Below are 230686 nucleotides of genomic sequence, written 5' to 3'. Positions count from 1 at the left end.
TATTTTTCAATGTATGTTTTTGACCAACCAACGATTATTGTTGATACATATTTACGGCGATTATTCACGTGGCTAGGTCAGCCCTTACCGGCGCAATATGGCCGTGCCCAAGCCCTGATTGAAGCTAACTGGACTTATGATTTTGCTCAGGCTCGCGAATGGCACGCTCAGATTGTTGATTTTGGCAAACAAGTTAAAACGCCGGCGGATTTTCAGCAGTCCTTTTTGGGCGGGCAACACTTGCGTTTAAATTGACAAATTAGTGTAGCCCTGTTTTAATGTAACTAATAAGGTTACAAGAAAGGGTGCTGACCATATGAAATATACGATTACGGGTGCTACTGGAAAATTAGGTACGCAAATTGTGCAGGCTTTAATCAAGTTGGTTCCGGTGGAACAATTAAACTTAGGCGTACACACGTTAAGTAAAGCCAGGTCTTTTCAACAACAAGGCCTTACGGTGACGGCCATTGATTATCAAAAGCCTGCCAGTTTGGCAGCGGTTTTGACTGCGAGTGACGTTTTTATTTACGTCCCTAGTAAAAGCCATGATGCTTATAGTCGGGTTAGTGAATTTGAAAATGTCGTGCACGCCGCTGAAGTTAGTGGCGTTAAGCACCTCTTGGTGATGGGGTTTATTGCCGATCAAGTGAACAATCCGTTTGATTTATCCGCTTTTTATGGTTATGTTCCGCGCCGATTAGCGGCGTCACAGTTAGACTATACGATTATTCGTAATGCGTTGTACGCCGATCCATTGGTGCCGTATCTGCCTGAATTAATTGCTCGCAAAAATGTCATCTATCCGATGGGAGATCAGGCTCTGAGTTTTATTAGCCAAGCGGATAGTGCGGCAGCCTTTGCTAAAGTTGCGACGACGCCGCAACTCCTACAAACGGGTCGTATTTATACCTTAACGCAGGCACAAGCGTATACGATGCCGGCTTTAGCGACTGTCTTATCGGCAGTGAGTGGGCATAAAATTGGGTACCAGCCACTGCAATTAGCGGAATTTGCAGCGCTTTATAATCAAAATAACGAGGGGTCAATGTTAGCCTCCATGTATGCTGGTGGCGCGCAAGGTTTATTAAATGAGGTTAGTGCGGACTATGAGCTGATTATGGGGCAACCGGCGCAATCTTTGCCGGCTTTTTTACAAGCTAACTTGACTTAACGGCTTAAAAATTAACCGTAAATGCGTAAGTTCGCTGCCAATCCATGCTATAATTTAAGGTAATTATAGTTTCTGTGGAGGGGGCACCAGGATGAGTGATGGTATGCCAGATTTTCGTACGATGTTTCGACGTGGTCAATTGACGATTGGCATTAGTGAACTGAGTAAGATGACTGGTGTCTCACCACGCCAGCTACGGTATTGGCAAAAAAAGGGTTATATTATCCCTAAAAACCAAGATGAACCGGGACGGGCGCGAATCTATACGATGAAGATGGTGATTAAAGCAGCCGCAATGAGTAACTTGCTTGCAGCGGGTTATACGTTGAAAGCGGCTGCTACCCAAGTTGATGAGCGAATGCGGCCTGCGCAGACGATGTATCACATGATGTTTGATCGGTATCAAGGATTTGAAGTCGGTGATGATGGTCAGCTTATGGTTGATTTGGGTCCATTTGATCCTAATCCGAGTCAAGAGCTGTTTGTGACATTGGTTGATGATCAAGCTAAGTTTATTTTAAAAGCTAAAAAATAAAATTAATGATAAAAAACGTCGTTACGAGGAATGTCTCGTAGCGACGTTTTTGGTTAGTCCTGGATAAATTCAGTTAGAATACGTTGTGCGGCTCGACCATTGAAGTCATTGGTTTGTAATCGATCAAAGACTTGGGTCATAATCTGCATTAATTGGGCATCAGTTAACCCTTGTTCAGCTAATGTATTGAGTACCACCTGTAAGAGATCTAACGGTAATACTGGCCGTTTTTCAGGATACGCAGCAAAGAATTCTTGTACTGCTTGATCGTGTAAGCGCCAATAAACCGGATTCTTCGTATCGTCAAAAATAGTTTTTAATTGCGATAAAGCTGGTGATAAGGGAATGTTTTTCGCAATCAAGGTGGTTAAGCGGCCGTCCCTCGTTGGGAGTCGCACATCCGCAATATAATCTTTCAATAATAAAAAGTGGGTTTTAAAGGGTGGCCGTAAGGTACTGGTCATCGCTAATGAAATTTGACTATCAGCTGTTGCCATAACTGCAACTCCTTAGTGACGCTTGGTGAACCGGACGACCGCTTCACACCGCGCCGTTTGTGGAAACATATCAATTGATTGGATGTAATCAACTTGGTAACCGCGGGTCAATTGACGTAAATCTTGTGCCAAAGTAGATGGGTTACATGAAATGTAAACCAACTTTTCAGGGGCACTTTGTAAAATTGTATCAATTAAGACATCATCTAAACCAGTCCGTGGTGGATCAACGACCATCGCATCTGGTTCAAAACCACTAGCTAACCATTGTGGTAGTAAGGTTTCAGCAGCCCCAACGGTGTATTGTGCGTTGGTGATGTGATTGCGTTTGGCATTTTCGTTGGCATCGGTTACCGCAGCTGGAATCGTGTCCATTCCACGGACTTCGTAGGCAACGTCAGCTAAGGATAGGCCAATCGTTCCGACACCGGAATAGGCATCAACTAACGTTTCGTGGGGCGCTAAATCAAGTGCCGTACGGGTTAAGCTGTACAGCTTCTGCGTTTGTTCCGGATTCAATTGGAAGAAGGCGCGGGCGGATAACTCAAACGTTAGGCCATCGAGTTCTTCAGTAATGGTGGTCTTACCGGCTAACAATGTGGTTTGATCACCCCAAATTAGGGAAGTTTTACCAACATTAACATTTTGCATCACGGAAACGACCATCGGTAATTCAGCGGCGATTTTCATGAGTAATTGATGCTTTTTCGGCAATTTTGGTGTATTCGTAATCAGGACCAATTGAACGTCATCCGTGGCGGCGGCAGCGCGGACGACGATCGTCTTAACGATACCGGAATTACTAGCTTCGTCATAAATTGGTACGGCCAGTTCTTCAAGCCATTGAACGATTTTACGCATCACGATCATGGTCACGGGCATTTGGACGGAACAAGTGGGCAAATCGACTAAGTCATGACTATTTTCTTGGTAAAGGCCTGCAGCAACGTGGCCGTCAATGACACGCACTTGGAATTGCGCCTTATTACGGTATTCATAAGGATTTTCCATGCCGATTGTGGGACGAACCTCGTAATGTTGGTAACCGGCAGGCCGATATTTTTCTAAAGCCTGCCGAATTAAGTCTTGTTTAAAGCTTAATTGGGCCGGATAGGCGAGATGTTCTAATTCAAAACCCCCAACGTGACCTGCATAGGCGTCGCGGGGTTCAACGCGATCCGGGCTAGCCTGACGTAATTTGTGTATTTTAGCTTCTAAGTAACGCGGATGAACGGCAGTGACTTCGGCAACGACGACTTCATCTGGTAAAGCGCCTTTTACAAAAGTGATGACGTGTTTGTAATAACCGATTCCTTCACCGTTAATACCTAACCGGTGAATGGTTAACGGAAACCGTTGCCCAAGTTGAACCTCAGCTTGAACTTTTTCAGCTGGCCGGGTTCGGGGCTGAGAATGATGTTGATTAAATTGTGTCATATTAGCTTTAACTAACCTCGTTTTCTGTTGACTACGTTCACATTATTATAGCATGGTAAGGACCAGGGACCCAAAGTGTTTGGTTGGCAATAAGTTAAGGCTGACTTTGAGTGATAATAATTATAAACTAGCGACTGGTATGTTCCTGACGATTGATGCCACAAGTTCGAAAAATGAATTGTGCTAAAAAAAGTTTTGCCCCAAATAAATGTTCAAAACCAGGTTGCGTATAAATGGCTAAGTCCTTGATACGAATGCCTTTTTCAAGCAATAATTATTTTTAATTTGGGACTGTCCAGATTATGAAACCGTTTCTTTTCAGAAACAAGTGGTTAACATTCAGGGGGACTTCATGGTATTATTTAAAGGACAATTCCTTTGAACATAAGTGTCCGGAGTGATAAATATGCAACTAGATAAACTATTGAATTTGTTTGTAAATGATTTTTTTAATATGAAGACGGTCATTACGACCTTGATTACGACCGGGTTGATTACTATTATGACCCTATTAACTTATGGTTTAGAACAACGAGCAGTAAAAGTACGGCGTCGGCGATTTACTTTTTTAGTTCATGGAATTGAAGCCGGTAGCGTCGTCTTAAGCATGATCATATTGCGTCAGATATTTTGGACGGTTAACTCTGGCAGTGTAGTCAGTTGGTCATATGCGACGGCTCAACTAACGGTGTTACTTTTTAGTCTCTATACAATGCGAAATTTAGCGGTTGAAATCGTTAATATTTTAATGCCGATTTTTATTTATGCCCAAGGGATGTATATGGGCCATGGTGCCCATTTTGTAGCGGTTTTTATTATAATGACGGTCTTGTTATCTGGTACGATTATTTATATTTCGCACCATCGAACTAGCATGATGAACTCACAATGGCGGTACCTCGCTTTACAACTTGTTTATGGGGGGACTTGGTGGTTCATTATCTGGTCGGTGCATCGGTTTCAATTGGCGTACACGATTAATATATTAATCGTGTTTGTCGCTTATATGTGGATCGTGCGTTTTTGCGTGCAACGGGTTAGTCGCTTGATTGACCGTTTTACTCAACTGGATCAAAAAGCAAACTATGATGAATTAACGGGTGTTCGTAACCGATTTAGCTTTGATACAGTGACGCGCGAAGTTTTTGAGGTTTATCAAAAACGGACCAACGTGCCAGTGACGATGGCGATGTTTGATATTGACCATTTTAAGCAGTTTAATGATCAGTATGGTCATACGACAGGGGATGCGGTTTTAAAACACGTGGCACAGCATTTCGACCAATCCTTGTTCCAAGCTAAGACACGCGGGCAATTGTTCCGGTACGGTGGCGAGGAATTTGTAATTATTTTTCGGGGCCGTTCAGCAACAGATGCGCAACAGATTATGACCACAATTCGTGATAGTCTACAACGTACACCGATTGATTTTGAAGCACAAAAATTAATGGTGACGGTATCGTTTGGGGTTTCAGAATTACAGACAACGGATGTAACGCTTACGGATTGGTTTGAACGTGTCGATCAATACTTGTATCAATCGAAGACTGCTGGTCGTAATCGGATGACGATTGAAGGTCAAACGGTAACCTTATCGTAATTTACGCGAGCAACAATTTTAAAAGCCACACTAATCTGCTATGACTTAAGCAGATTAGTGTGGCTTTTTTGATGTACCGGTGGTTAAGCGGCAGTGACGGTAATGTCGCCATCGGTAGTGGTTAAGTCATATTGACTAGTGGCGTCGGTATGGACTTGGTAGTGGTGCTGGTCATCACTTTGCCAATCAAAGATTGAGAGGTCACCTTCACTGGTCGTTGCGTTAATGCCCACTTGATGAGGGGCCCGAACAGTAATATCGCCATCGGTAGCGTTAACCGTGAGCCGTTGTTGTACGTGATTATCGTGTAAGACGATATCGCCCTCATCACTACTAATGTGCCCACTTTTAAAGGTCGTTTGGTGAATGCTAATATCACCATCGGTTGTTTTAATACTTGAAGCGGTTTTGGTAAATTGACTTTTGGTAATATGAATGTCATCTGCTTCAGTCCCAATGGTTAAGCTGGGAGCCTGGACCTGATTGAGATGAACATCATCGGTTGTGTCTAACGTTAATGGTTGTGCCACGGTGACTTGATTCAGATTAACGGCCCCCTGACCACTTAGATTTAAGCGGTCGATGTTCAGATTACTCAGGCGCAAATTACCAACTTGATTAGCCGTTGCGGTGACGGTGGTTAACTTAGCAGCTTGTGGCAGCGTAATAATAGTCACATCACTCGCAGATTGTAGTAAAAATCCGGTCGTGTTAGTCGCTGTAGACTTGATAGTGACGTGGCCTTGATCAGTCGTAATCATTGGTCGATTATGACTAGTTGTGACTTGAATCTTAGTCGTGTCGCCACGCCGAATAATGACATTACTGGCAGTCGCTAACGTGATCGTTTTAATGGTTTTTGGATGATAGGTTCGCGTGGTCTGCTTTAACACGTGGAACCCATTTTGCCAATAAACGGACTGAATCCCATTATTAGCGATACCAAAGATAATGAGAATGGCACCTAGAATTAATAAGCAAAAGCCGATTTTAATGGTTTTTTTCATGACGTTGCCCCCTTTCTGCACGATTGCGGGTCACGAAACGTTGGTAGAGTCGCTGAATAATAGTTGAAACGCCTTGGATAATCAGGCCAATGAACCAGAGGACTAACGGTAGAATCAGCAATTCAATGCCAAGTAGTGCCAAGCCGATGCCCAGATAGAAGAGGGCGGTTCCTAGCGACTGCATAAAGAGGCCAATGCCGGCAGTAATCATGGTTAAGGCCAAGATAGTCACAGTGACAAAGCCCACAACGATAACGACGGCCATGGCGAATACCATAATAGCTAATGCTAGTAAGACGCCCAGAATGACTAATAATGCTGGAATCGTAATCGGTGTGGATAGCAGCGCTAAGATAACCCACCAGATTGTGCGCATCCCGGATTTAGATTTTTGATGTTTCGAGGTGTTGGCGTTGAGATTTTCATTGAAACGGATAGAATAATCGGCCAAAACCTTGCGGGCGAGCTGCTTCGGCGCTCCCAGTTCGGCGACGCAATCAGCATAGTTTTGAATGTCAGCGTCTAATAAATATTCGCGATAAAATTCGATTACTTCGTCTCGCTCATCCGCTTGTAATTGGACGAGTAAGGCGGCGAATTTATTTAGATAGTCTGTCATGAAGATGCTTCCCCCTTTAATAAAGTATTAATGGCTTGATTGTAAGTCTGCCAGTCTTGTTGAATGACGGCGAGTTGTGTCATCCCAGCGGCTGTAATCTGATAGTAACGCCGGTTACGACCCTGATAAGCTTGGTCATAAGTCGTGACCCATGCATTCTTTTTAAGGCGCCTCAAAACTGGATATAGCGTTGATTCAGAGACCGAAACGGATGCTTGTAGTCGTTGAGTTAAGGCATAACCGTAAAAATCTTCCGTCTGTAGCAGGGCTAAGACGCAGCCGTCCAACAGTTCGGAGCTAATTTGAATCGCCATCGCTATTCCTCCTGTTATATTATACGTCGTATAGTATCATTTGTTTAATAGTATAGCGTGACTGACAAAGTGCTGTCAAGGTTGGGGCGCTAAAAATTGTTGCTAACAAAAAAAGAGTATTGCAAGAAGTTAAAAAATTCTTGCAATACTCTTTTGCGACTAACTATTATTGATTAGCTTTATCAGAAATGGTGGTAAAGGTCATGGCGGCTAAGAAATCGGAAATTCGTTGGGTCGGTTCCTTGAAGAATTCGGTCGGAGTGCCATCAAATAAGATTTTACCGTTTTCAACGAAGAGAATCTTATCAGCAACCGCGCGGGCAAATTCTAAGTTATGCGTCACAATGACCATCGAGTCTTTTTCGCGGGCTAAGTCTAGCAGCACACGTAACACGCCGGCTTCCAATTCTGGATCCAAGGCACTGGTCGGTTCATCGAGGAGAATATACTCCGGATTCATCGCCAGCGAGCGGGCAATTGCGACACGTTGCTGTTGACCGCCTGAAAGTTGGCTGGGAAAGGCATCAGCTTTGTCAGCTAGCCCAACTCTAGTCAGCAAGTCGAGGGCTGTTTTTTGGGCAGTCGCTACGGGTTGTTTCAAAACCTGAATGGGACCCTCCATCACATTTTTAATGACGGTCAAATGTGGGAAGAGGTTATAGCTTTGAAATACCATCCCCGTTTTGCGGCGTAACGTTAAAATTGTTTTATTGGTCAGTGGTTTGGCGAAATCAATGGTTAGGTCATTGAAGTGATATTGGCCACTTTCAGGATGTTCTAATAAGTTAAGTGATCGTAACAAGGTTGATTTCCCGGATCCTGAAGGACCAACGATGACCGTGGTTTGGTGGGCCTTAAATTCAGTATTAATATCGATTAAAGCGGGATGCTCACCGAAAGTTTTATTGACGTGTTCAAATTTAATCACAGGTGATCCCTCCTAATTAATGGGGCTAATGTAACGCGAGGTCCGTTTTTCAAGATAGCCTTGTAAGCCACTAAGAATCGAGCACAAGACGGCATAAAAAGCGGCGACTAATGCGTACATGACCAAAGGTTGGTAGTTTTCAGCGGCAATTTGTTGACTCACTTCAAACATTTCAATAATGGTAATTGAGGCTGCCAGGGAAGTATCCTTGACTAGGCCGATAAAACTATTCGATAGTGGTGGCAACGAGACGCGAGCTGCTTGAGGCAAGATAATGCGACGTAAGACTTGCGGCTTAGTCATCCCGATGGAATAAGCGGCCTCCCATTGACCTTGTGAAATGGACAAGATTGAAGCTCGGATGGTCTCGGCACAATAGGCACCAGTATTGAGGGAGAAAGTCGTAATACCGGCTGTCCACGGATCAAGTTGAATCCCATTAGGAAAAAGTCCCTTGATTTTCAAGTATGGCAGGCCAAAGTAAACAATGAATAATTGCACTAATAATGGGGTGCTCCGAAAGAGCCAAACATAAAAGTAAGCAATGGCTTTCAGAATTGAAAACCAACCATGGCGAGGAGACAATTTAGTTAATGCGGTCAATACGGCTAAGATTAGGCCTAAGATAAATGAAATTAAGGCAATCGGGATTGTGTATTTTAAGCCAGCCAAGGCGATTTGAGGCGTTGAAGTAATAATAATGTGCCAAATGGATTCCATGCGGGACCTCCTGTGAAAATAAAATGTATGTATACGCCGAGAACTGGCTCGACGCTTTGGTGCAGTTGCGCTTAAAGCAAACTAATGGTTATTTGTTAGTGACATCAGCACCAAAATATTGTTTGGAAAGTTTCGTTAAAGTGCCATCTTGGCGTAACTCGCGAATCGCTTTAGAAACTTGTTTTTGTAATTTAGGATGTTTCTTAGTCACAATGGCCCCGATTTTTTGCGTGGCAATTGCGCTACCAGCACTAATTAAACGAATATTAGCGTTAGGCTGTTGCTTCAAGTAAGCATAGAAAGATTCGCCGGAGTTAATTGTTCCAGCAACACGACCTTGTTCAACGAGATCAATGGATTGTTGGAAGCCGTCAGTTGGTGTAATCGTGGCACCAAGGCGTTTGGCATCAGTGGCATTGTTACTAGTCGTCGTTTCAGCCACTTTTTGACCTTTAATATCAGTGATCTTTTTAATGGCTTTGTTTGATTTCTTAACAGCTAATTGTGACTTGGAATAGATGTAAGGTGTCGAAAATAAATATTTCTTTTCCCGTTGCTTATTTTGAGAAATATTATTAATGACGATATCATATTTATTGACATCTAAACCGGCAATCAAAGAATCAAATTTGGTTGGCACAAATTTGACTTTAACGCCCATTTTTTTAGCAACTGCGCGGGCTAAATCGACTTCAAACCCAGTCAACTTACCATCTTTACGATAACTATATGGTTTGAAAGTTCCTTCTAGACCCACGGTCAACGTCCCCGGTGTTTGTAAGCCAAGGTCAGAACTGGTACTGCTAGATTGGTTGGAACTATTACCACAAGCAGTTAAGACCACTGCCAGGGCTACCCCGAAAACGGCTAAACTTAGTCGTTTAATAACTCGTTTCATAATTTACTCAACACTCCCTAAATTTTTTAAACACTAGTCATATCATAATTGAAACTAGGTTAACTGACAAAAAATAAGCACTCTATTTATTATAGCGAACCACTTTCAATCATGATACCTAAAATTCACTGGGAATGGGCATTCTAAAAAAATAACAGGTAACGCGTTCAAGCTAAGGTTTGGTTACATCGCCACCAAAGTAGCGCTTTGAGAGTTTTGTGAGTGTGCCATCTTGGCGTAACGCCCGGATAGCGGTTGATAAGCGTTGTTGTAACTTGGCGTGCTTTTTAGTGACAATGGCGCCAATTTTTTGCGTTTTAATCGCGTTGCCCGCATCGATTAGTTTTAAATTCGCCGTTGGATTTTGTTTGAAGTAAGCATAGAAAGCTTCGCGTGAATTAATGGTTCCGCTGACCCGTCCTTGGGTCACGAGCGCAATTGATTGCTCAAAGCCATCGGTCGGGACGACGGTTGCGCCTAAACGCTTGGCATCAGCGGCATTATTACTAGTGGTTGTCTGGGCAACTTTTTGACCTTTGATTGCAGATAGTTGTTTAATTGTGGCATTCTTTTTAACGGCTAATTGAGATTTTGAATAAATGTATGGCGTTGAAAATAAATATTTTTGCTGACGCTGCGGTGTTTCTGCAATATCGTTAATGACGACATCATATTTGTTGACTGCTAAACCAGCAATTAACGCATCAAACTTAGTCGGCACAAACTTGGCCTTTAAGCCCATTTTTTTGGCAATGGCGCGACCTAAGTCAACTTCAAAGCCGGTTAATTGGCCGTTTTTGCGATAACTATAAGGTTGGAAGGTGCCTTCTAGCCCGATGGTCAAGGTACCAGCTTGTTGCAAATTCAAGTTAGTGGTTGCTCGGGTGGTCGTTGAATGTGATTTTTGACCACAGGCGGTGAGAGTGACTGCGAGTGTGAGGCCCAAAGCGATTAACCCTAATTTTTTGATCCATTTTTTCATTTTTACCACGACTCCTTAAGTAATTTTGACGACAAAAAAACAATCTTCCTAATAAAAGGACGATTGTTGATCGTGGTGCCACCTTTGTGCTTGAACCGATCACTCGGTCCAACTCTGTGAGTTAAGCTTAACTCGCGTACGTTAACGAGTACGACGCCGTCATCGGTTCACTAACGCTTACCGACACCATTTAGAGACCATCTTCGGTTAGGATTCAGGCTGCTTTTCATCACACCACAGCTCGCTGGACTGAACCAACTAACGTACTCATCTCATCAAAATGTTGATTAATTAGCATAAGCTTACCGCATTTTCTAATGATAGTCAAATCGTTCTCTCATAATCTAGTGAACTAGTCGTCATTATTAAAATTGAAAACTGGTTTTTAACCGTGGTTTAGTTGCGGTTACGGGCGCGGGTTGAAGTAACTGACCTAAGCGCTGAATGCCGGCTGTAATTGTCGTTGGGTCGAGACTAGTAAAATTTAGTCGGAGGCCGTTTTTAACGGTGCGACTAGCGAATTGACAAGCGGAAGGGACATAAGCGACGTGTGCTTGTGGTAAAACCACATCAGTTAACAATTGCTGAGCATCGATAGTTGTAGGCAACGTGACCCAGATGAAGAAACCACCAGCCGGGCGCGTATAAGTCACATTTTTAGGGAAGTAACGATCCAATGCTTGTAACATGGCGTCGCGCTTAACTTGGTAGGCTTGGTTCAGGGTTGCAATGTGCGCATCTAGATCATTTTGATCTAAGTAAGCATTAATCGCTGCCAAGGTCACATTAGGTGATTGGACATCGACGGCTGATTTTAACCCAACCAATTGGGCCATAAGTTCGTCGTCAGCAACTAACCAGCCGGTTCGTAAAGCTGGTGATAAAATCTTAGAGAAGCTGGAAATGAAGATCACCCGGCCTTCAGTATCATAGTGTTTGATAGCGGGAATGGCTTGTCCGCTGTAACGTAAGTCGCGATAAGGGCTGTCCTCTAAAATGATGACATCGTATTGATTAGCTAAGGCCACCATCGCCTGCCGTCGTTTAGCAGTGAGGGTCGTCCCAGTTGGATTATGAAAATCAGGAATCGTATAGATGAGTTTGATTTCAGGATGTGCTTTCAGAGTTTGCTGTAGCCGCCGCAGGTTCATGCCATCTTGATCGACTGGCACTTCATAGTAGGTAGGCTCGTAGGTGTCAAATGCAGCTAAGGCACCCATGTAAGTTGGGCCTTCAACGACCATGGCATCGCCATGATTTAAGAGTAATTTAGCAACCAAGTCGATGGCTTGCTGTCCGCCTTGAGTGAGCAAGATATTAGCGGCGGTCGTTGTCACGCTGGCCTGTTGTGCCATGCGCGTTGCTAACTTTTGTCGCAGCGCCAGCGGTCCTTGGGTGGATTGATATTGAAAAATAGCCGGTCCCTGCTGTTCAATTGCGTCATGATAGGCTTGTTGTAAAGCCTGCTCGGGAAATAAGCGGACATCAGGAAAACCGCCAGCAAAGGAAATGTTTTCCGGATTGGCGCTATTTTTGAAAATATTATCGAGATCAGTTGTGTCATTAGTTAAGACGCGGTTCGCAAATAGTTTTTTCATGATGTGGCCCCCACTTGAATTTTTTAAGTCGTCATTGTCTGGTTTGATTATTAATATGATAAAATGGGGAAGCAGTTAAGTAAAGCTCAACTTTTTCAATTATAAATGAAAATAATTCATCTAAGGAGCAAATCATCAGCATGGCAAATTTTGCGTATGAAGTTTTTGCAACCGTTGTGGCCCAAAAAACCTTTTATCAAGCGGCTGCGACCTTGAATGTGACCCCTAGTGCGGTCAGTCATTCTGTGAATCAACTTGAAAAGGCACTCGGCTTTCCTTTATTTATTCGTAACCGTTCGGGGGTTGAACTTACCAGTGACGGGCAACAAGTGCTACCTTATGTACAAGAAATCTTGAATACTGAAAGTAATCTGCGCCAAGTAGCTGATAATATTCAGGGGTTACATTCTGGCTCAGTTCGAATCGGTGGTTTCAGCAGTGTTTGTATCAATTGGTTACCCCGAATTATTCGACGGTTTAACCATGAATATCCCGATATTGAAATTTCGGTGGTCCAAGGAAATTTCAATGAAATTACTAAGTGGGCGAAGATTGGGACGATTGACGTGGGCTTCACGTCGCTACCCGTTAATGATAATTTATTAGCGCATGCTTTAATTAATGACCCCATCTATTGCGTGACCCCAGCCGGCTTTGTCCCCGCTAACGGTCGGTATATGACGAAGGCGGATGTCATGGATCAAAATTTTATTTTGCAGCAAAGCGATTATGACCGTGATACGAAGTTGGCTTTGGATCATTATCATGTGACGAATAACTTTTTACGGTTTTCGATTGATGATCAATCTATCATTTCGATGGTGGAATCTGGTTTGGGCATGGGAATTTTACCGAAGTTAGCGTTGAAAAAATTAACGGGGGACGTGAATACGTATCCGTTTGCGGAACCGTATAATCGTGAGATTGCGTTAGTTGCCAATAAAACACAGGCCACAGCGCCTTCAACTGCAATGATGATTCGGGCCATCAAGCAGTTTTTGACGACTGAATATCCCACCGAAATGCTGTGGCAATCGCATTAGTTAATGAAGTCATGAATTAAGTGCGCTAATTTCCAATCGTTAAAGCAGTCGGTTTGCCAGGTGATTGAAACGACCTGACGATTAGTTGTTACCTGTGGTTTGAAGGCAACTTGACTAGCTAAAACGCTGCTTGGATTCAACGACTATTAGTAAGACTTTAAGGTTTGCTGAAAGCATCGTGATCGTCGCAACTGGCGCAAAAAAATAAAGGTACCCAAGACCGTAGTCTTAGATACCTTTAAAGCAATCAGTTCAGTGCTCCAAGTAGAGCAGAGACTGATGCTTTAAGCTTACGATTGGTACTCAAAAAGCATCACCCCCTTTCGTTTTATTGCTTGTAGCTTACGCCCATCTAAGCGGTGGGTCAACTAATTGGTTCGGTGACTGATAAAACGCGGTATAATAGAAGTCCTTGGCAGGGGCTCGTCATCAGTTCAGTTGATGATTGGGTTTTAATGGGCGACTTAATGATTCTTAAGTTAAGTCGCTTTTTCGCATGGCTTTATCAGGCAATTCCTTAATGATTCCTTAAAATTTAGCTACCATAACGTTAGCTAAAATGGTAAATTAATAAAGGTAGTTTTTTCTTAATTGTTTTTTATTGGTTTGACAACATCTATAGGGAAGAAGGAATATTCACATGGTATTTAACTTGGTGGTTAATATTATTGGGATTGTGGTCTTTATTGCAATTGCCTACGTATTCTCCAAGCAAAAACACGCGATTCATTGGCGTTCAATCGGTGTTATGTTGGTTTTAGAATTATTGTTAGCATGGTTCTTAACCGGTTCACAAGTTGGGGTTGATGCGGTTAAAGCAGCAGCCGATGGGTTTACTTGGCTGGTTGATGTTTCATACGATGGGATTGCATTTGCATTGGCTAGTTGGGTCAACGTTAAACAAATGGATTTCGTTACCAGTTCACTGTTACCAATTTTATTAATTGTGCCATTATTTGATATTTTGACATATATCGGCGTTTTACCATGGATTATTAAATGGGTCGGTCGTGGTTTGGCTTATATTACGGGTCAACCAAAGTTCGAATCATTCTTCGTTGTTGAAATGATGTTTTTAGGTAATACCGAAGCGCTTGCTGTTTCACAGTTACAACTAAAACAGATGAAAGCGCAACGTAACTTAACCATTGCGATGATGTCGATGAGTTGTGTAACTGCCTCTATTCTGGGTGCTTATATTAAGATGATGCCTGGTCAATTTATTTTGACGGCGGTGCCAATGAACGTCTTAAATGCGGCTATCATTACGGCCATCTTAAATCCAGTTGATGTGAAACCAGAAGAAGATACCATTGCCAAAGTTGGTAGTAGTGCTGCCGTTGAAGAAACGACGGCAACGACCGCAACTAGCGGCTCTGAAACCTTGGCGGATGAACAAGTTCAAGCAGCTAAGCCAGTGCGCGAACCATTCTTCTCTTTCTTAGGTGATTCAATTCTTGGCGCTGGTAAGTTAATCTTGATTATCGCTGCCAACGTCATTGCCTTTGTGGCTTTAGCGAAGTTAATTGATAAGTTGTTAGGTTTAATTAACACGAACCTCTCACTTGAAAATATCTTTGGGGTAATCATGTTCCCATTTGCCTGGTTACTGGGTTTCAATGCCCACGATGCCTTCCAAATGGCCTCTTACATGGGGACCAAGTTGGTCACGAATGAATTCGTGGTCATGGGTGAAGTTACGGGTAAAGTTAACGATTTTGCCCCCCATTTTAGAGCAGTCTTAACGGTCTTCTTGACATCATTTGCCAACTTCTCAACAGTTGGGATGATTATTGGGGCGTTCAAGGGGATTGTGAGTCGTGAAAAGAATGACTTGATTTCACGTAACGTGGGCTATTTGCTGTTATCTGGGATTTTAGTTTCCCTCTTGTCAGCCGGCGTAGTTGGGTTATTCGTTTGGTAAGCAACTAAATATAAAATAAACGATAGACGACTTTTCAGTAACTAGCTGAAAGGCCGTCTATTTTTCTGAAAATTTGATAAAATGCAGTGGTAAAGATGTAAAAAAATCAGTTCTAGCTAAATGAAGCAAAATCGTGATTTTTCAAGGGTTACACGGGGTAATAATCCAAGCTTGAGCATTGATTTTGCCTTGATTTTAAGTTAAAGTTATGAGGTGACGTGAAACATTCAAGTTGTTTCACAACTGTAAGGCAAATGCGACCTTAATTAAGGAGCTTTTTCATGAATCCAGAAGAATTTAAACAAGCTTTGGCGAGTCACGACATTAGACTAAGTGATCAGCAGATGGCTCAATTTGCAATGTACTTTAAGTTGCTGATTGAAACCAATCGCCAATTTAATTTAACGACGATTACAGCGCAGCCCGAAGTGTATTTGAAGCATTTTTATGATTCAATTACGCCTGCTTTTTATGTGACAGCATTGCGGGAACAACCGCTAACCATCTGTGATGTTGGTGCGGGTGCCGGTTTTCCGTCATTGCCACTAAAAATCGTTTTCCCTCAGTTACAAGTGACGATTGTGGATTCGTTAAATAAACGGATTAATTTTTTACAACAACTCATCAGTGCTTTGGGATTAAGCGATGTGCAAGCTTTTCATGATCGGGCTGAAACCTTTGCGGGCAAAAAATCCGGTCATCGCGAGCAATATGATTTAGTCACCGCCCGAGCGGTGGCCCGCTTGTCGGTGTTAAGCGAATTGTGCTTGCCACTTGTGAAAGTCGGTGGTCAGATGGTGGCGTTAAAGGCTGCTAATGCCCGGACGGAAACGGCCGAAGGTGCTTATGCGATTCAACAATTAGGTGGTCAGTTAGTACGTGATGAAGCGTTGACTTTACCACAAACGGGTGATCTGCGGCATATCATTATTGTAGATAAAAAGCGGCCCACGCCTAAACGCTATCCACGTAAGCCGGGGACGCCTGCTAAACAGCCGTTAACGGCCCATGACTAAAGTGGGAGGTAATTGAGATGGCATTTTCCTTATTCGGTGGTAATCGTGATAAAAATAAGGATGCTGAAGCAGCTAAGCCCCAGCAACAAATCGTGCAGATTCCGGTGACGGCAATTGTTCCAAATCGGTTTCAACCACGGCAAGTTTTTGATGCGGCTGGGATTGATGAATTAGCAGCCACGATTGCGGCACATGGGTTATTGCAACCGATTGTATTGCGAGAATATGAACCTAAAAAATACGAAATTATTGCTGGTGAACGGCGTTTTCGTGCGATTTGTTCCTTACATTGGGCCCAAGCACCAGCAATTATTCAAAAAATGGATGATGGCGAAACAGCTTCAATGGCGTTGATTGAGAATTTACAACGCCAAGACTTAACGGTCATTGAAGAAGCGACGGCTTACCAAGAGTTAATGAAGTTAAATACGTTGACCCAAGCGGCACTGGCTAAAGAATTAGGTAAAAGCCAATCGTTTGTGGCGAATAAGTTGCGGTTATTAAAGTTAGCGCCAGCTGTGCAACAAGCTTTATTAAAACGGCAACTCAGCGAACGGCATGGTCGGGCCCTCTTGAATTTACCAGTGGACCAACAAGTCACCGTGTTAGCTCAAGTGCTGGACCAGCAGTTAACCGTTAAAGAAACGGAACAATTGGTGCAAAAAATACAGTTGCCACCAAAACCAAAACAAAAACGACCGCGGGGATTAACGGGAGATACCCGCATTGCGGTCAATACGATTAAAAAATCAATTAAGATGGTGACGGCCGCTGGCTTGTCAGTGCAGTCGCACGAAGAAGACACTGGCGACAGTTACCGTATCACGATTGAAATCCCGAAAAATCAAGCAAGGGGTGGTCAATAATTATGGGAGCCGTAATTGCACTCGCCAACCAAAAAGGTGGCGTTGGTAAGACGACGACAAGCATCAATTTAGGTGCAAGTCTCGTAGAACAAGGTCAAAAGGTACTATTAATTGATACGGATGCGCAAGGAAATGCGACGAGCGGCTTAGGCATCCAAAAATCAACGATTGAACATGAAATTTATGATGTCTTAATTAATGATACCCCAATTAAAGATACGATTATTCCAACGAGTCATGAAGGCCTGGACATTGTGCCAGCCACGATTCAATTATCGGGAGCCGAAATTGAGTTAACGCCAATGATGGCCCGTGAAACCCGTTTACGGGATGCCATTGATGATGTCCGGGACGCTTATGATTTTATTCTGATTGACTGTCCACCTTCGCTAGGCTTGCTAACAATCAATGCCTTTACGGCTTGTGATTCAATCTTAATTCCTGTTCAAAGCGAGTATTATGCTTTGGAAGGGTTAAGCCAATTATTGAATACCGTTAAGTTAGTTCAAAAACACTTTAATCGACAACTTCGAATTGAAGGCGTGTTATTAACGATGTATGATGCCCGGACCAATCTAGGGGCCCAGGTTAATGAAGAAGTTCGAAAATACTTTAAGGATGCCGTTTATAAGACGATTATTCCCCGCAACGTTCGGTTATCAGAGGCGCCAAGTCATGGTCTCTCCATCGTTGATTACGATATTCGTTCAAAGGGTGCCCAAGTATACTTAGCATTAGCAAAGGAAGTGTTGGCGGCTCATGGCAAGTAAAGAAAAAGCGCAAAATAAAGCGTTAGGCCGTGGCATTGATGCCTTGTTTGCCGACGTTGATGAACCAACTAATGAAGAAATGGTTGCGGAACTCGCTTTAACTGATATTCGAGTTAATCCGTATCAACCACGGCGAAAATTTGATGCGACGGCTTTAAAGGAACTCGCCAGTTCGATTGAAAAGTCAGGGGTCTTTCAGCCCATCATTGTCCGGCAACCGGATGCTGAAATTCAAAAGTACGAGTTAATTGCTGGTGAACGCCGTTTTCGCGCCTCAAAATTAGCTAAGCAGAAGACTATTCCGGCAATTGTGCGGGATGTTACTGAGGCTCAAATGATGGAAATTGGGGTTTTGGAAAATCTGCAGCGTGAAGATTTAACTGCGTTAGAAGAGGCTGAAGCGTATGCGTCATTGATGGATAAGCTCAAGTTAACTCAAGCAGAAGTCTCAAAACGACTCGGTAAAAGTCGGCCCTATATTGCCAATTATCTCCGATTATTGGGCTTGCCAACCGGGGTTAAACAACTGATTCAAAAGGGCCAGTTGTCCATGGGGCAGGCGCGGACGTTATTATCTTTAAAAGATAAGACCCAGCTAGTCCCATTGGCTAAAAAAGCGATTAAAGCGCAATTAACGGTCCGTCAGTTAGAACAAATTGTGGCCCGCTATAATGGTGAGCAAAAGCAGGCGCCTAAATCGGTGGTCGTTAAAAAATCACCGTATATTCGCGCTAGCGAGGAACAATTGCAAGAAAAGTTTGGGACGGCAGTTTCCATTCAAACGAAGCAAAATAAAAAAGAACAAGGTAAAATTGAAATTCCGTACTTATCAAATGATGACTTGAGTCGGATTTTAGAAATTTTACAAATTGATTTAAATTAAGCCTTAAAGGAGCATTGCACATGTACGATTTAGGTGATATTGTCGAAATGAAAAAGGCGCACCCCTGTGGGGTCAACCGTTGGGAGATTACCCGGATGGGCGCTGACATTAAGATTAAATGCACGGGCTGCGGTCATATCGTCATGTTGCCGCGCCGTGAGTTTGATAAAAAAATGAAAAAGATGCTCGAAAAGAAAGCCGACTAAGCTTAATTATTTTAAAAGGAAGAGTGAATAATCAATATGGCACTTACAGCAGGTATCGTTGGGTTACCAAACGTTGGTAAATCAACATTATTTAACGCAATTACGAAGGCGGGCGCCGAAATGGCCAATTACCCGTTCGCGACCATTGATCCAAATGTTGGGATGGTTGAAGTTCCTGATCAACGCTTAGATCGTATTCAAGCGGTTATTCCCGCCAAGAAAGTCGTTTCAACGACCTTTGAATTTACAGACATTGCTGGGATTGTTAAGGGCGCTAGTAAGGGTGAAGGTTTAGGGAACAAATTCCTCGAAAACATTCGCCAAGTTGATGCGATTGTCCACGTTGTCCGGGCCTTTGATGATGATAATATCACGCATGTGACTGGTAAAGTCGATCCTCAAGATGACATCGAAACGATTAACTTGGAATTAAGCTTGGCTGATTTAGAGACTGTTGACAAACGTTTGGCTAAGGTTCAACGTGCAGCCAAGGGGAGTGATAAGGAAGCTAAAGCTGAATTGGCCGTGCTTGAAACCATCAAGCCGGCGCTTGAAGCTGGTAAGCCAGTGCGGTCGTTAACCTTCAATGAAGATGACCAACTCATTGTTAAAGGCTTGTTCTTACTGACGTCAAAGCCAGTGCTATATGTTGCTAACATTGCTGAAGATGATATGGCTGATCCTGAAAGCTCAAAATATTATCAAGTTGTGGCAGATTATGCTAAAAAAGAAGGCGCCCAAGCAATTGGCGTTGCTGCTGAAACCGAAGAAGAAATTGCTGAACTTGATGATGATGACAAAGCGGACTTTTTAGCCGCTGAAGGTGTTGAAGAACCCGGCTTGAATCGGTTAATTCGGGCTTCTTATAAGCTCTTAGGCCTGGAAACGTTCTTTACCGCTGGTGGCAAGGAAACACGGGCTTGGACCTTTAAACGCGGAACGAAGGCGCCTCAAGCAGCTGGGATTATTCATTCTGATTTTGAACGTGGGTTTATTCGGGCCGAAGTAATGTCGTTTGCTGACTTAGATGCAGCCGGCAGTGAAGCCAAAGTCAAAGAAAATGGTAAGCTACGACTTGAAGGTAAAGACTACGTCATGCAAGATGGTGACATCGTCGAATTCCGATTCAACGTCTAATTAAGCCAAGAGGGGGAACTATTCGTGAGTGAATCATCGAAAGAACCACGGAATGCGCAAGCGGGTGCTAAGCAAATCCAAGCAGCCGAACAACCATTACGTGATGCAACGGAATTAACGAAGCGTAACGACGAATACATGCGTCAAATGCGCAAGTCCTTGAGTGCCACAACTTTATCAAGTGACAAGCAGAAAGCTGCCTTGGATGAGATGCTAGCGACGTTGCTAGCTGAACAACACAAAGGGACAACTGCGCGTCAATTATATGGCACAGTCCAAGAACAAACTCAGGCCATTATTGACGGGCCTAAGAAAGATCCTGCTGATCAAGCTCACGCTAATTACTGGATTACGGCGTTGGATAATGGATTGATGTTATTCATGATTTTCTGTTTGATGTATGGGGCGATTGGGTTCTTTGGATCCAATGCAACCAAGGGTTCAGCCGGTGCCAACGGGATTACGGCAATTGTCGTCACGTCGGCCATTGGTGGTCTTGGGGTAGCGAAGTTATTTGAATATTTGGCACCAGGTAAAAACAAAAAAGTTGCGATGTGGCGTAAGATTTTATGGTCCGTCATGGCAGTGATTGTTTGGATGTTAATCTTTACGACTGCTGCTTCGTTACCAACGAACTTGAACCCAGCCTTGCCAGCCATTGTTTATTTGGTTATGGCAGTGATTGTCTTCTTCCTTCGGATGTGGTTGAAGCGGCGTTACCATATCACCACGAGTTTATTTTAGTTAAATACAGCGTTTAAGTTAAAACGGATTCGAGAAAATCGAGTCCGTTTTAAGCCATCTAAATGAAAAATTGCTGAAAATGCAAGTTTCACCTTGCATTTATGGTGATGTTTTGTTACCTTTACAGATAAAAATAAAACCACAAGGAGCTAACATTCAATGTCTAATTGGGATACAAAGTTTGGAAAAAAGGGTTATACGTTTGATGATGTCTTATTAATTCCGGCCGAAAGTCACGTTTTACCGAATGAAGTCGATTTAGGTGTAAAGTTGGCTGATAATTTGCAACTTAATATTCCAATTCTCAGTGCGGGGATGGATACGGTCTCTGAATCAGCCATGGGGATTGCGATGGCTAATCAAGGCGGTTTAGCAGTTATCCATAAGAACTTGAGTGTTGAAGCGCAAGCCGCTGAAATTAGCAAAATCAAGGCTGTTGAAAAAACGGCTGAACATCCACATGCCGCTGTTGATGCGACCAACCATTTGTTGGCCGTTGGTGCGGTTGGGGTGACCAGTGATACGTTTGATCGGGCCGAGGCATTGTTTGCGGCTGGTGCTGATGCGATTGTCATTGATACGGCGCATGGGCATTCAGCTGGGGTTTTACGGAAGATCAAAGAAATTCGGGCACACTTCCCAACTCAAACCTTGATTGCTGGGAATGTCGCTACTGCTGAAGGAACCCGGGCGTTATTTGAAGCTGGGGTTGACGTGGTTAAAGTTGGGATTGGCCCTGGTTCAATTTGTACGACGCGGATTGTTGCCGGCGTTGGTGTGCCACAATTAACCGCCATCTATGATTCAGCGAGTGTTGCCCAAGAATATGGGAAGACAATCATTGCTGATGGTGGGATTAAGTATTCTGGTGATATCGTTAAGGCCTTAGCCGCTGGTGGTAACGCCGTGATGTTAGGTAGCATGTTAGCCGGGACGACCGAAGCCCCTGGCGAAGTCGTCTTTGACGACGGTCGGCAATATAAGTTCTATCGTGGTATGGGTTCTGTTGGCGCAATGTCACAGGCGCATGGCTCTTCGGACCGTTATTTCCAAGGTGGCGTGAATGAAGCTAACAAGTTAGTGCCAGAAGGGGTTGAAGGCCGCGTGCCATTTAAGGGTAGTGCGGATGATATTATCTTCCAAATGCTTGGTGGCTTACGTTCCGGGATGGGCTATGTCGGTGCCAAAAACATCGATGCCTTAATCCAAAATGCCCAATTTGTTGAAATCTCTGGTGCGGGCTTGCGTGAATCGCACCCACATGAAATTCAAATTACTAAGAATGCCCCTAACTATTCTGTTAACGGGTAATTAACTAAACTAGCCAGTCTTTGATTGGTTCAAGTGGGCTCAATTCAATGATGAATTGAGCTTTTTTGCTGGGCATTGCTAATGAAGCACAGTCTTATTTTCGGCAACTTGATTAATAAGTTAAGTTGCGATAAGGGCGCTGGCGTCAATGATTAACCCGAACAATCTTTGCGTTTTCTCTAAATAGCACCTTGAATACCCCGTTGATTAATACTTTTTGGTAGAATATAAATAGAATTAATATGAGGAGAAATTAATATGAAAATTTTGGTAGTCGATGACGATAAAGAAATTGCGCAACTATTAGAGATTTATATCAAAAATGAAGGTTACGAACCAATCAGTGCTTATAACGGGAAAGAAGCCCTGACGAAACTAAATACGAATCCGGATATTGCACTGATGATTTTGGATATTATGATGCCGGAAATGGACGGGATTGAAGTCATTAAGGAAGTCCGTAAAGACTCTCAGCTACCCATCTTAGTGTTATCCGCTAAAACTGGCGATATGGATAAAATTCAAGGCTTAATTACTGGGGCCGATGATTACGTGACAAAGCCATTCAATCCGTTAGAAATTATGGCACGGGTCAAGTCATTGCTACGGCGGTCTGAAAACAATGTGACGACTAATGAACCGGATATTTTAGACATCGGGCCATTGACGATTAATAAAGATTCACATGAAGTCAAGACACTGACTGGCAAGGATATTCAATTAACTGCCTTGGAATTTGGCATTCTATATCTCTTGGCTAGTCATCCTAACCGGGTCTTTTCAGCGGATGATATTTTTGAACGAGTTTGGCAACAAGAGAGTATTGTATCTGCCAAAACGGTCATGGTCCATGTGAGTCACTTGCGCGATAAGATTGAAGAAGCGACAGATGGAGAAAAAGTCATTCAAACTGTCTGGGGCGTTGGTTACAAGATTGAATCACGTTAAGAGCGAGGTTAACTTTTGAAATTAACAGGACGTGAAAAAAGTGAATTGTTCTTTGAAGGAGTAGTGACCGTTATTTTGCTACTCCTTTTAAACTTGTCAATTGTGGTGTTGATTAATAGTGCGATTGCGCATAATCCCGGGTTACAAAGTGGTATTTTTCAGATAAAGCGTTCGATTAAAATCGGACCGACGAATTATCAATTATGGAGTTATGAAAATCTATTTATTGCGCTAATGGTCATTGCGGATGGGTTTGTCTTATATTGGCGGCTCATTCGGCGCTATAAGCAAATGCAATTGCGGCATATTATCAGTGAGTTACATTATATTGCCGCAGGGCATTTTGATCATCGGATTAATTTTAATTTGACTGGTGATACGCAACGGGTGGTTGAAAGCGTGAATGCCCTCGTTGATTCTGCGATTCATTCAATGGATGAAGAACGTGAAATCGAACGGTCGAAAGATGCGCTGATTACCAATGTGAGTCATGATATCCGGACGCCGTTAACGTCAATCATTGGGTATCTTGGGTTGATTGAAAATCACCAGTATCAATCGGAAGCTGATCTGATAAAATATACGCACATTGCCTATACTAAGGCGACACAGATGAAGTCCTTGGTGGAAGATTTATTCGAGTACACTAAGGTTCGACAGACTGAAACGCCCCTGAACATTAGCCGGTTGAATCTAACTGCGATGCTAGAACAATTGGCGGCTAGTTTTGAGTTGGAAGCTAATAAGAAGCAGCTCACGATTAGCGTTGAAACGGGGTCAGCACCTATTTATCTGGAAGCGGATGCGGAAAAATTAGGGCGAGTCTTTAATAATTTGATTACGAATGCGTTTAAATATGGTGATGGGGCTAAAAAAGTTATTTTACAAGCGGAACAACGCGGTCCAGAAGTAGTGGTTCACGTCACTAATGATGGTAAACGCATTCCAGCCGATTCTTTAGGCCTTTTATTTGAACGATTTTATCGGGTCGAGGAATCACGGTCTAAAGCGACTGGCGGTTCGGGGCTAGGCTTGGCGATTGCGCAAAGCATTGTCACGCACCATGGTGGCTATATCTATGCGCAAAGTGATGACGAATTAACGAGTTTTGTGATGCATCTCCCGGTTAAGCATGATCAACCATTGACGAAAACTAAGCAAAAAATCACGAATTAACTTGTTTCGAGTACCATTATTATTTAAACTGAGATTAGGACAGTCAGGAAAGGGATAATTGACAGATGAGAGTTGCGGGAAAGTTAAAGAAAATTATGATCACGTTGGTAGCGGCAGTGACGTTTACCACCACTGGATTGGGTATTGCGGGAGCGACCATTGACGCTCAAGCTGCGACGACGCCAACCATTTCAGCCAAGGCTGCGATTGCTGTGGATGCCGATACGGGGCAAATTTTATACGACAAGAATAGTACGAAGCCGATGGCGATTGCGTCAATGACGAAAATGCTGAGTACATACTTAGTTTTACAAGCGATTCACGAAGGTAAGTTATCTTGGAATCAAAAAATCAGTGTCAGCAAAGCAGTTGCCAAAATGAGTCAGAATACAGAATATGCGAACGTGCCATTATTATCAACTAAGACTTATTCGGTACGGCAACTGTATAATGCGACTGAAATTTATTCAGCGAATGCAGCCATTACTGCGTTAGGTGATGCTGTTGCAGGCTCACCACATCAATTTGTGACGTTGATGCGAAAAACCGCTAAGTCGTTCGGTATTACGGATGCTACCATCATTAATGCCTCTGGTTTAACGAATAAGGAAGTCGGCAGTACTATCGGTTATAGTAATGTGGCTGCGTCTGCTGAAAATGAAATGTCAGCTCAAGACGTTGCTACAGTAGCTCAAAAGTTATTGAGCAAGTACCCAGAAGTGCTCAAGACGTCTAGCATTGCGCATGCTTGGTTTGAAAAGGGCACGAGTTCTGCGACTAAGATGGATAATCGAAACTTTATGTTGAAGGGACTCGTTAAACACTATGCGGCGTTACCAGTCGATGGGCTAAAGACGGGGACTTCTACTAAGGCCGGCAATGCCTTTACCGGGACTGTTAAGTTTAGTAATGGTAATCGGATTATTACGGTCGTGATGCATGCTGGTGCCGCTAATGATAGTGGTACCGAACGGTTTACACAAACGGCAGCGATTATGTCATATGTCTACCATAACTTTACGACGACTACTTTAACAAAGAACAGTGCCATTAAGGGTGCCAAAGCGGTGCAAGTTCAAGATGGGAAAGCTTTAACGTCGGCGTTAGTTTCTAACAGTGCTGCAACTAAGATTTACTTAGCAACTGGCACGGATGCGAGTGCCATTAAAGGGACGACTAGCTTGCAAAAGTCTGCGACGACGGCTGGTAAGCTGCAAGCGCCCGTTAAACATGGTAAAACCGTTGGGACGGCTACTTTGAAGTTGAATAAGACTCCGATTCAGGTTGTTAATGGGAGTCAAAGTAAGCAGTTAACGTTGAAAGTTACGCCTAAGAAGTCAATTGAAAAAGCCAATGTCTTCGTCAGAATGTGGCGTGGCGTTAAGAGCTGGTTTAATTAAGATTATGCATGCTGAAATCAGCATGCAAACGGGTCATGATGAAAATCGTGGCTCGTTTTTTTTATTGCTAAACTGATGCGAAAAAGAAATGTTGTCCATTAACGATTAATTGTATAATAGAGCTAACTTATAAAATGTGTCTTGGATGGAGGTCCGATAATATGAGTGTGACGTTACGGCTAGCAACGATGTCAGACTTACCAACGATTGTCGATATTTATAACCAAACGATCCCTAGTCATCAGGTTACGGCTGATTTAGAACCCGTGACGGTGGATCAACGGCGGCCATGGTTTTTAGCGCATTCAGTTGATCATTATCCATTGTGGGTGATTCTGCAAGCTGAGACCGTTGTCGGCTGGTTAAGTTTTTCGCCATTTTATGGGCGTGCCGCTTATGCAAAAACCGCCGAAATTTCGATTTACTTAGATCGAGCGGTTCATGGTCAAGGCATCGGCAGTCAGGTTTTGGCGATGATCCCGACCAAATTAACGGCAGTTGGTTTAACTACTTTATTGGCCTATGTCTTCTCGAGTAATTTGCCGAGTATCAAATTATTTGAAAAATTTGGCTATCAACAATGGGGCTTTTTACCAGCCGTCGCAGAGTTGAATCAACGCCCGAATGATTTAGTTATTTTAGGACAGCATTTTGACTAGAAATTAGTGATGTAATCGTTTGCAGCACGTGAATGAGCGAACAATCGCTAGTAAAAGGTAGGATTGACGCTAGAAACATGTTAAAATTAAACCCGAATGTCTAAGTAAATAGACATCAGACAATGTTGCTAGAATTCTTTACTGGTACGGTACTGGAGGCATTATTGGTGAAAAAGAACGAGCCAAATTGGTTAGTGGTTTTACGAACAGTAATGCCACTGGGGCTTAGCTATATTCCTATTGGGTTGGCATGTGGGGTCTTACTGCATGCAGCCGGGTTCAACCATTTACTGACAGCGTTAATCTCAGTCATGGTCTTTTCCGGTGGCGCCCAGTTTTTGATTGCATCGATGTTAACGATCAATGCACCCATGACCACAATTATTTTGATGATGTTTTTCTTAGAGCTACGATATGCCCTGCTGGGATCGAGTTTATCCCGTTATCTAAAAGGGCAGTCGGTACCGTTCATTTTCTTATTTGCCTTTTCGATGAATGATGAAAATTATGCGGTTAATTATTTGAAGTTTGCGACGGATAAGCATTGGAAGCCAAGTCAAGCGATGTTGGTGGAGCATTATTCGTTAATCTTTTGGACGGTTAGTAATATTATTGGGAGTTTAATCGGCAGTGCCTTGACGATTAATCTGAGCGTAGTTGATTTTGCCCTCACAGCACTATTTATTTATATGGCAATTATGCAAACCAAGAGTCGCCTAACCATTTTAGTGTGTGCGTTATCAGGCGTTTTAACGATTTTCTTCCTGGTTTTGATGAAGAGTACTTTAGGATTAGTTGTGGCCACCTTATTGGCGTCACTGACGGGTTACTTCATTGAACGGCATTTATTGGCGCATAAACCGGAAAGTCACTTGTTATATAAAGTGCATGATCCGACGGGTCAATCGGCGATGGAAGAGTCTGATAAGTAAGGCTTAGAGAGGTTTAGTTATGCAATCAGTCAGTTCAATGAGTAGTATCGACCACTTATGGTTGGTCATCTTTTGTGCCGTCGTGGCGTTTATTCCACGGTTCTTTCCGTTGTTTTTCTTTACTAAACGTAAAATTCCGGAATGGTTTAATGAATGGATGCGATTTGTGCCGGTTTCCTTATTTACGGCACTGGTCGTTAAAAGTGTCTTTATTGATAGCCGTTATCAAGTGATTACTACCGGAAATCTCGGGATGATTATTTCCGCGATTATCGTTGGTTTGATTGCTTACCGAACCCGTTCAATGACCTTATCGGTAGTGATTGGGTTAATTTCGGTGATGATTTTTGTGCTAGTATTGCACATTTAACAGCGTTACTGTACTGCGGAACTGGGCGACCGGTTCTTTTTTTTATGTGGCTGAATTGAAAGGAGCTTAAGTCATGACCTGGTTATTAGTGTTTTTGCCGGGACTCTTAGCGGGGTTGGTGCAAGGGTTAACTGGATTTGGAGCAGCAATTATGATGATGATTTTTTTGCCAATGTTATTGCCAATGGATCAAAGTGCGGGAGTAGCGGGACTAATTATGGCTGCTAGTGTGATTACATTGGTCATTCGATATCATCGCCAAGTTCAGTTAAAACGAGTGATTATTCCCTTTTTAGTCTACGCAAGTGTTGCGGCTTGGTCAGTTCACTTAGGCCAAGTTTTAGATGTGCAGCTATTACGGCGACTGTTAGGCGGTTTATTGGTCGGGCTAGCCGTGTACTTTACAGTCACCAAGCAAGCCGGTACACGTCCTTATCCTTGGTTTGTGGCGGGGATGTTTATGATGGTGTCGGGTTTCTTCAATGGGCTTTTTGGAATCGGTGGTCCGTTAATGGCGCTATACTTTTTATCAATTTCAAAAACAACTGCGACTTATATTGGAAATCTCCAAACCTTTTTTTTGATTGATATTATTTATATTACAAGCGTGCGTGTAGCGAGTGGTATTTTAACGGTGAAAGTTTTACCGTTAGTGCTAATTGGGATGACCGGGGCCATTGTTGGGACGGCAATTGCCACACAAATTCTTCACAAATTAGCAATGCCGGTGGTTCGGCGCGGTATTTACACGTTGATCGGATTGAGCGGCTTATATTATCTTTGTTTTTAAGAGGCTATGATATTTGGTGTTGATGGAGAAATCCGGCGACACCATTTTAGTAAGTATGGCTTGACTATAGCCCTTGAATTAAGCATAGTTTTGCGATAACTTTAAATTAGCAGGCGAAATGACGGGTTAATTCATCGTAACAAGCAGTTCGTATCAATTGAAACTAGCTCAAGTATACATACTACTATCTTAGAGCATGTGCCTTTTATTGCCATAAAAAGAAAGCGCTTTCTATAAAAACACCGGCATTGCTAATAATACGAGTCATACTTTATTTAGAAGTCTTTAAAAGATATAGATTTGATATATTTAGAAGGAAAATATTATGAGTAATAAAAATTTATTGTTAACTAGTCGAGTATTCAATGAAACTGGCGATTGGTTTTATTATTTTGTTATCGTTATTATTGTCTTTTCTGTATCGCATAATCCGATATATTTGGGCTTGCTTGCAGCCTCGTATACCTTACCAGGATTGATTTTTAGCAACTTGATTGCGGTATTATCTTCAAAATTCAACTCAAAGTGCTCCTATCCTAGTATTTGGTACATAAATTTCTGAACAGTTGTGCCATAATTAATAAAACAAGATAGGAGCATTCCAATGAAACGATATCAAGATGATTTTAAAGCCAGCATTGTGAAGATGCATCGTGAAGAGAAAAGATCTATTCGCTCGCTTTCCGAGGAATACGGTGTTTCTCCAGCCGCAATTCATAACTGGGTTAAAGACGCTAAATCAGTTGAGCTAGAAGACGGTACTGAAGTAACGTCCAAAGAATTCAAACAACTTCAAAAGGAAAATCAGCGATTAAAGGAGGAACTTGAAATTTTAAAAGCTGCGGCGGTGTTACTGGGAAAGCATTAGGACGAATTAATTGCCTTGTCTTCATAGAAGATCAGTTATTGCGACACCGCTTATCAATTATTCTTTCGGCACTGAAATTACCGCGCAGCACCTATTACCATTGGAAAAGATATCAACCTAGTCAACACGAACGTGTTGATAATCAGCTCAAAGAAAAAATTAAATTGATTTGGGAAAATAATTATCGTGCCTATGGTTATCCACGAATAACGATGGTGCTTCGCAAGTCAGGCATCTGTGTTGGGTCAAAACGAATTTTACGATTAATGAGGGAAATGGAGATTCACTCTTTAATGAATCGGCGATTTAAAAAACCTGGCACTCATGTGGATCATTCGCAACGCCCCAATTTAATCAAGCACCAGCCCAATGCAAGGATATGGCGTGCTGACATTACTTATTTGGAATTACGTCCAGGAACCTGGGTTTATCTCAGTTCTATTTACGAACCAAAGGTTCATCAAGTTCTTGCTTTCAAGATTGGTCGTCAGATGGAGGCGACGTTAGTTGTAGAAACGATTAATCAGGCGCTTGAATGTCATCAAAAGCCACAATATTTTCACTCTGACATGGGTTCACAGTACACCAGCAACGAAGTTGAAACTTTACTTGAACGGCATCAGATTAGCCACTCATACTCAAAACAAGGTTATCCTTATGATAATGGGCCAATTGAAGCTTTTCACTCATTGTTGAAGAGAGAGTTTGCCTTTCAAACAACTTTTTCCAATTTTGAGGACTTGGTAATCCGAACCTCAAATTACATCAGTTGGTTTAATTCCGACAGAATTAGAACGAGTGTTTAGAAAAAGATGTGCCATTTATTGACACAGGAGCAAAGAGATTGATAATGCTGACTGAATTTTTTAGATTTATCTTGCTGATATTAATGTTTTTAGACAATAATCCAACGACACTGTTAGGACTTGTTTTTTTTGAGCAAGTATTAGCAATCTGTAGTAATCTAAATTTTCAAAATATAGTGGTCCATATTATTAACGGCAACGAAGAACTAAAAACGTTCAATAAAGATGCTAATACATTTTCAACAATAGCCCGGTTGCTTGTCATACCAGCATACATTTTATTAATAAAATGTATGACAAATAAAGAGATTCTATTAATAGACGCCGTTTTTACGCTCATCTCAGGTTTACTCATTTTACCGGTGAAAACGATAGTGAGTTTTCAGAAACAAGAGACTGAACAGTCTAATAGTCAGAGAAGAAAAATTAAATGCAATAAAACAACATGCCTTATTTTTTTACTGGCAATGATGAGCTTGATGGTTGGTTTCTCAGATTCTTATTCAATTTCATATATTAATTTGAATAGTGGCACGCTAAGCATCGGCTATGCATTGTTTGTTTTTATAATGACTTTGGCTGAGTTGTTGGCCAGTGTAACCTCTAAACAATTTGATAATATTGCGGAGAAAGATGATAACGGTTCTCTAATAGCCTATATGTCTTTATTAGTTGCGGTACTCATGTTTTCAGTAGCTGTATTTCATAATGTAATACTATTTATTCTTGTAATGGCTATTGGAAGAGTCGTTTATATATGGCTACAGCTCTTTACATTATTTTGGTATCAAGAGACTAGTAAGCAACTTATAATGAATTATGTGGCTTTACAGAATGTAGCTGTTGGTAGCGTAACTTTTTTTAATTCATCAATTGGTGCTCTTCTGATTAAATCAATTAATATATATGCTTATCTACTAATAATTGGGATGGTGCTATTATTTGCTATGATTTTGTTTAAGCTTATATACAGAAAGTGTCATTTATAAAGTCCTGTTCAATTGTTATTTGGTGATCAGATGAGACCCGACATAGCCCAAATAATCGAAAGAAATCACAGCTTAATTGTGAATTTATCCATCAAAAAAGAATCCAATTCGTAAATGAACTGGATTCTCAAATATATCTTCATCAACACTGGTTGCCAAAGCGTCGTTTTAATTAAGCTTTAACAGTATTATCTTCGTACATGTATTCCCGCGTCATTGGGAGATTCTGTGAAGAAGGTCCTTTTGAGACAAGGTATTGCATGACGTCAATGTTACCAGACTGGAATGAAGCGGCACAGGCTTGGAGATATAAATCCCACATCCGTGAGAACCGGACGCCCATTTTTTCATCAATTGCGGCCCGCTTAGCATTGAAGTTTTCATCCCATAGTTCAGTCGTCCGTTGGTAATGGCGACGTAAGGTTTCAACATCATCAACTTGTAAGCCGTTATCAACGATGTGTTGTAAGTTTTCAGTCATCCCAGGCACATAGCCACCGGGGAAGATGTACTTATCTAACCATCCGTTAGTTGCACCACCTTGTTGCCGAGTGATACCGTGCAATAAAGCAACGCCATCAGCTTTAAGGTAATGATTAACGCGTTCAAAATACATCGCTAAGTTATCCTTACCAACGTGTTCAAACATGCCGACACTGGTAATGTAATCATATTGTTCGTCGCCTAGTTCACGGTAATCTTCCAACCGGACTTCAGCAACGTCACTCAAACCTTCGTCTTCGATGCGCTTGGCAACGAGGTTATATTGTTCTTGAGAAAGGGTAATACCGACGACTTTTAAGTTGTATTCTTTAGCAGCCGTTAGCATTAAGGTTCCCCAACCACAACCGATATCTAATAGGGTCTTACCAGGTTCAGGGTTGAGCTTTTGGATAATGTGATGGACCTTGTTGATTTGCGCAGTTTCCAAGCTGTCATCAGCGTTTTGGAAATAGGCACAAGAATATGTCAACGTAGGGTCTAACCACATTTCGTAGAAGTCATTACCGACATCGTAATGACTTTGGATATCTTGTTGGCTTTTTTTCTCGGAATGCGATTGCTTAGGCATAAAGCGTTTGAGCTTCGAGTCGTTGAAGAAACTTTCAGCGGATTCATAAGCGGATTCAATCAGCTTTTGAATACTGCCATCAATTTCAATGCGACCATCCATGTAGGCTTCGCCTAAGGCAATTGAAGCATTCTTCGTGATTTCCCGTACGGGGATCGCTTCTTTAAAGGTCACTGTTACTTCGGGTGTGCCATCACCATAAGTTTCAGTACTACCGTCCCAATAATTAACCTGAACAGGTATATTGAATGAGCGGCTTAAAAAGGTGTGATAAAAAGTCTTTTCTAGCATTACAATAAGGATCCTTTCTCAATAAAAATACAATAGCTATTATACGCCTATGAAAACTGTTTTGTAAGCACAATGCCTCTCGGTAATTTGAGTAAACATGGTATAATTAAGCATCAAGAAATGGGGTGTCACTTGTGAAAAAATGGGTGTGGATGATTGTTATCGTCGTAGTGGCCTTAGGTGTGGGTGGCTATACGTACTCGCGTCACCAGCTACAGGAACGGTCCTATGCGTCGGAAATGAAGACGGGGAAACAAGCTATCAAGGATCAGCAATATACCAAAGCGACAACTTACTTTACTAAAGCAAGTCGAACCAAGGGCAGTGATACCGTAGCCGAACGGTATTTGTCACAGACTCAGACCTATGTGTCAGGGCAAAAAGCATTAAAGGGGCGCCAATTTACAACAGCTAAGCGCGATTTTACAACGGTTAAGCAAACTCAGCATGGTTCGTCAGTTTTAGTAACACGTGCCACGACTAAGTTGACCTTAATCAAAACGGTGTTAAGTCACCGCACCGCCTATCAGGCGAAGTATCGCCAAGCTGCCAAGTTGAATCAAACCAATGACTTTACGGATTCCAATGGCGTCTTAACGGTCCTATTCCAGAGCAAACGTTTTAGTCAACACTATTATCAAGATATTTATAAAAAAGCCAAAGCATTACGGAAAGAAAATAATGCCGCTTTGAAGGCCCTAACCGGTTCGACACCGGTAATCAATGATTCGACTCAAAGTGCCACGACCAGTGCCAATAGTACCAGTGAGAGCAGTCAGCCGGCGAGTGATTCAGCCAGTGCCAGTGGCAGTAATCAGATGAGCTCGACACCAGGGGCGCAAGCTAGTACCGCTGGCACTTCTGAAAGCAGCACGGCCGCAACGAGCAGTAGTCAGATGACAACGAGCACTTCCTCAGCTACTAGTGGGTCTAATTATAGTGATGCGCAAATTCAAGCAACGCGTGCTGAACTATCCGAAGCTGGCATGACTGGGAGCGATTTCAGTGATGCACAGATCCAAACGATTTTACAAAAAGCAGCCACTGAACACACGTCACCAGTTCAAGCAGCTAAACACTTACAGCAATAATTGCCGTAACTAATAGTAGTATGGAAGTTTACTTAACAATCGCCGATTAAACACTTAATTTTAAGTGTGAATCGGTGATTTTTTTATAAAAACTGTTATAAATATAGGAGTAAGGACTGATATCTTTCGTTCTTTGAGTTGTCGTAGATTTATTGGGGGCGGTCAAATTTATATCAGCGCGAAACGTTTTTTTCGCGTCTTAATGTCAAAATAGGTATAAAAATGACCATTTTGTGTACTATTCCAGTTTGATGCTATAGAATATTAACAAATTAGGGGGTTAAGGTGTGCGGTCGGATTTAGCAAATACATGGCAGCGTCAAGTTAATTTTGACAAATTAAGCGTATTAGTTAGACGGATAGCGGGCACCGAAATTTAGTATGATTATTAATAAACATGTCATGCGTAGTACCAATGAAAAACAAGTGCTCCAGCAAGTTATTAATGAGGGGCCAATTAGTCGTAGTCAAATTTCACGCAACTTAAGTTTGAATAAAGTGACGGTTTCTGACATTTATAATCAATTACTGCGGGCCCAATTTATCAAGGAAATTGGCTGCGGTGCTAGTACTAAAAATGGGGGTCGCAAACCGGTGATGGCCGAGCTGAACGTGAACTATGGCTTTGTCGCTAGTATTGATTTATCTCCGGATTCAGTGAAATTAATGTATTCGCGGTTGAACGGTAAAATTTTGCACTTTCAGAGCTTTAAGACCACTGATATGACGTTAACCGACGTGATTGATTTGATTGAGGATCAATTAAGAAATGTTGATGATTATGGTACTGTCCATGGTTTGATGGGGGTCGCAATTGCCTTGGACGGCATCATTTATGAAAATAAAATTTTAAAGACGCCAATTAAGTGTCTCGCACACTTTGATTTGGCGAAGTATTTACGCGACAAACTGCGTATACCAGTTATGCTGGAAAAGAAAGCGAACTTGACGGCAATCTTTGAACGAGATTTTCATAACAATGAAATCTTTGATAATGTGGTTTCGGTCGTCATCCGCGATGAAATTCATGCGGGAATTGTTGCTGATTCACGGTTGTACTCAGGTCATGAGGGTGAAGCTGGCGAAGTTGGGACTGCCTTGATGGAAGACCGTCATGCGGAAAACCACCTAGAATCGGCAAATGACTGTGCGTCAGAAAAGTTTTTATGGGCGAAGCTAAAGGCCATTAAGCATGTGGATCGGTTAGATTTAACGACGGTCAAACATGATTACGTCAACCATGATCCTGCGGTAACAAAAGTCTTTGATGATTTCATTTACTATTTATCAAAGGTGGTTGCCAATGTTTCAACGGCTTTCGCACCGGATGTGGTCGTATTGAATACGAGTGTGCTAGAAATCTTGCCGCAGTTGTTGACGGATATCCGGGAGACAACGGCTAAGATGTCATCACCAAGCCGCCAGGTACCAATCGTGGCGACCAAGAATGTTCAATCAGCCGCTTTATTGGGGGGCGCTTCAGAGATTATCCATCAAGCGCTTGGTTTGGAAAGTTTGAAAATGCATTTCTCTTAAACAGTTATCATGAAAACAAGTTACTTTGCCATCAGTTGATGGGCTAAGTCGCTTGTTTTTTTTCATAATTGAGGTGGACTTTGCATGTTTATTAACCTGCTTTTCAGTTAGAATGGGGGTAAGGATAATAAGGGAGTGGGTCTTTTGGAACTTTGGTCACAGTTTGTCCACAATGTCCGGTTGCGGCGGACGAGTGTACTAATCTTGATTGTTATTGGATTATATCTAGCGTCCAGTATGATGAGCATTATCTTACTGACGTTTATCTTCACGTTTTTGGTCACGCGGCTAGTCCGGTTTGTGCGCCGGTGGGTTAAAATTCCAAGCCCGGTCATTGTTATTGTGATTTACGCACTGGTCATTTTAGGGATGTATTTTGCAGTGACGACTTATTTGCCACAATTAATTAAGCAAACCTTTTTAACTTTTGGCTCAGTCTATCGATTCTATCAGAATTCATCGAACGATACCAACACGGTTTTGACTTGGATTACGTCATATTTTCAGGATTCAGATATTTTGAAACAATTGAAAAGTGGCATTTCGGTGGTGTTTAAGTACATTACAACTATTGGTAACATGGGAGTGACACTCTTTTTATCATTCGTATTAAGCTTTTTCTTCACGGTTGAAGATCACCAAATGCGGCTATTTTCACAACGATTTTTGACGAGTACTTTTGGTTGGTTCTTCCAAGATGTGGCCTACTTTGCACGTAAATTCGTCAATAGTTTTGGGGTAGTGCTAGAAGCGCAATTCTTAATTGCGATTGTTAATACAGTTATTACGGTGATTTTTATGGCAATCTTGGCGATGCCGCAACTAATTAGTTTAGGATTAATGATTTTCTTGCTCAGTCTGATTCCAGTGGCCGGCGTGATCATTTCGTTAATTCCCTTAAGCTTGATTGCCTACTCGGTCGGGGGCTTACGTTATGTCGTTTACATGGTGCTCATGATTATGGTTGTCCATGCTTTAGAAGCTTATGTGCTTAACCCCAAGTTTATGGCGAGTCGGACGGAATTGCCGATCTTTTATACGTTCGTCGTTTTACTAGTTAGTGAACGGTTATTCGGGGTATGGGGCTTGATTGTGGGCGTTCCGATCTTTAACTTTATTTTGGATATTATCGGTGTCAAACCGGTGCATGGCTTAAAACCTAAAATTCATTTGAAAAAAAGTTCCCCTGCGGCCTCAGATTCTGCAAATAACCCCCGATAATATTTTGATTTTTCGCGGTTTCAGTGTAAAATGAACAAAGTAAATAATTTTAGAAAGAGGTCATTAACTGCTATGGCAAAATTAGTATTGATTCGTCACGGTCAAAGTGAATGGAACCTATCCAACCAATTCACTGGTTGGGTTGATGTTAACTTAAGCGAAAAGGGTGTTGAAGAAGCAAAGGCGGCTGGTCAAAAGATCAAAGCTGCTGGCTTAGAATTCGACTATGCCTTCACTTCTGTTTTGACACGTGCCATCAAGACATTACATTATGTTCTTGAAGAATCTGACCAACTTTGGATTCCTGAAACAAAATCATGGCGCTTAAACGAACGTCATTACGGTGCTTTACAAGGTTTGAACAAGAAGGAAACCGCTGAAAAATACGGTGACGATCAAGTTCATATCTGGCGTCGTTCATATGATGTTTTGCCTCCACTATTGAGTGCTGACGATGAAGGTTCAGCTGTTAACGATCGTCGTTACGCTGACTTAGATCCTAACATCATCCCTGGTGGTGAAAACTTGAAGGTTACTTTGGAACGGGTTATGCCTTTCTGGGAAGACCAAATCGCTCCTAAGTTGCTTGATGGTCAAAACATCATCATCGCAGCCCATGGTAATTCATTACGGGCCTTAAGCAAGTATATCGAACAAATCTCTGATGACGACATCATGGATCTTGAAATGGCTACTGGCGAACCAGTTGTCTATGATTTCGATGACAAGTTAAAGGTTTTGGGTAAAGAAAAGTTAGGCAAATAGTCGGTTGATTATTTACTGATTTTTGGAGAAGCACCCGCACTTGTGGGGGTGCTTTTTTCTGGCCTAAAATGCAGTTAGTGTTGGCTAGCGTGAGATGAAGTTGGCAATTTTAGGTGGGAATCGGACGTTATTGGGTATGATGGAAACTAAGGTGTGGGTGAATGATGTTGTACTGGAATCTGCACTTATGGGGCCCGTATTAGCATATTGAAATTAATTAAGTTAGATAGCCGACTTATCCCCGGAAGTTGTAAGACTCATGGGGATAAGTGGATAAAAATAATGATTAATGTGGAGAATTAACTTATCCACAAGTTAATAACTTTTGCGGCACAAGAGTTATACACAAAGAGAAATTGATTATGGGGGAAATAAGCATGAGTGAAACAGCAGCAAATGAGGTAACACAACGGGAAATGATTCGGTTGATTGGATTATTCCGCAAGAATGGTTTTAAGGGTGAATATGTTAGTTTCCAACACGTTACTGACGAAGGGGCTAGTTACTTTGTTGTGATGGCCGATGAAAACAATGGAACGCAGGGGTTGTTTAAGGCTGACTTGTTGAATGGTTCGATTGAATTCCAGTATATGCTGGATGAGAATCATGCCGTTGCTAAGTAAAAAGATTGACTTGAGCATAGAATTTAAATAAAAGAAGCATAACATGCCGGAATTTAAGCGTGTTATGCTTCTTTTTACATAGAAACGATGGTTTCATAATTAGTTTACCAGTTGATCACTCTGATGCCATAGCGTATCAGACGCTTGCGTAGCCATATGATGATTTTGAGGATTACTTAGTTGTGTCGCGGTCAATATACTTAGCGGTTAAGCCATCATATTTGTGCAAAGTGATCACTCTTAAAGCCTTATCATAGTTTTTAGCATTGCCTAAGCGCCCTAATACTGCCTCAAAAGCGTTCATACCGAGATTCGTGATAGCATTTATAATCAGATTATTTGCGCTATTAAAGTTGGTATTAGCCATAAGACTAGGATTGAATGCATTGACTGTGATGCGTTTGTCAGTTTCAGTGAGAAGTTTGTAGTCACAAAGAATATTGCATAACTTAGACATGGGGGAGCGATTCATCCCGGTATACCGTTGACTTAGGTCATCTGAACTAGAGTGGGTCAAAGGTCAATATTTTAAAAAGTAGGTTCGTACATTGGCAAGATGCGGGGGCGGTTGGTGTGTACCACTACTAAAAAAGTTATTTGGGCATTATCGACAATATGGCTACCTCGCTTTTTAAGCAGTTGTGTAGTTAGTTGCTGTGACAGTGTTATGGCTAGTGGTAATTTTAATTAATATTTGAATGTCATATTCATGTGGTGAGTTCTCATACCATCGACAAAGAAGAATAAAAAATCTAGGTCATCATTGGGAATCTTATTGGCTACTTCTACATCTACGCCTTCGGGGAGCATCCCTGAACGCTGTGATTTTCTTCAAGCCTAGTAACGAATATTTAGCTTTTTAACAAAGTTTACCAGAAAAGCACTCAACATTTACAGTAACACCAATACGATATTTACATCTTATGGATATATTCGTAATGCCGGTTAATAAAATTAGGAGTGATTGCATGAATAAACTGATTTCCGTAGACATTGATGAAACGTTAACACAAAGTAATGGAAAACCTTCTCCCAAAACTATATCCACAATTAAGAGTTTGATTAAATTAAAAAATACACTCGTTTTAAATTCTGGTCGAAATTTGACCAATGTAGCGCCCTTTTTAAAATACTTCACCCCGATAATTCATGGCAAACACTTTAACAGAAAACATGGTGAATCCGCTTATTATGGTCAATCGGAGAATTAGATGGATAAAAAAATTAAGTCAATATTAACACCAAGAGACAATCAAATTCCTTATATTGTTAGCATGGCTATAACTTTTTTTTGTTTCTATGGTTTTTCTTATTTAGTCTCAGTAGTTATGGTTAAAGAGACCAGGTCTCCTGATTTATTAGGTAAAGTTTTAACTTTGACCATGTTACCGGCAGCCGCGTTAAATTTATTAGCAGGTAGAGTTGTAAAATACCTTGGTGCAAAACTAGTCATGATAATAACGGATCTGCTAACCGGTATTCTGTTCATTATGACTTTTTTCTTAATGGAATTGTCTGTGGAAACAGTTGTTTTATTGGTTGTAGTATCAGTGCTGAATAAATCAATTGGCGTTTTCTACAAGCTAAGCAATAAAACAATTATTCCATTGTTATTTGTAGAAGACGAAATACTTCATATTAATAGTGTGCAAACACAAATAAGACAACTGGCGATTATAATATCATCTGTTTTAGTCACAGGATTGCTTGTGCTACTTAATCCTAAATTCATTATATTTATCATTGGAGCGTTATTTTTACTTTCGGTTGTATTTGATTTTCAACTACAACAAAAGATTCAAATTAAGAGTGAAGTGAGTCAGGATGATTCTGACTTTCAAGAGATTAAAGACAGTCAAAGAGGCTCAAATCTGTTATTTGCAGCATTGGGATGCTTTGTGGATTCCTTGGTTGTTGTGTTAATTCCGTGGCTGTCTCTTGTTGTGTTAAAAAGTAGCTGGATTCTCAGTATTCTGTTAATTTGTGAGGCCATCGGTATTTTACTTGCGCCGGTTTGTTTAAAGGTCCTACCGACAATTAGCCTGCATAAGTTAAGTTTGCTATTACCAGTGAGCTTACTGCTTCTATATCCCTATTTTCCGATAATGGCATGTGGCATGTTTAGTCTTGGATTGATTAGAGGCATGTTCAATATTCAGTTTTTCTCACAGATTCAACAAGAGGTAAGTTTAAGCAGGATGAGCCATACCATGGGAAATGTGCTGGCAATTACGGATGCCAGCACAGTCGTAGGGACATTAGGGGCGGCAAAATTGTCCTCTTGGTTTGGCCAGAGTGTATTTGTAACAATTGGTATAGTTTTAGAAATTTTCATTTTAATCATACTCTATTTAAGAAAAGGAAAAATAAATGACCGATAAATACGAATTTTGGTTTATCCCAGGTAGTCAGAAACTATACGGATCTGAACAATTAACTGAAGTACAAAATAACTGCAATGAGATAGTGACCACCTTAAATGCGGTATTACCATTTCCTGTTATTTTGAAAGATACTATCTTAGAGGCCAATCAATATACTGAGGTTATAAAAGAAGCGGATTTTGACGATAAGGTTGCTGGTGTTATTACTTGGATGCATACGTTTTCTCCAGCTAAAAACTTAGTCAGCGGTATCTAAAAAAATCAGTATGAGTGAGAGGATAGACGAGAAAAATGAAAATATGACTTTAAACTTTTTAAATGAGGAACACTAAAGGTAGATGGAAAATAGCTTCGAATCTTCAACAGTATAATGAGATATTACTTAGTCCCTATCCGCAATTGTGCGTGACAAATTATTATGTCTTTAGCGAAAAATGCTAAAGCTATTTACTCGTTCAGATATAGTAAAATGATGATAGTTCATAGCGAGTAATTCTTTGCTTGGTCGTTAAGTAAGTGTACTCGCTATGGGCTTTTTTTGTTCAATGATGTGTTGCACTTCAATTATAAATTCGTTATTAAAAAACATCAAATTTAAGTTACAACAATTTGCAATTGTAACTTAAACTTGGTACTATTTCTTTATCGATTAGGACAAACTCGTTTAAAAATAGGTTATCAATCGGAGGTATATTTTGAAAGCAGCTCAATTAGAAAAATACGCAAAAAATTATCAGTTGGTCGTTAATAATATTCCAATCCCGGCTATCAATGAAAATGAGGTGTTAGTAAGGGTTAAAGTTGCAGCGGTTAATCCTTTGGAAAATCTCATTGGATCCGGAAGCCTTAGGTTGTTGCAAAATTATTCATTGCCACAGACAATGGGGAATGAAATCACTGGAATTGTTGAAAAAATTGGGTCAAATGTTAGGGCAATCAATGTAGGTGATAAGGTATATTCTCGCCTACCGATGCAGACAATTGGCGGTTTTGCCGAGTACGTCGCCGTGGATGCTAACGCCATCAGTCTTTTGCCAGCTAATCTAGATTTTGTTTCTGGTGCGGCGGCTGCTTTAACCGGTTTAACCGCATATCAAGGCCTGCGTGAGGAACTGAAGGCTAAATCTGGTCAAACCGTGTTTATTCCCGGAGGGTCAGGTTCATTTGGTCAAATGGCAATCCCAATTGCAAAGAATATGGGGCTAACCGTTATCGTTAGTGGTAGCGCGGCAGCAAAAGAACGGACATTAGCGATTGGTGCAGATCAATATCTTGATTTTAAAAGAGAAAATTATTGGGAAGTGCTAAAAGACGTCGATTTTGTAATTGATACTCGGGGGCCTAATGAAATTGATCATGAATTGTCAATCATCAAACCGGGTGGCCGGTTATTGTCACTGATAGCGGGGCCGAATAAACGATTTGCAGTTGATCATCATCTTTCTTGGATGAAAAGAATGCTATTTGGTTTTGCTGGTAGAAAATTCGATAAGCAGGCTGCTGAGAAAGACGTTGAGTACCATTTCATATTTGTCCGGAGTAGTGGTACGCAGTTAGCAGCGCTCACCAAAATTATTGAAGCTAACCGTATTATTCCGGCCATTGATGCCACTGAATTTCACATTGAAGATATTAACGAAGCAATCAAATTAGTCACTAGTGGTCATCCCAAGGGCAAGGTTGTTATCAAGTTTTGAGCTTTGATAAATTTGTTATCAATTAGAAGTGAGGTTGATAATATGCGAAAAGTCAGCGATGAATTAATCCTGCAAACGGCAGAATGGTTGGCTGAGCGGGATAGCAATGTGACCTTGGCTACCATCGGCCAGAAATTAGGCGTTAGTCACGCTGCCCTTTACCGTTATTTTAAAAATAAGGACGAACTTTGGACGGCAGTGATGCAGCGGTGGTTCAAACGTGAAATTCTGGAAAAGATAACTTTAGCTAAAAGTTACCCGATGGCTAAAATGGCGTTGAAGGATTGGCTGCAGCAATTTTCCGCCTACAAAAAGACACTGTATACTGAAAATTCATGTTTGGCCCAGCGCAATATCCAGTACATTGATAACCGGATCCCGAGCCTTCAGGTGGTCTTGCAGCCGGCGTATGCTGAAATTAATCGGTTGATGGATTATCCGCCAGGGCAGTATGCTAAGGCCGAAGCGATTTTAGCAGTGTTTACTGTCTTCTTATTGCCAGACTTTAAAGAGACTTGGGATTATCCTGACTATAAGGAGCGGTTTGAGACATTCTGGCAGTTGATTGAACCAGGGTTATAGCGTAGGTACAATCGACTACTTTCAAATCGACTCATTGGAACGTGGTTTAGAAGCTTTTTTGAAATCAATTTAATACCCGCTTCATTAGGTGTTCGACTCGATTTGGGTATTGATTTTTAGTAATGTTACTATCCGGTACAGCACACACAGGAGAACTTATGAAATTAGAAAACCAGACCATTTTAGTAACCGGTGCCACTTCAGGCATTGGATTGGCATTTGCAACCCGCTTACTTGCGATGAATAATCAGGTCATCATTGCTGGCCACTCAGCCGCAAATTTAGCGGATACCTTGGCGAGCCACCCTGGTATGAAGGGTGTCGTCGTTGATATGGGTAACCCCGACGATGTTGAACGGATGGTCAGAGACCTTTCCCGTGATTACCCGGACTTATCCATCGTGCTTAACTCCGCAGGCATAATGCGACAATTTGATTTGTTTGACCAATCGATTTCCTTAACGGATCTGACTGCAGAGGTACAAACCAACCTCAAAGGGACAATCTTCTTGACGAAAGCCATCCTGCCCCTGCTAAATCGCCAACCCGAAGCCATGATTGTCAACATGAGTTCAGTGCTCTCACTTATGTCTGGGGCTGACTCACCCGTTCACTCGGCCTCTAAAGCTGGGATTCATATGTACACGGATGCGCTTAGAGAACAGGTGCGAGCTCATCACGCCAATATTTACGTATTAGAAATGATTCCATCTTTGGTTAGTGGGACCAAAGTGATTGGTCAATATGGCAACACACTGTCATCACGAATGATTCGTACCACCTTGGATAAGGTTGTAAACGCTGGAATCAAAGGAATGGAAAGAAACCGATCACACGTTGACGTCGGGTTCACCAAGCTATTGCGTCAATTCATGAAAGTGATGCCAAACCAGATTACCCATATTTGGGGCCAATCCACCTTGAAAATTTTTCTTGACCGGCGAGCGAACCAGAAATAACGGTACTGTCTTCTGAGGAGCGTGACGTAAGTAAATTTTATTATGCCTTTAGGCCTAGTTGAGCGCGCTAAAGCGTGCGAAACAAAAAACCACCCGCTATGCGGGCGGATGGCAAAATGGTTAAACCAAAACGCCCCCCATCAGATTTAGAATGTAGGTGTCAGAGCCAAACATTCAAAATCGAAAGGGGACGTCAGAAATGGCGAATAAGCTAAATAGTCTTGCGCATACCAAATGGCTGTGCAAGTACCATATTGTATTCACTCCAAAGTATAGGAGAAAAATAATTTATAATCAATATCGACGTGATTTGCAAGAAGATATTCGATTACTATGCCAATACAAAGGCGTAAAAATTTTGGAAGGCCATATGATGCCGGACCATGTGCATTTATTGGTAAGTATCCCACCGAAGCTGAGTGTATCAAGTTTCATGGGGTATTTGAAAGGTAAATCGGCATTGATGATGTTTGATCAGCATGCAAATTTAAAATATAAATTTGGAAATCGACATTTCTGGTCAGTTGGTTATTATGTCAGCACAGTTGGATTGAATGAGGCAACCATCAAGAAGTATATCCGTGATCAGGAGAAACATGATCAGGCGGAGGATCGCTTGAGCGTTCGGGAATATGAGGACCCTTTTAAGGGTCACGGTAAGTAATACTAACACCGCTTAAAGCGGTGGCAAAAGTGACAAGAGCAGTTTGGTTTTGATACACAAAAGCCAGCGCCTTGAGACGATGGCAAGTACATAGGGCTTATAGCCCTGGAGAAAACTACCCGTTTTACGGGTAGTTATGATTAACTTTTCGCTAAAACGAAAATCTCTGACGTTCTATCAGGCGATGTTGATGAGGAAAAGTGGGCGCAATTCATCTATGAGTTGCGCCTTTTTTTTACAAAAATGGTGTCGATGGATTTTTCCAGTAACACCATCATAGAGCTGATAAAATGATCATAAATGCCGGTATGTTTTATGAAGGTAGTCGGTGCATGTGCTATGATAATTGAGAAGTAAACTAATAGGGTGGTCGTTTAAAGATGGAATCCGATTTACAAAAACAATTATCAGCGTTATCAATGTATGAACGGGCAATTTTGATGTTCTGTTTGCGGGCTTATTTTAGTAGTGGTAACTATACGAATAAGCTGCCATTAGGTGAAATGTTACCAGATGTCGCTGCTATCTTTGACGTTAACCCAAGCGTTAACGTCTTCATCAAGTTAAGTGAGTTGCAGATGGGTACCAGCGCAGATCCGCAGACTTCGGTAAACGTTTTTGATGCAATGACTTATGATAAGGGTCAGCGTCAATTAGTGACTGTGTTAAATAAGCAAGCGGATTTAAAAACATTGTTAAAAATCGTTGATCACTAATTTAGATGGATTGATTTGATTTTTCAGTTAGTTTGCTAAATAAGTAAGCTAATTAGTTGACCTGCGCAGTTAAAAACCGTATGTTGAGATTAATCTTAAAATAAATTAATTTATCAGGAGGTTTGTCAGATGGCAAAGGTAACGATGATTGGTAAGGGCAATATGGGGCAAGCGATTGGCGATGTCTTTAAGCAGGGTGGCAACCAAGTGACGTATTTGGGTCATGATGATGCGGTCACTGACTTAGGCGATATCGTGGTTTTGGCGGTACCATATCCAGCAGCAATTAGTATTGCAAAAGCGAACCAAGCGGCTTTAGCGCATAAAGTGGTGGTTGATATTACGAATCCCTTGAATTATGAGACTTGGGATGAATTAGTCGTGCCAGCAGATGGTTCGGCTGCTGCTGAAATTGCCGCTTTATTGCCAGCATCACAAGTGGTAAAAGCCTTCAATACGACCTTTGCAGCGACTTTACAAAGTCGTAAAGTCGGCACTGCTACCACCACGGTATTGGCAGCTAGTGATTCTGACACCGCCAAGCAACAATTAGCTACCGCTTTAACGGATAGTGGCGTGGTTTTTGTTGACGCAGGTTCACTTAAACGTGCCCGTGAAATGGAAAGTATCGGCTTTTTGCAAATGACACTTGCAGCCAATGAAAAGATTGGTTGGACCGGTGGTTTTGGTTTAATGAAGTAGTTGTGAATTTATAATAAAAGTTAAGTGACCGCTAGAATTGGGTTAAAAACCAATTTTAGCGGTCTTTTTGTGCTAAATTAATCGCAATAATCAAGATTAAAAGTGATAGTGTCAGTTAAGCCAGTTGTATTATTGATTTTGTTAAATATAATTACAAACTTTGTAAGTCACTAAAGTAGGGTTTTTACGAGTAGTTTTGTATATTGTAGGAGTAGTCATTATTAGGTATTAAGTTTAGGGGGAATTATTTTGGGGAAGAAATTAACAAATGCAGCTGGTCAAGCGTGGAGCGATAATGAGCATTCATTAACTGCGGGGGTACGAGGACCGGTTCTAATTCAAGACTATAATTTATTAGAAAAATTGGCCCATTTTGATCGTGAACGGATTCCAGAACGGGTTGTCCATGCTAAAGGTGCGGGTGCCAAAGGTTACTTTGAGTTAACCAAAGACATGCATGCCTATACCAAGGCTAAAATTTTTACGGAGGTTGGAAAAAAAGTGCCGATGTTGGCGCGTTTTTCACAGGTAGCGGGAGAAAGTGGATACGCTGATACGGTGCGCGATGTGCGTGGCTATGCGTTGAGATTCTATACGGATGAAGGCAATTATGATATTGTCGGTAACAACACGCCAGTCTTTTTCATTAATGATCCGTTGAAATTTCCAGATTTTATTCATTCTCAAAAACGTGACCCTAAGACTCATGAACGTTCACAAGATATGCAATGGGACTTTTGGGCGCACTCGCCAGAATCCGTGCACCAAGTCACCATTTTAATGGGAGACCGTGGGCTTCCAGCCTCTTATCGGGAAATGAACGGCTATGGCTCGCATACTTATAAATGGGTGAATGATCAGGGTGAAGCTTACTGGGTCAAATACCACTTTATTACCAAGCAAGGTATTAAGAATTTGAGTAATGAAGTAGCGGCTAAAGTGGCTGGTGAAAATCCTGATTTTCTGCAGGCCGATTTATTTAATGCAATTGAACAAAAAAATTATCCAAGTTGGGATGTCTGTGTTCAGGTTCTGCCATATGAAGCCGGGCTTAATTATAAATATGATATTTTTGATGTGACTCAAGTGGTCTCTAAAAAAGATTATCCACTCATTAAAATTGGAACCTATACCTTAAATGCCAATCCTGAGAATTACTTTGAAGGTGTTGAAGAAGCGGCTTTTTCACCAGCTAACATGGTGCCAGGGATTGAACCGTCACTTGATAAACTCTTACAAGGACGCCTTTTTGCCTACAAAGACGCGGCGCGTTATCGCTTAGGTGCAAACTATGAACAACTCCCTGTCAATCGGCCCAAGCATCAGCCTGCCAATTATGAACGTGATGGGTTTATGCAAACGGCGAATGATGGTGATGCGGTCAACTATGAACCAAATAGTAAAGATGGTCCGGTAGAGGATCCAGCTGGTCGGATTAAACCGTATGCAGTTAGCGGTGAAGCCGGGCACTATGCGTACAATACTGACTATGGTCTCCCTGCTGGCAAGCTCTTCCGGCTAATGGCTAAAAATGAACAAGCCCGGTTGGTTGAGACGATTGTGACAAACCTGGGCCAAGTTAAGGATCGGCAGGTCAAGGTTTTGGAAGCAGCCCAATTTTATGAAGCTGACCATATCTATGGCGAATTAGTTGCTAAAGGATTGGGAATTGACGTTGATGAAATTAAAGCTTATCCATTTTAAGCGTTCAGTTTTAAGAACTTGTCATTAAAAGTTGTACTCATAATAATGGGTTCAATTAACTAGATTTTTCAGGCGTCGTCTTTTAATAGATGACGCCTTTTTGTTGGTCCGATGTTAAGCGTAAGCCCCCATTGAATGTGCTAATCTAATTATGATATGATAATTTTGATTAGGATTCATAATTAGGGGGTGCAATATGAAGGATGTTAGACGTTATGGGATTGAGACACCTTGGTTACCAGTGATGTCTTTTTTTGCAATAATTTTTTGGGGTGCTTATGATTATTTTAATTGGGGAACTGTTAATGCCGCAATTGATATTTTCATAGGGTTGTTGATATTAGTAGAGAATGTTTTCTTCTGGTACACTGCAATTCGGGGGAAATATGTGATTTATGACCAGTTAGTTCAGCAAATTCCCTTGGATTCTGCAGGACAAGTTTTAGATTTGGGTTGTGGTCAGGGGGCTTTGTTAGCCCGAATCGCTAAGCAATTAACGAATGCGAGCCACGTAACTGGGATTGATTCGTGGCATCGGGGTACGCCAGCGGCAACGCAAAAAAATCTTGATGAGTTAGGGGTCGCAGATCGGACCACCTTAGTGATTGGGAAATTAACGACATTACCATTTGAAACCAACCAGTTCGATGTGATTGTAAGTGGTTTTGCCTTGCATAAAATTAAAAACAATCAACAACGCGAACAAGCTGTGCATGAAGCGATTCGGGTCTTAAAGCCGGGGGGCCAATTGCTAATTGTGGATACTGATTATCGGGCAACCCAGTATCGAGATGTTTTTCGAAGTGAAAATGTTCAGATTGCTGAATCTAAGCTACTAGGTATCAACGGCTGGTGGGCAGGCCCGTTTAAGATGAGCTACCTGGTGCGTGGTGTTAAAGCGAAATAACTAAATCAAAAAAGAAACCTTGTGGATAAGTTAGTTATCCACAAGGTTTCTTTTTAATTGAGCTGAGTTATCCACAGAGATGTTAGCTTATCGAATAACTAATACTGAAATTGGTGAATACTTTGCCATGTAAGCAGCTTGGCTACCAAAATGACGAGCAAGGCCTTTCTTAGCTTCGGAACCGATAATTAAAATATCAGGTTTGACCTGCGGAATGACCTTCTTAACAATCGTTTCACCAGGTTCGCCTTCAGCGATTAACGTGCTAACGAGATCTACCCCGGCAGCCTGAGCTTGTTGTTTGTATTTTAGCAGGTGTTGTTCTAATGCCGAACGTTCACCGTGAACGAAATCCTTGTTTAATGCTTCGTAAACGTTCATATCGTTATTTTCAAGAATTGAAACAATGACTAATTCAGCGCTGGTTGCTTTTGCACGTTGAATCGCATAGTCAAAAGCAAGCATGGCATCGGCAGAATCATCAACACCGACCAAAATTCGTTTAAATTTAGCTTCCATATTATTCACCCACTTAGTTTTTAATCTTATCAGTAGTGTCTAACGCTAACTTAGCGGCATAGGCTTTATTACCACGATGTAAATCATAGGTAGCCCAGACCAGCAAAGCTAGAATAGCGGCAATTAAAATGTAAGAAATCATTGTAGCGACATCTTGAGCACCAGCCGAAGGGTTGTCACCGAAGAAAGCTAGAATTGCATCTGGTAAACCGATTAAGTTTAAGAAGGTTAGGCCAATAACGGATAACCAGCCGAATAATTTGACCCAAATGGCATTCTTAAACCGATCACCCATTTCAGAACGACTGTCTGTCAGCATTAATAACGGTAGCATCGAGAATGGGAGCGCAAAGGCTAAGAAGACCTGCGAATTATTCATAAGCGTATTCAAGGCAGTATGCTCGGCAATGGCACTCTTACCACTCGTCATTAAGACACAGATGATGACAGGAATTACTGAGATTAACCGAGTAACTAAACGCCGTAACCAGAGTGGCATCCGCATGTGCACGAAGCCTTCCATGATAACTTGCCCAGTTAAGGTCCCCGTAATGGTTGCATTTTGACCGGAAGCTAACAAGGCAACTGCAAATAGAACGGATAAAACGCCGGATTTAGCAACACCGATTAAAACGGGGTTACTCAACATGGCAGTGTTGGATAACGCATCAAAGAGCCCGAAGAATGAGGGGTCTTTAACTGCGCCAGTTTTGAAAACAGCCACACCCATGATGAGTAACAATGAGTTAACGACAAATGCAAATGACAACTGAATATTGGAATCCCAAGTTGTAAATCTAATGGTTTGAGCAACCGCATTTTCATTTTTGTGATCAACTTTTCGTGTCTGTGAAATGGCGGAATGTAAATATAAATTATGCGGCATGACGGTGGCCCCGATAATTCCTAAGGCCCCAGATAAGGGGGTCATACCACCAACGGCGTGACTAGTTGAAAAAGTGTCGGTCGTTGGAATTAAGCCCTTCAAAACGCCACCCCAATCAGGATTGGAGAGGGCCACTTGATAAGCAAATACCAACAAAATAACTAAAATCAAACAAACGACGATAGCTTCAATTTTTCGGAAGCCAATTTTCGTTAATAATAGCAATAATAAGACATCAAATACGGTAATAAAGACCGCAATGATTAATGGAATATGAAATAACAAATATAAGGCAATCGCAGCCCCAATAACTTCGGCGATATCGGTCGCCATAATGGCTAATTCGGTTAAAATCCAAAGGACAATTCCTAATGCTTTGCTGGTTCGAGCGCGGATTGCTTGCGCCAAATCCATCTGACTCACGATTCCAAGTTTAGCTGCCATGTATTGTAATAACATCGCAATCAAACTTGACATCAAGATGACAGACATAAGTAGATATTGGAAATTTTGTCCACCGGTAATTGAAGTTGACCAGTTGCCGGGATCCATGTAACCAACCGCAACTAATGCACCAGGACCTGAATACGCAAATAACATTTTCCAAAATCCTAGATTTTTTGGTACTTCGATGGTGCCATTAATTTCTTCGAGCGATGGGCCATTCGCATATTCAATTAGCTTATGCTTTTGGCCATTCCCCTTATTTTCTTCACTCACTTAAAAACTCCACCTTTCTAGTGACAATAAATATGACCAGTTGCAATTATACAATAAAAAATTTGAAATAGAAATGTTTTTTAGGTACGCCTACAAATTAAAATAACGATTAATATACTATAAACGCTGCAACGAGTAGGAAAAATGGATGGTAAAAAAGTTTGGTACGACTAAATAAAAAAGCTTTCCGAATTGAAAATTCAATTCAGAAAGCTTTATAGGTTGAAATTAATCTTGACGCTTGTTTTTAGATCTTCTGAAACCTGAAAGTAATCCCGTTAAGGCTAATAAGATAGTTCCAAATACCACGGCTGCCGAATGTGTTGATTCATCGGTTTGCGGTAGCGTTGGTTGAGTTGCTTGTCCATGAGCCGATTTAGGTTTAACTGTAAGTTTAAGTGTCGCTTGCTGTAGTTGACCATTTTTAGCCGTGAACTGATAAGTGATTTGATAAGTGCCGGCAGTTTTCACATGCGTTACCGGTTGTCCGTCTTTAGTCATCGTGACGTTGATCTTATCAAAGCTAACATTTGATCCATCCGAGTCAGTCGCATCGCCAAAACCATCTTCGACATGCCAAGTATCATCAACTGAAATATCAGTATCTGGTTTTACAATGAGATCAGCTTGGTCATCTTTAGCTGTAATGGTAACGATACTCTGAGCAGTCTGGCGCTGGCCTTGTTGATCAATAAAGTAATAGGTGACCAAGTAAGTGCCAGCTTTCGAAGTATCGATAGCGGCGACGAGCTGATTAGTTGATCGATTCTTAATCGTGACAGTTAATTGTTGGAAGGCAACATTAGTGCCATCCGTATTTTTAGCTGTAATTAAGTTATCTACTGGGTGCCAAGTTTTGCCGGTTGTTAAGTTAGTTGTGGGCTTAACTTTAAGCTGACTTTGACTAGCTGTAACCGTGACCGTACTGGTTTTAGTTTGCCGGTTACCAAGTGTATCGATAAAGTAATAAGTGACTTGATAGGTGCCGGCAGTGGTGATGCCGGTTACGGCTTTGCCATTCTTGGTATAAGTTACGGTTACGTTGGCAAAAGCCACAGTTGAACCGTCAACGTTAGTTGCTGATTTAAAGTTGTTTTTGGCAGACCAGTTATCACCAGCAACGATGGTTTCGGTAGCCGCTTTTAGATTTAAAACAGCTGCATTGGTTACCGTCACAGTACTAGTGGCTTGTTGTAAGCGACCTTGTCGATCCGTGAAGCGATAGGTGACTACGTACGTACCAGCAATTTTTGGATTAAGGCTGGCGACAGGTTTTCCGTCTTTAGTGTAGGTAATCGTCATATCGTTAATGTTCAAGTTAGTACCATCGACGTCCGTCGCACTAATGAAATTCGTTTGTGCGGACCAGTTATCACCTGCAACAATGGTTGTGGCTGGTTTTACGACGAGCTTAACTTGATTAGCAGCCACTGTGACAGTGCTAGTCTTTGTTTGGACGATACCAAGTGAATCTGTAAAGCGATAAGTGACTTGATAGGTCCCGGCAGTCGTAATGCCAGTGACGCTTTGCCCGTTCTTCATATAGGTCACCGTGATGGATGGAAAATCAACGGCGGTGCCATCAACATTAGTTGCGGTATTGAAATTCGTTTCCGCTGACCATTTATCACCCGCAACGATGGTTTCGGTGGTGTTAGTTAATTGTAAACCAGCGTCATTGGTGACCGTTAAAGTACTCTTAGCCTGTTGCAAATGGCCCTGTTGATCCGTGAAGCTATAGGTGATCACATAAGTGCCAGCGACGTTAGGGTCTAAGTGAGCGACTGGCTGTCCATTTTTAGTATAGGTTACAGTTAAGTCTTTTAAAGTGATGTCGGTGCCATCAACATCTGTAGCAAAGCCGAAGTTATCCTGTGCGGACCAGGTTGAGCCAGCGACAATTGTGCTTCCAGGCCGAGCCACGATGTTAACTTGATTCCGAGCTACTGTGACGGTACTGGTCTTAGATTGAATGTTCCCAAGTGCGTCAGTAAAGCTGTAGGTGACTTTATAGGTGCCGGCAGTGGTAATTCCAGCAACGTTTTGGCCATCTTTTTGATAAGTGACGGTGACGTTAGAGAAATTAACGCTAGCACCGTCAACATTAGTTGCGGCGGCAAAGTTAGTCTCTGCCGACCACTTATCGCCAGCGATGATGTTTTCAGTCGGATTCTTTAAGGTTAATCCGGCATCATTAGTGACAATAATCGTGCTGGAAGCACTTTGGCGATTGCCTTGTTGGTCAATGAAACTATAGGTAACTACGTAAGTGCCAGCTGATTTGGTATCAAGTTGATCGACTGATTGCCCATTTTTGGTATAGGTAATCTGCATTCCAGCAACCGTCAATTTAGTTCCGTCAGTATCAGTTGCCGACGCAAAGTTATCGGCCGGTTTCCAAGTTGATCCAGCAACAATTGAAGAATCGGGTTTGGTGGTAATGTTAACTTGATTTTTAGCGACAGTCACCGTACTGGTCTTAGATTGAGTCTTGCCGAGTGAGTCAGTAAAGCTGTAAGTAACTTTATAGGTGCCGGCAGTGGTAATGCCATCAACAGCTTGCCCATCTTTAGTATAAGTGACAGTGATGTCTTTGAAATTAACGGTTGAGCCGTCAACATTAGTGGCTGAAGCAAAATTTGTTTCCGCTGACCAGTTATCACCAGCAATGATAGTTTCAGTGTTGCTAGTTAAGGTTAGGTCAGCATCGTTAGTTACTGTCACTGTACTGGTTTTAGATTGAAGATTGCCAAGTGAGTCAGTAAAGCTGTAAGTGACATAATAGGTGCCGGCAGTGGTAATGCCATTAACAGCTTGGCCGTCTTTTTTATAAGTGACAGTGATGTCTTTGAAATCAACGGTTGAACCGTCAACGTTAGTGGCCGAAGCGACATTCGTTTCAGCGGACCAGTTATCACCAGCAACGATAGTTTCGGTTGGATTCTTTAAAGTTAATCCAGCATCATTAGTGACAATAATTGTGCTAGAAGCACTTTGGTGATTGCCTTGTTGGTCAATGAAACTATAGGTAACTACGTAAGTGCCAGCTGATTTGGTATCAAGTTGATCGACTGGTTGACCATCTTTGGTATAGGTAATCTGCATGTCTGAAACAGTTAAAACTGAACCATCAGTATCAGATGCTGATACAAGGTTATCAGCCGGATTCCAAGTTGATCCAGCAACGATGGAAGAGTCTGGTTTCGCAACAATGCTGACTTTATTTTCATCGACAGTCACAGTACTGGTTATAGATTGAGGATTGCCGAGTGAGTCATTAAAACTATAGGTGACGTAATAGATTCCGGCAGTGGTAATTCCATTAACAGTTTGGCCATCTTTTTGATAAGCGACAGTGATGTCTTTGAAATCAACAGTTGAACCGTCAACGTTAGTGGCCGAACCAAAGTTCGTTTCAGCGGACCAGTTATCGCCAGCAATGATAGTTTCAGTTGGATTTTTGACACTGATGGCAGCATCGTTAGTGATGGTCAGCGTACTGGTGGCGCTTTGACGGTTTCCTTGACTGTCAGTAAACCAGTAAGTAATCGTATAAACGCCAGCAATCGTAGTGTCAAGCGTAGTGCTTGTTTGACCATCTTTGGTATAGGTAACCTGCATATCTGAAACAGTTAAAACCGAACCATCGGTATCAGTTGCTGATACAAAGTTGTCAGCCGGATTCCAAGTTGATCCAGCGACGATGGAAGCATCTGGTTTCGCAACAATGCTGACTTTATTTTCATTGACAGTCACAGTACTGGTTATCTCTTGTGTCTTGCCAAGTGAGTCAGAAAAGCTGTAAGTGACTTCATAGGAACCGGCGGTGGTAATCCCACTAACATCTTTGCCGTCTTTTTGATAAGTGACAGTGATGTCTTTGAAAGCAACACTTGAACCGTCAACATTAGTGGCCGAACCAAAGTTCGTTTCAGCGGACCAATTATCGCCAGCAATGATAGTTTCAGTTGGATTCTTTAAAGTTAATCCAGCATCGTTAGTGACAATAATTGTGCTAGAAGCGCTTTTGTATGTTCCCTTGTTGGTCAATGAAACTATAGGTAACGACGTAAGTTCCAGCTGCTTTGGTATCAAGTTGATTGACTGGTTGACCATCTTTGGTATAGGTAACCTGCATGTCTGAAACAGTTAAAACTGAACCATCAGTATTAGTTGCTGATGCAAAGTTATCAGCTGGCTCCCAAGTTGATCCAGCAACGATGGAATTATCTGGCTTTGCAACAATGCTGACTTTATTTTCAGCAACGGTTACCGTAATGGTTTTAGATTGAGTCTTGCCGAGTGAGTCATTAAAACTATAGGTGACTACATAGGTGCCGGCGGTGGTAATGCCCTCAACAGGTTGCTCATCTTTTTGATAAATGACAGTGATGTCTTTGAAATTAACGGTTGAACCGTCAACGTTAGTAGCTGATTTAAAGTGTTTTTCCGCCGACCAGTTATCGCCAGCGATGATAGTTTCGGTATTGCTAGTTAAGGCTATGTCAGCATAGCTAATTAGCCAAGAATAAGTGCCAGGAGCACTGCCATCGTAATTTTTCATTAAATCATCAGATGACTGATAAGTCGTGTAGTCACCATCTTTGATCCAGTTACCAGTATAGGGCTTGGTGGTCGTGACAAGTGGCAAGTTAACGCTACCGGTACTATTGGTTAATCTTACATTAGCACCTAAAACTAAGGTATTAAGATTAGTAGTTTTGACTAGCATGTCAACAATGTTAGTCGTATCAGATATTGTAAAGTTAGCAATATTGAGTGATTGTAGATGAGTAGCATTACTAAACATACCAGACATATTAGTTACATTGCTAGTATCCCAGTTAGCAATGTTGAGTGATGTTAGAGAGGTGTTCTGAAAAAACATGTTGCTCATGTTAGTTACACTACTAGTATTCCAATTGCCTATCGATAAGGATATGATTTTTGTCATTTTGCTAAACATGCTAGACATATCGGTAACATTGCTAGTGTTCCAATTTTCAATTCCAAGAATGTTGGTTACACCACTACGATAGAATGTATTAGACATATTAGTAACATTAGTTGTATTCCAATTTGAAAGGTTTAGGCTGGTAAGACCACTTGTTAGGTAGAACATATAAGACATATCAGTAACTTTTGATGTGTCCCACTTTGAAACGTCAAGCGTAGTTAGGGCAGTAGTACTTTTAAACATATAAGACATATCAGTAACTTTTGATGTGTCCCATTTTGAAACATCAAGGGTAGTTAAGCTAGTCGCAGTATTGAACATATTAGACATAGTAGTGACATTGGCAGTATCCCATTGACCAATGCCTGTAATGTTGGCTACACCACTTTGGTAGAACATGTAAGACATGTTAATGACTTGACTAGTATTCCAACCTGAAAGATCTAGATTTGTCAGGTTAGTTGTGCCATAGAATACAGCAAGCATTGTAGTAGTACTGTCAGTGTTCCATTTCGAAACATCTAGGGTGGTTACAGAGCTAACGTTGCGGAATAAGTAGTTCATGGACTTTACTTTGCTAGTGTTCCATTTCGAAACATCTAAACTGGTTAAGCTTGAATTATCTTGAAAAAGATCAGACATGTCAGTGACGTTGCTCGTATCCCAATTGGAAACATCAATTGATACTAAGGCGCTATCTTTGAAAAACATGCCGCTCATAGTGGTGACGGAGCTAACATCAAGGTTGGAGCCATTTTCAAAGGTAGTTAAATTCGTCATATTTGAGAAGAGTCCTACCGAGTTAGCGTTAGCAGTTACGGTCCCATTAATGATAACTTTTTTGACTAGCGTGACATCAAAATATTGAGACCATAAATTGTTGGTAACATTCGTTGACGCATCCAATCCACCTTCATTAATCGTTAAAACGCCATCGGAATCAAGAGTCCAACTAGCACCGGCGTTAAAAGTTCCTGAATAATCAATCGTAGTTGCTTTAGTTGTGGCATTGCTTTTTAAGGCCTTCGCTTGAGTAGGTAAGGTTTTTGTATCGGAAGTTACAGCACTGTCACTAATTGCTGTGTCAGTAGCTGCAGATGCAGCAGTACTGGTACTTGCGGATGCATCGGCACTGTCGACGTTAGCTGTGACGGTACTATCAGTCGTTTCTGTCGTTGTATTAGTTGTGGAATCAACACTTTCGGTAGCAGTACTATCCGAGCTGGCATCGACCGCTACACTGTCACTGGTCGCCTCGGAAGAAGCGGCGCTAGCGGTACTTTCTGCACTAGTTGTGGTTGATGAATCAGCACTGGTCGCCTCGGAAGAAGCGACACTAGCGGTACTTTCTGCACTAGTTGTGATTGATGAATCAGCACTGGTCGCCTCAGAAGAAGCGGTACTAGCAGAAGTCTCTGTATTAGTTACCGTCGATGAAGCGGCACTAGCTGCCTCAGAAGTAGTGGTGCTATCAGTAGTTGATGTGCTTGTGTTTTTAGAAGTAGCAGCGTCTGCGGTTGAAGTAGTTGTAGGTTGAGACTCAGCAGTCGTTGAACTACTGGTAGTCACACTGGTTGCGGTACTTGCGCTAGTCGTGGTGGCACTAGCAGTGCTCGTCGTTGCTGCGGTACTGGTTGCTGAAGTAGCCGCACTACTTGCAAGCACGGCGGTCTTAGCATTAGTATCGTTAGCGGTACTTGTGATGCTAGTACTGTCTTCACTGGCAGCGTTAGTTGTTGCAGTGTTATCTGCTTGGACGGATAATGTCTCAGCTTGCCATGATAGAACGGCGATTCCGGCAATAATCCAGAAACGGCCTTTTTTATACATCTTATAATGAATTTTCTGATCTGCAGGTTTAGACATCCTAAGATTCCCCTTTATTTTTAAAACATACTATTAAGTGCCTTAACGGTATCACTTAAACTGACAAACGAAGTTTCGATTGAAATAGATAAAATTAAAAAAATAGTAATGGATTAATATGAAAACAGTTCATGTGTTTAATAGTAATAGTGTAACAAAAAAAACAAGGTTTTAGGGGGTATTTTGAAATAAATTATCGTCATAACTAGTAATTAAACGAAAGAATGCCTAATTATTAGGGTTCTTGAAATTAGATAGGACAAATTGCAAATTAAGTGAACGAGGTTAACTGATTAAATTAGATGGATTAATAATTAAGTTATGAGTAATTATTTTAAATTTTATCGCTTAAATCAACTGGTCGATATGCTTAAACCGTTACTAGTCCTACTATCAACTTGGTTAAAAATTCTTTGGTATAAACTCCCGTATAATGAAGCGCTTTCAAAAGAAATGTGCTATGCTACTTGTAGGCACAAGTTATATAGGCGCCTACTAATCAAAAGAAAGGAGGTCCGGTCTATGTATCGAGCAATTGCGCAGGATATTATCAAGTCGATTATGAGTGATGAGTATGCAACCAAGCTGCCCACGGAAAAGACGCTAATGGCCCGCTTCAATGTTAGCCGCAATACCATTCGTAAAGCGATTGATGTGGTGTTTCGTCATGGACTGCTACGGCGAGTGCAAGGAAGTGGCAATTTCATTATTAAACCACCTGAGAATTCGACGACAGTCTTGAACTTATCAATTGGTTTTGATCAATCATCTATGGTAGCCGGTGGGCCGCTAACATCTAAAGTCGTGACTTTTGATAAAGTTGAAGCTAATCAGCGTTTGGCTCAACAAGGCAATATCACGGTTGGAACCGAACTGTACCGAGTGATTCGATTACGATATCTCAAAGACGAACTTTATGATTTAGAAGAATCGTATTTTCCAAGAACGGTGGTCCCATTCATGTCGGCTGATAGTGTCCAACATTCAATCTTTGTTTTTTTACGGGAAGCTTATGGTATTACTGGGAGTACGACCGAAAATTATGTTCATCAAGTCCGATTGGATGCGGAACGGGCCGCATTGCTCGAACAACCAGTTGGTGATAAAACGATGCGCTTGGATGGAATTAACTATTTAACGGATGGCACGGTATTCAACTTTTCGAGCACATTCTTCGTTTATCAAGATTTAGAGTTGTACTATCATACGGAAAATATCGATCTGCAAGACTAAGTCGGGGTTGTATCAGGGGGGATACTGAGACAACTGACCGCTATTAATTCATAACCTTTGGAGGGTGTATTATGAACGCATTTATCGAATGGCTCAATAAACACTTAGTACCAATTGCAGCAAAAATCAGTGCAGTGCGCTGGTTAGTTGCTTTACGTGACGCATTTATTGCAATTATGCCGGCTATGATGGCCGGGTCAATCGCCACTGTTTTGAACGCTTTAGTGCGCGATATTCCAACCAAATTTGGCTGGATGGGTTTTGTTAACGCAATGCAATGGTTAATTGGTATCAACGCGATGGTTTGGACTGGGACTTTAGCAATTTTAGGCCTAATCTTTGCTTTCACTTTCGGGTATCAATTAGCGGTTCAATATAAAGTTGAACCAATTACCGGTGGGATTGTGACGTTAGGGACTTTTATTATGAGTTTGCCACAAAACTTTACCGGGACGTTGACGAAGAGTTTAAGCGCTGGCGCAACGAAGATTTTAACGGACTCCGGGATGGCAGTTTCTGGTAAACAGGTGACTGCTTGGGGTTACTTTAACTTCAATACTTACTTTGGGTCGTATGGTTTCTTTACTGTCATGATTTTAGGGGCCATTGCCAGCACTTGTTACATCTATTTAATGAAAAAACACATCACAATTAAGATGCCGGATTCAGTGCCACCTGCAGTTGCGAATGCCTTTACTGGGATTATTCCTGCGGCAGCAGCTTTCTATGTTGTCGGGATTATCAACTGGTTATTCAGTAATTTCGGACAAACCACAGTTATCGAATGGATTGCCAAAGTCATTCAGGAACCATTATTGAACATGAGCCAAGGTTATGGCGCCGTCTTACTGATGACGTTATTAGTTCAAGTTTTCTGGTTCTTTGGGATTCATGGTTCCAATGTGTTGGCACCAATTTTAGATGGTATTTGGTTGACGGCGCAATTGGCAAATGTTAACGCTTTCCAAGCACACAAAACGTTACCATATCTTTGGACTCGGAACTGTTTTGACTTATATGCTTGGATTGGTGGGGCCGGCTCGACCTTACTATTATTAGTTGCAATTTTGATCTTTAGTAAACGTGATGACCAACGTTCTGTGGCTAAATTGGCGATTGGACCGGGATTATTCAACATTAATGAACCCGTCATGTTTGGATTACCAATTGTGTTAGACCCAATCTACTTTATTCCATTTATCTTAGCCCCAGTTGTAACCGTATCCATTGCTTATGCCGCAATCACTGCTGGCTGGGTCGCACCAATTACTAATAATATTGTTTGGTCCATGCCACCAATTATGAATGCCTTGGTTGCCACCATGGACTGGCGGTCAGTGGTCTTACAAGTGATGAATGCGTTAATTGCGTTTGCAATTTACATTCCATTTGTTAAGGCAGCGAACCGCATTCAACCAACCACGATTGGAGATTAATTAACTCATGAAAAGCTTAAAGCAGGGTTTACTCATTGGAATGAATCTATGCTTATTGGCAGTGGTGCTCAGTCCGATGGCTGGCAGTATTGGCCAATGGGTAACGCTAGGACTAGGATTAGTTGGCTGTGGCGCGTTGTTTATGGTTTATCGCCATGTTGGTCGGCTTGAAAGGAGCCAACGACATGCAAATTAAATTAACGTTGCAAGCGCCGGTTGATTATATTTATCAACAATTAATTGGTTCTGCCGAAGCTGATATTTATCAACAAACCGGTCGGCCGGCATCTAAACAAAGCCTCCAGGGTTATCGATATGCTAAAAAATGGGCGAATGGGATGCAAGGGCATCTCACCATTACGCATGCTGAACCAGGCGTCCATTATGGCTATGAATTGGAGACATCAAGAGATCATTACGGGGTTGATTATCAGTTCACCACGACGGCGACGAACGAAACGGTCTTGGACTATGCGGAAACTTTCTTCGGGAAAGATAAGAAGACGCAAGCCAATAATCGGATTGGTGTCATGCTAATGGGTTGGTTCCGTAAACGGCGCTTTAAGAAAATGATGAGTCAAATGGCAGCAACGTATTACCAATAAAAAAGTGTGGGACAACCTGATTTTGGGGTGCCCGTTGTGGTAGCCTTGATGTCAAAAAATCACTGCAAGAATTCATAAAATTCTCGCAGTGATTTTTTGTCCAATTCGCTTATCAGCCGACTAAGATTTAAGTGTCGGGGCGTGCCAATAAAAGTAGCGTAACCAAAGGACTAGAGCGACTAATTCTAATATGGCGGTCAGCAAAAAGATGGGTTGATAATCCCAGTAAGTTGCGACGACGGCTGCCAGACCAGGCCCCACCACGTTACCTAGAGCTTGTGCCGATTGATTAGAGCTAAAGATGCGACCGAAAACAGTGCGTGGCATACGATCAACGGTTAATACTTGAATTGCGGGTAGTAAGGCAGCGTCAGCGATACCTAAGATGAACCGCAAGCTGATAAGTTGCCAGATTTGAGTGACCAAACTACTCAGGCTTAAGTCGATAATGGCGAGGCCTAAAAAGATTATTAAACACCGCGATGCCCCTAAATAATCAATCAGGCGACCAATCCGACTGGCCATTAACACGGTAGCTAAACCAGGGGCTGCGGCGACCAAACCAGTGATTAAAATAATTTGGTTAGTATTAGATGTCAACTGGCCCACTAAAAGACTTAAAAGGGGTGTTATGGCATTAGTGGTTGCTTGAATGATGAGCAGTGAAGCGAATAGTGCGGTAAAGAAAGGGCGACCAACTTGATGTAAGACTGGTTTTAGTGGTGGCAAAGCTTGCCGGTCAATCGGGGTCACGGCTTCTTGCACACCCCACCAAGTTAAGGCAAAGACCAGGGCCATTAGACTGCCGGTAATAAAAAAGGCGCCACGATAACCCACACGACTAGCGAGACCGCCCCCAATTAAGGGGCCTAATAAACTGCCAGTAATACTACCCGTGATTAGTTTACTGAGCTGGTGTCCACGATGGGCGACGGGCGTGGTTAATGAAATTAAGGCATTGGCATTGTTGATGTAGCCTGAAAAAGCTCCTTGTAAGGCCCGGAAGCCTAATAAAATAGTTACATTGGGCGCTAAACCAACACCGATAATCGTTAGGGTCATAGCGCCGGAAGCGCGTAAACACATCAACTTTCGGCCTTTTTGATCTGCCAAGCGGCCCCACCATGGGGAAACAAGTGCTTTACTTGCGTAGGTTACCGCAAAGGCGGCGGCACCTAAAAAGTTGAGTTGTCTTGGGCTGAAGTTACCCAAAGTTTTGATATAAAGAACGATAAAGGGCAAAGTCATGGCGTTGCCTAAATCAGTGATTAGACTACCAAGCCACAAAATCCGGAAGTTCCTGTTAAAATTAATCGGCACCGCAATTAAACTCCTTAGAAGTTCAGATTTACTAGTCTTAGTATAGTAGCTAATGCCCCATTAGTAGATGAATTTTCGGTATTGATTGTGTAAAGTGACCTAAAAAGCGCGTCTAAAATAACTGATTAGTCCGTAAAGGATTGTCATCAGGTACTTTAGACGCGCTTTTGTGTTTGTTACTGATTGAAATTGCGGCTAGGCCGTGATAAATCGGTGTCGTTACTGGTGGTGTTCCACATGAGCCGGTTGTTTAGCCGGTTTTGCTAACCAAATTAAGCCTAGTAATAAAACGAGACTGATAGCGACCATCAAGGCACCAAAGATTGGCGTCCAAGCTAAGCCAAATTGCGTCGTAACTTGCCCCCCAATCCCGGAACCCAACGCAATGCCGACATTGAAGGCCGAGATATTCAGTGCGGAAGCCATGGTAATATCTTGCGGTGTTTGATCTTCTGCCAATTGGACAATATATAGTTGAAGACCGGGAACATTCATAAAGGCAAAAATCCCCATGGCGAGTACGGTTAGTAGACCAAGCCAATGACTGTGGGCGGTGAAACCCAAGACTACTAAGGTGATCAAGAGTCCGACAAACATTTTAAAGAGGGCGACCAATGGGCGGGTATTGGCCCAGCGTCCACCTAGCGTATTGCCTAAAGCAACCATCAGACCATAAATGACCAGAATGACGACGACGGCACTGGCGGACCAGCCCATTGACTGTTCTAATAATGGTGATAGGTAAGTGTAAGCGACGAACGTGCCACCATACCCTAGCGCAGTGACTAATAAAGCCAGTAAAAGTTGTGGATTTGTTAAAACGCGTAGAATGCCACGCGCAGTTGCTTTGGTGGGCAATGGTAAGTGACGTGGAATTAACCAGTAATCTGCTAATAACCCCAGGACGCCAATGCCACTAATGAAGATAAAAGACCAACGCCAGCCGCCTAGTTGACCAATCATGGTCCCCAGTGGGACTCCGGTAACCGTGGCAACGGTTAGGCCGGTGAACATCACTGCGATGGCGGAGGCACGTTTTTCGGGCGCAACCACATCTGCGGCAATGACTGAAGCGACGGTCATAAAGATGCCATGCGCTAAAGCCGCAATCACACGGCCGGCTAACAGTACCTTGAAAGTTGGTGCTAAGGCTGCTAACAAGTTACCAACAATAAATAACCCCATAATCATCATCATTAAACGATGCCGATTTAGTTGCCCAGTCAATAAGGTCATGACGGGCGCACCTATCATAATTCCGAGGGCGTAGACGGAAACGGTCAGTCCAGCCTGGGCCAAATTAATATGAAAACTGCTAACTAATAACGGCATCAAACCAACACTGATAAATTCGGTTGATCCAATTGCAAACGCGCTAATGGCGAGTGCGAGTAAGGTCCATGTGGGATTTACTTTTTTGTTCATTTTCTCATCCTCCTGCTATTGCTTATGTGATAAATAATGATTATACTAGCAAGTAACTTAAAGACAAGTACCTACTTTAAAGTGCTATACCCACTAAAAAGTAAGTATGGGTTAGGAGGACTGAATCAATGCCAACGAAAACGTACCATATCGGGGTCGAAGCGACGATGGAAGTCATCGGTGGAAAGTGGAAATCCATTATTTTATGCCATTTACGGCAAAAGACGATGCGCACGAGTGAGCTAGAACGTGCGATTCCGCAAATTTCCCAGAAAATGTTAGTGCAGCAATTACGGGAACTAGAAGCAGCTAAAATCGTTGAACGACATGTCTACCAAGAAGTGCCACCGCGCGTGGACTATGGATTAACTGATTATGGGCAGAGTTTATCAGGGATTTTAAATCAACTCTGTGTTTGGGGTGAAAATAATATTGATCGCCGTCGTGACGAGGGTGAGGCAATTACGTTGTTGCATCGCGATGATTTATAAAACAAGAGTGCTCCCAAAGCTGTTTAGCCACCTAGCCTAGCCAGTCATTTGCTGCGGTTTTAGCAGTGGATGACTGGCGTAGCTAAGCCCAAGTAGCTGGCTTTGGGAGCACGTTTCGGCAAGCTAAAATAGTGACTAATAAAAGGCAGGTCTGGAAAATAATATTCCAAGGCCTGCTTTTTTGCTGGGGATTAAAATCTGTTAGAAGTAAATTAAGTTATGACGTAGCGTTTAGTCATGCGCTTTAAAGCGGCATTTCTTGAATCTGAGTGGTGACGTAATCGATAAAGGCTTGGACGGTCGGTGATAGCGAATGATTTTTACGCCAAATCAACGTGTGCCGTGTCTGACTTAAAGGGCTAAAGGGGACGAATGTCAGGCGTTGATTTTGATAAAAGTCCAAAATACCATCAATGCCAATATCATAATAATGGTGGTTGAGTAATAGTGGTAAGACATTATTTTCCAAATTACGATCGCCTTGAAAACGTAAGGTATCGGAATCGAGTCGCAGCCAAGTGGCAATTTGATTTTTTAGAATGCTTCGTCGAGGACCTAGCAGGCGTAAATCTTTTAAATCACGGCCAATAATAAATTCTTTTTGGGCTAGGGCGGCATCACTCGCCATAATGAGTCCCCAAGTCTCGGTAATTGGGATGGTACGAGCAAAGTACTTGGCTGATTCAATCGGTTCTAGGAGGATACCAATGTCCAATTGATTTTGATCAATCTGTTCGCGAATAGTGTTACCGTCTGCACTGAACAGGGAGAAGTGACTGTGCGGATGTTGCTGTTGGAAAGTGGCAAGCCAATCAGCGACAAAAGGTGAGACTTTGCTTTCGACACAGCCGATGCGTATTGGGCCAGCGAGCCCCGTTAAATTATTTTTAAGTTCGCGTTTCGTTTGTGCTAAGTCATTCAGAATGGCTTGAGCGCGACGTTCGAATAAAATACCAGCGTCTGTTAATATAATTGAACGCTTACCACGAATAAATAGGGTTGCGCCCACCTCAACTTCCAATTCTTTTAATTGACGTGATAGCGTGGGTTGGGTGGTGTGCAGTGCCGTGGCAGCCTTAGTGATATTTCCAACTTGAGTTAAAACGATAAAATAATGTAAAACACGGGTATCCATGCGACTAACTCCCATCTATTCAAAATATGAATGATAAAGTATTAAAAATAAGCATTTTACATTATTATGCGGAGATTCTATGATAGTGTCAATGATTTGAAAGGGAGGTTGATGTTGATGAGTAATTGGACCACTGCACAACTTAATCGGTTCTGTACGGCCGATGATATGCATGTGTCACCGTTTTATGATGATGGTAAAACGTATGGCACCCCGACTTGGATCTGGTCAGTAGTCGTTGATGATAACCTGTACGTGCGTGCTTGGAATGGCCAGCAATCACGTTGGTATCAATCGGCACGGCAACAACGTGCCGGTCGAATTCATCTGGCTAATGAAGATTTTGAAGTGACTTTTACCCCAATAGCGCAGAATGATCACCTAACGATGGCAATCAATCAAAGTTATGAGAAGAAATATGCAGGCAGTCCCTACTTGCCGCCGATGTTAGAAGCTGGACCCGTCGGTGCGACGGTCCGTTTGGATTTAAAATAAGGAGCTAATTAAATGACAACTACAAAACAAGCACCAATTGCATTAGGAACCTGGGCCTGGGGCGATACCGCCGCTGGGCAAGTCTTCGGTGACCAATTAACGGTGGCCGACTTACAACCCGTTGTTGATACTGCCATGGCGAGTGGCCTGAATCTATGGGATACCGCTTATGCTTATGGTGCCGGAGCTTCAGAAGCGATGCTTGGTCAATTATTGCAAGGTTATCCACGTGATAGTTATCAGTTATCCACAAAGTTCACCCCACAAATGGCAGGTAACGGTGATAATGAAGTCGCTGATATGTTAGCGGGAAGTCTGAAACGGTTAAATACAGATTATATTGATATCTATTGGATTCATAATCCTGCTGACGTTGAAAAGTGGACACCTGCATTAATTCCGTTAGTTAAAAGTGGTCAAATTAAGCGTATTGGGGTGTCTAACCATAATTTAACCCAGATTAAACGAGTTGCTGAAATTTTGGGTGCAGCTGGTCTTAAAATTTCAGCCATTCAAAACCATTATAGTTTGTTGTATCGTTCCTCAGAAGAAGCTGGCATTATTGACTATTGTCGCGAAAATGATATCACATTCTTTGCTTACATGGTGTTAGAACAAGGGGCATTATCAGGACATTATGATGTGGACCACCCATTACCAGCAGGTAGTGCACGGGCCGCAACGTATAATGATGTTTTACCACAATTAACCGAATTAACGGCTGGTTTAAAGGCAATCGGTGACCGCCAACAAGCAACGGTAGCCGAAGTAGCGACAGCATATGTCTTAGCCAAAGGAACCACCCCGATTATCGGCGTGACAAAACAAAAGTATATTGCAAGTGAAGAAAAGGCCTTACAAGTTAAATTATCAACGGCTGAAATTGAACAATTAGAAGCATTGGCTGCGGCAACACAGGTTAATACCAAAGGGTCTTGGGAAAATCCAATGGCTTAGTCATAAAAAAGTGAAACGTGGGCGTTAGAGGGGCGATATTGACCTTTAAGGACCGCGTTTTGCGTTGCATCTAGGCTAATAAATTTGAACATTAAAAGGAATCTGAGGGTTAGTAATAATGGGGTTAAATAAACTAGGGTTATGGGGATTAGTTGTGTTAAGTTTGGCTGGACTAAGTGGTTGTGGTCGCGCTCAGCGAACACAGTCGACGACGACATATGTGCCAACGTTGTTTTTTCACGGTTGGGGGAGTAGCTATCATGCCGAACAACATATGGCACGAGCAGCATTGCGCGCTGGTGTGACGCAGACCGTTGTACGAGCAACGGTGTCTAAACGCGGAACAGTAAAATTAAATGGTCGTTTCCATGCCAATGATTCGCGGCCAATTGTAGAAGTGGATTATCAGGATAATCGGAATGCGAACTATCGAACGGATGGTCGTTGGGCTAAAAATGTCGTTGTGACCTTACAACGACGTTATCGGATTAAAAGTTTTAATATGGTGGGGCATTCGATGGGTAATATGGCGATTGTGTATTACTTATTAGCAAATGGGCAAAATAAACAGTTACCTAAATTACGTAAACAAGTCGACATTGCGGGTCACTTCAATGGTATTTTAGGAGTGGACGATCAGCCTAATCAAATGCACTTAACACCGAGTGGACAGCCACTTAAAATGAATCACGATTATCAGGATTTATTGACTTTGAGAAAGACCTATCCTAAAAACCAAATTAAGGTGCTCAATATTTATGGCGATAAAGGTGACGGGTCCCATTCGGATGGCTCAGTCAGTAATGCGTCGTCGCAGTCGCTAAAGTATTTAGTCGTCAGCCGCGCTAAAACGTATCAGGAACAAAAGATTAAGGGGCCCAAAGCCCAACACAGTAAACTTCATGCTAATCAACAGGTGGATCGGTTGCTGATTAACTTCTTATGGAAGTAAGCTAACTATAAAGGATGATAAATAATGATGACAGAACATGAAAAATTATTAGCTGGTCAAGATTATGATTATCGAGATGCAGAACTTCAAGGCTTAATCAGTCGTGGTAAAGGCTTATTAGCGACCATTAATACCGCTACAGATTTAGGAAAACGGCAAGCAGCCATGCAGTCATTTTTCGGTGCAATGGGTCAACGCTTCGCAATTAACGGGCAATTTAGTGCCATTTATGGCGCCCATATTCAAGTGGGTGATGATGTTTTTATCAACGGTAATTGTACGTTCCAAGATTCAAATCGGATTACCCTAGGAGACCGAGTTGTTATTGCGCCCGATACGAAACTCTATTGTGGGGGGCATGCGTTGGATGCCAGCAAACGTTTTGGCACGCGTTCGGATGGCAGTAAGTATCTTATCACGATGACGAAACCAATTACGATTGGTAATGATGTTTGGATTGGTGGCAACGTGACCATTATTGGTGGCGTCCACATTGGTAATAACGTTGTTGTCGGTGCGGGCGCCGTGGTGACAAAAGATGTGCCTGACAATACGATTGTCGGTGGCGTACCAGCTAAAGTGATCAAACCGTTGGCGCCATTGGCCTAGTGAAAGGAAGTCATTTAAAATGAACCCATTAACTACGGCGCCATTAATGCGCTTATTTAAATTGTCGATTGAACCGAAAGATCAGCCGGCGTTAGCGCGGGTTGGCCAGCATAATCTGACGACTTCGATACAGCAAGAAGCCGGGACGTTAGCGATGTATACCGCCCATACGGATGCATTGGGAGCTGATAATATCGTGATTGAAGTTTACCGCGATGATGCGAGTTATGCCATTCACGCAGCTTCGGAGCAATTTAAGGCTTTTCGTGAAGTGGCCGGCCAAGTGGTCACACAGCAACAAGTCACGCCTTTGACACCAGAATTGTTATTGGAAGCGGCGGAACCCTATCAAGCCATTAATGATCACGCCTTGTCAGTACGGTTAGTCACCGTTGAAGTTAATGCAGCCTTGGCAGCGACCTTTAAAACCAGTGTGTTTTCAGAAATGAAGCAGGCGATGGCGGTCGAACCTGGTGTGCTGATTATGTATGCGGCGCGGATAACTACGGCGCCAACTAAATGGGTGTTCTTTGAAGTCTATCAAAGTCCGCAAGCCTATGACGATCATTGTCAGACTGCCCATTTTAAGCAATATTTAGCGACGACCAAGGCAGCAGTTCTAACTAAAACGATGCAAGTTTTAACGCCAGATGTGTTGGTTCATCAAGGTGGCATGTTTTTCGAAAATAAATCACGATAGTTGTCGAAACGAGCTTGGAAAACGTCGAGCTCGTTTTTTTTGCTTAATTACGAGATGCGATTTCATTAAAGCAGGATTGAAAAATAACTTGAATTGCGGGTCATCGAGTGGAATTTGTTTTACTAGTAACAGTCTAAGTAGCAAAATGATGAAACCGATTTCATCATCGCCGAGAAATATTGAAAGCGCTTTTTCTAGGTGGTAACTTGAAAGCATAGAAAAAACAACTGAGATTAAGCGAAGATGAAAGGGGTCGTCAACATGAGTCAGAAATATGAACAGTTAGCTCATGATGTCATTGAGAATTTAGGTGGTAAAGCTAATATTACCGATGCATATCATTGCCAGACCAGATTAAGATTTAAGTTAGCTGACGGGAGCCTAGTTAATGAAGATGCACTTGAACAATTGGATGGTGTCGCCAAATATATTTTTAACGCCGGGGTTCATCAGGTTGTGATTGGGACGTCGGTTGCGGATGTTTTTGAAGAGGTTGCCAAGCAACTAAATCTTAGCGCCACCGAAACTGCTGATCAGCCCGTAACTAGCGAGAAAAAAGGGTTTTTCAATACATTAATTGAGTTCGTTGCCGGTACTTTTCAGCCGGTTATTCCAGCGCTATCTGGTGCTGGGATGGTTAAAGCGTTACTAGCCTTACTAATTGTCTTTCAGGTGATTACGACTAAATCACAGACGTACTACTTGTTAAACATGTTTGCTGATGGGGTCTTCTATTTTTTGCCAATGATTTTGGCAGTGACGGAAGCGCAGAAGTTAAAGTGTAATCCGGTTTTGGCCCTAGCGGTAGCCGCAATTATGATGCATCCGGATTGGAATAGTCTGGTGACAGCTGGTCATGCGGTCCATCTTTTTGGGGTTATTCCATTGACGTTAACCAGTTATGCCTCTTCCGTTATTCCAATTCTATTAATTATCTTTGTTCAATCCTATGTTGAAAAATGGCTAACCCGGTTGATTCCCAAAGCCGTGGAGCTAGTCTTTGTCCCAATGCTCACATTTTTAATTATGGGTACGTTGGCCTTTTCAGTCCTTGGCCCACTTGGCAGCATTTTAGGCGGTTACTTAGCGACTTTCTTTAATTACTTAAGTGTCAATATTAGTTGGTTACCTGCAGTTCTAATTGGTGGTTTCTTACCAATTATGGTGATGTTTGGGTTGCACAACGGGGTGGCACCATTAGGGGTTATGCAGATGGCGCAAACCGGTTATGATAGTATTTTTGGCCCTGGCTGCTTGTGTTCAAATATTGCGCAAGCGACGGCTTCGGCAGTAGTCGCATGGCGGACTAAAGATAAAAAGATGCAGCAATTAGCTACCTCTGGTTCAATTACCGCTTACATGGGTATTACTGAGCCAACTTTATATGGGGTCAATTTACCTAAAAAATACCCGTTAGTCGCTGCCATGATTGGTGGGGGTGCCGGTGGCTTGTTTGCTGGCTTAACTCATACCCATCGCTTTGCGACCGGGTCGTCAGGATTACCTGCGGTGCTTTTATATATTGGTAACAATACGATGCAGTTCTTTTGGAATATTATTATTGCTTTAGTAATTTCCTTCGTTGTCAGTGGTGTTTTAACTTATATTTTGAGCTTCAAATATGAAAAAGACCCAATCGTTTCAGAACAACCGACAATGCATAATGGTGCATTGATTAGTCCTGTTCCAGGGCAGATTATCCCGTTAAGTGCCGTGCATGATGAAGCGTTTGCTTCGGAAGCATTGGGTAAAGGCTTTGCAATTCAGCCGACTAAAGGTGAAGTGAAAGCGCCATTTGACGGCAAAGTCTTAACGATTTTTCCAACTAAACATGCGATTGGCTTGGTCTCTAACGATGGTATTGAAGTTTTGATCCATATTGGTTTAGATACGGTTAATTTGAAAGGGCGTTACTTTGAAGCGTTAGTCGAAGACGGTCAAGTGGTCAAACAAGGCCAACTACTTTTAAAGTTTGATTTAGATAAAATTAAAGCGGCTAAATACGATACACAAGTTCCCGTCGTGATTACGAACACTGCCCAGTATTCGTCAGTAGCCATGATTAAGTCGCCAACGACACCAGCAACCGGTGCAGTTTTGTCAGTAACGGTTTAGAGGAGGAAAATAATGACATTACGAAAAGATTTTTTGTGGGGTGGCGCGACGGCAGCTAATCAAGTTGAAGGTGGCGCTTTGGCCGATGGACGCCAACTAGCGAATATTGATATGTTACCGTATGGGCCTGATCGATCAGCGGTTGGGGCTGGTCAGCTCGCCATGTTGGAGACTAAGTCGGCATATCGCTATCCAGCACGACAAGCGATTGATATGTATCATCATTATCATGAGGATATCAAATTATTCGCTGAAATGGGGTTCAAAGTTTATCGCATGTCGATTTCTTGGACGCGTATTTTCCCTAATGGTGACGATGCGACGCCAAACGAGGCTGGTCTAGCTTTCTATGACCAAATTTTTAAGGAATTACGGCATTATCATATTGAACCCCTAGTGACTTTGGCTCACTTTGACATTCCGTTAGCTTTAATTAAACGCGGGATTGATTGGCGTGACCGACGGATGATCACTTACTTCACACGTTATGCGGCGGTAGTCATGCGCCGTTATCAAGGCATGGTTAAATACTGGCTAACTTTTAACGAGATTAATATTTTATTACATCAACCCTTTGTTGGTGGGGGTATTATTTTTAAGCCAGGTGATAATCAGGTGCAAGGTAAATACCAAGCTGCCCATCATCAATTAGTGGCAAGCGCCCAAGTGACCCAATTAGCGCGTCAAATTGATTCGGAGAACATGGTTGGTTGTATGCTGGCCGGTGGCAATAACTATCCTTATACCTGTCGCCCAGAAGATTACCAAGAAGCTTTGAACCGGGATCGTGATGGGTATTTCTTTATCGATGTACAAGCTCGCGGCAAGTATCCGAATTATGCCCTTAAGAAGTTTGAACGTGAACAATTAATTATAGAGATGGCGCCGGCAGACCAAGCAACTTTAGCTGCAGGGACGGTTGATTTTGTATCGTTTTCATATTATTCATCACGAACGGTTAGCGCCCATCAAGAAGATTACGCGCAAACGACGGGCAATATCTATGGGACCATTAAGAATCCTAATTTACCGTCAACTAAGTGGGGCTGGCAAATTGATCCCTTAGGCTTACGTAATTCATTAAATCAATTATATGACCGTTATCAAAAGCCGTTATTTATTGTTGAAAATGGGTTGGGCGCTGTTGATCACCCCACTGAAACTGGTCAAATTAATGATGACTATCGGATTGATTATTTGCGGCAACACATTCAGGCTTTTAAAGATGCGGTGACCATTGATGGCGTTGATTTACTAGGCTATACCACTTGGGGCTGTATTGATTTGATTGCGGCTAGTACTGGTCAAATGAGTAAACGTTATGGTTTTATTTATGTGGATCGCGATAACGAGGGTCATGGGACGTTTAAGCGGACTAAAAAACAATCTTTTTATTGGTATCAAAAAGTGATTGAATCAAATGGCGAAGTGTTATAGTCGTTGGACATGATAATTGAGGCAGACTACTACCAGCAGTATAATTAAATTGATAATAACGGCTGTTAGTGGAGGTAAACGGAGTGTATCTTTATCAAAAGATTGAAGAAGTGACACATCAAAAAAACGATTCACGTCAAACGATTGGTGATTACTTGTTAAGGCACCGCCAATCCATTAAACAACAATCGATGCAGGTAATTGCAACGGCGACCTTTACGTCGAAACCGACGTTAGTTAGATTTGCACAATCCCTCGGGTATTCTGGCTGGCGAGAATTCATGTATGCGTTTGAACACGAAGTGGCTAACTATGACCATAATACCTATGGCGATGTTGATCCGAACTTTCCATTTGATGCTGAGGCTAGTACGCTAGAGATTATTGAACGGTTGGCCCAATTACGACTTGAAAGTCTAAAATCAACGGTTAATTTACTACAACCTGATGTTTTAGACCAAGCGGCGCAGCTCATTTTTAAGGCGCAGAATGTGGTCATATTCGGGACAAGTCCGAATACTTATTATGGTGAAACTTTCAAACGTAATTTGATTTCAATCGGAAAGTCAACGCGTGTGGCGCCTACTGATGAAGGTGGTTTGATTGCCAATACAATGAATCCGCATGATTGCGCCTTAGTTATTTCCTATTCGGGCAACAATCCGGCGGTGAGTCCGACGAGCAATCTGAAAATTTTGTTACCGCATGATGTGCCGATTATTGCGTTGACGAGTGGTGGCGATAATTATTTACGGGACTATGCGACGGTTACGTTAAATATCTCGAGCAAAGAAAAATTGTATTCAAAAATCACTAATTTTGCCACCGAAGAATCTATTTTATTTTTATTAAATAGTTTGTTTGCCAAGGTGTTCTCGTTAAATTATAGTCAAAATCGGGCTAGTAAGATTGACCATTCACGGTCACTAGAAAGTGGTCGCCAAGCTAGCTTTAAAGATATTTTGGAAACACCCGCAGATTAGAACGGCATGATTTGAAAGGAAGCAACTTGAATGGAATATGTAAAATTAGGTCATACTGGCCTAGATGTATCACGGCTATGTGTAGGCACGATGGGATTTGGTCAGCCCGGTAATGCGATGTTTCCATGGGCGATTGATGCGGATGCCAGTGCTAAAGTCGTCAAATCAGCGCTTGATTTAGGGATTAACTTTTTCGATACAGCGAATGTGTACTCACATGGTGACAGCGAAACTTATTTAGGCCAGGCTTTGAATAAGTATGCTAACCGTGATGAAGTTGTCGTGGCAACGAAGGTATTCTTTGCAGCTAACAACCGGCCCAATGCGACGGGGTTGTCCCGGAAAGCAATCATGTCACAGATTGACCAGAGCTTGCAACGACTCAATATGGATTATGTGGACTTATACATTGTGCATCGCTGGGATTATCAGACGCCGATTGAAGAAACGATGGCTGCTTTAAATGATGTGGTTAAATCTGGCAAGGCTCGTTATATTGGGGCCTCAGCGATGTTTGCTTGGCAATTTGAGCAGGCCCAAGCGGTGGCGGCTGCTCATGGTTGGACTCAATTTGTCTCGATGCAGAATCATTTAAACTTATTGTATCGAGAAGAAGAACGAGAGATGTTACCATTCTGTCGTGATCAAAAGATTGCGGTCACACCGTACAGTCCATTGGCATCCGGCCGCTTAGCACGGGATTGGACGGCAACCACGAAGCGTTTTGAAACCGATCAAGTGGCGCGTTCTAAGTATGATAGTACGGAAACACAAGATCAGGCAATCGTGGATCGCGTCGGTGAAGTCGCTGATAAATACGGCGTTCCCCGGGTTCAAGTAGCGTTAGCTTGGTTGTTACAAAAGCCCGAAGTCGTTGCGCCTATTATTGGTGCAACCAAGGTATCACATTTAGAAAGTGCAGTTGCAGCCTTGGACTTACATCTGAGTGCGGCGGATGTGGATTATTTACAAGCGCCTTACATGCCCCATAAGTTAGTCGGTGCTTTGACTGATACGGATACAAATTTTGTACGATAAGATTAAATTAAGTTAGTTGGGGTTAAGCGAAGCCAGCTGATTTTCGATACTAAATAGTTACTTCAAGAATTTTGTCACGTCTTGAAGGAACTATTTTTTAGTTTCAGATACTCTTTGAGAGCTATATAAAAGCTATACATGATTTTTACATAATCCTGGGCTTACTATTTACATTTGTTCACTAAACTTACGTTATAAAGTAATTGTACTAAACTATAAATTTAAGTGGAGTGATAAATTTTATGAAGCCCCGTGTCCTGATGACTGCCTTAACCTGTTCCGCCATTTTAACGACAACATTAACCCCGGTGATTGCGGCGACAACGCGTATCGTACCGACGACGCAGACGATCAATAATTCAGCTGGATTAGTCCAACATCGGGTGATGGATGCTGATTTTTCGCAATCGTTACCGCATGATTTGGCCCATCCCGAACTCGCTTTCTTAACCAGTGGTCAACCTAAATTAGGCACAGATGCGACTATGACGGGTCCTGTTGCGCAATTTGATGGGCAATCTGGTTTCTTAATGCCCTTTACCCCAGATCGTTATGCGCAATTAGCTAACGGCATGGCAATTGAGGCTTATTTTAAATACGATGGCAGTACCAATGGTGAACATGATATTTTTTCAAATCAGGAAAGTGGTGGCTTAGGGCTGGGCATCGAAAACGGCCAAGTGACCTTCTTTGCTCATGTTGGCGGTAGCTACAAAACACCGCAAGCGCCACTGCGTAAAGGTCACTGGGTGCATGCTGTCGGGGTATATGATAAGGCACAACAGGTGGTCAAGTTGTATTTAGATGGTCGGCTGGCTGCGCAAAAAGCGGCACCTGGGGAATTAAAGTTCGCTCAAGGGACGCAAGTGAATAACTTTGTGTTGGGTGGCGATAGTGGGACTAACCAACGGGTCCAAATGCCGATGACCGGGGCAATCAAAACTGCACGATTATATGATCGCAGTTTATCTGATAGTGAAGTTAGTCAGTTGAATCAAACGGCGCAGACCGATAAAAAAGAAACTGAAGTTGCAACGCAACAAGTGGTTGAATCGAAGCTAATCGGTGCTAAATCAGTGGTTATTGGGCATACTTATGGCTTGAATGTGCATGCGCGTGCGGCAGTTGCGGGTGATGCGGATGCTGTGACAGTAGATGTGAATTATGATGCAGCCAAGTTTGAATTTGTTGATGCAAATCAAACTTTGGCTGGCGCTCAGACGACGGTTACTAAGCTTGCGCCTGGACGAGTTCGGATTACGACCACTGCGAAATTAGCAACTGATGATTTTCGACAATATGGGGTAAACCGTTTAGCCCATCTTAATTTTAAGGCTAAAGCCAGTGGCACGACGACAATGAAGTTAACCAGTACAGACGCTACAATGAAGTTAAGTGCCGATCAACGCATCACGATTCAGGCTAAAGCGAGTCAAGATTACAACGGTGACGGTGTGATTGGGGTCGGTGACGTCGCATTAGCGCCGAAAGAACAACAAGCAGCTGTTGCCAAGCAAAGTGAAATCAAACCATATAAGCATGTCATTGTTTTGACCACGGATGGTGGTGGTAATCCGTGGAATCCACAAGGGATGTACTATGCAAAATCTGATACTGCTCGTCCTGAATGGACGACTGATCCAACGATTTTAGCTAAACGTAAAAATACGTATACTTTGGATTTGTTCAATAAACAATTTGCGATGAGTACGGATGCCCAAGCAGTCGTGCCAACGATTTCAGCTCAAAATTATGTTTCAATGTTACATGGTCGTGCTTGGGGAACGTTACCTAAGGGGTATCAAGCAACTAATGCATCAGCGGGAAAAGAATACTTTGCCGACTTCAATCAACCAGTTGCCCAGTTTCCATCAATCTTTAAAGTGTTACAACAACATAATCCGACCCAGGGTTTAGCGGCCTTTGCTGAGTGGCGACCAATCTTAAATGGGATTACGGAACCAGATGCTGCCGTGATGACGCAACCCTCTGAAAAGCTAAAATCTTTTGATGATGTTGCTGATTATATTGGTAAACCAGAATTTGCGAATACGTCTTTAGTTTATATGCAAAGTGATTATATGGACGGTCAAGGGCATAGTAAGGGCTGGTATGACGATAATTATTGGCAACAGTATGCGCAATATGATGGCTTATTTAAAAAGGTCATGGATAAGTTAACTGCCACGGGTCATCAACATGATACCTTAGTAATTGCGAATGCAGATCATGGTGGTATTGGTCATAATCATGGTCAAGATGAGACTAATCCGAATCGAAATATTTTCTTAGCTTTAGGCGGTGAAACTATTGATAACGGTCGACGTCTAAAGGGAGGCAGTAATGCTGATATTAGTCCATTAATCTTAAATGCTTTACAAGTTCCTCAGCCTAGTCAAATGTTGGGTGAAGTTTTTGATAAGTCAGCTTTCTTAGACCAAACGGCTTTAACCAAAAAGAAACGTGCTGTGGAAGCAATCAAGTTAGCGCAAACAACTAAAAAAGTGACGTTAAGTTTAGACCAACAAGGTCAAAAGCATGATATTCGAGCGGCTGAAATGCGAGTTGATTTAGCAGGTCACACGATTGATAAGATTAAAGTTGTTGCTGGGACGACCATTATGAACCAAACGATTGAAAACAATCAGTTGAAGCTAGTTTTGAGCTTTGATCAACAACCAACGTCGGACATTGCGACAATTGATTTGATGCCAACTAAAACGAAGAGCAGTCAACCAATGGCCGTTAAGCAAGCAATGTTAGGAACAGCTAAAGGTGAAGAAATCTTAGTCGACCTAGTGAATAATCCTGTCATAGCTGGTGATCAAGATGCTGGAGTAACTAAACCAGGAACCGGCAGTTCATCGAGTACGTCTAGTTCAAGCAGTAGTCAAGCGTCCGGCAGTTCATCAAGTACGTCGAGTTCAAGTAGTAGTCCGGCGTTAAGCAGTTCGTCGAGTGCTTCTAGTTCAAACAGTAGCAGTAAAGCAGGTAGTTCATCGAGCACGTCTAGTTCAAGTAGTAACTCAACGTCAGGTAGTTCATCAAGTGCTCCTGGTTCAAATGATAGTCAAGCGCGAGGCCATTTAGGCTCAGGCGATGGTGGGACCAAAGTTAGTGGTAGTAATAGCCAACTTGAGATTTCAGGAGCCAATGATAGCTCCGAAAATTCTAATACACCGACTAAGTCACATGCATCAAAAAATAATAATGGTTGGTTACCACAGACTAGCGAACAAGTGCAATCAACGTTAGCGATTGTGGGGAGTGCTCTATTAGCAATCAGTCTTGGCTGGTTAGCTTGGTGGCGGCGACAACGTTAAATGAACCATTAAATAGTATTAGTTTCAAGTGAATTTAATTTTAAAAGTGCTAATGAACTGAACTTTTGGTCAGTTGATTAGTGCTTTTTTGCGTTTGATTAATTATAGTGACAATAGTTAACCACGCCCGGTATTATCAAAATAATAATCAACAATTAATTGAAATTAATAAACCTGCTGATACGATGATTGAAATGAATGCGACTCAACCGGCCAAAGTTAACGTTACTAGTTAGTGGGCGAGTGATGAAGAAGCGTTGAAGGTCAAAGTATCAGTTAGCACTGCACAGCAAGATAGCTATCCCGGCACTTTGAATGGAATTTGACCAAAATGGTTGTCAATAATTAAATCCGTCTAATATAATTATTGTCTTATTTAAATTTCAGCAAAAATAATGGGGTTAATCTTAATACCTTGGTACTGCTATATTCGTATATAAGAATGACTTTAAACGTTAATAATAAAATTAATAAAAACAAGTGTGTTTATTTGATGATAGTGACATGGTTAGGTATATTGATTATATAAGACAGTAACAAACAAGTTGGAGGTGTCCGATCAAAGCACTTTCATCTAAGCTGATATCTTCAAAAGAAAAACGGGTAGAGGGATTGAGTGCCTATGATGAGAAAGTTAATGATAATCGTGCTCAGCATTAGTACTTGGGCGATTTTTAATTGGCAGCCAGCTGTATCCGCTAACACCACGGATAGTCAAGCGACTGTCCAGTTTTATGGGGCCAATAAGGGGTCGAGTTCGACGACTAATGACGATAAAATTCAAGTTAAAGATGATGGTGAGACATCAAGTAAGCAGGCGACCACATCAGTCACCAAACGAACAACAAGACCTAAAACAGCCACTTCAACCGTCACGCCGCCGACTGGAATTCGGGGTTGGTTACCACAAACTGGCGAGCAATTAGGGATTTGGTTGGTTATTTTAGGTGTGTTACTGCTATTAGGTTTAGGAACTATCTATAAAAAAAGAAAAAGGGGAACCAACTTATGAAAAAAACACTTTTAGGACTAATGCTTTCAATTTCATTACTTGCCGGCATGGCGGTGACTGCTAACGCCGCAGATGAGACCCAAAGCTCAACTGGGGATGTTACTTTTGAAAGTGGCTCAATTACGATTGATAATGGTGGTTCGTCTTCAACGACGGCCAATTTAGATTTTGGGAGTCATAAGATTGGCACAGATGACACCGCACCATATACTAATACGAATGATAGTGCCCAAGTTTCGGTTCAAGACCAACGTGGGACGGCAGCTGGTTGGGATTTGTCAGTTGCACAAGACACTCAATTTATTAGCAAAATGACTAATAAGACCTTGACTGGTGCCGTAATTACATTGGTAGGGACATTGGATGCGACTAGTTCTTCAACTGGTGCTGACGCTACGGTGAACGGGACGGTTGCTTTAACTCCTGGTGGGACAACGACGTCATTGATGACAGCCGCAGCTGGTAAAGGTAATGGGACTTCAGTCGCTGATTTAACGAAATCAACTTTAGACGTGCCTACTTCAACCGCACGGGTTGCCGAAGCTTATTCAACAACGTTGACTTGGCAATTGAGTAATACGCCTAGCAATAGCTAGGAAAATTAGGACGGAACAGTAGGCACCTTTAGCAATGCCGATCTTCCAAAATAAAGGGGGAAAATGGTATTGACTAAACGTTTCTATAAAATTAGTTTGGCAGTAATCGTTTTTTTGATGAGCGTTCTAACGGTGACTAAAATTTCGGCAAATACGGTCGGCTTTGAGGTCGCACCAGTGACGTCTAGTGAGCAAGCTGACAAGTCATTATCTTATTTTGACTTGCAACTGGCCCCTAAAAAAACAACGACCTTAGCGGTTAAAGTTAAAAATACGAGTGATAAGACGATTGCGGTGCATACCGCAGTTGCCAAAGCGACGACGAATTTAAATGCAGCAGTGGAATATAAAAAGATTGCTGCCGATAAGAGCATTGATTTACCAGCTGATTTTGATAAATTAGTCACAACTGAGATGACGCAAGTCAAGCTTAAAAAGGGTGAAACCAAGGTTGTGACTTTCAAAGTTAAAATGCCAGCAAAAGCTTATGATGGCATTGTGGTTGGTGGGTTGACCTTTTTGAAAAAGACAGATAAGGCCCAGACTAAAAGTGCTATGGCGATTAAAAATCAATATTCTTATACCATTGCAGTCGTTTTACATGGTAAAAAGGACTTAACGAAGAATCGCCTAACGTTGGGCGCGGTTAAAGGGAGTCAAAGTAACGGGTATAATCAAATCACGTTGGCTTTGGAAAATCACACGGCGGCGTTTTTGAATCAATTAAAGACGAACGTCAAGATTTATCAACGTGGTGGTAGTAAAGTCGTTTACAAGCAGACTACTGAACATGGTCAAATGGCGCCTAGTTCGATTTATGAACTGCCCTTGAAAGTGGGTAAAACGGCTTTGAAACCTGGCAAATATACGGCCAAAGTCAAAGTGACGTCTAAAAAGCAGCATTGGCAGTTTAACCGGAACTTTACGATTACGAGTGATCAAGCTAAAAAGTTGAATAAAACAGCAGTGATTGAACATAAAACTAATTGGGTGCTGTGGATTGCAATCGGATTACTAATTTTAATCCTACTACTCTTGATTGGCTGGTATATTTATCGTAAGCAACGTAAAATTAAGGAACTCGAACGCCAGTTAAAGGAACAAAATAAATCAGAATAAAATTAAAAAATCGTCTATCAGTTAGGATTAACTGATGGACGATTTTTTAGGTTATTTTCATAGTCTTTAGTTGATGATGTGAATAAATATCGGTGTCTATGTGTGATAAATGCGTTTATTTATTGAAAAATAAGCGAATTCGTATAAATAGTCTTGTTAATTGGTTAAATGCAACTTATAGTGTATGGTTACTATTGCGGAAGCGACAAAGTATAATACTGACTATAATAATCTTTTAACGGACTTTGAAAATGCGTCGGAGTATCTTAATGAGAAACTTCTGCAGCTTCAGCTTATTTTACCACCAGCTTTTACAGTAGAATTGTTTTGGGCCGGGGCTTCTTGGCTAATGTACAATTGGTGGGCGTTCTTGTTTGTTGTTTAGAATAGTAATAAAGGAGCAATGCTAATGCAAGATGATACAATTCTTGGGATAGTTGGGATGATATTTTTTGGTTCAATGGTATATACACTAATTGCTGCTCTGATTGGGTTACTTTTTGCAAAACGTTTTCGTTCCGAATTACCTATTTGGCATTTTCGAAAACGTAGAATTTTGATGAAGACATATATACTTGAACCAAATAAAAATAATAAAAAGTTAAGAACCGTGTATCGGTTAAACCGGGTGGCTGGTTTCTTTATGGGATTGATGTTTGTCGGTCAAATAATCATTACAAATTATGGTTATGGGTATTTAGCAACGACAATTATGTGTTTATTGTGCTTTATAGGCTGGTTGGGTACTAAAGGGTCCCTTGTTAGAAGATCATATTTGGAAGCATAATCCCCATGCAGACTTTACGCTTGTTTCTGACCGACGATTTCTCTTTGACCAAATATTGAGCAAAAGTGTTTTAGTGGCATTAATAATAATGTCTATTAGTTATTTAATCTCTGCGGTTTACTTTGGCCCGTACTATTAAGTACAAAGGTAAGAATTAAAGCTATTTTGAAGTGTTATTTTAGTGCTATATTTTGACTAAAACCGATGCAGTTCTGGACTAGATAGGCAGAAAACACGTTTTTTTGCTTACTGCCAATATTTCTGTTTGTTGTTTAGCGTATTAATGAAGGAGTAGTGTTAATGCAAGACGATACAATTCTTGGGATAGTTACGATGATATTTTTGGGCGCAACGCTGTATGTAGGAATTGCATCCGTTATTAGTATTTTCGTAATTAGGCAATTTCGTTCTAATGTATCAATTCGACATTTTCGAAAATATCGAGGCGTAAGAAAAGTTTTTTTGTTTGAGCCATTTAAAGAAAGCAAAAAACAACAAGTTGCGTACAAATTATATCGAATGGCGATGGTTGGAACGCTAGCGATGTATATTGGGCAAATAATTATTGCAAATTATGGTTATGCCTATTTTGCAACTATCATGATGTGCTTGCTATGTCTTGCAGTATGGTGGGGAACAATATTATTAAGGGCTAGACGAGATTATTGGAAAGGCCATCCCCATGCAGACTTTACACTTGTTTCTGATCGGCGATTTCGAACGGGACAGTTACTATTTAAAAGTATTTTAGTGGCGTTAATGATAATGTCAATTAGTTATTCAATTTCGGCAGTTAACTTTGGTCCGTATTACTAAGTGCAAAGGATGAATAAAAAAATGCCGAATCAGTTAAGATTAACTGATTCGGCATTTTTGGTTAGTACCAATGATGATGTTGCCAGAATTTTTTAGCATTTGTCCAAGAATGGTACCGGCTGGCTACGTAAGCATTGGCGCGCTTTTCTTGGTTAACTGGCGAAAGGTTACCATGCAAGTATGATCTGAGCAATTGATAGCGACCGTAACACCGACCATTGCGAGCAGTATAGTTATAGCCAGATTCGCGGTAAGCAATCCAGTTTTTAGCATTTTTTTGACTCTTAGAGAGCTTAGCGTTGACCTTGTTAATTTGGCGCTGTTGACTAGCCGTAACACGGGCGGATGCCTGTGCGATAGTAGTTGAATGATTATTTAAACCAATAAATACCCCGAAAATACAACTCAAAACGATTAGTCCAAGTGCAACTTGCAATTTGATTTTTTTCATAATTATGTAAATCCCTTTTTAGAAATATATTTATAACCCCGTAACGTTAGTATAGCGAAGCAATGTTGCAGTTATGTTAACGTGATGTTACCAAGTGATAATAACTTGCAACAAATTAGTCAATTAACTGCTAAAACAGTTAGATTAAAATAAAAATATCTTTTCACCTTTGAAAGCGATATCATTAACTCGTATGGATCAACTGAGGAGGATGAAAATATGTATCAAGCAGCGGCACAACGGTATCAAACGATGACCTATAATCGGGTTGGCAATAGTGGGCTAAAGTTATCAGCGATTGGGTTGGGGTTATGGAACAATTTTGGCAGTGTTGATAGCTATGCCAATCAGCAAGCGATTATTCATCAAGCTTTTGACTTAGGAATTACTTATTATGATTTGGCTAATAACTATGGACCGGTCCCTGGCAGTGCCGAAGAAAACTTTGGTCGCATTATGGCGCACGACATGCATGCTTATCGAGATGAATTAGTCATCGCTAGTAAGGCTGGCTATGCGATGTGGCCAGGACCGTATGGTGATTGGGGGTCCCGTAAGAGTATTATTGCGAGTGCTGATCAAAGTTTACAGCGAACGGGGTTAGATTATTTTGATATTTTCTACAGCCATCGTGCCGATCCGGCGACCCCAATTGAAGAAACTGCGTTAGCGTTAGATCAACTTGTTAAGGCGGGGAAAGCATTGTATATCGGGATTTCAAATTACAGTGGTGCTCAAACTAAGGCAATGGCGACTATTTTCAAATCATTGCGGACCCCTTTTATTATTCAACAACCGCGGTATAACATGTTGAATCGGGGTATTGAAACGGATCTGTTGCCAGTGTTAGCGGCGGAACACAAGGGGGCAGTTAGCTTTAGTTCATTATGCCAAGGCTTACTAACAGATAAATATTTACACGGTATTCCTGCTGATTCACGGGCAAACAAAGCAACCATTCCGTTCTTGCATCCGGCACAAGTCAGCCAGACCATGGCAACTATCAAGCAGTTGAATCATGTTGCGGCCCATCGTGGTCAAAGTTTAGCGCAAATGGCATTGGCATGGAATTTACGACAACCAACCATTGCCAGCGTCTTAATCGGTGCCAGTCGTCCGGCACAAGTTGTTGATAACGTCGCTGCGCTTGAACAATTGGACTTTACTACGGCTGAATTAGCCACGATTGATCGCATTTTAGCTGCCCAACCAGCGATTGACTGGTCGGCTGAATAAACGAGCTAGTATCAGATAAAGCGGTATAGATTACTTTCAGCATAGCGCTGGTGGCTGGCACTTAAATCTGAATAATTAAAAATAAATGAGATTTCCCCTTGACTTCTAATAATCCAGGCGCAATAATAAACACCAGATAGTTTAACGAACTGAAAAGTATTGCAACGATAAGATGAGTAAACTGATCGTTTATCAATTAGAGAGTTATCATTTGGTGCAAGATAACGTTGAATGACAGTTGAAGATGGTCTTAAATGACGTTTTTAATGCTGAGCCTGCGGGTTAAGCATTAACGGGAACTCCCGTTATCGAGTTAGAGTATTTAGACCATTAATTGGCAGTACTTGAAGAGTAATAACTCGTGAGGGTTATTTAAAATAAGGTGGTAACCCGAAAGCGCGCTTTCGTCCTTAATCTAGTGATGGATTAGGATGAAAGGGCGCTTTTTGAGTGCATTGATGACTGATTAGAGGGAGCGAGTAAGATGGCAACAGCAATTATTGAATTAAAAGATATTTCGGTAAGGTTTCAAAATGGTGGGCAGCCTTTATCAGCCGTCAAGGACGTTAATTTGCAGATTAACAAGGGTGATATTTATGGCATTATTGGCTATTCCGGTGCCGGTAAAAGTACCTTGGTACGGGTGATTAACTTGCTACAGCAACCGACCAAAGGAACGGTAATCGTTAATGGTCAGCACCTGCAACAATTATCGCCGGTAGCTTTACGAACGGCTCGAAAAAAAGTTGGCATGATTTTTCAGCACTTTAATCTAATGAATGCGCGGACGGTGTTAGGCAATGTGGAATATCCCTTACTCAGTCAAAAGTTAAGCAAAACCGATCGCCAAGCGAAAGCTCTCCGCTTATTAAAGCTGGTCGGGTTAGCAGATTATGCGCAGACTTATCCGACTAAGCTATCGGGTGGTCAAAAGCAACGAGTCGCGATTGCCCGGGCTTTAGCTAATGACCCTGAAGTTCTGATTTCGGATGAAGCGACCAGTGCGTTAGACCCGAAGACGACTAAGTCGATTCTTTCATTACTGCAACAACTAAACCATGATTTAGGACTAACCATTGTGTTGATTACGCATGAAATGCAAGTCATTAAGCACATCTGTCATCATGTTGCGGTCATGGATGCCGGGCAAATTGTTGAACGGGGCCGAGTGGCGGCAGTCTTTACGGCGCCTCAAGCAGCGTTAACAGTTGATTTTGTGGAAACTTCGACTAATGTTAAAGCGGCGATTGAACGAATTACCAAAACGATTAAGCTGAGTGAGCTAGCGGTCAATCAAGAGTTAATGTATTTTAACTTTATCGGCAATGCGACTAAGCAAGGGATTATTTCGCAATATTCACAAGAATTGCATTTAGATGTCAATATTTTGTTTGCAAATATCGATCAAATTGATGGTCAGAATGTGGGAGATATGATTGCGATTATTACTGGTGATTTGGTGGCGTTTAATGCCGCAATTGCCAAGCGGACTAGTGACGGGGTCACGACACGACTTTTAACCGCACAAAATGTGACTGAGGGGGCGACGGCCTAATGGCAGCTTTAATTCCCAATGTGTTACAAATGAAAAGTGAATTTATTCAAGCGACGTTAGAAACACTGTACATGACGTTTTTCTCGGCGATTATCGCGGCGGTCTTCGGCTTATTATTAGGTGTTTTATTAGTGGTGACGCAACCGGGTGGTATTTTAGCTGATCGAACGACGTATGCGATTTTAGATAAGTTGACGAATTTACTACGGTCGATTCCGTTTATTATTTTATTGGCAGTTATTTCGCCTTTGACCAATTACTTGGTTGGGACCACTGTCGGCACAACCGCATCGCTCGTACCGCTGATTTTTGGTATTTTTCCATTTTATGCGCGTCAAGTTCAAAATGCGTTGTTAGATGTGGACAGTGGCGTCGTTGAAGCTGCCCAATCAATGGGATCGAGCCCGACTGAAATTATTTTTCGGGTTTATTTAAAAGAAGGGTTACCAGACATTATTCGGGTTTCCATTGTCACCGTGATTAGCTTGATTGGGCTCACCACAATGGCGGGTGCAATTGGTGCTGGTGGTTTAGGCGATATTGCCATCAGTATTGGTTATGCACGATTTGAAAATGATATTACGTTTGTTGCCATGATTATTATTTTAGTGCTGGTATTTGCCGTGCAGATTTTCGGTGATTGGTTAGCTAAAAAAGTAACCCATAATTAAGTTGAGGTGGATTAAATGAAAAAATTAATCGGTTGGTTGATTGCTATTATTGTCGTGCTTGGCGGTGGCTGGGGAATTCATCAGATTAGTAGCCATCAAACTGCACAAGCTAGTCATACCGATACAATCGTGGTGGGGTCGCAAGGGTCCGACTACGATATTTGGCAGCATATTGCCAAAACTAAGGATGCGAAACAGCTTGGTTTGAAGATTAAAGTTAAACAAATTACGGATGGTGTTCAGCTGAATAAAGCAACGGCCCAAGGTGACGTGGACGTTAATGCGTTCCAATCATGGTCGTATTATTTAACTTATAATCAACAAAATCCCAAGGCAAAGTTAGCGACGCTGGGGACAACTTACTTAGAACCAATGGGAATCTACTCGAAGAAGTATCAACGGGTTAGCCAGATTCCAGCTGGTGCGACCATTGCGATTGCTAACAATCCGTCGCAAGCTGCGCGGGGCTTATTATTACTGCAAAAGGCCGGGCTGATTACCTTGAAATCAGACTTTGGTATTTTAGGAACGGTTAAAGATATTAAAACGAATCCTAAACATTTAAAATTCAAACAGATTGACGATACCACGGGCCCGCGGATTATTAAACAAGTGGACGCAGTCTTAATCTCAAATACGGTGGCGCTAGAAGGTCATTTACACGTCCTAACGGATTCGATTTATCATGAAAAAGTCGATCAAAGCACGAAGGATAACATTAATATCTTGGCGACGGCGGCGAAGAATAAGCATAAAAAGAGCTATCAAAAATTAATTAAATTATATCAACGGGCTGATATTCAAAAGTACATTAAGAAGACGTATTACGGGACTAAAATTGATGTCAATAAACCAGAATCATATTTTAAATAGGAGGTTACTTCAATGGCAAAATTAGCAATTATTACTGGTGCGGGGCAAGGGATTGGCGCTGGAATCGCCCAACGACTTGCCCAAGATGGTTATGCGATTGCAGTCGCTGATATTAATTCCAAAACGGGGGCACAGGTTGCAGCTCAGCTACAGGCAACTGGGTATCCCGCAAAGTTTTATCAAGTTGATGTGGCCCATCGCAATGACGTTTTCGACTTGGTTCAGCAAGCGGTTCGGGATTTTGGCGAGTTGGCCGTCTATGTCAATAATGCGGGTGTTGCGTTTATTGATACTTTCGTTGATTCAGATCCGGCCCAAGTTGAACGATTATTTGATGTTAACTTGAAAGGAACTTATTGGGGGATTCAAGCGGCTGCCGAACAGTTTAAAACACAAGGTCATGGTGGTCGAATCGTGAATGCAGCGTCGTTAGCAAGTGTCGAAGCCTCCGCCCTCCAAAGTGCATATTCGGCCTCTAAGTTTGGTATTCGTGGGTTAACCCAAGCGGCGGCTAAGGAGTTAGCTGCTGATCAAATTACCGTGAATGCTTACAATCCAGGCGTTGTGCGGACCCCGATGCGAGATGCGATTGATCGTAAAACGGCAGCAATCAAGCACGTGACGGTCCCAGAACAACAAGCAGAAGTTCTCACCGAAATTGCCCTCGGTCGTGAAGCAGTGCCGGCCGATGTTGCCGAAGTGGTCGCATGGTTTGCGTCACCTGCTGCCGGTTATATTACGGGGCAATCACTGCTGGTCGACGGCGGTATGCGGTTTCACTAGCAATGAGCAAGTCAGTCACCTTAACTTTAATCAGTTAGGGTGACTTTTTCGTTGACCAGGATTCTTATTAAATGTTAGCCAGAACGACTAAACTAAATTCATAAATAAGTTCTGTTATGATAGTAATAGATTGTAGCAGGTAATTATAAATTCGGAGGCACTCAGATGACTTTTGCAGATTGGTTTAATTTTAGTGGGCGCGTTAAACAGGATTTAACGTTAGTAAAGACGGTTGATGGTCAGGTCGTCACAAAACAAGTTCGGGGATCATTTAACTGGTGGGCGTTTTTGTTCACTTGGTTTTATGCATTGTTTAGCATGCGGTATCGGACGCAATTTTTCTTAGTCAAAGCGCTGGTCCCATTTTTGGCGTTAATGACGATTAACATGCTTGCGGAAGTGTTATTTGCGACCGGGCTCCAACTCGTCATTAATTTATTAGGCGGCGTTTGGTATGGCTATATGTTCGATACCTGGTTTAAAAACCAGTTAATCGTGAATGGTTACCATGTTCAAGATGAGTCGCAAGCTGACTAAAGATAAATCACCAAAAAGTTAGTGAAATCGCTTGACTTGAAACCCGTTCGATAACTTATAGTGGGGTTGAATCAAAAAGCAGTTCAGGCCAACTAGCAGCTGGTGGCCACCGGCTAGTTAGGACTAACTTATTGGAGGGTTTTATTATGATGAAATTATTTCAGCGAAAACACCAAATTAAATTAGTAGCGCCCGTGAATGGGATGTATGTTGATTTACGTCAAGCTGGTGAAACTAAGGTTCAAAGTGGGTTTGCGATTGAGCCCATGGAAGGTGAGATTCATGCGCCATTAGCGGGTACCGTTACGCAACTCACGAAGCAATCCGTTACCTTAGAAGCTGACTTTGGCTGCGAATACGTGGTTCAATTAGGTCAGCCAGTGGCCGATTTAGATGACCAACTTTTCGATTGGCACGTTGCGGTGGGCGATCAACTTAGTGTAAATGATGCGTTAGCAATGCTTGATGTGAATGCTATTCATGCTGCGGATGCCTCGGCGATTGTTAGCTGTGGTTTAAGTAACCAAGCGGCGGCTGATGTGGAAGTTGAAAAAACTGGACTCGTCTCACAAGGCGATCAATTAGCAACATTGAAAGTTCGTAGTTAACCGGTCTTGAAATTAAATAGTACAGTAAAGCCCCGGCGTGCCGGGGCTTTACTGTACAAAAATTCATTTTGGCCGGTTTAAATGGCTGACAAAGTCGTAATGAGTTGGTCAATGATTGATATGACACGCTGTTGCTCTGATTGTAAAAAGTTAGCGTAGATGGGCATTTGCGCACTTGCATCACTAATTGGCAGGCACACACGACTATCGGTGTTGGTGGGATTAGTGACTGGGGCGTCAAAGGCTGTAATGTTGGTTGTGAAATAAGGAAAATCGGAATATTTCGTGATTTCAGTCAAAGCGTCACGTTCCGCTTGGTAAAAAAACTTTGCATGGGGAATGGCGTGCTGAATAATTGATTGCCATGGGCCAATATCAGTTAAGACCACAAAGCTGAGATTTTTAAGCTCGGAAAAAGTAATTGTTGGTTGATTAGCTTGAATCATAAATTGGTTTAAATTAACTGCCAATTAATTGCGAGGCTAACTCGTCGGTTGTAAGGGCTTGATTTGAGAGGACCAAGGCGGCCTGATTCTGTCGTAAACTGGTGGTGATTGCGGCGGTCGTGAGTAGTGGTTGGTCAATGGTCACGTTAGTTGGTAATTGTGAATGGAGCGCCTTTAGGACAATTAGCGGTCCCGGTAAAGTTGATTTAATACGTAAGACTTGTTGATTACGGTCAAAGTCTTGAATACGGTGGACGGCGTCGTGATTAGCCTGAATCAAGGTGGCCGCTTCAGTGGCTGCTAATTGCCCAGTCGCGGTTAACGTGATGCGATTCGGTTGTCGATTGAACAGGCGTACACCTAAGTCGGCTTCTAATTTTTGCATGCCTCGGGGGACAGTTGGTTGGGTCACATGCAACTGTTCAGCCGTTTTGGCAAGTGTGCCAGTCGTTGAAAAAATTACTAATTCTTGTAATAAATAATTATCTAACATGTCGTCAGCTCCTAGTATACGCTAATCGTATGCTAGCATGATTATCTAGTAATTTTCAACTCATTGGTTTGCAGTTATAGTAGTCTTATTCAAACGATGAAAGGTCGGACGATTAAAGATGACAAAAATACCAATGATTACATTAAATAATGGGGTTGAAATGCCGCAACTCGGTTTCGGGGTTTTCCAAGTGCCAGATTTAGATCAATGTGAGGCAGCCGTGACAGCAGCTTTACAAGCAGGGTATCGCTTAATTGATACTGCGACAGCGTATCAAAATGAAGCGGCGGTGGGACAAGCTATCAAAAAGAGTGGCATTGCCCGTGAAGCACTCTTTATCACGTCAAAGTTATGGGTTTCTGAATTCACCTATGAACGTGCGAAGCAAGGGATTGACGACTCACTTAAGCGGTTGGGGTTAGACTATCTAGACTTATACTTATTGCACCAACCCTATGGTGATACGATGGGAGCTTGGCGGGCGTTAGAAGAAGCCTACCATGCGGGGAAAATTCGGGCAATTGGGGTCTCTAACTTTTATGCTGATCAATTGCAAAATTTAATGTTAACGATGACGGTTAAGCCAGTTATCAACCAAATTGAAGTGAATCCGTGGTATCAACAGCCGGCAGAGGTTCAATTTAATCAACGGTCAGAGGTGCGGGTTGAAGCGTGGGCACCCTTTGCGGAAGGTAAAAATGGTATTTTTACGAATCCGACAATTACAACAATTGCGCAGGCTCATGGCAAAACGACCGGCCAAGTTATCTTGCGTTGGTTATTGCAACGCGGGATTACAGTGATTCCTAAATCGGTGCATCCAACGCGGATGGTTGAGAATATGGCGGTCTTTGATTTTGACTTGAGTCCAGCTGAAATGCAAACCATGGCAACCTTAGATCAAGGTGTCAGTCAATTCTTCGACCACCGAGACCCTGTAACGATTGAACAAATCTTTGGGTCTAGCTTGAAACAATTACATTAAGGCACGAGTATTAAATTAAATGATGGGTTGACTTACTAACCCCATATCAATACCCCCGACTTAGTCAAATAAAGCTGTCACCTCAATTAGGGTGACGGCTTTATTTTGATTGATTTTCGATTTCTAAATAATCGAATAAGGTTAGTGTTTTAGTCGATTTACCAGTAGGCTGTGTGGCAAGGTATTAGCAAAGGTAACTAAGACACCGATGATAACAGGCTAGCAACAGTCTTTAATATATCCGGTGTTCGAGAAAATATTGAGACCTGTCGTAAGAATGGAATTTCTATTTTTATCATTCCTAGATGCAAAATATCTTGGGTGACCTTACTAGTAGCTAAAGATTGCGGCAGAATTGTCACATAACTTGACTTGGAGACCAATGATATTGTGGATTCAGAATAATCAACTTCAAAGATACTTGGTGGTGCTAAGTGTAAGTTATCAAAAATTTGAATGATTCTTTGATGAATAGGACAGTAAGTTGGATACATAATGAGGTTCATTCTTTGTAATTGACGCGCACTAATTGCGACATGGTTTAGTTTGTTTACTGCTTCGTTATCTTTAGCATAAACCAAATAATAAGGTTCTTCGTATAAATTTTTCTCGATGAATGAGCCAGTAAGATTTTGTTTGAAAGCTGAGTCCATTAATACAAGGTCCAATGTATTGGCGTTAAAAGGATCAATCAATTCGAAAATCTTACTTGTGACTGTTATGCTTTTAAATTTATGAAGATTTTCAATGAAAAACTCGGGATATAGATTAGACGAAATACTATCTAAAGTACCGATTCGTAGAGAATTTAAAGAAATACGGTTTGATGAAAAAGAGCTTTTTAAATTTTGAAATTCAATCAAAAATTTTTTAGCTTTTTTATAGAAATGAGTGCCAATTGGTGTGAGTTTCATGCCTTGAGAACTACGAATAAATAGTTTGGAACCATAGTAATCTTCAAGTTGTTTGATCTTTTTGCTTAAAGCGGGTTGGGTTATTAAAAGTGCTTTGCTACTTTTATTAATACTTTTAAGCTCGCTAACTGCCACAAATACATAGAGTAATTCGATGTTGAATGATTCTACTTCTTTCATGAAATCACGCTCCTAGTCGGTTAATCAAAGTGTTCTGGAAAGTGATTATTAATGGGTATAACGATAGCTTATAGACCTTATTATAATGTGTTTATTCTAAAAAACAATATAGCATGGTATCTTTTTAATCAAGCAGAGGGGAGGTAACAAATTGAACAAGTTTCCATTCACAAGCAGTAGTGATGTGGTCGATCATTCAGCAGTTTCAGGTAGATGTGAGTATTGATTGAGATTGCTATTAGCTTACATTTTAGTTGATGATATTCGCTACAGTCTGTCTGGAAAAGTTAAATATAATGAATTTTTGAAAGCGTAATTTAAAGGAGGCTATTCAATGTCAAAAAAATATGGAAAAGGGTTACTTTTATGTTTAATAGCAGTGTTATCTTGGGGTGGCATGTTTCCGGTGATGGCACCAGCACTAAAAATTATGGATCCGTTCTACTTCACGTTATTGCGTTATGGTAGCGTAGCAGTGATATTTGCAATTATTCTGTTGATTGTTGAAGGGCCTAAAGCGTTTAAAAGTGAAGGTCATGCTGTGAAATTATGGATTTTCGGAACATCAGCTTTTGCAGGATTTAGTTTTCTGGTGTTTTTGGGCCAGCAAATCGCTGGTGTTTCAGGAGCAATTATTGCATCTGTAATGATGGCCATTCAACCCTTACTAGGTGTGCTTGTAAATTGGGTCTATCGAGGAACGAAGCCAACAATCATTTCTGTGATTTCGATGATTGTAGCAGCATTGGGCGTCTTTATGGTTGTGACAAAGGGCCATATTTCAACCCTTCTTTCAGGAAATAATGTGTTGTTAGCAACAGTATTAATTTTACTAGGTGCACTATGTTGGGTTATCTATACTGCAGGAGGTGCGGATTTTCCGGAATGGTCAATCCTACGTTATTCAACGCTAACTACAATTTATGGTGTGTTATCGGTGATTGTTATCTTGATTGTTGCAACTGTAACTGGGTTGTTAAAAGTACCTAGTCTTGTTCAGATTACCGGTGTTAGTGACGCATTAGTTTATATGGTGTCACTAGCCGGTGTACTGGCGGTTTTTGCTTGGAATTTAGGTAATCGGATTGTGACACCAACTAATGGCATTCTTTTCATGAACCTGGTGCCAATTACCTCTTTTGTCATTACGATTGTTGGTGGTTACAAGGTTTCGATGTTTGAAATTTTAGGTTGTTTGATTACAATTCTAGCCCTAATTGGAAACAATATTGTTAGTCGAGTAGCAGCTTTAAAAATAAGAAAAGCGGCTGCTGTAACAGATCGTGAAGAACTTTAATATAGAATAGGAGATTTTTGTATGACTGTGAAAATTGGTATTAATGGATTTGGACGAATTGGCCGCTTAGCGTTCCGGCGTATTTTGGAACTTGATCTTAAAACCAGCGATATTGAGGTTGTCGCAATTAATGATCTTACATCACCTGCATTGCTAGCGCATTTGCTGAAGTATGATTCAACACATGGGACTTTAAGGGCTAAAGTATCTGCTACGGATGATTCAATTATTGTTAACGGGAAAACTTATCGTGTTTATGCTGAACCACAAGCGCAAGATATTCCTTGGGTCCAAAATAACGCTGTGGATTTTGTACTTGAATGTACCGGATTTTATACATCTAAAGAAAAAGCACAGTTACATTTAGATGCAGGGGTAAAGCGTGTCTTAATCTCGGCACCAGCTGGTAGTGATGTTAAGACGATTGTTTATAATGTTAATGATAATATTTTGAATTCAGATGATCGCATTGTGTCTGCTGGTTCATGTACAACTAATTGTCTTGCGCCGTTGGCATTTTTCGAAAATAAGGAATTTGGTATTAAGGTTGGGACGATGACGACCATTCACGCCTATACTTCGACGCAAATGTTACTGGACGGCCCAGTACGTGGCGGTAATTTCCGTGCGGCTCGTGCGGCTGGAAATAATACCATTCCCCATTCAACTGGGGCAGCAAAAGCAATTGGATTAGTTATTCCTGAACTAAATGGAAAATTACAGGGGCATGCACAACGAGTCAGTGTAGTTGACGGTTCATTAACTGAAATGGTTGTTATTTTAAATAAAAAAGTAACGGTAGCAGAGGTCAATTTAGCACTAAAAAAATATACTGAGGATAATGAATCATTTGGTTATAATGATGATGAACTTGTTTCAAGTGATGTTATTGGATCAACTTTTGGTTCGATTTTCGATCCAACCCAAACCGAAGTCACTTCTGGAGATGATTATCAGTTAGTGAAAACGGTTGCGTGGTATGACAATGAGTATGGATTTACTTGCCAGTTAGTGAGAACCTTATTAAAATTTGCGACATTAAATTAAATTGGGGTAGAAAAAACACGTCAAAGCTGATGTGTTTTTTTGTTTAGTGGGATATATCAAATCTGTTTCGAATAACCGTTAATGATGGACGGATAGAATCGTTCAGAAAAAAATTTTTGGCAATTCCCCCTAATTCAGGGTGTAGAATGGATTTTAGGCAAGCAGATAGATAAATTAAGCATTAAGGAGATTGAAAACGAGTGAAAGGCAAACAAATGCTGGGATTAGTTAGTGGTAGTGTGTTGGTAGTGGCGCTGATAATTTTTGTGAGCGTGGGGCATGTGACCAACAGCAAAGCAACTAAATCGCAGCCGGTGACTACCCGGGCCGTGCGGCAATATAATCAGTGGTGCGCGGCTTATTTGAGTAGTGGTAAAAAACAACAATTTGTGAAAACCAATGACAGCAAAGGCGCCCTAAAAACGGTATCTGAAGCGCAAGGTTATGGCATGTTAGCCACCATCTTAGCGGCGCAACAGGGGGCTCGAAATCAAGCGACGTTTAATCGCTTGTATCATTACTATCAGGCTCATCAGATTTCGACTAAAAATCCATTAATGATGTGGGAACAGCAACAACGAAATGGGCAGATGAAAAGCGTTAGTACGGAACAAAATAGTGCAACGGATGGAGACTTGGATATCGCCTATGCCTTGATTTTGGCGGATAAAAAATGGGGCAGTACGGCTAAAAATAATTATCGTCAGGCAGCTAACCGGTTATTAGTCGCAATTCAAGCGCACGAGATGAATCCCACGACCTATTTACCCCAGTTAGGCAGCTGGGCAATCGGAGCGGATAGCGCTAATTTGGTGCGAACTTCAGACTTAATGACGACGCATTTTAAGTTATTTGCGACGTTTACTAAAGCCACTTTCTGGCAACATGCTGCTACCAACAGTCAACGTGCCATTGCTAAGTTGAGTGCACGGACGACGACCGGCCTCTTCCCAGACATGATTACGATTAGTGGTGCCGACCTAACCATGACGGCGGTCACGAGCAATCATGCGGAAGATAACCAATATGCCTACAATGCATGCCGCGTGCCATGGCGACTGGCGGCCACGTATGCGACGGATCATGATGCAACCAGTAAGCAGGCGCTGCAAAAAATGTTAACTTTTTTTGCTAAGCAGTCACAAATAAAAGCGGTTTATCAACTAGATGGGACGGTCGTGGGTAATTATCAAAGTGTGGCCTTTAAGGCGCCGATTGCGTATGCTGCCCAAGTGATGGGAAATACAACGTTGACGAAAAAGATTGGGGCAACTCTGACAAACAAGATTAGCAGTAATGATTATTACGCCACGACCTTACAAGTGCTGACCAGTTTAGCTGCCAATGAGTAGCACAATGTGTTTGGAAAAAAGGGTGCTGCGACGTGTTTCAAAGGTCAGAGTATCAAAAACGGCAGTCACTTTAAAAAAATGACCGCCGAATTCATATTAAGGGTTACAAACACGCCGACTTTTGAACTATTGGTGCACTACAGCTTGACCTTAAATTGTCGCAATAACGTCTGCCGTTGTTGCGGCGTTTTTTGTGTGAGTTGTGCGAAGTTATACCATTTGAAATGCCAAAGTCGGGTTTTTAGAAAAGTGCCACGAAATAATAGCTTGGCAAGTGGTGCGCCAAACAATAACCGGTAAGCCCAGTTGGGTGTGCTCATAGTGGTTATAATATCAATCTGGGGTTGCTTGACTAAAGTCGTCTGCATGGATTTTGCGTTATATAAGATTGCTTTGGCGTAGACTTTATCTAAGAAGCCTTTCGTCATTGCTGGCATGACTTCCCACCAGACTGGAAACATAAAAATAAGCCGATCAGCGTCTGCCAGGCGCCGTTGGTAATCAGCACATTGAGCGTCAATGGGCACGCCTTGTCGCCAATGAGCGAGATCGGTCGCTGACATAACGGGGTTAAACCCATCGGCATGCAGGTCGATTAAGTCAATATCTTGTCCTGCAGCCGTTAATTGGTGACGGACCTGTTGCAGTAAAGCAGCCAAAAAAGAGCGGTGGTGGGGTTGGTTGTTGCCAGCGGTTGCGGTATAAGGATGATCGAAAATAATGACAGTTTTCATAAAAAATAACCTCTTTTAAGTTTAAGTTGTGACTTAGTCTAAACTTAAATGAAGTTATCCGCCTTAACAATTGTTAATTAGCGTAGTCGTTTTTGAATCCGACTAAAAGAGACCGGCGTCATCCCTAGGTAAGAGGCGATATAATGGTGTGGCACGCGCGCTAAAATATCCGGTTCGTTGGCCATTAGATCAATGACCCGCTGTTCAGGATTATTTTGAATCCGCGATAAAAAGTAAGTCATGTAAGTCATAAAACGGGAACTAATCTGATGAGTCATCGTCTGTTGGAGTGCCGGGTATTTTTCGACGAGCTGGTTAAAGTGCGGGTACGATAATTTCGTAAGCTGAGTTGGCGCTAAAGTTTCTAACGAGAACTGACTCGGGGTTTGTTCAGTTAGACTTTGAAAAGAAGCGACGATTTGATTCTCAAAGAAGAACTGTACCGTAATATCACGGCCATCATCATTGTGCCAAAGCCGGACGGCCCCCGCATCGACAAAGTAAATGTTATGAGCGATATCGCCTTCACGTAATAAAGTCGTTTTTTCAGGAACTGTAATAGCGGTGAAAAACGGCGCAATTTCAGCCCAATGTTGGTTAAAAACAGGAATCTGAGTTTTAAAATAATCGTTCATTAGTTGTGACCTCGGTAATCTTTGATTTAAACCTCATGTTATTATACCGAACAAGTGCCAGGTTGACCTAGTTAATGACCAGACGTTTATCGGTTACTTTGGTGACTTAACTTTTGACGATGCCACCGGTGACAGTTACAATTAATCACACTAATAGTTATTTAAGGAGTGGAAGCGATGCAAGCAGTTGTAATTAATCAATACGGTGATGCTGACGAGTTGACAATGACTGAATTACCGATGCCAACGATGGCAACCGATGAAGTGTTGGTTGAACTTAAAGCGACTTCAATTAATCCGATTGATTGGAAGGCCCGGTTAGGCTTAATGCAGGGCATGATGCACTGGGATTTTCCCATTGTGTTAGGTTGGGACTTATCCGGGGTGATTACTGCCGTCGGAGCTGATGTCACTGGCTTTAAAGTGGGCGACGAAGTTTTTGCCCGGCCGGACACTTTGCAAGATGGCACGCGGGGCACTTATGCTGAATTTGCGGCCGTTAAAGCAGATAAATTAGCTTTAAAGCCAGCGGCAATTGACTGGCAAACGGCGGCTGCTATCCCGTTGGCAGGCTTAACCGCCTATCAAGTTGTTAAAGATCGGTTACATGTGCAAGCCGGTGATAAAGTGTTGATCCAAGCGGGGGCTGGTGGCGTTGGCTTATTTGCAATTCAAATTGCGAAAGCCTTAGGGGCCTATGTTGCCACGACTGCTAGTGCGGCGCAGCGCCCGTTACTTGAGGGGCTGGGTGCTGATGAAGTCATTGACTATCATGAACATGATATTACGGCAGTCTTGCATGATTATGATGCCGTTTTTGACACGGTTAGTGCAGTTGATGACGGGCTAGCGATTCTTAAACCTAATGGTCGACTTGTCACAATTGACGCTCAGTTAACTGAACAACAACAAGCTGCCAGTCAAGCAGTTTCAACGTGGTGGCTCCAAACTAATGGGAAACAGCTAGCTGAACTTGGCGCTATGGTAGCGGCGGGGACGGTTAAAGTTGTGATTGACCGGGTCTTACCATTCACTGAAGCTGGCTTGCGCACAGCGCATCAGTTAAGCGAAAGTCATCATAGTCACGGGAAAATTGTGATTTCTATGGAAAAATAGGTATTTTAATGACCGGCTGTATCGCATTCTTTAGCGGAGCAGCCGGTTAATTTAAGCCGTTTAGTTAGTTTTTGTTGTCAAAAGCTAACTAAAGTGATAATATAATTGTCATTCAACTTAACGAGGAGGATTTTTAAAATGGCAGATATGAGTCATGAGTTATTTGAAAGTTTCGGTAAACTGATGCAAAATCGTTTATTTTTTATGGCAGTGATGCATCAACGTAATTTTGGGAGTCATGGTACGGGACATCATGGTGGCGGTCGTGGGCAGATGCGACTATTACAAGTTTTAGCGCAAAGCCCCGCAGGATTAACGAATGCTGAGATTGCGGAAGTGTTAGATATTCGGCCTAGTTCAGTGAGTGCAACTATTAAGCGGTTGGAGACGGCAGAGTTAGTTGAACGAGTACCTAGTGACACGGATAAACGGGTTGTCATTGTCCGCTTAAGTGAACGTGGCCAACGATTATTTGATCAGCAAGCGACCCAATTTGATGACTTAGCTGATCAGTTATTTGGTGATTTAACAGCGAGTGAGCAAGCTGAACTGCAACGACTGCTAACGAAGCTAAACTATCGTGCGGAAGATGTAAAGCTGACTGATTTCATGCCCCGTGGTCGTGGCGAATGGCCGCAACAGCCAGGTGGTCGAGATCGGCATTGGTTTAATTAAGGTAAAGTGGAGGCACACACATGGATCGTCGCATAACCGCCCCGAGCACTGACAAAAAGCGTTCGGCTGGCAAATTTAATTTTCGTGGTTTTTTAAGTTTAATTCGGCAAACTAAGCCAAAATATTGGCAGTTATGGCTGGGATTAGCATTAGGATTATTAGCAACTGGCGCACAATTAGCCGTGCCAAAGTTAGCGCAAAAGTTAATTAATGGCTTTGGTCAGGCACTCAATCGGCCCTTACTGGTGATACTCATTGTGTTATTTGTCTTGAGTGCGGTAGTGAGCGCTGTTTCAGGGGCCTTACTGGGAGTTTTTGGTGAGAACGTCGTGGCTAATTTACGGTCAACGTTATGGCAGAAGCTTGTGCGACTAAAAGTTAGTTATTTTGACAATGTGAAAACGGGTGAGATGACCTCACGCTTAGTGAATGATTCGACCCAGATTAAAGACTTGTTAGCGAATTCTTTTCCACAAATGGTCACGTCACTCTTGCAATTGGTTGGCGCGTTAGCAATTATGGCGTTCATGGATTGGAAGATGACGGCGATTATGGTCGTGGCAGTACCATTAGTGATGTTAGTAATGTTACCAATCATGCAACAGACTAATAAAGTGGGCTGGCAACGGCAAGAAGCGTTAGCCAAGTTTAGTGGCGAAACGGATGAAACGTTAAGCGAAATCCGGTTGGTTAAATCGTCAAATGCGGAAGTTTATGAAACTAAAACAGGATTGACTCAGATTCAAAAGTTATACCGCATTGGTCTGAAAGAGGCCATTTATGATTCAATCGCGGGTCCAGTGATGACCGCTAGTATGTTGGCACTATTCGTAGGTGTTTTGGTGTATGCAGCGGCGCGGGTCGCAAGCGGGACGATGTCGATGGGAACATTGGTTTCATTCTTGATGTATCTTTTCCAAATCATCGGCCCGGCCGGTACATTAGCCCGTTTCTTTACGGATTTATCGAAAGCCAATGGCTCGACGGCCCGGGTACGGGACTTATTGAATGAGCCAGAAGAAGCACTAGTTACCGGCCCAGTCCAATCAGTCACCGATCAGACGTTAGCAATGACGCACGTAGATTTTGCGTACGAGGATGGGCAACCGATTTTACATGATGTTAATTTTGAAGCAAAGCCGAATACCGTCGTCGCATTTGCCGGGCCTTCGGGTGGTGGTAAATCCACTATCTTTGGGTTGTTGGAACGTTATTATCAACCGCAAAGTGGTCAAGTGACGATTGGTGGGCAAGATGTTTCAACCTTAAACTTAAGTGATTGGCGCTCACAAATCGGCTACGTTAGTCAAGATTCAGCGATTATGGCTGGGACAATTCGGCATAACTTAACGTATGGGTTTGAAAAAGGCTTTACTGATGACGAGTTATGGCGGGTCTTGCAGTTAGCATTTGCGGATCAATTCGTTAAAGCGATGCCGGCTGGTTTAGATACTGAGGTTGGTGAACGCGGTGTTAAGGTAAGCGGTGGTCAACGGCAACGCTTGGCAATTGCCCGGGCATTCTTACGCAATCCGAAGATTCTCATGTTGGACGAAGCCACGGCTAGCTTGGATTCTGAGTCCGAAGCGATGGTGCAAAAAGCATTGGGAGAATTGATGAAGGGTCGCACAACCTTGATTATCGCCCATCGGTTAAGCACAATTGTGGATGCCGATGCGATTTACTTTATTGAACAAGGCCATGTCAGTGGGCATGGCACGCATCAAGAATTGATGACAAGCTTACCGTTATATCGTGATTATGTGAAGATTCAGTTTAAAGAATAACAATTAATCAGTACTACCAAATAATCGCCACAAGAATTTAATCAATTCTTGCGGCGATTATTTTTAGGCTTTTGGCTTGTATGACTTTAGCGAGTTAGACCGTCAATAAAACTGAGGACCCCTTGTTCCTGGTTGGTGGTTGTCTGCTGATCAGCCACCGCTGTGACGGCGGATTGGGCATTTTGCATGGCGACCCCTAAGCCAACTTCACGCAACATTTCTAAATCATTACCACCATCACCAAAGGCAACCATAGCACTTAAATCAATGTTTAATTGTTGGCCTAATTCTTTAAGTCCGGCGGCTTTATTGAGACCTGGTTGGATTAAGTCAATATCGCCATGACCACTACTGGTTGGTTCAGCGAGTCTGGCTAACATTGGGCGCAATAAGTCTACGATGGCAGTTGTTTTTTCAGGTGGGCAGCTTAGGGCAATCTTTAGCACCTGATCATCAATCGTCGCAAAATCATCGACGACAGCTAAGTGATGGTAGTATTGCCGCATATTATCAACGTATTGGGCATCATAGCTACTGAGGGCATACGCACTTTTTGCGCCGCAAACCAAAATATGCAACTCTGGAATTTTAGTAAGCTGAGCTAATATTGTTGTGACGGTAGCGGTTTTAAAAGCGTGAACAGCATACGTTTTGTTGGCATCACGAATGTAGGCCCCATTTTCGGCTAAGTAAATAATATCTGGATAAGCTTCAAAAAATGACCGGAGTTGAAAATACTGATTACCACTAGCGACAACGAACTGAATATGTTGTTGCTGTAACCGTTGATAGAGTTTAGCAAATTTGGCTTCGTCATAGGTCATATCAGCTCGTAAAAAAGTACCATCCATATCTGTTGCGATTAAGTCATACATCATAAAAAGCTCCCTTATTTGTTTGATAAGGGTAGCTTAGCACGTTTTGATGGGTTAAAAGGGACATTTTTAGAGGCAGTTAGCGTCAATTTGATGATATTTTGTGTAGGCTTGTCGATAGGCAGTCGGTGTGCAGCCTTTCCAAGTCTGAAAATTACGGTTAAGGGTTTTACGATTACTAAAGCCACAGCTAGCGGCAATGTAATCAATCTTACGGTCGGTTTCTAAGAGCAAGCGGCGAGCGTTCATTAGCCGAATGAGTCGTAAATAGCGGTTCACCGAAAGTTGTAGATTGGTATTAAACTGCTGATTCAAAGTGGTCAGTGAAACGTGATAAGTCGCTGCTAAAGTGGCCCCCGTAATCGGTTGGGCATAATCATGGTTAATCTGGGTCATGACTTGATCGACCAAATTCAAGTTAGGATTAATTGCATTGGGATTAGTTGGTCGATTAAAGGCAGTGGCTAAGGCATGTAACAAGTCATAAAAATGACTCAAAATAGTGAGTCGTGATAAGTCAGTTAGGCCGGTGGTGAGATTATCATGAATTGTCATTAGGTCCTGCTGAATAGCAGCGTAAGCGGCTGGATGTTCCTTTTCAGCCAGTGGACCATTTAAGGCCAGCTGCCAATTCTCACTAGCCGGCAATTGCGTTTGTAAAAAATCATCGTCAATAATTAGGCCAAATTCACGCCAATTAGCGGTGGCGATGCCGGTCGTACTATGGACGACCCGGCGATTGATAGCCCATAAATCTCCAGGGTGATATTCAGTCGTTTTTCCATCAGTGACGACTTTTAGCGTAGCCCCGGCGACCAAATAATTAAGCTCAATTCCCTGGTGCCAATGTGGTGCAACAGCAATAGAAGTTAGGGGATCGTGTTCGTAGTACTTAAAAGGCAATCTGGGAATCGGTTGCACGTTTTCATGACGAATTTTCAATAGGAAAGACCTCATCTTTTAGTTAATCGTGGGTGGCGATGCGAACTTTCAGAATTTCTTTATGCAGGCCAACTGCAATCAGTAACAGGCTGACTACCAAAATCATCGCCAAGGTAGGCAGCAGCAAGGTGAGCATGATTAAGAGACTGGCGATACCTAAGGCCCAGCTATTTTTAACTTGTTCTGGTTGGTGGTCATAATTAATCATCAAGATTAAGAGCCATAACGCTGCCACAATTGACGCAACGAACCCCACACGCATGATTTCGAGGTGTGACGTTGCCAATTGATCGAGGAAGAAGGCCTGCAATGTTAAGACTAAGATAAAGGCCGCATGTAGGCCCCGAAAAACCGAAAGTTGCCAATAAGCGGTGCCGGTTACTTGTAGATCATCCATAAGGGAATAATACACATACCACATGCCGACAACGCCCAGCATTAGACTTAAAAATAATAAATAATGATAGCCACTTTGATGTTCGCTAATTTTTTCAATTAGGCCGGCAAGTGATTCACCGAGAATAATCATTGTGAATAAGCCATAACGTTCAAGGAGGGCACTCGATAAGGCAAATGGAATCTGGCGCTGTTTGAATTCTTGGTTAAAGCGACCTTGCTCGAGCAGTAAAATTTCTAAAAATAACCCCAGGGCCACGATCAGTAAGGTTAATTGCCAAGCTGGTTGGGTCACAAAAAACACAGCAATTAGTAATAACTCACCCAGACTATAGGCGGTCACATAGGGCATGGCGGTTAATTTGTGCGCCGGGTCAAAGCGAATAGTGGACCCCCATAAATAGAGCCACAAGGCTTGATTCACAAAGTAGGCTAAGGCGAATAATTTGAAGTCGTGTTCAAAAAAGTTCGGAATAAAAAGGGCCACAAAACTAATGGTGATGATTTGTAGAATGGCAAAGACGACCATCCGTAAATTTTGGCGGCCATGTAAATCAAAAAACAAGACGGAATTATTCCAACTATTAAAGATAAAGAGGAAAACGAGCGTAAAGCTAGCAAAGCCTGACAGTGAAAAGTTCGCCGCCAATTCAGTAACGAGACTATGGATAATCACAACGAACACTAAGTCTGAAAATAATTCGACCCATGAAATCTTACGTTCCTGCATGCGTTGGGTGATGGCTCGGGGCGTGCCCCACAAGTTGAAGTTCATAGTAAACCTACTTTCTAGATGGTTAATTTAGTTTAATAATACCGCAATCAGTAATAATTAGATAAAAAATGCAGTTTTAAGGCTTGCCTTAGAGTCGGTTATAAGCAGTATAGTGAAGCCAAGATTTAAACATGGAGGTTTTTAAAAATGACAAAAATTTTAATTATCGGCGCTTATGGTAAAACGGCACAACTCGCTATTAAACGCTTATTGGCTGAAACAAATCATGAGTTAGTCTTATTTCTAAGAAATGCCGCCCGACTCAATCAATATCAAGATAATTCACGCGTGACGTTAATTGATGGGGATGTTTTAGATACCGCCGCGTTAGAAAATGCCATGATTGGTGTTGATTTGGTGTATTCTAATGTTGGGGGTCGTAATCTGGCTGATCAAACGGCTAGTATCTTAGCTGCGATGACTGCGACTAAGCAGCAACGGTTAATCTTTATTAACTCATTGGGCGTCTATCATGAAGTTCCCGGTGCTTTTGGTGCTTGGAACGAAACCATGATTGCAGACTTTTTACCGGGCTTTCGTAAAGCCGCGGCGCTAATCGAAGCCTCACCACTGGCTTACACGATGTTACGGCCCGCTTGGTTAAGTGATAAGCCAGCGATTGATTATGAATTAACTGACAAAGGAACGGCCTTTAAAGGTACCGAAGTTTCACGTGCTAGTGTGGCTGACTTTATCTTAAAGTTGATTGCGACCCCGAACACCTATTTACGCGCAAGTGTTGGTTTGAATCAGCCGAATACTGATGGTGACCAACCTGCGTGGTTTAATTAATTGAAATAGAGGAGTGCTAAATTATGTTGAAAACGGATGTTTTTGCTCACGTCTTAACCCCGAAGTTTTATCAGGCTTTTTTAGCTGAATCAGTGGATTTAACCGCCTATCCTTTTTTAAAGAATCCGGCGTTAACAGATTTGGCAGTACATCAAGCCGGGGTGCGAGCGGATGTGCGCCAAGTTATTTCGATGGCGAACTTAAATCCTGAGGACTTTTTTGACCCGGAACGGGCTGCGGAACTATGCCGGTTAGGTAATCGTGAGTTGAGTGCAATTGCTGCGGCAGAACCGGCGACGTATCGTGGTGCAGTTGGCATGCTGCCGATGAATAATGTTGCGGCGGCCGTGACAATTTTGGCAGAGCAAATTGCTACCGATCCGAACTTGTTAGGCGTGCAATTGTTCACGACGGCGTTAGGCAAACCATTAACAGATCCGGCTTATCGGCCAATTTTTGAACAATTAGCGGCCTTAAAGCTACCGATTTGGCTACATCCCGTTTTTGACACAACTAAGCCCGCTAATAATATCACGTTTAGTTGGGAATACGAACTTACTCAGACCATGTATGCCATGGTTACGCAGGGCTTTTTCCAAACATATCCGCAGCTTAAAGTTATTGTGCACCATGCGGGTGCGATGGTGCCATATTTTGCCGGACGAATTGAACATATTTTATCTGCTGAACAAGCAGCTGATTTCAAAAAGTTTTATGTCGATACAGCTTTACTTGGCAATACACCAGCCTTACGTTTAACATTGGCTTATTATGGGATTGAGCATGTTATGTTCGGCACGGATGCGCCATTTGGCAGTGCGCCCAATGGTGCGACCGACGAAATCGTGACTGCCATCGCCGCTTTGAATTTAACGGCGGCAGATCAAACTAAATTGTATCAAACTAATTTTGAAAAACTTATTAGCTAAAAGTTAAAAAATGAACGACCAATGGTTGCATTAAACCAAGCTGGTCGTTCATTTTTTGTGCCCTTAACAGCAGATAAATTGCTAGCATTTTAGTGTTATCCATGCGTATAATTAAAGTAAATTAGCTTAATTAAGGAGGGCCAGCAATGAGTTATACGATTCAGCAAGTGAGTCAATTAACCGGTGTATCGGCTTATAGTATCCGTTATTATGATAGTCGTGAGTTGATTCCCGGGATTCAACGTGATGAGAATAATGTGCGGCAATTTGATGAGGAAAGTGTGGACGTTGTCCGCTTGATTACTTGTTTTCGCAAGACGGGGATGCCATTGAAAGCCATCAAACATTATATCGACCTCATCCCTGGTGGCGATGCGACCTTACAAGAGCGCTTTGAAATTATGGCACAACATAAAGCTGATATTTTGGACGAAACAACGGTGTTAAACAATAATTTAAAGATTGTTCAGAGTAAACTGAATACCTATCAAACAACTCTAGCCGCCTTGACGGTTAAGGCAAACTAGTTTGCGAACAATAATATGAAAGTAGAACGAGCTTGGCATCCTTAATGACAAAAGAAAATAATTGTTTCAGGAATTTTATAATTTCTTGAAACAATTATTTTTTTTGCTAAATTTTAAGGTAGTAGTGCGAACAAGCCAGCGCCTAACAAGCCTCCAGCTAGTGGGCCAACGATTGGCACCCAGCTATAGGCCCAATCAGAAGTTCCTTTGTTGGCGATGGGGAGGATAGCGTGCGCAATCCGTGGCCCTAAGTCTCGAGCCGGATTAATTGCGTAACCGGTCGTCCCACCTAAGGAGAGCCCGATTGCGGTAATTAAAAGCCCGACCACCATTGGATTAAGCCCCGCAGTGAACTGACCTTTGGTAAAAGCTAAAAGGCCAAAGACGAGGACAAAGGTACCGATGACTTCGCTGATAAAGTTCCAGAAATAGTTACGGATGCCAGGACCAGTGGCGAAGATTCCTAAAATGGCGGTGGCGTCATCAGTTGCTTGCCAATGGGGATAGTAGTGGAGCCAAACGACAATTCCCCCTAGCAGGCCCCCGGCAATTTGGGCTACCGTGTAAGGTAAGACAAATTGCCAAGGAAATAGACCGGCAACGGCCATCCCTAAGGATACGGCAGGATTCAGATGGGCCGGGCTGAGAAAGCTTGAACAGTAAACCCCAATGGTAACAGCAAGCCCCCAACCAAGGGCAATCGCGATCCAACCAGCACCTTGCGCTTTCGATTTATTCAGTGAAACGCCAGCTACCACGCCGTCGCCCAGTAGAATCAAGATAAAGGTACCTAGAAATTCACCTAATAATTGAAAAATCAGTGGATCTTTCATGATTACTCACCTCATCCTAACGTTGCTTTAAAGCAGCCAGGTCGGATTCTGCAATGACTTGATTAAGTTGATCGGTTTGCGCCTGCTTGGTGGCTGCATCCCAGTCTAAATAATCGCCGAGGGTGTCAATGACACCAGTCTTAATGTTGTCGATACTATCACGCATGAATAATAGATGATTCGTTCGGCGGAGCAAATAGTCAACCGGTGAAAGCGTCATTTCTTCATCTAAAGCGTAGTGTAAACTGATGGTTTCGGCTAAGCTCAGTCCATGGGTTGGCTCAATTTTACCAATTAAGCTAAAGACACGGGCGGCGTTGGACCCATATAATTGTGCAATCCGGAGTGCTGCTGCTTCTGTTAAGCCGTTGTCGATACCTTGTTTGGCGTAAAAGGCGAGGGTTGCTTCGACGTTATGTGGATCAATATCGCCCCCGGATACCGGCAGATTCTTTGAATTAATGGGACTGAAACGCTGGTTGAACTTAGTTGCGAGTAAGCGCGTCACTAACGCCATCGCCCCGGCAGCCATTTTTCGATAATCGGTTAATTTACCGCCGGCTAAGGTGAGTAAGCCATCGGGACTACTCGTTAAAGCGCTACCACGAGAGACCGCAGACGGATTCAACTTATTTTCTGCTAAGGCACTTTCTAAGTCGTTTAGGACCGCTTCAACATCAGCCCGACTAGCTTGTTGATTTTCGAATTGATCGACAGCCGCAATGACGCGGTTGAAGCTCTTATCACTAAGCTTACCGGAGTTTCCGCCATTGTAATCAGAACTCCCATTGGCGGCGATTAGTGGTCGTAATCCGGCCCAACTAGCTTCAATATCAGCTAAAGTTAAGTTAGCACTAGGGTAGCGGGCATTGATAATACCAAGTAAGTAATCAACGTCGGCTTGGGTAACCGTCGGATGTTGAAAGTCACCATGGTAATCTGTATCAGTTGTGCCAAAGTAAGTCTTATTTTCACGAGGAACCACGAAAATCATACGGCCGTCTTGATCGCCGGAGTCAAAGTAAGTGGGCTGTGGTACCGGTAATTTAGCAGAATCGACAACGAGGTGAACGCCTTTGGTTGGACGCATCTGTGGTTTGAAGTCGGGTTCTGTGGCATATTCACGTACCGTATCGGACCATGGACCAGTCGTGTTGATGATGACATGAGCATGAATCGTAAATTCGTTGCCAGTCAGCATGTCTTGCGCTTTAACACCGATGAGTTGGCCTTGGTCATCGTGAATAAAACCAATGGCTTTAACGTGACTAGCCATAATACCACCATTTTCATGCGCCTTTTTGATGTTTTCAATGACTAGCCGAGCGTCGTTATTACGATAGTCGAGATAAACCCCGCCGCCAACTAAGTTTTTAGGGTTTAATTGAGGTTCACGTTGTAAGACTTCTTCGGGGGATAACGTATAGTTAGTATATTTTGGATCAGTGACATCCGCTAACTTATCATATAAATCCATCGCCACTTTAACGGAGAAGAGGTCAAAGGTTGCGCCTGGTTCTGCATAGATTGGTAACAACATTGGGTCAGGCGTTGGAATGTGTGGCGCAATTCCCTGGACAACTGCCCGTTCTTTTACAGTGTCAGCGACCACACTAACGTCAAAGGTTTTGAGGTAGCGAATGCCACCGTGAACCAGCTTGGTAGAGCGTGATGAGGTTCCCGCCGCGAAGTCTTGCATTTCAATGAGGCCGGTATGCATATTCATCGCACTGGCCTGAATGGCGACCCCGGCACCAGTAATCCCACCGCCAATCACTAATAAATCCAAAGTTTCATTTTGAAGTCGGTCAATATTTTGTTTGCGAGTCGTTGCTGAAAAAGCCATGATAGTTCCTCCCTTAATCCGTTTCGTGGTATGGGTCGTGTTTGAACAGTTGCGTCGCTTTGACCGCTGCATGCCAACCAGCGTAAAGATTGTCACGTTCTGGTTTTGACATTGCCGGTTTGAAAGTGGTGCCCGGTTGATAGGATTTTTTTAGTTCAGCTAAATCTTTCCAATAGCCAACGCTGAGTCCAGCTAAGAAAGCGGCGCCAAGCGCAGTTGTTTCAAGATCAGCAGCCCGGACTAATTCGGTGTCTAAAATATCGGCTTGAAATTGCATTAGCCAGTCATTACGTGACGCACCACCATCAACTTTTAGCGTTGGAATTTCAAGCCCAGTATCAACGCGCATCGTTTCAACAACATCGCGGGTCTGGTAGGCCAAAGCTTGTAAGGTGGCTTTGACGAAATCTTCACGGGTGGTTCCGCGGGTTAAGCCAAAAACGGAACCACGGGCATCAGAATCCCAATAAGGCGCGCCCAGACCGGTGAAAGCAGGCACGACGTAGACCTCGTTATTATTATGCGATGCCCGCGCCGCTTTTTCAGAATCGGGTGCACTGTCGACTAAGCGAATGCCATCACGGAGCCATTGAATGGCCGACCCAGCGACGAAAATCGAGCCTTCTAAAGCATAATAGACCTTGCCGTTAATCCCATAGGCAATCGTCGTTAACAAATTATTATCAGAGATTTGCGGCTCCTCACCAGTGTTCATGACGATAAAGGCACCAGTGCCATAGGTGTTCTTAACGGTACCAGGTTCGAATGCGAGTTGACCAAACAAAGCCGCCTGTTGATCGCCTGCCATCCCACTAATGGGGATTTCGGAACCGAAAAAATGATAATCTTTGGTATGGCCGTAAATTTCAGAGTTCGTTCGGACCTCTGGTAGCATGACCTTGGGAATATTCAATAGGCTGAGAATTTCGTCATCCCAAGTTAAGTCATGAATGTTAAACAGCATGGTCCGACTCGCGTTCGAGTAATCGGTGACATGAGTCGCACCGCCAGTTAACTTCCAGACAATCCAAGTATCGATAGTTCCAAATAGTAAATCGCCATTTTCGGCGCGAGCTTGGGCCCCTTCAACATGATCTAAAATCCAACGAATTTTGGTGGCTGAGAAATAGGCGTCTGTTACTAAACCGGTATGCTTGTGAATGAGCTCGCCATGACCATCAGTAATGAGCTGTTCGGCAATTGTCGCTGTTTGGCGAGATTGCCAGACGATGGCATTGTGAATGGGGAGTCCGGTTTTTTTGTCCCAAACAATAGTTGTTTCCCGTTGATTGGTGATACCAATCCCACTAATCTGACTGGGCTTGATGCCTGAACTGATGAAGACGTTGGCGATGGTGGATAAAACCGCATTCCAGATTTCGTTGGCATTGTGTTCAACCCAACCTGGTTTTGGGAAATATTGTGAAAACTCACGTTGCGAATCTGCAACTTGATGACCGGCATGGTCGAAGATGATGGCCCGGGTGCTAGTGGTTCCTTCATCAATCGCCATAATGTAATGCTCCGTCATTTTTATTCACTTCCTGACCTTGAATTAGTATGAATCAATAAAGGCTAAAACTTTAATTGTTTACAATTAATTGGCGAACAATTATCGTGAGCTAAACGTAACATAAGCGACCTGTATACGTCAAAGAAAACGCTTTCTTAAATGATACCGCTTTTGCTGAGCGATGACAAAACCCTGTTCAGCGGCCAGTTAATGGTCACAAAAAAATCGACCTTAATTGAAACAGGTCGATTGGTGTGTTAGATGCGGGGGAGTTCAGGTTGACCAAAGTAATAGCCTTGAACATATTGAATGCCAAGTTCTTTGACAATGGTTAAGTCTGCTTGACTTTCAATGCCTTCCAAAATAAAGGTCAGGTTATTTTTTTTCGCTAAAGCATACCAGAACCGAATCTGATCAGCCATTTGAGCAGTCGGTTGATGAGTTTGTCGGAAATTCTGCATGGCAAATTTCAAGCCATCCGCATAGGGCAAGAGGGGTTCAATAGTATCGTAAGTGTTATCAGAGCCAACGTCATCAAGTTCGATTTTAATGTCTGCGGCTTGGTAAATCCGGCTAATCTTTTTGAAGATGGCCACCGTTGGCACTTCGGTTAGTTCAACGGTAAATGAATCCGGACCATCGGTTTCCTGCTTAAAAGCGGCTAATTGTTGGGCAACCTTTGGGTCAGTAAATTGAGCCAAGGTCAGGTTTAAGCTGATACAACGTTCATCGTTAATTCGCATGGCGTGTTGCATTAAGGCAATCTGGGTCGCCACCGTGATTTCAAATGAATCCGGTAAGATCCATTGTTCATTTTTACTATCATAAATTCGGAGTAGCAATTCGTGCCGATAATCAGTGAAATCAGGCATGGTGACAATCTTTTGCATGAAGAAGGCATATAAAGCAACTAATTCTTTAGACTGACGCGCTTGGATGACAGTTTTACCTTCAACGGTAATCGCATCACGACCAGCGTGTTTTGATTGATACAGATTTTCATCAGCGCGCCGATATGTATCATCAATCGTTTGATCGGTCGCAACTAGTTGGGTGATGCCGATGGAAATCGTTACTTTGATGTGATGACCTTCGTAATCAAATTCGGTTTTACGAATGGTATCCCAGCCCTTTTTTACGGCTGCTAATACATCGTTTGGCACCTGATTAGGCATGGCGAGGGTGAATTCTTCCCCACCGGTTCGATAGAGTTGGTAATTAAGTTGTTCATTACGCAGGACGGCATTCATCACTTTAGCCACGCGGACCAACACCGCATTGCCAGCTAAATGACCATAGGTATCGTTGACTTGTTTGAAATGATCAATGTCAAATTGAACGAGCGTTAAGGGGTCGTTGTTTTTCGTTGCGGTATTGAACAAACCAACGATTTCTTGTTGGTATTCAGCGTAATTCTTCGTGTTAGTTAGGACGTCATAGCTGGCCATTTTTTCAATGCGACGATTTTCGATGGTTTTTTCGTGAACATCTTTTTGATAATGAAAGGTAAATAATGTCATGATACTGAACATTAAAATAGCTTCAATTCGCAGTGAATTAGTCACTAACATGCCGCCAGAATGCACTGGAATCGTGAGCCACAAGGCCAGACCGGTTGTCAGCATTAAGCCGGTGAAGTTGACAGCGCTGTAATGAATTTTAGCGGCATGCCGTCGGACTACGATAACCATGGTTATGAAAAATAAGAGGCCCAAAAAGAATTCAGGGCGATAGAAATAATCCGTATTATGCATGATGAAGATGGTAAACACACCGATACTACGCAATAAGTATTCGCCTAAGTTAATGCCGTCGTCTAATAAGGATAGAACCAAGACAAATAAACTAAGATTATGGAATAACATTGCGTTGGGTCCCATGATATAGCCTGTGAAGTGCAAGATGCCACCGACTGTTAGGGCCATCACCGTTAATAAGATACGGTTTACACGGTGTTGGCGTTCGGTTGCATAATTGGCATGAAATGCGATATTCCAAACGCGAGTTGAGTCTGCCAGATAGCCGACGATGAAAAAACAGGCCACCATTAATTGAACAATCCAAATGATACCTACGCTTGGTCCGAATTCTGAATAGGTGATGATGATTTCCTTCTTTCAACCGTCCAATTAGATTTAATTAGTCATTTATTAGTTTACAACCATCGTCAAAATTAATCATTAGAAAAAAGTTAACTATTGACTGTAAATTGTGATGATTTTTTTTGGTTGTAATCATTGATTTCGGTTGCTTAAAAGTTTACTATAGTTACAAAATATAAAAAAAGTAACTTAGAAAGGTAATTTGGCGCAGTGGGTTATTAAATATAGAAAGATAGGTGACAACATGACTTATATTGATACACCAAATTCATTTGTAGCAGATACCAGAGGCAATCAGATTGCTTATCGTGCATTAGGTCCACAGGAGGGTGAGCCTTTAGTATTACTACCTCATTTATCAGCTAACTTAGATAATTGGGATCCTGAAATTATTGATGGCTTGGCACAAAAATTCAGGGTGATTGTTTTCGATGGTAGCGGGATTGGATTGTCGGGTGGGAAAACACCCAGCACGATGGCCGAAATGGCGACGGCTTGTGTGGTATTTATTGATGCCTTAAATTTAGCGCCTGTTAATATCTTGGGTTTATCAATGGGCGGTATGGTTGCCCAAGCAATTGGATTGACCTATCCGGGACTGATAAAAAAATTAATCTTGGTTAGCACTGGTCCCCAGGGCGGCCCAGGAATCACTGAAATCGCTAAGATTACCAATCTATCAATCCTTCGAGCTGGTTTAACTTTCAAAGATATTAAGCGATATTTATTTTTCACAGCGACGCCCAATGGTCAACAACGCGCAACTGAATATTTAAAACGATTAAAATTACGACGAACTAATCGAGACAAAGCGATAGGATTGCTGAGCTATTTGAATCAATTAAAAGCTATCAGGCAGTGGGGAGCTAGTCATCGTGAACCACTTGAGACAATCACGCAGCCAACTTTAATTATGCATGGCGATAGTGACATTATGGTGCCAGTCGAGAATGCCACGGCGTTAACGCAATATATCCCTAATAGTCAATTAACTATTTATCCAGATGCCGGACATGGTGCGTTGTTTCAATTTCCAAAAGAGTCGGTCGCTGAAATTGAAAGTTTTTTAACTTTAGGCTTAAAATAAGTCGGTATGTGGTTGGAGTCAATTATTAACTTATTCATGATTGAGTTAGCCTGAACGGCTGGTAAAAAATGTATGTTTTACCAGCCATCAAAACAAATGTAATATAATTTTAATTTATATTGAGTAAAAGCCTTGGATATTAAAATCTAAGGCTTTTTAACTATAAAAACCCAAATTAAAAGCGATTTCTTGCTTTTATTTGGTTTTTTTTACTTGAAGTTGATTTGTTTGTGTTATAAATTTATGTTATAAATATAATCTAAAGTTATGTCATGTTCGTTTGAACAGTCAACAGTAGTAAAGGGGTATCCAAAGTGAAATTTTTTAAACGGTTGTTCGGATCATTGGTCCTAATTATTGCAATAGTATGGGGATTTCAAAATCGAACGGCCGTCATGGCGGCCACTACCTATTATCAGGATCAAATAACGACGGCTTGGACAGCTGCAACTAAAGCAGCCAATGCCAGTCATAATGAAAAGCAGCATGCCCAAACAGAGGCGGAAACTGCTAAAACTAATACGTCAAATGCTGAGATGAAAGTGACACCCACGGAATCGATTGTTAAAGATGTGACCTTATCATCAACTTACTACTATCATTTTGATAATAAGCTATCCGCGGCCGGTCGACAAGTCTTTGAGGATGCAATTGCTACCTATAATAAAACTGGAATTGTGCACTTAGTCGCTGGGACCGCACCAGTCGGCCGTAACCAAATTACTTTCTCAAGTTATCATAAAAAAATGCCCACTAATCATTCGAGTATTGAACTAGGCCATGGGGGGCCGGAAATTGTTCAACGGATTGATTGGCGTGGGAAGAAAATCCAGAATAAAGCTAGTGCGAGTCTGAATGCTGATTATTCGCAGTCGTATAGTGACGCCGTTGCGGTTCATGAACTCGGCCATGCTTTGGGCTTGGATCACAGTTCAGCGACTAGTTCAGTGATGTATCCTTATAGCCAAGGTAAAACGACCTTGTCAACGGCGGATATTGCTGGCTTAGAAGCTATCTATCAACAAGGCTAACGGCTACTTGGATTTGAAAGCTAAGCTAATTAAAAAGCCATGACGTTATTTAAGCCAATTTGAGTTAAATCTGCGAGCAAAATCTGAACTATTTTAACAATCCGGACTATACTAAAGGTGTACCAAGTTAGAAAGGAAGTTGTTTTTGATGGCTACAGATGTTGAAAAAACGAGTCTTTTAGACGAATCAATGAAGGATGTATTTAATTGGAGTGACGCCACGTTGCCAGTTCGTGATGCGATTTGGAATCACTTTATGGATGCGGATACTCATGATACGGATAAAACTGCTGACGAAGTAGCGCCTTATATGAACATGGATGATGACCAGCTGAAAACAGCAGTTACCAAGCTCTTAAAGGCTTAAAAACAACTTAATTTGAACTTGAATTAAGCTAGCACTAAATTAAAACACTTCGGATTTACGACAATTATCGTAAATCCGAAGTGCTTTTTTTAGGATTAATGACCAAATAGTTGCGTCAATAGGATGCCACCACCTGTCGCAATGCCAATCCAAATCAAAGCGGCTAAAATCGTGATGCCAGTTTTTTTTGTGAAAAATTTATCTGCCATGGTTAAGCCTCCTGCGGTGTTGTCGTTAAATGGGCCTGGTTTAATAGTAGGGAACTTGCAACGACTGATAAGGAACTCAATGCCATACCCAGACCGGCTAGTTCGGGGCTTAAACTCAAGCCTAGGCTGAAGAAGAGGCCTGCAGCTACCGGAATCCCTAAAGTATTGTAGATGAAAGCCCAGAATAGATTGAGCCTGATGCGATTAAAAGTCTTACGACTAATTTCAAGGGCCCGAACCACGTCTTGTAAATCATTCTTGACTAAGACAATGCCGCCAGATTCGATGGCAATATCCGTCCCGGAACCCATCGCAATCCCAACATCGGCTGTCGTTAGTGCGGGGGCGTCATTGATACCGTCGCCAACAAAAGCAACTGCGCCAGTCGCTTGTAGTGCTTTAACGTGGTCAGCTTTGTCACCAGGTAAAACGTCCGCAATCACATCGTCAATGCCAACTTGTTGCGCAATGGCTTGCGCCACCCGCTCATTATCACCGGTTAACATTACGGTGTGTAAGCCTTGGTGTTTTAAGGCGGCAATCGCGGTTGCCGAACTTGGTTTGGGTTGATCTTGAATGGCAATTAAACCAATAATTTGACCGGCCAAGCCAACCATGACTACGGTTTTAGCTTCGCTTTGTAATTGAATCATCTGTTGACTAAGTGATTTCGTCAATTGATAGTCATTTAAAAGTTTCGTGTTGCCAATAAAGGCGGCTTGGTCGCCAATCTTAGCTTGAACCCCTTTACCTTGAATGGCTTGAAAATCAGTTGCTGGTTGCGGCGACAGACCGTCAGCTTTCGCTCGGGCTAAGATGGCCGCAGCCAAGGGATGTTCAGAAGTGACTTCTAGTTGGGCCGCCACTTGTAACACCAGCGGTTGATTGCCAATGATGTCAGTCACTTGGGGTTGGCCCATAGTGATGGTACCGGTTTTGTCGAAGACTACGGTTTTAATGGTATTAGCAGCTTCTAGAACTTCACCGTTTTTAATTAAAATACCCATTTTGGCACTGCGACCAGTTCCAACCATTAAAGCGGTCGGGGTGGCAATACCAAGTGCGCAAGGACAAGCAATAATAATGACCGAAACAGCAAATAACATGGCGTTGACCGCGCTAGCACCTAGGAGAACATACCACGTGAAAAAGGTCAGGATTGCAATGATTAAAACCGTTGGTACGAAAATATCAGCGATTTTATCAACCGTTTTTTGAATTGGCGCATGACTAGTTTGGGCTTTTTTGACCATTTCAACAATTTGCGACAGTAACGTGTCGTTACCAACTTTGCTAGCTTTAAATCTAAAAGTACCAGTTGTATTCATCGTCGCACCAATGACTTGGTCGCCGACGCTTTTAGTCACCGGCATACTTTCACCAGTAACCATGGATTCATCAATCGTTGAATTACCGGTTGTAATCACGCCATCGACCGCAATCTTTTGGCCGGGTTTAACTTGGATTAAATCGCCAACGACGACCGCTGTTAGCGGAACTTTAACCAATTGTCCCGCCCGGAGGACCTCGGCGTCTTTGGCTTGTAAATCGAGCAACTTTTCAACGGCGCCAGAGGCCGAATGCTTCATCTTATCTTCGAAGTATTGTCCAAGTAAAATGAATGTTACGACGAAAGCAGCACTTTCGAAGAAGACCGCCTGATGATTAAGCATGGCGTAAATACTGTAAAGGTAAGCCGTCACCGTGCCGACTGCAACTAAGGTATCCATATTGGCATGATGGTGTTTAAAGGCCGCCCAAGCACTTTGTAAAAATGGGCCACCTGCGACTAACATCACTGCGGTTGTCAGTAAGAACATGGTCCAAGCATGCCCTGGGAGGGTGATTCCCCAGGGACTGAGGATCATTTCAATTAACATTGGTAACGAGACCACTAATGAAAAGACAAATCGATTTTTAATACTCATGGCTGGATCACCACCTGTCCGTGCACCATACGCATGCCACAGCTGAATTCGGTTGTGCCGACGTGAGTCGTATCAAGTGTAAATGCTTGGGGCGCATTTAGCGGTAAGTCATGTTTGTGATCTGAACCAGGTAAGATCACTTGGTTCAAGCACCCGACATCACTAATCCGGTTAAAGATGAGGGTTGCTGGGATACCTTGTTTCAAAGTGACGGTCGCGGGTTGATAACCCCCGTCGACGGTAATGGTAATAATCTGTTCTTTTTTAGTCATAGTTAGCACTCCTTATTTGATAATGACTTTGCCATGAAACATATTCATACCACAAGCGTAGTCGTACTCGCCGGCTTTAGAAGTATCAATCTTAATGGCAGCTGACTGGTTCTTAGGTAGAAACTGATTAATCCCAAAATCGGGGAAGACCACTTGTTCTAGACAAGTTGAGGGGTCTTTACGATTGAATTGGATTTCGGCGGGCACACCTTGCTTTAGCACGACCGTACTGGGGGTGTAGCCCCCGTTGACTTCTACACTGACGGCCTGTTGGTGATCTGTCATGGCCGCTGTAATTTGTTTGGTTTGATGCTTGCCGAAGAACCACCAAACAATAAAGCTAATTAAAATGACAGTTACTAAGGTGACGATGCTGTTAGTCATAATTGAACACTCCTTATGTTTACGTTTGTAATCAATGAAGCTAGCATACAACGATTGTTTACACTTGTCAACGACTGAGTTTACTACTATGCAGTTGACCAGACCAAATATAAATTTATTTTAAGAATTCAACCTCAATCCTTTTCAGACGGGCAAACATATCGGTATAATAGCGGTATGGGTTTATCTAGTTAAGCCGATTTAAATTTCAAGGGATAAAAGGTAAAGTTAGTTAACACAAGCGGTTATTGGGACTGGGTTGAAAAGGGAAGGATTTAAACTAAATGTTAGAGCTAAAACATATTAAGAAGTATTACCACGTTGGTGATTCGGTCACCAAAGCGTTGGATGACGTTTCAGTCGCCTTCCGTCAAAAAGAATTTGTCGCAATTTTGGGACCAAGTGGTTCTGGAAAGACGACGATGCTGAATGGTATCGGTGGTCTAGATGTTTACGATTCTGGGGATTTGATCATCAAGGGTAAGTCAACTCAGGACTTTAAGGCTAGTGATTGGGATGCTTATCGGAATAACTCGGTAGGGTTTATCTTCCAAAGTTACAATATTATCGGTCATTTAAGCATTTTAGATAATGTGGAAATGGGCATGACGTTAAGTGGGGTGGGTAATGCTGAGAAAAAGGCGAAGGCCACCCAAGCCTTAGAACGGGTCGGTTTAGGGCCTCACATGAATAAGCGGCCAAATCAATTATCTGGTGGGCAGATGCAACGAGTCGCAATTGCGCGGGCGATTGCCAATGATCCTGAAATCTTGTTGTGTGATGAACCAACCGGGGCGTTGGATACTGAGACCAGTGTTCAGATTATGGCCTTAATCCAAGAACTCTCGGCTGAGCGATTAGTCATCATGGTGACGCATAATCCTGATTTGGCAAAAGAATATGCGAATCGGATTATCGAGTTTGCGGACGGTAAGATTCAAAATGATACCAATCCGTACGAAGAAGCTGACGCCAATGACACGTTTGATTTGAAAAAGACTAAAATGACGTATTGGACGGCGCTAAAGCTATCTTTCACCAATATTCGGACTAAAAAAGGCCGGACGGCTTTGACTGCCTTTGCATCCAGCATTGGGATTATTGGCATTGCGGTTGTTTTAGCGTTATCCAACGGTTTCCAGAAACAAGTGAATAAGACCCAGACGAACACGTTGGCCCAAATGCCAATCACGATTTCACAAGTGGCATCACAACAAACGGCAGCTTCTGATAAGATTAAAACCGCTAAAAATTCAACCGGCGTTACCGCTAAAGTGAGTCAAGCGGATAAATCAACGCATACGAACAAGTTAACGACCAACTATTTGACCTATATTAAGAATATCAAACCTAGTTTGAGTAAGAATATCACTTATACTTATTCAACTGGAATGAACTTATTACGCCAAGTTGATGGGAAGACGAAGGCCGTTAGTTTTTCCAATACGGCCAGTTCGAACACTACGTCAATGACGGCTGCCATGTCAAGTATGACTGGCGTTAGCACATCGGTTTATCCAACTGATAAGCAAGGCCAAAATAGCTTCTTAAAGAAGCATTATGCCGTTGTCTCTGGTCAATATCCAACGAAGGCCAATGAAGTGGTCTTGATTGCGAACCGTGATAATACGACTAATATTAATGCCTTAAAAAACTTAGGATATACGGCTAAAGCTGGGCAGAAATTTAATTTTAAACAGATTATTGGGACGACAATTAAGGTGGTTGCTAATGATGATTACTATCAAAAGCTACCGACTGGTAATTATTTACCACAAACCGTTAATAATGCGTTATACAATAAGTCAGCCAATCAAACGATTAAAGTTGTCGGCGTTTTACGGGCTAAGACCAAGGATTCTGATAATGTCTTAGCATCCGGGATTGCTTACAGTGACAAATTAACGCAAAGTATCATTAAAACTAATGAGAACTCTGCTATTGTCAAAGCGCAAAAACAAAGTGATACTAATGTCATGACTGGGACTAAGATTGATTCAGACACTAAAAAGACATTAGTTAGTACTTTAGGCGGGTCGAAAACGCCAGCTAGTATCCTAATCTATCCAAATAATTTCAAGAATAAGGACAAGTTACTCAGTTATTTGGATAAATACAATAAGGGCAAATCCAAGGCTGATAAAGTTGTTTATACGGATTTAGCAGGGACTGTGTCGAGCTTAACCGGTGGCTTGATGGACGCTATTACGTATGTTTTAGTCGCCTTTGCCGGAATCTCGTTGGTCACTAGTATGATTATGATTGCGATTATTACGTATACGTCAGTGCTTGAACGGACGAAGGAAATCGGGATCTTGAAGGCCTTAGGTGCGCGGAAGAAAGATATTACGCGCGTCTTCGATGCTGAAACGACCATTCTAGGGGTGGCTTCCGGGGTGCTTGGCGTGGTCATTGCTTGGGGCTTAACCTTCCCAGCCAATGCTATTTTAAGTAATATCACGGGGCTAAACAATGTGGCTCATTTGAATCCGGTTCATGGGATTGTCTTGATTATCATTAGTACCGTCTTAACGGTCTTAGGTGGTCACATTCCAGCCCGCATGGCAGCTAAAAAAGATGCTGCGACGGCATTGCGTTCCGAATAATATGTATTTTAAATAGTTGCTGTAAGAATTCAAAAAATTCTTGCAGCAACTATTTTTTTGTCCAATACTCAGCTTGTTTTTCATAATCCGTTGATTAACCCGATTTATGGTTGCTCGGTTAAAATGATTGGTTTGCAATTGAATTGGCCGAAAGTTTAATAGCTCAACCAATTTACAGCAAGCTTTAATCCTTGATTATTAAGTGTTAACCAGCTAATTTATGGCGTAAACTATAACTAAAAGCAAAAAAAGAGGTTGGCGTTTATGAATAAAATAGCTGGTAGTTTAGTGATGACGAGTGCGTTATTAGTAATGGCAACCATGCCAATGATGGTCCAGGCCGCAACCAATACGCAAGGGACCACGGCAGTGACTACAACTTTTACTAAAGGGACGAGTCCAGTATCCCCAGTTGAACCAACTAACCCGAATCAACCTACTACAGCTGGGGATGCCAGTAATGGGGCAACTGGTGGCGCTGAGTTGGCTTTGATTTATGTGACGAATAGTTTAGGCTTTGGTAGCCATGCACTTGATGTTTTGAATAATCAAGCCTATAAAGTGGATACGACAAGTAGTGCCAGTGCTTTATGGGATAGTAAAGCCGTGGTTGAAGTGGCTGATGTGCGTGGAACCGGTGCTGGCTGGAATTTAACCGTTACTGGTGAAAATCTGACGAGTACCACGGGCGCAATTGTTAAGGGGGCCTCAGTGACGTTGCCAACCGGCGCAGTAACCAACAGTGGTAACACGGTGAATGGTGCCGTTTCAGTTGGGAGCAATGTGGCTTTAGCCAAAGCGGGGAGTGCCAGTCAAGTCTTAACGGCTGCTAAAGATAATGGTACTGGGGTGACGGTGGATCAATTGAGCCCAAGTGGCTTAACGTTAAATGTCCCTGCCAATACGGTGCAAGCACAAACCTACGCAACGACTTTGAACTGGAATTTAAGTGACATCCCGGTCAGTTAGGGTGGTAGCGGGTACGATTTATTAATAAGAATTTGATTAATTTAACGATGCGATTGGCTGAAAATTAGTTAGTTAAGAACGCTAATTAACAGCTATTTTGGTTAATGTACAAAGCTGAAATCGACGTGAATAAGCATATTGGTATTAATGGCTAATGATACATAACACAATCGATTGATGATCAAGACGAGGATATTTTCCTTAACCTAGCGAACTAAATAGTCGCATTTGAGTTGGAATAATCATAAACTGAATGCACTATTAATTGTGAGGCGTAAAGATAATGGTCATGCGAGATTTAAACATTGGCACAAAAGTAGGTTTAGAATTACTGACTGACAAGTGGTATGCCTTGACACTAAGTAACTTGGCTGCCCAAACAGTTGATTTTATGGTGTTACGCCAGCGGGTACGGGGACTTTCAACGCTAAAGTTATTGACGGTATTGGCAAAGTTAACAGAACTACAGTTAGTCGTATCGACTACAGATTATGCGTATGGGTTAACGCCGACTGGTTTGGAGTTGAAAGCGAGGTTAGTTCAGCTTGAAGCCTGGGGGAACCGGGTGATTACGGCGATGAATGAGCCATCATGAGTGCTGAGTCGTTTTGAGGTTGATTGTAAGTATCTTTGAAATTTTGCTATACTTTAGATAAAAGTCATAACTGGTGGATTAGCAGTGGACACTAAATATAACCTTTGAGAGGACTATTAGATGACGAAATCAGGCTATCAACTCTATTTTTTATGTACCGGGAATTCTTGTCGCAGTCAAATGGCGGAAGGTTTTGCGAAGCAACTATTACCGGCTGATTGGACGATTCAATCAGCCGGCATTGAAACGCATGGGCTAAATCCGAAGGCCGTCACTGTAATGGCTGAAGTAGGAATCGATATTTCAAAGCAAACATCAACGTTAATTGACCCAGTATATTTAAAGCACTGCGACTTAGTGGTGACACTCTGTGGTGATGCCCGTGATCGCTGTCCAGTAACACCGCCAACTGTGTTGAAGCAACATTGGCCGCTACCAGATCCGGCCCAAGCCACGGGAACTTTGGCAGACCAACTCGTCGTGTTCCGGCAAGTCCGAGATGCGATTAAAAGCCAAATATTAACATTAAGCACAGCTGCTAATAACTAATAGCTGTGTTTTTTTGTGCTTGGGAAGTAAAGAGACAAGTAGTGTCCACCTTGATTGATATGCTGATAGCATTAAAATAAGAGGAGTGACGTGAGTAATGGCAATTGAAGTGGCAGCGTTAAGTGAAATTTACGCAGAGCTATATCCGTTAATCGGTGAAGAGGGGACAAGGGCGATTCATCAGCAGGAACGTGGTGCCCAAGTCACGTTTCCAAGTCATTTTTATGATCGAGTTAGGCTCGTACCGATTTTAAAGCAGGCTTATAATGTGCATGAATTAGCGAATCGTTATGGCTATTCGGAACGGTGGATTCGCCGAGCAGTGAAGACTGAAAAGCGTTAGTTATCAAATAATAAGATAAAAATTCGTGGACCTATTGAAAAGTAATAAGGGTCTAGAGTATACTTTTCCTTGAAGATATGTTAGGAGGGGTATATTTGAAGAAAAATAAGCAAATTTTACGTTGGGTCTTGGGGCTAGTTAGTTTAGTGGCCTTACTGTTTGCTAGTCAGTTAGCCACACCCGCAAAGGCAGCGACTAACCATAATGCGAAAGATTTTACAACTTCGGCATCCGTTATTAATGGTCCTGACTTTAAGCATTCTGAAACCATTGATATTCAGTACAAAATGGAATTTGGCGAGATTGAGATTAGAGATGGGGACACCATCACCATCGATCTACCCGAAAATTTAAGGGCTAAAACCGTGGGTGATAAGTTCGATGTATTGGACGAACACGGGGTAAAAATCGGTGAAGCTGAGGTAACCTCTGATAGTCAGGTCGTTATTACGATGAATAATGCCCTTGAAGGTAAAATTCAGGATGATTTAACTGTCAATTTAGCGACCAAATATCGTGGTACTGACAATGGGGAAAAAGATGTTATCTTTGACCTTGAAAATGGGGAACAGAGTACATCGGTCATCAATATGGTTTCCAATGAAGCCAATATGTCTAAAAAAGGGACCATCCAAGCTGATGGGACTATCAAATGGACCATTGTAGTGGATCGAAATGAAATCAATATGAAAAATTTGACAATTAGCGATACCATTGGCGATTATCAAACTATGATTAAAGATATTGAAGTATACAACGGTGAGTGGTCTACGCCAACAACCTACAAGCGAAAGAGTGACGTGGATCGTGATGCGTATAACGTCAACTATCAAGAAAACGGTTTTGATTTATCTTTTAAAGATACGGTTAGCAACTTGATTGTGATTGATTATTATACGCAAATTACAGACGAGGGTCAGGCTTTAATTGATACGGGATATGTATTCCGGAATGCTGCCACAATGGAGTGGGGCGGTGGTGTTTCTGGCGGTAAGAACTCAGAGGAAACGAACGGCAAGGTCTCATCAACTAACGGTAGTAGTGGGATTGGTGGCGGTTCAAGTTCATCAAGTATTGCGTCATCAAGTTCTAATAGTAGTTCAAACTCATCTAGTTCAAGCGATGTTGATTCGAGTTCGAACAGTTCAAGCAGTGTCAATTCAAGTTCATCGAGTTCCAGCGTTTCCAGTTCCAGTTCATCAAGTTCCAGTTCATCAAGTTCCAGTGTTTCTAGTTCTAGTTCATTAAGTTCTAGTTCATCAAGTTCCAGTGTTTCTAGTTCTAGTTCATCAGGTTCTAGTTCATCAGGTTCGAGTGCTTCAGGTTCGAGCGTTTCAAGTTCAAGTTCATCAAGCTCAAGTTCCTCGAATTCAAATGCTGACAATTCGGGTGATGTGGATTCAAATCCTGACAATGAAGGTTCTGGCGTAACAACGATTGAGCCGGATGATCTTGAAGACAACACCTTGGTTAATCCAGATGTTGATGAAGATACCGGGATTATTGATATTGATGGTGGTTTCGACAAAGACTATGATGGTGCTACGACTGTTCCAGCGACGAGCGCTTCGTCAACCAGTACTAGCAGTCGTCAATCGGTTGCGAGTGAGCCAAATAGTGCCACGACTCAGCCAGCTTCGGATACGAAGAAATCTAGTGCGACCACAACTGTTTCAAAAAGTGAGGCTTTGACGCCTGGTGTGAAGACCACGGTGACGTTGCCAAAAACTAATGAATCAAGTAGCGATAGTCATGGGTTAGTGGCAGTCGGTGTTTTGGTGGCAACATTAACTTTAGGCGGTGGCGCATTATTGCGGCATTGGTTTTAAGAAAACTAAATAAGTCATAAGCGCGGGACAACTTGATTTTTAGTGCCCGCTAATATCAAATAATCACTGCAAGAAGCCACAACACGCTTGCAGTGATTATTTTTTTTAATGATAGCCAACTGTAAATCGTCGTTGAGTCAAGTTTACGGTGGCAACTCATGGGACTAGTGCGGGCTGATTTTGGTGTATGATTAACCTTAATTCTAAGCTAGCAGTTCAAATAGCAAATAGGTAGGTGGATGGAAATGAGAGTAAAGCCATTAATCAAGACCTTGGCAACAGCCGGTTTATTAATAACAATCATGGTAAAGCTGTATCAAACGGCGATGCATGTAGAAAAATAGCTTAATTTTTAACGATTTACGTTTACTCTTTCATATGTTATCATTTACATATGAAAGGGATGACATATGTAATGCCAACGATTAAATTAATTGATACAGCTCATTTACAAGAATCCGAGCGAATTTTTAAATTATTAAGTAATCCAATTCGATTACAGTTATTGTATGTGTTGGAGCAGCAAGATTTAAATGTTAGTGAGTTAGGGCAGCACTTAGCACTCGAACAATCGGTGGTTTCACATCAACTTGCTTTATTACGGCAACACCAACTCGTTAGTGCATATCGAGTAGGTAAGTCCAGCTATTATCGGTTAGATGATCCGCATATTTTAGATGTTATTAATGAAATGATTGCGCATGCTGATCATGTGATGCGAGGTGCCAAACATGGTGAATAACATAAAATTAGTCCAGCAAAGTATTCGAACTGAAATTTTTTCGACCGGTTGGATGGCATTTGAGTTTGTCGTTGGCTTAACAGCGGGGCTACAAGCAGGTTCTATTTTATTAATTGCGTTTGGGCTAGATAGTTTTCTAGAAATTATTGCTGGTAGTACTTTAATCTGGCGGTTACGTAAAGAAGCGAATGGTGCGCCAACTGAAGAAATTGCGCGCGCCGAACGTCGATCTTCGTTAATCGTTGGGACGGTTTTGTTAGGATTAGCTGTTTATGTGACGGTTGTTTCAGGCTATAATCTGATCACCCATCAAGTGGCCCATGAAAGTCTTATGGGCATGGGAATTGCGGTGGCATCTGTGATATTAATGCCATTTTTCACGCGACGTAAACGGCAATTAGGGCATGCTTTAAAGTCGCCAGCGTTAGTTGAAGACGGCATGTGCAATATTACTTGTGCGTATATGGCGGGAACGGTGCTAGTTGGCGCGTTATTAACAGCGTTATTCAACTGGTGGTGGGTCGATTCTGTTGCAGCATTAGTTTTGGTTTACTTTATTGCTAGTGAAGGCTGGGAATCATTTCAAACCGGTCGTGGTAAAGCGTAACTAAATAAAGAAGTCTCATTACTGTGGGTTGTTGATAACTCAAAGAATGGGACTTCTTTTTGAGTTGTCCACCGTGGATAACTCAGTGTCAATCGCGGAAATACTGTTGTACTTGTGGGTAAGTCGAACGTTAACCACAGATTGTTGTGGATGGCGTCGGATTTAGGCAAAACAGCTTGAATTTCAACTGACAAGTTGTATTATTCGCCATCGGAATAATACACTGGCCGTTTTCGAATTGATACTGATGCAGTGGCGGCCGTATGATATAACTGTAAATTTTAAAGGAGATGACAGTTATGGCAACAGAATTATGGGACTTACGTCGTGTCTTGGATGAGATTAAAGACGATCCTGAACAATATCATGAAACCGATGTTCCCGTTGATCCGAATGCTGAACTTTCTGGTGTATATCGTTATATTGGTGCCGGTGGTACCGTCCAACGACCAACTAAAGAAGGGCCAGCAATGATGTTTAATAACGTGAAGGGCTTTCCAGATACCCGAGTTTTAACGGGGTTAATGGCTAGTCGGCGCCGCGTTGGTAAAATGTTCCATCATGATTACAAGACGCTTGGTCAATATTTGAATGAAGCGGTGTCTAATCCAGTGGCGCCAGTAACGGTAGCCGAAGCGGATGCACCAGCGCATGAAGTTGTTTATAAAGCAACGGATGCAGGCTTTGATATTCGAAAGTTAGTGGCTGCACCAACTAATACGCCACAAGATGCTGGGCCGTATATCACCGTTGGGGTGGTCTTTGGGTCAAGTATGGACAAGTCCAAAAGTGACGTAACCATTCATCGGATGGTTCTTGAAGATAAAGATAAATTAGGGATTTATATCATGCCTGGTGGTCGACATATTGGGGCGTTCGCAGCAGAATACGAACAAGCCAATCAGCCAATGCCAATTACAATTAATATTGGGTTAGACCCAGCTGTTACCATTGGGGCAACTTTCGAGCCACCGACCACACCATTTGGTTATAACGAATTAGGTGTTGCGGGTGCCATTCGGAAGCAAGCCGTCCAACTAGTTGATGGTGTCACGGTTGACGAAAAGGCGATTGCCCGTTCTGAATATACGTTAGAAGGCTACATTATGCCTAATGAACGGATTCAAGAAGATATCAACACCCATACGGGTAAGGCGATGCCTGAATTTCCTGGGTATGATGGGGATGCGAACCCGGCCTTGCAAGTGATTAAAGTCACTGCAGTTACCCACCGGAAGGATGCCATCATGCAAAGTGTTATTGGACCCTCTGAAGAACACGTTAGCATGGCTGGAATTCCTACTGAAGCTAGTATCTTACAGTTAGTTGACCGGGCAATTCCAGGTAAAGTGACGAATGTTTACAATCCACCAGCTGGTGGCGGTAAATTAATGAGTATCATGCAAATTCATAAAGATAATGAAGCTGATGAAGGGATTCAACGGCAAGCTGCCTTGCTAGCTTTTTCAGCGTTTAAGGAATTGAAGACGGTTATCTTGGTGGATGAAGATGTGGATATCTTTGACATGAATGATGTGATTTGGACGATGAACACGCGTTTCCAAGCTGATCAAGACTTGATGGTTCTATCAGGTATGCGTAATCATCCGTTGGATCCATCAGAACGCCCACAATATGATCCGAAATCAATTCGGTTCCGTGGGATGAGTTCAAAATTAGTCATTGATGGGACCGTCCCATACGATATGCGCGATCAATTTGAACGTGCACAGTTCATGGAAGTTGATGACTGGGAAAAGTATTTAAAGTAAGGCCTTAATTGTGCCCCATACCGTCAAATGGGGTCGCAGTTAGGCACTTGAATAACTAAAAAATTGCTATTAACAAGGGAATCCGCCCTGCCAACTAGTATCATCATGCTGGTAGGGCGGATTTTCTGTGAACAAGTTGAAAGGAGTTTTATTTCTAATGAACAAAAAATCGATTGGTTTTTTTAGCGGCATTATCGTCTTTGCCATTATCTACTTACTCCCAATCGCAGGGCTGTCTGCTAAAGGTCAAATGGACTTAGCGTTAAGTTTAATGACGGTTGTCTGGTGGGCGACGCAAATTGCGCAACCAGCTTATGTTGGTGGAATTTACTTAATGTCGTTGATTTTAACAAATGTTGCCACTCCCAAACAAGTCTTTTCTTCAGCGTGGACGGGGTCCATCATGTGGCTGGTGATTGGGGCTTATCTGATTGCCGGTGCAGTTAATGAATCAGGATTAGGTCAACGGATTGCGTATGCTTTTATTATTAAATTCGTCCGTAGTTGGAAAGGGATTGTCATTTCTATCTTCGTTTTGACGTTTATCTTAGCTTTGTTAATTCCCCATCCATGGCCACGGGCTTTCATGATCATGTCCGTTATTACCGTCGTAGCGGAAACGGCGCATATGCCCAAACGGGATTTAGCCAAGTTAGGCCTAGCCGTCTTTGCGGCGTCATGCCCATTGTCCGGGGTCTTTTATACAGGTGATACGTCACTGAATCCCTTAGCAGTTCAAGCATCCGGTCAAAGTGTGAATTTCGTTTCATACTTTGTTGACATGGGTGTTCCAATGATTATTGCGGCTGTTTTGACGATGTTTGTCTTCTTATTCTTATTCAAACCATCGCAACCAGTCCACATTGATGTGGCAGCTTTGAAGCAGCAACAATCACAATTAGGCGGTATGACTGGTAAAGAAGTACGGACGATTTTATGGCTAGTCGTAGCGATTGCGCTTTGGTTAACAAGTGGCATTACTGGTTTGGATGTTGGTTGGTTGACTTTAATTGTGGCTTTAATGATGAGTTTACCGGTCATCGGTGGTATTTTGACAGCCAAATCATGGGAGGGCGTTCCCGTCAATGTATTGGTTTTCTTAACATCGGCAATTGCGATTGGTAACGTTGGTGCTGTTACTGGGATGAACAATTGGATTGCAAAAACATTAATTCCAAGTAATTTACCAAACAATATTTATTTATTAGCGATTGTTATTACGTTATTTGCAATGATTATCCATATGTTTATGGGGTCAGTAATTGCCGTGATGGGAATTACGATTCCGGCATTTATTGCCGCCACTGCCCATATGGGGATTGATCCGTTAGCAATTTCGTTATTAGTTTTCTCAGTAACTAATTTGCACTATATTTTACCTTTCCATAACCTAGCTATTTTAGTGGGTAGCGATCCCGATACTGGTGGGGGCTACACGCAAAAAGATGTGATGCGCTTAGGTATTCCGTTGACAGCAGTTGTCTTCGTGGTCGCATTGATTGAGATGTTTTGGTTCCATTTAGTTGGTTTAGCCTAAAAATAGGTCGGCAAGTAGTGAGTGTAATCACTGGTTGCCGACCTATTTTTTTTGCAGTTTTGCAACTAAAAAATCAATCAAGTTCGTCATTAGTTCATTGCCAGCACGTTGTGGATAAACAAAGTTCAGTTGGCTGATGTATGGAATGGCGAGTGACCGCATTACGACTTGATCAGTCATAAATGGCGTAACCGATTGCTTGAAGAGCAACGTTACGTTGTCAGTATTGGGCAACAACCCTAAAAGTGTTTCGATATGGGTGCTCTCAAAGAAAATGTTGGGCTTTAAACCTTGGCGTGCGAATAGCGACATGATTGGTTCATAGACGCCGGAACCCGGTGGGAGTGTGGCTAATTGTTCATTAACTAAGTCACGCATTCGGATCGTCCGTTGGGTTGCGAGCCGATGCCCAATGGGTAAAATGAGTTTCAGTTCATCAGTTAGCAACGGTTGTTTTTGGAACTTGGTCGGTTGCAAAGCATTGGTCTGAGTGTCGCGAATGATGGCGGCCTGTAATTCACCAGCAAGTAGCCGTTCTAAGACGTGGTTACCTTCATCTTCCACGAGTTTCAGCGTCAGTTCTGGATGGTTAGTCCCAAATGCAGCGATGGGTTGCGCAATGTTGTATTGCCCAGAAATAGGAATTGAACCAATCGTTAATTTACTCGTCTGATTGGGTCGATTAGGTGCGAGATCATGCATCATAGCCTCATAGTCACGAATCATTTTAAGGGCATGATGATAGAAGGTCTCACCAGCCGGCGTGATTTGCAGGCGGCGTTTATTATAGGTGTCGAGTAATTTGATGTTTAATTCGTTTTCAATGGCTTGCATCCGTTTGGACAGTTCTGACTGTGACAGATGCATTTCGACGGCGGCGTTTGAGATGTGCCGCAAGTCGTAAACCATGATAAAAGCCTGAATATCATTAATGGTCAATTTAGTCACCGCTTTCAATGGCGTATTATTAATTTAGTTTAACACCGGATGACGGATTCGTCTGCGGATTATGGCATAATTAACCGTTAAAACTAAACTTAAGACTTGCGTTGGCCCCCTAAAAATCGCTATAGTTAAGTTAATTTTGTAAAATTAATGAATTGATTGGAGATGATGGGTGTGACGCAGTCAGCGTACTGGCAGCGCATTGCCACCAAAGCACGACAAGAAGCGCGACCATTTTTTAGTTTAGCCCCGATGGAGGCCGTCACGGGTTCCGTTTTCCGGCGGGTCATCGTGCGGGCCGCCGCACCGGATAACTTTTATACCGAATTTACGAATGCGTTGAGCATGACCCATCCGAAAGCCAAGGCGACGACGCAAGGGCGCTTGTATATAGATCCCAGCGAAACGCCCAAACCAATTGTCCAACTTTGGGGTAATGCAGGCGGTGATTTCGCTAATGCAGCCCAGGAAGTCCAACGGCAAGGGTATCAAGCGATTGACTTGAATATGGGCTGTCCAGATATTGCCGTGATTAAAAATCATAGCGGCAGTGACCTCATTCGTCACTTTGATACGGCCAAGGCCGTGATTGAAGGTGCTCGGCAGGCAGATTTACCGGTGAGTGTGAAAACACGACTGGGTTTTAGTGACTTGTCAGAATATGAGACTTGGATTCCCTTTCTATTAAAACAACAAGTACCGGTCTTAACGGTGCATGTACGGACACGCGAAGAGATGAGTAAGGTCCCGGCCCATTATGAATTAATTGATAATTTGATTCAGATGCGAGATACCTTGGCGCCAGCGACGTTGTTACAAATTAATGGCGATATTGCTGATTATCAAGCTGGTCTAACTTTGGCCCAACAGCATCCGGGTGTAGATGGGGTCATGATTGGTCGCGGTATTTTTACCAATCCCTTTGCCTTTGAATCTCAGCCACGGCAGCATTCCGCCCATGAATTATTGGCGCTATTACGCTACCAGTTGGACTTACATGACCAATTTGTGGCAATGGGGTTGCAAGGTCATTTTGTACCATTGCAACGTTTCTTCAAAATTTATGTGCGCGGTATGCGACACGCTGCGGAATTGCGTAATGATTTAATGCAAACCCAAACGACTGATGAAGTCCGGGCGATTATTGACCGGATTGAAGCGACATTACCACCGGTTGAGACGCAAGCGTAGAATCCAGTCACTAATGAGTGGTGACTTTTGAAAAGGAAGGTTAATTTGAAAGCAGAATACATTCGTAACTTTGCCATTATTGCCCATATTGATCATGGTAAATCGACTTTGGCCGATCGTATTATGGCGTTAACCCAAACGGTTAGTCAGCGTGATAGTCAGGCACAATTGTTAGATGATATGGCCGTTGAGCAAGCCCATGGGGTAACCGTGAAATCACGCACTGTGCGGAATTTCTATACGGCCAACGATGGTCAGGAATATGAATATAATTTAATTGATACACCGGGACACGTTGATTTTTCATACGAAGTCTCTAAAAGTTTGGCGGCCAGTGATGGGGCTATCTTATTGGTTGATGCGACTCAGGGGGTGCAAGCCCAAACAGTGGCTAACTTCCGCTTGGCTAAGCAAAATGGCTTAGTTATCTTGCCGGTGATTAATAAAATTGATAGTGCCGCTGCGGATGTAGATGGGACGATTGCTCAGATTCGCCAGTTAGACCCTCAGTTTGCGACGGTCGAGCCGTTAAGGATTTCGGCCAAGACGGGTCAGGGTGTGCCAGAAGTTTTGGATGCTATCAAAACTGTCTTTCCAGCGCCTAGTGGCTCGGCCACGGCCCCGTTAAAAGCCTTGGTTTTCGATTCACTGTATGATTCGTTCAAAGGCATCATTGCCTATGTGCGCGTAGCGGATGGCACGTTAAAAGCGGCTACTGATAATTTATTGATGGCGAAACAAACTAAGTTAACCAATAAAGAAGTTGGCACGTTTACACCCGGAATGACGGCGACTAAAGCGTTAACGGTAGGTGAAGTGGGATATGTGGTTACAGGGCTAAAAGATCCGCAATTATTGCGGGTCGGGGATACCTTAACGAGTCAGGCAACCCCGACAACGACGCCCTATCCAGGTTATGAGCCGGCCGAATCCATGGTATTTGCTGGTTTTTATCCGAAAGACCAACAATATCGAGAATTGCAGTTAGCCATTGAAAAGCTAGCGTTAAATGATTCGTCGTTTCATTATCAAGCTGAAACGTCGGAAGCACTCGGACAGGGCTTTCGGTGCGGCTTTCTCGGAATTTTTCATTTGCAAATCATTCGGGAACGCTTGCAAGATGAGTATGGCTTAGCCGTATTAACAACGGCGCCTAATGTGACTTATCGGGTGCACTTAAAGCAGACCGAACAGCCGATGATCGTGAATAACCCGATTAATTTTCCTGATTTTGCACAAATTGAAATGGTCGAAGAACCCTTTGCCAAAGCGACGATTACTACGCCAACTGCGACAGTCGGGGCGGTGATGAAGTTAGGTGATTCACATAAAGGTCAGTTATTAACCATGCAAAATCAAGGTGATTTGGTTGAATTACATTATCGGATTCCAGTTTCGGAAATTGCTTATGACTTCTTCAATAGTCTTAAGTCGATTACGCATGGCTATGCCACGTTGACAACGACTTTTGATGGGTATGACTTAGCGGATGTGGTCAAAGTTGAAGTGCATATCAATTACGCCAAAGTCGATGCGTTATCTTTCGTCGTGCACCGTGAAGATGCACCCGTGATGACACAGAAGTTAGTCGAAAAACTCAAATTCACTGTTCCGCGGAAACTTTACCCGATGCCGGCTCAGGCGGTCGTTGAAGGCAAGCCGTTAGCCCGGGTTAATATTCCGCCGCTACGGAAGAACGCTGCTGCGAATGGTGAAAAACGGAGCACGTCGAAGAAACAAGCACTATTGCGTCGTCAAAGTGTGAATAAGCGACAGGCCGCACATAGTGATCTTGTTTTGTCACAGGATGTCTTTAATGCAATTTTAGATTTATCGTTATAAATTCAATATAGTCAAAAAACCAACCAGAAGTCATGGTTGGTTTTTTATTAGTTTAACACTAGCCGAAAATTAACCGCTTTTTAATTATTCTAATCGTGATATAATTTAATTGGTTGGCGGTGGAGAATTCAAAGCGGTCCCTCAATTTAATATCAAGTGGGTTGTGGTAACTGATTTTGGCGGCAATAATACTTTCAAAGTAGGTGGAAAATGACACTATTTAAAAATCGTAATGTCATGCAAATTGTTATATCGCAACTATTTAGTGGCGTTGCAACGTGGTGCGTCACCTTAGGCATTCAGATGATCATCATATTTAAGTATAATGCAACTATTACCGGCGTTTCTGCATTATACTGTGCGGCACTTTTGCCCAGAATTATACTACCAAGTTTTTTAGGGACGTATTTGGATCGGGTGAAGAGTCGGGTCCTAGTTGTGAAAATAGGCAGACTGTTTGCAGCTGTGGTTGCCTTCATTTGTTACTTTAGTCAGGGTACCATTCAGATGATTATTTTAGTGTTTGTGTTAAATGCCGTGCTGTCAGCTGAAGAGCCTGGCATGATTGGTGTCATTCGAAATTTATCTGATAATGATGATGGTTTTGATATATTAGGAATTTATTACATGCTAGAGGATATTATAAAAATACTCGGACCATCAATAGCGGCCGGTATTTCTTTCTTTACAACAAATAAAAATCTGTTTTTAGTTGCAACTGTCCTATTTGTGGGGTCGGTGGTGTTACTGCGGGTGAAAGAAGCCACAACTCGTCATCAGGCGAAGGCCGAAAATAAAAAATCACTTAATCGATTCGAGGTCGTTAAGCTAATTTTTAGCCAAGGCGAACTGCTATATATTTTTATGATAGTCTTTACGTTTTTGTTCTCTCTAAACGCTATCGATACTAGTTCCGGAATTTTGATAAGAACGTTTACCAATAAGTCATACATCCAAGCAGTTTTTGTTGCGCTAATGGGGATTGGTGGGACGATTGGGTCATTAATAGTGCTTAGACTGATTAATAAAGTGAATTTGTTGACCTTAAATCAGTATGTTTATTTTCGGACTGTTACTCTGTATGGTAGTCTTCATCACAACTATTGCTGAACTACTTATTATTGTTACTTTGGCAGGATTACTGGCGCCCGGAATAATCATGTCAGCGGAAATTCGCCGACAAAAGTTAGTGACTAAGTCGCAGTCGAGTAGACTATCCGGGCTAACCTTAATGGTGAATTCAGTTGCTCAATTAGCCGGTATTGTGGTTTCTCCGGTTATTGCAAATGGGCTTTCTCCAGCTGAAGTGTTTGTTGTTTGCGGCTTGTTAATTATCACGATTGCATTGTTTGGAATTATATTTGGCAATAGATTCGTTAGGGCTAATTAAAAAATGAAATAAAAATAAGCTGTTAGATACCAAAAAACCAACCAGAAGTCATGGTTGGTTTTTGAGTTGGTACAGTTAAGGCATAATGGTAAACGTCTCATCTAATAATGTCACTGTTTCAGGGGCTAGGCCCACAATCTGAAGCTGGCGATCTTTAGTGACAAAAATGGCGCCATAGAGATCGTCACGGGCCACGCCCCAATCAGGGGATGGTTGACCGGCGAAAAATAAGCGGGTTGTTTCAATCTCACCATCAATGGAAGCTTTTGAAAAAACCGTGACACTCAGTAAGTTGTTTTCACGAGGATAGCCGGTCTTGGCGTCTAAAATATGATGGTAGGAGTGGCCATCCACTTCTAAATGTCGTTCGTAAATTCCACTGGTTACTGCTGAGCAGGGGCCAATCGTGACACTGGCGATTGCATTGCCACGTGGCGTTAACGGATTTTGAATGCCAACTCGCCATTGCCCATCAGCGTGTAATGGTGAGTCACCAACCATCAAAAGATTGCCGCCTAAATTAATCATTCCAGCTCGCTGGCCTAAAGCTTGCCAATAGTCTTGAATCCGATCAGCGATATAGCCTTTAGCAATCCCCCCTAAATCAAGTTGCATCCCGGGTTGATGGAGATAGATACTATAAGCTTGGTCATCATAAGTGGCTTGGATCGGGTCGACCAAAGCAAGTTGGGCCTTGATTGCTGCTGGCGTCGGGACATGCGCATCGGTAAAGCCAATCTCCCAGAGCTTAACTAACGGGCCAATCAAGGCATTAAAGCCAAAGTGTTGTTGGCTGAGCTGAATAGCGTGCTTAACCAAAGTGTAAGTCGCGGCACTGACTTGCACCGGATGGTTGCCCGCTGCTTGGTTAATGGCGATGACTTCGGATGAGGCACGGTTGATAGTCAACTGATCTTCATATTGGTCGATTAACGCACAAGCATTGGTTAGGGCTTGGTTGGGCACTTTACCAAAGAGGGTTAAGTCAATACTGGTGCCGAGGGCGTAATGAGTTCGGTGCTGGCGCTGACTTGCCAGCTGTGGAATGGCGGTCTGACCGTCAAAGTTTAAAGTGGTCATCGAATCGGTCCTAACGATTTAGATTAAGATACCAGCACAATGGTCAATTTCGTGTTGAATGATTTCAGCTGTGAAGTCATTAAAAGTTTGTTGCTGGGGCTTGAAGTGGCGGTCCCAGAATTTAACGGTAATTTGATGGTGACGTGTCGTTGGCCGTTCACCAGTCAAAGATAAGCAGCCTTCATTGGTTGCGTAAGCGCCGGTATGTTTAAGGATAACCGGATTAAGCATGGCCATAGCAAAGGGGCCCATTTGAACCACGATAATTTGTTTGTTGACGCCAATCATGTTGGCGGCCATGCCCACACAATCAGCACTGTGAGCTTGGAGGGTATCCAATAAATCAGTCACGACGGCCAAATCGGTTGGCTTGGCAGGCACCGCGGTTTGGGTTAAAGCAGTTGGGTCATGTACGATGGGTTTAATCATGAGCAGCCTCCTAAAACGATTACTTTTAAGGCTATTATAGCGACCATTCAGGCGCTAACGCAAGTTCTGGAAATTATCAAAACTATTGTTCGCCAATTTGGACAGAAGCTAGTATAATAAAATGTAGTGGTAAGGCTAATTAGTTATGTTAAAAGCCTAAAATTTGTGTTAGCATAACTAAGATAGTAAAACGTTAAGATAGTTAAACTGTTAAAACGGTTTAACCTGAATAAATTCAGGTTTTAAAGGCTAAATTGGTTTTTTGGAGGGAAGCTGACAGTATGAAATTACGGACAGTAATGATGGTAGGTGCAGCCATGCTAGGATTAACTAGTACGGTCACTTTGATGATGCCAACAAGCGCAAGTGCAGCTGCCACAACTAGTGCTAACAGCACCAGTTCGAATGTCACCATTGATGGTAAGTTTTCGGATTGGTCAGGTGTTAGTTTAACAGAAGGCTATAACGGTTATACCGCCATGGTCAGTGATGGGCAATCAGTTGATGTCTACGTTAAGATGAAGAACGGTAACGTCCCAGGGTATGGGGACTATAACTTTACCATTGGTGGTAAGCAGTACTATGTTTGGTCTAATAATATTCCTAGTAGCGTGAGCTCGGGTGAATCCAAACAAGTGACCTTTACTGGTGGTAAATGGAATGAAGGCACGCAATACGGTACGGTTGGGACCGGCTATGTTTATAATGACGGCAAAAACAATTTTGCCGAATTTAAGGTCGATCTCAGTAAGTTTGATATTTCTGATTTAACAGCGGGTGAAAAAGTTGCGATGACTAACCCTAATATTGGGAGTTCGGCAGTTACGACGACCGTTGCCTCAGTTGCGGCTTCGACTGATAGCAGTAGTGCCACGAGCAGTAGTAGCAGTACTGCCTCGAGTAGCACAAGCACAACTAGTGCCAACAGTACAAGTAGTAGTGCAACGTCAAGTGCCGGTGTCGTCACAGATAAGAGCGATTCAAGTTCTAAAGACACGACCACGACGGACGCCAATGCTAATAACGATAACGACAATGCTAACATTACGATTGATGGTAAGTTTTCAGACTGGAAAAATATGACCTTGACAGAAGGTTATAACGGTTATACTGCCATGGTTAGTGACGGTAACTATGTTTATGTTTACGTTAAGATGAAGAATGGTACCGTTCCTGGTTATGGCGACTACAACTTTGATATCGGTGGTCAGAATTACTATGTCTGGTCTAATAATATCCCTAGTAACGTTAGTTCCGGCGAGTCTAAAGCGATTAGTTTCACTGGTGGTAAGTGGAACGAAGGTAGTCAATATGGCACCGTGGGGACTGGATATATCTCAAATGATGGCAGTCATAGTGTTGCCGAATTCAAAGTTAACCTTAGTAAGTTCAATATCTCAACGATGACCGGCCAAACGATTACCATGTATAATCCCAATATCGGTAGTGAAAAAGTAACTGTCGCCGGTGGGTCAACGGGACCAATCTTGTTATCTGGGATTGGGGTCTTCATCGCAGGTATTGGTTATGTTAAATTCAAGAAAAATGGATTTAAGGGCCAAGGGCCTCGGATTAGTAGTAAATAAGTTTAATGAAAAATTTTAACAAGTAATATGATATAGGACTGATGTTAATGAACGTATATATCCTACTGGGAACGGTAGTATGGCTGTACGTGCTATCAGTGCTACAGCGAGCCCGGTTGTCTGCTTTCTTCTTTATTGTCGGCAGCGCCGGACTTTTCTTTATTTTATCAGCGTTAAGTCGACCTTATTGGGTTTGGCTATTCACGCATGCAGTGATTCATGGTGTCAATGGCTTTGCACTGGTGACGCACTGGTGTAACGTCATGTTTAAATCCGGCCTGGTTTATATCAATAACGGGCATAATCCCGTTATTATGTCGATTGATTATGAATGTTCCGGCATTATTGAAACCTGTGCTTTTGTGGCCTTAGTGGTCTTCTTCCCGATGTATCAGCGGAAAGAAAAAGTATTCTATGCTTTATTTGGCGTGGTTTACATTTATTTAATCAATGTTTTACGGCTGATTGTTGTGATTACCATTGTGCATTTTGGCGGGGGTGACACGTTCTTTTTAGCCCACTCTGTGATTGGTCGGTTGGTATTTTATGTGCTGGTCATCGCATTGTATTACAATGTCTTCACTTACTCCCAATTGGCCCGCGGTATTTATCGCGAATTTCTGGATTGGAGGCACGTTAAACTGTGATGTACTGGATTAATTTAGCATTGACCAGAATGGGTTTCTGGATTACATGGGCACTGATTCCGATCGTTGTTGAAATTATTCCAGCGATCACGTCAACGATTAAGTTACTGCATTCGCATCTACATGAGCCCAAGCTAACGCCGCCTGGTAAATGGCCATGGGTCACGATTATTGTACCGGTCTATAATTCAGAAGATACGTTGTTTGAGTGTATTCGGTCAATTAACAATCAAACTTATCCCAAAGATGCCATGCAGATTGTGCTAGCCAATAATCAAAGCACAGATGATAGCTTCGGGGCTTATGCGCGCGCTCAAAATACATTTCCAGAACTCATTTTACGCTATGTTAATACCGATAACGGGAAGGCTAAAGCGCTCAATACCGCTATTTATGAAAGTATTGGCACCTATGTGATTAATATTGATAGTGACGGTGTTTTGGAACCCCATGCGGTTGAAGAGATGGTTTTACGGTTTGAAAATGATCTGAGTATTGCGGCGATGACGGGGGCTATTTTGCCTAAATCCGACCTAGTTGACGGTGTTAAGGGTTGGTGGCACCGCATTATTGCTAAAAATGAGTATTACGAATATGCGCAAGCCTTTTTATCTGGGCGCACTATCGAATCATCACGTGATCAATTATTTACAATGTCCGGCGCGTTTTCAGCGTTTCGCCGCGAAGTCCTAATGGAGACTTTCTTATATGATATTGATACGATTGGTGAAGATACCGATATGACTTTCCAGATTAGAACGCGTTTGGGTAAAAAGGTGATCATCTGTGCGGATGCCATCTTCTATGTGGAGCCGATTTCGGGATTGTCTGAGTTGTATACGCAGCGTCAACGCTGGCAACGAGGCGAAATGGAAGTCGCGCATAACTATATGGCCAAATCGGCCAGCTTGAAAAAGTTCTTTAATAATTTTTTAGTGCGGCGGATGATGATTGACCATACGTTTAGTTTTCCGAAAATGATTTGGACTTTTGCCAGCGTAGTTTTGATTGCGTTTGGTTATTCTTCAATTATTATGTTGCTGTCGTATGTGTTAATTTATTTCTTGTATGTGTTTGTCGCTTTGGTTAATTTCATTAGTGTTGGGGTCTTGTTACGTCGTTATCAGCAAGAGCGACGATATTATTTGCACTTGTGGTGGGTGATTTTTACCCTCCCAGTCTATACGTTAATCTGTTCATGGATTCGGTTAATTGGGATTATCAATGCCATGACGACCAAGGCGTCGTGGAAGCTACGTGGGATTAATGATGAGATGCAACAGTTGACTGACGTGCTCAAAGATGACGTTGAGACTGCGAAAACACGCCGTCAAAAAGATCGGAAAGGAAAATAATTCATGGTCAAACAACGGTCATACAAAATTAAATCATACGTCAATGCTAGTCATGCGGTTCGTTGGAAGTCTGGAACCGGGAAAAAGCATAACCATACTTGGGAAGTGATTTGTGAATTGCACGCTTTTGAAGGGATGGTTTCCTTTTTTGACATTGAAAAGTCGTTGCATGGCGCCATTGATGAATTGTCTGGGAAGTATTTGAACGATTTGCCAGCCTTTGAAGTGATTAATCCAACCGTTGAAAATGTGACTGAATATCTTTTTGATAAAATTGACGAAATTTTACGGGCTAATGGTGCGATGCTCTTACGGATTGAAGTCAGTGATTCGCCAACGCGGTCATTTTGTATTGATGTTACGGAACGAAACTTACCGGCTGAAGAAGTTCAGGCGGATCAAACTCAACAAGGACAATCAAATGCTTAGATTCTATAATTTCAGTCATACCGTGATTAATATTTTCTGGCGGGTCTTGTTTTTTCTGACCCTCTTTTTTGCGTTGACCTCGACTAATATTATTATTGGGGATAACCCCACCTTTGGGACGAGTACGACGATGGTCACTACCAGTTTGGTGATTACGATTATCGTGATTATTGTGATGAATTATGCTTATCCGTGGTTTAATAGTTGGTTTCGGCATGTTTTTATAACCCATCAATTACTGACGGGGAGTTTCATGTTGGTGGCCATTCTCATTGGTCAGATTTTCTTTGTCTATTACGTGCATCCGGTGAGTGGTTTTGATGCCGGTATGTTGCATTATGCGGCGACTAGTGCGAAGCATGTTCAAGAGACCGGTGTTACTGCATATTACAGTTTAAACCAAAATAATATGCCAATTATGCTATTTATGCATTGGCTTACCGAATTAACGGGGCAAACTTCGTGGGAATTCTTTGATTTTGTCACGTTGTTCTTTGTAGATCTGTCAGCGGTGTTTAACTTACTAAGTGTGGCTGTGGTGCAACGTCGCGCCGTTGGGGCGGCCATATATATTCATTGCGGTTGGTTAGCCGTTTTTCCAAGTATTATCATGCCTTACACGGATGCTTGGGGGTTACCGTTAGTTTCATTTTACTTACTTTGCTACTTTATCATGCGGAAAAAGACGATGCCGTTTGCAGCGCGCGGTGGTGCCGCCGTTGGCTTTGGGATTAGTGTCATCTTAACGTACTTCATGAAGCCATCTTCCATTATCCCGGTTATTGCGATTGTGATTATTGAAGCGTTAGCTTGGCTGATTCAGAAACGACATTTTACAGCCCAAGGGGTCTTGTTAATGTTAGCGATGATTGTCTTAGTTGGTGATAGTGGTGCGGCCACGTATAAGATTGTCAATGACAAAATTCAGCATCAGACTTACATTAAGTTGGATAAGTCGCGGTCGATTCCAGCGATTCATTTTATGGCGATGGGGGTTTATGGTGAAGGTGGCTATAGCGAAAAGCAAGCCATTAAAATGGCTGTCCTGCCAACTGAAAAGCAAAAAACGGATTATTCAATTAAGATGTTGACCACTCGCTTAAAGAAATTGGGCGGGTTGGGCTATTTGAAGTTTTTAGTCATGAAACAACGGAATAATACCGCTGATGGGACCTTTGGCTGGTTGCGGGAAGGCCATTTCTTCCGTGAGAACCAAAAGCCAACTAATCAAGGTATCAGTAATAAGCTGAAAAATTATATTTACTTGTATGGCCGGCATATCGCAGATTTTCGTTTTGCTGCCCAGTTATGGTGGATTGTTTTGCTGGTGACCATTGCGTTAGGCTTTGGGCCACGGCGGGATGTTATTCAGCTGTTGCGATTAGCTATGGTCGGTGGGTTTATGTTCCTACTGCTATTTGAAGGTGGTCGGAGTCGTTACTTGATTCAGTATCTGCCATGTCTGCTCCTGTTATTTTCATTCTCATTTGAAACGGCGTTAGGAAATTTCCAGCGTCTCTTTGGGTGGTATGAAACCAAGGTTGAAAAAGCCAAAGCAGCGGATGACTAACTTAATAATCGTGATATCAATCAAGACGCGAGTGCCTTAGCTCGGGTCTTTTTTGCTGTTTGTTCGTTAATTACCAGACTTAACATGTCCTTATACTTCAATTAAGCGCTAACATTTGGTAGACTTGTCCCAATGACTAAAGCTGACTAACATTGGGTACTGGTTGGTGCGTCATTTAAAATAATAACTCATTCGTTTGAATGACTTATTATCATTTTTTTGATTGTAAATGTAACCGGATGCACGCATGATTGAGGAGGAGTAACAATTGACGGCTAAGTTAGAACAAATAACAATGCAAGCACCAGTAACTGGCCAGTTACTAGCGTTAAAAGCAATTGATGACCCGGTCTTTTCGCAAGGGTTAATGGGGCCCGGTTTCGGGATTGAACCACAGGATGGTCAGATTTTAGCCCCGGTGACTGGTGAAGTTATGCTAGTTGCTGAAACGAAACATGCGATTGGAATTCGCACGGCAACGGGTTTAGAGGTCTTATTGCATTTAGGGATTGATACGGTTGAATTAAGGGGTGCACCATATACAGTGACGGTTGCGATGGGTGCCCAGGTAACGGTCGGGCAACCATTAGTTACGATGGATTTAGCGGCCATTCGGCAAGCTGGTAAAGCCGTGACGGTCATTACGGTGTTGACGAATGCCACGGATCGAGCCGCCCAGTTGTTCTTAACGGCCGGCGACCCAACTGTAAAAGCTGGTCAGCCGATTGCGATGGTGACCAGTCAGCTTGCCTCGACGGCCAAGCCCACTACGGCTAAAGTCAAAGGTCAGGGTAAGTATGTCGAGTTAGCGCAGGCCATCATTGAAAATGTGGGTGGCGCTGACAACGTTAATAGCTTGATTCATTGTATTACGCGGTTACGATTTTATTTAAAAGACGAAAAGTTAGCCAATACAGCTGTGATTCAAGGGTTAACTGGCGTGATTGATGTTGCTAAGGCCGGTGGTCAATATCAAGTGGTGATTGGTCCCGCAGTTAATGATGTCTATGATGAAGTCATTGCGCAATTAGGGCCACAGTATGCCGATACAGCCGCAACTAAAGCAGCTGTGGCGGCGACTAGCCCTGCTCCAGGGTCACAGAATTGGTTATCGTGGGGCCAACATCAATTTGGCGCAATGATTGGTGTGATGACGGCTTCAATGATTCCGGTGATTGGGATTTTGGCTGGTTCCGGGATTTTGAAAGGGATTTTGGCAGCATTGACTGGGTTTAAACTATTAAGTACGACTAGTGGCACCTACCTAGTCTTAAATGCAGTCGGCGATGCTATTTTTTACTTTTTACCGGTAATTTTAGGTTTTACGGCGGCCAAAAAGTTAGGTTCAGATCCAATTGTGCTCGCAATTGTGGGGAGTATTCTGATTTATCCCACGATTATCACAGCGGCTGGTAAAGCGGCGACTGCTGAAATTAGTTTTTTAACGTTACCGACGCATTTGGTGAGTTATTCAGCGTCCGTTTTTCCAATTATCATTGCCGCTTGGTTGGGTAAGTATGTTGAACGGGGATTAAAGAAAATTATTCCGTTGTATTTACGGAGCGTGTTCGTGCCAATTCTGGAGGCGCTTGTCTTGAGCTTAGTGATTCTAGTCGGCATTGGGCCAATTATTACGGTCATTAGTGCTGGATTAGCAAATGCGATTATTGCAGTTTACAACTTTAGTCCCGCCCTCTCAGGGTTACTGATTGGGGGACTCTATCAGACCATGGTCATCTTCGGCTTGCATTGGGCGTTGATCCCAATTGTCATTAACGACATTGCGACGAATGGTCATAGTTATGTGAATGCGATTTTGTCGATTACAATGGTTGCTCAAGGGGGCGCTTCGTTAGCGGTCTTTTTGAAAACGCGGAATAAACATCTACGTGAAATCTCAATTGCGGCTGCAATTTCTGCTTTTTGTGGGGTTACTGAACCGGCCTTGTATGGGGTTAACTTAAAGTATAAACGCGTCTTTGTCGTTGCCAGCATTGCGGGGGCGTTAGGTGGATTACTCACCGGCTTGCTCCGGGTTAATAACTATGCATTATCGGGCGCATTGATTGGTTTTCCAGCGTTTATTACACCCGGCGTAGGTATTGGTCCCAACTTCTATGGTTATTTGATTTCACATTACGGGACCTTGATTATTGCGACCGTTTTGGTCTATTGCTTTGGCTTTTCTGATAAAATGTTACCTAAAAGTGCAACGGATAAAGCCTAATTTGCCCTACCTTAACTTGAAATAAGTTACACTAGTTACTATAGGGAAGGTGAGCAAATGGCAGTATTTAGTGATGAAGATAAAATTAAAATTTTTGCTGACTTAGTGCGGATTAAGTCGGTGAACGATCATGAAACGACCGTGGCGACTTACTTACAACGGTTATTGGCTGATCATGGGATTAAGGCGACTTTAATGCCGTCAAGTCCAACTCGAAGCAACCTCGTGGCCGAAATTGGGACGCAAGGTCCAGTATTAGGGGTTTCTGGTCATATGGACGTTGTGACGCCGGGGGATTTAGACCAGTGGGATACGGATCCATTTGAATTAACGGAACGGCAGGGACAACTCTATGGTCGCGGCGCAACCGACATGAAGTCTGGCCTAGCGGCAATGGTGATTGCGATGATTGAGATTGAGGCCGCCCAGACGTTAACGACTGGCCGTATTCGTTTAATGGCGACTGTCGCTGAAGAAATCGGTGAAACTGGGTCGCAGTTATTTTATGAACAAGGAACGATGCAGGATGTGGATGCCTTGTTAATCGGGGAACCTTCGGGGTATAACATTGCGTTTGCCCACAAGGGGTCGATTGACGTTCGTATCGATTCGGCTGGTAAAACAGCGCATAGTTCGATGCCGGAACAAGGCTATAATGCCCTAGACCCGTTGATTGAAGTGCTCTATCAGGCAAAACATGCTTTTCACGAAAGTGATCGGCATAGTGAGTTATTAGGCGATTTGGTTTTCAATACGACAATCGTCAACGGTGGTAATCAGGTCAACTCGATTCCGGCGACGGCGACTGCTGAAATCAATATTCGGTCTATTCCTGAATTTGATAATGCGACGGCGATTGCCTTGTTACAAAAGTTAGTCGAGCAGCAGAATGCGACAGGCGCTCAGTTAACTTTGACAGTCTTTATGTCACAAAATCCAGTGGCCGCACCACGGGATTCTAAGTTGAGTGATTTAGCGGCTGAAGTGGGGGCAACCTATGCTGGTGCGCCAATTCCTAAAGTTGCTATTCCAGCGGTAACGGATGCGTCTAACCTGCTAAAGGACAAGCCCCATGATTTTCCATTTATCATGTTTGGTCCCGGCAATATGACGCCCCATCAAGTCAACGAATGTGTGGATAAACAGATGTATTTGGACTTTATTCACCTGTACGAACGCTTATTTGTTGCATATTTTAATTAAATTTGGATACTCTAAAAGCCGGTCAAGTGAGTGATGAAATTTGTCACTAGTTTGACCGGCTTTTACTGGTTATCAGATTAATCTTGTAATTCACGGATGGCTAAAGCAAAGTCACCGAGCGTTGCAGAACCGTTGGCTTTGATGACTGGCATTGTGATGTAAGTGTCCAAAGCTGGGACGGTCACGTAATCGTTTAAAAGGGTCTTAAATTGTGCCCGCACTTTGGTTAAGAATGCTTCGCTAACTACGCCACCACCGAAAACAATCTTATCTGGTCGTAGAATTAAGGTGGCTTGAATCGCAGCTTGGGCCACGTAATAGGCCATAATATCCCAAACGTGGTCAGTTAGGGGCACATCTTTACCCGGACGACCTAAACGCGCATCAAACGTTGGACCAGCAACTAAGCCTTCTAAACAGTCACCATGAAATGGGCAAATCCCTTTAAAGTCTAAATCATCTGGATGATGCTTTAAGAAAGTGTGACCCATTTCAGGATGACCAGTTGTGCCAACGAATTTACCATCTGAGATGGCGCCAGCGCCGACCCCGGTACCAATTGTGTAATAAACCAATGAACTGATTTTCTCATTAGCCAACGTCGACATCACATATTCGCCATAAGCGGAGCCGTTCACGTCTGTGGTCCAAAACATTGGAATATCAAAATGTTTTTTTAATGTCCCAATGAAATTCGTATCTTGCCAACCGGGTTTAGGGGTGGACGTGATATAGCCGTACTTGGGTGAATTCTTGCGTAATTCGATTGGTCCGAATGAAGCCACGCCTAACGCTTCAATCTTAAATTGTTTGAAATAATCAATTGCTTTTTGCAAAGTTTCAGCGGGAGTTGTGGTTGGAAAATGAATGCTATCCTTGATACGATAGTCTTCGTCACCAATCGCACACACAAATTTTGTTCCGCCAGCTTCAATACTACCTACTAACAAAGTCATCGCTCCTTAAACGAAAAGAAATCGTTTTCATTTTTTTACATAATACAGTTATTCAAATTTTATGTCAAATGGAAATTGATGTTAGAAATTGCATAAAGGGGGTATTCTGATATAATTAACCTAGTTATAAAACGATATGGGTGACGTAATGAGAGCAAAAATAGATGATGTTGCAAGAGTAGCCGGGGTATCAAAGACAACGGTTTCAAGAGTGTTGAACAAACGCGGCTACTTGAGTGAAAAAACCATAAAAAAAGTTTATGATGCGATGGATGACTTAAATTATCACCCTAATGTTTTAGCGCGGCAATTATTTAAACAACAGACTAAATTAGTGGGGTTGATTTTTCCAACCGTCAATAATCCTTTTTTTGGTCAATTAGTTTCAGAAATGGAAAAAAGATTATTTAACAAAGGGTTTAAAGTCTTAATCGGCGATTCGATGAATGATGCTGAAAAAGAACAAGATTATTTACAAGATTTAATGGCCCATCAGGTTGATGGGTTAATCGTCGGGGCTCATAATCAGGGAATTCGAGAGTATGAGCAGACTAATTTACCAATTGTTGCGATTGATCGTATTATGAATCAAGATATCCCAGTGATTTCTTCAGATAATTATCAAGGCGGGACGTTAGCCACGGAGTTGTTAATTGAGCATGGGGCGCAAGTGATTGTGCATACGAATGGGCCTAAAAGCTTGAAGTCACCAGCGCAACAGCGGCGGCAGGCATATGAAGATACCATGCATAAACATGGCTTAGAACCAATCACCTATACCATGGCATTTAATCTGAGTTATGAACAAAAAGCGCAATTCATTAAAACTATTTTTAAGGCACAGCCCAAGCTAGATGGCTTATTTATGTCAAATGATATGGATGCGGCGCAAGCCATCGAGATTGCGCAACAGTTAGGTTATCAGATTCCTAAAGATTTAAAGATTGTGGGTTACGATGGCGCTGAAACCACGCGGATTTTATTGCCCAATTTGACCACTATCGTGCAACCGGTTAACGAAATGGCGGCCCTAGCGGTTGATCGGCTCATTGCCCGGATTGAAAATGCCGATGCTGGTCAAGATGAGAAACTGCCAGTAAAACTTTGGCGTGGTCGTACGGTTTAAAAAAAGATAGTAACCGGTTGACAGAATGTCTGTAAGTGCTTACAATGATTTTTGTAAGGACTTATTTTTTTATCACTTTATGTCAACCGGTTAACATAAAGTACTTAGCGATAGTTGTAACTTAAGACTTAATTTAAAGGTTCGTGTGGCTGATTTTGTCAGTGTCAATAGAGTGGAGTAGATAGAAATGAAAGCAGAAGTCGATTTAGAAGTTAATCAAACTGAAGAAGAAATACCGCTGTTTCGAAAACTAAGCTATTCACTAACAGATTTTGGTGGCAACTTGTTATTTGTCAGTATTAGTACGTACTTGCTATACTTTTATACCGATGTTTTTGGGATTGGCATTGGGGTTGCCGGCACTATTTTGCTAGTGACGAGATGTTTGGATATGATTGATGCCCCGGTATGGGGATTCTTAATCGATCATACACATACCCGCTGGGGACAAAGTCGACCTTACTTTTTATGGTTATGTGTCCCATTCGCTATTTTTACTTGGTTAACTTTCACGACACCTAGCTTAACCGGGACGAATAAGATTATTTACGCTGCGTTAACTTATGTGGTATCGGGGATTTTATATACTGGGATTAGCACGCCGATGACGTCGATTTTACCTAATTTGACCCGTGATCCAGAACAACGCACAAAGCTGAACTCCTACCGCATGGTTGGTGGCAATTTAGGCTTATTGATTGCGAATAGTATTGTTTTACCGCTGGTTCAATTATTGGGCCAAGGCAATGATCGGAAAGGCTTTTCATACACGTTATTAATTTTAGGTGGCTTTTCAATCTTGTCGTTTTTACTGGCCTTTTATAATTTACGAGAAGTTAATACGGTTGCGGTTAAATCAATTTCACTCAAACAGAGTGTCAGCGCAACTAAAAGTAACTGGCCGTGGATTTTAATTGTCATTACTAATTTGTTTTATTGGATTGGGACAACGGTTAGAAGTTCAGGCATGATTTATTACTTTCAATATAATATCCAGGCTAAAGGTTTGATTCCAATTGCCGGTGGGCTATCAGCGGTAGCGGTTATTGGGATGATTCTGATTCCACTATTTGTTAAGAAAACCAATAAAAGAACAGTCTTTATCAGTGCCTTATTCGTTGCGGCCGGTGCCAATATGTTGTTTCAAGTTGTCGGTCGTAACCAAGTAGCGGTGGTTATCCTGTATTGTATTGGTTCGATTGGAACTGGGGTTGCAGCTGCGATGCCATTCCTAATGTTAGCCGATGCGGTTGATTTTGGTCAATGGAAGAATGGCATTCGTGCTAGTGGGTTTTTAACCTCAATTGGAAGCGCTTTTTGTGTCAAGGCTGGTAGCGGGATTGGGGGCTTTATTCCATCGAAGGTGATGCAATTCTTTGGTTATATCCCGAATCATATTCAGGATCAACGCTCCTTATTAGGAATTAACATTAGCTTTGTGTGGTTGCCAGCGCTCTTGTTTATAATGGCGGCTATTCCAATGTTCTTCTACGCAAAGTATGAGAAAAATGAAGCAACCATCCGAGCAGATTTAAAAACAGCAGCGATTAAATAACCGCAATCATTAGGAGGAATTATGACTAATACAACTTATTATGATGTGACTAAATGGGCAATTGGCAATCCGTATACGGATATTGGTGCCGTGATTAACAGCATTATTGCCGATATTAAAAGTCACCAAACCGATACTAACAGCAATAACGGTGGTAAACCTGGCGCCGTGATCTACTTGCCGCCAGCAGATTATCATTTGAAGACACAAGTTGTTATTGATATTAGCTTTCTAAAAATTGTCGGGTCAGGGCATGGATTCACATCTTCAAGTATTCGGTATAACGTTCCACAGGCCGATTGGGGCGATTTGCATGAATTATGGCCGGGTGGTAGTCGAATTCTTGTCGATTTGGTGCCAACTAGTGATGACACTGAGGCGAATAATGCGGCATTCTATGTGGCTCGTGAGGGCAATCCCAGAATTAGTTCAGTCGAATTTTCAAATTTTTGTATTGATGGTGTGAGCTTTGTTGATGATGGTTCAGATGAACCTAACCCGGAAAATACGTATACAAATGGCAAAACTGGGATTTATGTGGCTAGTGCCCAAGATTCATTTCGAATTACTGAGATGGGCTTAGTTTATTTAGAGCATGGTCTGACAATCTATCATGCGGATGCCTTAACAATCCATGATAATTTTATTGCTGAATGTGGCAATTGTATTGAATTGCGGGGCTGGGGACAAGCCTCGAAGGTGACCGATAATTTAATGGGCGCGGGCTTTAAAGGCTATTCACTCTATGCCCAAAATTTTGGTCAACTGTTGGTGACAGCTAATAATATCTTCCCACGTGGCGCCAGTACCATCTATTTTGAAGGGGTGACTCGGTCATTACTCTCGAATAATATCTTACATGCGTTTTATCCGGGGATGGTAGTCTTGAGTCAGGACAGTTCAGAAAATCTGATTACGGCCAATCATTTCTTACATGATCGCGAACCTTGGAAACCGATGCAGCGTCATAATAATGGCTTGACTGATGCGGCGGGACTGTTAATGATTAGTGGTCATAATAATTCGATTATTGGCAATCATTTTTCAGAAAGTATGGCACCCGAATACTTACGACCGATTGGCGTAACGCCCGTTATTATTCGATTAATCACGGGCAGTCATAATTATGTTGCCACTAATAATGTGGTGGCGACTGCGGTCCAGACAGCAAGTGGTGATTCAGCGTTTAACTCACAGGTCGATGCCTTGTTGACGACTGAAACCGCCACTTCATTGACAGTGACGACGGTCTTGGTTGAAAAAGCCGCGGTGTCTAATACGGTGCTTGATTCTGGGAGTGCCACGCAAGTTAAGCTAGATCAAAACGTCAATGCGTTTAGAGCAACGCCAACGATTGGCCAACTAGAAGGGAAAACTAATGACTGAAAAAATTCAATTAACAAATACGCGTTACCGATTAGGCTACCATATTATGGCACCAGCTGGTTGGATTAATGATCCTAATGGCTTTTGCTATTTTCAAGGCTATTATCACATTTTTTATCAACATTACCCGAACGATGCTAAGTGGGGACCAATGCACTGGGGGCATGCCCGTAGCCGTGATTTAGCGCATTGGGAGACGTTACCAATTGCGTTAACCCCGGGTGATCCAGAAGATCAAGATGGTTGTTTTTCAGGGAGTGCCGTTGTGCATGATAATAAAATGTATTTAATTTATACGGGTCATCACTACTATGATGATGGCGATGCTGAACATTTTTGGCAAAATCAAAATTTGGCAATTAGTGAAGATGGGATTCATTTTAAGAAATATGCGCATAATCCAATTATTGCGCAGGCACCCCAAGATAATACGCAACATTTCCGTGATCCTAAAGTTTGGTACAATAATGGCCATTGGTATTTAATCCTAGGCAGCCAAAATAATGACCAAATTGGTCGGGTTCTCTTGTATCAATCGGAAAATTTAATTGATTGGCATTATATTGGGGTCACGGCGCAATCAAAAGCCGCTAGTCAAGAAGGTCGGATGTGGGAATGCCCAGATTTCTTCAGATTAGGTGACGATGACGTCTTACTGATGTCACCACAAGGTATCGAGGCGACCGCTAATCAGTTTAAAAATTTACACGAAACGGGTTATTTAGTGGGAAAGTATCAGTATCATGATAATACGTTTAAACGTGGTCAGTTTACTGAATTAGATAACGGACATGATTTTTATGCGACACAAACGATGTTGACACCAGATAATCGCCGATTGGTGATTGGTTGGATGGCGATGTGGGAAAGTGCCATGCCTGAAAGCGCAGATGGCTGGGCTGGCGCGTTGACCTTACCAAGAGAATTAGTTTATCAAAATAATCGCCTACAAATGCGACCGATTAAGGAACTGGACCAACTTAGAGTCAAGCAAGTTGTCGCCCAAACAAAACCGGTTAAGGCCCCCCAACTGATTAGTGCCGGGCTAAAACAATATGAGGCACAGCTTGAAATCGATATGGCGGCCATTAATCAAGTTGAAATTAGCTTGCAAGATACGCTGAAGCGACCAATTCTGACACTGAAATACAATCAGCAAATGGGTCAACTTGTTTTAAATCGAACGGGCGCTGATCCCGAACGCACAGCACCGTTGCAAGTGACTGACACGCTCAGCTTACAGTTGTACGTAGATACGAGTTCAGTTGAAATCTTTGTGAATAATGGTGAGCGTACCTTCACCGAAAGATTTTATGCGGATGCGGCGAACTTAAGTCTAATGACCGATGCCGAAACGACAGCCGCAGTTACGGTATATGAATTAGAAAAACATGCGATTAAGTTCTAATTAACTAATCGGTCTGATAAAAAAATAATCGCTGCAAGAATTAGTCGTACAAATTCTTGCAGCGATTATTTAGTGTCTGCCAGTAAAGGTGACAAGGTTTGGGCACTCTTTTTGTGTTAGTATTCTGGCTTTAATGCCGCAGGGGCTGCTAAGGCCGTCGTTTGTAGCGCTGTTTTTGAATCGGTTGGAATCACATTATGTTGTGGACTCCAACCGGAATCTTTTGTTAACTGAATCGTTGTATTGCCGCGTTTTAAAATCATACTCGTCGCGTTAGTGAGGTTTAAGTTAGCTGAGCCAAACTTGAGTTGCGTTAAGTTAGCTTGGTTGTTACCAGCGAGCTTTAACGTAAACCCGCCCTTAATCGTAGGGTGGTTGGCTTGAAAAAAGGCCAATTGTTTTTTTGAAGTTAGGTATAATGCCACTTGATCGGAAGGGCTGACCCAGCGTCCTAAGTAATCGTTAGTTTGTACTTTGTTAACTGCATTGACCTTGGTCGTGGTTTGGACGGCCTTGGGTGCTGCATGGAAAGACTTGCTGGCTGTCGACTGACAACCAGCTAACCCCAATGTTAGTAGTAAAGTTAACCCCAACATTCCCCGTAAATTTCTCATGATAATCTCCTCCAAAGTCCTAATCCCGACAATTAGGAACTTTTTCTCTCTTGATTTTCATTATAAAGGAAGCTTGCAGGAAGTGGAACCAATAGGCCATGCTTTATAGTAAAAAATTAAACCGATTACAATGATTTTTTGTTAAAAAACGTCGTGGCTGACTTTGGACAACCCATTTTAAATCGATTGAATCGAGACCTTTTCAATTTTAGACGATTGATTGTGATGAAATGGGTCGAAGGTTACTTGGATAAAACGTTGTAGTCATACGATTGTGAGCAATGGTTGATGTCTTGAAATAAATATTCCGATTATATAAGTTAAGCCATATAAAACAAAAATGTGAGTTATTTATTGGTCGGCATAACGTTGTTAGTTTCCCGTTTAATGCGAGGTGGACGACCTAAACAGTCAGGGGACCTATAGGCAGGCTAATTAAAATGAGCTACTATATATAGTATGGTAAATGAATTCAGACCACTGCAACTGGTAGCGGTGACTTGGCTTAAATGGCTTATTTTTAAATAAAGTGGGGGATTGGGTATGGAAGCAAGGGCAACAGCAACTAGTTTAGATCAGTTACGAGAATTACCGGTTATTAAACGTGGTGGGACGCAAACTAAATTTCACCCTTATAAATTAAATTATGTTTTAGCACAATTATTACCAGCTGAAGCTGATCGACAAGCGGTGCGGCAAGCGTTAGTCACACATTATCGGACAGCCACGGTCATTGAAACACGTGAATTACGACCAGCGTTGATTCAAATTCTACAGGATTTGGCTTTATCGACGGCTGCTAAAGCTTATCAAGATTATTTTATTGCGGAACAAGCCCGATTTTCTGCGGCCACGAATGTGCGGGATCGCATTGAACAGCTATTCAGTCGTGACGCCAATGTGGTTCATGAAAATGCGAATAAGGATAGTAACGTGTTTAACACGCAACGGGACCTAGAAGCAGGGGCTGCTAGTCGCGCGATTGGGCTCAAAATGTTACCTGATATAGTTGCTAAAGCGCATTTGCGTGGGGATTTGCATTGGCATGACTTGGATTATTCACCAGTAACCCCAGAAACGAACTGTTGCTTAATAGATTTTGATGGCATGTTTAAAAATGGTTATAAAATTGGGAATGCCGAAGTTGCCTCACCGCGTTCTATTCAAACGGCGACCGCACAGATGGCCCAAATCATTGCTAACGTGGCCTCATTACAATATGGTGGTTGTTCAGCAAACCGGGTTGATCAGTTATTAGCTCCTTTTGCGGCAATTAATTATCAAAAACATTTAGCTGATGCAGAACAGTGGGTTACTGCGGATCAACGTGCTGATTATGCCAAAACTAAAACTAAAAAAGATATTTATGATGCGATGCAAGCCTTGGAATATGAAATTAATACATTGTATTCATCACAAGGTCAAACCCCATTTACGACAGTCAACTTTGGCTTGGGGACCAGTTGGATTGAACGTGAAATTCAAACGGCTATTCTTAAAATCCGTATTAAAGGGTTGGGTAAAGAGCAGCGAACGGCGATTTTCCCAAAGCTGATTTTTACGGTTAAACGTGGATTGAACCTCGATCCAACCGATCCAAATTATGATATTAAAACTTTAGCGATTGAATGTGCAACCAAGCGTATGTATCCTGATTTATTAATGTATGACAAAATCAAGGCCCTGACTGGCAGCTTCAAAACGCCAATGGGTTGCCGCTCTTTTTTACAAGGTTGGCGGGATGAAAATGGGGTCGAAGTGAACTCAGGGCGGATGAATTTGGGCGTGGTGACCGTTAATTTACCGCGGATTGCCTTATCAGCTCATGGGGACCAAACGTTATTTTGGGAGATTTTCGAAGAGCGGATGGCAACGTGTCATCAAGCGTTAGCCTATCGAATTGAGCGGACCAAGGAAGCCCAGCCTGAAAATGCCCCCTTACTCTATATGTATGGTGCTTTCGGCAAGCGGCTTCAGCCAGGCGAGGCCGTGGATGAATTGTTCAAAAATGAACGCGCGACAATTTCACTGGGATACATTGGTATTTATGAAGTTTGTACCACTTTTTTTGGCCCAGATTGGGAGCAAGATTCGGCTGCCTTAGCTTTTGCTGAAAAGGTTGTCAAGGCGTTACGCGATAAGTGCCAGCAATGGGCACAAGCGAGTGGTTATCACTATAGCCTCTATTCAACGCCTGCTGAATCGTTGACAGATACATTTTGTCGCGATGATATTTTAAAGTTTGGACGTATTCCAGATGTGACTGATAAGGAATATTATACGAATAGTTTTCATTATGATGTCCGGAAACATCCAACTCCCTTCGATAAATTAACATTAGAAGAACGGTTTCCCAAGTATGCGTCCGGTGGCTTCATTCATTACTGTGAATATCCAAATCTCACGCAAAATCCGAAAGCATTGGAAGCCGTTTGGGATTGGGCCTATGATCATGTTGGTTATTTGGGCACTAATACGGCGATTGACCAGTGTTTTGAATGTGGGTTTAAAGGGGAATTTAAGGCGACGGCCCGGGGTTTTGTGTGCCCACAATGTGGTAATCATGACCCTAAAACGTGTGACGTGGTAAAACGGACCTGTGGTTATTTAGGTAATCCCCAACAACGGCCGATGGTGCATGGTCGCCACGTTGAGATTACGTCACGTCAAAAAAATATGTCTCCGGAGATGATCAAAAATGCCGCACGTTACGAAAGGACCAAACAATCCGACGCCCAAAGAGTGGTTAGCGAAGGATCTAAGTGAACAATATGTTGCGGACTATAAAGCGTTTAATTTCGTTGATGGTGAAGGGGTCCGCTGTAGCTTATATCTAAGTGGTTGTCCGTTTCGTTGCCCAGGCTGCTATAATGTGGCCGCTCAAAATTTTCATTATGGGCAACCGTATACGGCGGAACTAGAACAGCAAATTATTACCGATTTAAGTCAGGATTATGTGCAAGGCTTAACGTTGTTAGGTGGCGAACCATTTTTGAATACGCAAGTTGGTATTCGGATATGTGAGCGTATTCGGCAAGAATTCGGGCACACGAAAGATATCTGGTCATGGTCAGGTTACACCTGGGATGAGTTGCAACAAGATTCTACGGATAAACTAAAAATGTTGTCGTTAATCGATATTTTAGTGGACGGTCGCTTTTTAAAAGACCAAATGGATTTGTCACTCCAATTTCGCGGGAGTGCGAATCAACGAATTATTGATGTGCCACAATCACTAGCCCGTAATGAAGTGGTTATTTGGGATAAGCTGGTGCGTTAAGCGGTATGGTAGCGTCGGGTCACCAGGATCGACGTTATTTTTTCGCAAAAAAAATGATTAGAAGGGTGGTTAATCCAAATGTTAATCTGGATTAAGCAATGGCAAAGTCGATATTATCACTTTTGGGATCAGTTAAATGTCTTACGAGCTGGGATTTTAGGGGCCAACGATGGCATTATTTCAGTTTCCGGGATTGTCTTAGGCGCAGTGGGAGCGGATTTGAGTGCAACCACACTACTGATTAGTGGCATTTCGGGAATGATTGCGGGCGCCTGTTCGATGGCTGGTGGTGAATATGTGTCGGTCAGCGCCCAAAAGGATGTGCAATTAAGCCAGTTGAAATTACAGTTAGCCACGGAACCAGCTGATGGTCACCAAGCGCAGACCCGCTTACATGCGATTGATGTTTTAAATCCACTGCATGCGGCCGCAACCTCACTAATTGCTTTTATTTTGGGAGTGTTGATTCCTTTAGCAGCAATTAGTCTGTCGCTGCCTAGCTGGCGCTTGATTAATACATTGATGGCAATGGGCGTGGCGTTGACCCTAAATGCCACAGTAAGTGCGCGTCACACGGTGGTTCCGGTGCATAAGATTATTATGCGAAATATTTTGGTGGGCGTTGCAACGGCGTTAATGACGTATCTTATGGGAATCTGGTTGGGAAATGCCGGTTAGCGCTTGAAATTAGAGCGGTTGGCTGATTTAGTATCGATATTTAATGAATAAAAGGCTATACTTATAGCGTGCTAAAACGTTAATACGGATTGACACAAATTATTTTTAGGAATGGGGTCTTTAATAAGATGTATCGCTTTTTTGTCCAGCCACAAGTTGATCAGAGTCAGCAATCAATCTTTGGTTATGAACTATTATTACGCAAAGAAACGCATGGTAAGTGGGCTATACCGGCAACTTTCACAGAATTGTCTTTAAAAAAACAAGCTGGGTTATTGGAAGAATTAGCGGGTCAATTGGCAACCAAGGTAACTAATCGAGTCCTCGCTTTGAATTTAAATCGAGAACAAACTGAAGATAAGTTAATGCTAGGGACAATCATTTATCTAAAAAAACGATTGAATCCAGCGGCCTTAACCATTGAGTTCACTGAAAATCCAACGGTTAAAGAAATTCAAAAGTATAGTGTGCTTTTTCATCAACATGGGATTAAGTTAAGTATTGACGACGTTGGTACTGGTTCGAATACGTTTGATAATATTGAAGCTGTTTTACCATTTGTTGACCAGATTAAGTTTGCCATGCAGAATTTGCGGATGAGTGGGAAAGCTGATCAGATTCCAACCGCGTTAGCTTTTTGGCAGACGATTGCTAAGCAATATCATCTCGACTTGATCTTAGAAGGCGTCGAAGATGAACATGATCAGTTGATGGCACAACAATTAGGCATTGAATTACATCAAGGGTATTTTTATGGAAAACCGCAGTTAGCAGTTAAAGAGACAACAACTTTAAACCAACCAACTGGTGATGGTCGGCAATAAGGAAGGACTTTAGTATGACATGGTCTAACTGGCAAGTGCCACCGTTTGTAACCAGTATTTTCTTTATCCTAGGTGTTTTTACGCTGTACTGGGTATTGTTTAACTGGATTACATCGTGGTTTCACGCCAAGCATATTAATGTTGATGATGATGTGGTCAATTCATGGCATGGCGTCATCTATATGTTAGTATTTGTGTTTGGGTTGCAGTCGTTAATCGTTGGTCAAGCTACTGCTTGGCAGTTTATGAATTTTCAACTCATTGCGATTATCTTTTGCGGCTATTTTCTAAATATTCGGATTCCGTATTATTTGTTAATTCCCGTAGTGGTAGTGTACATGATTTTCGATCAATCAATTGGTTATTGGGAATCATGGGGCCACGCCCTAACGTTAGTCATTTTTTTCCTGGTGTTGAACGAGATTCGAATTCGATTTCAAAATCGCCACTATGCCTGGGCTAGTTATCTGCTAGTTGGCATCCCGTTTGGCGGGCTCCTGTGGCTATGGATGAAATTAAAGTTTGAGTTGAGTTGGACAATCTTTTTTCAGGAATGGTTATATTTAGTTATTTTTGAAATCTTACTGTATGCTTACGTCACAATGTTGACTCGGGATAGTCAGTTTAAGCTACGTTTGGCTCAATATGCGAGTCATGACGCTTTAACACAAACTGAAAATTTTGCTGCTTATACGGGAGAAATTAAATATTTATTTGATGATAGTGCCAAGAATCATTTAAAGCTGTCAATGATGATGTTTGATATTGATCATTTCAAGCAGGTGAACGATACTTATGGACATCTCGCCGGTGATCGAGTCTTGCAGCAGGTGGCAGATGTGGTACAAACCGTGATTGATGCGAACAATCCGCGCGTGAAGTTGTATCGAACTGGTGGCGAGGAATTCAATATTTTATTTCCAGGCTACGATTTAGCAAGTACTCGTAGTGTGGTGCAACAGATTTTTAGTGCCCTTAACCACATACCAGTCAACTTTGGTAATCAACAGATTCCGATTTCAATTTCAGTCGGTGTCTCAACGTTAGCAACGACGGATGCAACGCCAACGGATTTTTATAATCGAGTTGATCATAATTTATACCATTCAAAACGACATGGTCGGATGCAAATTACGACCGACTAAGTTGAATTTAAAAAGCGCTTTGCTAAGCAGTGACGTCGTCATTGTTTAACAAAGTGCTTTTTTGATTTAGAGTCTGACGTTGCCGTTAGCATTTAATTGGGCGGCGTAACGTTGATTGCCCCGATAAAGTTCAATTACTGTCCATGTCAGGAGCGCTAAAATGATTAGAATTAACCCAACTGCAATTAGGTTTGCAATGGTGAGTTGCGCTGCGGTTGGTTTATCACCAAAGAAACCAGCTACTTGGGAAGGGAGGCCAAGCAGATTTAATCCAGTTAATCCGATAACGGATAACCAGCCCAGTCCTTTAATCCACAGCTTGTTTTTGAACCGCTGGCCCATTTCGGCCGCACTATCGGTCATCATGAGTAACGGCAACATTGAGAATGGTAATGCGAAGGCTAAAAAGACTTGGGAATTATTCATTAAGTCATTCAGAGCCTCATGTTCAGCGAGTGCACTCTTGCCACTAGTTAGCAGGACACAGATAATAACTGGAATCACTGATAACAGTCGAGTGACAAGCCGGCGTAACCAGAGCGGCATGCGCATGTGTACGAACCCTTCCATAATGACTTGCCCGGTTAAGGTCCCCGTAATCGTTGAATTTTGACCGGAAGCTAGTAAGGCCACGGCAAAGAGAACGGATAGGACACCGGAACGAGCAACTTCAATTAAGAGACCGTTACTTAAGGTGGAGGTGTTGGCGAGTGCTTGATAGAGGCCAAAGAACGATGGATCTTTAACGGCCCCAGTTTTAAAGACGGCCACGCCCATAATTAAGAGGAGCGCATTAACGAAAAAAGCAGCCGTGAGTTGAATGTTAGAATCTAAACTGGCAAATTTAACCGTACGAGCGACGTCAGCTTCATCATGATGATCAATCTTACGTGTCTGTGAAATTGCAGAGTGCAGGTATAGGTTATGTGGCATGACCGTGGCGCCGATAATGCCTAAAGCGCCACTTAAAGGGGTCATTCCGGCGACAGTCTTACTACTGGAAAAGGTTTGACTGGTTGGGATGAGGCCAGTCATGACTTGTCCCCAGTTGGGACTCGACAAAGCAACTTGGTAAACGAAGACTAGTAGAATAACTAAAATGAGACAAACGACAATTGCTTCAATTTTACGAAAGCCAATTTTAGTTAATAATAATAGAAGTAAAACATCAAAAACGGTAATTAAAACGGCAATGATTAGCGGAATATGGAATAACAAGTACAAGGCAATCGCAGCCCCAATGACTTCTGCGATATCCGTTGCCATGATTGCTAACTCGGTTAGCAACCATAGGACAATCCCTAATGATTTACTCGTGCGGGCGCGAATAGCTTGTGCTAAATCCATCTGACTCACGATGCCAAGTTTAGCGGCCATGTATTGTAGCAGCATCGCAATCAAACTTGACATCAAGATGACAGACATTAATAAATATTGGAAATTTTGACCACCGGTAATTGAAGTTGACCAGTTACCAGGGTCCATATAGCCGACCGCCACTAGTGCGCCCGGTCCAGAATACGCAAAGAGGGTTCGCCAAAAGCCGATGTTTTTTGGAACTTCAATTTTACCGTTGATTTCTTCCAAAGAAGGGCCGTTCGCATATGCAATTAATTTGTGCGACCGGTTGTTTGTTTTAAATTTTCCCATGAAGTTGGCCACCTTTCTAACCAGGCTCATTGTACGCTGTCAGGCTGGTCAATTAAATTATTTTTAGGGATTAGACAGCAGTAGTGCTCTATTTTTACGAACGTCATATTAGGGGACCTAACTTACATACTGGTAGTCAAGTGGCATGTTTTTCTGTTTAATGCTGAATTGCAAACCGAATGCTTGCTTTTGTTTGGTTAGTCAGCTTACTATTAGGTTAATTTAAGTAGGGAGTGATTGTAATGAGTACCAAGACTTTTAATCAAGCAGAGTTAGCACAATATAATGGTGAAAACGGTCAGTCAGCGTATGTCGCAGTCGATGGTGTGGTCTATGATGTGACGAACATTGCGGCCTGGGCTGGTGGCAAGCATCATGGTAATTTAGCTGGGCAAGATTTAACGACGGTCATTGATAATCAGTCCCCGCATGGTCGGAAAGTGTTAGCTAAGTTAACGGTTGTCGGTCAATACCAAGCTTAAAGTCAGTGAAGAGATCGTGCCACTTGGGCGGTCTTTTTTTTGCTGTTTGGTGACATGAGTTTGTAAGCGTTATATAATTTGTCATCAAATTGTTACTTACGAAAGCTTGCCAGCGCGTGCTATAGTAACACTCGAAACTAAACCTAGGAGTGTGTATAGAAATGCCACGTAATTTAAAAGAAGAAGTTGTGTTCACGGCGATTATGGCTGGATTGATGGTTTTTGTTATGACGGCTTATAACGTCACGATGGCACAAGGCTTCAGCAATGGCTTAGTCCTCGCAATTTTGAGCGGCTACCCCCTTGGTTTAGTAGTGGCAATCATTTTAGATTTATTGGTCGTTGGACCAATCGCAAAAGGATTAGCTTTCAAATATATCATTAATGATTACATGCGGAAAAGAGTCGTTTTAATTGGGATTACTATCTCAGTTTTAATGGTCCTTGGCATGGTAACTTGCATGTCCCTCTTTGGGATTGCGGTGGAAGGTGAACTGACTGGGAGTCATGTGCTAGCAACATATGGTCATACCTGGATTTTTAACTTGATTGTTGCATTACCGCTCCAACTTTTAATCGTCGGGCCTATTGCGCGCGCGGTGTTGGGCAAGATGCAACAAGCGACTGCTAACCAAGAACAATCTTCAACTGTTAAAGATGAGGATTAAGCGTTAAGTAGGATTGACTCAAGTCATTGGACTTGGGTCTTTTTTTTTGCCAAAAATTAGATTGATAGTTAGGGACTATCAATCTAGTGCTTGGCGATTATTGGATGTCGTTATAATTAGTGTTAGCATGAAATTAAATATGAATTGTGAAAAAACAACAAATTAGCGAGTTGATTTCGTTATTTTGTAAGCGCTTTATAAGTCGCAAGTAATCTAATTGGAGTGTGGTACCCAATGAAAAATCAACATAGCAAGGTGTTTAAGCTAGCCCTATTGTCAATTTCAATTCTGGCAATGACCACGTCGTCAATTTCGGCAGTTGTACCGTTGATGCAGCAATCATTACAAAATGAATCTTTATCTCAAATTGAAAGTATTATAACGATACCTAATTTAGGATCGTTACTACTAATTATGTTTTCAGGAATGATTGGTAGACGGTTGGGGATTAAGCGAACCATTATGTTAGGGTTACTATTATTCTTAGGTGGTGGCATTGTACCGGCAATGACCAATAACTATCTCACTATTTTAATTGCGCGCTTTTTAATGGGCTGCGGAGTGGGCTTGTTTAACCCATTTTCAGTCAGTTTGATGGCTAGTTTTTATCAAGATGATGAATTGTCAGCGATGTTGGGCTATCAAAATGCCGCCAAAAACTTAGGGGCCGCTGGGATTGGTTTGATTATTGCCGGGTTAATTACTTTTAATTGGAAGGCGGCTTTTCTATCCTATACAATTGCGCTACTCCCAATTATCTTATTCGGCGGCTTGATTAAAGTTCCAGAATCGTCATTAGTGGTTAAAACGCAAGTTTCAAGACATATTAATCGCAAAGTCTGGTTTTTAACGGGGTTGATGTTTCTAACTTTTTGCGCCTTTATGGTGGTTGTTGTAAAATTAGCCAGTTTAGTGGCGACTACAAAGATTGCAACACCTGCCATGGCAGCAATGATGCTTTCCTTAATGGGGGTCATTTCGATGATTTCTAGTAGCTTTTTTGGCCACATTAATAAAAGAATTGGCGATTATATTATGCCAGTTTCACTATTGGGCATGGCTTTGGGAATGATTGTCATTGCGCATGCCCCAAATGCAATGTTGGTATTTGTTGGTGTGATCCTAGTCGGCGTGTTTTTCGGCTGGGTGCTACCTCAAAGCTTTATGCGAGTGGCGAAAATTACGACTAAAAAGGACACTCATTTAGCAACTTCTATGGTGTTGGTGGGCGAAAGTTTAGGGTCATTTTTATCACCAACGATAATGAATGGCATTGCTAAAATATTGGGCAATACTTTACCGAGTTTTGTTCTGAGTATTGGTGGTTTAGGGTTAATTGGTTTAACCTTAATTGATAGCTATTGTTCATTGAGGGGCTTTTATCAATCGGTCCCCGTTAAATGATGATTTCTTGAAGGAGGAAAACAGATGTCAGAATTATTGAAAGTAACGAAACAAGTGCCACAAGTGGATGAACTGCCTAATTTAGTCTATTATCAAACGATTACGGCGAATACTGGTGTTGAATTGCGACTATCGATGTTGGTGCCGCGCACGACTGACTTAAAGCCAGCTGTGTTATATTTTCCCGGTGGTGGTTTTACCGCTGCTAATCATAATAAATTTATCCAAATGCGGACAGCCTTAGCTCAAGCGGGGTATGTCGTTGCGGCGGCTGAGTACCGTGTCATTCCTAATCAATTTCCTGATTTAGTTGAAGATGGCAAACAGGCGCTGAATTATCTGTATACCCATGCAGACCAATATCGGATTGATACAACTCGAATTGCGGTGTTAGGTGATTCCGCTGGCGGGTATTTAGCACAATTTATGGGCGTGACTAACCAGACTGCGCACTTTTTACCAAGTGATGTTTCTAAATCGAATACGGGGGTTAAAGCAGTCGTTTCATTGTATGGCTTTTGTGATTTATTAACAATTGGAGCCGGCTTAAACGAAGCTTTTCACGATTCTACAACCGCCACGGAAGCACTATTAGTCAATGGGGTTTCGTTCATGACTGATACGGCACAGTCCATTCAAGCGGATCAAGAGCGGGCTAAGCAAGCCAGTCCGGTTAATTATGTGACGTCGCAGTTACCGCCATTCTTGATCATGCATGGCAATGCAGATCGAATTGTCTCACCAGCGCAAGCGGATGAAATGGTAACGGCACTAACTGACCATCAAGTGGCTGTTGACCAAGTTATCCTTGACCAGGCCGGTCATGGCACTTGGGAGTGGTATCAACCGGCCATTATTGACTATGTTATCACGTGGTTGACGCAAAAATTAGCTTAAGTAGCGCACTAATTTTAGGCTGAGGTCGTTGGATCTTAGTCTTTTTTGTCCAGAATAAATATAGATATTTATTTAATAAAAATAGGTATAAAGGCTGGTATAATTTAAGAAATCAGCTGCAAACATTAATCATAAGACGAGGATCATCAGCTGCAACCATTGGGATTAATTGATAGTGGTGGTATGACGATTAAGTTAGCTAATTGGCATGGCCATTAGTTTCCCTTGGATTTTCCAATGAAAAATTGGCGTGTTTGCAGGTGCCAGTGCGATTTCGGGCCTGTATCATCTCCCAAATTAGGCTGAATTGGCGGTGTCTTAATCTTGCATCATTGTGTTTGGCACAGGACCCATTTGTTTGGGAGATTTAGCTATACCTTGGTCAATGATTAAAAAAATGCGCGGTGCAGTGGTTGATTTTGAGCAGACTTATCCAGAATTGGGGTAAGATCAAGCGGTTTAAGCCACAATGGAATCAAGAATATTTTGGCGGATATGGTATAATTTTAGCGTATTTTATAAAGTATAATGGGCAATATGTCGTGATTATTTACGCTGAAATTAGGAAGTGAGTGCAAATGATAAAATATAGTGCTGCAATAGTTTCACATTCTTTTTGGTTTAATGAGTTTCAGCAGTATATTGAATTGTTAAATAAGGGTTTAACTCAAGGCGAAATTAATAGCCAAGCCATTAAAGACAATATCTTTAAACAGAGTACAGTTGCTCGTATTCAAGACATGCTTAAAATAATAACACATCGAATCGATAGTCTAGATCAAGACTATATGAGTCTTTTTCCACGACTTGATATCGCAAATCAACGGTTAATTGATTTGATAACTGTTATGAAATCAAATCAACTTTTTGAAGAGTTTATGTATGAGGTTTATCGTGATGAATTAGTACTCGGAGATACAGAGTTACATGATTATGAAATTGAAGCTTTTTTTAGTCGCAAACAGGCTGAAAATCAGCAAATTGCGAGTTGGACTGATGAAACAATTACGCGATTAATGGGTGTTTTTAAAACCTTTGTCCGTGAAGCAGGGCTGATGAAAAATCAAGGGAGTTTTGACCAAGTAAGTCGTCCCTTATTAGATCTTGATTTAGAGGACATGTTACGAAATAAAGATGAACATCAGATACTAGCTGTACTATTGGGGAGATAAAATGACAGATACGAGAATGAAGTTAAAAAGTTTACGCGAAAAAATCACTAGCCAGGATTTTCAGCACAGTCGTGGTCTTTCAAATGAAGTATCCTATTATATTTTAGGATATGCCCCTCAGGATAAGCTTTTAGTACGAGATGAGATTGACAATATGAAGCATCAATTGAATCAGGCCACAGTAGGCATCGATATTATTGAATTTAATGTTTACCATATTATGTGGGATCTTTTAACTCAAATGGGAATTAAAGATGATGTTATTGCGATGGAAGCGGATGAAGGACTCGACTACTTAGTAGAACAGCTAAATAATGCTTTAGGTATGACTGATTCTGAAAATATGTTTGTGACATATATGGAAGAAAAATTGGTTTCCACGGATAACATAGTTGTTTTTGTAACGGGAATTGGAGAGGTCTATCCATTAATTCGGGCGCATAAGATTTTGAATACGATGCATCAAATTATTACTCAAGTACCGGTAGTACTTTTCTATCCCGGCAAATACGATAATTTGAGCTTGAGCATGTTCGGTGAAGTGAAAGAAGATAATTATTATCGTGCATTTCAGATTAATTAGGAATATAGACGCAGAATATGAGGAGAAATAAGTTGAAAATAAAAGAGATATTTGCTAAGCCAATTGATCGTAATATTAAGGGTGTTATTACCATTGGGGATGAACAGGACGCTAATATTAAGCAAGAATTGGAAGAGTATGTGGTTACCAAGGAGTTACAGCAACATTTTCAAGAATTTTTTAGCGCCTATACGGATAGCATCAATCAAGATACAACTAAGATGGGTGTTTGGATTTCTGGATTCTTTGGTTCTGGGAAATCACATTTTTTAAAAATTTTAGCTTATTTATTAGAAAATCGTGAAGTTGCCGGTAAACCAGCGATAGATTATTTTCTTGATGATCAAAAATTGAGTAATCCTAATACGATTACAAACTTACAAGCGGCGGCTTCGATACATAACGAAACTATTCTGTTTAATATTGATTCAAAAGCTAAAAATGGTAATAAATCACAAAAAGATGCCATTTTAAATGTCTTCTTGCAAGTGTTCAATGAACAATTGGGGTTAATTGGGGTTGATTTTTGGATTGCTGACATGGAGCGGGATCTGATTCAAGACGATCAATACACAGAATTTCAAGAAAAATTTCAGGAATTGGATAAGCAACATCGGACATGGCTTGATGCTCGAAATGGGTTTGCTTTTCTAAAGGGAACAATTAAAGACGCTTTGGTTGCAATTGGTTATATGACTGAAGAAAATGCGACTGGTTTTATTGAACAGCTTAAAACTAATTATCCAATCAGTGTTGAGAATTTTGCAGAACGAGTTAATGATTATATTGTTAAGCAAGATCCAAATTATCACTTAGTCTTTTTAGTTGATGAAGTTGGCCAATATATTGGTAATAGTCAACAACGGATGCTGAATTTACAGAGTGTGGTTGAGGATTTGGGAACGTATACACATGGTAAGGCATGGGTGATTGTTACCAGTCAACAAGCCATTGATCAGGTAACTGATAATATTAATGGACAAGATTTTTCTAAAATCCAGGGTCGGTTTAACACCCGGATTGCGATGTCATCCGCTAATGTTGATGAAGTCATTAATAAGCGATTATTAACTAAGACGGTTGAAAGTGAACAGAGCTTGGCTAATATTTATGATAATGATCAACATGCTATTAATAATTTGATCACCTTTGAAGCAGATATTGATCGAGATCACTATCGAAGTCCGCAAAATTTTGCTGATGTTTATCCATTTGTACCTTATCAGTTTAATTTATTACAGGATACCTTAACGGCAATTCGAAAAAATGGCTCAGATGGGAAGCATTTAGCTAATGGGGAACGGTCGATGTTGGCAGTATTCCAAGAATCAGCGCAGCGTTTAGAGCAGCAAGATGTTCGATCGTTAGTCCCATTTAGTCTCTTTTTTCAAGGCTTAGATCAATTCTTAGATCATACACATATGATTGTAATTAGGCGAGCACTGGATAATGATGTGATTAATCCAGAACATCAGGATCACCCATTTGCAGTTCAAGTGTTAGAGACCTTATTCATGGTAAAGTATCTCGCTAATTTCAAAACAACTTTGAATAATGTGACAACATTGATGATTGATTCAATTGATACCGATCGTATTAAATTGGAAAAGCAAGTTAAAGATGCGATGACCGTTTTAATTAGTCAGAAAGTTGTTGAGAAAACCACTAATGGCTTTGAGTTTTTAACGGATGCTGAACAGGATGTTAGTCGACAGATCAACAAACAAAGTGTTGATGGTAATGAAATTTCTCGAGAAATTGGTGAATATTTATTTTCGAATAATCAAATAAATGGTCGTTTTGTATACCCTAAACTAGATCGTCAATATTCATTTAAATTTAATCAATTTGTAGATGGTCATCCACATGGTGTGGCGAATAATACGATGAGTATTAAGATTAATACACCAGAAAGTGATACTAACCATGTTGAAATGGAATTACGAAGAATTGCATTATCACCAACTGATCCCCAAATTATTATTGATATGCCAGCAGACGGACAGTATATTGATGATGTGAGACAAGCCTTACAAATCGGTAAATTTTTACGTGACACGAGTAATCGTAAAGATGATGCTCGCTCTGAAAAAATAATTGATGTAAAAAGATTAGAGCGGCAGACGCTAAATAAAAAATCACAAAGTGAATTGGAAGCAGCTCTCGAAGATGCTGATATTTACGTTGGTGATGAGCGGTTAGAGGCCAACAGTAAAAGTTTTGAAAAGCGGTTAAGTATGGCACAAGTTCACTTAATTGATGAAGTCTATCGTAATTTGAGTTTTATTGACGTCGTTAAATCCGAAACTGATATTGTTAAATTATTTAAATCAGATTTTGAATTAGTTGATACGGATGAAAATAAGCAAGCTATTCAAGCAGTTCTAGATCGAATTAATCGGGACTATCGTAGTCCTAGCAAAATCTCATATAAGGCTCTTTTAGAGCGATTTATCGCGGCACCGTATGGCTATCGTGATTGGGACGTTAAATGGATAATTGCGAAACTGTTTGTTGGTGCTCAAATCAAAGCTTATGTAAACGGCGAACAAATTAATCTATCTTCAGACAAAACTAGTAACAAGATTGCTGATTTCTTTACGATGAAGCAATATACTGATAAGTTGCAACTAGTCCCAAGAGTGGCAGTTTCTGACACACAAAAACGGGATTTAAAGGAAGTTGCGCGGGAAGTTTTCAATAAAAACTTTTTTGATAATGATGAAGATGACACACTAGTTCAAGAGTTACGGCATACGATTGACAATGCAAATCAACTTTTGACTAGGCAACTAGGTCTATCTAATCGTTATCCAGGACGGAATATCTTAGAGAATGGACAAGCTTTACTGAAACAACTATTAAGTCGACAGGATACTGATGCATTTTATGCATTAATTAGCGCTAAGAAGAATGACTTGTTGGATTGGCATGATGATATGTATGATGATGGCCTAGAGGATTTTTATAATAGTGCTGATCAAAAACATATTTGGGATGATGCCCTTTCCAAAGTCGATATTTATGAGAAGTCACGTTCATTTATTAGCGGTAATGAAGTTCCTGACAGTTATCACAAAATAAAGACGATTGTTGATTCCAACAAACCACAAGGAAATCTCAATGATTTAAAACGATACAATGAAGCCTTTAATGAAGTTTACAATAATGAGTTCGATAAGATTGAAACGGATGTTGAACAAGTTGTGAATGATGAGTGGCAGGCAACATTAACATATATTCAAGCAAAGGCAGTACCAACAGCGCTTGAAACTGAGATTAATCATGATTTTGAACACTTTATTGCTGAGGCCAAAGTAGCTGCTAACCTAGATGAGTTGGTTATTATAAAATCCAAAGCAGGTGTTCGTAAAGATCGGTTCCTAACGAGGGCGGATCAAGTTATCGCTGAAAATGAGCAACAAGCCGCTCGATTAGCAGCTAAGAATCAGGCTAATGAAAAGGCAATTTCTGATAGTAATGATCAGGAAGAAGCAAAAATCAATAAGATTGAGACCAATGCAACCACGCCAACTGCGGGCAATAGTTCCAAAGCAAATATACCGATGGTTAAGCATATTAGTTTAAGTAGTTTGCCAGTTTCAAGAACTTGGCAACTAACTAGTGATAAAGATATTGACACTCAATTGGCACAATTACGGGCTGCATTAGTTGCTCAGTTGGCTGAGGTAGATCAGATTAAATTGAATTTATAAGCATTCAATTTAAATGATGAAAGGAATCGATGATGGACAAAACAGCTATCAAAAATTTTGCGATTAATGCGCGACGAAAATTAATTGCAGACACTAAACTAAAGGCAGCAATGCTAGGTATTACAGAGGAGGGAATTGCGAGTAAGTTAGCAACTTCCACCTCAGAGATTGAATACTATGTTGATGATCGTAATCCGATTACTGGTTCTGATATTGGAAAACGACAGCGATTAGTTACTGAATTGTTACAACGGGCGACAAATAGCGATTTGAAAACTGCTTTTAATGATTTGGTAGAAGAAATTGCGTACACTTGGTTTAATCGTTTGATTGCGATTCGCTTTATGGAGGTCAATGATTATCTTCCGAGTCGAACACGCGTATTATCGAGTAGTCAAGGTCGGCATGAACCTGATATTATGATTGATCCAATCGTACTGGAACCTTATCTCGGACATTTTACTGATGAAGAGTTGGACTTGATAAAAGTTGCACAAGAAACTGAGCTAACAACTGATATGGATCGCCTATATCGGATGCTTTTCATCAAACAAGCCAATGCATTATATAAAAATCTGCCACATTTATTCGAAAAAACTAACGATTATGCTGAATTATTGTTCACTCCAAACTATCATGATGGCGTTATTCAGCAATTAATCACGACTATTCCAGTGGCTGATTTTGATGTTGCTCAAGGCGGGCAAGTTGAAATCATTGGTTGGTTGTATCAGTACTATAATACGGAACCTAAAAATAACGTTATTAGTACTCCAAAAGCACATAAATTTCGAAATACAGAAATTGCTTCAGCAACTCAAATTTTCACCCCAGATTGGATCGTCAAATATATGGTAGAAAATTCATTAGGAAAATTATGGGTTGAACATTTAATTAGTATTGGTGATAATCGATCGGAAATCGAAATCGCAAATTCTTTTAATTGGAATTACTATGTAAAAGATGCGCCGCAATCTGAAGAAATTCAAAATATAGTAATCACCGATCAGTCCCTTAGCAACCACACTCTTGCTACTATTAAAGTAATTGATCCAGCAATGGGGTCTGGACATATATTAGTTTATGCTTTTGAAGTTTTAATAACTATTTATCAATCTGAGGGATTTTCTAAAAGAGATGCCGTTAAAGAAATTATTACAAAAAACTTAAATGGTTTAGATATTGATAACCGAGCCTTTCAACTGACTTATTTTTCAATAATGATGAAGGCACGACAATACGATCGTCGCGCACTATCTAATATAAAAAGTATCAATGTCTTTGGTATTCCAAGTATTAGTGAAGCTAATGAAAATTTCAATATTTTATTAACTCAACTTGAAAATAATAATGCTAAAATTTTAAAGAAGCTTTTAATCGATTTTTCTGATGGAAAGGAAATTGGTTCACTAATAGCTGAACCTAATGTTGGCTATTCAGCTTTAAATGAAAATCTCAGTCAATTAAACCAGCGACAATTATCATTTGAATTAATTCCATTAATTGAAAAAGCTGAAAAGGTGCTACAGGTTGCCCAGCTATTAAAGCAAAGCTACGATGTCGTAATTACTAATCCACCTTATATGGGATCATCTCGAATGTCACAAAAGCTTAAAAAGTTTGCTGAAAAAAATCATCCAGACACAAAATCAGATCTATTTTCGATGTTTATTGAACGGTGGAACCAAGCATTGAAATCAAACGGATTTAATGCCATGGTTACTATGCAATCATGGATGTTTCTTTCAAGTTTTGAAAAAATGCGAAAAAATATACTTAACAAGTATGTGATTTCAAGTTTAATGCATATGGAAAATAACGTTATGGGAATTGCTTTTGGTACTGCTGTGACCATTTTACGTAATACTGTTTTACCAGGTTTTATTGGAACCTATCATCAAATAAAAACAAAAGATGTGTCCACTGGCATTCCTGAATCGGTACCAATTGCTGGTAATCGTTATAATCGAACTAATCAAGCGAACTTTAGTAAGATTCCGGGGAGCCCGATTGCATACTGGATAAGTGAACATATGCGTTCTATTTATCAAGACAATAAAAAGCTTACTGATATTTATCGTCCCATGGTGGGTATGACTACCAGTAACAATAAAAAATTTGTTTTCTTTTGGCAAGAAGTCAATTATGAGAATAGTATTTATATTTCGCATACACACCCCACTTGGTTTCCATATGCTAAAGGTGGTGGCTATAGAAAATGGTACGGATTTGAACGCTACTTTGTAAATTGGAAAAACAATGGATTGGAAATAAAAAAATATAAGAAATTTGGAAATAGTTTAAGTGCATCTGTAAGAAATGAAAGATACTATATGCAACCTGGGATCACATGGTCTGCCATTACTTCAAGCCGTTTTTCTGCAAGAATTTTACCTAAAAATCATATTTTCGATTCTGGTGGAAGTGCTATCTTTCCAAACGAAAAATCAACTCTTTGGGTACTCTCCTTGATGAATTCAAAAATAATGTGGAAAAATCTTCTTTTAAAAAATCCAACTTTAAATTTTCAGACTTCTGATATTGGTACACTTCCAGTAATATTTGACAACAATAAGAATGTAGTGGCTAATTTAGGCAAACGTTGCATTTCTTACGCAAAAAAAGATTGGGATTCATTCGAAACATCTTGGGATTTCGCTCGCCATCCACTACTGGCGCACATCGCTGATGATAAGCAAAAAGAAGTTGGCGGGAAGTTAGAAAATGCATTTGGGTTATGGAAAGTTGAAGCACAACAGCGATTTGATCAGCTTAAAGCTAACGAGGAAGAACTAAATCGAATTTTCATTGATTTATATGGGCTTAATGATGAATTAACTCCTGACGTAGCGGATAAGGACGTATCAGTTCGATTGGCAGATGAAGTACGGGATACTAAATCGTTTCTATCATACTTTGTAGGCGTCGTGTTTGGGCGTTATTCGTTAGATGTTGAAGGGTTAATCTTTGCTGGTGGTGAGTGGAATAGTGATAATTATCAAAAATTTGTGCCAAATCAAGATAATTTAATGATGTTGAATGATGAACATTATTTCAATGATGATCGAGACATTATTAATCGGCTAAAACAATTCTTAGAAGTTGTGTTTGGCAGGGATACCTTACAAGCTAATTTGGACTATATTGCCAGAATTGTTGGCAAAAAGGCTGAAAATTCTGAAGCAGCTATTAGACGTTATTTTGTCGAAGATTTCTTCAAAGACCATAAAAAAGTCTATCAAAAAAAGCCAATTTATTGGGAATTTTCTAGTGGTCGTCAAAATGGGTTCAAAGCACTGATGTATTTACATCGGTATGACAATACTGAGCTGGCGATGATTAGAACGGACTATTTACATCCATTGCAAGGTAAATATGAAACCAGATTGTCTCAATTACAACAATTAAGTGCCGATGAATCAATGGCTAAACGTAAAAAACAATTAGAACGTGACATTAAGCATGTCAATCAACAAATTAATGAATTGAAAAGCTATGATCCGATCATTCAACATCTTGCTAATGAACAAATTAGCCTTGATTTAGATGACGGAGTGTCAGTCAACTATAGCAAGCTTCAGGACGGTGAAAAAGTATTATCTAAGATTTAGCTTAAAAGGGATCTTCTCAAGTGAGAGGATCCCTTTTTGTGCCAAAGAAGTGCCAATTATTCAAATGCGTCACTTAAAATGGATATAATCTTATTGTTATCTTGAGATTCCAATTCTTTAATGATGTGCAAATAGGTTGATTGAGTAGTTGTGATGTTACTGTGTCCAAGTCTTCTAGAAACTGAAAGAACGCTTACACCCTTATAGAGCAGAATTGATGCGTGAGTGTGTCGTAGACCGTGGAACGTAATTCTAGGTATGTTAAGAAGCGCTAATTTATTAGTTAAGATGGTGTTAATTTCAGCACTTACTAGAATATGACCTTTACTATTCATGAATAAAGGTCGTTCTGGTGATAAATCATGTACTAACATGAAATGACGTAGCTTTACAATTGTATTTTGATCAATGGCTATTTTTCGAATAGACGCACTAGTTTTTGTTTTCATAAAACCAGTTTTATATTTATAATCCCATGTTTTGTCAATATTAATGGTACCCATTATTAGATTGATATCAGCTGGTGTCAACCCAACGATTTCTGCGTAGCGCATGCCAGTTACGGCGGCGAGATAGATTGTTAATTCTGCAATATTATCGGTATTAAGATGGCTAAGCAAAGTGGACCAATCATTGTAATTCAGTGTTCTGGCAGTTTTAGGAAGAGCGTGACCGGTAATTACAGCTTTTCTAGTAGGATCAACTGTTATGATTCGTTCGTCTAAGGCTTCAAGAATACAAGCACGTAACTGTTTGTGCAAGCAAGACACTGTTCTGCGAGCATGGTTTTCAGCGAATGTATTTAAACTTTCTTGATAAATAAGTTTAGTTAGATCTTTTAGTTTCAAATTACCGAAAAGATGATGTGCATGTTTGGCAGTGTTCTGGTATTTATTGTAAGTGATGGGTGATACGGCATTAAACTTATACGTCTTAATCCACCTTTCATAGTAATTGACTAGAGTTTCACTACCAGATTTGGCAGTTTTGAGATTTGGGTGTTCAGATTGAATTTGGTTAGCGGCTAGAATTGCGTCTGATTTTAGCGTGAAACCGGACTTTCTAAGCTTTTTGTACTTACCATCGTTGTCTTTATATGAAATCTCATATTGCCAAACATTGCCTCGTTTTTGATAACTAACCATTATTTGAGCCCCCTAGATTGAAATATTGGCACATTTTTGGCACGTGAATTGGGCAATACCAATAAATAATACCATACTGATAGGTTATCATCAGCGATGTGCGCTAAGAGGAGATGTCGAGTGAAATCCCAAGATGTTTCAAATGAATCCCAATCTGTACGGGCTAGTTGAATGGAATTATTGGCCAGATCAGATGAAATCGTGTTCTTTATGACAGGAAATAACGCAAAATCACCTGTTTGTAAGTGTATGGTCGGGTTAATTATTTTAAAAATATAATCCGAAGCTTTTGTATTCATTAGACCTAATAATGTTAATAAATCTTGGGATGAACTATGAAGTGAAAATGCAGATTTACCCACGACATCGAATATGCTACCTTGTGAACGATAGCGGATACTAAAGTTGCCACTAGTGATATCAGACCAAGTAATCGCTTCACGAAAATAATAGTTTGTATTTTGCGGACGTGATCTTAATTTTCCACCGGCATCTTTAAAATTTTTAATTTCTTGACCATCATTTTCCCAATTTACCACATAATCATAATTGCCATACCATTTTCGATAGGCACCCCCTTTATTGTAAGGGAACCATTTTTTGTTTGACTGAATCGATTCATCAATGGATTTAGAGTGAAAACTGATACGTTGGTTATCAACTTCATACCACATACGTAAAAAACGTTTATTATCCGCTGTTGCTAATCCCTGTCGCGCATCTACCAGGTCATCCATTGGGGTACCTATTTCAAAATCATGAATTAAATTATCACTTGCCCAGTAAGCAATCGGACTCCCAGGAATCTTACTAAAGTTCGCTTGATTAGTTCGATAAAGATAGCTGCTGTCAGGATTTTGAATTGCTTCTAAAACCTTATCCCGTTGGACATCCATTCCGCCTTTAAAGCTAGAAAGTTTAATATAAGTACCTTCCTCATTATTCGGCACATTTTTTAGAATAAAGGTGTTAATTGGAACAGTCGCTTCTTCAAAAGCAGAATACTCCATCTGAACTAAACTCGAGATTTCTTTTTGTTCAACAATATATTTTCTGAGTTTTTCGTAAGTCTTGATAAACATCCAGACAAAGGGCGTCATATAAGCCGAATAGCCGCCATGCTGAACCATATTAATGTTGTTGTAGATGAAAACAGAAAACAAGTCGCCAGAATAGTCTTTGAAATTTTGTTTAATATATTTTTTGAGTTCGGGATCAAATTTATTTAAATATGGTGGATTAGTTACTGCAACAGCATATTTTTCACTCATGACTTGTGCAATTTTAATGATCCGCAAGACAAGCTCTTTTGACTGTTGAATACCAAAAATATCCAAATCTTCAGTTGGTACTGAATTCACTGCCTGGTTTAAGTCATTCCAATTATATTGTTGTTGTAGCTGAATAATTGAGCCCAATTCGCGAGCATTACTAAATAACTCAACAATTTCATGAATAGCAACACGGTGTGTTTCATCCAAAGCGTCAAAAAATTCTGCCGTCACAGTATTGGAGTCTTCAAAAACAAAGATATTAGGATCGAAATCTTCATCACTCAATGCGCGTCGATTGTATTGTCGTGCTTTCATCATCACTGCAAAGTAAGCTAGTTGGTAGGCACGCTTATCAATCTCCAAACCAAATAAATTATTTTTCAAAATTAATTTGGCGGCATCACGTGCACTATAGCCTTCTTCCAAATAGATACGCATAAAGACTTCGAATGCATAGATTAAAACATGACCAGACCCCATGGCATTATCAATTAATTGGATGTTTTCCAATGTCTCATTATCTGAGATAGAAGTTATTTTACCAGGCAATAGAAAATTGAGCTTAGTTGCAAGTTTGCTTTCAGAGTGCCGTTCTAACCAATATCGGCCTAATGAATTATCCACCATGTAGCGAACTACCCAATCGGTGGTAAATAATTGAGTTGCTGCTGGAATTTCATTTTTAGTTACAGCACCACCAGTAATATTGACTGCATAATTATGTGGTTCCGTATTATAGTACTGATACAACCAACCAATGATTTCAACTTGCCCGCCTTGTGCAACATCAAAATCAGCCACTGGAATAGTCGTGATTAATTGCTGAATAACGCCATCATGATAGTTTGGAGTGAACAATAATAATTTTTTTATAATGTGAGATTTTAAGGTTGATAGGGTATGATATACGTAAGGATTCATGGGAAAAGAGGTATTTTTAATGGCTGATATGGACATTAAACAAGTAGTTACAACATTAAAAAACGATTTTTCTGACGGGCATCAAATTGTTTTTTGGTATGATGATGACGGCGGATTTAAAGATAGTATTTCAGAATTAACGACAGCACTGGCAGATGTTGCAACCGTTATTGAATTAATGTCAGGGCACCAATTAGAGACTAAACTACGACTTTTAAATGCAGATCAAAGTGAGAAGTTCTTAGTTTATTCTCCACAGCCGCAGCCACCGATAGAAGAAAATCATTTACGTGATATGGTGTTGTATTCGGTAACGTTCAAAGCAGATGCTCAAGAAATTTTGCGTCAAGAATTAGGCTTACCGACTAATTTACATCGATTTTTAAAAGATCATAAGACTTTCTTTGCTAATAAAGTTCGACGAGCACGATTTGCTAAATTTGATATTGATAGTTACCATAGTCAACCTGCTGTAGCCATTATGGCGACGATTACACGATTAGACCAACCGTTAGTGGATTTTTTTGGTGTATTAAAGGCAATTTTAAAAGCCGATTTAGTAAATAATAAATACCTAAATGAATTTAAAAAATATGGCGTTTTATCTGAATTTTGGGACAAGGTGCATCAACAATTTAATTTTGAAAGTGATCCCAATGAAACTCAAGTGTTGGATTTGAGTACGGCATTGTACGTCACGATGGCTTTCAGACAGATGGACTTAAAAGTCCCAGCTAAAGTTCAACAATGGAATCTGGGTCGAAAAATTGCTAATGTACAAACCTTTATGCAACAATTTAGTGCTAGTGAAAAAGTAGATAATCAAGATAGCTTTGCACAAGTGGCAGCGGCTGTCTGGCAAGTTATTGATCAAAAACAGCTATTTAGGCAGTTAGAAATTGATGATATTGCAAGAGCAGATGTTTTTAAGCAATTTGATAAACGAATACTGCTGTGGATTCAGACGCAACTGAAATTAGATGTTAGTGATGTGACTGTTAATGGCGTTGAAATTGATCAGTTAACTAAGCAGCGAGAAACGACACATTACGGACAAACGCCTTACTTTAATCATTTATACCAAATGATGTGTAATGCGTGGTGGCTAAAAAAAATGGTAGGGACTTCTCCAGCTGACAATATGAGTAGTTTAATTAATGATTACTTAGAAGCGGGGTATTTGGTAGATACGGATTACCGCCATTTTGTTTATGAATACCAACAAGCTGGTTTTCCAGAGGACTTTCAGCCTGTAAAGAATTTAGTTGAGGCCTGGTATGTGGATTATTTGTCAACATACGCGGTCACGTGGAATCGAAACTTTAACTATCAAGAACTTGCACCCAAAGTCTTGCAACGTAATTTTTATAAACAATATGTTGGGATGGAAAATAATCGTATTGTGGTTATCATTTCGGATTCTTTAAGATTTGAAGTTGCTAAAGAGTTACAAAATCAATTTTCGTTAGATGATCAAATCAATGAGCTAAACATGCATTATTTGGTGACTGGTTTACCATCAGTAACTTATATGGGTATGTCAGCACTATTACCACATAGGCAGTTGGCATTGCAGACTAATACACGGCGTGTTGCTGTTGACGGTATGGAAGCTGATAATGTAAAAAAAAGACAGTTGATTTTACAGCAAGCTAATCCACGTAGTGTAGCTTACCGATTCAAAGAGTTGAAGAGTAAGACTAGAGATGAATTACGAACGGCATTTGCAGGTCAGGATGTTATTTATATTTATCATAATCAAATTGATACAACTGCAGAGAATCAAGGAACTGAAGATGCGACCTTTGCTGCCGCTAATGAAGCTATTAATGAATTGCGTGGGTTTGTAAATCGCTTACGGAGTGCTAGCATTGCTCATCTTTATATCACAGCTGATCATGGCTATTTATATCGGGATGAGAAGTTAAAGGCAGTAGATAAGATTGAATTACCTACTGATGATGCCGATTGGAAAGCGCCACGCTATTTAATTACAAAGCGTGAGGTTGAAGAACCTGGTATTAAGCGGCAATCACTAGCTGCAGTGCTAAATAATGAAGATGAACGTTATGTTTATTATCCAACAACGGCGAATGTATTTCGGGCCAACGGTGGAGATAATTATGTCCATGGAGGGTCTTCATTACAAGAAATGCTGGTACCATTGTTGGAAATTCGAACAAGTAGTGACAAATCTAATGCACAAATGGCGGAGTTACAGTTAGTGAATACTAAACGGCGTATAACGTCATTAGAAGTACCCTTAAGTATTATGCAGCCTGAACCAATTAGCGCCACTGTCGTTCCAACTAGTTACAAGTTATACTTTGTTGATGATCACGATCACCAAATTTCAGGCCAATTAGTGGTTAACGCTAACAGCGAAAAAAAGGCAATTGGTGAACGAATTCAAACTGTTCGAAGCATGTTAATTGATCAGGCTTATAATCGTAATTCAGTTTATTATTTAGTGATTGAAAATTTAACAGATCATTCTATAAGTAAGTTGCAATATACTATGGATCTTGTGAACCCTGATGATATTTAAAAATCAGTAATTAGTCCGTGTTAGTTGGCTAAAACCACAATTGACAGGCCTTAAAATTCATGTTAATTTTTAAGAACTAAATCATAAGGGGTGTCATTATGTCGGCCGTTTAATCAGGTAATTAGTTTATACGAAAAAAGTAGGATTATGCCTGCTTTGTTTAGTGTACCCTAAGGCCAGATAAATGACTGATGAATGGCAGAAGCCCTTTTAATCGGCTCATTTTGAAGTGCAGTGGGTAACTGTGCTTTTTTATCGTAAGCAAAAGGGTACTGGACTTACGAAAGGATTTTAGAAAATTGAAAATTAATTTAAGCCAATATGGGTTAACGACACGTTTAAAAACGACTGCTGAGCAAGCACCACATCAAGTGCTCGCCCGGGTGACGGCACAACATCGTGAGTTGTATCAACTGATGACTGCGACCGGTGAATTGAACGCTAAAGTGACTGGACGCTTCGCTTATCAGACGGCGGATATTACCGAGCTCCCAGCCGTTGGTGATTGGGTGCTGATTGATGCGGGGACGGTTGCGCCAGATGTTGCTATGATTAATCAAGTTTTACCACGAAAAAGTGTCTTAGCGCGGATGGCGGTTGGAAATACATCACAGGGCCAGTTAATTGCGGCGAATCTAGACACGATTTTTATTTGTATGTCATTGAATGCTGATTTTAATGTTCGGCGTGTTGAGCGCTACTTAACGATGGCGTGGGATAGTGGAGCAACTCCGGTGATTGTGCTGACCAAAGCTGATTTATGCACGGATTTAGCAGCAAAATTAGCTGAGTTGGCTGAAGTCAGCATGGGCGTTGACGTTATTCCTTATTCAGCGACAACTGAGGTTGGGGAAGCTGAGATTCTGGCCTATCTGGGCGCCGGTCAAACGGTGGCATTAGTCGGGTCATCGGGAGTGGGTAAATCAACGCTGATTAATCGGCTATTAGGTCAGAATCGTTTGGCAACTAAGACTATTCGAGCGGATGATGACAAGGGGCGGCATGCGACGACTTCCCGGCAACTATTATTATTACCAACCGGTGGTATGGTGATTGATACACCGGGAATGCGGGAACTACAGTTATACACGGGCGATTTGGCGAAGACTTTTGAAGATATCACGACATTAGCGGCACAATGCAAATTTCGCAACTGTACCCATACTAACGAGCCGGGCTGTGCAGTCCAGGCAGCGATTACGGCGGGGAATATAACGCCTGCCAGATTTAGCAGTTATCAAAAGTTACAACGTGAAGTGACCTATGAAGGGCTTAATTCTCGCCAAATGGAAGCTCAGAAAATTAAGCGGATGTTTGGGGGTAAGGGTGAAATGAAACAAATGGTGCGCCAGTTTAAAAATAAAAAGTAAATGAAGTTGAATTTTTGCTTGACTAGAAACGCGTTTCAGCTGGTACACTGATTTTGCATCAGGGTAACGAGCGCTTGTTTCGGGTAAGTTAGTCTAAGTACTAACGCTTAAGAGTCAGGTGAATTTCACGTTACCACCTAGAATAGTTTGAAAGTCGATGGACGCGACCATCGGCTTTTTTGTTTGAAAATAGTTTTGAAAATGAGATATTGCCGAATAATTAAGGCCAGATAATTATGTGGTTATGATGACTTGTTGGCACTAGTGGTAAACGGCTTAAACTGTTGGCACTATCACGTTTGTCTGCAGTGATAAAATAATCGGTTTATCTGAATAAAGTTATCTGAGTCGCTTGATTGTTCGTGATAAAAGCGTGAAAATAACTTTAGGTTGAATAAAATTCACACAATAAAAGTAAACGCTCAGGTGGGGAAAAGAATGGCAAGTAAACGAACACATTTTAAGATGTATAAAATTGGTCGTCGTTGGGTTTTTACGTGCGCTGTGATGGCGGTATTAAGTGGGGTAACCGTTACTGCTAATGCTGAAACGATGACTAGTCAAGCAGCTGTAACCAGTACGACGACGGCGATTACTCAGGAAAGTACATCGGCGTCAGAATCAGTAGCGACTAGCTCAAGCTCGAGTGACATTGCTAGTTCCAGTAGCGACACTAATGCGAGTGCCAGTTCGGTAAGCGCCGCTAGCCAGACTAGTACAAGCAGTGTCAGCCAGGCAAGCAGTACTAGTGTTAGTCAAACTGCAATCACCAGTGCCAGTACTGAAAAAAGTAGTCAGTTTCAGACGCCAACTAGTCAGGCAACCGCAACTAGTACGACCAGTTCAGCGGCTAGTTCAGTTGCAAGCGAATCTTCAGCAGTAAGTGCCGTCAGCAATACCGCTAAGCCAAGCGTGGCGCCGGTCACTAGCAGCCAGAAAACACCAAGTATAAAAACGGCGACTAAAGCCACCATGCCGGTGGCAAATGATGCTGTCGCGGCTGGTGGCACGGTGACGGATGACTATCCAGATTTACATAATTTATTGGGTGTTTCATCGCAGTTTCATATCTTTGCGCGTGAAGCTGAATTAAATGCGCATACTAATGGCAATATTGCGGTTGCAAATTTATCAGGGAATGTTAATTTCGGTACAAGTATCATTGAAGAACTGTTAGATAAGGATATTTCATATATTCAACATGTGACGACAATTGCGAATAGCTCGTTCGTTTCAGCTGGTGATACGCGGGAGAATAAAGTGATTTTTGGCGAAAATGTTGACGTTGATGTTAGCAATCCTAAGCGGCCTAAGGTGAATGGCGTCGATATTGATCATTTGCTTGCTAAAGAAGTCTATCAGGATAAGGCCGGGACCGTCTATATTGATTTTGACGAAGAATTTGCCAAGCTTGCTGCTTTAAATGTTCAGCTTAGTGATGAATCGCCGGTCGCAACTTATACAAACGCTGATTTTTCAGATCATAATCAGCGGGCGATTGATGTCAGTGATCTTGTGCCAGATGCTGATGGTAAAATCGTTATTAATCTAGCGGCGGAAGTTTTGGCAACTAGTACGCCATTAACGATTACTGGACTTTCGGCAGATAAAGATGGTAATACGGTCCTCATCAACGTTGATACTAACGGCGCTACTGACTATCATGTCAATTCACAGATTAAAGTGATTTATGATGATGGGACTGACCGTAATAATCAGGAAACTGAAGATTTTGGGGACAATCACTTACTTTGGAATTTCTATGATGCAAGTGCCAATGATAAATTAGTGACCGGTACGATTTCGATTGATCGGCCTTTTCAGGGGAGTGTCTTAGCGCCGGCCGCTGAAGTTATCGCCAATCAGAATTTAGACGGTAATATCATTGCAGATCGGGTTATAGTGAATGCTGAAACACATCGGTGGGATTTGCAAGATAATACGGATAATAAAAATGATCCAGAGACACCAGAATATGAGAAACCAGTGTCACCAACGATTGACGTTGATTTGCCAACGGTGACACCGGAAGAACCGGACTATGAAAAGCCGGTTCCACCAACGATTGACGTTGATTTGCCAACGGTGACACCAGAAGAACCAGACTATGAAAAGCCGGTTCCACCAACGATTGACGTTGATTTACCAACGGTGACACCGGAAGAGCCGGACTATGAAAAGCCGGTTCCACCAACGATTGACGTTGATTTGCCAACAGTAACACCGGAAGAACCGGATTATGAAAAGCCGGTCCCACCAACGATTGACGTTGATTTACCAACAGTTACGCCGGAAGAACCGGACTATGAGAAGCCGGTTCCACCAACGATTGACGTTGATTTACCGTCAGTTACGCCGGAAGAACCAGACTATGAAACTGCCGTCCCACCAATGATTGATGCGGAATTACCGGCAACTGATTCTGAAACGGATGACGATGGTGAAGTTGACGTACCAGATGAAGTCGACGAAGTGTCTACATCTGAAACCACGACAGAAGAGGATGCGGCGGCAGAAGTTGATGAAGAAGCTGCGGAGCTTGAAGATGTCACCGTTTTAACGCCAACGGTCGAAGCAGAGTTGGCAACTGAGTTTGAAAATATTTTAATTGAACCTAAAGAAGATCAGTTAACTGATGAGACGGTGTTGTTAGCGAAAATTGATCAATTGATTAAGCAAGCCCAGGATCAACCACAGTCCGCAACACGAGTGGCAACGCTAAAACGACTAGTCGCCTTACGTGCCCGGGTCGTGACAGCAATGCAAACGGCGCATGGACAGCAGTTGCCTCAAACCAATGACAGTCAATCACAATGGGTCACTATCCTTGGTATGATTGGGGTCATCCTATTGAGTAGTGTCGCACTATTTCATCGTCATCGTGCTTGAATAAATGAATCTTAGACCTAAAACAAGCTTGAGCCAATTGGCCCAGGCTTATTTTAGTTATCCCCAAAGTTAACTCCTCGACCTTCATGTCGGCTAAGAGAAAGCCATTATTAACAAATATTGATTATAAAATGGCTGGCCTATGAGTAATAGTATAGGGGTAACTCGTTTTATCGGCAATCATTATTGAATGAATTCACTGGCTTAGTATAAAATAAATGATTCAGTTTGATTATTAGACTTATTTAATCAGTTTAATAAGGTGTTAGTTAGGTCGACTTTTGAAGGTGAACAACTAAGCGTGACGATCTTTGCTAGTTGCTAGGGCGACTTTTGGCAGGCAATGCCAAGTGATATTAAAAGGATTATGCCAAAAATGGTACCGGTTACGACATTGTCAAGTTAACCGTTATTTTAGCATGAAATTAATTATAAGCTAACTTAGTTTCTTAAGAAATTTACCTAACAGAATAGGGGCTGATTAAATTAGATTGGCGGTGAAAGTTGTGGTAGCGAAGTTGTATCGACCGTATGACCATGGTAAACCTAAGGGGTGAAAGTAAGTGATTAGGGGGATTAATTTTAGGTTGAAGTAGGGCATTAGACGATGAATTAGGTTTTTAGAAAGGGGCGAGTTTGCGAATGCGAATGAAACAATTAGAACGTTTTCAAAAAGTGCAAACTCATTATCGTATGTATAAAGCTGGTAAACAGTGGTGTACAATCATCATTGTTTTAGCTGGCGGGACTTTTTTTAGTACGACTAGTTTAATGCAACCTGTCAGTGCTAAGGCGGCGACCACGACGACGGCTGTTGCGCCAACTAGTGTGACGGCCAGTGCTAAGGGTGATTTGAGTGCGCCTGCGACGAGTGCAACTAGTCAAGCGTCATCAACGGTGACACCGGCCGCTGTCAGTGGGGCGGCTAGCTCGTCAACAAGTGCTAGTAGTGCTGCAACCAGTAGTGTTTCAGCTAGTAATGCGACAGCTAGCGCGGTTACCGCAACAACTAGTGCGACAAGCGCAACTAGTGCCACCTCAACAGCCAGTCCGGCTATTTCAGCGCCAACTAGTCTGACAACCCATGCAACGGTTACTTTGACTAGTAGTACCGCCGCAACCAGTAGCTTGACGACGACTGCAACAACGGCACCAATTAGTGCACCGACGTCCACGGCGACCAGTAGTTTAACGACTAGTGCCACAACCACGATGACTAATAGTACCGCCGCAACCAGCAACGCCATTAGCACTGGTTCGACAGCCACCAGTAGTGCGACCACTGCGGTACCTGATACGACTGTCGTCACGTTCAACGATCCTGGGATTGAAAAAGCTGTCCAGACTGGATTAGAAATTACTGGGCCGATAACAGTGGGGGATATCCGTAATTATAAGGGCTATCAGTTGTCAATTGGGGAAGACTATCAACCATTGATTGTGACTGGTTCTTTAGATGGTATGCAATATTTAAAATATTTACCTAGTCAGGCTAAAATTGATTTTGTGACCGAGTATCTTAATCCTAATATTGATTTAACACCATTGATTGATGATCGTTTTAATAATGTTACCATCATGGTTCATGACATGGCTGATGTTAATTTGACACCACTATTAAAAATTGATCCAACGCCGATTAGTGAGCTGGAATTGGTAGGCTCGATTGCACCAGGTCGGATTGATTATCAAAATAATCCAGACGGGATGACTAATGCTCAATTAGCACAAATCGGGCCATGGCTAACGGCCATTGATAATAAAACAAGTTATAAGTGGTTTAATCTTGATGATAATTCACTATCAGATTTTTCACCACTAAGCGGTTTTAAAGAGTCGACTTACATTGTTGCCATTGGTCAACGCGTGAATGTCCCAACTCAGGCAGATTTTGTGATTGGCCAACCAGGTGTTTTTCAAGCAAATCCTATCATTGGCTTACAGGGGGATTCACTAACGGATAAGTATGAAAATACTTGGAATGGCGATACTTCGGTATCGGAGACGCCACTCACTAATTTAGGTAATGGCAAATATGAAATTCCAACGGCTTATCCAGCAGTAGCCGGTGCTAACTGGTTTGCTTATGGGTTTAGAGGGATTATGACAACAGTTGGTAATCATGCTGATTATGTCAATGTCACGTACCCACATAATGTGCTTTTTCGCTACGACAGTATGATTTATCAAGCGGCGTACTGGCAAAAGACGCCACAAGTCGCGATTCAATATGTCGACGTTGATACGGGGAAGCTGATTCAACCAACCACTTTGATTCCTGGCAAAACAATTGGTGAAGCTTATGATTTCACTGCAGATACGGCGGTCCCACACTATACACTGGTGCCGGATGCCACGAGTTCACCAACGGGAAGTTATACCCAGAACCCTCAGCTGTTAACGTTTAGTTATCGGTTAACGCCGGTGGTTGCCGGGGGGGTAACAGTTAGCTATGTAAACACCGCAGGAACGTCGATTGCACCAGCCACGACGATTCACGGGAATGTTGGCGATGCGTATACCAGCACGCCACTAAAGCTTGCAAATTATACGGCTGCGACGTTAGCGGCTAATAGTGCGCCAGCTAGCGGGACGTTAGCATTGTCAGCAAGGACAATCACCTATCAATATCAAGGGATCCCCGTGCAACGTACGGTTCAATATGTTGATACAACCACTGGTCAAGTCTTAAAGACAATCACGTTGACGGGCCCGTATCAGAGTCAAGCGAGTTATCAACCAACGACAAGTATTCAGGCTTATACGGCGGCAGGTTATCGGTTAGTAGCAAGTGACTATCCGTTGAGTGGTGATATTTATACGCAACCAACGGCGACAGGCAATTACTTGATTGCTTTAGCGCATCAGGTGAAGACGTTTCAACCAGGCGATCAATTACCGGCCAATTTGACGTTACTACGTTCAATCACCGAAACCGTTAAATATCAGTATCCCGATGGCCGGTTAGCAGCGCCAACGGCAACTCAAGTCGTGACATTTACACGTCAGGCGCAAGTTGATCAAGTTACAGGAGTCGTAACGTATAGCGATTGGGCGGCTCAAATGACACCAATTGCATTTGCAGCGCAAGCGTCACCAGAAATCAGTCATTATCAAGCTGAATTACCGCAAGTTGCTGCAATTCCACTAGATGTCACTAGTCCAAATGTCGCGTTGACAGTCACTTATCAGCCGGTACCGACCACCATTGGTAAAGTGACGGTTGACTATCAAGTAGCGGGAACGACGCAGGCATTACGGCCGAGTCAAACGTTGGTTGGACCGATGACTACAACGTATCAGGCCACGGCACCTAAGCTTAAGGGGTATCAGTTAGTTGCGGGTACGGCGCCAATAATAACGGGGCAATATACAAGTCAGCCACAAGTAAGGATATTCACCTATGTTCCCGTTAAAGCGGCAGCGGCGATTGGACCTAAAGTGGCGGTTGCGACGGCGGCACCACTGGTCAAATTAGCACCAGTGGTGACCGGTAAGTCCAAGTTACCGCAAACGAGTGATGCCTATCACCCAGCCATGCAGTGGCTGGGGCTGAGCTTGTTAGCGTTAACGGGGGTTCTAGGACGGTTCGGTTTAGTTAAGCGTCGTCGACACCATTAAATGTGCTGATGGCATAAAAATAGTCACTAGATATGCGCTATCTAGCGACCATTTTTATGGTTTTAAACTCCCTTGACCAGCCCTAATTCTTTGGTCCCCGATCATACCAACAATCAAGATGATTGTGTGATACAAAAGCTAACCCCCATTAGCTTTTATAATAATAATTATAGCTGGTTAAACCAAATAGTCAATATTTATTCGAACATATCGTCATAAATAATGGGAATCAATTGCGCTGATTTGTTATGGTCCATCAAGTGGGCGTGAAATAGCCCGGTTTGACGCAAAAAAAGCTAAGTCGCTTAAATGGCGACTTAGCCTGAAACTGTTGGTAAAGTTTAATTACGAATGAGTTGAGTGAAAACAAATTCGTTTGGAATAAAATGTGATTCCGTATATTCAAATTGACGACCGGCATCGTTAAACCCGATGCTAATCATATTGCCAATACAATTATTGGTCCCTAAGGCCAGTTGGTCAAAATCAATAGCCAGCGCTGTATCGACGCGCAACATGCGCTTAACGACGGCAATTTTGATTTTTAACTCGTTTTGTAAGTAGTCATAGATGGAAGCTTGCGCAATTTCAGCGGTAATCCCGGGGGTTAGTTGCGCATTGAAATAGTTCAAGTCAATGACGGCGGCGGTCCCGTTGAATTGACGAACCCGTTGAATGGCATAGACGGGAATGCCAACTTCAAAAGCGGTCTGCCGGCTTAGTGTTTGATCAACGATGATTTGTTTGAAGCTCACTAATTTGGTTTGATAGTCTAAGTGCCGGTCGGCATTGATAGCCTGAATGCCGGTTAATTTTCCTAAGCTAAGATTGAACTGTTGCGTTTGAGAGGTATGTTCTAATAAAACAACGCCGCGTCCTTTGACGCTATAAACCAGGCCTTCGTCGGCAAGTTTTTTGATTGCTTTACGGACGGCGTAGCGACTACTATCGAATTCGGCGATTAAGTCGTCTTCGATGGGGAGTCGCATTTTAATGCTATAGGTTCCTTGTAAAATGCGGTCTTTCAATGTTTGATAGATTGTTTCAAAAGTATTTTTAGTCAAAATGTCACCTTCATGAAGTTAATTATTAGTTTCATTATAACAAAAAATAAGCTTTTTTAAATAAATATCCGAACAAATTTAAATATTTATTCGAACAAAAATTGACAGCTGGTTAAAGTTGTTATTATAATGTAAGCGTAATCAAGACTAGGAGGGAAAAAGATGCAAGTCGAACAACACACTTTAATGAGTGATGGTCAGCCATTTCAAGTGACGGCAACTTGGCTAGACCAAATTACTGATTTTGACACATCGGTGGCATATCCGGTGATGATTATTTGTCCCGGCGGTGGCTTTACGTTTCATTCGGGACGTGAGGAGGCCCCAATTGCCACGCGATTTATGGCGGAAGGCATGCATACGGTTATTTTAGAGTATCAATTAGCAACGGCGACGACGGCCGTTTATCCGCGGGCGTTACAGCAAGTTGCCCAGACGATTGCCTGGGTAACTAGTCAGGCCCAAGCCCACCATGTTGATCCTGAGCGAATTATTTTAACGGGATTTTCAGCGGGCGGTCAGGTGGTAGCGGCATTCAATGGGGTGGCGACAACGCCAACCTTACGAGCGCACTATCAGTTAGATCAATATGCGGGGCACCATGCGGCGGTGATTCTAGGATATCCGGTGATTGATTTGACGGCTGGCTTTCCAGCAACGGCGGCTGATCGCCAAAAAATAACGCCGGATCAAACCTTGTGGGCCGCACAAAAGTTAGTTACGGCGGCCACGAAGCCGGCCTTTGTCTGGCAAACGGCCACGGATGCGTTGGTCCCAGCGCTAAATTCAATTCAGTATGTCCAAGCATTGTTACAGGCAGGCGTTTCCACTGAGTACCATCTTTTTGGCAGCGGCATTCATGGTCTGGCCTTAGCGAACCACGTGACGAAAAAACCGCACAAGGCGAAATATTTAGATGATCAAGCCGCCCATTGGGTGCCATTGGCAGTGCGATGGTTACAGCGACAAGGCTTTTTAGCAGACGAAATTTAAACGAAGTAACTGGCGTTTGGACTGCACCAAACGCTTTTTTGTTGCAAAAAGAGCTGCTATTGGCGGTGGCTAAGGCGTCACCTTTTGCTTAGTTAAGTGCGGTTTGGCTTAGAATTGGCTGACACTGGTGGCCATTCTGCGGTATAATTTCAAGTATTAAAACGTTACAAAGGGGCGGTAAACATGGCAACAAATCAGCATTTAGTGGTAATCTCGTTAGATGCGTTGGGCTTTCGCGACCTCCGCGAGCATCAAGCAGAATTACCAGTTCTCAATCAATTAATGACGGGTGGCGCTTGGGTTAAATCCGTGACGGGAATTTATCCCACGTTGACCTATCCATCACATACGACGATTATTACGGGTCAATATCCAAGCACACATGGGATTGTGAACAACACCAAGTTACAACCACAAAGGCGGTCACCAGACTGGTATTGGTATCAAAAAGATGTGAAGGTCCCGACTTTGTATGACTTAGCGCGACAAAAAAAGCTGACCACGGCCGCTTTTTTATGGCCAGTGACGGCTGGTAGTAAAATTACATACAATTTAGCGGAGATTTTTCCCAATCGTATCTGGACGAACCAAGTTTTAGTTTCTTTAAAAGCTAGTTCACCATTATTTTTATTACAAATGAACCATCGTTATGGACATTTACGGAATGGGATTAAACAGCCCCAACTTGATGAGTTTATTACGGCATGTGCAGTAGATACGATTACACATAAGCGGCCGAATCTGACGTTAATTCATTTAGTCGATATGGATAGTATGCGACATCGCTATGGGGTCCGTTCCAAGGAAGCCATGGCGGCCTTACAGCGGTTAGATGCCCACGTTGGTCAATTAATTCAAGCAACTAAGGCTGCGGGCACGTTTGCGGATACGAATTTTGCAATTTTAGGGGACCATTATCAGATTAATGTTGATCATATGATTCACTTAAATACGTTATTTGCGCAACAGGGATGGCTAACACCGCGTCCTGACCAGACGTTTGAAGATGATTGGTCCGTCATGGCGAAGACCGCTGATGGGGCTACCTATATTTATACGCGCGATTTTGATGATTTGGCGCAGTTAAAAGATTTAATTAGTCAAGTCACCGGCGTAGAATCGATTATTAACGGCGAACAAGCTGCGCAACGTGGGGCTGATCCCACGTGTACCTTTATGTTGGAAGCTGAAGCTGGGTATTACTTTACGGATGAGAGCCGCCGCCCAGCCGTGGTTGAACCAGTCCATCCGGCGACGTTAGGTCAACCAGATCGCTATCATGGTGTTCATGGGTATGACCCAACGAAGCCTGATTATCAAACAACTTTGGTGTTGAACGGTCCAGCGGTTAAGGCTGGGGTGACAATTGAACAAGCGAACTTAGTTGATGAGGCGCCGACGTTTGCCCGGTTATTAGGGCTACATTTTAACGAGTCGCTCCCTGGTAAATGCTTAGATGGCATTTTTAAGGAGGGCTTGGATGAAGTTTAATAAGCAGCAGTGGAGTTGGATTTTTTATGATTGGGCCAACTCGGGCTATGGGATTATTGTGACGACGGCGGTGTTGCCGGTTTATTTTAAAGCGGTGGCCCAAAGTAGTGGCGTTACCCCAGCTAATGCAACTGCCTATTGGGGTTATGCGAATAGTCTTGGCACGTTGTTAGTCTCCATTTTAGCGCCCGTGCTCGGTGCTTTGGCAGACTATCCTAAAGCTAAAAAACGATTACTGAATATTTTTTCAATGGTCGGGATGCTTATGACCTTGGGGTTGAGTGTCATGCCGACTGGCGCCTGGCAATGGTTATTGGGAATTTATATCTTATCGATTATTGGGTATTCTGGTGGTAATTTGTTTTACGATAGTTTTTTAACGGATGTGGCGCCTAATGATCAGATGGATCGCTTATCCGCTTATGGTTATGGTTTTGGCTATCTGGGCGGCGTCTTGGCTTTTATCCTATTTTTGGTCTTACAATTGACTAATGGGTTTGGACAGTTATCAAGCTATGGTGTGGCTCGTTGGAGTTTTGCTTTAGCTGCCGCTTGGTGGATCATCTTTTATATTCCATTATTAAAAAATGTCCATCAAGTCTATGCGTTAAAAGCGAATGCGCATCCAGTGGCAGCTAGCTTTAAGCGAGTCTGGTCAACCTTGAAGCACATTAAGAAATATCGGGCAGCCGCTTGGTTTTTAGTGGCGTATTTCTTCTATATTGATGGCGTAGATACGATCTTTACGATGGCGACGTCCATCGGGATGGATATGGGGATTACCACGACCACTTTAATGCTGGTTTTACTAGTTGTTCAATTAGTCGCGTTTCCATTTTCTATTTTGTATGGGTGGTTAGCCCGCAAAACGTCGACGCGGACAGGAATCTTAATTGGTATCATCATTTATTTTGGTATTTGTCTCTATGCTTTGCGACTCTCAACCGCGACTGATTTCTGGATTTTGGCCGTCTTAGTGGGGACTAGTCAAGGTGGTATTCAGGCCTTGAGCCGGTCGTACTTTGGGCGCTTAATTCCGAAACAGTCAGGAAGCGAATTCTTTGGCTTTTATAATATTCTAGGTAAATTCTCCGCAGTTATGGGCCCGGTCTTGGTAGGAATTGTGACGCAGATGACTGGTAAATCGACAGTTGGTGCGGCCTCGTTAAGTATTTTATTCCTAATTGGGTTAGTCATCTTCATGGCTTTGCCATATCTGAGTCAACAACCAACCCCAAAAAGTTAGTTAACTGTCATAATTAAACGACGAAAAATACTCACCGCAAGAATTCACAAAATTCTTGCGGTGAGTATTTTTTACCCAAATTACCGTCGCAATCACATTATAGTTTCATTTCAGTATGATGCTGAGTGAGCCGTAAGCCACCATAATAACTTAAGCCAATCACGAGCCAAATGGCACCGATGAGTTTAGCGAGCAGATTAAGATTGAGCATGACGAATAAAATAATTATAAACCCGATGACCGGCACGAGCAGATGATGCCAGTAATCATGAGAATGCCCCTTAATCAGAAAATGATTAATAACGGCAACGTGAATGACTAAAAAGGCCGTCAAAGCACCGCAGTTAACGATTTCTGATAATACCGAACTATTATTCATGAAGCTAAGTCCGACAATCAAAGAAATACCGGCCACTAGTAGGGTGCTGACATAGGGCGTCTTGTATTTGGGGTGGATTTTGGCTAAAACTGCGGGGAGATTATGATCCCGCGACATCCCAAACAAAATTCGTGAGATGGCCGCTTGGGCTGCTAAAGCGTTCGCAAAACCCCATGATAGAATTGTCGCAATCGTTGTGAGGTTGGTGAGAAAGGGACCGCCCACTTTACCTGCTACTACATAAAAAGCCGTATTGAGATTACTAAAAGTGTGCCAGTTTGGCACGATTAATGCCGCTAGATATGTTTGACCGATAAATAAGACGCCGACCAACATGAGTGACCACATGATGCCACGTCCAACGGCCCGGTTGCCGCCGGTCGTTTCTTCGGCTAAGGTACTAATACCATCAAAACCTAAAAAACTGAGGACGGCCACTGAAGTTGCGGTCATGACAAAGTTCAGGTTGAATTGTCGTGCATCATAGAACGGTTTTAGGGTGAAGCCGTTACCGACCCCATGTAATAGGCCGTAAATACCCAAGCCAACAAAAAAGGCTAGCACGATTAACTCACCGACCAGAAAGATTCGATTGGCGATGGCTGTAAATTCAATTCCACGGACATTGATCAGCGTATTGATGGCAATAAAGACGAGCAACCAGATCCAAGTTGGCACTGCGGGTAACAGTGATTTTAGCGAATTAGCTGCGATAATGTAAAGCAATGCTGGCACAAAAATATAGTCTAAAATAATCATCCAGCCGGATAGAAATCCCACGAGTTGATTGAGCCCTAACTTTGCATAGGTGTACACGGAACCGGCAACTGGAAAGGCTTGCGACAATTGTCCATAACTTAATGCAGTGAAAAACATCGCGACCATTCCGATGGCATAGGTTAAGGCAATCATGCCTCGTGAAGCTGCGATGACTGAGCCGTAAATCCCCATGGGGGCAATCGGTACCATGAAGATTAAGCCATAAATGACTAAATCTTTGACGGATAAAGTGCGGTCGAGCTCTTGATGATAGCCAAAATCGCTTAAATTAGCGGAGTGGTTACTAGGAACGTGATTAACAGCCATCGACTAGGCCTCCTTAGTTGGGTGAAACTGGTCTTGACGTAAATCTAGAAAATAATTTTTCAGATTTGTAAAAAAGACCGTTGGATTATCAACCATATGATTGTGCCCGCTAGCCGGGGTGACAACTAAGCGGGCATTGGGCATCGCTTGTTGCATGCGTTTGGCAGTGCTTAAGGGCATGGTTTCGTGATCGGCAAATGATAGGAGTGTCGGTAATTTGATGGTCTTTAGTTGCACCGAAAAGTCCCAAGTCCCTAAATCTCCCACCACGACGAATTCATTATCCCCCTGAAAATGGTGATAGACAGGCTTAGCCTGAATATCGAGCTGATGCGATAGTTGCGCTGGTGTTCGGCGGTTAACGTAACCGTGATAGAGTTGAGCAATCAGATGGCGGTAATGTGGATTTTGCCATTGTCCACGGTGCTCAATATCAAGCATGAAGGCATTCTCCGCCGGTGAGAATTCGGCCGCACGGATTGCTTGAATGTGGGTCAAATAATCTGGAATATTATCAATCATACTAATAATAATGAGACCTTGTAGCTGCGCCTGATGTTGCGCGGCATAGGTCATCGCCAGCATGCCACCCCAAGAGTGTCCAGCTAGGAAGAAGCGATCGTAGCCTAACAGTTGACGGACTTCTTCAACTTCTTTTAAATAATAGGTCTCGGTGAGAAAGTTTGCTCGAATGGTGGGATCATCCCAATCAGGTGTATCCGAATACCAAGAACCTAGTTGGTCGTACATCGTCACTTCAATATCTAAGGCCGCTAATTCCGGACCGAAGCGTTCAAAAACTTCGTGAGTATCACCAGGACCGCCATGGAGACAAAGCAGTTTAGTTTTGCCGCCCAGGTTAGTCGTATGTGACCAAAGGTGATAGCCATTTTTTAACGTTAAAATTCGAGTGATATTTTTCATCTCCGCAGCCTCCGTGTCAAATTGTTTACTAGATTTAAAAATACATCATATTTTAATCTAATTCAAATTAAATATTAATCTCAGCTGCGAAAAAGGTAAAAGAATAAGTCTAGTTAACTAAGGTACCAAACTAAGGCATGTTCTGTTTCGGTTAAAGATTTTGGCAATAAAAAAATCATCACTACAAGAATTCAGAAAATTCTTGCAGTGATGATTTGGTAGCGGTCATCAAACCTTAAAAAGGGCTAAGTGTTCTTTTAAATAAGTGCCAGTGATGCTATGTGGATTTTCACTAATTGCTTGTGGGGTTCCGGTGGCGACAATTTGACCCCCGTTAATCCCACCAGCTGGTCCCATATCAATCACATAATCAGCATTAGCGATGACGTCTAGGTCATGCTCAATTGCAATGACGGTGGCGCCTTGTTGAATGAGCTGGTCAAAAACTTGCACGAGTTGCTGAATATCTAACGGATGCAGGCCGACTGATGGCTCATCGAAGACAAACAAGGTCCCATTTTGGCGTTTACCAATCTTAGTGGTCAATTTTAAACGTTGGGCCTCACCACCAGATAAAGCGGGGGTACTCTCACCTAATTGTAAGTAGCCCAAACCCATCGCCTGGAGAATTTGCAACGTGTTTTCAATACTAGTTTCACCTTTAAAGAAAGGAAGCGCCTCATCAACCGATAAAGCAAGGATTGCAGCAATATTTTTACCATGCCAATCAACTGCTAAAGTGGCTTGATTATAGCGGCGACCATGACATTGTGGGCAAACTTCCGTAATATCTGGTAGGTATTGAACGTCTAACGAAATTTGCCCAGTACCGCCACAAGTGGGACAAGCACCTGCTGCCACATTGTAAGAGAAGCGGCTAGCAGTCCATCCCTGGGCTTTCGCGGCGGGCGTAGCTGCAAATAAGCGTCGGAGTTGATCTAAAATTGTGGTATAAGTCGCGACTGTCGAGCGGACGTTTTTACCAACCGGGACGGAATCCACTGTGACCACGTGGTGTAGCTGACCACTTTCAAATTGGGTGACGTGTTTTGGTAAGGGTTGGTGGTGGGCAGCCGCCTGAATGGCTGGAATCAGACTATCTAAAATTAAAGTTGTTTTGCCAGCACCACTCATGCCTGTAATGGTGGTGAGGCGGTTCTTAGGTAGTTGAGCGGTTACATCTTGGATATTGAAGCGATGCGCCACTTCAATCGCTAATTGTCCTTGCTGCCAGAGTTCCTGGTCGGTTAAGACTGGACGGGTTCTTAGCGTTGCGGTCCCAGTTAAGAAGGGTGCAATCATGGAGGTCGGTTGGCGTTTAATCTCATCAACGGAACCATGATCAATAACAGTGCCACCATGCTTACCGGCACCCGGGCCAATCTCAATCACGTCGTCGGCAGCTGCAATAATACTGGTATCGTGATCCACTACAACGACAGAATTTCCCTGTTGGACTAAGGTGCGAAAGGCTTTGATTAGCCCGTTGACATTGGCTGGATGCAGGCCGACAGAGGGCTCATCTAACACATAAAGGACCCCGGTAGTCGCGCTACGCAACGTGCGGCCTAACTGAATTCGTTGGAGTTCCCCAGTAGAAAGGGTCGCACCTGGTCGATCTAAGGTAAGGTAGTCTAAGCCTAAATCGGTCATCGGTTGTAAGCTCAGCAGGAGTTCATCAACTAAGGATTGGCCCAGTTGATGCATGTTGGCCGGCAGCCAAGCGACGATGGTGGTCGCAAAGCGATTTAAGTCAGTGACGGTCATGGCACTAACGGTCGCAATGTTCTGGCCGTTTAGATGTTGTGTCATTAATTTAGGATCAAAGCGGGTCCCGTGACAGGCCGGACAGGTTGCAAAGGTGTAGAAACGATTTAAACGCGTAATTGTGCGTTCGTTTTTACTAGTTGCTAGACTGTCTTCCACGGCGGCAAAAGCATTTTCGTAAACAGCATTATCCATATGAAAGATTTTGCCTTTGGCACTTGGAATGTTGATGGCAACGGTTTGTTTCGGCCCATGTAAAACTTTATCTTGGTCAGCTGGACTGAGGTCTTGATAAGGCGTATCAATCGGAATGCCAATCGCATTGGCAACAATTGGCATGAAATTACGTCCAGGCAAATGCCAAGCCGCCACGGCTCCCTCACGGATGGTCTGAGTTGGGTCGGCAATTAATAAGTCGGCATTAATCTGGCGCACCTCACCTAAGCCACCGCAAGTAGGACAAGCGCCGTTAGAATTAAAGGCAAAGTCTTCCGCTCCCCAAGCCGTAAAGTGAGCCTGGCAGACTGGGCAGACGAGATGGCCCATATTTTCAGCAATTTGTAAGGTTGGTTTTAAACGGTGACCATTCGGACAAACTGGTGATCCTAATCGAGAAAAGACTAACCGTAAAATATTTAGGCTCTCAGACATGGTTCCGACCGTTGAACGGACGCCGGGGACTTGGGGCCGTTGACGGAGTGCTAGGGCTGAGGGCAAGTATTGCACTGAATCTACGGCAGCTTTGCCGACTTGATTAATGCGGCGCCGAGTAAAGGTTGAGAGTGCATTTAGGTAGCGACGGGCGCCTTCAGCATACAAAACACCCATAGCGAGTGAAGATTTACCGGAACCGCTACGGCCGGTAATGGCAACGAATGAATTTAAAGGGATATCGATGTCTAAATTTTTTAAATTGTTAACATGGGCGCCTCGAACTTTAATATGAGTTGGAATAGTTGTTTTTGACATGTAGTCGGAACTTCCTTTCGGCGACGTAATCGGTCACACTCTCCATGCTACAACATTTGACGGTTGCTTGCCTGTGGTAAGGCTTAGTCTAGTTGGACCACGCGATATGGTATGCTTGAGGGATAAAAATCAGAAAGTTGGGATTAAATAATGGACATTGAAGCTTTGGCACAACGGAGTCACCGAATTCGAACAGCCTATCATCAATTAGAACAACAGCAAGACGGTCACCCGTGGACCCTAGAACAAGATGCGTTAGCTTTTTTGACAGATGCGGGCTTAGTTGGCCGGCAAGTGATGAATCAGACGAACAGCTGGCCAGAAACACCGGCTAGCGTTGATTTAGCCAGTAAATTGGCCGAAAGTATTTGGTGGCTAGTGGTCTTAGCTGACCGTTCTGGGATTGATATTGATCAGGCCTTAACGCAATTTTTAACCGCCCGTGAGCAACACTTATCATAAGGTTAGGGCAGTCAATGGCAGTGTGGTAAAATTGAGCTAAATTTAGGAAACAAGGGGGTAGCTTATGCGACAACGGAAAATGCTTTGGTGGGGGCTCTTAGCGGGGTTAATGGTCGGCATCATGACGTTGAATTGGCAACCTATCCACGCTTTAGCGGACTACCGAATTAGTCATTATGACACACAGGTGGATATTCAAAAAGATGGCAGCGCCGAAGTGACGCAAGCCATGACCTATGATTTTGATGATGATTATCATGGGGTCTTTAATGTGCAGGATTTACGTGGCATTCAAGGCGCCCAGTTTCAAGGGGTGACGACGCAACTTAATGGTGGGATGACCCAGACGGTGCAAGCTGCCCAGACTGGTAGCGATAACACGTATCAATTAACTCAAACTAACCAACAATTTCGGGTGAAGTTATATCGCACGGTCAAAGCCGATGATCAATTGCGAGTCGTTTATCGGTATCGTTTATTAGGGGTTGTGACGAACTATCAAGATACCGCCGAACTAAACTGGAAGATTATCGGTACGGGCTGGGATGAACCATTGCGGCAAGTCCGGCTAACCATTCAGTTGCCAGCCAAGTCAGTAACCGCGTTGCAAGGTTGGACGCATGGGCCGCTTAGTGGTAAGACGGTTGTTAGTCAAGCTGATGGGCGGGTCTTGATTACCCTGGCGTATAATCCAGCGAACACGTTTGTGGAAACTCATCTGGTCTTTCCGACTAGTGTGACACCAACTAATCAGCGGACGAGTACGAAAAAGCGGTTGGTAGCGGTTCAAAAACAAGAAGCGCAGTTGGCACGGGCCGCCAACGCCAAGCGCCAACGGCAACGGCAGCTTTACTGGGGGCTATACGGGCTAGCCATTGGGGTCTTAGTGGTCACGATTGGTGGCTATAGTTGGTGGTTCTGGCGTCATCGGGCGACACCACATGTCCGGCCGGTACCAATCCCACATGCTTTCGACGTGCCAGGCGTCTCACCGGCCGTAGCGCAGTCATTATGGCGAACGGCATCGCCGAATACGGATGCGTTATCTGCCGAAATTTTACAAGCAGCTGCGGCTAAAGAAATTAAGCTCACAACGTTACCCGGTAAAAGGCAACCGCAAGTGCAGCTGACGCGATTGCGATCGGTTTCTAATTCGTTTTTAGACCACTGTTTTGATCAATTGGCGACGGCCGAAACGTTTGAACTGGCGCAACTGAAAGCTTTTGGTAAACGGGATAAAAAAGGGCGTCTCAGTAGCTGGTTCAGTCAGTGGCAACAATCGATTGATACGCAAGTCGCCGTGTATCAAGATGCACCCAATTATGCGTTGCGACATCGCTGGTTAGGATTTGCCACGGTTGTTACGATTTTAAGTGTCGTGGCGACTGGAGCTGGCTGGTTGATTAGTCCCCGAGTGTTGGGCTTAACTGGCATGATAAGTGCAGTGATAACGTTAGGTAGCTGGGTACTAGCCGGCATAAATTACCGAAAAATCATTATTAATACGGATGCTGGCTTAGAATTAGTCAATCAAATCACTGGTTTTCGACAAATGTTAAAAGATATCGGTCATTTTAACACGGCCGATATTGGTGATCTCATCTTATGGGAACAGATTTTGCCATATGCGGCGGCCTTTGGCTTGGCAAAGCAGGTCGCAGCTAAGTTGGAATTAGACTTTGGCACACCGGCATTGGCAACCGGGTTAGGGATTTATTACCCACTTTTCTTTGTTGGCGATGGTTTCGATTTTGATTTATCAGGAACGCTAGGTGCTAGCTTTTCAAGTGCTTTAGATGCGTCAAATAACGCGAGTTCGCCAAGCGGTGGCTCTGGTGGCTTTTCCGGCGGCAGTTCTGGTGGTTTCGGTGGCGGCTCTGGCGGTGGTGCTTTTTAGCGCTGACCATTGCGCTTATCAAGCGTGTTGATAGGGAGTTTGGGATTTTAAAACCCAAGCTTTTTTGTCGTTGTTGAATGCGGTTACAAAACGGTATCGAAAAGGGTTGCGCTGTGCCCGGAATAACTGTACGCTGTGAGGGTAACTACGGATATAAATCGTAACGAATGGATGCGACGAGATGACAGTAAAATTAATTGCAACGGATATGGATGGCACGTTTCTGAATAGTCAGGGTGATTATAATCGGCCACGTTTTGCGCGTGACTATGTTGCCTTACAACAGCAAGGTATTCAGTTCGTGATTGCGAGTGGTCACCAAGCAGTTGAGCTGGCGACTTTCTTTAAAGACTATCCGGCCCTTTGGCTAATTGGCGGCAATGGTGCCGAGCTAATGCAATCTCAAGCAGGGTTAACCGCGGCGACTTTTAGTCCAGCTGCCACGCAGCAAATTCTGCAAGTGTTGGCGGCTTATCCGGAAATACAGCTGGCGTTATGCGGTACTCGCACCGTCCACGTGTTAAAAAATGCCGATGTTGATTTTCTGGCGGCAATGGCCGCTTATTATGCTGACTTAGAGCGGGTTACTGATTTGCAGACGGTTACCGATCCGGTCGTTAAGTTTGATATTATTTGTCCCCCAGCGCGGACTGACCAGTTGGTATATGAGTTGACGCCTAAGTTGGCGGGCCTTGCCGTTCCTGCTTCCGGTGGTCAAGGAAGTCTGGATTTAATTCAGCCCGGATTACATAAAGGGCGGGCCTTGCGGTTATTAGGTGAGCAGTTAGGTATTTCGCCGGCCGAAATGGTTGCGTTTGGCGATGGCACGAATGATTTAGAGATGTTGCGATACGTGCATACCGGTGTCGTAATGGGCAATGCCCCGGTTGAACTGCAAAGCCAAGGAGATGCAATCGCCAAATGTAATACCGAAGATGGTGTCTTAACTTACATTGAAAATGAGATTTTACGAAAATGACGACAGATTTTCAGAAAAGTGCTCGCCTTTTGATTGCCAAGAGGGCGGTTAACATGCTACACTTCAACTAGATGGCAACGACTGGAGGCTGGGATTTAAGTCCTGACCTCTTTTATATTGTTGTACTGGATGTTTAAGATCAGCTAGTTAAAATAGGTCAATGGCGACCAAGGTAGCGCTTGGCACTGAACATCAATTCGTTGGTAATGACTGCCAACATTCAAAAAAGAGAGGTATTTTAATGTTAACCGTAAACAATGTGAGTATGCAATTTTCAACGCGTAAACTTTATGATGATGTTAATCTAAAATTCACCCCGGGTAACTGTTATGGGGTTATTGGCGCTAATGGTGCTGGTAAATCAACATTTTTAAAGATTTTGGAAGGTAAGTTACAACCAAGTAGTGGGACTGTTTCGATGGGACCTAACGAACGGATGTCGAGCTTAAATCAAAATCACTTTGCTTTTGATGATGAAGAAGTCTTGGCAACAGTGATTCGTGGACATGAAAAGTTATATCAAATCATGGTTGAAAAAGATGCACTCTATGCCAAAGCTGACTTTACGGATGCGGATGGTTTACGAGCCGCTGAACTTGAAGGCGAATTTGCTGAAATGGACGGCTGGAATGCTGAATCCGAAGCTGATCAGATGCTACAAGATTTAGGCATCGATGAAGCAATGCAACACTTGAAGATGAGTGAATTAACGGAACCACAAAAAGTGAAAGTCCTCTTGGGCCAAGCTTTATTCGGTAATCCGGATGTTTTGTTATTAGATGAACCGACCAATGGGTTAGATGTCCAGTCAATCAGTTGGTTAGAAAACTTTTTAGCCGATTATAACAAGACTGTCATTGTCGTTTCTCATGATCGCCATTTCTTGAATCAAGTTTGTACCCATATGTGTGACGTTGATTTTGGTAAAATTACGTTATTCATGGGAAACTATGATTTCTGGATGGAATCAAGTCAATTGGCCTCTAAGCTACAAGCGAATGCCAATGCCAAAAAGGCGGACCAGATTAAAGAATTACAAGAATTCGTGGCGCGGTTTAGTGCGAATGCCTCGAAATCTAAGCAAGCGACTTCGCGGAAGAAACAATTGGAAAAGATTACGTTAGATGATATTAAGCCGTCATCACGTAAATACCCCTTCATCAAATTTACTCCCGAACGTGAGATTGGGAATGACTTATTGAAAGTTGAAAACGTCTCGAAAACAATCGACGGCGTTAAAATTCTTGATAACATCAGTTTCACATTGCGGCCAAATGAAAAAACGGCTTTAATTAGCCGGAGTGATGTTGCGACGACAACGTTAATGCAAATTATCGGCGGTGCCATGACACCGGATGCTGGGACCGTAACTTGGGGTCAAACCACGTCGCGGACGTATTTACCACGTGATATCAATGATGAATTTACTAATTCTGATTTGATGATTATTGATTGGTTACGACAATATGCGCCTAAAGAAGAGAGTGATGACACCTTCCTGCGGGGATTCTTAGGTAAGATGCTCTTCTCTGGCGAAGATGTGCAACGCAAAGTGAACGTGTTGTCTGGGGGCGAAAAGGTCCGCGGCATGTTATCTAAGATGATGCTTAGCCGGGCGAATGTCTTGCTGTTAGATGATCCTACGAACCATTTGGATTTGGAATCAATCACGGCGTTAAATGATAGTTTGATTGATTTTACTGGCGCGTTGATTTTCACATCGCATGACCACGAATTTATTCAAACGATTGCGGACCATATTGTGGAAGTTAGTGCTAAAGGGGTAGTTGATCGTGGTGATACGACGTATGATGAATACCTCAATCATGAAGCTATCCAAGGGCAAGTGAGTGAGCTGTACTAAAATTAGTTTGGCCTAACCGAATAATAAACAAAATATGAACTTTCGAATCGCTCAGTCTGGTATGATTAATTCATTACGAGATTGGGGGATTCTTTTTTTATGACACCATATGTGGAACGGTCGCTACGCCGCTGGTATCTGTGGCAATTGATTGTTTTAGTTGGGGCAGCATTTGTGACTTTATTTATGAACGGTGGGGACTTTTTTGATTTGGGTGGGATGTTACTCATCATGCTATTATTGGGAGCGGTGTTGCCGACTTTTGAGACCCAACCGTTAACAACTCATTGGCGGCGTTTTCGCCGATTCAATCATTATTTTCAAACGATTGTGCAATTTTTGAGCTTGCCGCTGTTAGTGGCGAATTTAATATTGATGTTAAGCAAATTATCGTTTTTAGATCAACAGGGATTAGTAGCAGTGGGCTTTGCGTTATTGATAGTGATGTTTGTCCCCGTCGCTTATGTGGTTACTCGGCCGATTGAATCCGTGTTAGGGCGGATCCTAATGTTGATTTCGGTCATTTTTTCTGGTGTCTTGAGTGCCCAGATGACGATGTTGGCATTGCCAGGATTAACTGCTCCCACAGTGTTCAAACTAGTGGGCGATAGTAGTATCTTAGGCGCTTTAGGGTTTGTATTGACCGTTGGCGTATTAATGTGGGCGTGGCAATTTAGTTGGCCGACTTGGCGGCTACAACCGCAAGCAAACTGGGGGATGCTAACTTTTATTGGTGTTTTGGCTGGCTTGTTTGTCATCTGGAATGCTTATGGCGCGGGTAGTTCGTGGGCAACCACATTTACGACTTTTGATTTTCATATGAAGTCAGTCTCGTGGCAGTTGTTTTTAGGTGGCTTAGAACCTGGAATTGCTGAAGAATGGCTTTACCGTTTTGCGGTGTTAGCTTTATTATTACGGGCATTTAAAGCGCGGAAACATCAGCTAGAATGGGCCATCTTTTTGAGTAGTGGTTTATTTGGCGCGTGGCATTTGACGAATGCGTTAAGTGGTCAATCGCTCTCGGCAACGTTGGAACAAATGATTTTTGCGGCGGCCTTGGGGTGTTTTTTAGCGGTTAGTTATTTGTATTCGGGAAGTTTACTGGTGCCAATCGTGATTCATGCGCTGACCGATATTTTAAGTATGATGGCTTCTGGATCGCAAACGATGACCAAGCCAGACTTGTTTGAATGGGAGACTTTGGCATTGTTGGTGTTAGTTTTCGGGTTAGTGACGGGGTATTTATTAACCGGTTCGCGCCGGTGTTTAATGCAACGACAAGTGGATAACCGATTGCATTTAAAGGCCTAATTCATGAGATTTGAGTAAGTTTTGACTGGATGTAATGTTTTTGTAATCTTAGTGTCACTGATTTGCAACGCATTCTCGGTATACTAAGACTGCGGTACAGTACGGCTTTACATATTATTTTCAGAATTGTTTGCAAGACCAGTTCTGAATGCAGCTTAAAACATCGCTCGGAATGGCAGGGTCATAACGGGGCACATAGGGGTATAACATGAATTGGGTCGTTAAGAACCGGTAATGAGAGACTTGAGCTAATTGGCTTGAGTCTTTTTTATTGGTTTCAAAAAAAAATCGAGTTGGTTATCAGAGTTAAGGGCTTAGGTGGTGTTGGATTGGCATAAAGTGGTGTTCAGCTTAACTAATGATGTAAGTAGTTTCAGTATAATACTGGAAATTGTTGGTTTTTCGAATTGACTCGTTCACAACCGAAGCCCCTAAATTTTTACAAATCACGTATACTATGACTATTGGATTTTGACACAAGGTCTAGTAGTTGATTGCCAAAGATTAACTAGATAGAGTAGTTATTGACTGGTGACCAGTTAGAAATGGGGAAACTAAATGTCCACTTTAGTGATTAAGGATTTAAAAGTATCGGTTACAGAAAATGAACAGGACCGCTTGATTTTGACCGGGGTTAATCTAACGATTAATACTGGGGAAACCCATGCGATTATGGGACCTAATGGGACTGGTAAGTCAACCTTGGCAGCGACCATTATGGGAGACCCGGCTTATCACGTGGTGAGTGGACAAGTGCAGTTGGATGGTCAAGACTTACTAACCCAAACGGTGGATCAGCGGGCACGTGCGGGCCTTTTTTTAGCGATGCAATATCCGGCTGCAATCAAAGGTATCACGAATATGGCATTTTTACAGGCGGCCATCAATGCGCGGCGTCCCAAAGATCAGCCACTGGCGGTAACTGATTTTTTGGCGCAATTAGAGTCCAACTTAGCCTTGCTTAATATGCCATCAACAATGGCCGAACGCTACTTGAACGCCGGCTTTTCAGGTGGCGAGAAGAAACGCAATGAAATTTTACAGTTATTAATGATTCAACCTAAATTTGCTATTTTAGATGAGATCGATTCCGGCTTGGATATTGATGCCTTACAAGTGGTTGCTAAAGGCGTTAATTCCATGCGACATCCGGATTTTGGAACGTTAATGATTACCCATTATCAGCGATTATTGGATTATATCGTTCCGGATTTTGTCCACGTGATGATGGGGGGCCGCATCGTAAAAACCGGTGATGCAACGTTAGCCAAGACGTTAGAAGCTGAGGGCTATGCTGGTTTGCGTGATGACTTAGGGTTAGCAGTGACGTTAACGGATGATGAAAACTAATGGCAAAATTTAACTTACTTAGCAGTGTGCAACAATATTCACGTGCACAACTAGAACCAGCTTGGTTATTGGCCTTAAGAACTCAGGCCGTTATAGCCGCTTTAAAGTTACCAGCACCGCATTTTGAAAAAATCGCATATGCCGACTGGTCACTATTTGAATTAATCGCTCCTAGCCAGATTGAAGTGACTGCGCCCACGGGGGTCCTTGCAACGTTAGGTCGTACGCAACAATTTTATGCAGTTGGTGCAACGACAATTCAGCTCACCTTACCAACTGCAGCTCTGCGCCAAGGCGTGATTCTATCAGATTTAAGGTCGGCCATGCAAACCCATGGCGACTTAGTGCAGCGGTATTTAGCGCGTACGATGGCGGTTGATGATGATAAGTTTGGGGCTTGGAATACGGCGCTCATGACCAATGGCTTTTTTCTGTACATTCCCGCCAACGTTCAACTTGAAGAACCAATTGAAATTCTCCAACTCGTTGATCAGCGACAGGCAACTCGTGTGGTGCAACGCAGCTTGTTGATTGCCAGTTCTGGAGCTCACGTTAAAGTTGTGCAGCATTTGAAGTCGCTCGGAACTCAGCCAACGACGGTTCATCATTTAGTAGAGGTCGTGGCGACTACCAATAGTCAGGTGGAATTTGCCGGCTTGGATGAGTTGAATGCGGCCGCAACGGCGTATATCAGTCGGCGTGGTGTGGTAGCGGCGGATGCCCAATTGGACTGGGAATTGGCTGAAATGAATGCCGGTCGCGTCATTGGTGATTTTAAGACGACTTTAAACGGTCAAGGTGCACAGGCGACGGTCAAAACGATTGCTGTTGCTAATGGTCAGCAAACCCAAGGGCTAAATACGCGGGTCACTAATGTTGCGCCACATACTGTCGCTAAAATTGTGCAACGGGGCGTTATTTTAGCGCAAGCCACGTTAATCTTTAATGGTATTGGTCATATTGTTAAGGGGGCCCATGGCGCGCAAGCCAATCAAGAAAATCGACTCTTGATGTTGACCTCAACGGCGCGTGGTGATGCCAACCCTATTCTATTAATTGACGAGAATGATGTTGAAGCAGGGCATGCGGCTAGTGTCGGGCGCATTGATGAGCAGCAATTGTATTATCTAATGAGTCGTGGTATTTCACGCCCGGTAGCCGAACGGTTAGTGATACGTGGCTTTTTAGCGGGGGTCATTACGGGCTTGCGGTCGATGAAGTTACAGACCGCACTCATGGCGTTAATTGAAAGGCGGTTAACTGATGAAATCTAATTATCGGGCTGATTTTCCTATTTTAGCGACCCAACTCAACGGCGCCCCCTTAACGTATCTTGACAATGCGGCCACGTCGCAAAAACCGCAAGCAGTCATTCAGGCACTAACGGCTTACTATACGACGAGTAATGCTAATGTTCATCGCGGAAATTACACATTAGCGGCGACGGCAACCGCTCAATATGAAGCTGTTCGTGATCAAGTGGCGGCGTTGATTGGGGCCCCGCAACGTGAAACGGTCTTTTTTACCCGTTCAACCACGGAAAGTCTGAATTGGGTGGCTCAAACTTACGGTGAGCAAGTCATCAAAGCGGGGGATGAAATCGTCGTGACGATGATGGAACATCACAGCAATTTAGTTCCTTGGCAACAATTAGCTCAGCGGCATGGTGCATCTCTTAAAGTCATCGGTTTGACGGCGACGGGCGAACTTGATTGGGCTGATGCAGTCAAAAAAATAACAACACAGACGAGAATTGTGGCCGTCGCCCATGTTTCAAATGTCCTCGGGGTCACTAATCCGATTCAACAGTTAGCAACTTTAGCGCATCAAAATGGGGCCATTATTGTGGTTGATGGTGCGCAAGCAGTTGCCCATCAACCGGTGAATGTCCAAGCACTAGACGTGGATTTCTATGCATTTTCGGGTCATAAAGTATTGGGGCCAACTGGCGTGGGGGTGCTGTATGGCAAGCTCGCCTTGCTGACTCAATTAACGCCGGCTCAATTTGGTGGTGAAATGATTGATCAAGTGACCTGGACGCAAACCACGTGGGCCGAAATCCCGCAACGTTTTGAAGCGGGGACTCCGAATATTAGTGGCGTGATTGGGTTAGGTGCGGCAGTGACCTATTTACAGCAAGTCGGTTTTACGGCGATCCAAGCCCAAGAACGGCAACTAACGGCACACTTATTGGCGGGCTTAGCGAGGCTGCCTGCAACGGTCTATGGCCCCAAAACGGTAGCTAATCATGGCCCAGTCGTTGCGTTTAATGTGCCGGGGATTCATCCGCACGATGTAGCGACCGGCTTAGATCTGGCTAGTATTGAAGTGCGGGCTGGTCAACACTGTGCCCAGCCGTTAATGCAAGCGTTGCAGACCCCGGCAACTGTTCGGGCTAGTATGATGTTTTACAACACACTAGCCGAAGTTGACCGCTTGTTAGCGACCTTAGTCACGGTGAAGGAGTTTTTTGAAAAATGACGGTTTTAAAATTAACAGACTTATATCAAACGGTAGTCTTGGAACATGCGCAGTTTCCGCGTCATCGGGAAACACTACCAGCGGCGCCAGCCGTAACCTTACGCAATACGACTTGTGGTGATGTGTTGACAGTTCAGTTAGTCATTAAAGCTGATCAGATTCAGGCAATCAGCTTTACCGGTAGCGGTTGTACCATCTCACAAGCGTCAGCCAGTATGTTAACGGTATGTTTGGCTCAACAATCGGTGGCTCAGGCTCAAGCACGACTCACTGCCTTTTCACAGGTGATTACGGGGACGCCAATTACCGCAACTATGCGACAAGCCTTGGGTGATGCCGCAATCCTGGGCACAGTTGCCGCCTTTCCAACCCGGATTCGGTGTGCCACTTTAGCCTGGCATGCCGCTGACCAATTATTAACGCAGTTAGTGGGTGCAGCGCATGACTGATAAGTTAACGGTAGATCATTATGACTATGGCTTCCATGATGATGTGACCCCAGTCTTTTCAACCGGTGTGGGTTTAAACACAACGGTCATTCGACAGCTTTCAGCAGAAAAGCATGAACCAGCTTGGATGCTGGCAGAACGGTTAGCAGCGTACGAAATTTATCAGAAAATGCCACAACCAGCATTTGGACCAGATTTGTCTGGATTAGATTTGGCCCACTTACATTACTTTCAAAAGGTGACCGATCAGTCGTACCGGGACTGGTCAGATGTCCCGCCTAAGATTAAAGCCACCTTTGATCGTTTAGGCGTGCCGGCCGCTGAACGCGCTTATTTAGCTGGTTCCAGTGCGCAGTATGAATCGGAAGTCGTCTATCACCGCATGCAAGCTGAGTTTGAAAAAGCGGGGATTATTTTTACGGATACTGATACGGCATTACAGCAATATCCCGAATTGTTTAAAAAGTGGTTTGGGCAATTGGTCAAGCCAACGGCTAATAAATATGCGGCGCTCAATGCGGCCGTTTGGTCAGGGGGTTCTTTTATCTATGTGCCTAAAGGGGTCAAAGTAACGACGCCCATTCAGGCTTATTTTCGACTTAATGCGGCCAATACAGGTCAATTCGAACGAACGCTTATTATTGTTGATGAAGGCGCAAGTTTGAATTATGTAGAAGGCTGTACTGCACCGAACTATGATGCGAATAGCCTTCACGCCGCAGTGGTGGAAGTCAACGTCTTGGCGCGAGCAACCTGTCGCTATACGACGATTCAAAACTGGTCTAACAACGTGTACAGCCTAGAAACCAAGCGCGCACAAGCCTTAGAACAAGCAACGATGGAATGGGTCGATGGTAATTTAGGGTCGAAGCTCACTATGAAATATCCCGCCGTTTATTTAAATGGCCGCGGGGCACACGGTACGATGCTTTCGATTGCGGTCGCAGGGCATCAGGTGGATCAAGATACCGGGGCACGGATGCTGCATAATGCGCCGGAAACCACCTCTTCGATTGTCTCCAAGTCGATTGCCAAAGATGGTGGCGCAGTCGATTATCGTGGTACTGTCCGCTTTGGGCGTGATTCGGATGGGTCCTTTGCGCATGTTGAATGCGATACGATTATTATGGATGACCAGTCGTCGAGTGATACGATTCCGTACAACGAAATTCTTAATGGGAATGTTTCGATGGAGCATGAGGCCAAGGTGTCTAAGGTTTCCGAAACCCAACTTTATTATTTAATGAGTCGGGGCATCTCAGAAGCTAAAGCTACTGAAATGATTATTATGGGCTTTGTAGAACCGTTTACCAAGCAGTTACCGATGGAATATGCGGTCGAATTGAATCGGTTGATTAGCTTTGAAATGGAAGGGTCGATTGGATAGATGTCAGTAGAAAGTTTTGAAACGATCGGATTAGCAAAGTTGGCGACTGTTATTGATCCTGAATTAGGGGTTGATTTAGTAAGCCTCGGGTTGATTTATGGGGTGACCACAGATACGCAAGGCCATTGCGTGGTGACCATGACGTTAACGATGATGGGCTGTCCATTAACGGCAGTTTTATCGGAGCGGATTACTGCGGCGATGGTTACCATCGCTGGCGTAACGACCGTGACGATTGACCTGGTTTGGGAACCTGCTTGGTCGATTGCGCGGATGTCGAGAGCTGCTCGCTTAACTTTAGGGGTTTAAGCGGTTAATTTAGCTTGACCTGAAACGCGTTCCAAGCGTTATAGTAAAGCTTGTTCAGAGTTAAACACGCTTAGTCGGTTAAGTCACTGTCCCTTCAGCCGGGATGGTGACTTTTTTACGCCTGATTTTCAGAAAACGTGATGGCTCCTGACGCCAAAATAGTGTAATCTAAAAGCAAGCGGTTATTTTAGAATTATTTTTTTATTTATTTGGGGAGGCAGTTCGGTGTCAAAAAGGGTAGTTATGATTGTAACGATTGCATTATTGTTGTCCAATGCGATGAATGGCTTGGACAGTACCATTATTAGTACAGCATTACCAGCAATTATTAGTGATCTACATGGGATTCAGCTCATGGGGTGGATTGTTGCGGTGTTTTTATTAGGAGGTGCCGTAACCACGCCACTCTGGAGTAAGTTTGGTGAACGTGTGGGCAATAAACGAGCCTATCAAATTTCAACATTGATTTTTGTTTTGGGGGCTTTATTGGAAGGGTTAGCACCTAATATTATCTTTCTAATTATTGCCCGGACCGTAATGGGCATCGGCAGTGGTGGCATGACTGCGATTCCGTATATTATATATGCGGAAATTTACAAAGATCCGGTCAAGCGCGGTAAAGTATTTGGCTATGTCACTGCCAGTTTTAGTACTGCCGCAATTATCGGGCCCTTAGTGGGTGGCTTTATTGTGGATAACTTTGGTTGGCACTGGGTCTTTTATATTAATGTGCCGATTGGTCTCGCTTCGATTGCAATTATTCATTGGTTGTACCAAGCGCCTAAGCTCACGGCAACACATTTGAAAGTCGATTATTTAGGCGCACTGTGCTTGACGAGTGGATTAGTGAGCTTACTAGTTGGCATTGAAATGATCGGTAAAATTGCCCCCTTGGGGGTCGGATTGATTCTAATGCTAGCGGTCGGCTTATTAGGGGCCTTATTAGTGGTTGAACGGCGGGCCAGTGATCCGATTATCCCGAGTCGTTTATTTAAAAATCGGTATTTAGTGGCGGCCTTTGGGATGTTTTTTTTAATTTATGGATTCTTTGTGGGCTTCAACGTATACGTGCCAATGTGGGCGCAGGGGTTGTTAGGGACGACCGCTGTGATTGGTGGTGTAACCCAGATTCCAGGGTCAATTACGAACTTTATGGGCGCGCAATGGAGTTCCAACTTAGATCGCAAATGGTCGACACGTAAGATTGTGATGATTGGATTTACTAGTTTGTTAATCTCGTGTGGCTTGTTAGTGATGGCTGGTGCCAACACGAGTTATGGGTGGTTATTACTAGCGGGTGCCTTTCAAGGGGCCGGAATTGGCATTTGTTTTACGGTCTTACAAGTGAGTGTGCAACAACAGGCCGCGCACCGCGATGTCCCGATTGCGACGTCGTTTAGTCTATTGGTGCGGATGCTAGGGCAGACCTTTATGGCGTCTATCTATAGTGTCGTTTTAAATCAAGCGTTGACGACGGGGGTCCGGCAAGCACAGGGTAAAATTACCATGACAATGTTGAATCAGTTGAGTGATGCGACCAGTGCACGAGCGTTACCAGCACAGTTGATACCAGCAATGCGGGTAATTTTATATACAGGCTTGCATCACATCATGGGCTTAGCCTTCGGGTTACTGGTGTTGGGCTTAGTCATTAATGTGTTCGGTTTTCGACAGTCTCGCGTTGGCCGACGACGCCAACATAGTTTGAATTTAAAGCATCATCTGAATTAAATGACTGAATTAAAGTGCGTTGGGCTTGCGTCTGGCGCACTTTTCGTTATAATTAATGTAACTAAAATAGTTACAAGTGGAGGCAGTCGTATGAAAGCAGTCGTTGTGAGCCAGCCAGGTGGGCCGGAAGTTTTAACTTATACTGAGGTACCCAAGCCAACTTTAAAGGCTGGTTGGTCCCTATTGCAGGTCAAAGGTTTTGGGATTAATCATTCTGAAGTATTTACACGTCAAGGCAAGTCACCATCGGTTAAGTTCCCACGTATCTTAGGGATTGAAGCGGTCGGTGTGATTGCTGAAACCACGGATGCAACGCACCTGCCAATCGGGCAGACGGCAATTTCGATAATGGGCGAAATGGGCCGGGCCTTTGATGGCAGTTATGCCGACTATGTGTTGGTACCGAATGCGCAACTTTATCCGGTAACGACGACGTTAAATTGGGCTGAATTGGCAGCGATTCCCGAAACTTTTTATACCGCTTATGGGGCGTTGTTAGGGTTAAGATTAGCGCCGCAGCAATCGTTACTCATCCGGGGCGGGACTAGTGGTGTCGGTGTGAGTGCTGCTAAGCTAGCCCATGGCATGCAACCGGACTTAAAAGTGGTCGGTAGCAGTCGGAGCTTGTCTAAAAAGGCGTTGATGTTGGCGCATGGGTTTGATGAAGTTGTTATCGAAACTGACGGTAAGCTAGCGACGGACCAACGTTTCGACCGTGTTTTAGATTTAATTGGCCCAGCGACGGTACCTGATTCGTTGCAACATTTACAACCGGGTGGGATTGTGAGCTCGACCGGTCAACTAGGCGGTGTTTGGACGTTAGATCAATTTGATCCAATCATGCGCATTCCTAATGGGGCTTATTTAACGAGTTTTTATTCGGGTGATGTTGATCAACCGCGGCTGGATGCTTTGTTACAAGTTATTGCCCAGAAAAAGATTGACGTGCGCCCTGTCAAAACGTTTAAATTAGCTGAAATTCAAGCGGCTCATACTTATTTAGCGAGTCAACATAGTTTTGGTAAAGTCGTCGTCCTACCTTAATTAAGGAGGGATAAAAATGACGGAGGTACAGATTCGTCCTGTTAAAATGACGGAACTAAGTGAGCTATGGCATCGCGGTTTCAGTAATCCACAAGCAGAATGGTTAAAGTGGAATGGACCGTATTTTCATGATAGATTACCGCAGCAAACTGATTTTGAAACAATCATTGGGCCGAGAGATTGGGTGATAACCCCGCGCAATTGGATTATTACCGTCGACGGAACGCTGGTTGGTGGGGTTAATTATCATTTTGTCGATGGTGACCTAAAACGTTGGCTAGAGGTAGGAATTATTATTTATGATGAGCAAGTTTGGGGACACCAGGTCGGCCGACAAGCGTTGACCCTATGGTTAGATCATTTGTTTGCAACCATGACCGTGCCACATCTGGGGTTAACCACTTGGTCTGGCAATCAGCGGATGATGCAATTAGCTGTTACGGTGGGGCTCAACTTAGAAGCCCGGATTCCGCAAGTGCGTTACTGGCAGGGGCATTATTATGATTCACTGAAGTACGGTATTTTGCGCACAGATTGGCAAAAATTACGTCAGTCAGAATAATTAATAAAACGTTTGTTCCCCTATCTAAAATACGGTATCATAGATACAGTAGTTAAAAAAGATGGGGCGGGAATGTATAATGAGAAAAAGAAGCCAGCGATGGTGGCAATTATTGGGCGTTTTAGGGCTAATGTTAGTGCTCAGCGGATGTCGGGCAATCGATACTTTAACAAGTGATACCAGTTCGACGCACTCGACAACCGCAAGTGCGCCGGCGAATTCAACCGTGGCGGGAACCTATGCCAGCTTAGCAAATCAAACCTACCAGTCCGGTGGTGCGGCAGCAATAAAAGTTAATAGTGGTAAAAGCACCTTGCAAGCAAGTTTATGGAAAAAGTCAAAGATTGATTATGGTAATCTCGATCAATTGAACCGGACAACGACCGATACCGCTTATTTAAGTCAGGCTAATCTTGGCAAGTCTGCGGGCCGTACCGCGCAAACATGGAGCCCAACAGGTTGGCATAATCAACCAATTACGGTTAATGGCAAACGGGTTTACCCGCAAAATCGAGGCCATTTAATTGCCTATACGATTTCATTTAATTTGACGAATGATGGGCAATATCAGGCTGGTGAAGCGGGGAGCCTGGATAATCCTAAGAACTTAGCGACCCAAACGGCCTATTCTAATCAGCAAACCATGCAGATTTATGAGAACCAAGTTCGAACGGCTTTAGAACAGGGCAAAAAAGTCATCTATCGGGTGACTACGGTTTTTCGTGGGAATGAATTAATGCCACGTGGTTACTGGTCACAAGCGATTTCAACGGATGGTAGTGTCAATTTCAATGTTTATATTTGGAATGTTGAGCCCGGTGTGAGTTTCGACTATGCCACCGGACGTGGTAAAGCGGATGCGAACATGCAGGTGGCTGGTGCCGACCGAATTAACAGTAGTACCAATACCGCTGCTAGTCGGTCAACGAGTCAAACGACAACGTCCAAACAAGTTGAAAAAGAGTTATATAAGTACGGTTATAAATTTGTCAAAAAAGCGGTACAGTAATTAATTAACGTGAGACAAAAATGGGTTAGTTTGTAAGTGTTAACATGAAATTGGCGGTCATTCCAGTTTTGGCAAATGACCGCCAATTTTTTTGTGGGATAAGCTGAATTTTAGTGACTAAAAAACGCAATTGGTTGTTAGCCAAATGCGTTACTAAAAGGGTTTATGAGGGTTGATGGTCAGCGGCAATTGACCAAGGCGATGTGTGTAACATCCAAGTAATGCCAAAAGCATCCGTGAATTGGCCCATTTTACCACCCCAGAACTGAGTTTCAAATGGCATGGTAATGGTGACTTCACCGGAATCAACGAGCTGTTGATAAAAGGCAGTGGCTGCTTGGGCACTAGCCGCATCTTCACTATTAATATCCAACATGAGCGTAATTTGTGCAGACGGTTTAGGTGTTCCTTGAAAGGCATCCGCACATTCAAATTTAGTTCCTAGAATTGAAAAGCCAGCGTGCATGGTGAGATTATTGAGGTCGGCGTCAGCGGGCAGGCCAAATTGCTGCGCTTGTTCAGGCGTAGGACTCAGGCGATAAATGTCGGTGGCACCAAATACCCGTTGATAGTAAGCAATGGCTGTCTTAGCGTTTTCAAAAGCGAGATAAGGATAAAGTTGTGATTGCATTAAGTCATCTCCAAGATAGATTAATGGTAACAAGTTGATTGTAGCATTAACCGTTACCATTGGCGATAAAACAGCAATCTGCAATTGCGTTGGAAAGACAATTCATGAAAATTGTCGTATTCCGCGACAGACTGGTTGAATCGATGCTGGTCAAGTTTTAAAATGTGTTTATACTATTAGACATAGCGTTGCTTACCGCCGTTAATAGCAATTTATTCGTTTTATTTTATATTGACAAGTAGCGCTTAACAATCTAAATCTCGATCACTAGTTAATCCTTCCCAGAACGACTAGTGGCTTTTCCATAGCAATCAGCTGGTCTCCCAACCGGTGATTGTGATGCGATCGTGTGATTGTACGATCCCCTTGGAACGTCTGACTAATTGGTTAGGCGTTTTTTTGTTGTTTATCGCTAAGGTGGCATATGTTAAAAAATCCTGCAAACCTTACGTGATTAGCGGGATTTTTAGCGATAAAAGGATTTTGATTCACTACCAAATTGACTGAAAGTACGAGATCACCATAATAGTAAGCTCGCAATGACAATTAAAAGTAGCAGATCAATGCCAGCAAAGGCCCAGTTCAAGCGCTGTTTCCAAGCGCGATAACTGTCGAGTCCTAAGATACCGACCATAATGGCGAGTAACGCAAAACTTGAAAAAAGTAACACAGTATCATTTTGATGCAAGGTATAAGGGAGCAGGATGAGTTGGACAATCAGCCAAATCCCGGTGACGAGTAATAAACGTTGAATAATAGCATCTTGACGTAATGGTTTCATGAGGTCACACCTCCAAATTAATTACTTCTGATTGTAATCGCTATCATCGCTAATAAACAGCGCAATTATCAGGAGTTGTTTTAGAATCAGACAATTTAAATGAAGTGTTGCAAAAATCATTTATTCGGGTTAATATTGATACATTCTAATATTTGAACGGAAGAATGAAAGGGGCCTTTAATATGGACCGAAACGAGGCGGCACTGAAAGAATTCCGCGAGACAATTCCGATTTTTGAAGTGCTGGCGGACGAACGTCGTCAACAGATTATGATTGAGTTAACGCAGCATGCTAAAGGATTAACGGTTGGTGAATTAACTAAAATCATGCAAATTTCACAACCAGCCGTTTCCCATCAACTTAAGACGTTAAAAGATCATCATTTTGTTAGTGTTGAACGGCAGGGGACTCGTAATTATTATCACGTGACTTTTGACGGTCCACTAACTAAGGTCGAACATTTAATTCATACGTTACGGGAAGATTTGAAGCAAAAGCCATATTTACAATAGGACTAGTCCAAGCGTTGCCGCGGGAGCAGCGTTGTTTTCGGTCTATTACATTCTAATATTCGAATATAAGAATCAAAAAATGGGGTGGTTACAATTTCTATTCGTACGGAGTTGGATTTGCAACGTGCGATGTATCAATTATTAGAGCAGCGATCAATGTCACAAATTACGGTTGAGCAGATATGCACGCAGGCTTTGATTCATCGGAGTAGTTTTTATCGGTACTATACAGATAAATTCAACTTGTTGACGCAAATGGTCATGCATACGCTGGCTGAATTACTGGCGGCCGAACAAACTAATGCAGTCGGTTCGGCCGTAATGGCCCAATTTATTGGGACCCATACGCAAGTGTTACGGCATTTATTGGTGACGAATACGGAAGGCGATAATAATCGCTCGCAGCGGGTCATCAATGATTGTTTTTTAACAATTGCGCAAACTGGGGCTACTGATCGGGTTCTAATGATGATGCGGACCGCATCGGAACCAGATTTAACGGCGTATCTGGTTAGTGGCGCTATTACGAGTATCGTGCAATGGCTCAGTAGTGAGGGAATTGATGGGGCGTCCGTTCAAACGCAATTAGCGATTGAACGCACCTTAGCAACTTTTTTCTCACTAGAACAACAATCAATTTAATTACTTTGAAGGAAGGCTCGATGTTTTGAAAATGATTAGCGGGGAATGGCGATCAATTCGTCATAACAAGATTCTATGGATTTCAGTTTCAGTCATGATTTTAATTCCATTTTTATACAGTGTGTTTTTTCTAACTTCAGTTTGGGATCCTTATGGGGATACTAAGAAGTTACCAGTGGCGGTTGTTAATCAAGATAAAGCTGTGAACTATCAAGGCAAGCGCTTTGCGGTCGGTGAACAGTTGGTGACTAACCTAAAGAAAAATGACCAACTTGGTTGGCACTTTGTTTCAGCTAAAAAGGCTAAAAATGGATTAGCAACGCACAAATATTATACGGTCGTCACCATTCCGGCCAATTTTTCACAACACGCAACGACGGTAACCAGTAATCAGCCGCAAACAATGAAACTGCATTATGCGACTAATGCGTCGTTGAATTACATTGCTAAAGTGATTAGTGATGCTGGGGCCACTCAATTGAATCAAAATGTCCGAGCGGCCGTGACGAAAGCTTATGCCTTAGCAATGTTTAAACAAGTGAAAACGGCTGGCGAGGGTTTCAGCCAAGCAGCCGATGGGGCGACGCAACTAAAGAACGGTGGCGTTGAACTCCAATCCGGGCTGACGACATATACGACCGGCGTGCATACTTTAAAGGATGGCACGACGGAACTTAACACCAAGGTTCAGCAATTACCGGCTGGCATTGCTAAGTTAGCAAATGGTGGCAGTGCCTTACAAACGGGCCTCGATACGTTAAATGATAGTACCGGTGCCTTAGCGAGTGGTGTAACCAAGTTAGCGGATGGTTCTGGACAAGTCACGACAGGGTTACAAACGTTAAATGGCAAGACGGGGACCTTAGCGAGCGGCGTAACTAAGCTAGCGAGTGGTTCCAGTCAAGTCACGAGTGGATCTAAACAAGTGACTGACGGTCTCCAGACGTTAAATAGTAAAACGGGGACGTTGGCGGATGGCGTTGTGACCTTAGCCGATGGGTCACAGGCGCTAGCCGTTAACTTGGTTAGTTATACGGATGGTGTCTATCAAGTGTCATCGGGCCTCCGGACGCTAAATAGCCAAACCGGAGAACTATCGACGACCGTGAAAACATTAAATGATGGTTCGAAAACCTTAGCAAATGGTTTAACGACCTATACTAACGGGGTATCGGATGCTAGCAATGGCGCCAAACAAGTCAGTGATGGGTTAGCTAGCTTACAAACAAAAACGAGTAGTTTACCCACCCAGGCTAAAGCTCTGGCAAATGGGACAGCTGGTATAAGTTCGGGTATCGGTGGTATTAAGGCTAGCAATAGTCAGATTAGTAATGGGTTGAATCAGCTCTATGCCACCAGTACAAGTGAGACAAACAAGCAAAAAATTCAGGATTTACAGACTGGCATGAGTCAGATGGCTAAAGCCTTGGCGCAAGTCGAGAAACAATTAGCGGCCGGTTCACAACCTACGAATTCGACGGCCATGGCGACGGTTATGCATGATATGCAAGCTAATGTCGATCAATTAACAGCCACGACGATTACTAGTCAGGATAATGATGTGACCCAACAAATCAATGCCAAGATTGAAGCATTGAAAACGTCACAACATTTAACTGATGACCAAGTTAAAGCACTGGAAACCAGCTTAGCGAGTGTGAAATCAACGACGACAACTAAGTCAGCGACGAATACTCAAGCAGCGCAAGCTTTGACGGCCAATATGGCTAAATTACAACAGACTGCGTCCAATCAACCAGCCAGTTTAGTGACTGAGTTTAAGGGTCTCGAAGAGCAGTTTAACACTCTCGAAAAAGGGGTTAACACGTTAGTCTCAGAATCAGCTGAGATGACGAGCACAGTCGATACCTTAGGCCAAGGTTCTAGTAAAATTACAAGTTACTTAACAGAGCTCCAACAGAGTGCCAATGCGTTAAGTACCGGCATGACGAACTTGAGCAGTCAAGTCCCCGCATTAACGAGTGGGATTGATGTCTTAGCCAGTGGGGCCAATAAGGTAACGGTGGGTACTCAAGCTTTGACGGCTCAAAATACAGCACTTAACACGGGTGCCGGTCAATTGAACTATGGCTTGACGGCCGTTAATGGGGCCGTTCCTGCCTTGACTGGCGCAATTAGTCAGTTAAGCACTGGTGCCCAGACGGTGGCGTCTAATTCGGCTGCCTTGAACAGCGGTGCCAGCCAAATTGCTGCTGGTAATGCGCAACTTAATACTCAAGTTCCAACGTTAGTTGCGGGTGTTGCACAATTATTTGCTGGCTCTAATCAAGTCACTGCTGGTTCTGGCCAAGTCACGGGTGGGTTAACCACTTTGAACAGTCAAGTTCCGGTGTTAGTGAGTGGCGTGGCGCAATTGTTTGGCGGGTCTAGTCAGGTGACGGCCGGCTTAAATACGCTCAATACCCAAGTGCCAACTTTAGTTTCTGGCGTCCAACAATTGGATACTGGGGCAAGTCAATTAAATACTGGGCTACAGACTTTACAAGGGAGTACCGGCCAATTGACTGACGGCGTTCAACAATTAGCTGATGGTGCCGATCAATTGGACACGAATTCACCTAAATTATTAAGCGGCACTAAAAAGATTAAAAAGGGTAATGCGACCTTGGCGGAATCCTTACAAAGTGGCGCCGATACGGTTAATGCAACACCGTTGAAGAGTGCAAACGCACAAATGTTTGCGACGCCATCGAAATTGACGCATTCTAATTACAGTTATGTGCCTAACTATGGCCATGCCTTAGCACCATATGTCTTGTCATTGGCACTTTACGTTGGGGCGATTGTCTTTAACTTTGCCTATCCAATTCGACGGATTGCGGATGATGATGGTACGGCGACACAATGGTTCTTTAGTAAGGTTGCGGTAGGCGCCCCAGTGGCAGTCTTAATGGCGATTATCGAGTGTGTTGCGTTGTTAATCGTGGGGTTAAAACCAATTAGTATGGTGGGTTACTTTACTACGGCGATTATGATTGCGTTGGCCTCGATGTTTATCGTCATGTTCTTGTCGATGTTGCTGGATAATCCAGGGCGCTTCTTAGCGATGGTCTTGTTGATGTTGCAACTAGGTGGTTCTGGTGGGACGTTCCCAATGGAAATCACGAACTCGTTCTTCAATGCGATTCATCCATATCTCCCATTAACTTATTCCATCTTAGCATTCCGGCAATCAATTACCGGTGGTTGGGGCAGCAGTACCTATGTCTCCTCAATTGTCATGTTACTGAGCTTTACAATTGGCGCCTTGGTCCTTCTCTGGGGGTCAATGGTCCTACTTAAAAAGCGCAATCTCCAAGAACCAACAACGGCATCAATCCAGATGAAAGCTGGTAAATAGGTGTCAGCAATTTAAAAAGCGGCGATAATCAACAGGTTAAGGTTGGTTATCGCCGCTTTTTCTGTTTAGTCGACTTGAGCCAATCCCCGCAAGTTCGAACAACATTAGGTCGTCTAATCACCGAATGTGGTAATATTAATGATTGTTTCATTAAATTTTAATTTCATTAGTTGGAGGTGCAAAATTGAGTATTTTTCTAAAATTAGGGTGGTATTTTCGGCGTGAATGGAAGCTTTATCTCGCGGGCGTCATTGGCCTGATTTTAACGGCTATTATTGGCGTCGTCCCCCCACGAATTATTGGGAATGTGGTGGATGGTATTAATCAGCATACGTTAACAGCTCACTCACTAACCATCTATTTAGCGATTATTGCCGTTGCGGCGGTCGGCCAGTATTTAACACGTTATTTATGGCGCAATGCAATCTGGGGTGGTGCCGCTGGCTTGGAGCGTACTTTGCGAGAACGGTTGTTTAGTCATTTTATGAAGATGGATGCGACCTTTTATCAACAGTATCGAACTGGGGACTTGATGGCGCACGCCACCAATGATTTAACGGCGGTTGAACGAGTCGCCGGTGGTGGTATTTTGCAGTTCGCAGATTCCATTATTACCGGTGGGACAACTTTAATCGCGATGATGACCTTGATTGATTGGCGATTAACGGTAATTGCGGTGGTGCCATTTCCATTGTTAGCGGTGGTCTCACGGTACTTGGGTCGTAAGATTCATGTGGCGTTCCGGGATTCTCAAGCGGCTTTTTCACGTTTAAATAATAAAGCGCAAGAAAGTATTAGTGGCATTAAAGTGATTAAGGCGTTGGGCCAGGAAAAGGCGGACGTGGCAGACTTTGATCAACAGGTTGATCGGACTATTAAAATTAATCGACACGTGAACTTTTTAGATTCCTTATTCGATCCGGCAATTACGTTAATTATTGCAGTATCATATGCGGCCACAATTATTTTAGGTGGCTTGTATGTGACTAATCAGGTGATTACGATTGGTAATTTAGTGTCATTCATTACGTATTTAGGGATGATGGTGTGGCCGATGTTTGCGGTTGGCATGCTGTTTAATACCATGGAACGTGGGAATGCTTCTTATGATCGGGTCATGGAATTGTTAAATCAGACTAGTGCCATTGTGGATCGCCAAGATGGGTTGCAGCAACGGCCAAGTGGTGATTTACATTATCAAATTAATCAATTTAATTATCCTAATGATGACGGCACTAGCTTGAAAGAAGTCCATTTTGACTTGAAGGCGGGCCAGACCTTAGGGATTGTTGGCCGCGTTGGTGCAGGTAAATCAACGATTATGCGCTTAATTTTGCGCGAATTTGATAATTATGCTGGCCAGATTAGTTATGGTGGTCATGATATTAAAGACTATGCTTTGGATAGCTATTTGCCAGCGATTGGCTACGTGCCACAAGATAGCTTTCTGTTTTCGAATACGATTCGTGAAAATATTCGATTCGCTGATCCTAAGGTGAGTCAAACGACTGTTGAAGCGGTCGCTGCTAAAAGTGATTTAAGTAGTCAGATTGCCGGGATGGCAGCTGGTTATGATACGCAAGTTGGTGAAGAAGGCATATCACTTTCTGGTGGTCAACGGCAACGATTAGCGATTGCGCGAGCGTTATTGATTAATCCAGAATTATTGATTTTAGACGATGCGTTATCAGCTGTAGATGCTGAAACTGAAGCTGAAATTTTAGCGAATTTGAAAGCAGAGCGGGCAGATAAAACGACGATTATTGCGGCACACCGCTTGAGTTCCGTCATGAATGCTGACGAAATTATCGTCATGGCAGCTGGTCAAATTACAGAACGTGGGACACATGCCGAGCTTATGGCGCAACATGGCTGGTATCGTGCGATGTTTGATCGCCAACAGCTTGAAACTAAAGTGGAAGGGGCGGTGCAATAATGTCACAACATCAATCAGTTTGGGCGCGTAGTATGCCGGTTAAAGAACAATTGACGGTGATTCGGCGACTCTTTGCGTATGCCAAACCATTTAAGTGGTATTTCGTCATTACAATTGTGATGTCCGGGTTAATTAGTTTAGTTAATATCTACTTACCGAAAGTGTTACAACTGTTCATTGACCGTTATTTGCGGATCGGACACGCCACCTTACCAATCATGTGGTATTTTGCCGGGTTGTATTTCTTTGGCATGTTGATGCGCGCTATCATGCAATTCTTCCAGAACTATACGAGTACAATGGGTGCGGAATACATGCTTGAAAATGTTCGGCGGCAAATGTTTAAGAAGCTGCACCGCATGGGCATGCGGTATTTTGATCAGGTGCCCGGCGGCTCGATTTTGTCACGTTTAACGAATGATACGATGTCCTTTTCAAATTTCTGGGCACTGTTTAATACACTATTCACTGCTTTTTTTGCGGTGATTTCATCATTTCTAGCCATGTATTTTACGGATCATGAAATTGCGTTGTGGTTACTCGTATTTATGCCGTTTTTGGCAGTGACCATCTGGTATTACCAACGGTATAGTTCACGGGTGTATCGGCGCATGCGGGAACGGTTAAGCGAATTAAATACTAAGCTAAGTGAAGCTATCACTGGTGTTAGTGTGATTCAACAATTTCGGCAAGAACACCGAATTAATGGTGAATTTGATCAGACAAATGATGCGTACTTTAAGACGCGACAAGCGATGATTCGCACCAACTCACTGTTACTTAGTCCGATTATTAACTTATTTTATGCGCTTGGCACGGTCATGATTTTAGGCTTCTTTGGGGTCCGTGGCTTGAATGGTTACGTGGCGGCCGGGGTCGTGTATGCGTTTATTACGTATTTGGATAACTTCTATAACCCAATGACGCAAATGATGGATAATCTATCCGACTTTCAGGATGGGGTTGTTGCTGGATCACGTGTTTTACGGGTGATGGATGATCCGACTGTCGCACCAGCCCAACAAGCCGACCCAACTGCAAAAATTACACGTGGTAAGATTGAATTTCGACACGTGACCTTTGCCTATGATGGGGTTAATCCAGTTTTAAAAGATGTGTCTTTTGTTGCCGAGCCAGGCCAAACCGTCGCATTAGTCGGTCAGACCGGGAGTGGTAAAACATCGACGATTAATGTCTTGATGCGTTTTTATGAGTTCCAAGCCGGTGAAGTTTTAATTGATGACCGGGATATTCGTGAGTATCCGGCCAAAGAATTACGGCAAAAAATGGGTCTCGTCTTGCAGGAACCCTTTATGTTTTATGGCGATATCAATTCTAATATTCGGATGTTTGATGAACAGATTTCGGATGAACAGGTCCAGGCAGCAGCTAAGTTTGTTAAAGCGGATGACTTTATTGATGAGTTACCCAAGACCTACCAATCGCGGGTGATTGAACGTGGTGCTAGTTATTCGTCTGGTCAGCGGCAATTAATTTCATTTGCACGGACGATTGTGACGGATCCGAAAATCTTGATTCTAGATGAAGCGACTGCCAACGTGGATACCGAGACAGAAGCGATGATTCAAACGGGTCTCAATCGGATTCAAGAAAATCGGACCACCATTGCCATTGCGCATCGATTATCGACGATTCAAAAGGCTGACTTAATTCTAGTGTTGAATCAAGGAAAAATCGTAGAACGCGGGACTAATGATGAGTTGTTGGCGCAACATGGGTACTATTACGATATGATTCAATTACAAAATTCGGCGCATACGGATTAAAACCATGTTAAGCTAGAGTCAAAATTAACTGGGGTGAAACAAATGCAACGAAAAATAACTATCGTGACGGCCGGTTTAATGCTAGTCTTGAGTGGATTTAATTTAGGACTGGCGCTTTTACAGCTATTTGAACCAACGGTGCCACATAAAATTAAGCTTAAAGTGAAAATTAAGTAAAGTATCTTGCTTAATCTGATGATTACGTCTGTAATCGTTGAGCGAAGCGGTTGAAGCTGCGATGAAAATCACAGTTTCAATCGCTTTTTAATTTTTTTTAGGCAAACCCCTTGCCTTAGTCCCACTGTAAGCTAGTAGACTATTCGTTAGACATGACTAAATGTCGATTGGAAAAGGGGCATTTTTAATAAAATGAAAACTATTAAACAACAACGATTAACAGGTGAACGCGCTTTATTCAAGGCGCATGATTTACACATTGAAAACAGTACTTTTGCGGCGGGCGAATCGCCACTCAAAGAAAGTCAACGGATTGAGTTAGTACAGTCAATCTTTGAATGGAAGTATCCGTTGTGGTACAGCCGTCATATCAAGGTAGATAACTCGATTTTTAAAGAAATGGGACGCTCTGGGATTTGGTATACCGATGATATTACGGTGACTAACAGTACTCTACAAGCTCCCAAGTTATTTCGGCGTGCCAGTCAGATTAAGTTAGACCACGTCCACTTTTCACACGCCGAAGAAACCCTATGGAACTGTCGCGATATTGAGATGACTTCAGTTCAGGCCGCCGGTGATTATTTTGGGATGAATAGTGAAAACATCAAAATAGATGGGCTCGACTTAGTCGGCAACTATGCTTTTGACGGTGCTAAGAATTTAGAAATTCATCACGCCACTTTGATGACGAAAGATGCTTTGTGGAATTGTGAGAATGTCACCGTCTATGATTCTAAAATCATTGGCGAGTATCTTGGTTGGAACTCTAAAAACGTGCGCTTGGTTAATTGTACGATTGAAAGTGATCAAGGTCTTTGTTATATTGATGGGCTTAAAATGGAAAACTGTACGTTATTAAATACGGATTTAGCCTTTGAATATTGTCGCAATATTGATGCTGAGATTGTTTCAACGATTGATAGTGTTAAAAATCCAATCAGTGGGCGGATTCAGGCGCCGGCGATTACTAAAATTATTATGGATGATCCTGAGATTGATCCCCATCAAACGGTGATTAGTGTGACGACGGAAAGTCGTGAACCCCATGCCATTTGACTTTGAAACGGTGATTGATCGCCGACAGACTAATTCGGCTAAGTGGCATGTTAAGCCTCATGAATTACCGATGTGGATTGCGGATATGGACTTTAAAACTGCGCCGGCCATTACGGCAGCATTGAAAAAAAGAGCAGAGTTTGGCATTTTTGGTTATGAAGAAATTCCAGCGGCGTATTATACAGCGGTCGCCAATTGGTGGGGGCAGGAACATCACTTTCAGTTGCCAACCGCTTGGCTACTATTTTGTACCGGCGTCGTCCCGGCAATTTCATCGATTGTGCGAAAAATGACGGCGGTTGGCGATAATGTCTTGGTACAAGCTCCCGTATATAATATTTTTTATCACTCGATTGAAAATAATGGCCGTCATTCGGTTTCTAGCGATTTACAAGATCGTGCTGGTCAGTATCAAATTGATTTTGATGATTTAGCGCAGAAGCTTGCTGATCCTTTGACGACAATGATGATTGTATGTAACCCACATAATCCGATTGGCATCGTCTGGTCACGAGCTACGCTACAACGTATCGGCGAACTTTGTTTAAAGTATCACGTCTTATTATTGGCGGATGAAATTCATTGTGACCTAACCTTGAATGGCACCCAATATACGCCGGTCGCTTCACTAACGGCGCCGGTTGCGGCTAATAGCATCAGTTGTATTTCGCCTAGCAAGACGTTTAACGTGGCCGCTTTACATGCGGCTACCTTGGTGATTCCAGATGAGACGATTCGGGACCGTGTGAGTCGGGGAATTAACAATGATGAACTCGCTGAGCCCAATTCATTTGCGATTCCTGGTAGCATTGCCGCTTATCAAGAGGGTCATGCTTGGCTTGCTGCCTTAAGGACTAAGTTAGCGGCTAATCAGCGGACTTTACAGACTTTTATTGCGACGAATATCCCAACAATTACAGTCATTGAGGCGCAAGCCACTTACTTGATTTGGTTAGATATTAGTCAGATTGCGACCGATGCGACCGAGTTAGCCACGTTTATTCGCCAACAGACTGGGTTATTCTTGTCGGCTGGGGATGTGTATCGTGGTGATGGCAACCACTTTTTACGGTTGAACTTAGCTTGTCCGACGAGTGAATTAATGGATGGGTTACAGCGATTACAAGCAGGCATTGAAGCCTATCAAGCTAAATAATCAGCAGGAGCGTGGGACAATTTAACTTTTGTCTCATGCTTTTTTTGTTAACGCAATGGAGCATGAAACTTCCCTTAGAATCACCCTTCTATTAAAATGAAATTAAACGATGAAAGCGGTGGGTGATGACAATGGAAATTGGGATTATTGGAGCCGGCACTGTCGGTACGGTGTTGGCACAAACTTTTGCACAACAGGATCATCAAATTAAATTAAGTCGGCGGCAAGGACCGGCAAGCTTATCAGCTCGGCGTGAGGACTTTCCGGCTAACGTTCAATTTGTAACTGTCGCAGTCGCTTTACAGGCGCCGCTAGTCATCATTGCGGTGCCATTTGAACAAGCATCAGGGGTGTTATCACAAGTGGTGGATTATCAACAGCGCATTGTGGTTGACGTGACGAATCAATTTACCGCTGACTTTAAAAGGATTAAGACGGCACCGTTAACCGGCAGTGAAGTATTGGCAGCGGCCGCTAACAATGCCCGGATAATCAAGGCATTCAATACGTTACCGCCGGAATTTATGACGGGTCAGGTTGCAGGGGCTGGTCGTCGAGTGCTATTCTATGCCGGGGACGATGTTGCGGCCAAAAAAGAATTCGCTGCCTTAGTCCGACCATTGAATTTTCGACCAGTTAACTTAGGTAAACTCCGTCATGGCGGTAGTGTCATGCAGGTCGGTGGTGGTTTAGGTAATACACATTTTGTTCAGGTCGATGAATAGGGGAGGACGAGTAGTTGCAAGCATGGGTTATCACAACACCAGATGAGAAAAAATTATCTGATTTAAAGGTAGCAAGCGTCGCAAAACCAATGCCAGCACATGATGAGCTACAGGTTAAAGTGCACGCCGTTGGGTTAAATCCAGTCGATTATAAAGTCATCACCAGTGGTGGGGCTAATTGGCAGTATCCACATGTAATTGGAATTGATGTGGCTGGTGATGTTAGTGCGGTTGGTTCAGCCGTGACGGGTTTTGAAGTCGGTGACCGGGTCTTTTATCACGGTGATTTACGACGAAATGGTAGTTTAGCTGAGTATACGGTGACACTTAGTACAAGCGTGGCACATTTGCCGGCGGAATTAAGTTACGTGCAAGGCGCAGCCATTTTATGTGCCAATTTAACGGCCTATCAAGCGTTATATCGAAAAGTTAATTTAAAAACGGCACATAGTGTGTTGATTCATGCGGGGGGTGGCGCCGTGGGCTTGGCCGCATTACAGCTGGCAAAGCTGTTAGGGTTACAAACCATCACAACGGTTTCAGCGCGAAAACGAGCACTAGTTGACCAAGTCGGTGCTGATACGGTGATTGATTATCAGCAAATATCAGTTACGGCGGCTGTTTTACAAGCGACGCAGGGCCGAGGGGTGGATATCAGTCTGAACACGATTGGTGGTGCCGAACTCGCCGCCGATACTGAACGAATGGCTTATAATGGTCAGATTGTCGCCATTGGTGATGGCTATCCTGAACATATTGAGCTGGATAATCGGGCACTATCCCTAATTCGATCGAGCTTAGGTGGGGTTTACCGGTCAAAGGATGCTTTACAAATTCATGATTTAGCAGTGATGACCCATGATGTTGGTCAACTTGTTGTGGCCGGCAAGTTAGCGCCCATGATTGATACGGTACAGCCATTTTCAGAAGCTGCGACGGCATTACAACAATTGCAAGCTGGAAAAAATGTCGGTAAGTTGGTTATTAGTCTTGACTAGCCGGTGTCAAATGAGCGAAGTCTGCGGGTTAACATGCAGCAAGTTCGGTCAGTGTGGTATGCTTAATGTATCTTAAGATTAAAGGAAGTTCAGCATGGAAATCGATAATGATCCAGCGTATCAAAAAATGATCAACGGAGAATTGTACCTAGAATCACCACTGTTGTTAGCCCGACGAAACTTTGTCCGGACACAAATTATGACCTATAATCAGCTGGCCGATAATGACCAACGCAATGACGGCATGCGCAAACTTTTACGTTCAGTTGGAGACCGTTTTTTTGTCGAACCAACATTTGAATTTAGTTATGGTGTCAACATTACGATTGGTAACCATTTTTATGCGAACCACGGTGTGACGATTTGTGACGAAGGGGTCGTTAAGATTGGGAATGATTGTAAGTTTGGGCCGAAAGTCGGGTTGTATACCCCAGTTCATCCGTTAGATCCAACGGTACGTCGGACCGAAGCTGAGCGAACGGCGCCGATTACCATTGGTAACGATGTGTGGATTGGTGGTAGTGCCATGGTCTTGCCAGGTGTGACGTTAGGCAATAACGTGGTTGTTGGCGCAGGGGCAGTGGTTACGCATTCATTTCCAGATAACGTGGTTGTCGTGGGAAACCCTGCTCGTATTTTAAAAGAAAATAAACCAGCGGCTAAGTAAGCTTACAAAATGGGAGGGTTACCATGTCAGAAATGAGTCCTAAAGAATTTAAACATATTTTGGTGGGCGTCGATGATTCGGATGATGCCCAATTAGCCTTTCGCTATGCGATTAATCGCGCCAAAACGGATGGTGCGAAGTTAACGATTGTTTCGATTTTGGAACAAGATAATATGAACGTTTATGAAGCGATGAGTAAAGATTTTATTCATGGTCAGCGGGCAGACCTGGAGCACCATGTGTTACAGTACGAGAAGTTGGCACGCCAATTTGGAGTGGTCGATGTTAACACAGTCGTTGATGAAGGTGATCCTGGCGAAACCATCGTCAAGGATATTATTCCAGCCCTTAAACCAGACTTGTTGGTGATTGGGTCCATCTCTAAACAAGGGGTGCGTAAATATTTCGGGTCGCAAGCCGCCTATATGGCGAAACATGCGCCGATTTCAGTACTAGTTGTCCGATAGTCAACTTTAAAACTAGGTTTAAAAGCGGGGAAGCCACTCAGGCGCCCCGTTTTTATGCTATTATTGAGAAATATAAAACTAACGGAAGAGGTCCGCATATGAAAAACATCACTTTATACCTGGTCGTCACCGGCACCACTTATTTTAATCAACTTGATCGTTTTCAAGGTTGGAGCGGGACGCCGTTAACTACCGCTGGGCAACAAACCAGTCAGACCGTTGGACAACATTTAAAAACGGTGAAATTTGATACCGCGTTTGCAAGTGATACGAGCCGTGGCGCTCAAACCGGTCAAGCTATTTTGGCTGCGCAGTCAGCTGCCCCTAAATTACAATTAAAAGCGGCGTTACGGTCGCCATTTTATGGTGGCTTTGAAGGGTTTGAACAATCTGCCGTGTGGTCTGGCTTTGCGACTAAGTTAGGTTATCCTAGTGTGGAAGCTTTTGAGGCTGACCAGACGCCAACTGAAATTCAAAATTTGATTCATGACCATGATGCGGATGGCTTAGCCGAAAACGGGATGGAATTCTGGCAACGTTATAAAGCCGGTTTGGATCAAGTGACTGCGGCTACGCCGAATCATGGGAGTGCGTTAGTGATTGTTGATAGTTTTGCTTTACGGACTTTCTTAGTTCAAACGACCGAAGTTCAGCCAACCGCGCAACGCTTGGCCAATAGTGCGGTGACAATCTTGTCACAGGTTGGGGATCAATTCACAATAGCTGCTAATTAGTTATCCCCAGTGGATAACTGCGGTGAGTCGAGTCACCTGTGGATAAGTAGTCAAGTTACAAGTAAACCATTAAATTTATCAAAATAGGAGTCTTTAAAGATGCAAGTATATGTTGTAACGAGTGTGGTTGCCGGTCAAACGACGGTCGCTCCAAAGGCGATGCAAGCCTTTATTACCGCTTTAAGTGAACAATTAGGGTCGAAGTACACTGTGACCTTAGACACCGATTATGGACAAACATTACAAGCTCAAACCCCAGCAGTCTATCTGGTTTATTTTGGGTCACAAGCCAATTTAACGGCGGAACAACGTAAAAAAATGATTATTTATTATGCGGATGACGATGTGGATAACTGTCAGACGGGACGTTTTGTGGATATGTTACAGCAACTTAATAAATAAGTTATCAACAGGTGGAGGTCAGCGTCTTGAACTTATTAGCCTTAGGTGGCATTGCCATTGTGTTAGTTATTTTAGAAGAATTCGTATTTTCAGCGAGTCGTTACTTTTGGGTTGGCGGGATTGCACCAGTGTTGTGGACCATCTTTTTAGCGTATGTTGTGATTGTGCACGCAGCGAACTTAACGGTGGTGGACTATGCGTTAGCGATTATTGCGGTGATTGTCCCATATGTGTGCTGGGGAAATGGCTTCCAGCGACGTGCTAACCGCCGGCAATCGTAAAAAGTTATCAACGGTTGGGTACACTTGTGCTGTGGATAACCCACAAGGTTTGTTTTGGGGCGTCAAAGTGAGCCGTAACCGATTAAGAAAGTAGGCGTTAGCAATGTGGCGAGCCGGTAATTTAATAAGTAGTTGGTTTTTAGGCGCCATTGCCGTCTTCATCATTATGGTGGGGACCGCACGTCAAGAAGTCAGTCGAATTGTGCTGGAATTTAATCCATTAGTGATTTATAGCATTATTTGTGCGTTAATCTTATTTCCAATTGTAAAGTATCGTTGGGCGAAGGTCTTTAAAGTGTGGCGGAAGACCCCTAAAGCGAGGCCAGAAACGCGGCCTGATGAGGACCAAATTATTCAAGATTCAGGGCGGCCCTGGTCAATCACCACTAAGCGGACGAAACCGAAGCCGGTACCGACTGCACTAACGCCGCAAGTTGAAGCTAAGAGCGACTTTATGGATGATTTCATTAATTTTTTTAAGAATATCTTGATGGCCTTAATCTTAGTGCCACTTAGTCCGATTGTTTGTGGCTATTTTTGGGTGAAAGACCGGCGTACCAACTGATAATAATTTTGTGAAGCGTTTAGGTTAATCCGGAACGTAAATCGCTACAAAATAAAAAATAATCGCTACCAGAATGAAGCGTTTCATCATTCTGGTAGCGATTATTTGGTATCAATCATCAAGGATACCGAAACGTGAGACCGAAATTTGATTCACGTTTTTTAAGGTTGGTAACTATTAATATATTGACGACGGTTCTGCCATGGCCAAGCTTTAACGACCCCAATCATCTTGTTCTTAGGGACGAGCCCCCAATAACGACTGTCACTAGAGACGCTGCGATGATCCCCCAAGACGAAATAATAGCCTTTGGGGACTTTGTTGGTTGTGACGCTCTTTTTCCAACCTTGATCATGACTCAGACTAGTTAAGGTCCAGCCGGTAACTTGGCTGTGCTTATTAGCCATAAAAGATCCCGTGGTTTGTTGATAGTTATTCTTTAAATAGGTTTGTTTGACCAACTTGTTATTCACATATAGCTTCCCAGTACTGGAATAACGAATGGTATCACCAGGCATCCCAATCACGCGCTTAACGTAAACGGTATTTTTAGTGGCGTCATCCCCGAGTCCGTAGGCATTGAAGACGACGACGGCACCGGCCTTAACTTGGCTGGTTTTAAAGGCAATCACCCGTTCATTGTTTTGCAGATTGGGTTGCATTGAGCTCCCGTCGACGCGAACCATTGTGAACCAAAATTGTCGAATCAGCAGTGCTAAGCCCAGCCCAATTAGAACTGGTAACACCCAACTCATAATATTCTTAACTGATTTCATAGTATTTGACTCCCTTAAGTGTGTGTATAAGTCCTATTATATACGAAGTGATGGTTTTTTTAGCATAAAAAAACTTAAAAGTTAATTGGGTTTGGTTTGCGATGAGCTGGAATAAAGTTGTAATCGCTGTTATTATCTGGTTAACTTTAAATAGCTAAGACTTTAATTAATGGAGGACAGTTAAAAATGAAATCACAAAAAGCACGGATGTTAGCCGGCGAGTTATATATTGCGCAAGATCCAGAACTTGGTCGAGAAAGCCGTCACGGTAAGCGGTTGGCTCGAATCTATAGTCAAACGACAGAAGCCGAAGGGGCCTACCGTCAAGAATTACTAACGGCCCTATTCAAAAAAATTGGTCCCAATGGCTATATTGAACCACCATTCCATACCGACTACGGGACCAATACTACAATTGGCAAGAATTTTTATGCTAATTACGATGCCATCTTTGTCGATTGTGGCCCGATTACGATTGGTGATAATGTCTTTATGGGACCACGGGTCGGGTTATACACTGCGGGGCATCCAATTGATCCAGTGATTCGGCGCGAACAATATGAATACGGGCGTGCAATTACGATTGGTGATGATGTTTGGATTGGCGGTAACGTAGTGATTAATCCGGGTGTCACCATTGGCAATAATGTGGTGATTGGGTCTGGCTCAATCGTGACCAAGTCGATTCCGGATAATGTGGTTGCGGTGGGCAATCCTTGCCGGGTCCTGCGCCCAATTACCGCCGGTGACCACACCGCTTGGCAACAACAAAAAGCAGCTTATTTAGCCGATCAAGATTAGGTAGGACCAGTCTGGGTAGAACTCAGACTTTTTTGTTAAAAAATTGATTATAAAAAAATGAAATTTTTATTACGACTAACTATGAGGCATAATACTGGTATAACAGCGATACCCACGTTTGGACAGTGGCTAACTAAACGTGGGGACTTGCACGGTGATAAAAAAAGTGATGTAATCAAACTAACGAGTAAGTTGTGGGTGTCAGTTTGTCGACAACTAAAATTTAGATAGGGTGGAATCAACATGAATGAAGCAGTCGAAGCCTTAAGCGCAATCGTTAAAATGAATACGGTTAATGGCAATGAAAAACAAGTTGCGGATTATTTAGCGCA

206 protein-coding genes and 1 pseudogene (2 of these 207 only partly in view) are annotated in these 230686 nt (G+C 42.5%); 158 read left to right on the top strand and 49 right to left on the bottom strand.

Features of this window, described 5'->3' with window-relative positions:
• From C5Z25_RS05655 to C5Z25_RS05645, 3 genes are all read left to right on the top strand, one after another.
• Positions 1-255 carry the final stretch of an endonuclease III domain-containing protein gene (locus C5Z25_RS05655; RefSeq protein WP_105451746.1) on the top strand. Its footprint begins 396 nt before the window's first position, so 255 of the gene's 651 nt are visible here — the last part of the coding sequence; the start codon falls outside the window, past its left edge; its stop codon occupies positions 253-255.
• Between the two features lie 61 nt (positions 256-316).
• Positions 317-1174, top strand: a complete 858-nt coding sequence (locus C5Z25_RS05650) for an NmrA family NAD(P)-binding protein (RefSeq protein WP_105451745.1) — start codon at positions 317-319, stop codon at positions 1172-1174.
• 91 nt (positions 1175-1265) lie between these two features.
• Positions 1266-1709, top strand: a complete 444-nt coding sequence (locus C5Z25_RS05645) for a MerR family transcriptional regulator (protein WP_105451744.1) — start codon at positions 1266-1268, stop codon at positions 1707-1709.
• A gap of 53 nt (positions 1710-1762) precedes the next feature.
• Here the strand turns inward: C5Z25_RS05645 and C5Z25_RS05640 are convergent, their stop codons facing one another.
• Positions 1763-2206, bottom strand: coding sequence for a hypothetical protein (locus tag C5Z25_RS05640; RefSeq protein WP_105451743.1), 444 nt, complete (start codon positions 2204-2206; stop codon positions 1763-1765).
• A 12-nt stretch (positions 2207-2218) separates the two neighbouring features.
• On the bottom strand, positions 2219-3643 hold the full coding sequence (gene rlmD, locus C5Z25_RS05635; RefSeq protein ID WP_105451742.1) for a 23S rRNA (uracil(1939)-C(5))-methyltransferase RlmD: 1425 nt from the start codon (positions 3641-3643) through the stop codon (positions 2219-2221).
• 406 nt (positions 3644-4049) lie between these two features.
• Here rlmD and C5Z25_RS05630 point away from each other — a divergent pair, with 406 nt between their 5' ends.
• Complete coding sequence (locus C5Z25_RS05630) at positions 4050-5243, top strand: GGDEF domain-containing protein (protein ID WP_105451741.1); 1194 nt, start codon at positions 4050-4052, stop codon at positions 5241-5243.
• 83 nt (positions 5244-5326) lie between these two features.
• Here the strand turns inward: C5Z25_RS05630 and C5Z25_RS05625 are convergent, their stop codons facing one another.
• From C5Z25_RS05625 to C5Z25_RS05590, 8 genes are all read right to left on the bottom strand, one after another.
• The gene (locus tag C5Z25_RS05625; protein WP_105451740.1) at positions 5327-6250 is read right to left on the bottom strand and encodes a DUF4097 family beta strand repeat-containing protein; all 924 of its coding nucleotides are present in this window, start codon (positions 6248-6250) and stop codon (positions 5327-5329) included.
• Entirely contained in the window at positions 6234-6869 is a 636-nt protein-coding gene (locus tag C5Z25_RS05620) for a DUF1700 domain-containing protein (RefSeq protein ID WP_105451739.1), read from the bottom strand. Before C5Z25_RS05620 ends, C5Z25_RS05625 begins: the two co-directional genes overlap by 17 nt.
• Positions 6866-7183: a PadR family transcriptional regulator gene (locus tag C5Z25_RS05615; RefSeq protein WP_105451738.1), complete on the bottom strand. Its 318-nt coding sequence runs from the start codon at positions 7181-7183 to the stop codon at positions 6866-6868. Before C5Z25_RS05615 ends, C5Z25_RS05620 begins: the two co-directional genes overlap by 4 nt.
• 166 nt (positions 7184-7349) lie before the next feature.
• Entirely contained in the window at positions 7350-8111 is a 762-nt protein-coding gene (locus tag C5Z25_RS05610) for an amino acid ABC transporter ATP-binding protein (RefSeq protein WP_105451737.1), read from the bottom strand.
• 12 nt (positions 8112-8123) lie between these two features.
• Positions 8124-8831: an amino acid ABC transporter permease gene (locus C5Z25_RS05605; RefSeq protein WP_105451736.1), complete on the bottom strand. Its 708-nt coding sequence runs from the start codon at positions 8829-8831 to the stop codon at positions 8124-8126.
• A gap of 88 nt (positions 8832-8919) precedes the next feature.
• Positions 8920-9729, bottom strand: coding sequence for a transporter substrate-binding domain-containing protein (locus C5Z25_RS05600; RefSeq protein ID WP_105451735.1), 810 nt, complete (start codon positions 9727-9729; stop codon positions 8920-8922).
• 172 nt (positions 9730-9901) lie between these two features.
• Positions 9902-10711 carry a transporter substrate-binding domain-containing protein gene (locus tag C5Z25_RS05595; protein ID WP_105451734.1) on the bottom strand — a complete coding sequence of 270 codons (810 nt, stop codon included), beginning with the start codon at positions 10709-10711 and terminating at the stop codon, positions 9902-9904.
• Between the two features lie 365 nt (positions 10712-11076).
• The gene (locus tag C5Z25_RS05590; protein WP_105451733.1) at positions 11077-12309 is read right to left on the bottom strand and encodes an aminotransferase-like domain-containing protein; all 1233 of its coding nucleotides are present in this window, start codon (positions 12307-12309) and stop codon (positions 11077-11079) included.
• Positions 12310-12449: 140 nt separating this feature from the next.
• On the opposite strand from C5Z25_RS05590, the gene C5Z25_RS05585 reads away from it, so the two are divergent.
• The 19 genes from C5Z25_RS05585 to C5Z25_RS05495 all read left to right on the top strand — a co-directional run bounded on the left by C5Z25_RS05585 (position 12450) and on the right by C5Z25_RS05495 (position 31147).
• Positions 12450-13352 carry a LysR family transcriptional regulator gene (locus C5Z25_RS05585; RefSeq protein ID WP_105451732.1) on the top strand — a complete coding sequence of 301 codons (903 nt, stop codon included), beginning with the start codon at positions 12450-12452 and terminating at the stop codon, positions 13350-13352.
• A gap of 640 nt (positions 13353-13992) precedes the next feature.
• Positions 13993-15276 carry a NupC/NupG family nucleoside CNT transporter gene (locus C5Z25_RS05580; RefSeq protein ID WP_105451731.1) on the top strand — a complete coding sequence of 428 codons (1284 nt, stop codon included), beginning with the start codon at positions 13993-13995 and terminating at the stop codon, positions 15274-15276.
• Between the two features lie 281 nt (positions 15277-15557).
• Positions 15558-16292 carry a 16S rRNA (guanine(527)-N(7))-methyltransferase RsmG gene (gene rsmG / locus C5Z25_RS05575; RefSeq protein ID WP_105451730.1) on the top strand — a complete coding sequence of 245 codons (735 nt, stop codon included), beginning with the start codon at positions 15558-15560 and terminating at the stop codon, positions 16290-16292.
• A gap of 17 nt (positions 16293-16309) precedes the next feature.
• Positions 16310-17158 carry a nucleoid occlusion protein gene (noc, locus tag C5Z25_RS05570; protein WP_105451729.1) on the top strand — a complete coding sequence of 283 codons (849 nt, stop codon included), beginning with the start codon at positions 16310-16312 and terminating at the stop codon, positions 17156-17158.
• Between the two features lie 2 nt (positions 17159-17160).
• Positions 17161-17928 (top strand): ParA family protein, encoded by a 768-nt coding sequence (locus tag C5Z25_RS05565; protein ID WP_105451728.1) that lies wholly within the window; start codon positions 17161-17163, stop codon positions 17926-17928.
• Positions 17918-18811 carry a ParB/RepB/Spo0J family partition protein gene (locus C5Z25_RS05560; RefSeq protein WP_105451727.1) on the top strand — a complete coding sequence of 298 codons (894 nt, stop codon included), beginning with the start codon at positions 17918-17920 and terminating at the stop codon, positions 18809-18811. Before C5Z25_RS05565 ends, C5Z25_RS05560 begins: the two co-directional genes overlap by 11 nt.
• A gap of 20 nt (positions 18812-18831) precedes the next feature.
• Positions 18832-19017 carry a DUF951 domain-containing protein gene (locus tag C5Z25_RS05555; protein ID WP_105449229.1) on the top strand — a complete coding sequence of 62 codons (186 nt, stop codon included), beginning with the start codon at positions 18832-18834 and terminating at the stop codon, positions 19015-19017.
• A gap of 36 nt (positions 19018-19053) precedes the next feature.
• The gene (gene ychF, locus C5Z25_RS05550) at positions 19054-20154 is read left to right on the top strand and encodes a redox-regulated ATPase YchF (RefSeq protein ID WP_105451726.1); all 1101 of its coding nucleotides are present in this window, start codon (positions 19054-19056) and stop codon (positions 20152-20154) included.
• Positions 20155-20178: 24 nt separating this feature from the next.
• Positions 20179-20898, top strand: a complete 720-nt coding sequence (locus C5Z25_RS05545; RefSeq protein WP_105451725.1) for a DUF1129 domain-containing protein — start codon at positions 20179-20181, stop codon at positions 20896-20898.
• A gap of 159 nt (positions 20899-21057) precedes the next feature.
• Positions 21058-22209: an IMP dehydrogenase gene (gene guaB, locus C5Z25_RS05540; RefSeq protein WP_105451724.1), complete on the top strand. Its 1152-nt coding sequence runs from the start codon at positions 21058-21060 to the stop codon at positions 22207-22209.
• 258 nt (positions 22210-22467) lie between these two features.
• Positions 22468-23157: a response regulator transcription factor CroR gene (croR, locus tag C5Z25_RS05535; protein WP_105451723.1), complete on the top strand. Its 690-nt coding sequence runs from the start codon at positions 22468-22470 to the stop codon at positions 23155-23157.
• Positions 23158-23172: 15 nt separating this feature from the next.
• A complete protein-coding gene (locus C5Z25_RS05530) occupies positions 23173-24333 on the top strand; it encodes a sensor histidine kinase (RefSeq protein WP_105451722.1) in 1161 nt (386 codons plus the stop codon).
• 65 nt (positions 24334-24398) lie between these two features.
• Positions 24399-25733 carry a D-alanyl-D-alanine carboxypeptidase family protein gene (locus C5Z25_RS05525; protein WP_105451721.1) on the top strand — a complete coding sequence of 445 codons (1335 nt, stop codon included), beginning with the start codon at positions 24399-24401 and terminating at the stop codon, positions 25731-25733.
• A 161-nt stretch (positions 25734-25894) separates the two neighbouring features.
• Positions 25895-26392 (top strand): GNAT family N-acetyltransferase, encoded by a 498-nt coding sequence (locus C5Z25_RS05520; RefSeq protein WP_105451720.1) that lies wholly within the window; start codon positions 25895-25897, stop codon positions 26390-26392.
• Positions 26393-26514: 122 nt separating this feature from the next.
• Complete coding sequence (locus C5Z25_RS05515; protein ID WP_105449221.1) at positions 26515-27324, top strand: AzlC family ABC transporter permease; 810 nt, start codon at positions 26515-26517, stop codon at positions 27322-27324.
• Positions 27325-27343: 19 nt separating this feature from the next.
• A complete protein-coding gene (locus C5Z25_RS05510) occupies positions 27344-27694 on the top strand; it encodes an AzlD domain-containing protein (RefSeq protein ID WP_105451719.1) in 351 nt (116 codons plus the stop codon).
• A 73-nt stretch (positions 27695-27767) separates the two neighbouring features.
• Positions 27768-28484 carry a sulfite exporter TauE/SafE family protein gene (locus tag C5Z25_RS05505; RefSeq protein ID WP_105451718.1) on the top strand — a complete coding sequence of 239 codons (717 nt, stop codon included), beginning with the start codon at positions 27768-27770 and terminating at the stop codon, positions 28482-28484.
• Between the two features lie 604 nt (positions 28485-29088).
• Positions 29089-30158 (top strand): IS3-like element IS1163 family transposase gene (locus C5Z25_RS05500; RefSeq protein WP_105451717.1). Its coding sequence is split into 2 segments (ribosomal slippage): positions 29089-29317 and positions 29317-30158, totalling 1071 coding nucleotides; the frame shifts between segments, so codons are not numbered across the junction.
• Between the two features lie 44 nt (positions 30159-30202).
• Entirely contained in the window at positions 30203-31147 is a 945-nt protein-coding gene (locus C5Z25_RS05495) for a hypothetical protein (protein WP_158682916.1), read from the top strand.
• A 172-nt stretch (positions 31148-31319) separates the two neighbouring features.
• On the opposite strand, the gene C5Z25_RS05490 is transcribed toward C5Z25_RS05495, so the two are convergent.
• Entirely contained in the window at positions 31320-32510 is a 1191-nt protein-coding gene (locus C5Z25_RS05490; RefSeq protein ID WP_105451715.1) for an SAM-dependent methyltransferase, read from the bottom strand.
• A gap of 134 nt (positions 32511-32644) precedes the next feature.
• Here C5Z25_RS05490 and C5Z25_RS05485 point away from each other — a divergent pair, with 134 nt between their 5' ends.
• The 16 genes from C5Z25_RS05485 (at position 32645) to C5Z25_RS05405 (ending at position 48061) form a co-directional block, all read left to right on the top strand.
• The gene (locus C5Z25_RS05485) at positions 32645-33601 is read left to right on the top strand and encodes a cell surface protein (protein WP_105451714.1); all 957 of its coding nucleotides are present in this window, start codon (positions 32645-32647) and stop codon (positions 33599-33601) included.
• A 381-nt stretch (positions 33602-33982) separates the two neighbouring features.
• Positions 33983-35137, top strand: coding sequence for an ROK family protein (locus C5Z25_RS05480; protein ID WP_105451713.1), 1155 nt, complete (start codon positions 33983-33985; stop codon positions 35135-35137).
• A 144-nt stretch (positions 35138-35281) separates the two neighbouring features.
• Positions 35282-36358, top strand: a complete 1077-nt coding sequence (locus C5Z25_RS05475) for an AI-2E family transporter (RefSeq protein ID WP_199774933.1) — start codon at positions 35282-35284, stop codon at positions 36356-36358.
• Between the two features lie 72 nt (positions 36359-36430).
• Positions 36431-37123 (top strand): 2,3-diphosphoglycerate-dependent phosphoglycerate mutase, encoded by a 693-nt coding sequence (locus C5Z25_RS05470; protein ID WP_105449214.1) that lies wholly within the window; start codon positions 36431-36433, stop codon positions 37121-37123.
• Between the two features lie 377 nt (positions 37124-37500).
• Positions 37501-37746, top strand: coding sequence for a hypothetical protein (locus C5Z25_RS05465; protein ID WP_105451711.1), 246 nt, complete (start codon positions 37501-37503; stop codon positions 37744-37746).
• Positions 37747-38714: 968 nt separating this feature from the next.
• Positions 38715-38957: an HAD family hydrolase gene (locus tag C5Z25_RS05455; protein ID WP_158682914.1), complete on the top strand. Its 243-nt coding sequence runs from the start codon at positions 38715-38717 to the stop codon at positions 38955-38957.
• Complete coding sequence (locus tag C5Z25_RS05450) at positions 38958-40127, top strand: MFS transporter (protein ID WP_105451708.1); 1170 nt, start codon at positions 38958-38960, stop codon at positions 40125-40127. It abuts the gene before it with no gap.
• Positions 40117-40386, top strand: coding sequence for a hypothetical protein (locus tag C5Z25_RS05445; protein WP_105451707.1), 270 nt, complete (start codon positions 40117-40119; stop codon positions 40384-40386). Before C5Z25_RS05450 ends, C5Z25_RS05445 begins: the two co-directional genes overlap by 11 nt.
• Positions 40387-40825: 439 nt before the next feature.
• A complete protein-coding gene (locus C5Z25_RS05440) occupies positions 40826-41827 on the top strand; it encodes an NADP-dependent oxidoreductase (RefSeq protein WP_105451706.1) in 1002 nt (333 codons plus the stop codon).
• Between the two features lie 42 nt (positions 41828-41869).
• Positions 41870-42409, top strand: a complete 540-nt coding sequence (locus tag C5Z25_RS05435) for a TetR/AcrR family transcriptional regulator (RefSeq protein WP_105451705.1) — start codon at positions 41870-41872, stop codon at positions 42407-42409.
• A 158-nt stretch (positions 42410-42567) separates the two neighbouring features.
• Positions 42568-43368, top strand: a complete 801-nt coding sequence (locus C5Z25_RS05430; protein WP_158682912.1) for an SDR family oxidoreductase — start codon at positions 42568-42570, stop codon at positions 43366-43368.
• Between the two features lie 199 nt (positions 43369-43567).
• Positions 43568-44032 carry an IS200/IS605 family transposase gene (tnpA, locus tag C5Z25_RS05425; RefSeq protein WP_105451703.1) on the top strand — a complete coding sequence of 155 codons (465 nt, stop codon included), beginning with the start codon at positions 43568-43570 and terminating at the stop codon, positions 44030-44032.
• 380 nt (positions 44033-44412) lie between these two features.
• Positions 44413-44748 carry a hypothetical protein gene (locus C5Z25_RS05420; protein WP_105451702.1) on the top strand — a complete coding sequence of 112 codons (336 nt, stop codon included), beginning with the start codon at positions 44413-44415 and terminating at the stop codon, positions 44746-44748.
• Positions 44749-44877: 129 nt separating this feature from the next.
• A complete protein-coding gene (locus tag C5Z25_RS05415; RefSeq protein ID WP_105451701.1) occupies positions 44878-45450 on the top strand; it encodes an NADPH-dependent F420 reductase in 573 nt (190 codons plus the stop codon).
• A 249-nt stretch (positions 45451-45699) separates the two neighbouring features.
• The gene (locus tag C5Z25_RS05410; RefSeq protein ID WP_105451700.1) at positions 45700-47154 is read left to right on the top strand and encodes a catalase; all 1455 of its coding nucleotides are present in this window, start codon (positions 45700-45702) and stop codon (positions 47152-47154) included.
• A 196-nt stretch (positions 47155-47350) separates the two neighbouring features.
• Positions 47351-48061: a class I SAM-dependent methyltransferase gene (locus C5Z25_RS05405; protein WP_105451699.1), complete on the top strand. Its 711-nt coding sequence runs from the start codon at positions 47351-47353 to the stop codon at positions 48059-48061.
• Between the two features lie 87 nt (positions 48062-48148).
• Here C5Z25_RS05405 and C5Z25_RS05400 read toward each other — a convergent pair whose 3' ends face one another.
• The 4 genes from C5Z25_RS05400 to C5Z25_RS05385 form a co-directional block, all read right to left on the bottom strand.
• Entirely contained in the window at positions 48149-48580 is a 432-nt protein-coding gene (locus tag C5Z25_RS05400) for a universal stress protein (RefSeq protein ID WP_105451698.1), read from the bottom strand.
• A gap of 13 nt (positions 48581-48593) precedes the next feature.
• The gene (locus C5Z25_RS05395) at positions 48594-50186 is read right to left on the bottom strand and encodes an Nramp family divalent metal transporter (RefSeq protein ID WP_105451697.1); all 1593 of its coding nucleotides are present in this window, start codon (positions 50184-50186) and stop codon (positions 48594-48596) included.
• 228 nt (positions 50187-50414) lie between these two features.
• Positions 50415-54281 (bottom strand): bacterial Ig-like domain-containing protein, encoded by a 3867-nt coding sequence (locus C5Z25_RS05390; RefSeq protein ID WP_158682910.1) that lies wholly within the window; start codon positions 54279-54281, stop codon positions 50415-50417.
• Positions 54202-57009 carry a BspA family leucine-rich repeat surface protein gene (locus tag C5Z25_RS05385; RefSeq protein WP_105451695.1) on the bottom strand — a complete coding sequence of 936 codons (2808 nt, stop codon included), beginning with the start codon at positions 57007-57009 and terminating at the stop codon, positions 54202-54204. The genes C5Z25_RS05390 and C5Z25_RS05385 overlap by 80 nt, the downstream gene beginning before the upstream one ends.
• 522 nt (positions 57010-57531) lie before the next feature.
• Between C5Z25_RS05385 and C5Z25_RS05380 the strand changes: the two genes are divergently transcribed.
• From C5Z25_RS05380 to C5Z25_RS05365, 4 genes are all read left to right on the top strand, one after another.
• Positions 57532-58242, top strand: coding sequence for a GntR family transcriptional regulator (locus C5Z25_RS05380; protein ID WP_105451694.1), 711 nt, complete (start codon positions 57532-57534; stop codon positions 58240-58242).
• A 71-nt stretch (positions 58243-58313) separates the two neighbouring features.
• Complete coding sequence (locus C5Z25_RS05375) at positions 58314-59678, top strand: PTS sugar transporter subunit IIC (RefSeq protein ID WP_105449205.1); 1365 nt, start codon at positions 58314-58316, stop codon at positions 59676-59678.
• 7 nt (positions 59679-59685) lie between these two features.
• Positions 59686-59874 (top strand): hypothetical protein, encoded by a 189-nt coding sequence (locus C5Z25_RS05370; protein WP_105449204.1) that lies wholly within the window; start codon positions 59686-59688, stop codon positions 59872-59874.
• Complete coding sequence (locus C5Z25_RS05365) at positions 59864-60283, top strand: DUF3284 domain-containing protein (protein ID WP_105451693.1); 420 nt, start codon at positions 59864-59866, stop codon at positions 60281-60283. The genes C5Z25_RS05370 and C5Z25_RS05365 overlap by 11 nt, the downstream gene beginning before the upstream one ends.
• A 120-nt stretch (positions 60284-60403) precedes the next feature.
• Here C5Z25_RS05365 and C5Z25_RS05360 read toward each other — a convergent pair whose 3' ends face one another.
• Complete coding sequence (locus C5Z25_RS05360) at positions 60404-61603, bottom strand: MFS transporter (RefSeq protein WP_105451692.1); 1200 nt, start codon at positions 61601-61603, stop codon at positions 60404-60406.
• A gap of 219 nt (positions 61604-61822) precedes the next feature.
• Positions 61823-63028, bottom strand: a complete 1206-nt coding sequence (locus tag C5Z25_RS05355) for an MFS transporter (RefSeq protein WP_105451691.1) — start codon at positions 63026-63028, stop codon at positions 61823-61825.
• A gap of 128 nt (positions 63029-63156) precedes the next feature.
• On the opposite strand from C5Z25_RS05355, the gene C5Z25_RS05350 reads away from it, so the two are divergent.
• The gene (locus C5Z25_RS05350; RefSeq protein WP_105449200.1) at positions 63157-63519 is read left to right on the top strand and encodes a winged helix-turn-helix transcriptional regulator; all 363 of its coding nucleotides are present in this window, start codon (positions 63157-63159) and stop codon (positions 63517-63519) included.
• A 244-nt stretch (positions 63520-63763) separates the two neighbouring features.
• On the opposite strand, the gene C5Z25_RS05345 is transcribed toward C5Z25_RS05350, so the two are convergent.
• The gene (locus C5Z25_RS05345; protein WP_158682908.1) at positions 63764-64654 is read right to left on the bottom strand and encodes a LysR family transcriptional regulator; all 891 of its coding nucleotides are present in this window, start codon (positions 64652-64654) and stop codon (positions 63764-63766) included.
• A gap of 117 nt (positions 64655-64771) precedes the next feature.
• Here C5Z25_RS05345 and C5Z25_RS05340 point away from each other — a divergent pair, with 117 nt between their 5' ends.
• The 16 genes from C5Z25_RS05340 to C5Z25_RS05265 all read left to right on the top strand — a co-directional run bounded on the left by C5Z25_RS05340 (position 64772) and on the right by C5Z25_RS05265 (position 81593).
• The gene (locus tag C5Z25_RS05340) at positions 64772-65149 is read left to right on the top strand and encodes a DUF2255 family protein (protein WP_105451689.1); all 378 of its coding nucleotides are present in this window, start codon (positions 64772-64774) and stop codon (positions 65147-65149) included.
• 12 nt (positions 65150-65161) lie between these two features.
• Positions 65162-66106, top strand: a complete 945-nt coding sequence (locus tag C5Z25_RS05335; protein WP_105451688.1) for an aldo/keto reductase — start codon at positions 65162-65164, stop codon at positions 66104-66106.
• 118 nt (positions 66107-66224) lie between these two features.
• Entirely contained in the window at positions 66225-67058 is an 834-nt protein-coding gene (locus C5Z25_RS05330) for an alpha/beta hydrolase (protein WP_105451687.1), read from the top strand.
• A 24-nt stretch (positions 67059-67082) separates the two neighbouring features.
• Positions 67083-67667, top strand: coding sequence for a DapH/DapD/GlmU-related protein (locus C5Z25_RS05325; protein ID WP_105451686.1), 585 nt, complete (start codon positions 67083-67085; stop codon positions 67665-67667).
• 19 nt (positions 67668-67686) lie between these two features.
• Positions 67687-68367 carry a putative quinol monooxygenase gene (locus C5Z25_RS05320; protein ID WP_105451685.1) on the top strand — a complete coding sequence of 227 codons (681 nt, stop codon included), beginning with the start codon at positions 67687-67689 and terminating at the stop codon, positions 68365-68367.
• Between the two features lie 261 nt (positions 68368-68628).
• Complete coding sequence (locus C5Z25_RS05315; protein ID WP_105451684.1) at positions 68629-70482, top strand: beta-glucoside-specific PTS transporter subunit IIABC; 1854 nt, start codon at positions 68629-68631, stop codon at positions 70480-70482.
• A 12-nt stretch (positions 70483-70494) separates the two neighbouring features.
• Positions 70495-71919, top strand: a complete 1425-nt coding sequence (locus C5Z25_RS05310; protein WP_105451683.1) for a 6-phospho-beta-glucosidase — start codon at positions 70495-70497, stop codon at positions 71917-71919.
• Between the two features lie 83 nt (positions 71920-72002).
• A complete protein-coding gene (locus C5Z25_RS05305; RefSeq protein WP_105451682.1) occupies positions 72003-72902 on the top strand; it encodes a MurR/RpiR family transcriptional regulator in 900 nt (299 codons plus the stop codon).
• A 30-nt stretch (positions 72903-72932) separates the two neighbouring features.
• On the top strand, positions 72933-73940 hold the full coding sequence (locus C5Z25_RS05300; protein ID WP_105451681.1) for an aldo/keto reductase: 1008 nt from the start codon (positions 72933-72935) through the stop codon (positions 73938-73940).
• Positions 73941-74182: 242 nt separating this feature from the next.
• Positions 74183-77263, top strand: a complete 3081-nt coding sequence (locus C5Z25_RS05295; RefSeq protein WP_105451680.1) for a LamG-like jellyroll fold domain-containing protein — start codon at positions 74183-74185, stop codon at positions 77261-77263.
• Positions 77264-77370: 107 nt separating this feature from the next.
• On the top strand, positions 77371-77499 hold the full coding sequence (locus C5Z25_RS12715) for a hypothetical protein (RefSeq protein WP_255414773.1): 129 nt from the start codon (positions 77371-77373) through the stop codon (positions 77497-77499).
• A gap of 386 nt (positions 77500-77885) precedes the next feature.
• Positions 77886-78275 (top strand): EF2685/EF0750 family sortase-dependent surface protein, encoded by a 390-nt coding sequence (locus C5Z25_RS05290; protein WP_105451679.1) that lies wholly within the window; start codon positions 77886-77888, stop codon positions 78273-78275.
• Positions 78272-78871: a WxL domain-containing protein gene (locus tag C5Z25_RS05285; protein WP_105451678.1), complete on the top strand. Its 600-nt coding sequence runs from the start codon at positions 78272-78274 to the stop codon at positions 78869-78871. Before C5Z25_RS05290 ends, C5Z25_RS05285 begins: the two co-directional genes overlap by 4 nt.
• Positions 78872-78934: 63 nt before the next feature.
• Entirely contained in the window at positions 78935-79990 is a 1056-nt protein-coding gene (locus C5Z25_RS05280; RefSeq protein WP_105451677.1) for a WxLIP family cell surface protein, read from the top strand.
• A 409-nt stretch (positions 79991-80399) separates the two neighbouring features.
• A complete protein-coding gene (locus C5Z25_RS05270; protein ID WP_105451675.1) occupies positions 80400-80777 on the top strand; it encodes a hypothetical protein in 378 nt (125 codons plus the stop codon).
• A 300-nt stretch (positions 80778-81077) separates the two neighbouring features.
• Entirely contained in the window at positions 81078-81593 is a 516-nt protein-coding gene (locus tag C5Z25_RS05265; protein ID WP_105451674.1) for a hypothetical protein, read from the top strand.
• A gap of 61 nt (positions 81594-81654) precedes the next feature.
• On the opposite strand, the gene C5Z25_RS05260 is transcribed toward C5Z25_RS05265, so the two are convergent.
• Positions 81655-82044, bottom strand: coding sequence for an aggregation-promoting factor C-terminal-like domain-containing protein (locus tag C5Z25_RS05260; RefSeq protein ID WP_105451673.1), 390 nt, complete (start codon positions 82042-82044; stop codon positions 81655-81657).
• A 219-nt stretch (positions 82045-82263) separates the two neighbouring features.
• Here C5Z25_RS05260 and C5Z25_RS05255 point away from each other — a divergent pair, with 219 nt between their 5' ends.
• From C5Z25_RS05255 to C5Z25_RS05225, 7 genes are all read left to right on the top strand, one after another.
• Complete coding sequence (locus C5Z25_RS05255) at positions 82264-83280, top strand: aldo/keto reductase (RefSeq protein WP_105451672.1); 1017 nt, start codon at positions 82264-82266, stop codon at positions 83278-83280.
• 484 nt (positions 83281-83764) lie between these two features.
• Entirely contained in the window at positions 83765-84835 is a 1071-nt protein-coding gene (locus C5Z25_RS05250) for a methionine ABC transporter ATP-binding protein (RefSeq protein ID WP_105451671.1), read from the top strand.
• On the top strand, positions 84835-85506 hold the full coding sequence (locus C5Z25_RS05245) for a methionine ABC transporter permease (RefSeq protein WP_105451670.1): 672 nt from the start codon (positions 84835-84837) through the stop codon (positions 85504-85506). The genes C5Z25_RS05250 and C5Z25_RS05245 overlap by 1 nt, the downstream gene beginning before the upstream one ends.
• A gap of 15 nt (positions 85507-85521) precedes the next feature.
• On the top strand, positions 85522-86379 hold the full coding sequence (locus C5Z25_RS05240; RefSeq protein WP_105451669.1) for a MetQ/NlpA family ABC transporter substrate-binding protein: 858 nt from the start codon (positions 85522-85524) through the stop codon (positions 86377-86379).
• Positions 86380-86391: 12 nt separating this feature from the next.
• Positions 86392-87162 carry an acetoin reductase gene (locus tag C5Z25_RS05235; RefSeq protein WP_105451668.1) on the top strand — a complete coding sequence of 257 codons (771 nt, stop codon included), beginning with the start codon at positions 86392-86394 and terminating at the stop codon, positions 87160-87162.
• A 165-nt stretch (positions 87163-87327) separates the two neighbouring features.
• The gene (locus tag C5Z25_RS05230; protein WP_105451667.1) at positions 87328-87699 is read left to right on the top strand and encodes a hypothetical protein; all 372 of its coding nucleotides are present in this window, start codon (positions 87328-87330) and stop codon (positions 87697-87699) included.
• 146 nt (positions 87700-87845) lie between these two features.
• Entirely contained in the window at positions 87846-88307 is a 462-nt protein-coding gene (locus tag C5Z25_RS05225) for a PTS glucose transporter subunit IIA (RefSeq protein WP_105451666.1), read from the top strand.
• A gap of 77 nt (positions 88308-88384) precedes the next feature.
• Here C5Z25_RS05225 and C5Z25_RS12775 read toward each other — a convergent pair whose 3' ends face one another.
• Together C5Z25_RS12775 and C5Z25_RS12770 are read right to left on the bottom strand one after the other, a co-directional pair.
• Entirely contained in the window at positions 88385-88777 is a 393-nt protein-coding gene (locus tag C5Z25_RS12775; protein WP_370447218.1) for a LysR family transcriptional regulator, read from the bottom strand.
• Entirely contained in the window at positions 88767-89246 is a 480-nt protein-coding gene (locus tag C5Z25_RS12770) for a LysR family transcriptional regulator (RefSeq protein WP_370447217.1), read from the bottom strand. Before C5Z25_RS12770 ends, C5Z25_RS12775 begins: the two co-directional genes overlap by 11 nt.
• 118 nt (positions 89247-89364) lie before the next feature.
• On the opposite strand from C5Z25_RS12770, the gene C5Z25_RS05215 reads away from it, so the two are divergent.
• On the top strand, positions 89365-90231 hold the full coding sequence (locus C5Z25_RS05215) for an aldo/keto reductase (protein WP_199774932.1): 867 nt from the start codon (positions 89365-89367) through the stop codon (positions 90229-90231).
• Positions 90232-90428: 197 nt separating this feature from the next.
• Here C5Z25_RS05215 and C5Z25_RS05210 read toward each other — a convergent pair whose 3' ends face one another.
• On the bottom strand, positions 90429-91325 hold the full coding sequence (locus C5Z25_RS05210) for a LysR family transcriptional regulator (protein ID WP_105451665.1): 897 nt from the start codon (positions 91323-91325) through the stop codon (positions 90429-90431).
• A 334-nt stretch (positions 91326-91659) separates the two neighbouring features.
• Here C5Z25_RS05210 and C5Z25_RS05205 point away from each other — a divergent pair, with 334 nt between their 5' ends.
• The 3 genes from C5Z25_RS05205 (at position 91660) to C5Z25_RS05195 (ending at position 95021) form a co-directional block, all read left to right on the top strand.
• Entirely contained in the window at positions 91660-92622 is a 963-nt protein-coding gene (locus C5Z25_RS05205; protein WP_105451664.1) for a DMT family transporter, read from the top strand.
• A gap of 21 nt (positions 92623-92643) precedes the next feature.
• Positions 92644-93669 carry a type I glyceraldehyde-3-phosphate dehydrogenase gene (gene gap, locus C5Z25_RS05200; protein WP_105451663.1) on the top strand — a complete coding sequence of 342 codons (1026 nt, stop codon included), beginning with the start codon at positions 92644-92646 and terminating at the stop codon, positions 93667-93669.
• 200 nt (positions 93670-93869) lie between these two features.
• The gene (locus C5Z25_RS05195; RefSeq protein ID WP_234002785.1) at positions 93870-95021 is read left to right on the top strand and encodes a family 8 glycosyl hydrolase; all 1152 of its coding nucleotides are present in this window, start codon (positions 93870-93872) and stop codon (positions 95019-95021) included.
• 137 nt (positions 95022-95158) lie between these two features.
• Here C5Z25_RS05195 and C5Z25_RS05190 read toward each other — a convergent pair whose 3' ends face one another.
• Entirely contained in the window at positions 95159-95755 is a 597-nt protein-coding gene (locus C5Z25_RS05190) for an NAD(P)H-dependent oxidoreductase (protein ID WP_105451662.1), read from the bottom strand.
• A 77-nt stretch (positions 95756-95832) separates the two neighbouring features.
• Positions 95833-96390 carry a Crp/Fnr family transcriptional regulator gene (locus C5Z25_RS05185; RefSeq protein WP_105451661.1) on the bottom strand — a complete coding sequence of 186 codons (558 nt, stop codon included), beginning with the start codon at positions 96388-96390 and terminating at the stop codon, positions 95833-95835.
• Positions 96391-96567: 177 nt separating this feature from the next.
• Between C5Z25_RS05185 and C5Z25_RS05180 the strand changes: the two genes are divergently transcribed.
• The 3 genes from C5Z25_RS05180 (at position 96568) to C5Z25_RS05170 (ending at position 99968) form a co-directional block, all read left to right on the top strand.
• Positions 96568-97506, top strand: a complete 939-nt coding sequence (locus C5Z25_RS05180; RefSeq protein ID WP_105451660.1) for an NADP-dependent oxidoreductase — start codon at positions 96568-96570, stop codon at positions 97504-97506.
• Positions 97507-97644: 138 nt separating this feature from the next.
• Complete coding sequence (locus C5Z25_RS05175; protein WP_105451659.1) at positions 97645-98181, top strand: MarR family winged helix-turn-helix transcriptional regulator; 537 nt, start codon at positions 97645-97647, stop codon at positions 98179-98181.
• Positions 98182-98201: 20 nt separating this feature from the next.
• Positions 98202-99968, top strand: coding sequence for an ABC transporter ATP-binding protein (locus C5Z25_RS05170; RefSeq protein WP_105451658.1), 1767 nt, complete (start codon positions 98202-98204; stop codon positions 99966-99968).
• Positions 99969-100054: 86 nt separating this feature from the next.
• Here C5Z25_RS05170 and C5Z25_RS05165 read toward each other — a convergent pair whose 3' ends face one another.
• The 3 genes from C5Z25_RS05165 to C5Z25_RS05155 all read right to left on the bottom strand — a co-directional run bounded on the left by C5Z25_RS05165 (position 100055) and on the right by C5Z25_RS05155 (position 102956).
• Complete coding sequence (locus tag C5Z25_RS05165; protein WP_105451657.1) at positions 100055-100843, bottom strand: Cof-type HAD-IIB family hydrolase; 789 nt, start codon at positions 100841-100843, stop codon at positions 100055-100057.
• Positions 100844-100912: 69 nt separating this feature from the next.
• Positions 100913-101785, bottom strand: coding sequence for an AraC family transcriptional regulator (locus C5Z25_RS05160; RefSeq protein WP_105451656.1), 873 nt, complete (start codon positions 101783-101785; stop codon positions 100913-100915).
• 22 nt (positions 101786-101807) lie between these two features.
• The gene (locus tag C5Z25_RS05155; RefSeq protein ID WP_105451655.1) at positions 101808-102956 is read right to left on the bottom strand and encodes a low temperature requirement protein A; all 1149 of its coding nucleotides are present in this window, start codon (positions 102954-102956) and stop codon (positions 101808-101810) included.
• A 147-nt stretch (positions 102957-103103) separates the two neighbouring features.
• On the opposite strand from C5Z25_RS05155, the gene C5Z25_RS05150 reads away from it, so the two are divergent.
• From C5Z25_RS05150 to C5Z25_RS05140, 3 genes are all read left to right on the top strand, one after another.
• Complete coding sequence (locus tag C5Z25_RS05150; protein WP_105451654.1) at positions 103104-103748, top strand: SDR family oxidoreductase; 645 nt, start codon at positions 103104-103106, stop codon at positions 103746-103748.
• Between the two features lie 23 nt (positions 103749-103771).
• Positions 103772-104677 (top strand): amidohydrolase family protein, encoded by a 906-nt coding sequence (locus C5Z25_RS05145; protein ID WP_105451653.1) that lies wholly within the window; start codon positions 103772-103774, stop codon positions 104675-104677.
• Positions 104678-104823: 146 nt separating this feature from the next.
• A complete protein-coding gene (locus C5Z25_RS05140; protein WP_105451652.1) occupies positions 104824-105204 on the top strand; it encodes a MerR family transcriptional regulator in 381 nt (126 codons plus the stop codon).
• 113 nt (positions 105205-105317) lie between these two features.
• Here C5Z25_RS05140 and C5Z25_RS05135 read toward each other — a convergent pair whose 3' ends face one another.
• The 4 genes from C5Z25_RS05135 to C5Z25_RS05120 form a co-directional block, all read right to left on the bottom strand.
• Positions 105318-106037, bottom strand: coding sequence for an MIP/aquaporin family protein (locus C5Z25_RS05135; protein ID WP_199774931.1), 720 nt, complete (start codon positions 106035-106037; stop codon positions 105318-105320).
• A gap of 16 nt (positions 106038-106053) precedes the next feature.
• Positions 106054-107883 (bottom strand): type 1 glycerol-3-phosphate oxidase, encoded by a 1830-nt coding sequence (gene glpO / locus C5Z25_RS05130; RefSeq protein WP_105451650.1) that lies wholly within the window; start codon positions 107881-107883, stop codon positions 106054-106056.
• Between the two features lie 13 nt (positions 107884-107896).
• Positions 107897-109414 (bottom strand): glycerol kinase GlpK, encoded by a 1518-nt coding sequence (gene glpK, locus C5Z25_RS05125; RefSeq protein ID WP_105451649.1) that lies wholly within the window; start codon positions 109412-109414, stop codon positions 107897-107899.
• Between the two features lie 239 nt (positions 109415-109653).
• Entirely contained in the window at positions 109654-111444 is a 1791-nt protein-coding gene (locus C5Z25_RS05120) for a GGDEF domain-containing protein (protein WP_105451648.1), read from the bottom strand.
• A gap of 298 nt (positions 111445-111742) precedes the next feature.
• On the opposite strand from C5Z25_RS05120, the gene C5Z25_RS05115 reads away from it, so the two are divergent.
• The 3 genes from C5Z25_RS05115 to C5Z25_RS05105 all read left to right on the top strand — a co-directional run bounded on the left by C5Z25_RS05115 (position 111743) and on the right by C5Z25_RS05105 (position 113983).
• Positions 111743-112585: an alpha/beta fold hydrolase gene (locus tag C5Z25_RS05115; protein WP_105451647.1), complete on the top strand. Its 843-nt coding sequence runs from the start codon at positions 111743-111745 to the stop codon at positions 112583-112585.
• Between the two features lie 314 nt (positions 112586-112899).
• Positions 112900-113616, top strand: a complete 717-nt coding sequence (locus C5Z25_RS05110; RefSeq protein WP_234002784.1) for a matrixin family metalloprotease — start codon at positions 112900-112902, stop codon at positions 113614-113616.
• 148 nt (positions 113617-113764) lie between these two features.
• Complete coding sequence (locus C5Z25_RS05105) at positions 113765-113983, top strand: P8 family protein (RefSeq protein WP_105451646.1); 219 nt, start codon at positions 113765-113767, stop codon at positions 113981-113983.
• 211 nt (positions 113984-114194) lie between these two features.
• Here C5Z25_RS05105 and C5Z25_RS05100 read toward each other — a convergent pair whose 3' ends face one another.
• The 3 genes from C5Z25_RS05100 to C5Z25_RS05090 are packed head-to-tail and all read right to left on the bottom strand — an operon-like array spanning position 114195 to position 116776.
• Positions 114195-116120: a copper-translocating P-type ATPase gene (locus C5Z25_RS05100; protein ID WP_105451645.1), complete on the bottom strand. Its 1926-nt coding sequence runs from the start codon at positions 116118-116120 to the stop codon at positions 114195-114197.
• Positions 116117-116392, bottom strand: coding sequence for a cupredoxin domain-containing protein (locus C5Z25_RS05095; RefSeq protein ID WP_105451644.1), 276 nt, complete (start codon positions 116390-116392; stop codon positions 116117-116119). The genes C5Z25_RS05100 and C5Z25_RS05095 overlap by 4 nt, the downstream gene beginning before the upstream one ends.
• A gap of 12 nt (positions 116393-116404) precedes the next feature.
• Complete coding sequence (locus tag C5Z25_RS05090; RefSeq protein WP_199774930.1) at positions 116405-116776, bottom strand: cupredoxin domain-containing protein; 372 nt, start codon at positions 116774-116776, stop codon at positions 116405-116407.
• A gap of 284 nt (positions 116777-117060) precedes the next feature.
• On the opposite strand from C5Z25_RS05090, the gene C5Z25_RS05085 reads away from it, so the two are divergent.
• The 10 genes from C5Z25_RS05085 to C5Z25_RS05040 all read left to right on the top strand — a co-directional run bounded on the left by C5Z25_RS05085 (position 117061) and on the right by C5Z25_RS05040 (position 128325).
• Positions 117061-119382: an ABC transporter ATP-binding protein/permease gene (locus tag C5Z25_RS05085; RefSeq protein ID WP_105451643.1), complete on the top strand. Its 2322-nt coding sequence runs from the start codon at positions 117061-117063 to the stop codon at positions 119380-119382.
• A 264-nt stretch (positions 119383-119646) separates the two neighbouring features.
• Positions 119647-120351 (top strand): WxL domain-containing protein, encoded by a 705-nt coding sequence (locus C5Z25_RS05080; RefSeq protein WP_105451642.1) that lies wholly within the window; start codon positions 119647-119649, stop codon positions 120349-120351.
• A 283-nt stretch (positions 120352-120634) separates the two neighbouring features.
• Positions 120635-120946, top strand: a complete 312-nt coding sequence (locus C5Z25_RS05075) for a winged helix-turn-helix transcriptional regulator (RefSeq protein ID WP_105451641.1) — start codon at positions 120635-120637, stop codon at positions 120944-120946.
• A gap of 120 nt (positions 120947-121066) precedes the next feature.
• Positions 121067-121495 (top strand): arsenate reductase (thioredoxin), encoded by a 429-nt coding sequence (gene arsC / locus C5Z25_RS05070; protein ID WP_105451640.1) that lies wholly within the window; start codon positions 121067-121069, stop codon positions 121493-121495.
• Positions 121496-121592: 97 nt separating this feature from the next.
• Positions 121593-121838 carry a hypothetical protein gene (locus tag C5Z25_RS05065; protein ID WP_105451639.1) on the top strand — a complete coding sequence of 82 codons (246 nt, stop codon included), beginning with the start codon at positions 121593-121595 and terminating at the stop codon, positions 121836-121838.
• A 95-nt stretch (positions 121839-121933) separates the two neighbouring features.
• Positions 121934-123667, top strand: coding sequence for a collagen binding domain-containing protein (locus tag C5Z25_RS05060; protein ID WP_158682906.1), 1734 nt, complete (start codon positions 121934-121936; stop codon positions 123665-123667).
• Positions 123668-124082: 415 nt separating this feature from the next.
• Positions 124083-124409, top strand: coding sequence for an ArsR/SmtB family transcription factor (locus tag C5Z25_RS05055; protein ID WP_234002783.1), 327 nt, complete (start codon positions 124083-124085; stop codon positions 124407-124409).
• Complete coding sequence (locus C5Z25_RS05050; RefSeq protein WP_105451636.1) at positions 124399-125016, top strand: cation diffusion facilitator family transporter; 618 nt, start codon at positions 124399-124401, stop codon at positions 125014-125016. The genes C5Z25_RS05055 and C5Z25_RS05050 overlap by 11 nt, the downstream gene beginning before the upstream one ends.
• 299 nt (positions 125017-125315) lie before the next feature.
• Positions 125316-126788 (top strand): UbiD family decarboxylase, encoded by a 1473-nt coding sequence (locus tag C5Z25_RS05045; RefSeq protein ID WP_105451635.1) that lies wholly within the window; start codon positions 125316-125318, stop codon positions 126786-126788.
• 157 nt (positions 126789-126945) lie between these two features.
• Positions 126946-128325 (top strand): SLC13 family permease, encoded by a 1380-nt coding sequence (locus C5Z25_RS05040; protein ID WP_105451634.1) that lies wholly within the window; start codon positions 126946-126948, stop codon positions 128323-128325.
• 42 nt (positions 128326-128367) lie between these two features.
• On the opposite strand, the gene C5Z25_RS05035 is transcribed toward C5Z25_RS05040, so the two are convergent.
• A complete protein-coding gene (locus tag C5Z25_RS05035) occupies positions 128368-129264 on the bottom strand; it encodes a LysR family transcriptional regulator (RefSeq protein WP_105451633.1) in 897 nt (298 codons plus the stop codon).
• Between the two features lie 180 nt (positions 129265-129444).
• Here C5Z25_RS05035 and C5Z25_RS05030 point away from each other — a divergent pair, with 180 nt between their 5' ends.
• The 4 genes from C5Z25_RS05030 (at position 129445) to C5Z25_RS05015 (ending at position 133693) form a co-directional block, all read left to right on the top strand.
• Positions 129445-130461, top strand: a complete 1017-nt coding sequence (locus tag C5Z25_RS05030) for a tRNA dihydrouridine synthase (protein WP_105451632.1) — start codon at positions 129445-129447, stop codon at positions 130459-130461.
• Positions 130462-130506: 45 nt separating this feature from the next.
• Complete coding sequence (lepA, locus tag C5Z25_RS05025; protein ID WP_105451631.1) at positions 130507-132303, top strand: translation elongation factor 4; 1797 nt, start codon at positions 130507-130509, stop codon at positions 132301-132303.
• Between the two features lie 210 nt (positions 132304-132513).
• Positions 132514-133413, top strand: a complete 900-nt coding sequence (locus C5Z25_RS05020) for an MFS transporter (protein WP_105451630.1) — start codon at positions 132514-132516, stop codon at positions 133411-133413.
• 49 nt (positions 133414-133462) lie between these two features.
• Positions 133463-133693, top strand: a complete 231-nt coding sequence (locus C5Z25_RS05015; protein WP_158682904.1) for a hypothetical protein — start codon at positions 133463-133465, stop codon at positions 133691-133693.
• A gap of 75 nt (positions 133694-133768) precedes the next feature.
• Here C5Z25_RS05015 and C5Z25_RS05010 read toward each other — a convergent pair whose 3' ends face one another.
• Both C5Z25_RS05010 and C5Z25_RS05005 read right to left on the bottom strand, forming a co-directional pair.
• Entirely contained in the window at positions 133769-134773 is a 1005-nt protein-coding gene (locus C5Z25_RS05010) for an FAD:protein FMN transferase (RefSeq protein WP_105451628.1), read from the bottom strand.
• Between the two features lie 18 nt (positions 134774-134791).
• Positions 134792-135202, bottom strand: a complete 411-nt coding sequence (locus tag C5Z25_RS05005; protein ID WP_105451627.1) for a peptide deformylase — start codon at positions 135200-135202, stop codon at positions 134792-134794.
• Between the two features lie 281 nt (positions 135203-135483).
• Here C5Z25_RS05005 and C5Z25_RS05000 point away from each other — a divergent pair, with 281 nt between their 5' ends.
• From C5Z25_RS05000 to C5Z25_RS04970, 7 genes and pseudogenes are all read left to right on the top strand, one after another.
• Positions 135484-136788: a Firmicu-CTERM sorting domain-containing protein gene (locus C5Z25_RS05000; protein WP_105451626.1), complete on the top strand. Its 1305-nt coding sequence runs from the start codon at positions 135484-135486 to the stop codon at positions 136786-136788.
• Between the two features lie 47 nt (positions 136789-136835).
• A complete protein-coding gene (gene xrtG / locus C5Z25_RS04995) occupies positions 136836-137435 on the top strand; it encodes an exosortase family protein XrtG (protein WP_105451625.1) in 600 nt (199 codons plus the stop codon).
• Positions 137435-138790 carry a TIGR03111 family XrtG-associated glycosyltransferase gene (locus C5Z25_RS04990; protein WP_105451624.1) on the top strand — a complete coding sequence of 452 codons (1356 nt, stop codon included), beginning with the start codon at positions 137435-137437 and terminating at the stop codon, positions 138788-138790. Before xrtG ends, C5Z25_RS04990 begins: the two co-directional genes overlap by 1 nt.
• A 3-nt stretch (positions 138791-138793) precedes the next feature.
• Positions 138794-139156: pseudogene (locus C5Z25_RS04985) on the top strand (6-carboxytetrahydropterin synthase); the annotation flags it as partial.
• Between the two features lie 55 nt (positions 139157-139211).
• Positions 139212-140789, top strand: coding sequence for a TIGR03766 family XrtG-associated glycosyltransferase (locus C5Z25_RS04980; protein ID WP_105451622.1), 1578 nt, complete (start codon positions 139212-139214; stop codon positions 140787-140789).
• Between the two features lie 295 nt (positions 140790-141084).
• Positions 141085-143016: a PTS sugar transporter subunit IIABC gene (locus C5Z25_RS04975; RefSeq protein WP_105452843.1), complete on the top strand. Its 1932-nt coding sequence runs from the start codon at positions 141085-141087 to the stop codon at positions 143014-143016.
• Between the two features lie 57 nt (positions 143017-143073).
• Entirely contained in the window at positions 143074-144219 is a 1146-nt protein-coding gene (locus C5Z25_RS04970; RefSeq protein WP_105451621.1) for an ArgE/DapE family deacylase, read from the top strand.
• A gap of 77 nt (positions 144220-144296) precedes the next feature.
• Here C5Z25_RS04970 and scrK read toward each other — a convergent pair whose 3' ends face one another.
• Positions 144297-145169: a fructokinase ScrK gene (gene scrK / locus C5Z25_RS04965; protein ID WP_105451620.1), complete on the bottom strand. Its 873-nt coding sequence runs from the start codon at positions 145167-145169 to the stop codon at positions 144297-144299.
• A 154-nt stretch (positions 145170-145323) separates the two neighbouring features.
• On the opposite strand from scrK, the gene C5Z25_RS04960 reads away from it, so the two are divergent.
• The 4 genes from C5Z25_RS04960 (at position 145324) to C5Z25_RS04945 (ending at position 150650) form a co-directional block, all read left to right on the top strand.
• Positions 145324-146301, top strand: a complete 978-nt coding sequence (locus tag C5Z25_RS04960) for a LacI family DNA-binding transcriptional regulator (protein WP_105452842.1) — start codon at positions 145324-145326, stop codon at positions 146299-146301.
• A gap of 187 nt (positions 146302-146488) precedes the next feature.
• Entirely contained in the window at positions 146489-147856 is a 1368-nt protein-coding gene (locus tag C5Z25_RS04955; RefSeq protein WP_105451619.1) for a glycoside-pentoside-hexuronide (GPH):cation symporter, read from the top strand.
• Positions 147857-147877: 21 nt separating this feature from the next.
• Positions 147878-149242 carry a right-handed parallel beta-helix repeat-containing protein gene (locus tag C5Z25_RS04950; protein ID WP_105451618.1) on the top strand — a complete coding sequence of 455 codons (1365 nt, stop codon included), beginning with the start codon at positions 147878-147880 and terminating at the stop codon, positions 149240-149242.
• Positions 149235-150650 (top strand): glycoside hydrolase family 32 protein, encoded by a 1416-nt coding sequence (locus C5Z25_RS04945; RefSeq protein ID WP_105451617.1) that lies wholly within the window; start codon positions 149235-149237, stop codon positions 150648-150650. Before C5Z25_RS04950 ends, C5Z25_RS04945 begins: the two co-directional genes overlap by 8 nt.
• Before the next feature lie 116 nt (positions 150651-150766).
• Here C5Z25_RS04945 and C5Z25_RS04940 read toward each other — a convergent pair whose 3' ends face one another.
• The gene (locus tag C5Z25_RS04940; RefSeq protein WP_105451616.1) at positions 150767-151264 is read right to left on the bottom strand and encodes a hypothetical protein; all 498 of its coding nucleotides are present in this window, start codon (positions 151262-151264) and stop codon (positions 150767-150769) included.
• A 543-nt stretch (positions 151265-151807) separates the two neighbouring features.
• Between C5Z25_RS04940 and nrdD the strand changes: the two genes are divergently transcribed.
• The 5 genes from nrdD to C5Z25_RS04915 all read left to right on the top strand — a co-directional run bounded on the left by nrdD (position 151808) and on the right by C5Z25_RS04915 (position 157191).
• The gene (nrdD, locus tag C5Z25_RS04935; RefSeq protein ID WP_105451615.1) at positions 151808-154030 is read left to right on the top strand and encodes an anaerobic ribonucleoside-triphosphate reductase; all 2223 of its coding nucleotides are present in this window, start codon (positions 151808-151810) and stop codon (positions 154028-154030) included.
• On the top strand, positions 153963-154544 hold the full coding sequence (nrdG, locus tag C5Z25_RS04930; RefSeq protein ID WP_105451614.1) for an anaerobic ribonucleoside-triphosphate reductase activating protein: 582 nt from the start codon (positions 153963-153965) through the stop codon (positions 154542-154544). The genes nrdD and nrdG overlap by 68 nt, the downstream gene beginning before the upstream one ends.
• Positions 154545-154622: 78 nt before the next feature.
• Entirely contained in the window at positions 154623-155222 is a 600-nt protein-coding gene (locus C5Z25_RS04925) for a VIT1/CCC1 transporter family protein (RefSeq protein ID WP_105451613.1), read from the top strand.
• A gap of 128 nt (positions 155223-155350) precedes the next feature.
• A complete protein-coding gene (locus tag C5Z25_RS04920; RefSeq protein WP_105451612.1) occupies positions 155351-156046 on the top strand; it encodes an EAL domain-containing protein in 696 nt (231 codons plus the stop codon).
• A 14-nt stretch (positions 156047-156060) separates the two neighbouring features.
• Positions 156061-157191: a GGDEF domain-containing protein gene (locus C5Z25_RS04915; RefSeq protein WP_105451611.1), complete on the top strand. Its 1131-nt coding sequence runs from the start codon at positions 156061-156063 to the stop codon at positions 157189-157191.
• 66 nt (positions 157192-157257) lie between these two features.
• On the opposite strand, the gene C5Z25_RS04910 is transcribed toward C5Z25_RS04915, so the two are convergent.
• Complete coding sequence (locus C5Z25_RS04910) at positions 157258-158841, bottom strand: Nramp family divalent metal transporter (RefSeq protein WP_105451610.1); 1584 nt, start codon at positions 158839-158841, stop codon at positions 157258-157260.
• A gap of 242 nt (positions 158842-159083) precedes the next feature.
• Between C5Z25_RS04910 and C5Z25_RS04905 the strand changes: the two genes are divergently transcribed.
• The 8 genes from C5Z25_RS04905 (at position 159084) to pglX (C5Z25_RS04870) (ending at position 171374) form a co-directional block, all read left to right on the top strand.
• Positions 159084-159323, top strand: a complete 240-nt coding sequence (locus C5Z25_RS04905) for a cytochrome b5 domain-containing protein (RefSeq protein WP_105451609.1) — start codon at positions 159084-159086, stop codon at positions 159321-159323.
• A 161-nt stretch (positions 159324-159484) separates the two neighbouring features.
• Positions 159485-159991, top strand: coding sequence for a DUF2798 domain-containing protein (locus C5Z25_RS04900; protein WP_105451608.1), 507 nt, complete (start codon positions 159485-159487; stop codon positions 159989-159991).
• A 234-nt stretch (positions 159992-160225) separates the two neighbouring features.
• Entirely contained in the window at positions 160226-161395 is a 1170-nt protein-coding gene (locus C5Z25_RS04895; protein ID WP_105451607.1) for an MFS transporter, read from the top strand.
• 24 nt (positions 161396-161419) lie between these two features.
• Positions 161420-162292, top strand: coding sequence for an alpha/beta hydrolase (locus tag C5Z25_RS04890; protein WP_105451606.1), 873 nt, complete (start codon positions 161420-161422; stop codon positions 162290-162292).
• A gap of 578 nt (positions 162293-162870) precedes the next feature.
• Positions 162871-163464, top strand: coding sequence for a DUF1819 family protein (locus C5Z25_RS04885; RefSeq protein WP_105451605.1), 594 nt, complete (start codon positions 162871-162873; stop codon positions 163462-163464).
• A 1-nt stretch (position 163465) separates the two neighbouring features.
• Entirely contained in the window at positions 163466-164047 is a 582-nt protein-coding gene (locus C5Z25_RS04880) for a DUF1788 domain-containing protein (protein WP_105451604.1), read from the top strand.
• A gap of 32 nt (positions 164048-164079) precedes the next feature.
• Positions 164080-167763 carry a BREX system P-loop protein BrxC gene (gene brxC / locus C5Z25_RS04875; RefSeq protein ID WP_158682902.1) on the top strand — a complete coding sequence of 1228 codons (3684 nt, stop codon included), beginning with the start codon at positions 164080-164082 and terminating at the stop codon, positions 167761-167763.
• 29 nt (positions 167764-167792) lie between these two features.
• On the top strand, positions 167793-171374 hold the full coding sequence (pglX, locus tag C5Z25_RS04870) for a BREX-1 system adenine-specific DNA-methyltransferase PglX (RefSeq protein WP_234002781.1): 3582 nt from the start codon (positions 167793-167795) through the stop codon (positions 171372-171374).
• Between the two features lie 56 nt (positions 171375-171430).
• On the opposite strand, the gene C5Z25_RS04865 is transcribed toward pglX (C5Z25_RS04870), so the two are convergent.
• Both C5Z25_RS04865 and pglX (C5Z25_RS04860) read right to left on the bottom strand, forming a co-directional pair.
• Positions 171431-172519, bottom strand: a complete 1089-nt coding sequence (locus C5Z25_RS04865) for a site-specific integrase (RefSeq protein WP_105451601.1) — start codon at positions 172517-172519, stop codon at positions 171431-171433.
• Positions 172519-174594 (bottom strand): BREX-1 system adenine-specific DNA-methyltransferase PglX, encoded by a 2076-nt coding sequence (gene pglX, locus C5Z25_RS04860; protein WP_234002780.1) that lies wholly within the window; start codon positions 174592-174594, stop codon positions 172519-172521. The genes C5Z25_RS04865 and pglX (C5Z25_RS04860) overlap by 1 nt, the downstream gene beginning before the upstream one ends.
• Positions 174595-174733: 139 nt before the next feature.
• Between pglX (C5Z25_RS04860) and pglZ the strand changes: the two genes are divergently transcribed.
• The 4 genes from pglZ (at position 174734) to C5Z25_RS04840 (ending at position 185142) form a co-directional block, all read left to right on the top strand.
• A complete protein-coding gene (gene pglZ / locus C5Z25_RS04855) occupies positions 174734-177262 on the top strand; it encodes a BREX-1 system phosphatase PglZ type A (protein WP_158682900.1) in 2529 nt (842 codons plus the stop codon).
• Between the two features lie 299 nt (positions 177263-177561).
• Positions 177562-178632, top strand: coding sequence for a ribosome small subunit-dependent GTPase A (rsgA, locus tag C5Z25_RS04850; protein ID WP_105451598.1), 1071 nt, complete (start codon positions 177562-177564; stop codon positions 178630-178632).
• Between the two features lie 438 nt (positions 178633-179070).
• Positions 179071-181521 carry a collagen-binding domain-containing protein gene (locus tag C5Z25_RS04845; protein WP_105451597.1) on the top strand — a complete coding sequence of 817 codons (2451 nt, stop codon included), beginning with the start codon at positions 179071-179073 and terminating at the stop codon, positions 181519-181521.
• A 642-nt stretch (positions 181522-182163) separates the two neighbouring features.
• A complete protein-coding gene (locus C5Z25_RS04840) occupies positions 182164-185142 on the top strand; it encodes a MucBP domain-containing protein (protein ID WP_105451596.1) in 2979 nt (992 codons plus the stop codon).
• A 341-nt stretch (positions 185143-185483) separates the two neighbouring features.
• On the opposite strand, the gene C5Z25_RS04835 is transcribed toward C5Z25_RS04840, so the two are convergent.
• Positions 185484-186206 carry a GntR family transcriptional regulator gene (locus C5Z25_RS04835; protein ID WP_105451595.1) on the bottom strand — a complete coding sequence of 241 codons (723 nt, stop codon included), beginning with the start codon at positions 186204-186206 and terminating at the stop codon, positions 185484-185486.
• Positions 186207-186368: 162 nt separating this feature from the next.
• Here C5Z25_RS04835 and C5Z25_RS04830 point away from each other — a divergent pair, with 162 nt between their 5' ends.
• From C5Z25_RS04830 to C5Z25_RS04820, 3 genes are all read left to right on the top strand, one after another.
• The gene (locus tag C5Z25_RS04830; protein ID WP_105451594.1) at positions 186369-187199 is read left to right on the top strand and encodes an alpha/beta hydrolase; all 831 of its coding nucleotides are present in this window, start codon (positions 186369-186371) and stop codon (positions 187197-187199) included.
• A gap of 183 nt (positions 187200-187382) precedes the next feature.
• On the top strand, positions 187383-188690 hold the full coding sequence (locus tag C5Z25_RS04825) for an alkaline phosphatase family protein (RefSeq protein WP_105451593.1): 1308 nt from the start codon (positions 187383-187385) through the stop codon (positions 188688-188690).
• The gene (locus C5Z25_RS04820) at positions 188680-189936 is read left to right on the top strand and encodes an MFS transporter (RefSeq protein WP_105451592.1); all 1257 of its coding nucleotides are present in this window, start codon (positions 188680-188682) and stop codon (positions 189934-189936) included. The genes C5Z25_RS04825 and C5Z25_RS04820 overlap by 11 nt, the downstream gene beginning before the upstream one ends.
• 97 nt (positions 189937-190033) lie before the next feature.
• Here C5Z25_RS04820 and C5Z25_RS04815 read toward each other — a convergent pair whose 3' ends face one another.
• The 3 genes from C5Z25_RS04815 to C5Z25_RS04805 form a co-directional block, all read right to left on the bottom strand.
• Complete coding sequence (locus C5Z25_RS04815; protein ID WP_105451591.1) at positions 190034-191401, bottom strand: APC family permease; 1368 nt, start codon at positions 191399-191401, stop codon at positions 190034-190036.
• Positions 191402-191404: 3 nt separating this feature from the next.
• Positions 191405-192325, bottom strand: a complete 921-nt coding sequence (locus tag C5Z25_RS04810) for a proline iminopeptidase-family hydrolase (protein WP_105451590.1) — start codon at positions 192323-192325, stop codon at positions 191405-191407.
• Between the two features lie 228 nt (positions 192326-192553).
• The gene (locus C5Z25_RS04805; protein WP_105451589.1) at positions 192554-195061 is read right to left on the bottom strand and encodes an excinuclease ABC subunit UvrA; all 2508 of its coding nucleotides are present in this window, start codon (positions 195059-195061) and stop codon (positions 192554-192556) included.
• A 150-nt stretch (positions 195062-195211) separates the two neighbouring features.
• Between C5Z25_RS04805 and C5Z25_RS04800 the strand changes: the two genes are divergently transcribed.
• From C5Z25_RS04800 to C5Z25_RS04730, 15 genes are all read left to right on the top strand, one after another.
• Positions 195212-195523 carry a nucleoside triphosphate pyrophosphohydrolase family protein gene (locus C5Z25_RS04800; protein WP_105451588.1) on the top strand — a complete coding sequence of 104 codons (312 nt, stop codon included), beginning with the start codon at positions 195212-195214 and terminating at the stop codon, positions 195521-195523.
• Positions 195524-195587: 64 nt separating this feature from the next.
• Positions 195588-197420, top strand: a complete 1833-nt coding sequence (locus tag C5Z25_RS04795) for a DUF2207 domain-containing protein (protein ID WP_105451587.1) — start codon at positions 195588-195590, stop codon at positions 197418-197420.
• Positions 197421-197601: 181 nt separating this feature from the next.
• On the top strand, positions 197602-198399 hold the full coding sequence (locus C5Z25_RS04790; RefSeq protein ID WP_105451586.1) for a Cof-type HAD-IIB family hydrolase: 798 nt from the start codon (positions 197602-197604) through the stop codon (positions 198397-198399).
• Between the two features lie 241 nt (positions 198400-198640).
• Complete coding sequence (locus C5Z25_RS04785) at positions 198641-200263, top strand: ABC-F family ATP-binding cassette domain-containing protein (protein WP_105451585.1); 1623 nt, start codon at positions 198641-198643, stop codon at positions 200261-200263.
• A gap of 99 nt (positions 200264-200362) precedes the next feature.
• Entirely contained in the window at positions 200363-201574 is a 1212-nt protein-coding gene (locus tag C5Z25_RS04780) for a CPBP family intramembrane glutamic endopeptidase (RefSeq protein ID WP_105451584.1), read from the top strand.
• A gap of 558 nt (positions 201575-202132) precedes the next feature.
• Positions 202133-202924: a Fe-S cluster assembly ATPase SufC gene (gene sufC / locus C5Z25_RS04775; protein WP_105451583.1), complete on the top strand. Its 792-nt coding sequence runs from the start codon at positions 202133-202135 to the stop codon at positions 202922-202924.
• Complete coding sequence (sufD, locus tag C5Z25_RS04770) at positions 202924-204198, top strand: Fe-S cluster assembly protein SufD (RefSeq protein WP_105451582.1); 1275 nt, start codon at positions 202924-202926, stop codon at positions 204196-204198. Before sufC ends, sufD begins: the two co-directional genes overlap by 1 nt.
• Positions 204188-205405, top strand: a complete 1218-nt coding sequence (locus tag C5Z25_RS04765) for an aminotransferase class V-fold PLP-dependent enzyme (protein WP_105451581.1) — start codon at positions 204188-204190, stop codon at positions 205403-205405. Before sufD ends, C5Z25_RS04765 begins: the two co-directional genes overlap by 11 nt.
• Complete coding sequence (sufU, locus tag C5Z25_RS04760; protein WP_105451580.1) at positions 205402-205854, top strand: Fe-S cluster assembly sulfur transfer protein SufU; 453 nt, start codon at positions 205402-205404, stop codon at positions 205852-205854. The genes C5Z25_RS04765 and sufU overlap by 4 nt, the downstream gene beginning before the upstream one ends.
• Positions 205847-207241, top strand: a complete 1395-nt coding sequence (gene sufB, locus C5Z25_RS04755) for a Fe-S cluster assembly protein SufB (protein WP_105451579.1) — start codon at positions 205847-205849, stop codon at positions 207239-207241. The genes sufU and sufB overlap by 8 nt, the downstream gene beginning before the upstream one ends.
• Positions 207242-207550, top strand: coding sequence for a metal-sulfur cluster assembly factor (locus C5Z25_RS04750; protein ID WP_105451578.1), 309 nt, complete (start codon positions 207242-207244; stop codon positions 207548-207550).
• Positions 207551-207775: 225 nt separating this feature from the next.
• On the top strand, positions 207776-209281 hold the full coding sequence (locus C5Z25_RS04745) for an MFS transporter (RefSeq protein WP_105451577.1): 1506 nt from the start codon (positions 207776-207778) through the stop codon (positions 209279-209281).
• 90 nt (positions 209282-209371) lie between these two features.
• A complete protein-coding gene (locus C5Z25_RS04740; RefSeq protein ID WP_105451576.1) occupies positions 209372-210325 on the top strand; it encodes a zinc-binding dehydrogenase in 954 nt (317 codons plus the stop codon).
• Between the two features lie 16 nt (positions 210326-210341).
• Positions 210342-210887, top strand: coding sequence for a GNAT family N-acetyltransferase (locus C5Z25_RS04735; protein ID WP_105451575.1), 546 nt, complete (start codon positions 210342-210344; stop codon positions 210885-210887).
• 79 nt (positions 210888-210966) lie between these two features.
• Complete coding sequence (locus tag C5Z25_RS04730; RefSeq protein WP_105451574.1) at positions 210967-211896, top strand: DNA/RNA non-specific endonuclease; 930 nt, start codon at positions 210967-210969, stop codon at positions 211894-211896.
• A gap of 163 nt (positions 211897-212059) precedes the next feature.
• On the opposite strand, the gene C5Z25_RS04725 is transcribed toward C5Z25_RS04730, so the two are convergent.
• Together C5Z25_RS04725 and C5Z25_RS04720 are read right to left on the bottom strand one after the other, a co-directional pair.
• Positions 212060-212527 (bottom strand): VOC family protein, encoded by a 468-nt coding sequence (locus C5Z25_RS04725; RefSeq protein WP_105451573.1) that lies wholly within the window; start codon positions 212525-212527, stop codon positions 212060-212062.
• A gap of 517 nt (positions 212528-213044) precedes the next feature.
• Positions 213045-213308, bottom strand: a complete 264-nt coding sequence (locus C5Z25_RS04720; RefSeq protein ID WP_105451572.1) for a hypothetical protein — start codon at positions 213306-213308, stop codon at positions 213045-213047.
• A 182-nt stretch (positions 213309-213490) separates the two neighbouring features.
• Between C5Z25_RS04720 and C5Z25_RS04715 the strand changes: the two genes are divergently transcribed.
• The 16 genes from C5Z25_RS04715 (at position 213491) to C5Z25_RS04645 (ending at position 228777) form a co-directional block, all read left to right on the top strand.
• Complete coding sequence (locus C5Z25_RS04715; RefSeq protein WP_105451571.1) at positions 213491-213820, top strand: ArsR/SmtB family transcription factor; 330 nt, start codon at positions 213491-213493, stop codon at positions 213818-213820.
• An 84-nt stretch (positions 213821-213904) separates the two neighbouring features.
• Positions 213905-214462, top strand: a complete 558-nt coding sequence (locus C5Z25_RS04710) for a TetR/AcrR family transcriptional regulator (protein ID WP_234002779.1) — start codon at positions 213905-213907, stop codon at positions 214460-214462.
• 31 nt (positions 214463-214493) lie between these two features.
• Positions 214494-217823, top strand: coding sequence for a YhgE/Pip domain-containing protein (locus C5Z25_RS04705; protein ID WP_105452841.1), 3330 nt, complete (start codon positions 214494-214496; stop codon positions 217821-217823).
• Positions 217824-218007: 184 nt separating this feature from the next.
• Positions 218008-219759, top strand: a complete 1752-nt coding sequence (locus tag C5Z25_RS04700) for an ABC transporter ATP-binding protein (RefSeq protein WP_105451570.1) — start codon at positions 218008-218010, stop codon at positions 219757-219759.
• Positions 219759-221546 (top strand): ABC transporter ATP-binding protein, encoded by a 1788-nt coding sequence (locus C5Z25_RS04695; protein WP_105451569.1) that lies wholly within the window; start codon positions 219759-219761, stop codon positions 221544-221546. The genes C5Z25_RS04700 and C5Z25_RS04695 overlap by 1 nt, the downstream gene beginning before the upstream one ends.
• Before the next feature lie 42 nt (positions 221547-221588).
• Positions 221589-221723, top strand: a complete 135-nt coding sequence (locus tag C5Z25_RS12710) for a hypothetical protein (protein ID WP_255414771.1) — start codon at positions 221589-221591, stop codon at positions 221721-221723.
• Between the two features lie 192 nt (positions 221724-221915).
• Positions 221916-222782, top strand: a complete 867-nt coding sequence (locus tag C5Z25_RS04690; protein ID WP_105451568.1) for a DUF3737 family protein — start codon at positions 221916-221918, stop codon at positions 222780-222782.
• Entirely contained in the window at positions 222772-223938 is a 1167-nt protein-coding gene (locus C5Z25_RS04685) for a MalY/PatB family protein (protein WP_105451567.1), read from the top strand. Before C5Z25_RS04690 ends, C5Z25_RS04685 begins: the two co-directional genes overlap by 11 nt.
• A 131-nt stretch (positions 223939-224069) precedes the next feature.
• Positions 224070-224663, top strand: a complete 594-nt coding sequence (locus C5Z25_RS04680; protein ID WP_105451566.1) for an NADPH-dependent F420 reductase — start codon at positions 224070-224072, stop codon at positions 224661-224663.
• Between the two features lie 14 nt (positions 224664-224677).
• Positions 224678-225661 (top strand): zinc-binding dehydrogenase, encoded by a 984-nt coding sequence (locus C5Z25_RS04675; RefSeq protein WP_105451565.1) that lies wholly within the window; start codon positions 224678-224680, stop codon positions 225659-225661.
• A 94-nt stretch (positions 225662-225755) separates the two neighbouring features.
• A complete protein-coding gene (locus C5Z25_RS04670; RefSeq protein WP_105449076.1) occupies positions 225756-226328 on the top strand; it encodes a sugar O-acetyltransferase in 573 nt (190 codons plus the stop codon).
• 23 nt (positions 226329-226351) lie between these two features.
• Positions 226352-226795 carry a universal stress protein gene (locus C5Z25_RS04665; RefSeq protein WP_105451564.1) on the top strand — a complete coding sequence of 148 codons (444 nt, stop codon included), beginning with the start codon at positions 226352-226354 and terminating at the stop codon, positions 226793-226795.
• Positions 226796-226893: 98 nt separating this feature from the next.
• On the top strand, positions 226894-227529 hold the full coding sequence (locus tag C5Z25_RS04660) for a histidine phosphatase family protein (protein WP_105451563.1): 636 nt from the start codon (positions 226894-226896) through the stop codon (positions 227527-227529).
• A 99-nt stretch (positions 227530-227628) separates the two neighbouring features.
• Positions 227629-227931 carry a hypothetical protein gene (locus C5Z25_RS04655; protein ID WP_105451562.1) on the top strand — a complete coding sequence of 101 codons (303 nt, stop codon included), beginning with the start codon at positions 227629-227631 and terminating at the stop codon, positions 227929-227931.
• A gap of 26 nt (positions 227932-227957) precedes the next feature.
• The gene (locus tag C5Z25_RS04650) at positions 227958-228212 is read left to right on the top strand and encodes a hypothetical protein (RefSeq protein WP_105451561.1); all 255 of its coding nucleotides are present in this window, start codon (positions 227958-227960) and stop codon (positions 228210-228212) included.
• Positions 228213-228315: 103 nt separating this feature from the next.
• Positions 228316-228777, top strand: coding sequence for a hypothetical protein (locus C5Z25_RS04645; protein WP_105451560.1), 462 nt, complete (start codon positions 228316-228318; stop codon positions 228775-228777).
• Positions 228778-228938: 161 nt separating this feature from the next.
• Here the strand turns inward: C5Z25_RS04645 and lepB are convergent, their stop codons facing one another.
• Positions 228939-229553, bottom strand: a complete 615-nt coding sequence (gene lepB, locus C5Z25_RS04640) for a signal peptidase I (RefSeq protein ID WP_105451559.1) — start codon at positions 229551-229553, stop codon at positions 228939-228941.
• 186 nt (positions 229554-229739) lie between these two features.
• Between lepB and C5Z25_RS04635 the strand changes: the two genes are divergently transcribed.
• Together C5Z25_RS04635 and C5Z25_RS04630 are read left to right on the top strand one after the other, a co-directional pair.
• Positions 229740-230354 carry a sugar O-acetyltransferase gene (locus tag C5Z25_RS04635; protein ID WP_105451558.1) on the top strand — a complete coding sequence of 205 codons (615 nt, stop codon included), beginning with the start codon at positions 229740-229742 and terminating at the stop codon, positions 230352-230354.
• A 243-nt stretch (positions 230355-230597) separates the two neighbouring features.
• Positions 230598-230686, top strand: the 5' end (the start) of a protein-coding gene (locus C5Z25_RS04630) for an ArgE/DapE family deacylase (RefSeq protein WP_105451557.1). 1147 nt of this gene lie beyond the right edge of the window; 89 of the gene's 1236 nt are visible here — the first part of the coding sequence; the start codon lies at positions 230598-230600; its stop codon lies off the right edge, out of view.

This window comes from Lactobacillus sp. CBA3605 (assembly GCF_002970915.1).
Taxonomy (GTDB): Bacteria; Bacillota; Bacilli; order Lactobacillales; family Lactobacillaceae; genus Lactiplantibacillus.
The sequence above is the reverse complement of the archived record's forward strand: the minus strand, read 5'-3'. Positions and strand labels throughout refer to the sequence as shown.

What these genes read in the sequence shown, in the direction of transcription:
- C5Z25_RS04885 (WP_105451605.1), top strand. Translation starts at nt 162,871, where the DNA reads ATGATAAAATATAGTGCTGCAATAGTTTCACATTCTTTTTGGTTTAAT.
- C5Z25_RS04680 (WP_105451566.1), top strand. Translation starts at nt 224,070, where the DNA reads ATGGAAATTGGGATTATTGGAGCCGGCACTGTCGGTACGGTGTTGGCA.
- pglX (WP_234002781.1), top strand. Translation starts at nt 167,793, where the DNA reads ATGATGGACAAAACAGCTATCAAAAATTTTGCGATTAATGCGCGACGA.
- C5Z25_RS04735 (WP_105451575.1), top strand. Translation starts at nt 210,342, where the DNA reads ATGACGGAGGTACAGATTCGTCCTGTTAAAATGACGGAACTAAGTGAG.
- C5Z25_RS05215 (WP_199774932.1), top strand. Translation starts at nt 89,365, where the DNA reads ATGACAAAAATACCAATGATTACATTAAATAATGGGGTTGAAATGCCG.
- C5Z25_RS05285 (WP_105451678.1), top strand. Translation starts at nt 78,272, where the DNA reads ATGAAAAAAACACTTTTAGGACTAATGCTTTCAATTTCATTACTTGCC.
- C5Z25_RS04970 (WP_105451621.1), top strand. Translation starts at nt 143,074, where the DNA reads ATGGCAGTATTTAGTGATGAAGATAAAATTAAAATTTTTGCTGACTTA.
- C5Z25_RS05055 (WP_234002783.1), top strand. Translation starts at nt 124,083, where the DNA reads ATGCCAACGATTAAATTAATTGATACAGCTCATTTACAAGAATCCGAG.
- C5Z25_RS05080 (WP_105451642.1), top strand. Translation starts at nt 119,647, where the DNA reads ATGAATAAAATAGCTGGTAGTTTAGTGATGACGAGTGCGTTATTAGTA.
- C5Z25_RS05015 (WP_158682904.1), top strand. Translation starts at nt 133,463, where the DNA reads ATGTCAGCGGAAATTCGCCGACAAAAGTTAGTGACTAAGTCGCAGTCG.
- C5Z25_RS05580 (WP_105451731.1), top strand. Translation starts at nt 13,993, where the DNA reads ATGGTATTTAACTTGGTGGTTAATATTATTGGGATTGTGGTCTTTATT.
- C5Z25_RS05040 (WP_105451634.1), top strand. Translation starts at nt 126,946, where the DNA reads ATGAACAAAAAATCGATTGGTTTTTTTAGCGGCATTATCGTCTTTGCC.
- C5Z25_RS04840 (WP_105451596.1), top strand. Translation starts at nt 182,164, where the DNA reads ATGCGAATGAAACAATTAGAACGTTTTCAAAAAGTGCAAACTCATTAT.
- C5Z25_RS05625 (WP_105451740.1), bottom strand. Translation starts at nt 6,250, where the DNA reads ATGAAAAAAACCATTAAAATCGGCTTTTGCTTATTAATTCTAGGTGCC.
- C5Z25_RS05615 (WP_105451738.1), bottom strand. Translation starts at nt 7,183, where the DNA reads ATGGCGATTCAAATTAGCTCCGAACTGTTGGACGGCTGCGTCTTAGCC.
- C5Z25_RS05505 (WP_105451718.1), top strand. Translation starts at nt 27,768, where the DNA reads ATGACCTGGTTATTAGTGTTTTTGCCGGGACTCTTAGCGGGGTTGGTG.
- C5Z25_RS05050 (WP_105451636.1), top strand. Translation starts at nt 124,399, where the DNA reads ATGGTGAATAACATAAAATTAGTCCAGCAAAGTATTCGAACTGAAATT.
- C5Z25_RS04765 (WP_105451581.1), top strand. Translation starts at nt 204,188, where the DNA reads ATGAAATCTAATTATCGGGCTGATTTTCCTATTTTAGCGACCCAACTC.
- C5Z25_RS04890 (WP_105451606.1), top strand. Translation starts at nt 161,420, where the DNA reads ATGTCAGAATTATTGAAAGTAACGAAACAAGTGCCACAAGTGGATGAA.
- C5Z25_RS04665 (WP_105451564.1), top strand. Translation starts at nt 226,352, where the DNA reads ATGTCAGAAATGAGTCCTAAAGAATTTAAACATATTTTGGTGGGCGTC.
- C5Z25_RS04820 (WP_105451592.1), top strand. Translation starts at nt 188,680, where the DNA reads ATGAAGTTTAATAAGCAGCAGTGGAGTTGGATTTTTTATGATTGGGCC.
- C5Z25_RS05105 (WP_105451646.1), top strand. Translation starts at nt 113,765, where the DNA reads ATGGCTACAGATGTTGAAAAAACGAGTCTTTTAGACGAATCAATGAAG.
- C5Z25_RS04660 (WP_105451563.1), top strand. Translation starts at nt 226,894, where the DNA reads ATGAAAAACATCACTTTATACCTGGTCGTCACCGGCACCACTTATTTT.
- C5Z25_RS05455 (WP_158682914.1), top strand. Translation starts at nt 38,715, where the DNA reads ATGAATAAACTGATTTCCGTAGACATTGATGAAACGTTAACACAAAGT.
- C5Z25_RS05235 (WP_105451668.1), top strand. Translation starts at nt 86,392, where the DNA reads ATGGCAAAATTAGCAATTATTACTGGTGCGGGGCAAGGGATTGGCGCT.
- C5Z25_RS05370 (WP_105449204.1), top strand. Translation starts at nt 59,686, where the DNA reads ATGAAAAGCTTAAAGCAGGGTTTACTCATTGGAATGAATCTATGCTTA.
- C5Z25_RS05085 (WP_105451643.1), top strand. Translation starts at nt 117,061, where the DNA reads ATGTTAGAGCTAAAACATATTAAGAAGTATTACCACGTTGGTGATTCG.
- C5Z25_RS04705 (WP_105452841.1), top strand. Translation starts at nt 214,494, where the DNA reads ATGATTAGCGGGGAATGGCGATCAATTCGTCATAACAAGATTCTATGG.
- C5Z25_RS04940 (WP_105451616.1), bottom strand. Translation starts at nt 151,264, where the DNA reads ATGAGAAATTTACGGGGAATGTTGGGGTTAACTTTACTACTAACATTG.
- C5Z25_RS04960 (WP_105452842.1), top strand. Translation starts at nt 145,324, where the DNA reads ATGAGAGCAAAAATAGATGATGTTGCAAGAGTAGCCGGGGTATCAAAG.
- C5Z25_RS05265 (WP_105451674.1), top strand. Translation starts at nt 81,078, where the DNA reads ATGCAAGACGATACAATTCTTGGGATAGTTACGATGATATTTTTGGGC.
- C5Z25_RS05115 (WP_105451647.1), top strand. Translation starts at nt 111,743, where the DNA reads ATGACTTATATTGATACACCAAATTCATTTGTAGCAGATACCAGAGGC.
- C5Z25_RS05095 (WP_105451644.1), bottom strand. Translation starts at nt 116,392, where the DNA reads ATGACTAAAAAAGAACAGATTATTACCATTACCGTCGACGGGGGTTAT.
- C5Z25_RS04790 (WP_105451586.1), top strand. Translation starts at nt 197,602, where the DNA reads ATGACAGTAAAATTAATTGCAACGGATATGGATGGCACGTTTCTGAAT.
- C5Z25_RS05450 (WP_105451708.1), top strand. Translation starts at nt 38,958, where the DNA reads ATGGATAAAAAAATTAAGTCAATATTAACACCAAGAGACAATCAAATT.
- sufB (WP_105451579.1), top strand. Translation starts at nt 205,847, where the DNA reads ATGACTGATAAGTTAACGGTAGATCATTATGACTATGGCTTCCATGAT.
- C5Z25_RS05000 (WP_105451626.1), top strand. Translation starts at nt 135,484, where the DNA reads ATGAAATTACGGACAGTAATGATGGTAGGTGCAGCCATGCTAGGATTA.
- C5Z25_RS05250 (WP_105451671.1), top strand. Translation starts at nt 83,765, where the DNA reads ATGGCAACAGCAATTATTGAATTAAAAGATATTTCGGTAAGGTTTCAA.
- C5Z25_RS05320 (WP_105451685.1), top strand. Translation starts at nt 67,687, where the DNA reads ATGAACCCATTAACTACGGCGCCATTAATGCGCTTATTTAAATTGTCG.
- C5Z25_RS05585 (WP_105451732.1), top strand. Translation starts at nt 12,450, where the DNA reads ATGGCAAATTTTGCGTATGAAGTTTTTGCAACCGTTGTGGCCCAAAAA.
- C5Z25_RS12710 (WP_255414771.1), top strand. Translation starts at nt 221,589, where the DNA reads ATGCAACGAAAAATAACTATCGTGACGGCCGGTTTAATGCTAGTCTTG.
- C5Z25_RS04980 (WP_105451622.1), top strand. Translation starts at nt 139,212, where the DNA reads ATGCTTAGATTCTATAATTTCAGTCATACCGTGATTAATATTTTCTGG.
- C5Z25_RS05340 (WP_105451689.1), top strand. Translation starts at nt 64,772, where the DNA reads ATGAGTAATTGGACCACTGCACAACTTAATCGGTTCTGTACGGCCGAT.
- pglZ (WP_158682900.1), top strand. Translation starts at nt 174,734, where the DNA reads ATGGCTGATATGGACATTAAACAAGTAGTTACAACATTAAAAAACGAT.
- C5Z25_RS04800 (WP_105451588.1), top strand. Translation starts at nt 195,212, where the DNA reads ATGGACATTGAAGCTTTGGCACAACGGAGTCACCGAATTCGAACAGCC.
- C5Z25_RS05415 (WP_105451701.1), top strand. Translation starts at nt 44,878, where the DNA reads ATGGCAAAGGTAACGATGATTGGTAAGGGCAATATGGGGCAAGCGATT.
- glpO (WP_105451650.1), bottom strand. Translation starts at nt 107,883, where the DNA reads ATGGCTTTTTCAGCAACGACTCGCAAACAAAATATTGACCGACTTCAA.
- arsC (WP_105451640.1), top strand. Translation starts at nt 121,067, where the DNA reads ATGACGAAATCAGGCTATCAACTCTATTTTTTATGTACCGGGAATTCT.
- C5Z25_RS12770 (WP_370447217.1), bottom strand. Translation starts at nt 89,246, where the DNA reads ATGTTAGATAATTATTTATTACAAGAATTAGTAATTTTTTCAACGACT.
- C5Z25_RS05365 (WP_105451693.1), top strand. Translation starts at nt 59,864, where the DNA reads ATGCAAATTAAATTAACGTTGCAAGCGCCGGTTGATTATATTTATCAA.
- C5Z25_RS05270 (WP_105451675.1), top strand. Translation starts at nt 80,400, where the DNA reads ATGCAAGATGATACAATTCTTGGGATAGTTGGGATGATATTTTTTGGT.
- croR (WP_105451723.1), top strand. Translation starts at nt 22,468, where the DNA reads ATGAAAATTTTGGTAGTCGATGACGATAAAGAAATTGCGCAACTATTA.
- C5Z25_RS04655 (WP_105451562.1), top strand. Translation starts at nt 227,629, where the DNA reads ATGCAAGTATATGTTGTAACGAGTGTGGTTGCCGGTCAAACGACGGTC.
- C5Z25_RS05510 (WP_105451719.1), top strand. Translation starts at nt 27,344, where the DNA reads ATGCAATCAGTCAGTTCAATGAGTAGTATCGACCACTTATGGTTGGTC.
- C5Z25_RS04670 (WP_105449076.1), top strand. Translation starts at nt 225,756, where the DNA reads ATGGAAATCGATAATGATCCAGCGTATCAAAAAATGATCAACGGAGAA.
- sufD (WP_105451582.1), top strand. Translation starts at nt 202,924, where the DNA reads ATGGCAAAATTTAACTTACTTAGCAGTGTGCAACAATATTCACGTGCA.
- C5Z25_RS05170 (WP_105451658.1), top strand. Translation starts at nt 98,202, where the DNA reads ATGGATCGTCGCATAACCGCCCCGAGCACTGACAAAAAGCGTTCGGCT.
- C5Z25_RS05240 (WP_105451669.1), top strand. Translation starts at nt 85,522, where the DNA reads ATGAAAAAATTAATCGGTTGGTTGATTGCTATTATTGTCGTGCTTGGC.
- C5Z25_RS04975 (WP_105452843.1), top strand. Translation starts at nt 141,085, where the DNA reads ATGCAAGCACCAGTAACTGGCCAGTTACTAGCGTTAAAAGCAATTGAT.
- C5Z25_RS05140 (WP_105451652.1), top strand. Translation starts at nt 104,824, where the DNA reads ATGAGTTATACGATTCAGCAAGTGAGTCAATTAACCGGTGTATCGGCT.
- C5Z25_RS04805 (WP_105451589.1), bottom strand. Translation starts at nt 195,061, where the DNA reads ATGTCAAAAACAACTATTCCAACTCATATTAAAGTTCGAGGCGCCCAT.
- C5Z25_RS05590 (WP_105451733.1), bottom strand. Translation starts at nt 12,309, where the DNA reads ATGAAAAAACTATTTGCGAACCGCGTCTTAACTAATGACACAACTGAT.
- C5Z25_RS04690 (WP_105451568.1), top strand. Translation starts at nt 221,916, where the DNA reads ATGAAAACTATTAAACAACAACGATTAACAGGTGAACGCGCTTTATTC.
- C5Z25_RS04715 (WP_105451571.1), top strand. Translation starts at nt 213,491, where the DNA reads ATGGACCGAAACGAGGCGGCACTGAAAGAATTCCGCGAGACAATTCCG.
- C5Z25_RS05120 (WP_105451648.1), bottom strand. Translation starts at nt 111,444, where the DNA reads ATGGTGGCCTGTTTTTTCATCGTCGGCTATCTGGCAGACTCAACTCGC.
- C5Z25_RS05100 (WP_105451645.1), bottom strand. Translation starts at nt 116,120, where the DNA reads ATGAGTATTAAAAATCGATTTGTCTTTTCATTAGTGGTCTCGTTACCA.
- C5Z25_RS05290 (WP_105451679.1), top strand. Translation starts at nt 77,886, where the DNA reads ATGATGAGAAAGTTAATGATAATCGTGCTCAGCATTAGTACTTGGGCG.
- C5Z25_RS05310 (WP_105451683.1), top strand. Translation starts at nt 70,495, where the DNA reads ATGACATTACGAAAAGATTTTTTGTGGGGTGGCGCGACGGCAGCTAAT.
- rlmD (WP_105451742.1), bottom strand. Translation starts at nt 3,643, where the DNA reads ATGACACAATTTAATCAACATCATTCTCAGCCCCGAACCCGGCCAGCT.
- C5Z25_RS04905 (WP_105451609.1), top strand. Translation starts at nt 159,084, where the DNA reads ATGAGTACCAAGACTTTTAATCAAGCAGAGTTAGCACAATATAATGGT.
- C5Z25_RS04880 (WP_105451604.1), top strand. Translation starts at nt 163,466, where the DNA reads ATGACAGATACGAGAATGAAGTTAAAAAGTTTACGCGAAAAAATCACT.
- nrdD (WP_105451615.1), top strand. Translation starts at nt 151,808, where the DNA reads ATGGAAGCAAGGGCAACAGCAACTAGTTTAGATCAGTTACGAGAATTA.
- C5Z25_RS05620 (WP_105451739.1), bottom strand. Translation starts at nt 6,869, where the DNA reads ATGACAGACTATCTAAATAAATTCGCCGCCTTACTCGTCCAATTACAA.
- C5Z25_RS05210 (WP_105451665.1), bottom strand. Translation starts at nt 91,325, where the DNA reads ATGAAAGAAGTAGAATCATTCAACATCGAATTACTCTATGTATTTGTG.
- C5Z25_RS05280 (WP_105451677.1), top strand. Translation starts at nt 78,935, where the DNA reads ATGGTATTGACTAAACGTTTCTATAAAATTAGTTTGGCAGTAATCGTT.
- C5Z25_RS04920 (WP_105451612.1), top strand. Translation starts at nt 155,351, where the DNA reads ATGTATCGCTTTTTTGTCCAGCCACAAGTTGATCAGAGTCAGCAATCA.
- C5Z25_RS04945 (WP_105451617.1), top strand. Translation starts at nt 149,235, where the DNA reads ATGACTGAAAAAATTCAATTAACAAATACGCGTTACCGATTAGGCTAC.
- C5Z25_RS04810 (WP_105451590.1), bottom strand. Translation starts at nt 192,325, where the DNA reads ATGAAAAATATCACTCGAATTTTAACGTTAAAAAATGGCTATCACCTT.
- gap (WP_105451663.1), top strand. Translation starts at nt 92,644, where the DNA reads ATGACTGTGAAAATTGGTATTAATGGATTTGGACGAATTGGCCGCTTA.
- C5Z25_RS05445 (WP_105451707.1), top strand. Translation starts at nt 40,117, where the DNA reads ATGACCGATAAATACGAATTTTGGTTTATCCCAGGTAGTCAGAAACTA.
- guaB (WP_105451724.1), top strand. Translation starts at nt 21,058, where the DNA reads ATGTCTAATTGGGATACAAAGTTTGGAAAAAAGGGTTATACGTTTGAT.
- C5Z25_RS05385 (WP_105451695.1), bottom strand. Translation starts at nt 57,009, where the DNA reads ATGTCTAAACCTGCAGATCAGAAAATTCATTATAAGATGTATAAAAAA.
- C5Z25_RS05350 (WP_105449200.1), top strand. Translation starts at nt 63,157, where the DNA reads ATGCCAACGAAAACGTACCATATCGGGGTCGAAGCGACGATGGAAGTC.
- C5Z25_RS04750 (WP_105451578.1), top strand. Translation starts at nt 207,242, where the DNA reads ATGTCAGTAGAAAGTTTTGAAACGATCGGATTAGCAAAGTTGGCGACT.
- C5Z25_RS05555 (WP_105449229.1), top strand. Translation starts at nt 18,832, where the DNA reads ATGTACGATTTAGGTGATATTGTCGAAATGAAAAAGGCGCACCCCTGT.
- C5Z25_RS04950 (WP_105451618.1), top strand. Translation starts at nt 147,878, where the DNA reads ATGACTAATACAACTTATTATGATGTGACTAAATGGGCAATTGGCAAT.
- C5Z25_RS05045 (WP_105451635.1), top strand. Translation starts at nt 125,316, where the DNA reads ATGGCAACAGAATTATGGGACTTACGTCGTGTCTTGGATGAGATTAAA.
- C5Z25_RS04695 (WP_105451569.1), top strand. Translation starts at nt 219,759, where the DNA reads ATGTCACAACATCAATCAGTTTGGGCGCGTAGTATGCCGGTTAAAGAA.
- C5Z25_RS05225 (WP_105451666.1), top strand. Translation starts at nt 87,846, where the DNA reads ATGATGAAATTATTTCAGCGAAAACACCAAATTAAATTAGTAGCGCCC.
- C5Z25_RS05205 (WP_105451664.1), top strand. Translation starts at nt 91,660, where the DNA reads ATGTCAAAAAAATATGGAAAAGGGTTACTTTTATGTTTAATAGCAGTG.
- C5Z25_RS05245 (WP_105451670.1), top strand. Translation starts at nt 84,835, where the DNA reads ATGGCAGCTTTAATTCCCAATGTGTTACAAATGAAAAGTGAATTTATT.
- C5Z25_RS04740 (WP_105451576.1), top strand. Translation starts at nt 209,372, where the DNA reads ATGAAAGCAGTCGTTGTGAGCCAGCCAGGTGGGCCGGAAGTTTTAACT.
- C5Z25_RS04915 (WP_105451611.1), top strand. Translation starts at nt 156,061, where the DNA reads ATGACATGGTCTAACTGGCAAGTGCCACCGTTTGTAACCAGTATTTTC.
- C5Z25_RS05255 (WP_105451672.1), top strand. Translation starts at nt 82,264, where the DNA reads ATGTATCAAGCAGCGGCACAACGGTATCAAACGATGACCTATAATCGG.
- C5Z25_RS05005 (WP_105451627.1), bottom strand. Translation starts at nt 135,202, where the DNA reads ATGATTAAACCCATCGTACATGACCCAACTGCTTTAACCCAAACCGCG.
- C5Z25_RS05330 (WP_105451687.1), top strand. Translation starts at nt 66,225, where the DNA reads ATGGGGTTAAATAAACTAGGGTTATGGGGATTAGTTGTGTTAAGTTTG.
- C5Z25_RS04825 (WP_105451593.1), top strand. Translation starts at nt 187,383, where the DNA reads ATGGCAACAAATCAGCATTTAGTGGTAATCTCGTTAGATGCGTTGGGC.
- C5Z25_RS04730 (WP_105451574.1), top strand. Translation starts at nt 210,967, where the DNA reads ATGAGAAAAAGAAGCCAGCGATGGTGGCAATTATTGGGCGTTTTAGGG.
- rsmG (WP_105451730.1), top strand. Translation starts at nt 15,558, where the DNA reads ATGAATCCAGAAGAATTTAAACAAGCTTTGGCGAGTCACGACATTAGA.
- C5Z25_RS04955 (WP_105451619.1), top strand. Translation starts at nt 146,489, where the DNA reads ATGAAAGCAGAAGTCGATTTAGAAGTTAATCAAACTGAAGAAGAAATA.
- C5Z25_RS05430 (WP_158682912.1), top strand. Translation starts at nt 42,568, where the DNA reads ATGAAATTAGAAAACCAGACCATTTTAGTAACCGGTGCCACTTCAGGC.
- C5Z25_RS04895 (WP_105451607.1), top strand. Translation starts at nt 160,226, where the DNA reads ATGAAAAATCAACATAGCAAGGTGTTTAAGCTAGCCCTATTGTCAATT.
- C5Z25_RS04635 (WP_105451558.1), top strand. Translation starts at nt 229,740, where the DNA reads ATGAAATCACAAAAAGCACGGATGTTAGCCGGCGAGTTATATATTGCG.
- C5Z25_RS05525 (WP_105451721.1), top strand. Translation starts at nt 24,399, where the DNA reads ATGAGAGTTGCGGGAAAGTTAAAGAAAATTATGATCACGTTGGTAGCG.
- C5Z25_RS05355 (WP_105451691.1), bottom strand. Translation starts at nt 63,028, where the DNA reads ATGAACAAAAAAGTAAATCCCACATGGACCTTACTCGCACTCGCCATT.
- xrtG (WP_105451625.1), top strand. Translation starts at nt 136,836, where the DNA reads ATGAACGTATATATCCTACTGGGAACGGTAGTATGGCTGTACGTGCTA.
- C5Z25_RS05640 (WP_105451743.1), bottom strand. Translation starts at nt 2,206, where the DNA reads ATGGCAACAGCTGATAGTCAAATTTCATTAGCGATGACCAGTACCTTA.
- C5Z25_RS05420 (WP_105451702.1), top strand. Translation starts at nt 44,413, where the DNA reads ATGGAATCCGATTTACAAAAACAATTATCAGCGTTATCAATGTATGAA.
- C5Z25_RS04900 (WP_105451608.1), top strand. Translation starts at nt 159,485, where the DNA reads ATGCCACGTAATTTAAAAGAAGAAGTTGTGTTCACGGCGATTATGGCT.
- C5Z25_RS05260 (WP_105451673.1), bottom strand. Translation starts at nt 82,044, where the DNA reads ATGAAAAAAATCAAATTGCAAGTTGCACTTGGACTAATCGTTTTGAGT.
- C5Z25_RS05335 (WP_105451688.1), top strand. Translation starts at nt 65,162, where the DNA reads ATGACAACTACAAAACAAGCACCAATTGCATTAGGAACCTGGGCCTGG.
- C5Z25_RS05185 (WP_105451661.1), bottom strand. Translation starts at nt 96,390, where the DNA reads ATGAACGATTATTTTAAAACTCAGATTCCTGTTTTTAACCAACATTGG.
- C5Z25_RS05230 (WP_105451667.1), top strand. Translation starts at nt 87,328, where the DNA reads ATGACTTTTGCAGATTGGTTTAATTTTAGTGGGCGCGTTAAACAGGAT.
- C5Z25_RS04785 (WP_105451585.1), top strand. Translation starts at nt 198,641, where the DNA reads ATGTTAACCGTAAACAATGTGAGTATGCAATTTTCAACGCGTAAACTT.
- C5Z25_RS04925 (WP_105451613.1), top strand. Translation starts at nt 154,623, where the DNA reads ATGTTAATCTGGATTAAGCAATGGCAAAGTCGATATTATCACTTTTGG.
- C5Z25_RS04720 (WP_105451572.1), bottom strand. Translation starts at nt 213,308, where the DNA reads ATGAAACCATTACGTCAAGATGCTATTATTCAACGTTTATTACTCGTC.
- lepB (WP_105451559.1), bottom strand. Translation starts at nt 229,553, where the DNA reads ATGAAATCAGTTAAGAATATTATGAGTTGGGTGTTACCAGTTCTAATT.
- C5Z25_RS05135 (WP_199774931.1), bottom strand. Translation starts at nt 106,037, where the DNA reads ATGAAAGATCCACTGATTTTTCAATTATTAGGTGAATTTCTAGGTACC.
- C5Z25_RS05020 (WP_105451630.1), top strand. Translation starts at nt 132,514, where the DNA reads ATGACACTATTTAAAAATCGTAATGTCATGCAAATTGTTATATCGCAA.
- C5Z25_RS05495 (WP_158682916.1), top strand. Translation starts at nt 30,203, where the DNA reads ATGCTGACTGAATTTTTTAGATTTATCTTGCTGATATTAATGTTTTTA.
- tnpA (WP_105451703.1), top strand. Translation starts at nt 43,568, where the DNA reads ATGGCGAATAAGCTAAATAGTCTTGCGCATACCAAATGGCTGTGCAAG.
- C5Z25_RS05435 (WP_105451705.1), top strand. Translation starts at nt 41,870, where the DNA reads ATGCGAAAAGTCAGCGATGAATTAATCCTGCAAACGGCAGAATGGTTG.
- C5Z25_RS05595 (WP_105451734.1), bottom strand. Translation starts at nt 10,711, where the DNA reads ATGAAAAAATGGATCAAAAAATTAGGGTTAATCGCTTTGGGCCTCACA.
- C5Z25_RS05155 (WP_105451655.1), bottom strand. Translation starts at nt 102,956, where the DNA reads ATGAACTTCAACTTGTGGGGCACGCCCCGAGCCATCACCCAACGCATG.
- C5Z25_RS05650 (WP_105451745.1), top strand. Translation starts at nt 317, where the DNA reads ATGAAATATACGATTACGGGTGCTACTGGAAAATTAGGTACGCAAATT.
- C5Z25_RS05165 (WP_105451657.1), bottom strand. Translation starts at nt 100,843, where the DNA reads ATGTATGACTTAATCGCAACAGATATGGATGGTACTTTTTTACGAGCT.
- C5Z25_RS05600 (WP_105451735.1), bottom strand. Translation starts at nt 9,729, where the DNA reads ATGAAACGAGTTATTAAACGACTAAGTTTAGCCGTTTTCGGGGTAGCC.
- C5Z25_RS05325 (WP_105451686.1), top strand. Translation starts at nt 67,083, where the DNA reads ATGATGACAGAACATGAAAAATTATTAGCTGGTCAAGATTATGATTAT.
- C5Z25_RS05295 (WP_105451680.1), top strand. Translation starts at nt 74,183, where the DNA reads ATGAAGCCCCGTGTCCTGATGACTGCCTTAACCTGTTCCGCCATTTTA.
- C5Z25_RS05380 (WP_105451694.1), top strand. Translation starts at nt 57,532, where the DNA reads ATGTATCGAGCAATTGCGCAGGATATTATCAAGTCGATTATGAGTGAT.
- glpK (WP_105451649.1), bottom strand. Translation starts at nt 109,414, where the DNA reads ATGACGGAGCATTACATTATGGCGATTGATGAAGGAACCACTAGCACC.
- C5Z25_RS05645 (WP_105451744.1), top strand. Translation starts at nt 1,266, where the DNA reads ATGAGTGATGGTATGCCAGATTTTCGTACGATGTTTCGACGTGGTCAA.
- C5Z25_RS05190 (WP_105451662.1), bottom strand. Translation starts at nt 95,755, where the DNA reads ATGAAAACTGTCATTATTTTCGATCATCCTTATACCGCAACCGCTGGC.
- C5Z25_RS05480 (WP_105451713.1), top strand. Translation starts at nt 33,983, where the DNA reads ATGATTATTAATAAACATGTCATGCGTAGTACCAATGAAAAACAAGTG.
- C5Z25_RS05565 (WP_105451728.1), top strand. Translation starts at nt 17,161, where the DNA reads ATGGGAGCCGTAATTGCACTCGCCAACCAAAAAGGTGGCGTTGGTAAG.
- C5Z25_RS05605 (WP_105451736.1), bottom strand. Translation starts at nt 8,831, where the DNA reads ATGGAATCCATTTGGCACATTATTATTACTTCAACGCCTCAAATCGCC.
- C5Z25_RS04685 (WP_105451567.1), top strand. Translation starts at nt 222,772, where the DNA reads ATGCCATTTGACTTTGAAACGGTGATTGATCGCCGACAGACTAATTCG.
- C5Z25_RS04830 (WP_105451594.1), top strand. Translation starts at nt 186,369, where the DNA reads ATGCAAGTCGAACAACACACTTTAATGAGTGATGGTCAGCCATTTCAA.
- C5Z25_RS05090 (WP_199774930.1), bottom strand. Translation starts at nt 116,776, where the DNA reads ATGACTAACAGCATCGTCACCTTAGTAACTGTCATTTTAATTAGCTTT.
- C5Z25_RS04845 (WP_105451597.1), top strand. Translation starts at nt 179,071, where the DNA reads ATGGCAAGTAAACGAACACATTTTAAGATGTATAAAATTGGTCGTCGT.
- C5Z25_RS05145 (WP_105451653.1), top strand. Translation starts at nt 103,772, where the DNA reads ATGTTGAAAACGGATGTTTTTGCTCACGTCTTAACCCCGAAGTTTTAT.
- sufC (WP_105451583.1), top strand. Translation starts at nt 202,133, where the DNA reads ATGTCCACTTTAGTGATTAAGGATTTAAAAGTATCGGTTACAGAAAAT.
- C5Z25_RS05315 (WP_105451684.1), top strand. Translation starts at nt 68,629, where the DNA reads ATGAGTCAGAAATATGAACAGTTAGCTCATGATGTCATTGAGAATTTA.
- ychF (WP_105451726.1), top strand. Translation starts at nt 19,054, where the DNA reads ATGGCACTTACAGCAGGTATCGTTGGGTTACCAAACGTTGGTAAATCA.
- noc (WP_105451729.1), top strand. Translation starts at nt 16,310, where the DNA reads ATGGCATTTTCCTTATTCGGTGGTAATCGTGATAAAAATAAGGATGCT.
- C5Z25_RS05175 (WP_105451659.1), top strand. Translation starts at nt 97,645, where the DNA reads ATGGCAGATATGAGTCATGAGTTATTTGAAAGTTTCGGTAAACTGATG.
- C5Z25_RS05010 (WP_105451628.1), bottom strand. Translation starts at nt 134,773, where the DNA reads ATGACCACTTTAAACTTTGACGGTCAGACCGCCATTCCACAGCTGGCA.
- C5Z25_RS05400 (WP_105451698.1), bottom strand. Translation starts at nt 48,580, where the DNA reads ATGGAAGCTAAATTTAAACGAATTTTGGTCGGTGTTGATGATTCTGCC.
- C5Z25_RS05630 (WP_105451741.1), top strand. Translation starts at nt 4,050, where the DNA reads ATGCAACTAGATAAACTATTGAATTTGTTTGTAAATGATTTTTTTAAT.
- C5Z25_RS05560 (WP_105451727.1), top strand. Translation starts at nt 17,918, where the DNA reads ATGGCAAGTAAAGAAAAAGCGCAAAATAAAGCGTTAGGCCGTGGCATT.
- sufU (WP_105451580.1), top strand. Translation starts at nt 205,402, where the DNA reads ATGACGGTTTTAAAATTAACAGACTTATATCAAACGGTAGTCTTGGAA.
- C5Z25_RS04645 (WP_105451560.1), top strand. Translation starts at nt 228,316, where the DNA reads ATGTGGCGAGCCGGTAATTTAATAAGTAGTTGGTTTTTAGGCGCCATT.
- C5Z25_RS05150 (WP_105451654.1), top strand. Translation starts at nt 103,104, where the DNA reads ATGACAAAAATTTTAATTATCGGCGCTTATGGTAAAACGGCACAACTC.
- C5Z25_RS05075 (WP_105451641.1), top strand. Translation starts at nt 120,635, where the DNA reads ATGGTCATGCGAGATTTAAACATTGGCACAAAAGTAGGTTTAGAATTA.
- C5Z25_RS05345 (WP_158682908.1), bottom strand. Translation starts at nt 64,654, where the DNA reads ATGGATACCCGTGTTTTACATTATTTTATCGTTTTAACTCAAGTTGGA.
- C5Z25_RS04795 (WP_105451587.1), top strand. Translation starts at nt 195,588, where the DNA reads ATGCGACAACGGAAAATGCTTTGGTGGGGGCTCTTAGCGGGGTTAATG.
- C5Z25_RS05520 (WP_105451720.1), top strand. Translation starts at nt 25,895, where the DNA reads ATGAGTGTGACGTTACGGCTAGCAACGATGTCAGACTTACCAACGATT.
- C5Z25_RS04780 (WP_105451584.1), top strand. Translation starts at nt 200,363, where the DNA reads ATGACACCATATGTGGAACGGTCGCTACGCCGCTGGTATCTGTGGCAA.
- C5Z25_RS05300 (WP_105451681.1), top strand. Translation starts at nt 72,933, where the DNA reads ATGGAATATGTAAAATTAGGTCATACTGGCCTAGATGTATCACGGCTA.
- C5Z25_RS05375 (WP_105449205.1), top strand. Translation starts at nt 58,314, where the DNA reads ATGAACGCATTTATCGAATGGCTCAATAAACACTTAGTACCAATTGCA.
- C5Z25_RS04725 (WP_105451573.1), bottom strand. Translation starts at nt 212,527, where the DNA reads ATGCAATCACAACTTTATCCTTATCTCGCTTTTGAAAACGCTAAGACA.
- C5Z25_RS05065 (WP_105451639.1), top strand. Translation starts at nt 121,593, where the DNA reads ATGGCAATTGAAGTGGCAGCGTTAAGTGAAATTTACGCAGAGCTATAT.
- nrdG (WP_105451614.1), top strand. Translation starts at nt 153,963, where the DNA reads ATGCCGCACGTTACGAAAGGACCAAACAATCCGACGCCCAAAGAGTGG.
- C5Z25_RS05180 (WP_105451660.1), top strand. Translation starts at nt 96,568, where the DNA reads ATGCAAGCAGTTGTAATTAATCAATACGGTGATGCTGACGAGTTGACA.
- C5Z25_RS05490 (WP_105451715.1), bottom strand. Translation starts at nt 32,510, where the DNA reads ATGCTAGAAAAGACTTTTTATCACACCTTTTTAAGCCGCTCATTCAAT.
- C5Z25_RS04910 (WP_105451610.1), bottom strand. Translation starts at nt 158,841, where the DNA reads ATGGGAAAATTTAAAACAAACAACCGGTCGCACAAATTAATTGCATAT.
- C5Z25_RS05515 (WP_105449221.1), top strand. Translation starts at nt 26,515, where the DNA reads ATGTTGCTAGAATTCTTTACTGGTACGGTACTGGAGGCATTATTGGTG.
- C5Z25_RS05405 (WP_105451699.1), top strand. Translation starts at nt 47,351, where the DNA reads ATGAAGGATGTTAGACGTTATGGGATTGAGACACCTTGGTTACCAGTG.
- C5Z25_RS04990 (WP_105451624.1), top strand. Translation starts at nt 137,435, where the DNA reads ATGTACTGGATTAATTTAGCATTGACCAGAATGGGTTTCTGGATTACA.
- C5Z25_RS04865 (WP_105451601.1), bottom strand. Translation starts at nt 172,519, where the DNA reads ATGGTTAGTTATCAAAAACGAGGCAATGTTTGGCAATATGAGATTTCA.
- C5Z25_RS05470 (WP_105449214.1), top strand. Translation starts at nt 36,431, where the DNA reads ATGGCAAAATTAGTATTGATTCGTCACGGTCAAAGTGAATGGAACCTA.
- C5Z25_RS05465 (WP_105451711.1), top strand. Translation starts at nt 37,501, where the DNA reads ATGAGTGAAACAGCAGCAAATGAGGTAACACAACGGGAAATGATTCGG.
- C5Z25_RS04815 (WP_105451591.1), bottom strand. Translation starts at nt 191,401, where the DNA reads ATGGCTGTTAATCACGTTCCTAGTAACCACTCCGCTAATTTAAGCGAT.